This window comes from Labedella endophytica, from assembly GCF_003990045.1.
Lineage (GTDB): Bacteria > Actinomycetota > Actinomycetes > Actinomycetales > Microbacteriaceae > Labedella > Labedella endophytica.
Genome location: NZ_RZGZ01000001.1, coordinates 56,684 through 282,218, shown reverse-complemented (window position 1 = coordinate 282,218; position 225,535 = coordinate 56,684). Strand labels below are relative to the sequence as shown.

Genomic DNA, 225,535 nt, shown 5'->3' with positions numbered 1-225,535 from the left:
CGTCGTCCACTCCCCCATCCAACACCCTCGGAGAGGCGCGACGTGCAGCGAGGGGGTCCCTCGTCACGCGAGCGCGTCGGAGATCGCCGTCAGGTTCGCGGTCATCCACTCGATGTAGGAGTCGCCGTCCGGCAGGGTCTCGGTGAAATTCACGACGGGCACGTCCGCCGCCTCCGCGGCCTCGCGGACCCGCTCGGTCTCGGGGCTCGAGGTCTGGTCGTTGTAGGCCAGGAGCGCGACGTCGCCGCTTTCAAACAGACCGAGCGTCTCGGCGAGCACGGCCGGGGAGACGTCGGTGCCCTCCTCGATGGCCTCGCTGAAGTCACCGGGGGTGACGTTCTCGAGACCGGCGGACTCGAGCAGGTAGAGCGGCACCGGTTCCGTGATGGTGACGCTCTCGCCACCGTGTGCGGCGGCGATCTCCTCGGCCGAGGCCGTGATCGTGCCGAGTTCCGCGGCGAAGGCGTCGTAGTTGTCCTCGAACGTCGAAGCATTCTCGGGGTCGAGCTCGCCGAGCTCGTGCGCGATCTCGTGGGCGAGGGCATCCATCGCGTCCATGCTGTACCAGACGTGCTCGTTGAAGCCCTCGACGTGGTCGTGGCCCTCGTGGTCGCCACCCTCGTCGGCGTGGTCCTCTTCGGCGTGGTCCTCTTCGGCGTGGTCCTCGTCGGCGTGCTCGTCGTCGGGCATGAGGCCGGAGAGCTCGGAGGCGTTGAGGACGACGAGGTCGTCCGCCCCTGCTGCGTCGACGAGCGTGTCGATGAAGGGGTCGTAACCGCCGCCGTTCTCGATCACGAGGGAGGCGTTGGAGATCGTGAGCTGGTCCTGCGCCGTGGCCTCGTAGGAGTGCGGGTCCTGCGCGGCCGAGTCGATGATGCTCGTCACGTCGACCGCGTCGCCGCCGATGGTCTGGGCGATGTCGCCGTAGACGTTGGTCGAGGCGACGACGGTGAGGCCGCCACCGCCGGTGTCTGCGTCGTCCGTGGAACCGGCCGTCCCGCCGGAGGCGCACCCCGCGAGCACGAGGGCGGTCACGGGAACGGCGAGGAGGAAGGCGGGAAGTCGACGGGTCATGGCGATGACTCTACTCGCTATTGACACTCATTATCAAAACCGCAGATCGTCGGAAAGCCCGGCGACATGCGGACATCCGTCGTCGAGTTCGGGTTCTCGAGGACGGATGTCCGCACATCGCGGGTGTCTGGAGGGAGGCGGTGAGGGCGGAGCCTCAGGCCTCGGTGCGCGTGGCGGCGGCGAGCTTGCCGGGGATCTCCTCCGCCGTCATCGCGACGCCGTACGCCGGCTGGTCGCGTTCGAAGCGCCAGCTCTCGGCGAGGGTCCCGGCGTCCACGGCGTCGAAGCCGAACTCGTCGATGAGCGTGGACACGAGCCGCTTCGCATCCGTGTCGTCACCGGCGATCGGGAGCGCCCGACGTCCCTCCGTACCGCTCGGAGAGCCGGCCGCGGTGAGATCCGCCGCCGTGATGTTGTTGAACGCCTTGACCACGGTGGACGACGGCAGGTGGTCCTGCAGCATCTGGGACACCGTCGTGCGCGCCTCGTCGAGCTCGGGGATCCGACCGTCGCGCTCGAAATAGTAGTTGTTCGTGTCGACGACGACCTTGCCGACGAGAGGAACCGTGGGAACGGACCGGTACGCATTGAGGGGAACGGTCACCACTACGATGTCGCCGGCCGAAGCCGCTTCGTCGGGCGTCGCCGCGCGGGCGCCCGGACCGAGCTCGTCGACGAGCTTCGCGAGTGTCTCGGGACCGCGCGAGTTGCTCATGACGACCGAGTACCCGTGACCCACCGCGAGCCGCGCGAGCTGCCCGCCGATGTTGCCGGAACCGATGAAACCGATGGTCGAGAGTCCTGTATTGGTCATACTCGGGGGAACGAGGCGCGGGTCCCTCCCATTCCGCGATCGGTCGACTCGCAGGGACCACCCAGGTGCGGGATTCCATCGGCCCGAACCGCGCCTCCCCCTATCGCGTGTCGGTGGCGTGCAGAAGACTGAAGACCTCCCCGCACCACGACGAGCACGAGGCACCGATGACCCACTTCCTCACGACACCCCGCGGCGACCGCGTCGCCTACGACCGCACCGGAGAGGGTCCAGCCCTCATCTTCATCGCCGGCGCCGGTCCGTCCCGTGCGGGAGACGCCGTCACGACGGAGACCGCCGAGCGGGCGGCGGAACGCGGCATCACCACGATCGTGTTCGATCGGCTGGGTCGCGGAGAGACCCAGGCCGACGGCGTGCTCGACCTGGACCGCGAGCTCGAGACGCTCGCCGCCCTCATCGAGGAGGCCGGCGGGTTCGCCGTGCTCTGCGGTCACTCCTCCGGCTGCTCGATCGCCCTCGCGGCGGCGGTCAGCGGGCTGCCCGTCGTGGGTCTCGCCCTCTGGGAGGCGCCGATCGCCGGGGATCCTGCGGAGGCCCGGGCGTGGGCGACGGAGTTCCTCCGACTCCTCGACGCCGGTGAACTCGAGCCGGCGCTCGAGTGGTACATGAAGGACATGCCCCCGGAATGGCTAGCCGGAGCGAAGCAGTCGCCCGACTACCCGGCGATGGTCGCCGCCGTGGTCAGTCAGCGCGCGGATGCGGAATCGCTGCTCTGGGCCGCGTCGGCCCCCCACTCCGAGCTCTTCGCCGAGATCGGCGTGCCCGTGCTCACGATGCACGGTGAGCAGACCTTCGACGAGATGATCGCCTCGTCCGCCGACATCGCGGCGTCGATCGAGGGCGCCGTCACGAAGGTCATGCCCGGCGCCCACCACTCCTGGGAGCCCGGGCCCATGGCCGAGGAGCTCGCGCGCTTCACCATCGCCTCCTTCGCCGCCAGCCGCTGACGCCACGGGGGCGGCGCTTCGCCCGTGCTCTCCCACCCCGCACCATCCGAGTGGACGCAAAACGCGCCTCCGGAGCGCCCGCCACCGCGATTCGTGACAACTCCGGAAGAGAGAACCACCCGGGTGGACGCGAAACGCGGGTGTCGACGTGCGACACCCGCGTTTTGCGTCCACCCGGGAGAGGGTGACGTTCAGGAAGATCGATCAGCTCGTGAGGCCGTCGACGTAGTCCTGGTTGTCTTCGATCCACTGCTCGACGACGGGAGCGTAGTCGTCGCCGTCGTAGTCGACGAACATGGCCTGCTCGAGCGAGTACAGCGTGTCGAGGTCCATCTGGAAGTCACCCATCCAGCCGGCGACCTCGGGGAACTCGTCCGCGAAGTCGATCTTGCCGTAGGTGTGGAGCGACTCGGTGCCGCCGAGAGCGCCCTCGGGGTCCTCGAGCTCCTTCACCGGGTATGCGGTGTTGGCCCAGTGCGGGTCCCACAGGGTCGCGACGATGTTCTCGCCGGAATCCGTCGCGGTCTGCAGCTCGGTGAGCATGGCGGCGGTCGACGAGGTGACGAAGTCCATGTCCTCGAGGCCGTAGCCCGGGATGACCTCGTTCTCCATGGCGAGCGTCAGGCCGGCGCCCGGCTCAATGCCCACGATGGTGTTGTTGAACAGGTCAGCGTTGTCCGCGAGCTCCGTGAGGGAGTCGATCGGCGCGTCCTCGTTCACGACGACCGTGAGCTTCGACTCGTCGTTCCACGCGCCGAGGTCGGAGATGTCCTCACCGAACTCCTCGAGGTACGAGGCGTGGGTGCCGGGGAGCCAGACGTCCGTGGTCATGTCGTAGTCGCCGGAGGCGAGTCCCGCGAAGACGGGTGCGACGTCGGCGTACTCGAGCTCGACGTTGTAGCCCTGCTCCTCGAGCACGGCCTTCCAGAGCTCGCTCGTTGCGACGGCCTCGTCCCAGCCGTTGAACACGGCGATGGTGATGTCCTTCGACTCCTCCGAGCCTCCGGCGGAGTCGCCGTCGGCCGCGCAACCCGCGAGGCCGAGAAGTCCTGCTGTGGCGATCGCCGCGATGGCGACCTTGCTGTTCTTCTTCATTGTTTCCTTTCGTCCCGCTGGTGCGCGGGGGTGGGGGTTCTGGGGGCCGGCGTCAGCCGGTGGGGTCGGCGTGAGCCGGGGGCGGTCTCAACCGCCGGTGGGGGCCCTCCTCGGACCACCGACGACCATCCGCTCGGCGTGGTCCTGCGCGTCGCGCGACTCGTCCGTGCCGCTCGCCGCCGGCTTCTCGTCCACCGACTTCTTCGCCGAGCGCTTCGCGCCCTTGGTTCCGAACGACGCCGTCACGCGGTCGAGGAAGATCGCCAGGATCACCACGGAGAGCCCCGCCTCGAAGCCGAGACCGATGTCGATCCGGTTGAGGCTCGCGACGATCTCGCCACCGAGTCCACCGGCACCGACCATTCCGGCGATGACGACCATCGACAGCGCGAGCATGATGACCTGGTTGATGCCGGCCATGATCGTGGGGAGCGCGAGCGGCAGCTGGATCTGGCGGAGGATACGTCCGGGCGAGGCGCCGAACGCCTGACCGGCCTCGACGACCTCGCGGTCGACGCCACGGATGCCGAGCTCCGTGAGGCGCACACCCGGGGCCATCGCGAAGATGATCGTCGCGACGATCCCGGGAACCACGCCGACGCGGAACAGGATGAGTGCCGGGATCAGATAGACGAACGCCGGCATCGTCTGCATGAAGTCGAGGATCGGCTTCACGATCGTCGACGCGGTCTGCGAGCGGGCGGCGAGGATACCGACGGGCACGCTCACGACCACGGCGACGAGGCCCGCGACGAGGACGAGCGCGAGCGAGTCCATCGCGTTCTCCCACTGTCCGACGAGCTGGATGAGGACGAATCCGAGCACGGACCCGACGGCGAGCTTCCAACCCTTCACGAAGAACGCGATGGCCGCGGCGACGATGATGACCGCCCAGAAGGGCGGCGTCGAGAGCGCCCAGTCGACCCCGTCGTAGAGACCGAGGAAGATCGTGCGGATGACGTCGAAGAGCGGTTGGAAGACGTCGGTGATGACGTCGACGACGTCTTCGGCCCAATCGCCGATGGGGAGGCGGAGGTCGTTCATGCGCGGCTCCCCTCGATCGACGGTTCCGGTTCGCCGGCGAGGTCCGCCGTCTCGCGGAGCGTCTCGGTCATGACGTCGACGGGCACCGTCGGCGCCGGTCCGACGACGGCCATCTCCGAGGTGATGGCACTGCTCGTCACGTTGCCGAGGGCGGCGAGGAGGGTCACGCGCGGGATGGCTCCGAGGAGCCGGCCGGCATCGTCGACGACGGCCACCGGGAGCGGGCTCTCGGCGGACGGCTCGAAGAGGTCGACGAGGTGCTGCTCCCCGGTGACGGTCGCGGCGTCCGTGCGGACGATGGGCATGAGGTCCTTCTCGCCGCGCTTGACGAGCTTGAGCGCGTCCGTGTCGTGCACGACGCCGAGGAGCTTGCGGCCGTTGCCGACGACGAAGACCGCCGAGGTCTGGAGGTCGCGCATCGTCCGGAGGGCGGCGCGCGGGCCCGCCGTCGCGGAGACGACGGAGCGCGCGGGCTCCATGACGCCGGCCGCCGTGAGCACGCGAGCGCGGTCGACGTCCTGCACGAACTGCGCGACGTAGTCGTTCGCAGGGTCGGTCAGGATGTCGTCCGGCGTTCCGAGCTGCACGATGCGACCGTCGCGCATGACGGCGATCCGGTCGCCGAGGAACATCGCCTCGTTGAGGTCGTGGGTGATGAAGACGATCGTCTTGCCGAGCTCGCGCTGGAGTTCGACGAGCTGCTCCTGCATCTCGCGGCGGATGAGCGGGTCGAGGGCGGAGAACGCCTCGTCCATGAGGAGGATGTCCGTGTCGGAGGCGAGGGCGCGGGCGAGGCCGACGCGCTGCTGCATTCCTCCGGAGAGCTGGCCGGGGAACTTGTCCTCCCAGCCGGCCAAGCCGACGCGGTCGAGCACACGCTGGGCCCGCTCGCGGCGCTCGGCGACGGGCACGCCCTGGACCTCGAGGCCGTAGGCCGCGTTGTCCATGACGGTGCGGTGCGGCAGGAGGGCGAAGTGCTGGAAGACCATGGAGACACGCTTCCGGCGCACCTCGCGGAGGGCCGATTCGGAGACGCCCGCGACCTCGGTGCCGAAGACCTTCACGGAGCCCGACGTCGGCTCGAGAAGTCCGTTGAGCATCCGGATGAGGGTCGACTTGCCGGAACCGGACAGCCCCATGACGACGAAGATCTCGCCGACGTTGACCTCGAAGCTCGCATCGATGACCGCGGCCGTTCCGAGGCTCGCGACGGTGGATCGGTCGGCACCGTCGGCGAGGCGCTTGGCCGCTTCCTTCGGGCGTCGCCCGAAGACCTTGTACATTCTGTCCGCCCGAATGGCGACGTCGTTGGTCACAGATTCTCCGAAACACGCACGACGGATCACGCCCCGCGGTTCTTCTGGTCTCGCCCGGGCGGGAGGTCGTGTGCGATCGCCTCGCCCATCAAGCCGTGACGGCGCGCGTCTTCCTCGGGAGGAAGCTCCGGCGCTCGGGTCACGGCGAATCGGGACGATCGCTGGACCGATCATGGGACCGGTCCGACGCCTTCGCCATACGTTCGCTCGGGTGTTCCTCTGGGGACACCCCGAGCACTCGCGGACTCAGTTTTCGACCCATGCGGGCCTCGTCAACGCTAACAACCCACTGTCCGGATAGCGAACCGGAGGGTCCGGAAAACAGCCCTTGACAGCTTGTCTGCACCCCCGAAGACGGTGGTGAAACCAGTTCTCATCGGGTCATTCGCCGATCGTTACCGAGACGTGACAGAAACCGAGCGTCGGTCGGGTTCAACGGCGGCATATCGCGCGCCCGACGGAGTCACTCGAGCAGCAGCGCCGGCTCCTCGATGATCGATGCGACGTCCGCGAGGAAACGACTCGCGACGTCCCCGTCCACCACACGGTGGTCGAAGGATGCCCCGAGGGTCGTCACGAAGCGGGGGCGGACCTCGCCGTCGACGACCCACGGCTTCTGCTTGATCGTGCCGAGGGCGACGATGCCGACCTCACCGGGGTTGAGGATCGGGGTCCCCGTGTCCATGCCGAAGACGCCGATGTTCGTGATCGTGATCGTGCCGTTCTTCATGTCGGCCGGCGGCGTCTTTCCGTCGCGCGCCTCGAGCGTCTTCTGCTCGAGGGCCTTCGCGAGCTCCAGGAGGCTCATCGACTGCGCGTCCTTGACGTTGGGAACGAGGAGTCCGCGCGGGGTCGCGGCGGCAAACCCGAGGTTCACGAAGTGGTGGACGATGATCTCCTCGTCGGTCCAGGTCGCGTTGACCATCGGGTTGCGGCGCACAGCCCAGATCATGGCCTTCGCCATGACGAGCAGCGGCGACACCTTCACGCCGGCGAAGTCAGGGGAGGTCTTGAGGCGACGGGTGAACTCCATCGTGCGCGTCGCATCGACATCGACGAAGAGGCTCACGTGCGGGGCGCTGAACGCACTCGACACCATCGCGTTCGCGATCGCCTTGCGGACACCGCGCACCGGGATGCGTTCCTCGCGGCTGTCGCCCCACTCGGGCGTCTCGATGTTACGGAAGACGCTCGCCTGGCTGGCCTGGCGCACGACGTCGTCGCGCGTGATCTCACCCGCGAGACCGGTCCCCTCGATCTCGGCGAGGTCGACCCCGAGATCGCGCGCGAGCTTGCGGATCGGGGGCTTCGCGATCACGGGACCCGCAGACGCGGCGGGGACCGACGCGGGGGGCGTGGGCCGGCGAGCGGCGAGACCCTTGCGACGACGGGACGAGGCGTGACCACCCGTCCCGTAGCCGACGAGCACGGACCCCTCCCCCTCGTTCGACGGAGCGATCGTGGACGCGGTGTCGGCCGTGGCGCTCTCCGCCTCGGCCGATACCGAGGAGACGGCGGGGGCGGGGGTCGCCGGGTCGGGCGTCGCGGCGGCCTGGAGCCCCGTGGTCACCGTTGCGGGAGCGGGGGATTCCGGCCCGTCCGTCTGCACGGTGACGATCGCGGACCCGACCTCCACGGTCTGGCCCTCCTCCGCGAGCACGGATCCGATGACGCCCTCGAGGGGAGACGGGAGTTCGACGAGCGACTTGGCCGTCTCGATCTCGACGATCACCTGGTTGAGTTCCACGCGGTCGCCGGGGGCGACGTGCCACGACACGATCTCGGCCTCCGTGAGGCCCTCGCCGACGTCCGGAAGGGTGATGTTCTGCTCGCTCATGCGATGACTCCTGTGCTGTGGATCAGTAGGCGAGGGCGCGATCGACGGCCTCGAGGATGCGGTCGGCGTCGGGCAGGTAGACGCCCTCGAGCTTCGCCGGCGGGAAGGGGACGTCGAAACCGGAGACGCGCAGGACCGGCGCCTCGAGCGAGTAGAACGCCCGCTCGGCGACCGTCGCCGCGATCTCGGACCCGACCGACACGGACCCGGGGGCCTCCTGCGCCACGATGAGTCGGCCCGTCTTGCGGACGCTCTCGAGGATGGGCGCGTAGTCGATCGGGGAGATCGAGCGGAGGTCGACGACCTCGAGGCTGATGCCCTCCTCCGCGGCGAGCTCCGCCGCCTGGAGGAGAACGGCCACCATGGCGCCGTGGGCGAGGACCGTGACGTCGCTGCCGACCCGGACGACCCGGCTCGCGTGCAGCGGGACGGACGGGGCCGAGAGGTCGACGGCGCCCTTCTGCCAGTACCGGCTCTTCGGCTCGAAGAACATGACGGGATCGTTGGAGGCGATCGCCTCCTGGATCATCCAGTAGGCGTCGTGCGGCGTCGACGGACTCACCGAGCGGAGGCCGGCCGTGTGCGCGAAGTACGCTTCGGGGCTCTCCTGGTGGTGCTCGACAGCGCCGATGTGGCCGCCGTAGGGCACGCGGATGACCACGGGGAAGGCCTGATTGCCCTCGTGGCGGTTTGTGAGCTTCGCGAGCTGCGAGGTGATCTGGTCGAAGCCCGGGAAGATGAAGCCGTCGAACTGGATCTCGCACACCGGGCGGTAGCCGCGCATCGCGAGGCCGATCGCCGAGCCGACGATGCCGGACTCGGCGAGGGGCGTGTCGAGCACACGGTTCTCGCCGTAGGTCTTCTGGAGCCCTTCGGTGACCCGGAACACCCCGCCGAGGGTTCCGATGTCCTCACCCATGAGCAGGACCCGGTCGTCGGCGGCGAGCGCCGCGTCGAGGCCCGCGTTGAGGGCCTTCGCCATGGGCATCGTGGCGAGCTCGCTCGTCGTCGGTGTCTGCACCGTGCTGGTCTCCGTCATCGTGCGTCTCCCCCTTCGAGGCTCTCCTCATAGCGTTCGAGCCAGTCGAACTGCTCGGCAGTCAGCGGGTGCTCGTCCGTGTAGACGTTCTCGAAGATCAGCTCCGCCGGCGGCGACTCGAGCGCGAGAGTGCGGCGACGGGTGTCGGCCGCGTAGTCCTTCGCCTCTGCCGCGACGTCTGCGAAGAACGCGTCGTCGGCGCCGCGGGCACGCAGGTACGTCTGGAAGCGGGCGATGGGGTCGCGGGCGACCCACGAGGCCAGTTCGTCGTCGGTGCGGTACTTCGTGGGGTCGTCGCTCGTGGTGTGCGCGCCGATGCGGTACGTGAGGGCCTCGATGAGGCGCGGCCCCGCTCCGGAGCGGGCGTCGTCGAGGTTCTTCGCCGTCACCGCGTAGCTCGCGAGCACGTCGTTTCCGTCGATCTGGACGCTCGGGATGCCGAAGCCGGTGCCGCGGTGGAACAGCGGCGTGCGCGACTGGCGCGTGACCGGGACGGAGATGGCCCAGTGGTTGTTCTGCAGGAAGAAGACCTGCGGCGTCTGGTAGCTCGCGGCGAAGACGAAGGCCTCGCTGACGTCGCCCTGGCTCGTGGCACCGTCGCCGAAGTAGACGATGGCCGCCTGGTCCGCCTCGAGGTCGCCCGTCCCGCTCGCGCCGTCGAGGGCGATGCCCATGGCGTAGCCGGTCGCGTGCAACGCCTGCGAGCCGATGACGAGGGTGTAGAGGTGGAAATTGCCGTTGCGGGGGTCCTTCGGGTCCCAGCCACCGTGCGTCACGCCGCGGAGGAGGCGGATGACGTTCATGAGGTCGATGCCCCGGACGAAGCCGACGGCGTGCTCCCGGTAGGAGGGGAAGACGTGGTCCTGCGCGCGCGTGGCGAAGGCGGACCCCACCTGGGCGGCCTCCTGGCCGTGGCTCGGCACCCAGAGTGCGAGCTGCCCCTGCCGCTGGAGGTTGCCGGCCTCCACGTCGAAGGCGCGCACGAGGGTCATGTCGTGGAACATGCGCTGCAGCATCGCGTCGTCGATGCTCTCGGCGATGTCGCGGTACTCGTCGGCGCCGGCGTTCGGGGCGAAGGACCCGTCCGGTGCGATGAACTGCACGGGCGTGGGGGTCGTGTTCTCGGTCGGGTCGGTCATGCGCTGACCTCCATCCGTCTCGCGGGGTGGTCGGCGGGCAGCAGCTCGACGATGCGTCGACCGGCGGCGACGACGCCGTCGACGGCGGCCTCCTCGCCGATGGAGACGCGGACGCCGTCGCCGGGGAAGACGCGGGCGACGACGCCCTCGTCGAGGAGGATCTCTCCGACGGCCGTCGCCTCGTCGCCCGCGGCGATCCAGAGGAAGTTCCCCTGCGCCGTCGGCACGGCGAGGCCGAGACCGCGGAGGCGGCCGGCGAGGTCGTCCCGCCGGGCGGCGAGGGATCCGACGCGTTCGAGCAGCTCGGCCTCGAGGCCGAGCGAGACGATCGCGGCGCGCTGCGCCGGGTCGGTGACGGAGAGCGGGATCGCGGCGGCGCGTGCGGCGTCGAGCACGGGCGCAGGGCCCGCGGCCCAGCCGATGCGGAGTCCCGCGAGGCCGTACGCCTTCGAGAAGGTGCGGAGCACGACGAGGTTCGGGCGGGTTCCGAGCAGGGCGAGACCGTCGACGGCCGACTCGTCCGTGACGAACTCGGCGTACGCCTCGTCGAGGATGACGAGCACGTCGGAGGGGATCGCGTCGAGGAAGGCCGCGAAGGCGTCGGCCGAGACGACCGTTCCCGTCGGGTTGTTCGGAGAGCAGACGATCACGACGCGCGTGCGGTCGGTGACCGCGGCCGCCATCGCCTCGAGGTCGTGAGAGTGGTCGGCGCGGTTGGGGATCTGCACACTCGTGGCGCCGGCGACGGTCACGAGGCCGGGGTAGGCCTCGAAGGAGCGCCAGGCGTAGACGACCTCGTCGCCCGGGCCGGCGGCGGCGGTGATGAGCTGACTGAGGAGCGCGACGGAACCGGCGCCCACGTGCACCTCGTCGACGCTCACTCCCACTCGCTCGGCGAGCACCTCGCGGAGGCCGAGTGCCGAGGCGTCGGGGTAGCGGTTGACGGCGACCGCGGCGGCGATCGCCTCGATCACGCCGGGGAGCGGGGGGAAGGGATTCTCGTTGCTCGACAGTTTGAAGGCGTCGGGTCCGGCCGGACGGCCCTGTCGGTAGGGCGGGGTGGCCAGGATCTCCGGACGGAGCTTCACCGCGGGCTGCTCGGAGTTCGTCACCTTTCGAGTGTAGACGCGCGCTCCATAGCGGGACCGGAATACCGGGAACCCGGTCTCGCCACAGCCGCCGCGCGACTGGCGCCCCGCCGCGCGTTCATGGGATGATCACAGGATGGGCGGTCTCCTCCTTCGCATCGTGATCAACGCCGTCGCGATCTGGCTCACCACGCTGATCGTGGCGGGTGTCACCGTCACACCGTGGACGCAGGGCGACTGGGTCGCCACCGTCGTGACGTACCTGATCGTCGCGGTGGTCTTCGCCCTCGTGAACAGCGTCGTCGGCACCGTCATCCGGATCGTCGCGTTCCCCCTCTACATCCTCACGCTCGGGCTCATCTCGTTCATCGTGAACGGGCTGCTGCTCATGCTCGTCGCGTCCATCACGTCGCTCTTCGGCTTCGGCCTGCAGGTCGACGGGTTCTGGTGGGGTGTGCTCGGGGCGCTCGTCTTCGCCCTCATCAACGGGGTCTTCAACATCATCCTGCGCCCCCAGATGCGCAAGGCCCGCGACTGACGCTGCCGGCTCGCAGCGCCACGTTTCGCGGAGCCAGGACTCACGGCCTCCCGGTTCACGGCACCACCCGATCGGCCCGGTAGAGGCGCGCCTCCCCCGCAGACGCGTCAGGGGCGAGCCGACCGAGCGCTTCGCGGAGCTCGACGAGTCGCCGGTCGTCGGAGGCGTCCATGAGGCTCGCCGTGCGCTCGTACTCCTCGATGGAGTGGGCACCGAAGAGCGAACCGTCCTCGCTGTTGCGGGAGAACGTGTCGCGCGAGACGACGGTGCGCGCGTCGTCGACCGGTTCCGTTCCCGCGAGGGCCGGGACGAGATCATCCGTGTGTTCGACCGCGACGGTCGTCACGCCCTCGACCACCGGGATCTGGGCAGAGGGGGCCCCGAAGGTCACGACGGTGTCCACGGAGTACTCGCCGGACGCGGCCACGGCCGCCGCCACGAGACCGCCCTGGGAGTGCCCCGTGATCGCGACGGGTTCGCCGGATCCGACCCCCGCGTCCTCCATCGCCGCGAGCACCGCGCGGTAGGCGGCACCGTCCTCCCCGGCGACGGTGGTGACGGCCGACTCGATGTCGAAGGCCTCGTCCGACGACCCGGGAGCGAGTTCCACCGTGCCCCCGACGTACACGGCCCACCGCGCGCCGCCCTCCGGCGAGGTGTATTTCTCGATGCGCACTTGCGGGCCCCCTCCCGGGGTGGACGGGATGCGCGAGGCGACATCGGCCACTCCGGTCGGCGGCGGGGCCGTGACCGCGCGTCCGACAGGCGCGACCGTGACGGGCGTATCGACGAGGCGTGCTGCAGCACCCACGATCGGGGAGGACGCGAGCCCCGCGAGGCCCGCTCCCGCCGCGCCGCGCGGGACTCCCGTTGCACCCGCCACGAGGTCGTCGCTCACGGACACGAACGCCCGGACGAGACCCACGGCCCCCGGGTTGGAGACGTGCCGCGAATTGGCGACGACCCACCCGCCGAGGTCCGAGCCGAGACGCGCGACCGCGCGGCGGGTCACGGGGTTCGCCCACAGCACGCCCGCGATGGCGAGGGCCGGCGCCACGTAGGGCATACCCGCCACCACGACCGGCGCGATGAGCGCGGGGAGGCTGCGGGCGGCGACGAGGCCGAACGCCCGGGCCGCGAACCCTCCGAGACCGTCGAGGAGACCCTGCGCCACGTCCTCCGCTCCCCCGTAGACGGAAGCGGCGATCGCCGCAGCGCCTCCGACGCGCGTCGCCGAATCCGCGGCGCGCGCCAGCGCGGTATCGGCGGCCGCGAGATCGTCGCGCGCGAAGTCGTAGACGGACGCGCCCGGGATTCCCGCGAGCGCCGAGCCGGCCGAGAGCAGGTCGTATCGCCAGTCGGACATCTGCTCGGCGAGTGCCTCGAGCCGCGCGGCGGCCTCATGCAGCTCGTCGGTGTCCACGCTCGTGCGACCACCCGTCGAGACGTCGATGCCGCTCATCGCACGACCCGTCCCGCCATCGCCGGGACGGCCGGTTGCACCGTGGCGAGGAAGAGCAACGCCCGGTCGATCGCGTCCATCGACCGCGCCAGGAACCCGCGCGCGACGTTGAGCTCCTCGGCGACCTCGGCGACCCGCACCCGGTAGAGCGACGCGGCCCCGGAGTCCCAGTGCTCCGCCTCGGCCCGCGCCACGATGTCCCTGGCCGTCTCGCTCACCACGGCGTGGAGCCGCGCGACGACCCACCTCTGCGCCCTCAGCGCCTCGCGCAAGCGATCCAATCGCTCCGGCGTCATCTCGATCATGTCCGTCCTCCCCACCGAGCACGGCGCTCGGTCACCCCACTGTGGGCGACCCGGTCGCGGACGGATCGCGCTGATCGGGCGACTGTGGACGACAAGGACGGACCGGTGTCTCTGGACGACGGGTGGAGGACGGATGGACGGCAGGGGGAGGGCGGACAGCATCCGGAATCGGTCTGTGCAGGACGGGTCCCGTGGTCCACAATGGGCGAATGGACTTCGACGGCCCGACGACGAAGACGGTGCAACCCTTCCGCATCAGCTTCGTGTGCGCCGGCAACATCTGCCGGTCACCGATGGCCGAAGTGGTGTTCGCCCACCACGTCTCCCGCGCGGGCCTCGCGTCCCGGGTCGGCGTCGCGTCCGCCGGAACCGGCGACTGGCACGTCGGCGAACGCGCCGACGAGCGCACCATCGCCGCTCTCGCCCGGCGCGGCTACGACGGGCGTTCCCACCGCGCGCGGCAGTTCGATCCCGAGTGGTTCCCCGCCCTCGACCTCGTGGTCGCGCTCGATCGCAGCCACGAACGGATCCTACGATCGTGGGCGACCGGTGAGGAGGACCGTGCGAAGATCGGCCTTCTGCTCGGTTTCGACCCGGCTCAAGCCGCTCTCGCGGACGTGCCCGACCCCTACTACTCGGACGATCGGACCTTCGACGAGGTTCTTGGGATGATAGAGCGGGCGTGCACCGCACTGTTCCGCCAACTCGAACCCGCCGTCCGTCAGGGAGCCACACTATGACCGCACTTCCCCCTCAACCGCTCAGCCCGCTCGACGGTCGCTACCGCGCAGCCGTCACGGAACTGGGTGAGCACCTCAGCGAGGCGGGCCTCAACCGCGCGCGGGTGCACGTCGAGGTCGAGTGGCTGATCTTCCTCACCGACCGATCGATGTTCGGATCGAGCCCGCTCGACGAGACGCAGCGCGAGAGCCTGCGCGCCGTCGTGCGCGACTTCGGCCAGGCCGAGATCGACGAGCTCGCGACGCTCGAGGCGACGACCCGTCACGACGTGAAGGCCGTGGAGTACCTCGTACGCTCTCGTCTGACGAGCCTCGGACTCGACCACATCGCCGAGCTCACGCACTTCGCATGCACGAGCGAGGACATCAACAACCTCTCCTACGCGCTCACCGTGTCCGCCGCCGTGCGCGACGTGTGGCTCCCGAAGTACCGCGCCGTGATCGCGGTGCTGAGCGACCGGGCCCGCGAGTTCCGCGACGACGCCATGCTCGCGCGCACCCACGGTCAGCCCGCGACCCCCACGACGATGGGGCGCGAGATCGCCGTGACGGCCCACCGCCTCACGCGCATCGCGGAACAGATCGACGGCACCGAGTACCTCGGCAAGTTCTCCGGGGCCACCGGGACGTTCTCGGCCCACGTCGTCGCCGATCCCACGGCCGACTGGCCGGCCCTCTCGCGCGACTTCGTCGAGGGCCTCGGGCTCACGTGGAACCCGCTCACGACGCAGATCGAGTCGCACGACTGGCAGGCCGAGCTCTACAACCGCGTCTCACATGCCAACCGCGTGCTGCACAACCTCGCGACCGACGTCTGGACCTACATCTCGATGGGGTACTTCCGTCAGATCCCGCAGGCCGGTGCGACCGGTTCGTCGACGATGCCGCACAAGATCAACCCGATCCGCTTCGAGAACGCCGAGGCGAACCTCGAACTCTCCTCCGCGCTCCTCGACTCGCTCGCCGCGACGCTCGTGACCTCACGCCTGCAGCGCGACCTCACGGACTCGACCACCCAGCGCAACATCGGCGTGGGGCTCGGGCACTCGCTCCTCGCTCTCGACAACCTCACGCGCGGGCTCGGCGAGATCGACCTCGACCGCACGGCCCTCGCGGCCGATCTCGACTCCAACTGGGAGGTGCTCGGCGAGGCCATCCAGACGGTCATCCGCGCCGAGGTGGCCGCCGGTCGCTCGACGATCTCCGACCCGTACGCCCTCCTCAAGGAGCTGACGCGCGGCAAGCGCATCGGTCACGACGACCTCACGGCCTTCGTGAGCGGGCTCGACATCGGCGACGACGCGAAGCAGCGCCTGCTCGCGCTCACCCCCGCGAGCTACATCGGCGTCGCGTCCGAGCTCGTCGACTACCTCCCGTAGCGCGCCCCGAGACCATAAAACGGAGATCGTGCGCGTCGAGACGCGCACGATCTCCGTTTTATGTCCTGATCAGGGGGGGGTACCGGTCGCCTGTGCGGGCGTCAGTGAGACGAGGGGCGATCCTGGTCCGCGATGTCGCGCTTCTCATCGTCCGTCGGCGCGATCGACAGCGCGAACATCGCGAGCAGCACGAGGCCGACGATGAAGGCGACGCCGAACCCGATGAGGCCGATGACGATGTCCCGCGTGGACATGAAGGCGATGAGCCCCGTGAAGAGCCCCATCGCGGCGGCGAGCGCCAAGAGCTCGACGGGCTTCAGCACGTCGCGCATGCTCGGTCGGTTGGCCTTGCTCACGATGCGGACCTCTCGTCGAGGGCAGAGGCGTCCGAGGCGGGACCCCTGGAGCGCTCGCCCTTGTAGGTGAAGGCACCGATCGCGAGATACGCTGCGACGATCGCGGCGTACGCCCCGAAGAGGCCGACGGCCATGATGGACGTCGTCATGGTGCCGGAGACGCCCTCGGCGCCGGTGAAGTTCGTGGTGAAGTCCGGGGGGACCGCGAGGAAGACGATCCCGAGGAGGATCGTGATCACGCCGACGACCATCCAGTCGCGGGCGAGCGGCGAACGCTCACGCCCGAGGACCCCCGCGACGAGCTCGAGGAACCCCGCGACGACCGCCCAGGCGACGATGAGGTAGACGTAGGCCGGGGGCGTCGGCGACGTGAAGGAGAGGACGAGCGCCGTGATCGCGGCGACACCGGAGACGCCCGCTTGCGCCAGGAAGAGCCTCCGAGACGCGCGGTCCTCGCCGAGTCGGGACGCACCGAACACTCCCCCGACGACACCGGCACCGAGAGCGAAGACGCCGAACACGAGAAGACCGAGGGTGCTCGAGTGATCGAGCGAGAAGGTGGTGACGAGAGCGGCCACGGCCGCGACGGCGGCGCGGACGAGCGGGACGGGCCAGTACGTCCGGGCGATTCCGCTCGTCGAACCGAGCGTTGCGCGGGGGTCGACTCCGGCGGGGTGAGCCACGGTCAAGGCCTCTTTCGGTGGGTGCTGTCGTACCCCTCCAGTCTACGGGCTCGCTCCGCGTGGGCGGACCGGGACGAGGGGCCCCACGAGCGCGGCACCCCCGACTCTCCACCCCTGTCAGGCGTAGAGCTCGCCCACCGGGACGGGGACGCTCAGGACATTGCCGGGTTGGGCGAGCGGGCACGCCCAGGCGGGATCGTAGGCGCACGACGGGTTGTACGCGAAGTTGAGGTCGAGCACGATCGTGCGGCGCTCGGTGTCCGAGCCGAGGTCGGCCCCCTTGATCGTGTCGAGCAGGTAGCGGCCCCCTCCGTAGGTGCCGCCTGGCCTGCCCGCGAGCGCGTCGCGCACGGGAACGAACAGACCGCCGCCGTAGGTCGTCAGTCGCCACACGTCGAGCGAGCCGGCGTCGGGGATCTCGACCCGCCCGATCCGCTCGAAGGGCACGACCCCGTCCGTCCCGGTGGGGAACTCGAAGGACCCGGGTTCCGCCTCGAGGATGGGGAGCTCGAACCGCCAGTCCGCGTCGTACGGCGCGACCGGGAGCCCGTTGAAGCGCTCGCGCTCGTCGCCCGTGAGCGCACTGGCCGGGTGCGTGCCCATGAGGTCGTCGCGCCCCGTGCGCCAGAGCGCGTGCGCCTCGGCCGGGTCGGGCGTGCGCCGCACGGCGTCGTAGAGGGCGAAGACGCTGCGGCGCCAGTCGGCGACCTCCAGCGCGGTGCGGGCACTCGAATCCGTCATTCGGACAGGGTACGCCTGTGGGGGTGGATCGAACCGCCGCTACCGCCCGCGAGCTGCGATCTCCGCCATGTGGGCGTGAGCGTCCGCCATGGCGGGATCGGTCGCGCGGGGATCGTCGGAGGCTCCGGAGCGCATCATGTCGTCGAGGTACCGGCGGTCTCGGTCGAGCCGCGTCATCGCGTCGTGCCCGACCGTGCCGTGTCCCGGGTCGACGACACGGGCCTGCCGGACGAAGGGCTCCAGCCTGTCGAGGGCCTCGACGTACGCGGCCACGTCGTCCGGGTAGAACGGCAGCGGCAGCTCGACGTCACTGAGCATGTCTCCCGCGATGAGCACGCACTGTCGGGGAAGCCAGAGCGCCGTGTGGCCGGGAGCATGACCGTCGTGCGTGATGAGCTCGACGTCCGAACCATCCGGCACGGACTGCTCCGGTACGACGTCTCCGATCGCTGAGACGCGTCCCATGCGATCCGCGAGGTCGTCGGGGAAGTCCGGTCCGAGGAACTCGACGAGCACGTCCCTCTCGCTCACGGACAGGCTCGCCGTGCGCTCGGATGCCCACCGCGGCGCGTCACCCAATCCCGGGTGCCAGAGGAGGTGGTCCTGATGCGCGTGCGTCGCGAAGCCTCCGACGACGCGGAGTTGCCGGCGGTCCAGCTCGGCCGCGATCGCTTCGAGCTCGTCCGGCATCCAGGCCGGATCGACCAGCAGGGCGTCGGCGCCACCGACCACGATGGTCGAGTTCGTCGACATGCGGCGACTGGTCGTGGTTAGCACACCGTCCGCGACGGAGACGAACTCGGTCAATCGACATCCCCTCTCGCATCGGCGGATCCCCTGCGCACCGACGTCGTCCCCGGGTTCAGAGTCGCCCTGGATCGGGGCCGGGGCCGGGTCCGTGAAGCGGGAGAGGTGACCGCGGACCCGACGGCGCCCAACGGCACCCTCGAGCGCTGTCCGTCAATCCTTGCCGTCATGCGGACAGGCTACGCCGCCGTCGTCTGGGCAGACGTCCACAGTGGCCCCGTCACCGTGCGCGGGTACCGACGAGGCCCGCACCGATGAGACCGGCCACGTGGAGCAGGGGTCGGGCGACGACGGAGGCGGCCGGGTTTCCGAGGAGGTGGATCAGGCTGACGGGTCCGAGCGATTCCTTCAGGGCGGGCACGGCCCACTCGCGGAGGTTGTGATGGTATCGCCGCAGAGCCTCATCGAGCGGGACGTCGCCGTTGAGATGTCGGCCGATCTGGTCGGCGAGTTCGCCGGCGTCGAGGAGAGCGGTCGCGGCGGCGCGCCCGCCGGTCGGAGGCATGGCGTGGATCGCGTCACCCAGCGCGGTGACATGACGCGGGTCCCACGGCGTCAGATCGCTGTCGGGATGCGCCGCACGAAAGCCGTAGGCGGCTACCCGATCCCGGTTCGTCCTCGCGATCTGCGACTGCACCCAGGGGTGCCACCGATGAGTCAACCGCATCGCGGTCTCCACCAAGAGGTCGGCGGTCATCTCGCCGGCGCCGTCCACTCGGTGAGCCGGGGCGATGAGACCCCACACGAGCGACGGCGGTCCGACGGCGGCGGCGAGCGCCGGTGAGACCGGCCCGGACCCACGTGATGTGAGCGACAGGAACATGCCGGTGCCATCGGCTGAGAACACCAGTGCGGGTCCTCGCCGCAGAAACCTCGGCACCGGTGCTCCGACCGTCCGAGGCGTCGAGCCGGCAATGCCGGTCAGGCGCAGGTCATCGCTGAGACGCGCTGTCGTCACACATCGGACGGTCGGCGAGTTCGCACCCTCCGCACCGACGACCAGGTCGGCGACGATGCGCTCACCGGTGGACAGATGGACCACCGCACGACCCTCCAGCTGCTCGACCCGGTCGACGCGAGACGACCAACGCATGCGGCTCTCGAGCCCGCTCATCAGCAGCAGACGCAGAGCGCGGCGCTGGGCGAGCAGCCGATCCTCCCCAGCGTCCTGAGCATCGATGACGAGCGGTCGCAGCCGGTCGGTCGCGACGGTGAAATGAGCGAACTGATCGGCTCCGTCGCTGACCGCACGAACCTGCGCCATCAGGTCGGGATCGAGATGACGGACGAGCACCGCTGTGGCCGCCCCGTTGATGGCGAGCCGGTATCCCCCTGTGGACACCCATCACCGTCGCGCTCGACCACGAGCACATCGCAGCTCCGACGCAATGCCTGCGCGAGGGCCAACCCCCCCGATCCCCGCGCCACACACGACCACCCGCATGGCTCACATGATCGCATCCGCCCCGCCGATTCGGAAGGTCCGTCTCGACGCCGCGTGAGCAGGTCGCCTCTCGGAACAGGAGGGGGCTGGATGGCTAGATCGGGGCCATGTCCGTGAAGCGGGAGAAGTGGCCCTGGAAGGCGACCGTGACCGTGTCGGTGGGGCCGTTACGGTGCTTCGCGACGATGAGGTCGGCCTCGCCCGCGCGCGGGTTCTCCTTCTCGTACGCGCTCTCGCGGTGGAGGAGGATCACCATGTCGGCGTCCTGCTCGATCGAGCCCGACTCACGGAGGTCGGAGATCGCGGGCTTCTTGTCAGCGCGCTGCTCCGGTCCACGGTTCAGCTGCGACAGGGCGATCACCGGCACCTGGAGCTCCTTCGCGAGCAGCTTGAGGGCACGGGAGAACTCCGAGACCTCCTGCTGGCGGCTCTCGACGCGCTTTCCGGACGTCATGAGCTGGAGGTAGTCGATGACGACGAGCTTGAGGCCCACCTTCTGCTTGAGCCGGCGGCACTTCGCGCGGATCTCGACGAGGGTCATGTTGGGGCTGTCGTCGATGTAGAGGGGCGCGTCGTTGATGCGGCCGCGAACGGATGCGATCGTGGTCCAGTCGCGTTGGTCGAGCGTTCCCTTCCGCATGCTCTGCAGCGGCACGGATGCCTCGGCGGACATGAGGCGCATGGCGATCTCGGATCGCCCCATCTCGAGGGAGAAGAAGATGGCCGGCATGTTGTGCTTGATGGCGGCGGCGCGCGCGAGGTCGAGCGCGAGCGTGGACTTACCGAGGGCCGGTCGCGCGGCGATGATGATCATCTGGCCGGGGTGCAGTCCGTTGGTGAGCTGGTCGAGGCCAGAGAAGCCGGTGGGGACGCCCGTGAACTGGCCGTCCCGGCCCTTGGCGGCCTCGATGTCCTCGATCGCCGCGTCGACGGCGACGTTGAGCGGGACGTAGTCCTCGGTGTTGTCGTTCGCGGCGACGGAGTAGATCTCCGCCTGGGCGTTGTTGACGAGGTCGAGGACCTCGCCCTCTCCGGCGTAACCCATCTGGACGATGCGGGTACCGGCCTCCACGAGGCGGCGCAGGAGCGCGCGCTCCGCGACGATCGAGGCGTAGAAGCCCGCGTTCGCCGCCGTGGGCACGAGAGCGGTGAGCGTGTGGAGGTAGTCGGCGCCTCCCGCACGCTGCAGGTCGCCCGTCTTGATGAGCTCGTCCGTGACCGCGATGACGTCGGTGGGCTCGCCGTGCGAGTACAGCGAGAGCAGCGCATCGAAGATGATCTCGTGCTTCGGCACGTAGAAGTCGCCGCCGCGTACCGTCTCGACGACATCGGCGACCGCGTCCTTCGACAGCATCATGCCGCCGAGGGCCGACTGCTCCGCGAGCATGTCGTGCGGAGGGGTGCGCTCGCCCTGGCGCTTCTCGTCGGAGGAGAATTCGTCGGTGAGTCCGAGATGCGCGATCGACATACGACCCTTCCTGGAGTGATGTGGTGCCCGTGGACCCGCTCGTCGTGATCCGTGCCGTACCGCTCCGTACCGTGCTCCCGCATCCGTGATGGACGCGGACGCGGTCTTGCAGTGGATCCGGCCTGAACGGCGTCGTCCATACCAGTGAACCGCGTACCCCCGACAGCGCCTCGAGAGCCGCGCCGGTGGTCGCCTTCCGGCGTCGCCTCACACTAGGGATCGGCCCGACGACCCGCCAAATGTGCCCTGTGGATAACCCTGTGGGAAACATGGGTGAAACGCCGCGCAGCTTGTGTAGACAGCCTGTGGACAACTGAGGTCTCTTGAGCCATTTCGGTCGCTTAAGTGTGCCTTGACCAGGGCTTTAGAGTTTCCACTGCCTGTGGGTAAAACCAGCCTCAACCACTGCTTGAGACTTTGGATTTGACTTTCCACCTGTGTACAAGTGTGTGGATGTCCGGCCCGCTGTCGCACCGTTGTGGCCCCCTCGAACGGGGCATCCTCATTGCGCGCAGTTCCGCAGGAGTCCGTCTCGGGCACGGCGGACGCCGCCCTTTCGAGCGGCCTCGAGGCCCCTGGGCGCACGAAAAGGGCGACGACCGGACATTGCCCGATCATCGCCCTTCACGACGTCACGTGCGGTCGAAGACCGCTCGCGACCTACTTCGCTGCGACCACCTGGAGGGTGATCGTGGCCGAGAGGTCCTCGCGGAGGCGAAGAGTCGCCTCGTGCGTGCCCACGACCTTGATCGGGGTGGGGATCTCGATCTTGCGGCGGTCGACCTCGCCCAGCCCGGCGGCCTTGACGGCCTCCGCGATGTCGGTGGTCTTGACCGAGCCGAAGAGACGACCCTCGTTGCCGGCCTTCACGACGAGCTTCACGGTGTTCGACTCGAGGTTGGCCTTGAGGGACTGGGCCTCTTCGAGCGTCGCGAGCTCACGGGCGGCGCGGGCCGCCTTGATCTGCTCGATCTGCTTGGCACCGCCACGCGTCCAGGAGACGGCGAAGCCCTGCGGGATGAGGAAGTTACGGGCGTACCCGTTCTTCACCTCGACGATGTCGCCAGGTGCGCCGAGGCCGGTGACCTCGTGCGTCAGAATCAGTTTGGACATGGGTGCGCTCCTTAGCGGCCAGAACCGGCGTAGGGAAGCAGTGCCATCTCACGCGCGTTCTTGACGGCACGTGCGATGAGACGCTGCTCCTGGACGGAGACACCGGTGATGCGACGAGCACGGATCTTGCCGCGCTCGGAGATGAACTTGCGCAGCGTCGGGACGTCCTTGTAGTCGATGACGCCGACGCGGATCGCCTTCGCGGGGGCCGCGTTCTTCGCGCCCTTCCCGCGGGCGGGCTTGCGGCTCGGGCCGCCAGACTTTCCAGCCATGTGGGTTTCCTTTACGTATGAAGAGTGTTCTCACCGATCGGGGCGCTGGGCGCCTGGACCGGTTGTGAGGATCAGAAGGGGGTGTCGTCCGAGTACGAGCCGGGGGTGTTCCACCCGTCGGCCGAACCGGAGTTCGACGTGGCGGGGGCGCTTGCGGCCCACGGCTCGTCGGACACGGCAGGAGCTCCGCCACGACCGCCGCCGCCGCCAGCACCGGCGCCGCCGGAGGACTGTGCGCGCGTCACCTGAGCGGTGGCGTAGCGCAGCGACGGGCCGATCTCGTCGATCTCGAGTTCGATCGACGTGCGCTTCTCGCCTTCCTTCGTCTCGTAGGAACGCTGCTTGAGGCGCCCGGTCGCGATGACCCGGCTGCCCTTCGTCATCGATCCCGCGACGTGCTCGGCGAACTCCCGCCACACGCTCGCCCGGAGGAACAGCGCTTCGCCGTCCTTCCACTCGCCGGAAGCCCGGTCGAAGGAGCGAGGGGTGGAAGCGATCGTGAAGTTGGCTACCGCCAGCCCGTTCTGCGTGTAACGCAGCTCGGGGTCTGCCGTGAGGTTGCCCACGACGGTGATGATCGTTTCGCCGGCCATGGGACTAGGCGTCCTTCGCGACAGCCTTGGCGGGTGCCTTGGCGGCGCGTTCGGCCTTCGCGTCTGCGCGCTTCTTCTCGGCGGCGACGAGAGCGAAGCCCTCTTCGGCACGGAGAACCTTGGTGCGCATGACGGCCTCCGACAGCTTCAGCTGGCGGTCGAGCTCGTCGGTGGACTTGGACTCAGCCGTGAAGTTGACGACGGCGTAGATGCCCTCGGTCTTCTTGTTGATCTCGTAAGCGAGACGACGGCGGCCCCAGATGTCGACGTTGTCGATCGTTCCACCATCGTTGCGGATGACGTTGAGGAACTTGTCGAGACTCGGAGCGACGGTGCGCTCGTCGATCTCGGGGTCCAGGATGACCATGAGTTCGTACTGATGCGTCACTAACCCACCTCCTTCGGACTTGAACGGCTGCAGACGGTCTGCAACAGGAGGGTGCGTAGCATCGTTGCGACGGCGGAAACGGATCGAATCCGGACGGGCAACCTCCCCAGCGTACCGGACTTCCATCCGCACCGCCATGCGCGGGTGCGTCCCGGGCGCGGCCGCCGCCGCACGCGGCGCGCCCGCCACACCTCCCGAGGCAGGGACGCGTACATCCAGGTAGCCCTTTTGCGCGCTTTCATGTCGACCGGGCGGCATGAATCCGCGCAAAAGGGCTACTTCGCGCGTCTTGATGTGGGGTCCCGGAGCGAATGCGGTGTTCATCATTGTGTTCCTCTCGTGTGGATGGATAGGGGCTGGCGACGGCGCGCATGGAGCCCGTGGTGCTGCAGGGCTGCGATGAGTCCATGTCCGTCCACGACGTCGGTCCACGACCACCGGACCATGTCCCGGCCGGTGGATCGCAGGTCGTCCTCACGCTTCTTCTCGGCCCAGAGGACGTCCTCCATAGACAGAGACGACGAGGATGACGAGGACGGCGGACCCGAGTTCCTCGAGTACTTCACACGCCCGTCGAACTCGCCGAGGAGCAGGTCGCCGTTCCAGGCGAAGTCGGCGAGATACCGACGGCCGGACGTTCCCGCCACGGGTACCTGAAGCTCAGGAGCGGGCAGTCCCCACGCGTGCATCTGAACGCGGCTGAGCGATTCACCGACGCTCTCCGCGCGACCGTCACCGAAACCGACCGCCGTCGCCGCTCGGCGAGCTCCGGGGGACGATCCGATCTCGTCGACGCGTCGCAGAAGTTCCTCACGCTCGACGCGCTCGCCTGCTCGGTCCCAGCGTTCGGGATCGGGCCTCGAACCGGGGAGGGCCAGAGCGGCGTCGAGCTGGACGACGGCCGCGGCGAACGACTCCGTGCGAGCAATGTCGACGAGAGTGCGCGCGAGCGATGTCACTGAGAGCCCGTCGAGTCGCACGATGTCGGACGGATCGAGGCCGAGGTGATGCCAATCGATCCCCGTCCCGCGTCGACGCCGCGATGACGGGGACGTTATCGCGTCGACGATGGTCGGCAACGGGTCGAGCGTCGGCAGGCCGTGCAGGGCCGCGGCCGACCGGTGCGAGAAGACGGCATCGATACGTCGCGTCTCTGCGACCGCGCGGATACGGGCGATGTGCCGCGCGCGGTCGCCGGCTTCGACCCACGATGCCGCGTCGGTGTAGACGCCTTGGCGAACCCGGACATGGCCGGCAACATCAGACGGCCGTCTCCCCCGCCCGAGCTCCCGATAGTGCCTCGACAGCGTGAGGGGGAGTTCCTCGCGCGCGTCCCGTGTGGTCATGCACAGAGCATCCCTCCCCTGTGGGCATGATCCGCGGGGGACCGACGCGACTGTGGAAGGCGCCGCGCATCACCGACCTGTGGACGACACGCCGCGACGACGTCCGTCTACGTCGCCCAGGTCGCCCTTTTCTGCGGTCTCATGCCATCCGGGTGACATGAAACCGCGGAAAACGGCTACTACGTGAAAATCCGCGGGCGCGCCGCGCCCCGCCCGGTCAGCCGGCGAGGGCCGAGTTGGCGGCGTCCTGGGCGGCGCGGAGACCGTCCTCCACGGTCACGCCTCCCTCGAAGACGGAGCGGACGATCGGGTCGTACTCGGCGAAGGCCTTCGCGAAGTCCGGTCCCGTCGGTGAGGGGATCGTGTCGTCGCCCACCACGTCGAAGAACGGGTCGACGTCGACGCCCTCGCCCTCCCAGTAGTCGAAGAAGGTGCTCTGCGCGTCGGTCACCCCGGGAACGGCCGCCCCGGACTCGCCGAGAGGGGCAGCACCCTCCTCGGTTCCGAGCCATTCGAGCACCTCGGCGATCGCGTCCTGGTTCTCGGACGCCGCATTGCCGGCGGCCACGACGCCGTTCGTCACGGACACCTGGCCGGCCGGGCCACTCGGGATCATGGCGACCCCCCAGTCGAAGTCGGCCCCCGCCTGCACGTTCTTCAGGTTGTAGAGGCCCGACTGGAACATCGCCATCCGGCCGTCGATGAAGGCGTCACGGCTGAAGTCGCCATCAGCGCTCGTCTCCGCAGGGTCCGGCGCGACGTGATCCGATCGGATCTTCGAGACGAGGTAGGAGATCGCCTCCGTGGCCTTCTCGTCGTCGGCGAACACGAAGTCCTCGCCGTCCTGGAACTCTCCGCCGTTCGAGCCGATGAACGGCAGGAGGATGGCCTGGAGGTCGTATGCGAGGTTCGTCCCGTACTGGCTGACCGCGGCGGGATCGAAGCCCTCGGTGCCGGCGGCCCGCCCGGAGGAGTCGAGCGTGAGCGTGCGAGCCGCCTCCGTGTAGGTGTCCTCCTCGGGATCCGGGGACCAGGTGAGGTCCTCGAGGGCCTCCGGCGTCAGCCCGGCCGCCTCGACCATCGCGGTGTTGTAGTAGACGGCGATGCCGGCGTCGTAGATCTGCGGGACGCCCCACAGGCTGTCGTCACGCGTGAACTGGTCCACGACGGACGGCTCCCAGGCGTCCTTCGCCGTTTCGCCGAGCACATCGTCGACGTTGACGAGGCTGCCGGCATCCGCATAGGCGCCGAAGTACGAGTTGTTGACCCAGAACAGGTCGTCCATCGTCTGGTCGGCGATGTCGGTGCGCAGGTCCGTCCAGTAGTCCTCCCAGTCGACCACGTTGACCTGGACGTCGATGTCCGGGTGGGTCTCCTCGAAGGCGTCGAACGACTCCTCGTAGGACGCGGCCACCGTCTCGTCCCAGAGGCGGAAGGTGACGGTCGTGGGCTCGTCGGCAGCCGGGTCCGGTTCCGGCGCGCACCCCGCGAGGAGGATGGCGGTGGCAGCGGACAGGGCGAGTGTCCGGGCGATGCGAGGTGACATGTTCGTCCTTCGGTGCTTCGGTTCGATCCGTCCCGTCGTGGCGACGCGGATCGATCGACCGGAGGTCTCGGATCCCCGGTCGACGGGCGGAGTGTCACGCCGTTCGCGACCTCGGGTTCCGCCCCGCGTGGCCGCACGCGACGTCACGGTGGACGGGACGGCCAGAGGACAGAATACGCCCGTCGGCTGGGGAAGACCCAGTCGACCCCTCTCGCACATGACGGCCGGACGCCCGCCAGGGCCTCACTCGGAGCGGTCGGCCCACCAGGCGAGGAGGCGGCGTTCGGCCTCCTCCGGAGGGAGCGGACCCTCGTCGAGCCGCACCTCGAGCAGGAAGCGATACGCCTCGCCGACGACCCGTCCCGGGGGCACACCGAGCACCTCCTGGATGCGGTTCCCGTCGAGGTCGGGACGGACGGAGTCCATCTCCTCCTGCTCGCGGAGCGTGGCGATGCGCTCCTCGAGGTCGTCGTACGCGAAGCCGAGACGGTCGGCCTTCCGCTTGTTGCGCGTCGTCACGTCGGCGCGTGTGAGCATGTGAAGGCGCTCGAGGAGGGGACCTGCATCGCGCACGTAGCGGCGCACGGCCGAATCGCTCCACGCGGCCTCGGTGTACCCGAAGAAGCGCAAGTGCAGCTCCACGAGTCGCGCGACGTCCCGGATGGTGTCGCTGTCGTACCGCAGCGCACCGAGGCGCTTCTTCGCGAGCTTCGCGCCCACGATGTCGTGGTGATAGAACGTCACCCCGCCGGCCTCTGTCCGCTTCGTCGCCGGCTTGCCGATGTCGTGCAGCAGGGCGGCGAGCCGGAGCGTGACGTCCGGCGCCTCACCCGGGTGGCGCGACTTCTCGTACCCGATGGCCTGGTCGAGCACCGTGAGGGAGTGCTCGTAGACGTCCTTGTGGTGGTGGTGCTCGTCGATCTCGAGCCGCAGCGCGGGGATCTCCGGCAGGAAGCGATCGGCGAGCCCCGTATCCACGAGGAGGCGGATGCCGGCACGCGGCGCGTCGGTCGAGAGCAGCTTCGTGAGCTCCCCCTGGATCCGCTCGGCACTCACGATGTCGAGGGTCGCCGCGCGGTCGCGCATCGCGCCGCGGGCGTCATCATGCACGGAGAAGCCCAGCTGGCCGGCGAACCGGGCGGCGCGGAGCATCCGCAACGGGTCGTCGCCGAAGCTCACGTCGGGGTCGATCGGAGTGCGCAGCACGCCGCCGATGAGGTCCTCGACACCGCCGGACGGGTCGACGAGGGTCACCTCCGGCAGCCGGAGTGCCATCGCGTTGACCGTGAAATCGCGGCGCACGAGATCTCCCTCGAGAGAGTCACCGAACGCGACGACCGGCTTGCGCGTGGCGCCGTCGTACTCGTCCGCCCGGTAGGTCGTGATCTCGACGGTCTCGCCCGCGATGCGGGCACCGATCGTGCCGAACTCACGGCCGATGTCCCACTGCGCCGTGGACACGGGCGTGACGATGCGCAGGATCTCGTCGGGACGGGCGTCGGTGGTGAAGTCGAGATCGTTCGTGCCCCGATCGAGCATCGCGTCCCGCACCGGCCCGCCGACGAGGGCGAGTTCGTGACCGGCCTCGCGGAACGCCGCGGCGAGCGTCGACACCGTGGGAGATCCGGCGAGGGTCTGCAGGCGCACGAGTGCCTCGGCCATGTTCACCACCATGGGATCCATCGTATCGGCGGGGACGCGAGCACTACGCCCCCGGGCGTGCGCTGGGGAGGCCGGGCCGCGGACCCGTCATCCGTTCGCGGCGTCGGCGTACCGATCGGCGAAGCCGGCGACGTCGTCGCGGTACTCCGTGTTCGGGTTGTAGGCGTGCACCGCGGCGATCCAGGCGGACGGATCGGCGAGGTCCCTCTCGTACTGGCAGAGATACCGCGCCGCCGTGAGCACCGCATCGTCGATCTGCTGGGGGTCCGCCGAACCGTCGGCGTTCCCGTCCGACCCGATGATCGCCCACGTGGTCGGGATGAACTGCATCGGGCCGACGGCGCGGTCCCACTCGGTGTCGTCGTCGAGCGCTCCCCCGTCCGTGTCGGGGATGGCGAGGACGCCGTCTCCGTCGAGGGGGATGCCGACGATCGGAGGCGTCGCGACCCCGTCGCGGTCGAGCGCACTGTCGAAGATCGTCGCGTGCACGGTCTCGACGCGGCCGATCGCGGCGAGCGTCGTCCATTCGAGCCGGCACGCGGGCTGCTCCTCGGCGAGCCGGAGTGCCGCGCCCGCGTAAGCGGAGAGCGGGCGGATCGGGATACCGGTGCGCCCGGCGATCTCAGCGATCCAGTCGGGGTCGGCGAGCGCGGAGATCGAGCGATCCGCCGGGATGGGTGCCGCGTCGATCCGGCCGTCCGCGACGATCGGGTCCGTGCGGCCCGGTGCCGCGCCCGACGGCCCCTGCGTCGTACCGCGACCGGTGGCGAGGACGACGAGGGCGATGATCACGCCGAATGCGACGACGGCCGCCGTGACCGCGACCGTCGCGAGCGCTCCGGAGCCGTTCGACCGGCGGCGCCGCGAGCGCTTCCGGGACGGTGACTGTGATCGCGATTGCGAGGAGCGGCGCGCGTTCACCGGTTCGCCGCCTGCTCATCGGAGGCGGACGGAGACAGGAGCATGACGACCCCGAGTGTAGACGGAGCCGCTGACAGCGACCGGGTGATGCCCGCCCGGCCGCGTCGAGGGCTACACCTCCGCACCGAGGGCGCCATGTAGAGGTGGCGCCCTCGCTCGGGAGTAGCCCCCTCGGTGTTTCGGGGAGGTGAACGTTTCCTGAAAGTGAGGGTTTATACCAAACCGTCCCGTTCGGGGGGTACGGACACACCGACATGTCCGCGAATCCGAGCACCCCTCACACACGTGGGATCCCCGTGCCCCCCGCCCTCAGCCGGTCGGGGATCGCGTCGATGGCACGCCTGCTCGCACGCTGGAAGGCCACGATCGCCTCGCTCGCGACCTTCGGCGGAGTGGGCGCGATCGCCTTCGTCGTCGACCTCGGCGTGTACAACGTGCTCCGGGCGACGGTGCTCGAGGGTTCGCCGATCTGGTCGAAGGTCGCCTCGGTCGCCGTCGCGACGGTCGTCGCATGGATCGGCAACCGGCTCCTCACCTTCCGGGCGACCCGCGGCGGAAACGTGGCGCGGGAGGCGTTCCTCTTCGCTGTCATGAACGTGGGCGGACTCCTCATCGCCGCGGCCTGCCTGTTCGTCTCGCACTACGTGCTCGGGTTCACCTCGCAGCTCGCCGACAACATCGCGGGGAACGGCGTCGGACTCGTGCTCGGCACCGCGTTCCGCTACATCGGCTACCGCTACATCGTGTTCCGCCCCGCGCGGACCGTAGGTGACAACCCCTCAGATGTAAAGCCCCCGACGGATATCGAACCGGACCCGGGCCGGACCCGAACTACCCCCCGAACGGGTGACGCCCAATGGCGTGACGTCACCGAAGCGGGGGGCGGAACCCGAATCCGTCCCCCGCGCCCCTCCGCGTCGCACGTGAATGCACCGCTCTCCCCGAGAGCGACTCTCCACCCTGCACCACTCGACAGCGCACCTCTCGACAGCGCACCTCTCCGCCCTGCACCTCTCGACACCGCACCTCTCCACACCGACACCAGAGGAATCCGATGATCACGCCACTCAGCCTCACCGCACTCGCGCCGGGCTTCCTGACCGCGACGGACGACGAACCCGCGCCGCTCCTCACCCCGTCGGCGCCCGCCGAACCCGCCGTCCCGGCGCCAGCCCCCGCTCCCGACACCGCGGGATCCGCGACCTTCGGCCTGAGCCTGCCCGACTGGAGCGTCGGCGAGTGGATCGGCTACTCGACCCTCATCCTCGTGGCCGTCGGCCTCACGGTGATCGCCGTGACGACGCTCTGGTGGATGCTGCACGCGTGGCGCGACGCCTCGAGCCTCTCCGCCACACGCTTCCCCGCGAAGCCCTCGCGACCGGTGCACCGCTTCACCCTCCTCGTTCCCGCCCGGCACGAGGAGGAGGTGCTCGGGCAGACTCTCGACCGTCTCGCGACGCAGACGCACCCGAACTTCGAGATCATCGCGATCGTCGGACACGACGACCCGGGCACCGAGCTCGTCGCTCGCGAGGCAGCTGCCCGTCACCCGGAACTCATCCGTGTGATCGTCGACGACAGCGTGCCGAAGAACAAGCCGAAGGCGCTCAACCTCGCCCTGACCGTCTCCACGGGAGACGTCATCGGCGTGTTCGACGCCGAGGACGAGGTGCACCCGCGATTGTTGTCCCTCGTCGACACACGCTTCAAGGAGACCGGTGCCGACGTGGTGCAGGGCGGCGTGCAGCTCATGAACTTCCAGTCCAGCTGGTGGTCGCTGCGCAATGTGCTCGAGTACTACTTCTGGTTCCGCTCGCGCCTCCACTTCCACGCGAAGTCGCGCTTCATCCCGCTCGGCGGCAACACGGTGTTCGTGAAGCGCGAGTGGCTCGACTGGTCGGACGGCTGGGACGCGAACTGCCTCGCCGAGGACTGCGAGCTCGGTGTGCGGCTCTCGAGCGCCGGCGCGAACATCGTGGTCGCCTACTCCCCCGACGTCGTGACGCGCGAGGAGACCCCCGGAACCTTCACGAGCCTCTACAAGCAGCGCACGCGCTGGAACCAGGGCTTCCTCCAGGTGCTCGGCAAGGGCGAATGGAAGAAGCTCCCCACGCGCCGCCAGCGCGGATTCGCGCGCTACCTGCTCTCGATGCCGTTCCTGCAGGCGATCACCGGCCTGCTCGTGCCTGTCTCGATCGTGCTCGTCCTGGTCGCGAAGGTGCCGACCCCGATTGCGCTCTTCACGTTCCTCCCCCTCGTCCCGACCGTCATCACCGTGGCGGCCGAGATCGCCGGGCTCACCGAGTTCGGCCGCCTCTACGGCCGCAAGCCGCGCTTCATCGACTACGTGAAGCTCGTGCTCGGCACCTTCCCGTACCAGGTGTTCCTCGCCGGGGCCGCCGTGCGCGCCGTGTTCCGTCAGCTCAAGGGCGACAACTCGTGGGAGAAGACCGAACACTCGGGCGCCCACCGCGACGCCGCCGACGCCCCCACCCGCGGCGAGCGCGACGTGCTCGTCGGTGCCACCGCCATCCGTTCCACCACGTCCGCCGCAGCCGGCGCCGATTCCACGGAGAACGACCGATGACCAGCACACTCGACCGTCCCGGCACCGACCGGACCCCGCGTCCGGCTGCCGGTTCCCCCTCGTCGCGACCGTCCGGTCCCGTCGACGACTCCACCGGAGACGGCGGATCGGGACGCGGACGAAACCCGTTCGCGCGCCTCGGAGGCTTCCTCCGGCACCACGCCGCGTCCCTCTACTGGCTCGTCCCCACCGTGATCGCGTCCGGCGTGATCCAGCTCGTCAACCTGGGCGGATCGCCACAGCGCATCGACGACGAGGGCACCTACACGGCCCAGGCGTGGGCGATCGGCGCCTTCGGCGAGCTCACCCACTACACCTACTGGTACGACCACCCGCCCGTCGGCTGGATCCAGATCGCCGCGTACACAGGACTCACCGGCGCTTTCGACCGCTACGACGTCGCCGTGCTCGCCGCTCGCGAGGCCATGGTGTTCTTCACCCTCGTGGCCGTCGTGCTCGTGTGGTTCCTGGCCCGACGGTTGTCGTTCTCGCGGCCCGCCGCCGCGATCGCCGGGCTCCTCTTCGCGGTCTCCCCTCTCGCCGTGCAGTTCCACCGCTCGGTGTACCTCGACAACATCGCGACCGTCTGGCTCCTCGGGGCGATCCTGCTCGCGCTCTCGCGTCGTAATCAACTCGCGGCCTTCGCCGGCAGCGCACTCGCTTTCGGAATCGCGGTGCTCAGCAAGGAGACCTATCTCCTCGCCCTGCCGCTTCTCGCCTTCCTGATGTGGCGGACCGCCTCGAAGGCGACGCGACGCTACACGCTCACCGTCGCGTCGAGCGTGCTCGTCCTCGTCGGCGGCGGCTACCTGGCGCTCGCGCTCGTCAAGGGCGAGGTCGCTCCCGGCGCCAACCGCGTGAGCCTGTTCGACGGCGTCGCTTTCCAGCTCGCGAGCCGCGAGTCGAGCGGTTCGGTCTTCGATCCCGAGAGCCTCATCAACCGCACGCTCGGCATGTGGTGGCAGCTCGACCCCGTGTTCATCGTGGCGGGACTCGCCGCCGCCGTGGCCGCCCTCTTCGTGCGGAAGCTGCGACCCTTCGCGATCTTCGTTCTCACGCTCACCGCGTTCATGTTCCGGCCGGGCGGCTACCTGCCCGTGCCCTACGTCATCATGCTCATCCCGTTCGCGGCCCTGCTGATCGCGGGCGTCACGGATCGCGCGTTCCGCACTTGGAAGCGATCGGGCCGTCGGGGTCGCACGGCCCGCGCCGCCTGGATCGCCGTGACCGCGATCGCCGCGGTCGCCATCGTGCCCCTGTGGACGACGCAGCTGCGCGGTTTCCTCCTCGCCGACCTCGACGCCCCCATGCGCCAGGCCGAGCAGTGGGTGGAGTCGAACGTGCAGCGCGATTCGACGCTCGTCGTCGACGACGCCATGTGGGTCGACCTCGTCCAAGCCGGCTTCGATCGCGAGGACGTCATCTGGTACTACAAGGTCGACACCGACCCGGCCGTCGCGGCGACCCTGCCGAACGGGTGGCAGGACGTCGACTACGTCATCACCACGGACTCGATGCGCACATTCCCCACCGCGTTCCCCCAGGTGAGTGAGACGATCGCGAACTCGACGGTCGTCGCGAGCTTCGGCGAGGGATCCACCCAGGTGGACGTCCGACGGGTCGATCCGAACGGTCTCGAGCAGACGGAGGCCGACGCGCAGGCGTCGACGGACGCCCGTTCGGCTGCGGGATCGGCGCTCGCGCAGAACCCGAACATCACGCTCACGGGCGAGAGCCGGTCGCTGCTCGAAGCGGGTCTCGTGGACTCGCGCATCATGCTCGCCCTCGCGGAGCGCGCGGTGACCTCCGAGATCTCCGTCGCCGACTTCCCGATCTCGGAGGGAGAGGGCGACGCCGTCCGGCGCCAGGTCCTCGTCTCCTCCATCGACGGTGTGCCGACCTCGACCACGGAGGGCGCCGACGACGCGACCGCTTGGCTCGACGGGCTCTCCGGCGTGACCGCGGCGAGCGCCGTCGAGGACGCCGGCGACAACGTGCTCGCCACCTTCTCCATCAGTGAACCGGCCGGATTGATCTCCGGAGTCACCGGGACCACCCGATGACCACCATCCTCCCCCTCCAACCGCACACGACATCCACCCGGATGAAAGGAAAAGCCATCATGGCCGATCGCACCACGCACCGCTCGAACCGCCTCCGCCGGCTCGCCGCAGCAACCGCTCTCGGCGGGCTCCTCACCGGCGCCCTCGCCCTCGGAGGGGCCACCGCCGCGAACGCGGCAGCGCCCACCGACGGCTGGGCCCGCATCACCCACCTCTCCCCCGACACGAAGTCCGTCGACGTCCGGCTCACGTCGCTCGCCGGCGGGGACGTGCTCTACGAGCTCGACGACATCACCTACGGGCAGATCTCCGACTACCTGCCGCTCGACCCCGGGACCTACGTCGTGTCGATGGTGCCGTCCGGCGCCGCGGCGGACAGCGAGCCCGTGATCTCCCAGTCCGTCACGGTCGCGGAGGGCGAGCCCATCACGGTCGCCGCCTACGGAACGAACGACGACCTCAAGACCGCCGTGTACGAGGACGACCTCGAGAACCCGGCGGACGGCGACTCCCGCATCCGCGTGATCCAGGCCTCGACGACGGCGGAGAGCATCGACATCGCGACGTCCACGGGCATCGCGATCGCCGACGGCGCCGAGCCCGGCACGGCCACCGGTTACGCCACCGTGCCGGCCGGCGACTGGACCCTCGAGCTGAGCGGCGACGCTACGGGCACCGCCGACATCGACCTCGGCGGTGGCACCGTCAACACCCTCCTCGTGCTCGACACGGCCAATGGCGACGTGACCGTCAAGGCCGTCCTCGACGCCGCCGCCCCGGGCGCGACGCCCGAGGACGGCGTGGACACGGGCGGCGGCTGGGCCGCGACCCACACGGACGACGTGAACACGGCCGGGATCGCCGGCGGCCTCGCCGCAGCCCTCGCGCTCGGCGTCGCCGTCACCGTCGTGATCCGCCGTCGCACCGCCGTGCCGGCGACGGAGCGGACCGAATCCCGATGAGCTCGCGCAGCCGGATCATCATCGCCATCGGGGCCGTGTTCGCGACCGCTCTCGTGGCGGTCGCCGCGGTCGCGCTGCTCGTCCCCCGATCGCCTGTCGGTCCGGCTGCCGAGTCGACCCCGCTCCCGTCCGAGACGGCGACCGCCGACCCGGAGGAGACGCTCGCCGAGTCCGCCGACGGCTTCCTCGCCGACTGGGTCGAGGACGGCCGCGTCGTGCGCCACGACCAGGGCGGCGACACGGTCTCGGAGGGACAGGCGTACGGCCTCCTCATCGCCCTCGCAGCGGACGACGAGGAGTCGTTCTCCGAGATCTGGTCCTGGACCACGGAGAATCTCCAGCGGCCAGACGGCCTCCTCGCGTGGCGCTGGGACGACGGGGCGATCGTCGACGACGAGCCCGCCTCGGACGCCGACGTGGACGCCGCCCGCGCGCTCGTCGTGGCCGGCGAGACGTGGGGCGACCCGGACTTCACCGCCGCGGGCGTCGCGCTCGCGACCACCGTCGCTGACACCATGACCGTGGAGACGGAGGCCGGGCGCATCCTCCTGCCCGGCCTCTGGGCCGCGGCCTCCGATCCTTATGCGTACAACCCCTCCTATGCGTCCCCCGCGGCCTTCGCGGTACTCGCGGATGCGACGGGTGACGCCCGCTGGACCGAGGTGATGGAGGGGACCACCGCCGCCACGACGGCCCTCCTCGCGGAGAGCCCCCTGCCGCCCGACTGGGCGCAGGTGCACGGCGACGGCCGCGTCGAACCGATGCCCGGTGCCGCCGGGACGGGTCTCTCCGTGCGCTACGGCTACGACGCGGCGCGATTGCCGCTGCGCTACGCCGAGGCGTGCGACCCCGCCGACCGCTCGCTCGCGGCGCAACTCGCCCCGCCCCTCGGCCTCACCGACCCCCTCGCCGCGGAACTCGACCTCGGCGGCGCCGCGATCGGTCAGGAGCAGCACCCGCTCGGGTACATCGCACGGGCCGCCGCTCGCGCATCGGCAGCTGACTACGCGGGTGCCGGAGCCGACCTCTCCGCCGCAGCGCAACTGGCCGATCGCGCCCCCACCTACTACGGAGCCGCGTGGACCGTGATCGGCCGCGCGATGCTCGAGACCGACCTCTACGGCGGCTGCGCGCCCATGGGTGACGACGCGGAACCCACGACGACCGGAAACACGACGACCGGGAACACGACCGAGAACGGAGACGGATCATGACCGGGACCCGATCCCACCGCACCCTCGGCGGACTGCGCACCGCCGTTGCATCGGCGGCCGTCTGCCTCGCGCTCGCCCTGACGGCCTGCGGCTCCGCCTCGTCGTCCTCCTCCGTGGACGACTCTGCCGCAGCACCCCCGGCGACGACCTCACCGGGGATCGGCGCGGCCGACGGGTTCCAGGACCCCGACCTCGGGACGACGGCGTCGAACGCGTCGCAGGGCATCACGCCGACGCGCGTGACGATCCCCTCGATCGGGGTCGACTCCGACCTCGAGACCCTCGGTCTCGAGAGCGACGGACGCATCCAGCCCCCCGTGGCCTGGGAGAAGGCCGGCTGGTATTCGAAGGGCGTCGTGCCGGGCGACGTGGGACCGGCCGTCATCGCCGGGCACGTCGACTCGCCCTACGGGCCCGCCGTGTTCCTCGATCTCGTCTCCCTCGCGGAGGGCGACGAGATCGACGTCACCCTCTCCGACGGCACCGTCGACACCTACCGGGTGGACGGGTCGTTGAGCGCCTCGAAGGCGGACTTCCCCACGTCGGAGGTCTACAAGTCGACCCCCACCCCGCAGCTGCGCGTCATCACGTGCGGCGGCGACTACGACGCCTCCACCGGCCACTACGTCGACAACCTCGTCGTCTTCGCGACCCTCGTCGCGGACCGCGACTGATCGCTCCGAATCGACCCGACACGACACGACACGAAAGCAGGAGGACGACATGCCTCGAACGCTCGTCATCATCCCCACCTACGACGAGGCGGAGAACCTCGACTGGATCGTCGGGCGCGTGCGCGCCGCCACCCCCGACTCCCATGTGCTCGTCGTCGACGACGCCTCCCCCGACGGCACCGGCGACCTCGCCGACGCCATCGCGGCGCGCGACGGCAACGTGCATGTGCTGCACCGGACCGGTAAGGAGGGCCTCGGCCGCGCCTACCTCGCAGGCTTCGCGTGGGGCATCGAACGCGGCTACGAGCTGCTCGTCGAGATGGATGCGGACGGCTCGCACCACCCCGAGGCACTGCCCGAGATGCTCGAGCTCGCCGCGACCAACGACCTCGTCCTCGGCTCGCGCTGGGTAGCCGGCGGTCGGGTGGAGAACTGGCCGCTCCGCCGGAAGATCCTGAGCCGCGGCGGCAATCTGTACGCGCGCCTCGCCCTCGGCATCGATGTGAAGGACGCCACCGGCGGCTTCCGCGTGTACCGCGCGCCGGCCCTCGCGGGGCTCGACCTCGACGGCGTCGAGTCGCACGGCTATTGCTTCCAGCTCGACCTCGTGTGGCGCGCCCTCCAGGCAGGGCTCGACGTGGTCGAGGCCCCGATCACGTTCACCGAACGCGTCAACGGCGTCTCGAAGATGGGCAGCGACATCGTCACGGAGTCCCTCATCAAGGTGACCGAGTGGGGCGTCAAGCGGCGAGCGCTCGCCGTACGGGAGTTCGTCCTCCACCGCCGCAGGCTTCCGTCCGTTCGCGCACACTCGTACGTTGTGCGCCGAGCGACCCCCCTCGGCACCTGACCAGACGCAGAAGTGCGGACTTTCGCCCTGTCTCGGGCATCCGAGGGGGCGGAAGTCCGCACCTCGGCGGGGGTGAGGGCGGAAGTCCGCACTTCCGCGGTGGTTCGCAGCGGCAGTACGGTGTGGGCATGGCAGACGCGGCGGGGGTGGGGAACGCGGCGGGGGTAGGGAACACGGCGGGGGTGGGGAACGCGGCGGGGGCGGGGAACGCGGCCTCGACCGGGGCCCGGCGGGCGAGGACTCGGGAGTGGCGGCGCTCGGTCGGGATCGCCGGCGTCGGGGTGATCCTCACGACCGTCTACGCCGCCGTGATGCTCCTGCAGATCCTCGTGTGGAACCCGCTCGCCGCAGCGCCCGCCGGACTCACCCTCGCCGAGATCTACGCGACGATGGAGGACGAGGGGCAGAGGTGGTCGGGAAGCCAGCTCTGGGAGTTCGGTATGGCGGGCGTCGGTATCGCCCTGTCGATCGCTCTCCTCGGCATCACATCTGCCACGCGCCGGCCGCGCCCGATGCTCGTCGCCACCCTGGTCGCCACGATCATCGCGTTCGGCGCGCCCGCCTACTTTTGGACGTCGTTCTCGATGGGCATGGCCCTCGCGGACACGTTCTACATCTCCGGCGCGGACGCCTCACCCGGGGCCCTGCCGCTCTACGCGACGAGCGGCCTCGCGGCCGTCGCCGCCTTCGTCCTCGCCCTCCCGCCCGGCACCCGCGCGCCCCTCACCCCCACCTCACAGCCCTCGTGAGGTGTCGCTATCTGTTGCCTCCGGGCCTCCCTGAGCAACAGATTGCGACACCTCAGGGGAGGTTGAGGGTGGAGAGCGGGGCGGTGGGGAGCGCGACCCAGCCCTCGCGGGAGGCGACCTCCGCGTGTTCGGGCGGCGGGGTCTCCGCGCGGCCGGTCGCGGCGGCGCGCGCTGCGAGGGCCGCGACGAGGGCGTCGAACGCGTCCGTGGAACGTAACAACACCGGACGCCACTCCCCCAGGTCGAGCCAGGGCGCGACCTCCGCGAGGGCATTGATCGCGTCAGCCCGGCGATCCGCGTCCGTCCGGTAGCCGTCCACGCGGATCCCCCAGAGCCGCAACGAACCCCCCGGATAGACCTCCGCCATGCCCCCGCCTCCTGCACGGTCCGTGTCGAGCCCCGCCTCACGCAGCCGGGCCACGAGGCCGGCGCACCGCATCGCCGTCAGGCCGAGCCGATCGGTCGACACGCTGAGCGGCCAGCGGCCCGTCACCTCGCGGACACGCCGATCCGTCTCGCGGTAGGCGAGCGTGCGGCGCCAGTCCATGCCGCCGTCCACCGGCGTGGTCGAGGGCCCGGGGGCGTCACCGGCGTGATCCGACACGAAACGCACGAACGCGTCGGGCCAGCCGAGCGCACAGTCGATGCCGGTCTTCTCGGCGCGCACGGCTGCAGCGACGATGGGGGCGTCGGCGACACCGACGGCGAGCTCGCGCAGGACGGCGCGCCCGCCCGCCCAGTCGACGAGGGCGATGGCCGTACCCTTCGCCTCGGCGGCGAGGTCGACGCCGAGCGTCAGCATGGGTCCGTCACCAACGGCCGATCAGCATCCGCACGTCGACATCCGTCCGTTCCCGGCACCCGAACAGTCGTCAGCGAGTCGAGAGGGGGAGGGCGACGGCGGTCGGCGCGCTGCTCGCCGCGTTCACGCCGCGGTCACCGCCGTCGGTGGGGGCCTGCGCGGGACGGAAGAGCCCGAGGATTCCGCTCGACAGAAAGAGCGCCACGAGCAGGAGGAGGGCGACGAGGATCATGACCGCGCGGCGGAGGTGGTGACCGGGCAGGCGCGTGGGCCCGTCGTCATCGTCGTCGAACGGATCGGGGACCTGCTGCCGGGGCGCCGGTCGCGCGGCGCCGACCTGGCGTTCCAGCTCGGCGGGCGTCTCGAAATCGAGGTGATCGATGTCGTCTGAGCGATCGGAGGCCATGCGGCACATGCTACGTGACGAGGATGGCAGGCGGTACGGCGACGTCCGGTCAGCGCAATCCGGCGAGCGCGGCGATGTCGACGACGAGCACGGGGAGGCGGACGACGAGGACGACGATCGAGGCGAGGAAACCGAACGCGGAGAGCCCGGCGCCTCCCAGAGTGGGGTCGGCCTGCAGGCGCTTCCGGGAACGGAGTCCGAGGACGAGACCGATGATCGCGAGGCCGAGGGCCACGTAGATCACCCAGAGCCACGGGACGAAGAAGCACAGGACGGCGAGGGCGCCGACGACGGCCGACAGGATCGCGACGACGTCCGTCCGGGTGTGCTCGACGTCGGGAGCGCGCGTGAACCGCTTCTCGGAGGCCATACCGCCAGCCTACGACGCGGCGCGGTTCGTCACGATCGCGGACGGTCGGCCGGTCGACCCGGCCCGTATCCTTCGACCATGCTCATCTGGATCAACGGCACATTCGGCGTGGGGAAGACCCACGTCGCGCACGAACTGCGGCGGAAGCTCCCCGGGAGCACCGTGTCGGACCCGGAACTGCCCGGCTTCGGCATCCAGCGGATGTATCCGCCGTCGCTCCGCACCGACTTCCAGGACACACCCTGGTGGACGCCGACGGTCCTCGGCGTCCTCTCCGACCTCACGGCCCGCCATCCCGGCCCCGTCATCGTGCCGATGACGCTCGCCGACCCCGCTCGCTTCGCGGAGATCGTCGGCGGACTGCGATCGGCCGGTGTCGACACGCGCCACGTCGCGCTCCTCGCATCGCGACGAACGATCCGGCGCCGGGTGCGCTCGCGCTTCGAAGATCCCGACGGCTGGCCCATGCAACGGTTCGACGCCGTCGATTCCGCGCTCCGCGACGACCTCTTCGCGACCCATATCGAGACGGATCACGTTCCGCTGATCGACGTCGTCGAGACGGTGGCGCAGGCCGTCGGCGTCGACGTGGCCTATTCACGCGTGGATCGCGCGTCCCTGCCCATCAGGCGCCTCCGCGTGACGCTCGGCCACATCCGGTAGCGCGCAGCCGCACGCCGGCGAGGGGCGGCGGTCAGTCGTCGACGGTGTGGACGACCGACGAACCGCTCGTGCCGTCGTCGATCAACGAGGTTCCGATGCTCGTCGAGGCGAACGTGAGCAGCAGCGTCGTGCAGACGGCCGAGAGCGCCAGAGCGGCGATGCCGATGAGGGCGGTCACGCCGGGCGAGAGGGGCTCGCGCGAGCGATCGATCTCGGACGGCCACTCGGTCTCCGTCTGCTGATCGGCGGCGACGGACGCATCGTGAGGCCGGACAGCGATGGAGCCCATGGTGTCGCCCTTCTCGTCGGAGGCGTCGCGCCCATCCATCGGCGCTGTTCACCCATGGTCGCATCAATCTCGCTAGACAAGCTAGCTATATACACGCAATCATCAGCGTGGTACAAGAGGGGCGGTTCCTCAGCGCAGCAGGGCGAACGCGAGCGTCGCCGCCCCCACCGTGAGAGGCGCCACGATCAGCCCGAGGCCGGCGAAGCGCCACCACGAGATCTCCACGCCGAGCCCCCGCAACCTCTCGTGCCAGAGCAGGGTGGCGAGCGATGCCCACGGCGTCACGAGCGGCCCCGCGTTCACTCCGATGAGGAGCGCGACGAGACGATCGGGGCTCGTTCCCACCGGTTCGAAGGCGAGATAGGCCGGGAGGTTGTTGATGAGATTGGCGCCGACGGCCCCGACGCCGGCGACGCGCATCAGATCGACGGGCGAGGACCCCGATCCGGCGAGCGCCTCCACGATCTCGGTGAGGCCGAGGCTGCGGGCCGCGTCCACCGCGAGGAACAGGCCGGCCGCGAAGACGACGAGCTGCCACGGCAGGAGCCCCGGACGGAGCACCTCGCGGCGCCGCACCGCGAAGACCGCCGCGAGGACCACGGCCGCCGCGAGGGCCGGGATCCACACGTCGAGACCGGAGACGAGAGCGGGCACGAGCAGGACGAGCACGGTCGCTGACCACCGGAACAGCACCGGATCGCCCGCCGGCCCGCCCGCGGAGAGCGTGTAGGTGCGCGCGAGCTCCCGGCGGTACACGATCGCGAGCACGACGACGGGAACGAGGACGGCGACGAGCGCCGGCACCAGGGTGAGCGCCGCGAAGCCGAGCGCGCCGATCCCGTCGAGCCGATGCTCGGCCAGCAGGTTCGTGAGGTTCGACACCGGGAGGAAGAGGGACCCGGTGTTCGCGAGCCACACCGTCGTGAGGGCGAACGGGATCGGGTTGACGCCGATGTGGCGCGCGAGCAGCACGACCACGGGCGTGAGCAGCACCGCCGTGGTGTCGAGCGACAGGAACGCCGTGCTCGCCGTGGCGAAGACCACGATGAAAGCCCACAGCACGACGGTGCGGCCCCGACCGAGGCGGGCGAGACGCTCGGCGACGACGCGGAACACCTCGGCCTCCGCCGCGAGCTCGGTGACCACCGTGATGGCGACGACGAACAGCAGCACCGGCCAGATCCGCTCGGCGAGCGCGGCGAGGTCGTCCGCCGGGGTGCCCGTGACGGCCGCGAGGATCGCGCCGACGATCAGCAGCCCGACTCCGACGAGCCCCGTGCGCATGCGACCTCCGACGACGTCCCCGACCGCACGCCCCGCGCGGCCTCGATCACCGTACCCCCAACCGTGCGGGGGGAGGGCTGGAGCCACTCGAGAGTGTCCCGACTATGCCTCTTCGGCGTCGGCGTCAACGGCAGACCGGCCCGCCGCCCGTCCCCTAGCGTTCAGGTGATGGAATCGATGAGACGCGAGACACGCGCGCACGAACGGACGCGCCGATGACGGGCGCCGTCACGGCCTCGACGTCCTGGCCGGGCGGGGGCCTCGACGGCGCCGAGGTCGGGGCGCTGCGGGCGGCTGCGGCCGACGCGGCCGGATCTGTCGAGCGCGCACTCGAGGTGGCGGGGCTCGCCCGCCACACGATCGGACCGCTCGAACAGGGCAACGCCGGTCGCTTCTTCGTGGGGCTCGGCGCCCTGGCCGACGGCGACGTGACGGTGGCCCGCGTCGTCGAACCCCACCTCGACGCGCTCGGGATCCTCGCGCAGGCCGGGATGCCGGTGCCGGACGACGCGGCGCGGTTCGGGGTCTTCGCGGCGGAAGCGCCCGGCCTGCGCCTCGATGCCCGTCGCGCCGGGCCCGCCGAGTCGCCCGAACTCCCCGCCTGGCGCGTAACGGGCCGGAAGCCGTGGTGCTCGCTCGCGTCCCGGCTGTCCGACGCGCTCCTCACCGCTCACACGCCTTCCGGCGAGCGTCGCCTGTTCCGCGTGTCCCTCCGCGATCCGGGGGTCACGACGAACGACGAGCTGTGGGTGTCGCGCGGGATGCCGCTCGTCCCGTCCGGTCCGATCGATCTCGCGGACGTACCCGCCGAGCCCGTCGGCGAGGCCGGTTGGTATCTCGACCGGCCGGGCTTCGCCTGGGGCGGGATCGGCGTGGCCGCCTGCTGGTGGGGAGGGGCGATCGGCCTCGTCGACGCGCTGCACGCCCACGCGGAGAGGAAGCCCGATTCGGAGCTCGCCCTCGCAGCTCTCGGCGCCTCCGCCGTCGACCTCGCCGCGGCCGAGAACGCCGTCGCCGAAGCGGCGCGCGCGATCGAGTCGGGCGACGCCGCCGGGCGTCGCGGCGCCGCGATCGCCCAACGCGTGCGTTCCACCGTGCGCGGGCGCGTGGACGCCATCCGTACGCGCGCCGTCGCGACGCTCGGCCCGGCTCCTCTGACCGTGGACGAGCCGTACCTCACGCGCGTCTCCGACCTCGAGCTCTACGTCCAGCAGGACCACGGCGAGCGCGATCTGGCCAGGCTGGGCCGCCTCATCCTCGACGGCGCGCTCTGATGGTGGCGTTCGACCACCGCGACCCGGGCACGGATCCCGGGCGCTGGGACGCCCTGGTCGCCGGGCCGGCACTGCCCGCCTGGGACGACTGGACCGACGCGACCCGCATCGTCGTGCTCAGCCCGCACCCGGACGACGAGAGCCTCGCCGTCGGCGGTCTCATCGCGCGGGCTGCCGCCCTCGGCATCCCCGTGGAGGTGATCCTCGTGACGGTCGGGGAGGCCTCCCATCCCGCGTCGCCCACGCACTCCATGGCGACGCTCGCGCGCATCCGCGCCGAGGAGTTCCGCGCCGCGCTGACCGGCCTCCACTCCGGCGCCGGGCACCGCTTCCTCGGCGTTCCCGACGGCGCGTCCGGCCAGCACGAGCAGAGGATCGAGGACGCGATCACCCACGCCGTGGCGACCGCCGGTGCACGTCCCCTGCTCGTGGCGCCGTGGCGGGGCGACGGCCACCACGACCACCGCATCGCCGGCGAGGCCGCGGCCCGGGTCGCGACGCGCACGGGGGCGCGGCTCGTCGAGTACCCGATCTGGATGTGGCACTGGGGCGACCCCGCCGATGAGACCCTCCCCTGGCGTTCCGCCGTGCGCGTGGAGCTCGGCGAGGACGCGCGCGCCGCCAAGGCCCGCGCGCTCGGCGCCTACCGCTCCCAGATCGAGCCGCTCTCCCCCTCGCCGGGCGACGAGGCGATCGTCGATGCGCGGCACCGTCGGCACTTCGACCGCCCCGACGAGGTGCTCTTCCTCGCCTCGTCGCCCCGGGTCGAAGAGACCCCGGCAAGCACGGACTCCGGGACCGGCACCGAGTCGTCGCGCTCGCGCGACTCCTTCGAGGAGTTCTACGAGCGCCGGCCGGGCGGCTGGGACTTCACCTCCTGGTACGAGTCACGCAAGCGCGACGTCCTGCTCTCGGCCCTGCCGCGGGAGCGGTTCCGCCGCACGCTCGAGCTCGGGTGCGCCACGGGCGTGCTCACCGCCCGACTCGCGGAGCGGAGCGACGCGACCGTCGGCGTCGACATCGCCGAGGCACCGCTGCGCGAGGCCCGCCGCAACGCCCCGGGGGCGACCTTCGAGCGCCTCACCGTGCCGGACGAGTGGCCGGAGGGCGCCTTCGATCTCGTCGTGATGAGCGAAGTGGGTTACTACCTCTCCGAGGCCGACCTCGACCGCACCGTCGATCGCGCGATCGAGAGCCTCGACACCGACGGCGTGTTCGCCGCTTGTCACTGGCGGCACCCCGACGAGGACGCGGTGACCGACGCCACGCGCGTACACGACCGCATCGCCGCCCGTTGGCCGGGCCGACGCTCGGTTCACCACGTGGAGGACGACATCCTCGTCGACGTGTTCGTGCGGGAGGAACAACCGTCCATCGCCGCCGAAGCGGGGCTCGTGTGACGACGGAGGGCGTCCCCGCTCGGATCGACGTGGTCCTCCCCGCCCACGACGAGGAGGAGCTGATCGGCGCGAGCCTCGCCGCGCTCTCGGTGGCGCGCGAGCGGCTCGCGGCGACGCACCCCGACGTGGAGGTGGGGATCGCGGTCGTCCTCGATGCGTGCACCGACGGGACCGCCGACATCGTGTCGCGCTGGTCGGTGCGGACGGCGACGGCTCGTGGCGCGGCCCGAACCGACGTCTCGGTCGTCGAGATCGCGGAGCGGAACGTGGGCGCCGCTCGACGCGCGGGCGTCGAGCGTGTCGTCGGATTCGCGACGCGGATCGGGCTGGCGCACCGCTGGATCGCCACGACCGACGCCGACTCGCGCGTCGACCCGGCGTGGCTCCTCGCCCACCTCGACGCGCTCTCCGCCGGCATCGACGTGCTCCTCGGGACCGTGCGCCCCGAGGCCACCGACCTCGACGAGGACGGCCTCCGCCGCTGGGCGGAGGCCCACCCGCCCGGACATCTGCCCGGCAACGTGCACGGGGCGCACCTCGGCATCCGACTCGACGCCTACCGGCGCATCGGCGGGTTCGCGGCGCTCGCGGAGCACGAGGACGTCGACCTCGTGGCGCGAGCCCGCCGCGCGGGCCTCGACGTGCGGGCGACGCTCGACGCTCCCGTCATCACGTCCGGGCGACGCGAGGGCCGAACGCCGGGAGGGTACGCGGCGTTCCTCGCGGACGCCTACGGCCCCCACCCGACACGCGCCTGACCCTCCGCTCCTCCGGCGGATCAGAGCGGTGGGGCGACCATCACGAGCACGGCGAGCTGTGCGAGGGTGACGGCCCCGACGGTCAGGGCGGTGAGCCAGACGATCGGACGACGGGCCTCGCGTTCGGCACGTGCGGCCTCGTCTCGGCGACCGAGCTCGTCGACGAGGGCGGCCAGCCGGCGGTCGACCGCGCCGGCCGCCCCCTGCGTCGCGGCGACGTACGCGGAAGGGGTGGCTGAACCGATCCGCATCGATTCGGCGGGTCGCTCGAGCGCTGGACGGATGGCGGTCGTCATGGTCTCTCCTCGGGTTCGGGCCGACGGTCGCGTCCGTCGATCGGGTGCGGATGATGCGCCCACCAGGGAGAGTCGGGGACGAGCGGATCATGACGCGGAATCTCCGATCACGGCGTCATCCCACGCAACACTCGGCCGGAGGGAAGGGTCGCGCGCCTAACGTGGCGGCATCGCATCGCCGCGGCTCGCGCCGCCCGACTCCGGAGGTTCCCATGTCCGACACCGCAGCCCCCACCTCGCTCGACGTCGCACCCGGCCACGAGCCCCTGAAGTTCGCCTACTGGGTTCCGAACGTGAGCGGCGGCCTCGTCGTCAGCTCCATCGAGCAGCGCACCGACTGGGACTACGACTACAACGTCCGCCTCGCGCAGACGGCCGAGCGGGTGGGCTTCGAGTACGCCCTCAGCCAGGTCCGGTACCTCTCGAGCTACGGCGCCGCCCAGCAGCACGAGTCCACGAGCATCAGCCTCGCGCTCCTGCTCGCGACGGAGAAGCTCAAGGTCATCGCGGCCGTGCACCCGGGGCTCTGGGAGCCGGCCGTGCTCGCGAAGTTCATCCTCACCGCCGATCAGTTCTCGAAGGGCCGCGCCGCCGTCAACGTCGTGAGCGGCTGGTTCAAGGACGAGTACACGAAGCTCGGGCTTCCGTGGCTCGAGCACGATGAGCGCTACCGCCGTTCCGCCGAGTTCATCCAGGTGCTCCGCGCACTGTGGACGGAGGAGAACGTGCAGTTCGCCGGCGACTTCTACCGCGTGAACGACTTCACGCTCCGCCCCGGGCCGTTCCCCGTGGAGGGGCGGCCTCACCCGGAGATCTTCCAGGGCGGCAACTCCACCGCTGCCCGCTTCAATGGCGGCGCGTTCTCCGACTGGTACTTCTCCAACGGGAAGGACTTCGACGGTTTCACCGAGCAGTACGACGACGTGACCCGCGTGGCCGCGGAGCACGGCCGCACCGTGCGGTTCGGGCTCAACGGCTTCGCGATCGTGCGCGACAGCGAGAAGGAGGCGCGTGAGCAGCTGCGGGAGATCATCGCGAAGGCCGACACCGCATCGGTCGAGGGATTCCGGAAGTCGGTGCAGCAGGCCGGCGCCTCGACGGGTGACAAGAAGGGGATGTGGGCCGACTCGTCGTTCGAGGACCTCGTGCAGTACAACGACGGCTTCCGCACACAGCTGATCGGCGACCCCGAGTTCGTGGCCCGGCGCATCATCGAGTACAAGAAGAAGGGCGTCGACCTCTTCCTCCTCGGCTTCCTGCACTTCATCGAGGAGATCGAGGCGTTCGGCGAGCGCGTGCTCCCGATCGTGCGCGAACTCGAGGCCGACCTCGCCCGCACCGGCGACCCGCTCGTCCCCGCGCGGTAGGCGCTGCGCTCCCCCGCGACGAATGCCTGACTGAGCGGCAGGACGACCACCGAGTTGTCACATCCTGCGGGTGTTATCGCCCCACACTCGCAGAATGCGACAACTCGAAGATGGAGGCGGTGGGGAGTTGACGCAGAATGCGGGTGTTGGCCTCCCAAGCCCGCAGGTTGTGACAACTCGAGATTGGCGGGAGGGGCGAGGGTCAGCGGCGGGCGTTGAGGAGGGCGATGAACTCGTCGGCCATCTCCAGTTGCGAGCGGAGCTTCTCGCGACGCTCCGTCGCGGACTGCACGAATCCGTCGAGCCGGGCGTCGGCGTCGGACTCGGCCGCCGTGACGCCGGCGATGACGTCGAGGAGTTCGATCATCTCCTCGAGCGAATAACCGAGGGGCTTCATGCGGCGGATCAGCATGAGCCGCTCGTAGTCGTCGTGCGTGTAGAGGCGGAAGCCGCCCTCGGTGCGGCCGGACGCGGCCACGAGACCGATCTCGTCGTAGTGACGGAGGGTGCGCAGGGACAGCCCCGTGCGCTCGGCGAGTTCGCCGATGTGCATGGTCTCGCGATCGTTCGACATGGCTACCCTTCATCTCTACCCTGACGTTCAGGTAGAGTCTCTCCGTCGGCTCATCGAGCCGGACTCCCCCACCATCATCTCGCGAGATCGACGCTGCGCTTGTCACCGCGTCGGACGGGCCAGCCCGTCGATCGTGGTGAGCGCAGAGTCGCGCCGGGACGCACTCATCCCCACCCGGCGCTCGACGCGCCCCGACTCCCTTGGAGAGCCATGTCGATCCCCACCGCCTCGCCCGCCACGCGGCGGGTAGCGAACGACGCGACCGTGCTCGGCGCCCTGCGCTCCCCCCGCATCCTCACGCGCGAGGTGCTCGCCGGCCTCGTCGTGGCGCTCGCGCTCATCCCCGAGGCCATCTCGTTCTCGATCATCGCGGGCGTCGACCCACGCGTCGGCCTGTTCTCGTCCTTCGTGATGGCGGTGTCGATCGCCTTCCTCGGCGGGCGCCCCGCCATGATCACCGCGGCGACGGGCGCCGTCGCGCTCGTGATCGCCCCCGTGGCACGGGATTACGGCATGGAGTACTTCATCGCCACCGTCATTCTGGCCGGCATCTTCCAGCTGGTCCTCGGCGCGATCGGTGTCGCGAAGCTCATGCGTTTCATCCCCCGCAGCGTCATGGTGGGCTTCGTCAACTCGCTCGCGATCCTCATCTTCGCAGCACAGCTGCCGCAGCTCATCGGCGTGCCGTGGCTCGTCTACCCGCTCGTCGCCGTGGGCATCGGGATCATGGTGCTCATGCCGCGGATCACGAGGGTGGTCCCCGCGCCGCTCGTCGCGATCCTCCTCATCACCGTCGCGACCGTGACGACGGCGATCGCCGTACCCACCGTGGGCGACCAGGGTGAGCTGCCCCGCAGCCTGCCCGAGCTCTTCATCCCGAACGTGCCGTTCACCGTGGAGACGTTCACGACCATCGCCCCCTACGCCCTCGCGATGGCGCTCGTGGGACTCATGGAGTCGCTCATGACCGCGAAGCTCGTGGACGACGTCACCGACAGCGGGTCGAACAAGACGCGCGAGTCGCTCGGCCAGGGCGCGGCCAACGTGCTCTCTGGACTCTTCGGCGGCATGGGTGGCTGCGCCATGATCGGCCAGACGATGATCAATGTGAAGGCATCGGGTGCGCGGACGCGGATCTCGACGTTCCTCGCGGGCGTCTTCCTGCTCATCCTCGTGGTCGTGCTCGGCGACATCGTCGCGATCATCCCGATGGCTGCGCTCGTCGCCGTCATGGTCATGGTCTCCGTCGGCACGTTCGACTGGCACAGCATCCGCCCGTCGACGCTCCGCCGCATGCCCCTCGGCGAGACGCTCGTGATGGTCGCGACCGTCGCGGTCGTCGTCATCACCCACAACCTCGCGATCGGCGTCATCATCGGCGTGATCGCCGCGATGGTCATCTTCGCCCGGCGCGTGGCCCACTTCGCGACCGTCGAGCGGACCGTGGACCTCGAGGCCGCCGTGCCGACCGCGCACTACACCGTGACCGGCGAGCTGTTCTTCGCGTCGAGCAACGACCTCACGACGCAATTCGACTACGCCGGAGACCCGTACCGCATCGTCATCGACCTGTCCGGATCCCACGTGTGGGACGCCTCGACCGTCGCCGCTCTCGACGCCATCACGACGAAGTACGGCAACCACGGCAAGCGCGTCGTCATCGAGGGTATGAACGATGCGAGCGCCCGCATGCACGGTCGCCTCGCCGGCAACCTCGGCGCCGGCCACTAGCCGGCACCGGCCCCCTCGCGAGAACCGCGAAGTAGTGCGTTTGCGCGAATGTGAGGCGTTCTACCGCCTCAAATCCGCGCAAAAGCTCTACGCGGGTAGTTGCAGGGGCGGGAGGCAGGGCGTCACACGCGGACGCCAGCGTGCGAAACGGCGTCGGTGAGGATGGCGCGCACCGCGTCGACCCGCGCGACGAGCACAGCCGGATCCGCCAGGAGGCCGGTGAGCAACGCATCGACTGCTTCGATCCCGGCAAGACGGAGTAGACGCTTCTCGTTCGTCACCCACTGGCCGCGCGCGGCGAGGATGGCGTGGCCCGCGCGACACGCGGCCTCGCTCAGCAGGCCGGCCGTCTGCGCTACGTTGCCGCGAACGGCATGCCCTTCGCGGGCGTAGTGGAGCGTGAGGTCCGCCTCGGACCACCATCGCGCAGAGGCCGCCCGCCGCAGAGCCTCCGGGTACGGCCACCTGGGCACGTCACCGAGCAGCACACGATTCAGTCCGAGCTCAGCGAGGAGGATGTAGCTCGGCAATCCGGCCTGGTGAAACAGCAACGGCTCGACGCGATACTCGCCCCGCTCGGCCTCGGCGCGGATCTCTTCGATCAAGACCAGGTCTCGGTAGTGGAGATCGATCTCTCGCCCATCCACGACGAGCTTCCCCCCGCCATTGAAGATGGGTCCCCAGCCCCCGATGTCGGAGATGGTGCCTGGCCAGCCGAGATCTCGGACACTGTCCGGATGGAACCCGTCCCTGTAATAGACCGCGACGTCCCAGTCGCTGTCTGCGCCGGCCCCGCCGTACGCACGCGAACCGCCGAGGGCCACGCCGCGAACCCCGGGCAGGTCCCCCAAGGTCCTCGCAACGTACTCGAGGAGAGCGTCGTCGGTCATGCCTCGACTCTAGTGACGAACGGGTGAACCACCTTCCTCCCTCTTTCTCGCTACGAGGTAGTCGCGAGAGGAAGGTGGAGCGAGGAGAGGGGGAGGACGGGCCGTGCGCGCCACCCCCCGCGCGGCGGTGGGCGCGCGGGCGAGACTGGGGGCATGGCTCACAAAGCGCGATCGTCCGCCCCGGTGCACGAGGACAAGACGTGCGCGTCGTGCGGGCGGCGCATCGAGTGGCGCGCGAAGTGGGCCGACGACTGGGACGACGTGACGTACTGCTCGGCCGCGTGCCGCGGCCACGGCGTCTCGGCTACGGACCGGAAGCTCGAGGAGACCATCCTCGAGCTCCTCGACAAGCGTGCCGCGACGTCCACGATCTGCCCGTCGGACGCGGCGCGGGCCGTCGGTACCGAGGACGGCTGGCGCGATCTCATGGAGCCGGCCCGTCGCGCCGCACGTCGACTCGTCGCCGATGGTGTCGTCGACATCACCCAAGGTGGACAGGTCGTCGACCCGTCCACCGCGAAGGGCCCGATCCGCATCCGCCGCCACCGAGGCTGACGCCACCGCTTCTCCTCGCACAGCCGTCCAGACCTCGGAGCGGACGCGAATCGTCGCGCGCTCGCGTCGGAGGCGACGAATCGCGTCCACTCGTGAGCAGAGGGCCTGCGGTGGATGCTCCCGCGCAACGCGAAATGCGGGTGTCGACAAGCGACACCCGCATTTTCGCGTTCGACCCGGGCCGCGAGAGGCTCGGGTCAGGACGACTCGCCCTACTCGTCGACGACGATCGTCGTGACCACCGGGTTGCGGCGGTGACGACGCGACAGCCACCGGCCGATCGTGCGCGTGATGAGGGCCTCGAGGTCCTCGCTCGACGTCTTGGTGCGGGGGCCGGCGCCGGCGAGCGCCTCGGTGATCGCCTTGCTGGCGTTGCCCTCCCAACCCTTCTCCTCCACGAAGCCGCGCGCGAAGAACTCGAGCGGCTCGAGCAGACGGTTGGTCGTGGAGTCGACGATCGCGAGGATCGTGATCGTGCCCTCCTCGCTCAGCACGCGACGGTCGTTCATCGCCGTCTCCGTGGCGACGCCCATCGTGGCGCCGTCGACGAAGATGTTGCCGGCGGGGATGCGACCGCTGATCTTCGAGCGACCGTCGACGAGGTCGATGGAGACGCCGTCCTCGATGACGAACACGTTCTCGTCCGGCACACCGGTCTTGCGGGCCAGCGCGGCGTTGGCCGTGAGGTGGCGCCACTCGCCGTGGTACGGCAGCACAGCCGTGGGCTTCACGATGTTGTAGCAGTAGGTGAGCTCGCCGGCGCTCGCGTGACCGGAGACGTGCACCTTGGCGTTGCCCTTGTGCACCACCTGCGCACCCCAGCGGGTGAACGAGTTGATGATGCGGTAGATGGCGTTCTCGTTGCCGGGGATGAGCGAGCTCGCGAGAAGGATGGTGTCGCCCTCGCCGATCTCGATGATGTGCTCGCGGTTCGCCATGCGCGACAGCGCAGCCATCGGCTCGCCCTGCGAACCGGTGCAGATGAGCACGGTGCTCGCGTCGGGCATCTTCTCGATCGCCTTCATGTCGACGAGCATGCCCTTGGGGATCGTCAGGAAGCCGAGCTCCTGCGCGATGCCCATGTTGCGCACCATCGAGCGACCGACGAACGCGATCTTGCGACCGTGGCGCTCGGCGGCGTCGATGACCTGCTGGATGCGGTGCACGTGGCTCGCGAAGCTCGACACGACGATGCGACGCGGAGCGGTGCGGAACACCTGGTCGATCGCGGGGGCGAGGTCCTCCTCCGAGGTGGTGAACCCGGGGACGTCGGCGTTCGTCGAGTCGGTGAGGAAGAGGTCGACGCCCTCGTCGGCGAGCCGCGCGAAGCCACCGAGGTCGGTGATGCGACGGTCGAGGGGGAACTGGTCCATCTTGAAGTCACCCGTGGCGAGCACGGTGCCCGCGTCGGTGCGGATCGCGACGGCGAGGCCGTCCGGGATGGAGTGATTGACCGCGAAGAACTCCGTGCCGAACGGGCCGAAGTCGACCTCGTCACCCTCGGCGACCTGGACGGTCTTCGGCTTGATGCGGTGCTCCTCGAGCTTCGCGGTGATGAGCGCGAGGGTCAGGCGCGAGCCGACCACGGGGATGTCCTGACGCTCCTTGAGGAGATACGGCACACCGCCGATGTGGTCCTCGTGGCCGTGGGTCAGCACGATCGCGACGACGTCCTTGAGGCGCGAGCGGATGGCGCTGAAGTCGGGGAGGATGACGTCGATGCCGGGCTGGTTCTCCTCGGGGAAGAGCACGCCGCAGTCGAGGATGAGCAGCTTGCCCTTGTGCTCGAAGACGGTCATGTTGCGGCCGATCTCGCCGAGTCCGCCGAGGGGCGTGACGCGCAGGCCGCCGTCGACGAGCTTGCGCGGAGCGGGGAGATCGAGTTCGTGCCGGGGTGTTTTGTTGTTCAACGTGTGTTCTTTCATCAGATGGGGCATCGCTTGTGCGCGACGCGCAGGGGTGGCACCACATGGGGTGCCGAAGTCGTGGGGTCCCCCCGCCCGAGCCGATCGATCGAGGCCGATCCGCGGGTGGCGGTGCCGGGCGGGCGCCAGATGCGCCGACCGGAGGGGAGATGTCGAATGCGGATTTCCCGTGGAGAAACCCTCCGACCCCTCTAGCTTCCCACACCTCGCTGTGCGCCGCTCGACCGTGGGACCGCCGCTGACTCGCCAACCGCATCGGGTGCCCCGTCGCGCGCCGTGGCGCTGCAGGTCTTGGTGGGCGCTGCAGCAATTGCTGCCGCTCCCACCAAGAAATGCAGCGCGTCGCGCAGAAGCTGCAGCGTGAGGACCGAGCGGGCAGGACGAGAGCCGTGTGGGCGGGGCGGGTCGTCGGGACAGATCGGGTCGCGAGGGCAGCGCGCGTCAGGCGTCGGGCGAGGCCGCGCGGGCGGCGTCGGCGCGCAGACCGGCGCGCACGGCGACGACGATCACGTAGAGCAGGAACGAGCACAGCGCGACGATGCCGACGAGGAGCGACCACCGGGCCCAGACGAGGGCGCCGTCGTCCACGACGTACTCGCCGCGGACGACGTACCCCACCGACGCGAGCGCGTTGAGGCGCCGGCCAGGGGTCTCCGGACCGTCGACGGCCAGTGTCGTGGAGACGCTCGCGACGATCCCCGTCGCGAGCGTGAGCACGATCCACGAGTACACCACCACGGTGAAGGAGCGGCCGAGGCCGGGCTTGCGCTCGACGGCGCGTGGGGTGAACTCGCTCATCCCTCCAGTCTGGCAAACGATGAGCTGCCGGTTCGGCAAACGACGAGCTGCCGGTCCGGCACATGAGCGGAGGACACGACGACGGGCCGAGCGGGATCCGCCCGGCCCGTTCCGTCATGGTGCGGGTCTCTTACGCGTCGAGGTCCGTCTCGAGCACGGCAACGAGCTTCTCGAGGGCGGCCTCGGCCCCGTCGCCCTCGGCGCGGAGCGTCACGGTGTCACCGTGCGAGGCGCCGAGCGAGAGGAGCGACAGGATGCTCGAGGCGGGCATCGGCTCCCCGCCCTCGGCGGCGATCGTCACAGGGAGGCCCTGCTCCTTGACGGCGGAGATGAAGATCGAGGCGGGGCGGGCGTGCAACCCGACGCGGCTCGCGATGACGGCGGTACGTTCGGCCATGGTGGTGTGTCCTTTCGAAGAGACGGTACGAGGATCGGTTCGAGGTGAGTGTCAGACGCTGACGGGCGTGCGGACGTCATCCGCGGCGGTCGTCGCCTCGGCGTCGACCGGACGGCGGCGCACCCAGCGCTTGAGGGCGATGACGGCGAGCGCCGAGATCACGGTGCCGACGATGACCGACAGGGCGAAGAGCGGGAAGTTCCCGATCGCGAAGAACACGAAGATGCCGCCGTGCGGAGCCTGCGACGTGACGCCGAGACCCATGATCATGGCGCCCGTCACGGCGCTGCCGAGGATCGAGGCCGGGATGACGCGGAAGAGGTCGGCCGCGGCGAACGGGATCGCTCCCTCGGAGATGAACGCGGCACCGAGCAGCCACGCGGCCTTGCCGTTCTCGCGTTCGACGGGGCTGAAGAGCTTGCGGTCGAGCGTCGTCGCGAGGGCCATGGCGAGCGGCGGCACCATGCCGGCGCCCATGACCGCGGCCATGATGACCCACGGTGCCTGGTTGTCGATCGAACCGGCACTGAGGCCGGCGACGGCGAACGCGTAGGCCACCTTGTTGACGGGGCCACCGAGGTCGAAGGCCATCATCGTGCCGAGGATGAGCCCGAGGCCCACGGCGGCGACACCCGAGAGCGAGGTGAGCCAGGCGTTGAGTCCGTCGGTGAGGGCGGCGATCGGGCCGCCGAGCAGGATCACCATGAGCCCGCTCGCGACGATCGAGGCGACGAGCGGGATGATGACGACGGGCATGAGTCCGCGCAGCCACCGCGGCACGCTGATGCGGCCGATCCGCATGGCCACGGCGCCGGCGAGGAGACCACCGACGATGCCGCCGAGGAAGCCGGCGCCCATGATCACGGCGATCGCCCCGGCGGTGAAGCCGGGCGCGATACCGGGCCGGTCGGCCATCGCGTAGGCGATGTAACCGGCGAGGGCGGCAACGAGGAAGCCCATCGACGCGTTGCCGATCGAGAAGGCGACGGCGCCGAGGTACTCGCCGAGGCCGCCGGCCGGGAGGTTCCAGAGCGTGTTCCCGAGGATGATCTCGACGGGACGCTCGGTGATGTCGAAGCCGCCGAGCAGGAAGCCGAGGGCGATCAGGAGACCGCCACCGGCGACGAACGGGATCATGTAGCTGACACCCGTGAGGAGCCACCGCTTCACGGCCGCTCCCCCGCTCTCCTTCGGTCCCGCGTTCGCGGAGGACGAGGCCGCGGCACCGCCGGCCGACCCCGCGACGCGCGCGGCGGAGGGGTCGTCGGCCGCGACGAGGGCGCGCTGGATGAGCGCGTCCGCATCGTCGATGCCGCGCTTGACGGGGACCTGCACGACGGGCTTGCCCGCGAAGCGGCCCTTGTCGCGCACGTCCACGTCGACGGCGAAGATGACGGCCTCGGCGCGCTCGATGAGGGCGGGGTCGAGGGGCGTCGCTCCCGAGGAGCCCTGCGTCTCCATGTGGAGCTCCACTCCGGCGCGCTTCGCCGCGGCGACGAGGGAGTCGGCGGCCATGTACGTGTGGGCGATGCCGGTGGGGCACGCGCTCACGCCGACGAGGACGCGAGCGGCTGCGGGCTCAGCCGCGACGGGCGCCTCGGCCGGCGCAGACGGAGTGGGCGCAGCGGCTGCCGTCGCTTTCTCAGCCTCCGGGGTGAGCGCGTCGTCGACGAGGGCGACGAGCGCCTCGGCGGTGGGGGCCGAGCGGAGGGACTCGACGAACTCGGGCCGGATGAGGGAGCGCGCGAGGGTCGAGAGCAGCGCGAGGTGTGCCTGGTCGGCCCCGTCCGGCGCCGCGATGAGGAACACGAGGTCCGCCGGAGCGTCCGCCTCGCCGAAGTCGACGGGCCGAGAGAGGCGCGCGAGGGCGAGCGTGGGCTGCGTCACAGACGTCGAGCGGCAGTGCGGGATGGCCAGGCCGCCGGGGATGCCCGTGTCGGTCTGGCTCTCGCGGGCCCACGCGTCGGCGTACAGCGCCTCGACGTCTGTGGCACGTCCTGCGTCCACGACCCGCGTCGCGAGGGCGCGGATCACGTCGGATTTGCCGGCTCCCAGGTCGGCGTCGAGGGCGACGAGGGCCGGGGTGATGAGATCGGTCATGGTGGTGTCCTTACTGGTGTCCGGCGGCGATGCGCGGAAGGGCGGTGACCTCGACGAGGTCGGGACGGGTCTGGTCGGGGCGCGGCACGGAGCTGCCGGCGAGAGAGGCCGCCGCCGCCCCGTAGGCCACGGCGAGCGCGAGCACTCGATCGGGCGGGTGCCCGGCGTGCACGGCGGAGAGGTAGCCGGCGAGGGAGGAGTCGCCCGCGCCGACCGTGGACCGCAGCGTGATGCGCGGCGGTCGGGCGGACCAGGAGCCGTCGCGCGTGACGAGCAGGGCGCCGGCGGCCCCGAGCGTCAGGAGGATCGCGCCGACCCCGAGGACGGGGAGGAGCGACTCGGCGGTCCGCAGCGCGAGATCCGGATCGGCCTCGAGGGTGTCGCCATCGGCGACCTCCGTGTGTCCGAGGGTCGCGGCGAGCTCGGCGAGCTCGTGAGCATTGGGCTTGATGAGGTCGACGGAGGAGCGACCCGACTCGGATCGGATGACGGAGGCGAGCGCCGGTCCCGACGTGTCGACGGCGACCGCGGGCCCTGCGACTCCGAGCTCCGCCGAGCGCGCGCGCACGGCCGCGATGAGCCGCGGGTACAGGTCGATCGTGTCACCGGGCGGCACGGAACCGGCGAGGACGAGCCACTGCGCCGTCGCCGCGCGCTCGGCGGTCTCCGCGATCAACCGCGTGACGACCTCGGCGTCGAGGGGCGCGCCCTCGGCGTTGAGCTTCGTCGTCGTGCCGTCGGGTTCGCTCACGGTGACGTTGGAGCGCACGGGAGCGCCGGTGGGCACGGCGACCGTGGCCACCCCGAGTGCGGCGATCTCGGCGAGCAACGGATCGGTCCCGTCGCACGGGACGACCGCGAGCACGTCGACGTCGGCGGCGTGGAGAGCCCGGGCAACGTTCACGCCCTTGCCTCCGGCCTGCTCGCGCATCGACGCGACGACCTGCACCTCTCCGAGCCTCAACGGGGCGGCGAGGTCGATCGTGCGATCGATCGAGGGGTTGGCGGTGACGGTGACGATCATGCGACGACCACCTCCACGCCGACGGACTCGAGCGTTCCGGACAGACGGGCATCGGGCGCGGCGTCGGTGATGAGCACGTCGAGGTCGCCGAGAGCCGCGAAGCGGTGGAGCGCCTCCTCGCCGAGCTTTCCGGAGTCAGCGAGCAGGATGCGGCGGCGGGCGGAGCGCACCATCGCCGACTTCACGGCGGACTCGAGCTCGTCCGGGGTGCTGAGGCCGAAGTCGGCGCTCACACCGTTGGCTCCGATGAAGGCGATGTCGGGGCGGAGCCGGTCGAGCTGCTCGACGGTGGGGGCGCCGACCGCGGCGCTCGTCTCCCCGCGCACGCGTCCACCGAGGAGGTGCAGGTCGAGCGCCGGGGCGCGGTAGAGGGCAGCCGCGATGGGGACCGAGTTGGTGATGACGTCGAGCCTCCGATCGGGGCGCGAGGGAGTCCAGGCGCCGAGACGCGCGGCGAGGGCACCCGTCGTCGTGCCCGAGTCCACGAGCACGGAGCCGCGGAAGTCGGAAGGCACGAGCCGCATCGCGGCCTCGGCGATGCGCCTCTTGCCGTCGCGGTTGACGTTCTCACGATCGGCGAGGGTGGGCTCCTCGACGCTCGCCCGCGACGCGGAGACGGCGCCGCCGTGGACGCGGCGGACGTGTCCGAGGGATTCGAGCTGATCGAGGTCGCGGCGGATGGTCTCGCTCGTCACATCGAAGCGGCGCGAGAGCTCGGTGACCGAGACGCGGCCGTCGGCCTCGATGGAGGAGAGGATCTGCTGGTGCCGCTCCGTTGCGTACATGGTGTCTTCCTCGACGTGTGGCGATGTGGTGTCCTCAAGAAAACCACATAAAACCACATTCAGCAAGGTAAACGCAGATCACGCCCGGCGTGCGCACAGGTACGCGCCCCATACACGACGACGTCCGCGCCGGAGGGGCGCGGACGTCGGGTCGGACGATGGAGAAGGGACAGGGAGCAGGTCAGCCCCGCGGGGTCCCGTCGTCGAAGCGGATGTCGATGTCGAAGAAGCGATCGACGGGGTCCGACCCCGGGTCCGTGTCCCGCGGGCCCCCGACCACGACCTCGTCGGGTCGCTTCGGCCGCACGGCATCGAGGTGACGACGCAGCTCGGCGGACTGCTCCGTGAAGTCGACCTCGTCGCCTTCCCACTCGTGGGGGATCGACAGGACATCGTTGCCGACACCGACGACGAGCTCGGCCCAGTCGTAGGCGCCGGTCTTCTGGTAGACGATCGGAATGCGAACCGCCTCCGCCTGACCGCGCTTGGCGAGCGCCGCGGTCAGCTCGACGAGCGCTGCCGCGACGTCGTTGGAGGTGATCACGTTCTCGCCAGCGTATGTGATGCATCTCATTGCTTCACTCTCCCGCACGTTCCGATCCGGAATGGACGGTTGCGCGAAACGGACACGGCGTCTAAGAACGCACGGCGTGGGCGCCGGACGGGCGAACGGACGGGGTCAGCCGTTCGCGGGAGACCCCGCCTGCGGTTCCTTCTGCATGTCGAGATCGAGCCCTCTCGTCGAGTTCGTCGCCGACATCATCTGTTCGAGCCACGAACCGTTGACCGCCGCGGCCTTCGACCCGGAATACCGGAAGCTCACCTCGGCCGACGGGCTGATCCAGAGCGAGACGCGACCCCAGGCCTCCTCGTAGCTCGGAGCGGTCCACGACAGCAGGAAGCTCTCCCGACGACGCATCTTCTGGGACAGGACCACCTGCACGTGCGCGAGGAATCGATCCTCGAAGTCGTAGATGTGTCCGTCGTAGTTCAGGGAGCCCATGCCACCCATGATGCACCCCACGACCCACCGGTGCGAGGGACGTCCACCGCGGTTCGCTCAGCGGATACCGCACACGAGCGGGACGGGCGACCGCGGTCAGCCCTCGAGGACGTCCCTCAGCGCGTCGACGATCCGCGTCGCGCGCCGGTCGTCGCCGGCCTCCATGCGATTGGTGAGGAACGCGAATCCGATCTCGTGCCGAGGATCCGCGAAGGCCACCTGTCCCCCGGCGCCGTCATGGCCGAAGGAGGCGGGCGTGAGCAGTCGACGTGCGTCGGAGTCGAGCTGGAAGCCCATCCCCCACCGCGGCCACGGTCCGGGGAGGTCGAACACCGGCCGGCCGGAGGTCTGCTCGCGCGTCGCCGCCTCCACGACCGCGTCGTCGAGGGAACGCACACCGTCCGTCGTGACGACCGCCGACGACCACATCGCGGCGAGCGCGCGGGCCGTCCCGACACCGCCGGCGCCCGGTACCTCGGCCGCGAGCACCTCCACGTCGTTGAAGCCCACCCCGTCGGCGATGAGCTCCGGGGGGAAGGCCGCGCCGAGGGTCATCGCCCGCGCGGGCCAATCGATCACGCCGGGGCGACGCGCCTCCTCCTGCTCCCGCGTGAGGGCGGCGAGCGAAGGACCGACGGTCATCGGAGCGAGCCGGATCCGTTCCGACTCCGGGAGCCCGAGCCAGAAATCGGCCCCGAGCGGCCCGGTGAGGACGGAGCGCAGGTAGTCCCCTGGCATCAGACCCGTCACGCGGCGGACGAGCTCGCCCACCAACCAGCCGTGGGTGAGGGCGTGGTACGAGTAGCCCGAACCCGGCTCCCAGAGCGGTTCCTGCTCGGCGAGCGCCGCCGTCATGCGATTCCAGTCGAGCAGGTCGTCGCGCGTCAGATCGAGGCGCGGCGCGGAGAGCCCGGCGCGGTGCGCGAGCGCGTGCCGCACGAGCACGTGCGACTTCCCGGAGGCGGCGAACTCGGGCCAGTACCGGGCGACGGGGGCGTCGTATTCGAGGAGTCCGTCCTGAACGAGCCGCGCCGCGAGGAGCGACATGATGCCCTTCGTGGCGGAGAACACGACGCTCGCCGTGTCCTCGACCCACGATCGCCCGTCGCGCGCATCGGCGACACCGCCCCACAGATCCACGACGGGCTCGCCGCGGTACCGCACCGCGAGGGCCGCCCCCATCTCCTGCTCCACCCCGCTCGAGCCGTCGAACGCGCGCTCGAAGGCCGGACGCAGCGCCTCGAAGCGGGGATCGACCGCGCCGTGCACCTCGACGGGAGAGGAATCGGAGAGGGAGCTCATGAGGGGCTCGTTTCTGTCAGGCGACGGCGGGACACGAGAGGCGAGGGACACGAGTCGCCGGGGCTCGAAGCGGGGGGTTCCATCGGAGAGGCGGGCCGCTCAGCCCTTGACGGCACCCTGCAGCAGCGCCCGGATGAACTGCCGCTGGAAGATGAGGAACACGATGATCGCCGGGGTGATGATCAGCAGTGCTCCCGCGTTGAGGAGGGGGATGCTCAGCGAGTACTGCCCCTGGAAGAAGGTCAGCGCCCCCGCGACGGTCCGGTTCAGCGGGTTCGCGATGAGGACCACCGGCAGCAGGAACTGATTCCACGTCCACAGGAACAGCAGGATCGCGAGAGCCGACAGGGCCGGTCGCGCGAGGGGCAGCTGCACGCTCCGGAACTCCTGCCAGACGTTCGCCCCGTCGACGCGCGCGGCCTCCGAGAGCTCGGGCGGCACGTTCACGAAGTGCGCACGCATCCAGAACACCCCGAACGGCATGTACAACCCGATGAGCGGGAAGATGACCGCCCACTGGGTGTTGAGCGTGCCGAGGGACTGAGCCTGGTAGTAGAGCGGGATGATGAGGGCCTCGAACGGGATCGTGAGCCCGAGCACGAAGAACAGCAGGATCGCCCGGGAGCCCGGGATCTTGAGCGCTCCGAGCGCATACCCCGCGAGGGTCGCGACGACGAGGCTGATGGGCACGACGCCGAGCACGATGAACGCGCTCGACTGCATGAGCACCCACACGTTGCCGACCTCGAAGGCCGTGACGAAGTTGCCCCACTGCGGGTCGCTCGGCCAGACGAGTCCCGTCGGGTTCCGGTCGGCGGGCTGGAGGGCGGCCGACAGCATGCTGACGAGGGGCAGGACGGTGAGGACGAGGATGACGACGAGCAGGATGCGACCCGTCCAGGCCTCGGTGCGTGTTGCCCGCATCAGTCGTTCGCCTTCGAGAGTCTTTGGATAGGAAGAACCACCGCGAGCACGAGCACCATGAGCACGATGCCGAAGGCGGAGGCGAGCCCCACGTCGCTCTGGGTGAAACCGATCCGGAAGATCGAGATACCCGGGACGAGCGTGGACCGGCCGGGTCCTCCCTGGGTGGAGGTGTAGATGATGTCGAAGCTCGACAGCGCCGCGATCACGGTGAGGGTCACGAGCACGACGATCTCCTGGCGGAGCCCGGGCACGGTGATCGTGAAGAACTCGCGCCACCATCCGGCGCCGTCGAGGCGGATGGCCTCGTAGAGGGCCGTGTCGATCTTGCCGATGCCGGTCAGCAGCAGCACCGTGCAGAGTCCGGTGAGCACCCAGGACCCGATGAGGCCGACGGCGGGCAGCGCCGTCGCGTAGTCGGCGAGCCAGGAGCGGGTGATCCCCTCGAGCCCGATCCAGCCGAGGATCTGGTTGATCGTGCCGGTCTGCGAGTACATCCACGACCACGCGATACCGGCGGCCGCGAGCGGGATGATCTGCGGGAGGAACAGGATGGTCTGTGCGGCGCTCGAGAAGACCCCGGCGCGGATCGACCGGATGAGGGTCGCGAGCACGAGCCCCACCGTGACGGGGATCACGGTGAAGAAGACGATGAGGATGAACGCGTTGAGGATCGACCCGAGGAGCACGGGGTCGGTGAAGACCGTCACGTAGTTCTGGACGCCCACCCACTCGGCGAGGCCGATACCGTTCCAGTCGTAGAACGAGTACTGGACGCCCTGGATGAGGGGCCAGATCACGAAGCCGATGTAGGCGGCGAGCGCCGGCAGGAGCAGGATCCAGCCGGTGAGCGCGGCCCGTCGGGCCGTCGCACGAGCGGCGACCCGACGGGTGGGGCGGACGGACAGGATGGGCCCGTCCGCCCCGGCATCGCGCGCCGCGGAGGGGCGAGCGTCGAGAGAGGGTGACGACATCAGCCGCCGATCTCGCTCTCGTAGAAGGCCTGGACCCGCTCGACGAACTCCTGGCCGGTGATCTCACCGGTCACGAGCAGCTGCGACTCGGGGATGATCGATCCCGAGTAGATGCCGGCCGTCGTGTTGGCCATGAAGTCGACCTGACCGTTCTCCTCGCCGATCTGCGCCGCCATGGCGAGCGCCTGCTCGATCAGGGAGCCGGCCTCGACGGTGGGCTGCTCGAGGCTCGGGTCGCCTCCGGGGGAGGCTCCCGTCACGTCGACGACGATCTGGCGAGCCGTCTCGTCCGTGTGGATCCAGTTGAGGAAGTACACGATCTCGTCCATGTTGTCCGAGCCAGCGGCCACGGAGAACGAGTTCGCGGCACCCATCGCCACGTGGTCGCCACCCTGCTCGGCCGGCGGCACGAGGAAGAAGGACACGTCGTCGCCGAGGGCCGACTGGTAGTTCGCCGCCTCCCAGTTGCCGTTGAAGGCGAACAGTCCGCCGCCCTCCGAGAAGCGCGTGACGAACGTGAAGTAGTCGACGGCGTTGATGTCGGCCTCGAAGTAGCCGGCCTTGGCCCACTTCTCGATGAGCTCGGCACCCTCGACGTTGCCGGGGGTGTCGTAGGTCGCGTCCGGCTCGTTGAACATCCACGAGAGGAACTCGTCCTTGTCGGCGTACTGGTTCATCGCGGCCTGGACCACGAAGTTGACCACGCCGTCCTTATCGCCCGCGACGATCGGCACGACACCGGCGTCCTTGGCGGTGGCGAGGTCCTCCTCGAGCTCGGCGATCGTCTGCGGGGCCTCGTCGATGCCGAGCTCGGCCGCGATCGCCTCGTTCATGAAGATGCCCGTGATGCTGTAGCCGAGACCGAGCTGGTAGAGCGAACCGGAACCGCGCACGCCGTCCTCCGACATGCGGAGGGGGGCGAGCTGCGAGTCGGGCCAGGCGTCCCAGCCGTAGGCGTCGTAGTACGGGTCCAGGTTCGCGAGGAGGCCGTCCCGCACGGTGTCGCCGATGGTCGGCAGGCGGATGAGGTCGGGCGGGTCGTTGCTCGCGAGGAGCTTCGGGGCGTTCGCCGTGAGGTTCGCGAACGTGTCGCGCGTGACGTCGAACGTCACGTTGGGGTGCTGCCGCGTGAACTCGGCCGTGAGCTCGTCCGTGACCGGGAATCCGGTCTCGTCGGCGATGGTGAGGGTGACGTCCTCCGAGGTGAGCTCCGTGCTCACGTCGGTGTTCTGCGTCGCGGTGGGGGCTGCCGCCCCCGGCGCGCAACCGGACATCGCGAAGACGCCGGCTGCCGCCGTCGCCGCGACGGCGAATCGGACCGCCCGGCGGTGCGGGCGGCGGGGGGATGTGGCCATGGGTGGACTCCTTCGTCTACGGGCGTGATGCGAGGGGTGCTGAGATATCCGGCGGTGCTAAATGGATTCAGCACTCATAGAATGAGGGGGCGGACGAGAAAAAGCAAGGCCCCGTGACAGGACCGATATCATCGGCCGCACCGACCACCACCCGGCGACGACGACGAGCAGGAGACGACATGCCCGCGAAACGCGTGACGCTCGCGGACGTCGCCAAGCGGGCCGGCCTCTCGAGCGCCGCCGCCTCGATGATCCTGAACGGCCGCCCCGACACGCGGTTGTCGAAAGAGGCCCACGAGCGCGTGCACGCCGCCGCCGCCGAGCTCGGCTACCGGCCGAACCTCGCCGCCCGCGGGCTCCGCACCGACAAGACCCAGACCATCGGGTTCGTCTCCGACCTCGTCGCCACCACGCGCTTCGCGAGCGGCCTCATCACGGGAGCGCTCGGGGCCGCCGAGAAGGCGAGCCACGTGCTGCTCGTGACGGAGACCGGGGGCGACGCCCGCCGCGAGACGGACGCGATCGCCGCCCTCGTCGACCGTCAGGTGGACGGGATCGTGTTCGCCACGATGCGCGCCCGCGACCTCTTCATCCCCGACCTCCCCGAGACCACACGGGTCGTCCTACTGAACGCCACGAACACGCGCTACCCGCTGAGCGTCCTCCCGGACGAGGAGGCCGGGGGGCGGGCCGCCGTCGATCTCCTCGTCGCCGCCGGCCACCGCGACGGCATCGTGCTGCTCGGCCAGAACGACGACGTGGAGCGCGAGCTCTTCCGCTCCTCGACGATCTCGCGCCGAGCGGCGGGGATCCGGGCGGCGATGCGCGCGCACGGCCTCGAGTTCGCGTCGGAGGAGTCGATCTGGCTGTGGGAGCCGCGGAACGGCTACGACGCGACGCGCGCTCTCTTCGAGCGGGACCCCGGCGTGCGGGCACTCGTCTGCATGAACGACCGCCTCGCGTTCGGCGCCTACCAGGCGCTCGGCGACCTCGGTCTGCGTGTCCCCGACGACGTCTCGATCGTCTCGTTCGACAACGACGAACTCGCCTCGTACCTCCGTCCTGGCCTCACGACGATCGGGCTCCCGCACGAGGAGATGGGCGCGCGCGCGATCGAACTGCTGCTCGCCGACGGCGCGACTCCCGAGGGTGAGACCCTCGTCGACATGCCCATCGTGGAACGCGCATCGGTGGCGCCGCCGCGCGCGTGACCCGCGGTGCACCGACGGCTGTCCGCCTATCCGCTGAGCGAACGCCGTCCGCTTTCGACATGCGGTCGGTGCGACCATGGGAGGCCATCGACCGCCGGAAGCGAGCATGAACGTGGACGACTCCGCCGTCATCCCCCTGTGGATGGCCGCCCGGGCCGAACCGGCCCTCGTGATCGACGCCCTCCGCCGGATACCGGCGGAGGAGCAGTCAGGGGATGTCGAGGCCGTGCGGACCTTCGCGTCCTTCCGCGCCGGCGAGGTCACGGCTTCGGCCGCTCTGCTGACGCTCGACGTCGTCATGGAGACACGCCCGCCGCGGGGAGCCGCCGAGGACCTCGTGCTGCACCTCGCCAGGAGTCAGCTCTGCCGCTCACTCGGTCGCACCGAGGAGGCCGTCACGGAGGTCTCGGCCGCGCGTGCGCACCTCGCCTCGGTCCGTCACCCTCACCACCGCCTCGCTCTCACCGCCGACGTCTTGGTCGAGGAGGGGCTCATCCGTCTCGTGCGGGGCGAGCTCGCCGAGGCCCATGACGCTCTTTTCTCCGCCACCTCGCTGGGGGTCCTGCCCCACGCCACCGCTCAGACCGCCTGGGCGGGAATCGCCGTGACCACCTACATCTTCGGCGACCCGATCGACGCCGACGCGAGCCTGCGGAGGGTCGACGCCGGTCCATCAGCAGGGGGCACCGACGCGGCGGCGCTCCGAGACGTCGCGGCTCTCCTCCTGGCTCCCGAACACGGCCCGAGCGCCGAGTTCCACGGCATCGCCGACGCCGTGGAACCGGCCAACGCACCGGCACCGTGGGGCCCTCTCACCATCGCCACCCACGGCTATTTCCGGGCTCGCGAGTCGCAATTCCCCGAGGCCCTCGAGCAGATCCAGCGCGTCGCCTCCGACCTCCACGGTTACTGGGCGGAGTGGGTGGACATGATCCGGGCGTTCGTGCACATGCGACTCGGGGGCATCGAATCGGGTTGGAAGCACCTCGCTCGCGTGCATGCCGATGACCGGCACGCGCTGTGTCCCTACCGGGAGATCGCCGCTCTGCGCTTGCGCCTCAACGACCTCCCCGGAGCCGAGGCCGCGATCAGCGAGTGCGAGAGCATCGGCGACCGCCACGTCCCCCGATCGCGGATGGCGACCCAGTGGTTGCGGGCCGCCGTCGAGCTGCGCCGCGGGCGGTCCGCGGAATCCGACCTCCATGCCGACGTCGCGCTCCTGACGATGGCGCGCAACGACACGACCGGCCCGATGTACTTCCCACCCATCGACGACATCCGCGCCCTCGTCGCCCGCGCCCGCGCTCGGGGGACGGCCCTCCCGCTGCTCGATCGCATCGCCGCGCTCGACGACCACAGCCGACTCGTGCAGAATTTCGTCGCACTCACACCGCGCGAGCGCGACGTGCTCTCGCTTCTGAGCGCCGGGGCCTCGGGCGATCGGATCGCCGACGAACTCGTCCTCTCGCGCAACACGATCAAGACCCACCTCCGGCGCGTCTACAGCAAACTCGGTGCGACGAGCGCGCAAGAAGCCGTGCGCATCGCCCGGTGGATGGGGCTCGACGTCTGACGAAGATCGTTCCGACATCACCCCGACGTCACCCTCTGATCCCCTCATTCGGAGAACGGCCAGGGTGTGAGATGAACTCGGAAGGCGAGATGGGGACGTCGGCCTCGGTTCTAGCCCGGGGCCCCGGATGCAGGATCCGGTTCCGTCCGGCCGCGGGGCACCCCCTCAGCTCCGCGGCCGGCTCTCCTCCACTGGCTCGCGATGTGCGGACCTCCGGCCCCTGGACCCGAACCGTCGGCCGAAGTCCGCACACCGCGGCACCCCCTTCCTCTCGAAGCGGCCTGCGTCCACACACCCCTCACGCGATCCGTTCGCCGGCCGTTCACCGCCGGTTCTCCTGATGTCGACACACTCGTCGAGGCCCATACCCGTCCAGCCTCGAAGGGCACCCCCCATGCGCACCCGACCCCGCTCCCACCCTCGATCCCGGGCACTCGTCGCCCTGGCGCTCGCGGCCCCACTGCTGACGACCCTCGCGGTCGCGCCGGCGGCCCCCGCCTCCGCCGCAGAACCCACCGACATCCGCATCAACGAGGTCGTCCAGAACGGCGGCAGCGTCGGCGACTGGATCGAGTTCACGAACACCGGCACCGACGCCGTCGACGTCTCCGGCTGGATCGTCAAGGACGACAAGGACGACCGCACGGACGCCCTGCCCGCCGGGAGCGTCATCGCACCGGGCGGCTACCTCGTCTTCGGCGAGCCCGACCTCACCTTCGGGCTCGGCCGCGCCGACACCGCCCGCGTCTTCCTGCCCGACGGCACCACCGAGATCGACGCCTTCGCGTGGACCGATCCCTCCCCCACGAGCTACGGCCGCTGCGCCGACGGCGTGGGCGAGTTCACCGTGACCGCCGCGTCCACGCCGGGCGCCGCGAACGCGTGCGAGGCCGACCCCGCCGATGCCGTCGTCCTCAACGAGATCGAGTCGAGCGGCGGAACGCCGGGCGACTGGGTCGAGCTCACGAACACCGGTCTCGTCGCGGTCGACGCCGCAGGGCTCGTGATCCGCGACGACGACGACACCCACTCCTACGTGCTCCCCACCGGTTCGACGATCGAGCCCGGTGGATACCTCGCCGTGGGCGACCCCGAGATGACATTCGGCCTCGGCGGCGCCGACAGTGTGCGCCTCTTCGACACCGACGGCACGACGCTCATCGACTCGTACGACTGGACGGCCCACGCCGCGACCACCTACGGCCGCTTCCCGAACGGGACCGGCGCGTTCACCGAGACCCTCGAGCCCACGCGCGGTGCGGCGAACGTCGTCCCGACGCCCGAGGGCCTCGATGTGCGCATCAACGAGATCGAGTCGAACGGTGGAACGCCGGGCGACTGGGTCGAGCTCATCAACCCCACCACCGCGGCGATCGACGTGTCCGGCTGGATCGTGAAGGACAGCGACGACACCCACGTGAGCGTCCTCCCCACCGGCTCCACCGTCCCCGCCGGCGGATTCTTCGTCGTCGAGGAGGCCCAGCTCGGCTACGGCCTCGGCGCGAACGACTCCGTGCGGCTCTTCGCCCCCGACGGCGTCACGATCGTCGACCAGCACGCCTGGAGCGGACACGCCGCGACCTCCTACGGCCGCTGCCCCGACGGCACGGGCGACTTCGCCCTCATGACGAGCACCACGAAGGCCGCCGCGAACGACTGCGGCGCACCCATCCGCATCAACGAGGTCGAGTCGAGCGGCGGCGACCCCGTCGACTGGATCGAACTCGTCAACAACGGCGCCGAGCCCGTGGACGCCTCCGGCATGATCGTGAAGGATGACGACGACGCACGCACCCTCGCGATCGCGGCGGGCACGACGATCCCGGCGGGCGGCTACCTCGCCGTGGACGTGGACGTCGACGGTGGCTTCGGCCTCGGCGGCGGCGACTCGGCCCGCCTCTTCGACACCGACGGCACGACGCTCATCGATTCGTACTCGTGGACCGAGCACGCCGCGACGAGCTACGGCCGCTGCCCCGACGGCACGGGCGAGTTCGCGGTCACGACGGAGCCCACGAAGGGCGCGGCCAACGCGTGCGAGGGCGACCTCGTGACCACGCCGTGGCCCGGCGGTGAGACCGTCTCCACCGTGGACGAGGCCGGATCCTTCGGCACCAACATGAGCGGCCTCGCGTTCGAGGACACCGACACGGGGACCGGAGCCGACACGCTCTGGGCCGTGAAGAACGGTCCGGGCACGCTCTACCGCCTCGAGAACACCGACGGAACGTGGGCGCCCGCGACGGACGCCGGCTGGACCGACGGCAAGACACTGCGCTACGCGGACGGCACGGGCGACGTCGACGCCGAGGGAGTCGCGCTCACCGACGCGGGCGCGGCCGGCGGCGTGTTCGTCTCCACGGAGCGGAACAACGACGTCTCGGGCACGAGCCGCCCGTCCGTCATCCGCTACGACGTGACCACGACGGAGACCGAGATCTCGGCGTCGCGCGAGTGGAACCTCGCGGCCGACCTCGCGACGGACGTACCGACCTTCGGCGCGAACGCCGGCCTCGAGGGCATCGCCTGGATCCCTGACGCCGATCTCCTCGAGAAGGGCTTCGTCGACGAGAGCACCGGTTCGCTCTACGACCCGGCCGACTACCCCGGCCACGGCGGCGGGCTCTTCTTCGTGGGCCTCGAGGCCAACGGCTCGATCTACGCCTACGCCCTCGGTCAGGACGACGGCCAGATCCAGCGGATCGCCACCATCGAGAGCGGCTTCCCCGGCGTCATGGACCTCGAGTACGACCCGGCGACGGATCTGCTCTGGGCCGTGTGCGACGACACGTGCGACGGCCGCTCGGCCGTCCTCGACGTCACCCCCACCGATGAGACGCCGAGCGACGTCGTGTCCGCCGCTGCGGTCGCCGGCGCCTTCGGGGTCGAGTCCGTCGTGGAGCGTCCGGCCGGTATGCCGAACGTCAACAACGAGGGCTTCGCGATCGCGCCGAACGACCAGTGCGTCGACGGACTGAAGCCCGCCGTGTGGTCGGACGACAACGGCACGGACGGCTTCGCGCTGCGCCAGGGCACGATCGTGTGCGCTCTTGCGGAGCCGGGCGAGCCCACCGAACCGGGCGAGCCCACCGAACCCGGTGAGCCGAGCGAGCCCGGGACGCCCGGCGACCCCGGCACGGACCCGAGCGATCCCGACACGGGAGCCGGTCCCGACGCCCCGGGATCCGGTGCCGACGACGGCGACGACCTCGCCGTGACGGGTGCGACCGAGCCGTTCGGCGCCCTCGCCGCCGCTCTCGTGCTGCTCCTCGCCGGAGCCGCCGCGATCGTCGCCCGCCGCCGCACGCATAACGCAGCGGAGTAACCCCACCCGAACACCCGTGAGGTGTCGCAATCTGTTGTCATTCCGGCTGAACCGGCAACGGAATGCGACACCTCACGGGCGTTGAGGGCGGGTCACTCGTAGCGGAGGGACTCCACGGGATCGGCCTTCGCGGCGCGGGCCGCCGGGAGCGTCCCGGCGAGGAACGCGATCACCATCACCACGAGGATCACGATCGCGATCGACACGGGGTCGAACGCGATGAGCGTGAGGCCGGGGAGATCGGCGAGGAGCGTCGTCGACAGCGCCGAACTGATCGCGCCGCCCGCCAGGATGGCGAGTCCCGCACCGATCGCGCTCCCGAGGAATCCGATGAACGCCGCCTCGAGACTGAAGAGTCCGAACACCTTCCCGCTCCCCATTCCCATCGCCTTCATGAGGCCGATCTCCCTCGTGCGCTCCTGCACGCTCATGAAGAGGGTGTTGACGATGCCGAAGCTCGCGGCGAGGAGGGCGATGATCGCGAACGCGTTGAGCACGAGCACGATGCCGTCGATCACGGTCTTGAGCGTGCCGAGCTGGTCGGCCACCGTGACGCCGGAGTACCCGTCGTCCTCGAGGCGGTCCTTCAGAGCCGTGATGTCGGCGTCCGTCGCGTCGTCGGCGAACCACACGCTCGCCTGGGCGTAGCGGTCGGCCTGATCGTCGGGCAGCCCGGCGTTCTGCAGGTCGTAGAGCTCGTCCGTGAGCGCGGAGTTCGGCGTGATGCTCGCGCCGGTCGGCGACGCGACGCTCTCCTCGGCGACCCCGACGATCTCCGCCTCCACGGCGTGCTGCGTGCGGACGGCGTCGGTGACGGCGAGCGTCACGGTTCCCCCGACGGCGTCGGTATCCCCGTCGTAGCCGAGAGCCTCGACGTACGACACGGGGATGACGACCTGGAGGTCGTCCGAACCGTCGTCGGGTTGCTCGCCCGCCGTGAGCTGGACGGTCTGACCGGCTACGAGGCCGCCGATCGCCGCGACGTACTTCGTGTCGTCCGCTCCCTCGATGTAGTCGGCGGCGATCGACTTGGTCGCCTGCACGCGGAGGACGCCGTCGATGCCCTCGAGCGTGTCGAGGTCGTCGGGAGAGAGCGAGACCACCGTCGCACCGGGAGGGCCGGGCTGCCCGCTCGCGATCGTGTCGGGATCGTATTCGGCCGGGCCGTCGTCGGACGTGCCGATCGTCGTCGCCGAGTCGGACGGCTTCGTGACCGTCATGACGTCCGAGGCCCCGACGGCCGTGACCGTGTCGTCGATGTACGCGTTGATGCCGGTGCCGAGCCCCTGGGTGAGGGTGAGGGTGAACGCGCCCACGAAGATCGCGAGGATCGTGAGGAGCGTGCGCGTCTTGGCCCGGAAGGTATTCGAGACGGCCGAGCCGACGAGGTCGACGGCGTTCATGCGGCCACCCCCTCGGCGCCGTGGCGGCCGTGCGTGGTGTCTGCGGAACCGGGCCCGTTCGGTCGCGAGTCCTCCACGAGGAGCCCGTCGCGGATGACGATCCGACGGTCGCAGCGAGCGGCGAGGTCCTCGTCGTGCGTCACGATGATGAGGGTGATCCCGTTCTCGCGGTTGAGGTCGAAGAGGATGTCCTCGACGACGGCCCCGGTGCTCGAATCGAGATTGCCTGTGGGTTCGTCGGCGAAGATGATGCGCGGATCGTTCACGAGCGCCCGGGCGATCACCGCGCGTTGCTTCTGACCGCCGGACAGGTTGACGGCCTTGTTCTTGGCCTTGTCGGCGAGGTCGAGCTGTTCGAGGGCGGCCATGCCGCGGCGCTTGCGCTCGGCGTGGGGGACGCCCGCGATCTTCATCGGCAACACGACGTTGTCGAGCACGCTCGCGTTGGCGGTGAGGAAGAACTGCTGGAAGACGAAACCGAAGGTGCGGTTGCGCGTGCGATTGAGGCGGCGCCCGGCGAGCGTGCTCGTGTCGACACCCTCGAGGGCGATCGAGCCCGAGGTGGGCGCATCGAGGAGCGCGAGCGTGTGCATCAGGGTGGACTTGCCGGACCCGGACTTGCCGATGATCGCGACGCTCTCGCCCTCGGCGATGTCGAAGCTCACCCCCTTCAGCGCATCGAAGCGGTTCTGACCGCGACCGTACGATTTGCGTACGTCCGTGACCTGAATGATCGGGGTGGGCATGGCGACTCCTCGGGTGGCGACCCGGTGTCTCCGGGCCTGTATCGAGCATCGCCGTCCTGATCGACGGGCGCGTCGCCCTCTCGCAGACACCGCCGTACCGCGATCGCCGTACGGCCGCGTGCCGCGGACGGAGGATGCGCGAGGAACCCCGAGCCATCACACTGAAGGAATGCGCGCCGCCTTCCCCGACCTCGAGCGATCCCGGCTCCCGGCCGAGACGCACAGGTGGCGCCGTGCGCACGCCGTCGTCGGCGATGTGGCGGCGGCCCTCATCATCGTGGCGTTCGCATTCGCGCCTTTCGCCTCGACGACGCCGCGCGGCGTCGTGGATCTCGCGATCCTGCTGGCTCCCGCGGTGCTCCTGCCCTTCCGGCGGCGGTGGCCGATCCCCGTCCTCGCCGCGTGCATCCTCCTCTACGCCGCCGCGGTCGTGAACGGTCTCGTTCCTCCCGGCATCGTCGTCGGGGCGGCGATCGCGATGTTCGGAGTGGCGAATCGGATGGGGCGCCGCCGGAGCATCATCGTCACCGCCTCGGCGATCGGCGCGGTCGTCGGGTTGACGCTGCTCGCGGCGCTCGGCGACGTCGGAGACCCCCGCGTCGTGCAGTTCGCCATCACGATCGCGTTCTTCGCCGCCGCGGGAGACGCCACCCGATCCCGTCGCGAATACATCGCTGCGATGGTCGAACGGGCCGAACGCGCGGAACGGACGCGGGAGGCGGAGGCCCAGCGACGGGTGTCCGAGGAGCGGCTGCGGATCGCCCGGGACCTGCACGACGTGGTCGCCCACCAGATCTCCGTCATCAGCCTCAACGCCGGGGTCGCGTCGTCGTCCCTCACCTCGCGGCCGGAACGCGCGGAGGAGGCACTCGGGACGATCCGTGTCGCCGCGCGCACGGTGCTCGGGGAGATCGGCGACCTGCTCGCGATGCTGCGCGCGGATGGCGACGAGACCAACGCGGCCCCGCAACAGGGGCTCGACGCGCTCGACGCCCTCGTCGCCGAGTTCGCAGCGGCGGGGCTCGACGTGCGCGTACGGATCGAGGGCGACGTGGACGGGCTCCCCGCGACGGCGGACGTCGTGGCCTACCGGGTGATCCAGGAGGGGCTGACGAACGCCCTCAAGCACGGTGCCGAGCATCGGGCGCACGTCCTCGTGGCGGTGTCGGCCCGCGCCGTCGAGGTCGTCGTCGCCAACCCCGTCCGTGTCCTGGCGCCGGATCGCTCCGACCCCGACGAGACCGGTGGCTACGGTCTCCTCGGGCTGCGGGAACGCGTGACCGCGGTGCGAGGGACACTCGAGGCCGGGCCGAGCGCCGGAGGCTTCCGGCTGTCCGCCTCGATCCCGCTCTCGACGGAGACCGAGCCGCGGCCGGCGGAGGTGCACTCGTGACGCGCGTCCTCGTGGTCGACGACCAGTCCCTCATCCGCCAGGCCGTCACAGCGATCTTGGAGGGCTCCGAGGGCGTCGACGTCGTGGGCGAGGCGCCCGACGGGAACGAGGCCGTCGCGCTCGCCCGACGCCTCCGGCCCGACGTCGTCCTCATGGACATCCGCATGCCCGGTCTCGACGGCATCGCCGCGACCGCGAGGATCTGCACCGACCCGGAGCTCGAGGCCGTGCGCGTCCTCATCCTCACGACGTTCGAGGAGGACGAGTACCTCGTGGCCGCCCTGCGAGCGGGGGCGAGCGGGTTCATCGGCAAGGGCGCGGAACCCGATGCCATCGTGCGCGCGGTGCGTTCCGTGCACGCGGGGGACGCCCTGCTCTCCCCCGCCGCGACGCGCAGCCTCATCACGAAGTACGTGCTGCCCCGCGACCCGTCGGAGCCGCGTCCTCTCCCTCCCGAACTCCGGGACCTCACGGATCGTGAGCGCGAGGTCCTGCTGCTCGTCGCGCGCGGCCTCTCGAACCAGGAGATCGCCGACGGCCTCGTGATCTCGCCCCACACCGCCAAGACCCACGTCAATCGCATCATGACGAAGGTGGCGGCGCACGACCGGGCGCAGCTCGTGATCCTCGCCTACGAGACCGGTCTGCTCGAACCCGGGGGCGCCGAGGGGCCCGCCGGCCGCTGACCGGGGCTCAGCTGAAGGATTGCGTGCCGACGACGCCGAGGAGCGCGAGCTTCTCCGCGGCCTCCGTGTTCGGGGCCGCCGTGAGCACGAGCAGCGCTTGCGACCGGTCCTCCGTGAAGAGCGACTGGCAGTCCACGTCGATGGGCCCGATCTCCGGGTGCACGAGCGTCTTGTGGTCCTCGAAGCGCCGCGCCACCTCGTGCCGCTCCCAGATCTCCGCGAACTCCGGCGAGCGCTCGAGCAGGGCCCCTACGAGCACGCCCGCTCGCGAGTCCGCACCGAGCGAGCCGATCGCGGCCCGGAGGGACGCGACCTGCGCGCGGCTGTGGCGGTCGCGGTCCGCCTCGGGATAGCGCAACCGCGCCGTCTCCGGGCTCACGAACCAGCGATAGACCTCGCTCCGCTCGAGCCCCGTGTAGTGCGAGACGTCGCCGAGGAGCGCCTCGGCCATCCGGTTCTGCACGAGGGTCTCGCCGAGGTTCGAGATGATCAGCGCCGGGGTGTCGCTGAGCCGGTCGAAGACCCGCAGGAGCGCGGCGGCGACGTGCGACCCCGTGTCCGTGCGGTCCGGAGGGGCGTGTCCGGCGAGGCGGAACAGGTAGTCCCGTTCGTCGTCCGTGAGTCGCAGGGCCCGCGCGATCGACGAGAGCATCGGGGTGCTCGGCTGCGGTCCGCGCTGCTGTTCGAGCCGCGTGTAGTAGTCGACCGACATCGAGGCGAGGAGCGCGACCTCCTCGCGGCGGAGCCCGGCCGTTCGTCGTCTCGGACCCGCGGGAAGGCCGGCGTCGGCGGGTTGGAGCGCCTCGCGGTGTCGGCGGAGGAAGTCGGAGAGAGCGGCGCGGTCCATGCGATCATTCTCCGCTCGATCGATCGCTCGAACCAGGGATCGCCGATCCCCCGATCGACGCGTCCTGCCGGTTGGCTCCATGACGGTGGAGAGTCGGGGCATGAACATCACCGGAAACACCATCTTCATCCCCGGCGCCACGAGCGGCATCGGACTCGCCCTCGCCCGCGCCCTCCACGCCGCGGGCAACGTCGTCATCGTCGGAGGCCGTCGCACGGACCTCCTCGCCTCGCTCACCGCGGAGAGCCCCGGCATCCACGCCGTCGCGATCGACACGACCGACCCCGCGAGCATCGTCGCGGCGGCCGAGAGAGTCATCGTGGAGCACCCCGAGCTCGACACCCTCATCACGATGGCTGGCATCATGCGGGTCGAGGACTGGCACGCGGCCGACGGCTTCCTCGAGACGGCGGAGCAGATCGTCACGACGAACCTCCTCGGCCCCATCCGCCTCATTGCCGCGTTCGTGGAGCACCTGCAGAGCCGCCCGTCCGCGACCATCATGACGGTCTCGTCCGGCCTCGCCTTCGCTCCGCTCGCCGTCACTCCGACGTACAACGCGACGAAGGCCGCCATCCACATGCTGAGCGAGTCGATCCGACTCCAGCTCGCCGACACCTCGGTGCGGATCGTCGAGCTCGAACCGCCGTCGGTGCGCACGGCGCTCATGCCGGGCCAGGAGGAGAGCGACTTCGCGATGCCGCTCGACGACTTCGTCTCCGAGGTCATGGGCCTCATCGAGTCGTCCCCCGACGCGACGGAGATCCAGGTGGAGAACGTGAAATTCCTCCGCTACGGCGAGGCCCGCGGCGACTACCCGCAGGTCGTCGAGACCATCAACCGGCTGGACCCGCACGGGCACTGAACGGGGCGGGCGGCCTGACGCACCGCCGCCTGCGTTCGACATACCCGGCTGTGAGCGGAAGACTGGGACCCCATCACCGTCGACGCATCTGGAGCCCCGTCCGTATGAGGATCGTCTCGCTCGTCCTGTCCACCGCCATCGGTCTCGCCGTCATCACCGCGACGGCGATCGCCCTGCCCGCTCTGGGCGTGGCGGGGAGCGCGATCACCCCGTTCACCGTGGCGATGGTGGCGCTGTGGGCGGCGGGGTTCTGCGCCGGAGTCGTTCCCGTGATCTCCCTGCGCGACCCCTCCGCCCTCGACGGACGACGCGCCTCGCGCGTGTTCGTCGTGGTCGTAGGAGCGGTCACCGTCTCGGTACTCCTCCTGCTGATCGGCCTCGCCGTGACGGGCGGTGCACCGTTCGGCGTCGCAACTCTCACGATCGGGGCAGCGGTCGCGTACATCGCCGCGAACGCGTTCGCTGGCAGGGTTCTCCGCCGACGAGCGGACCGGCGGCGACGCGCGCCGCTTCCGATCCCGCCGATGGACCCCGATCTCCCCCGCCGACGGACGAGGACGATCGTGATCGTGTCGTCCGCCGTGCTCGTGTTCGGGGCACTCTTCGCCCTCGCCGCCGGCCGATCGGCGGCCGAACCCGACTCGACGACCATCGGCGCCGTGGGGATCGCCGTGTCGTTCGCCGCCATCACGGCGACGGTCTTCTGCGCGATCACCGTCGTCGGCTTCTCAGGACGTTCACGGGAGCTGTCGGGACCCGACGCACGACTGCTCAAGCGCATCGCACGCGTCGTCGTCGGCGGGAAATCGATCTCGCTCACCCGTGAGGAGACGGAGCTCGCTGCTCGCTACGCGCCCTACGCAGCCGAGACGGAGCGGTGGTCGCTCGCGCAACTCCTCACCCTCTTCGTCGCGTTCCTCGCACTCAACGAGCCGACTCCCGAGCAACCGCTGCAACTCGCGATGTGGATCGTGTTCCCCGTCCTGTCCGTGATCCTCATTCCGACGTCTCTCCGCCGGGCCCGCCGCGCCGAGCACTTCGCCCGCGCCCACGGGGTCGAACCGGCAGGCGCCTCACTGCCGACGGAGACGATGACTCGGTCGGATCACCCATGACGGTCGCTCCTCACTCGCCGAGGTAGCGCCGCAACTGGATCTCGAGGGTGTGGAAACGCCAGCGGACGCGCACGGACGTGAAGCCGCGGCGTTGGAGTTGTCGTGCCGATTCCTCCGACAGGCGGAGGCCGGATTCGGGGTTCACCCGCCAGCCGGACGTGGAGTCGTAGACCTCGCGGATCCGCGGCGTGGCGCGCTCGGAGCCGAACTTGCGGACGCCGTAGGGCGTGACGGTGAGTGACACGGGGGCTCCTGAATCGGTCGATCGCGGAACAGTGTGCGAGTCTCGGCGCCGATGCAGAGGTCGTGCAGGCCGCTCCCCCAAAGGCCTACGTTCGCCAGGGTACTCCAGGACTCCCGGAGGGTGCTCCCCCATATCCGGGGCCCGCGCATGGCAGGGGATGAGGGACGACGGCGTCGCCCCTCACCCCCTGCCATCGCGCGATGATCAGTCCTCCGCCGGGGCCTCCGTCCGGAAGTTCATGAGCTTGTGGGTGCCGTCGCAGAACGGCTTGATGGCCGAGATCCCGCATCGACAGAGCGCGACGGTGCGACGCGTCGGCACGATGTCCTCGCCGTCGGGCCCGGTGATGACGACGTCGCCCCGCACGATGAGGGGACCGTCGGGATACGGCGAGATACGCACGGCCGCGCCGCTGCGATCGTCGCCGCTCATCGGGTGCGGAGCGAGGAGCGCCCCGCCTCCCAGGACTCACGGATGTGATCGGCCATGAGCTCGTCCACCATCAGGCAGGCGCTCGCCCCGAAGAGGATGTCGGCGAGCAGGGCGGGTTCGTCCTCCGCGAGGGCTCCCGCGAGGTCGTGAGCGGCGATCTGTTCGTGGACCGCGTCCGCTTCGACGTGCTCGTCGAAGTACTCGGTGACGTCGTCGCCGAAGCCGAGCCGTCGGAATCCGTCCGCGTACGATCGGTTGGGGATCGACGAGGTCATCTCGAACGCGGCGAGGTGCCCGGCGATCGCGCCGCGGAGGCGACGATTGAGCCCGAACATCGACATGAGGTTGAGCGACGCGAAGGTGACGGCGGGGATGTCGTCGAGGTAGGCGCCGTACGTCGCGTCGAGACCCGCGCCCTCCACGGTGCGGGCGAAGATCGCCGCGTGCTGCCGGTCGGCCCGACCGGCGCCGTACTCGTCCGACTGGATCTCGACGAGCGCGACCTTGCTTCGCCCGTGCAGCCGCGGGATCGCCCAGGAATGCGGGTCCGCTTCGCGCAGGGTGTACACGGAGCGCTGGATGAGGAACTCCCTCGCCTGATCGAGTGTCGCCTTCTTCGCGAGGAAGCGGGCGAGACTCGGCCCGGGCGACGGCTGGGTGAGCTCGAAGAGCGTCGCGGCGACGGCGGCCCGCTCGCCGCGGGGGAGGTCCGGGACCGGGACCGTGGCACGCAACTGCCGCTCGAAGGCGGCCTCGAGCCGGGCACGACCCGCGAGCAGGTCGCCGTTCCACTCCCAGATCCCGTCGGGATCCGTGAGTCCTCCGGTGTGCAGCGTGTAGAGGACGAAGAGGGTGAACTGGATGTCCTCGTCGGTGATCAGATCGGTCGCGCGGGCGAGGGCGTCGTCCACGGCGTCGTGCCACGTGGTGAGCGGCTCGACGGCGTCCGGGTGGCCTTCGAGGATGTGGAGCAGGGAGTCGCTGAGCGACCCGCGCGCGTGGAGACGCGCCGATGGCGTGTGCGTTCCGGTGTCGGTCATTCCTCCAGTGTCGGAGGAGCGCGAACTGGTCGCATCCCCTTGCCATCCGGGGCCGCGTACGGCAAACAGGCCATCGGTGACCGCTCCGAACGGCGCCGCCGGGCGCGCAGGGAGAGAAGAGATCGTACGCGCGCGGGCCAGACCTGGGAGACTGGGAGGATGACCTATCCCACCGTGTTCCGCAGCACCCGGAAGAGCGAGCGTGCATTCCTCGCAGATTACCGACCGGAACAGGCTGGGTGGTTGGACAGCACGGGTACGACCCTGCTCATGTACGCACTGCGCAATCCGGACCTCGCGGCGCGCATCGCGATCGCGGATCGACTCATCGACGACGGCGCCGACACCTCCGTCGAGACGAGCGATCACGTCAACGCTCTGCACGTGCTGCTCGGGTCCATGACACACGACTTCGACCGCGAGCCGGCCCTCCTGCAGCGCATCCTCGACGGCGGCGCCGACGTCAATCTCTGCGCCGGCCAGCGGATGGGCACCCCCATCCAGGCCCTCGCCCGCAACTTCACCTTCTCGGACGCGATGCTCGCGCCCATGTACGACGTCCTCTTCTCCCGCCCGGAGCTCGACGTGGAGAGCCGCAGCCGCACCGGCAGCAGTGTCATCGAGGGCGCCCGCGCCGTCGGCGCCCGCCGCGCGGACCTCGCCGCGCGCTGCGAGCAGCACCTGGCGCGCGTCGCCGCCTGACAATCCTCGTCAGCACCGACGCCGCTCGCCGGCACCTTCGCCGAGGCCCCCGCTCCATACCGGATCGGGGGCCTCGGTCGTTGTCTCCCTGGCGTGCGACGTTCGAGCACGATGATGTTCGAACGCGCTGACGTTCGAGAGCAGCGACGTTCGAGAGCAGCGACGTCGAGAGCATTGATGTTCACGAGCGCTGACGTTCGAGCACGTTGGTGTTCACGAGCGCCGTCGTCTGGGCCTCTGCTGTATGAGCACGCCGCCGTTCGGGCATGCCGCCGTTCGGGCATGCTCGGCGTCAGCCGGTTCGCGAGAGAAGTGTTCGGACGCGGGACTGTCCGGTAGGCGTCCATTCGACCTGCCCTGGTCCGCGGACGTGCGGGACCCCGTCCGGCATGGAGAGGCGCCAGGGCCCGGAATCGATGCGTTGATGGTGTCCCCAGCAGAGGAGCACCCCATTGTCGGTGTGCGTCTGGCCGCCCGCCCGCCACGGGATGACGTGGTGGACCTCGCACCACCCGGCGGGGGTGGTGCATCCGGGGATAACGCAGCCTCCGTCTCGTACGGTGATGGCGCGGCGCTGGGCGGAGGTGAAGCACCGCTGTGTCGACCCGAGGGCCAGGACGCGGCCCGTCGGGCCGAGGGCGACGGCCTGCAGGCCGCGCGAGTCGATGAGGCGCTCGACGGTGTCGATCGAGATCGGGGTCACGTGGCCGTCGATGAACCCGACACCTCGCCCGTCGTCGAGCGTCGACTGTGTGACGGCGACGAGGACCGCCGGCGCCGAGCCAGCCAATTCCGGCGCGTCCTTCACACGGCTGGCCGCGCTCAGAATGTCAGCGAGGGTGTCGTGACGGCGCTGCGGGGGCGTGCGGTCATCCGACGCGGCCGGGGCGGTCTCCGCGCCGTCCAGGAAGGCGACCTTCCGACCGTGAGCATCGACGAGCCGCTTGAACGTGGCCCCGACCTCCGCCATGAGGAGCCCCGAGACGGGAATGAGCCCGTCGACGGTCTCGACACCGAACGTGAGCCTCCGGCTCTTCTGCGCTCGCTTCTCCCTCGGCCGGGCGCCATCGGGCTCGATGCGGAGCAGGAACGTCGCGAGCTGGATGCGGACAAGGTCGACACCCAACGGCGGCTGCGTGTCCGAGCCGACCGCGAGGCCGACGAGGCTCTCCTCCGTCTCGGCGAGCGTCACGGGGTCGACACGGGACGCGACCGAGTCGAGCCCCTTCATGAGGATGTCGGCGGCCTCGATTCCCAGGGCACCGGTGGCGACGGCCGCGGCGACGACGGGGTGCCGCGGGGCCGTCGGTGACCCGGTGAGCGAGGCGCCCGGGACGACCCCGAGGCCCACCCGGATCCTCCGGGCCGCGTCGGTCTCGGAGGCGCCGGTGAGCTTCGCGATACCGTCCTCCGCGGAGGCGTACCCGGCTGCACCGAGGGTGTCGACAGGACCGTCGACCCTGCGTGTGGCCTCCGCCGCGACCCGGACACGCAGCGCATCCGCCCGGCGGCCGAACGCCTCGATCTGGGAGACAATCGCCATGAACTCGGGCCCCGAGAACCGGGCCGGGTCGAGGGCGGACACGGTCGCGTCGAAGCGGGCGATCAGGTCGCTGATCGCCGTCCGCTGCGTGGTTCCGTGTGCCGTCATATGTCTAGTGAACACGACACCACCGACATTCGGACGGTATCCGGAAAAGGAGTCAGTTACTCGCTGGATACCCACCTGTGGACGACGGGTTGCGGGCGAGATGGCACTATTCGACAGGTTCAGGGAACGCGGCCTGACCGGCTCCGGAGATCGGACACGACCCACGGTGGCACCCCTGGACCGACTCCGGCTGAACCTGCGGGCACGGATCGCGCCCCGGCAGTCAGAGGCGCGGTGTCGAGCGACGGAGCTGACCGAGGGCGCCACTTCGGTATCGAGGGCGCCACTCCCAGCTGGCGCCCTCGCTCGGGAGTAGCCCTTTCGGGCGGGGAAGGGGAGGGCGCGGCGCAGTACGCTGAGCGGGATGAGCGACGACGGAGCGAAGCGGCGGGTGGGCGTGCGCGACGTCGCCCTGCACGCGGGCGTCTCCACACAGACCGTCTCGCGCGTGCTCAACGACTATCCCGGCATCCGCGACGACACACGTCAGCGCGTGCTCGCGGCGGTCGCCGACCTCGACTACCGCATGAACAACGCCGCCCGCGCGCTCGGCACGAGCCGCACGCGCACCGTCGGCGTCGTCGCGTCCGACACCGCCCTCTACGGTCCGTCCGCGGGCATCGCCGCCCTCGAGGCGGCCTCCCGCGAGCGCGGCCGCTGGATCGCCACCGCCTACGCGAACGCGGACGACGAGCCGTCCTTCGAGGCCGCCGTGCGCCACCTCCTCGCCCAGGGGGTGGACGGGATCGTACTCGTCGCGCCCCATGCCGGGACCCGCGCCGCCCTCGACGACGCGGGAGTCGGGGTGCCCGTGGTCTCTCTGCACGAGGAGACCGGCGGTCGGCAGGCGGAGGGAGCGGGACTCGCGGTGACCCATCTCGTGGAGCAGGGCCACCGGCGTCTCGCCGAGGTCGCCGGCCCGTCGGACTGGTTCGAGGCCACGGCGCGCACCGCCGGCATCGAGGACGCCGTCGCCCGAGCCGGTGTCGACCGAGCCGATGTCACGGTGGCTGACGTCGACCGAGTCGGTGTCGCCCGAGTCGGTGTCGCCCGAGCCGGTGTCGCCCGAGCCGATGTCACGGTGGCTGACATCACCGGGGACGCCACTGGGGCCGACCTCGCTGGGGCCGACGCAGCCCGCGCCGACGTCACTCCGGCCGACGTCACTCTCACCGATCGCTGGCGCGGCGACTGGACGGCCGCCTCGGGCCACGCCCTCGCCGCCGAGGTCGCGGCCCGGCTCGCGGAGGGATCGGCGCCGACGGCGATCGTCGTCGCGAACGATCAGATGGCGCTCGGTCTCATCGCGGGGCTCACCGCCCGGGGTGTCGACGTTCCGGGGAGCGTCTCGATCACCGGCTTCGACGACAACCCCGACGCCCCGTTCTATACGCCGGCCCTCACCACGGTGCGCGTCGACGTGGCCGGCGAGGCCCGGCGCGCGGTGGCCGACGTGCTCGGCGAGTCCGCCCCGTCCCCGTCGCCGCCGCGCCTCGTCGTGCGCGCCTCCACCGCCCCGCCCGCACCGTGACTTCTCGCCCATGTCGTCGCCGCCCATGACCTCGCCGCCCGCGACCCCCGCGAGAGTGCTACTCCCGAGGGAGGGCGCCACCTACGCGTGGAGCCCTCGAGCCGAAGTGGCGCCCTCGTTGCCGGGCGGGATACACGGGCGTCGCAGGACGGGGCGACGGGGCGTCCCGTGTCCGCGTCAGACACTGGCGAGCACAGGATGTTACCGGTAACATGACAACGGGCCGGCCGAGCCGGCCCCCGACCTCGATGGAGAAGCGATGAGCAGCCCCCTCCCGGCAGCGCCGCCGGAGACGACATCCCCGCACGACGCGGATGCCTCGGACACCACCCAGCCGTTCGCCCCCGAGATCGCCGAGGCGGTGGACCGCGTCCGCGCCGACGTCGCCCGACTCCACGGCGAACTCGTGCGCTACGGCCTCGTCGTCTGGACCGGCGGCAACGTCTCAGGTCGCGTGCCCGGGGCCGACCTCTTCGTGATCAAGCCCTCGGGCGTCGCGTACGACGACCTCTCCCCGGTGAACATGATCGTCTGCACCCTCGACGGAACTGTCGTACCGGGCACCCCCGGCAGCGACCGCAGCCCCTCGAGCGACACCGCGGCGCACGCCTACGTGTACCGGAACATGCCGGACGTCGGCGGCGTCGTGCACACGCATTCCACCTACGCCGTCGCGTGGGCGGCGCGCGCGGAGGAGATCCCGTGCGTCATCACCGGGATGGCCGACGAATTCGGCGGCCCGATCCCGATCGGACCGTTCGCCATCATCGGTGACGACTCGATCGGTCGCGGCATCGTCGAGACCCTCACGGGGCACCGCTCCCGCGCCGTGCTGATGCAGAACCACGGCCCCTTCACGATCGGCGTCGACGCCGCCGACGCCGTGAAGGCCGCCGTGATGTGCGAGGACGCCGCCCGCACGGTGCACATCGCCCGCGAAGCCGGCCCCCTCGTGCCGATCCCGCAGGAGAAGATCGACAGCCTCTTCAACCGGTACCAGAACGTGTACGGCCAGGCATCGGACGAGCGACGATGACCGCCGCGACGCCCGTGTCGTCCCTCCGCGACGCCATCCTCGAGGGACGCACCTCCCTCGGCATCGAGCTCGGATCCACCCGGATCAAGGCGTGCCTCATCGCCGACGACGACCCCGCCGCCGCGATCGCGACGGGCAGCCACGACTGGGAGAACGCGTTCGTCGACCGCGTATGGACCTACTCCCTCGACGACGCGTGGACCGGCCTCCAGGCCGCCTACGCCGATCTCGTCGCCGACGTCGACCACCGCTACGGCGTGCGGCTCGAGACCGTCGGGGCCATCGGCATCTCCGCGATGATGCACGGCTACCTCGCATTCGACGCGAAGGACGATCTCCTCGTCCCGTTCCGCACCTGGCGCAACACGACCACCGGCCGCGCGGCCGACGAGCTCTCCGTGCTCTTCGGCGTCAACATCCCGCTGCGCTGGTCGATCGCGCACCTGCACCAGGCCGTGCTCGACCACGAGCCGCACGTGCCCGAGATCCGTTTCGTCACGACCCTCGCGGGTTACGTGCACTGGCGCCTCACCGGCGAGAAGGTGCTCGGCGTCGGCGACGCGTCCGGTATGTTCCCGATCGATCCGGCCACGAGCGACTACGACGAGAGCATGGTCGCGCGCTACGACCGGATCGAGTCGAGCGAGGCCCCCGACCTGCACCTGCGCGACGTCCTGCCGCGGGTGCTCGTGGCCGGTCGGCCCGCCGGTTCGCTGACCCCCGAGGGCGCGGCGCTGCTCGACCCGACGGGCGGGCTCCTTCCCGGAATCCCGCTCTGCCCGCCGGAGGGCGACGCCGGAACGGGCATGGTCGCGACGAACGCCGTCACGCCGCGCACCGGCAACGTGAGCGCCGGCACGAGCATCTTCGCGATGGTCGTGCTCGAGCGCCCGCTCGCCCGCGCACACGACGAGCTCGACGTGGTCACGACCCCCGCGGGCGACCCCGTCGCGATGGTGCACTGCAACAACGGCGCGAGCGAGCTCGCCGCGTGGGTCGGGCTCTTCCGACGCTTCTCCGATGCCGCGGGCACGCCGGTCGACGCCGACACCGCGTTCGAGGCCCTCTTCCGGGAGGCCCTCGACGGCGACGCCGACGGCGGCGGCCTGCTCGCCTACAACCAGCTCTCGGGCGAGCCGATCGCCGGTCTCGACGAGGGCCGACCGGCCGTCGTCCGCACCCCGGACAGCCGCTTCACGCTCGCGAACTTCATGCGGGCGCAGGTGTACGGGGTCTTCGGGACCCTCGCGCTCGGCATGCGCGTGCTCGACGAGGAGGGTGTCGCGCTCGACACGATGTTCGCGCACGGAGGCCTGTTCCGCACCGCGGGCGTCGCTCAGCGCTTCCTCGCCGCCGCCCTCGACGCGCCGGTGGCCGTGACGCGCACCGCGTCGGAAGGCGGACCGTGGGGCATCGCGGTGCTCGCCGCGTACCTTCGGGTCGCGCCGACCGGCGTCTCGCTCGGCGACTACCTCCGCGATGCGGTGTTCGCGGGCGGCGTCGTCGACACGGCCGAACCGGACGCGTCCGACGTGGCCGGTTTCGCCTCCTACCTCACCCGGTACGAGGCGGGACTCGCGATGATGCGCGCTGCCGCCACCGCACTCTGACCCCTTTCCCCTCTTCCGTCGGGCGCCGCCGCCCGACGCACCTCGACAGACAGGACTCACGCCATGCCGTCCCTCACCACCTCGTTCGACGCCCTCGAGATCTGGTTCCTCACCGGGAGCCAGGGACTCTACGGCGAGGAGACCCTCCGCCAGGTCGCGGATCAGTCCCAGCAGATCGCCGCGACGCTCGGCGACAGCGACATCCCCGTGCGCATCGTGTGGAAGCCCGTGCTCACGGATTCCGCGTCGATCCGCCGCGCGATGCTCGACGCGAACAGCGACGACAACGTCATCGGCCTCATCACGTGGATGCACACGTTCAGCCCCGCCAAGATGTGGATCGCGGGGCTCGACGCGCTGCGGAAGCCGCTGCTCCACTTCCACACGCAGGCGAACGTCGAGCTGCCATACGCCGACATCGACTTCGACTTCATGAACCTCAACCAGGCCGCGCACGGCGACCGCGAGTTCGGCTACATCCAGACGCGCCTCGGCGTGGCCCGCAAGACCGTCGTCGGACACGCGACGAACCCGCGCGTGACCGCGGACATCGCGACGTGGGCGCGCGCGGCCGCCGGCTGGCACGCCTCGCAGAACATGAAGCTCGCGCGCTTCGGCGACAACATGCGCTACGTCGCCGTGACCGAGGGTGACAAGACCGAGGCGGAGCACCGCTTCGGCGTGCAGGTCAACACGTGGTCGGTCAACGAGCTCGCGGCGGCCGTGGAGGCGGCGACCGACGAGGCGATCGACGCCCTCGTGGCCGAGTACGAGGAGCTCTACGACGTGACCCCCGAGCTGCGGCGCGGCGGCGAGCGCCACCAGTCCCTCCGTGACGGAGCGGCCATCGAGATCGGCCTGCGCAGCTTCCTCGAGGAGGGCGGTTTCGCCGCGTTCACGACGAGCTTCGAGGACCTCGGCACCCTCAAGCAGCTGCCGGGCCTCGCGGTGCAGCGCCTCATGGCCGAGGGCTACGGCTTCGGCGCGGAGGGCGACTGGAAGACCGCCGTCCTCGTGCGCGTCGCGAACGTCATGGGCGCGGGGCTCCCGGGCGGCGCGAGCCTCATGGAGGACTACACCTACGACCTCGTCGACGGTGCGGAGACGATCCTCGGCGCCCACATGCTCGAGGTGAGCCCGTCGCTCACGACCGCGAAGCCGACGCTCGAGGTGCACCCGCTCGGCATCGGAGGCAAGGACGACCCGGTACGCCTCGTCTTCACGGCCGACCCTGGGACCGCCGTGGTCGTGGCCCTCTCCGACGTGCGCGACCGCTTCCGCCTCACGGCGAACGTCGTCGACGTGGTCGAGCCGCGCGCGCCCCTCCCGAACCTGCCCGTCGGCCGCGCCGTGTGGACGCCGCGCCCCGACTTCGCGACCTCGGCCGCTGCGTGGCTCACCGCGGGAGCGGCGCACCACACGGTGATGTCCACGGCCGTGGGCATCGAGGCGTTCGAGGACTTCGCACGCATCGCGGGCGTCGAGCTCCTGATCATCGACGAGGACACGACGCTCCGCGCCTTCGAGCAGGAGGTCCGCTGGAACGCGGTCTACCACCGCCTCGCCGACGGCATCTGAGCCGTCGCGCTGACGGCCTTCTGCCCCCTCCCGTCGCGGCCCGCTCTCCCTGGCTCTCCCACCCCGGGGTTTTGCGTACGCAAATGCCTTCCGCGGGTGAGATTTCACCCGCGGAAGGCATTTGCGTACGCATCTTCCGCGTTGGAGGGGGATGCGGAAGCGGACAGCGTCAGTGGACGGCGTTGACGACGCTCGAGATGAGGATCGTGAAGGCCGTCGTCCAGGCGACGATGGCGATGCCCTGCCAGAGGAGGATGCGCGCCTTGGTGACGCCGGCCGCGGCGAGCATCGTCGCCGTGAACTGGGTGGGCAGCAGGAGCGGACCGAGCAGGCTCACGCCGGGGACGCCGTAGCGCTCGAACGCGCGCTGGAACTTCGCCTTCCGCGGGGTCGTCTCCTCGACGGGCACCGATGCGTCGATCGGGTCGACGGCGCTCTCGGATCCTCCGCCGACGACGACGGACTCCCGGGCCTTGAGCTGGGCGCGTCGACGCGACACGACAGCGTCGCGGGCACCGGATCCGAGGAGCACGAGGAGGGCGACGCACGCGAAGTTGCCGATGATCGCCGCGATCGCGGCGACGATCGGGTGGATGCCGCCGATGATGCCGATCGTGGTGGCCCCCTCCCCCTCGATGAAGGGAACGGCTCCGGCGAGGACGACGATGAGAGGCTGGAGGAACTCGGGGACCTGGGCGACGAGGTCCTGGAAGGTGTCGATGAGGTTCATGAGGGGCTCCTGTCGAGGCGGTGGTCCGGACGGGACCTGTTCGGTCCGTCGGTGATGACACCAGTCCATCGCGGACGACCTTCGCGCAGAAGTGCCGTCCCGTCACCGGTTCTCGGGCACATCGCACGACCGATCCGTGACTTTTGTCACGTCCATAGGATGGGCGGGTGATCCCTTCCTCCGCGCCCGCGCATGACGCCGTGGCCGACGCTGACGCGAACGCCCGCGCCGCCGTCCGGCTCTCGCGCGGCGTCACGGCGACCTGGTGGTACACCTTCGGCGGCATCGTCTTCTTCGAGGTCATGATCGTCTTCGTGTGGGCGACGGCGCTCCTCGAGCGCGGCGACGGGCTCGAGGCGGCCCTCACCGTCTTCATCGGGGGGCTCGTGTGGGTGGGGGCCACCGTCCCGCTCCTCCTCGACTACCGCAACACGGCCGAACTGACGGCGGCCTCGCGAAGGCGGCGCGCCATCGCGCCCATCGCCGCCTCCGCGGCGTACGGGGTCGTCGCCCTGCTCGTGAGCGGGGTCTGGACCTTCGCCGCCGTTCCGCTCATCGCCGCGATCGTGCTCCTCACCTGGCCGCCCGGCGTACGTCGCCGCATCACGGTCGGCAGCATCGTCGTCATCGCCGCACTCTGGTTCATCGACACGCGCTCGACCCTGCGGGCTGAGGACGTCTCGAGCCTCTACATCATCGGCTTCTTCTCGATCATGCTGCCGCTCATGTCCGTGATCTCGGTCTGGTGGTGGGACGTGCTCGACATGATGAACCGGGCCCGGGCCTCGGAGGGTCGGCTCGCCGCCACCCAGGAGCGGCTGCGCGTCGCCACCGACGTGCACGATCTGCAGGGCCACCACCTCCAGGTGATCGCCCTGCAACTGGAACTGGCCGAACGACTGCTCGCCGCCGATCCGGCCGCCGCGCTCGAGCAGGTGCAGGCGGCGCGCGTGAGCGTGGCCGAGGCACGTCAGGGCACGCGCGACCTCGCGACCCGGTTCCGCTCGGCGCCGTTGAGCGTGGAGCTCGCGAACGCGGTCGATCTGCTGCGCGCCGCCGGCACCGTCGCCGAGCGGACCGCCGACCCGGACGTCGACAGCGCCCCCGGCGACGTCTTCGGTCCCGTGATCCGCGAGACCACGACGAACGTGCTGCGGCACGGAGGGGGTGCGTGGGCGCGTCTGTCCCTCACACGCACGGGCGGGGCCTGGCGTTTCGAGATCGCGAACGACGCGGGCGCCGAGCGTCCGGCGGACGCGGGGACGGGCGGTGGCTCGGGCCTCGAGGGCATCGCACGGCGAGCGGCGGACGCGGGCGGCACTCTCGAGGTGCGACCGGAGAAGCAGTCGTTCACCGTGATCGTCACGGTCCCCATCACGACGGAGGACGCGCGATGATCCGTGTCCTGATCGCCGATGACGAGGGCATGATCCGCTCGGCCCTCGCCGCACTCCTCCGGCTCGAGCCCGACATCGACGTCGTCGCGGAATGCGCCGACGGCGAGCAGGCCGTGGCCGCGGCCCTCCGGCTCGAGCCCGATGTGTGCCTCCTCGACCTCGAGATGCCCGGCCTCGACGGAGTAGAGGTGGCCGAGCGGGTGACACGCGCCGTCGCCACGCGCTGCATCGTCATCACCCGGCACGCGCGGCCCGGGGTGCTGCGTCGGGCGCTCGCGTCGGGTGTCTCGGGCTTCCTGCCGAAGTCCCGCGGCGCCGACGAGGTGGCAGCCGTCATTCGGCGCATCGCGGCCGGCGAGCGGTACATCGACTCGGAGGTGGCCGCCGACGCCCTCCGCGACGAACGCTGCCCGCTCACCGACCGCGAGCTCGACATCCTCCGCGCCGGCCGCCGCGGAGAGACGACCGGCCAGATCGCGCGCACCCTCTCCCTCGCTCCCGGGACCGTGCGCAACCATGTGTCCGCGATCCTCGCGAAGCTCGCCGTGAGCACTCGACAGCAGGCGGTGCTCACCGCAGAGGAGGCCGGCTGGATCTGACGGGGAGCACCACCCCGTCAGCCCGACTGAGCCAGGCTCGTCACGAGATTGATGGCGACCGCGATCGCGAAGGTCCCGAAGAAGTAGGCGAGGAGAGCGTGCCCGAACGCGATCCGACGGGAGGGCGTGGAGGACTGCGTCACGTTGCCGGCGTTGTACGACATGCCGATCGCGAATGCCGTGTAGGCGAAGTCGCTGTACGAGGGGTCCTCGTCCTGGTCGACGTCGAAGCGGTGACGGTCGTCGTGGTAGTACATGCGGGCGTACTTGAACGCGTAGACGGTGTTGACGAGCGCCCAGGCCGCGACCACGCCGACCACCGCGAGGATCGCGGCGGCGACACCGACGGGGTCCCGCGGCTGGCTCCGCACGAGTGCGAAGACGACGGCGACGACGCTGAGGAACGTCGCGCAGATGATGAGCGAGTCGACGAGCCGCCTCGCCCGATCCTCGTGGAGTGCGAGCTCGCGTGTCCGCTCCGGACCCGCCGGCCACGCCGTCGTCCACGACCACGCCAGGAATGCGCAGGCGGCGACCGCCCACCCGATCAGCGGTGCGAGCTCCGGGGCGCCGACGAGCGTCGCGAGGAGCGCGACGAGCAGTCCGGCGATGGCCGAGACGCCGGCCTTCACAGCGATTTGAGACATGGGGATCTTTCCAGTGTGTGGTGCTGCGGCGAGGCGCTCGTCATCCGCGAGGCGATGGTGAGGCGGGCACGTAGAGGCCCGAACGCTGTGCGCGCACTGCGGCGAGGGCCCGCGACCCTGCCCGCAGCTTGCTGAGGATGTGTTCGAGGTGCGCCGCCACGGTGCGCGGCGAGATGACGAGCACGTGGGCGATGTCGTGATTGGAGCGTCCGTCGATCACGAGGCCGAGTACTTCCAGCTCCCTGGGTGTCAGACCGCCCAGATGACCGGCGGGGGACAGGACGACCATTCCCGTGAGCGCGGATCGCAGGCCGTCCTCGCAGCCGAGCACCGTCACGCGCACGTGGCCTTCGGGCGCGTGACGACCCCCTCTCGGCCAGAGGAACGACGAATACGTCTGCTCGCGGACGAGTGCCGCTCTGGCCACGACGAGCATCTCGGAGTCACGGGCCAGCAGGGTGTCGCCCGGGAGGCCCGGCAGAGCATCGGTGCCGTGGCGTCCCGGGAGGATCGCGATTCCCGCGAAGGCACCGCGCACGAGCAGGGCTCCTGCTGCGGCGGCTCGCAACGGATCCACGCCCGAGGCCAGCCACGGGAGAAGTCGCGCGAGCGCATTCTGGATGGCGGCGGGACAGGGCTGGGGCCGCACGAAGAAGAGTGTGAGGAAGCCGATGCGACGGTGCCCCTGCGCGAACATCGCAACCGAGAGGCCCCCGCGGTAACCGGTGGGGAGAGCGCCCACCGTCGACGTACGACCGGCACCCGGATGGGAGGGAGGGGGAGGCCGTCTTCTTGTCAGGATCGTACGGTTCGACCCCGGTCGTCGCGACCCCCGAAACCACGTGGATACCACCCAGGGACCGCACGGTCGACTCGTCGAGCGCTGTGCTCGCGAGCGACGTCCAGGCACCGCCGTCCGGGTGAGCGAGAGCCATCCAGGCCGCGTCGAAGGCGATGTGCCTGCCGAGTTCGACGAGGAGGGCGTGCGCGCGATCCTCGACACGGCCTGGCCTCGCGGCGATGTCTGCGAGCGCGAGAGCGGCGTTGGTCATGCCAGCCCTCCCCTGCGAAGACATCGGATCGACCTGTGCAGACGTCGGAGAGCACTGCGTCGGTCGCGACCGACGCAGCCTGCGATGTCCCTTCCATCTGTCTATCACCGTGCGGTATCGGTGTCACTGTCTGCCTGCCGAGATGGGCAGGACTGCCGATGGCGGGTTACCGGTCCGAGGAGTCATATGGAGGCACCCGCACACCTGGCGCGGCAGGTGTGCGGGTATGTCCGAAGATCACGAACGAGAGGCGAGGAGGAGACCATGAAGGCGGTCGTCTATGAGGGTCCGAACAAGGTCAGCGTGAAAGACGTCCCGGACGCCCGGATCGAGCGGCCCACCGATGTCCTCGTGCGGATCACCGCCACGAACATCTGCGGCTCCGATCTGCACATGTACGAGGGTCGGACGGACTTCGAGCAGGGCCGGTGGTTCGGCCACGAGAACATGGGCGAGGTCATCGAGGTCGGAGGCGCCGTCCAGAAGGTCGTCGTCGGAGATCGGGTGGTGCTTCCGTTCAACGTCGCGTGCGGATACTGCAAGAACTGCGAACGCGGACTGACCAACTACTGCATGACCGCTCAGCCGGTGAAGGAGTGGGCAGGCGCTGCGTACGGTTTCGCGGACATGGGTCCGTGGGCCGGCGGGCAGGCCGAGCTGCTGCGGGTGCCGTGGGGGGACTTCAACTGTCTGCGACTCGGCGAGGACGCCGACGAGAGGTCGAGCGACTACGTGATGCTGGCCGACATCTTCCCCACCGGCTATCACGCCACGGAGATGGCCGGGGTCTCCCCCGGCGATCAGACCGTCATCTACGGCGCCGGCCCCGTCGGCCTGATGGCCGCGCTCTCCGCCACCATCCGCGGAGCGAGCAAGGTCATGGTCGTCGATCGTCATCCCGACCGGCTCCGACTCGCGGAGTCGATCGGCGCGATCGCCATCGACGACTCGAAGGTCGACCCCGTCGACGCCGTGCTCGAGGAGACGATGGGTCTCGGCGCGGACAACGGGTGCGAATGCGTCGGCTATCAGGCACACGACCCGCAGGGCGTCGAACACCCGAATGAGACCCTGAACCGGCTCGTGCGGTCCGTGCGCTTCACCGGAACAATCGGAACGGTCGGCGTCTTCATCCCGCAGGATCCCGGGGCTCACGACGAGCTGGCCAAGGAGGGGCAGATCGCGTTCGACTTCGGCCTGCACTGGTTCAAGGGCCAGCGCATGGGAACCGGTCAGGCCCCGGTCAAGCGGTACAACCGGCAACTGCGCGATCTGATCGCGGCCGGCAAGGCGACGCCATCGTTCATCGTCAGCCACGAGCTGCCGCTGGACGATGCCCCCGACGCCTACGAGCACTTCGACAACCGGGACGACGGATGGACCAAGGTCGTCCTCCGTCCGGGCGACTCGAGCTGATCCACCACGACGCGGGATCGATGTCCCGCGTCCCCGCGAAAGATGACGATCGGCTCCGTCCAGGGGAGCTCGACACGGAGGAGTTCGACATGGGTCTCAAGAGGACGATCGCCGTCGGTGCGACCGGGGTAGCCGCAGGGCTCGTGGCCAGAGCACTGGTCCGGGAGATGCGTAATGGGGAGGGCGAGGGTTCGCACCCCGAGGGGTGGAAGTCGGTGACCATCCTGGGAGACTCGGCGGACTTCGCCGTCGATGGCTACCCTGAGCCTCTGCGGGATCTCGCGCCGATGCTGGAAGTACGCGTCGACAGGGCGCCCGGCGACAAAGGATTCGAGGTACACGCCCGCGTGCTCCACGGATCCGAGCTTCCCCCCTCCGTCGATGACGACGACCCGGAACGGGCGCTGAGACGGGCGTTGCGGGATGCGAAGCAGGTGTTCGAGACGGGAGAGGTCCTCCGAGCCACTCCCCGCCCGCACGGGCACCGGCCGAGCACCGTGTTCGGGGCGATCGTGGACCGGGCCGAGGACGACGCGAAGGGCGAGGGTGTGCTGTGAAAGCCCTCTGTTGGACCGGCGTCAACAAGGTCGCGGTCGAGACGGTCGACGACCCGGTCATCCTCAACGATCAGGACGCGATCGTCCGTGTCACACTCAGCACCACGTGCGGCTCCGACCTCCATCTGCTGGGCGGATACGTACCGACGATGCGCGCCGGCGATGTGCTCGGGCACGAGTTCATCGGCGAGGTGGTCGAGGTCGGATCGGCCGTGACCAAGCACCGCGTCGGAGACCGGGTCGTCGTCTGCTCGTTCATCAGCTGCGGCCGGTGCTGGTACTGCCGGAACGAGCTGTACTCCCTGTGCGACAACGGCAACCCCAACGCCGGCATCCCCGAGATGCTGTGGGGCCAGGCACCCGGCGGCTGCTACGGCTACTCGCATGCCCTCGGCGGCTGGGCCGGCAGTCACGCCGAGTACATCCGAGTGCCGTACGCCGACCAGGGCGCCTTCACCGTCCCGGAGGGGGTCAGCGACCAGCGCGCCCTCTTCGCCTCCGACGCCGCCCCGACCGGGTGGATGGGGGCAGACCTCGGCGGTGTCAAACCCGGAGACACCGTCGCGGTCTGGGGCGCGGGCGGGGTGGGTCAGATGGCGGCGCGCGCCTCCATCCTGCTCGGCGCGGAACGTGTCATCGTCATCGACCGGTATCGGGAACGCCTCGCCCAGGTGGAGCGGGTGATCGGCGCGGAGACGATGAACTACGAGACGACCGACGTCCTTCCGGAACTCCGTGAGCTCACCGGCGGTCGCGGACCCGACGTGTGCATCGAGGCCGTCGGGATGGAGGCGCACCACGACGGCGCCGACTTCGCGTTCGACCAGCTCAAGCAGCAGCTGCGACTCCAGACGGACAGACCCACGGCCGTGCGCGAGGCCATCTTCGCCGCGCGCAAGGGGGGAAGCGTCTTCGTCCTCGGTGTGTTCGGCCTCTTCGTCGACAAGTTCCCGCTGGGACCCCTCATGAACAAGGGCCTCACCCTCCGCTCCGCGCAGCAGCACGGACACCGCTACATCCCGATGCTGCTCGAGAGGATGGCCCGCGACGAACTCGTCACCGAGCACCTGGCGACGCACGTGATGCCGCTTGCGGAGGGACCGGAGGGTTACACGATGTTCAAGGAGAAGACCGACGGGTGCGTGCGGGCCGTCTTCCAGCCCTGAGGACTCCTCGGTCGACCCGCCGTACGACGGGCGACTACTGCGAAAGGATGAGGCCGGTTCCTCCCGTGGGGCGATGCCGCGGCCGGGCGTCCGCGCGAGGCTGGATGCATGAGAGAAACATCGCGGAACACCCCGTCCACCGTCCGGTCTCGCACCACGGATCCCGCCTACAGCGTCCTGACGGTCGCCGCCGGAACGCTCCTCCTGGCCGGCACCACGTCGACCGTCGCCGTCAGCACCCTGGAGCTCGCGCAGACCCTGTAGTCGGGGGCGCGGCTTTGCCCATTCCGCCCGCTCGGTGCGCGAATTAGGTTTCCTGTATGAGACTGACACCGCCACCGGCCGGCGCGAGCTGGACCCACGTCGGAGCTCGAGCGGGTTTCGAGATCGCCTTCTTCGACGACGTCAGAGACGGCCATCGGCTGACCGGTCAGACGACGGCGCACGAGTCGCTCGCGCTGTGGTCGGTCGGGTACGACGTGACCGTCGACAATTCGTGGACGACGGTCTCGGCGCACGTCACGAACCTGACCACGACGGGCCGGAACGAGCTGGTGCTGACGCGGGCCCGCGATGGAGAGTGGGCAGCGAATGGCGAGCGACGACCGGAGCTCGACGGGTGTCTCGATGTCGACTTCGAATCGTCTGCCGTCACGAACACTCTCCCGGTCCACCGTCTCGAGTTCGTCGAAGGGGAGGGCGTCGATGTGCCCGCGGCCTTCGTCCGAGCCGACGATCTCCGCGTGGAACGTCTCGAGCAGCGCTACACATTGGTCGAGGCCGCGCCCGAGTGGCTGCTCTTCCAATACGAGTCGTCGACGTTCGATTTCTTCTGTGAACTGCGATACGACCGTGCAGGACTCGTCGTCGAGTATCCGGGGATCGCAACCCGGCAGGGGTAGCAGATCGGCAACGGGGACGATCGTCACCACCGCCTTGCGGCGCGGGAAGCGAGTTCGATACCGTGCGCCCCGGGGGACGTGAGGCTGTTACACGGGATACGCGAGCGCGTCCTCCGCGGAGAAGACGAAATGGACGGCAGTTGCCGGCTGCAGGTCCAGGTCGGCGGCCTCCGCCGGGGTCACGTCGGCGGCGATCCGGCCGGCCCGGATGCGGACGACGTCTCCTCGTGGTTCGACGTCCGACACGGTTGCCGTGATCGTGTTGTCGTGGTGCCCAGGGTCAGCCAGCGCGAGCACGCGCACCGCGGAAGGACGCACCGCGAGAGCAGCCGCCGCGCCCGGTTCGAGCGCACCGGCCGATCGAGCGGAGAGCCGCTGCCCGTCATCCAGCACGACCGCGCCGTCGGCGTCAGCCGTGCCGACGAGCAGGTTGAGGCCCGCGAGACCGGCCGCGAACGGCGTGGTGGGCCGGTCGAGTACGGCGCGCGCGGGCCCGGCGTCGACGACCCGGCCCGCCTCGAGAACCACGATCCGGTCCGCGAGCGTGTACGCGTCGAGCACGTCGTGCGTCACGACGATCGCGGTGCGGTGCTGCAGGACCTCGCGCAGCAGACGACGGATCGCCGGCGCCACGGACACGTCGAGTGCGGCCAGCGGCTCGTCGAGGAGCAGGAGCTCCGGTTCGGTCGCGAGCGCCCGGGCGACCGCGACGCGTTGCGCCTGCCCTCCGGAGAGTTCCGCCGGTCGGCGGCGGGCGAGGTCGGTCGCGTCGACCCGCTCGAGCCACGCGTCCGCCGAACGCCGCGCCTCGGCGCGCGACGCTCCCGTGCTGCGCGGCCCGAACGCCACGTTCTCGCGCACGGTCAGGTGGGGGAAGAGCAGTGCCTCCTGGGCGAGCAACGAGACGCCGCGTCGCCATGCCGGCAGCACGACCTGGCGGCCGCTCGACCCCACGTCGAGGAGCACGCGGCCTCCGAGCGTCGCGCGACCGCGATCGGGTGCGATGAGCCCGGCCGCGAGGCCGAGGAGCGTCGACTTCCCCGCCCCGTTCGGCCCGAGGAGCGCGACCGTCTCCCCCTCGGCCACGGTGATCCGTGCGTCGAATCCGCGAGAGAGCACCTCGGCGTCGACCTCGAAGGTCACGATCCGCTCCCCCGGAGCCTGCGCCCGCTCGACTCCCCCACACGGTGCGCGACAGCGACCACGATCACCGCGACCACGACGAGGACGAGCGAGAGCGCGACGGCGGCGTCCGGGTCGCTCTCGCGCTGCAGGTAGATCTCGAGCGGGAGCGTGCGGGTGACTCCCTGGAGCGAGCCGGCGAACGTGAGTGTGGCCCCGAATTCGCCGAGTGCGCGCGCGAACGACAGCACGGCGCCCGACAGCACCGCGGGCAGCACGAGCGGCAGCGTGATGCGCCGCAGCACCGTGGTGGGTCGTGCTCCGAGCGTCGCCCCGACCGCCTCGAACCGGGTGCCGACGGAGCGCAACGCCCCTTCGAGGCTCAGGACGAGGAAGGGCAGCGCCACGAACGTCTGTGCGAGCACGACCGCCGTGGTGGAGAACGCGATGGACACGCCGAGCGCCTCGAACGACTGCCCGAGCAGCCCCCGTCGCCCGAACGTGTAGAGCAGCGCGATGCCGCCGACGACGGGCGGGAGCACGAGCGGGAGCAGCACGAGGGAGCGGAGCACGCGCTGCCCCCAGAAGTCGGTGCGTGCGAGCATGACGGCCATCGGCACCCCGACGATCACGCAGAGGACCGTCGCCGTGAGGGATGTGCGCAGGCTCAATCCGAGCGCGTCGAGCGACGAGCGCGACGTCACGAGCGGCACGAACTCCGCCCAATTGACCCGGAGGACCACCGCGAGCAGCGGGAGGAGGACGAACGCCGCACCGACGGCTCCGAGCGCGACGACCCAGCCGGGGACCCCGAGGGGAGCGGCGCCTTGGCGGCCCCGCGGCGGGCCGGGCGGGCGGCGTCTGATCGGCGCGGCCGTCACGGCGAACCGAAGCCGGCGGACGCGAGCACGTCGCGGCCGTACTCCCCCGTCACGAGATCGACGAAGGCCCGGGCCGCGGCCGGGTTCGCGGCGTCCGCGAGCGGGGCGATCGGGTAGACGTTCACGGCCTCCCCCGCCTCGGGGACCTCGATAGTCCGCACGGCGTCGCCCGCAGCGAGCGCATCGGTCGCGTAGACGAGCCCCGCGTCGGCCTCGCCGCTCGTGACCTTGCCGAGCACGTCGGTGACGGAGGACTCCTCACTCACCGGGGCGATATCGACCCCCGCGGCGCTCTGGAGCACGGTCGTCGCAGCGCCGCACGGCACCTGCGGAGCACAGACGACGGTCCTCACGTCGTCGCTCGCGAGGTCCGTCAGTCCGCCGACGCCGCCCGGATCGTCCGGCGGGGTGACGATCACGAGCGTGTTGGAGGCGAAGTCGAGGGTGGCGCCCGCGCCGATGAGACCCTCGTCGGTCAGGGTCGCCATGGTCCGCTCGTCGGCCGACGCGAAGACGTCCGCCGGAGCACCCTCGACGAGCTGGGTCACGAGATCGGAAGAGCCCGCGAAGGTGAGCTGAACGCACACGCCCGGGTTCTCCTCCTCGAAACGACGGGCGAGCTCGGTGAAGGAGTCCTCGAGCGAGGCCGCGGCGAACACCGCGACGCTTCCCGTGAGCGCGCCGTCCTCCGTCGTTCCGGCGGCGTCTCCTCCCGTATCCGTGGCCGTGCAGCCCGCGAGCGCGAGGGACGCGAGCGCCAGGACGGCGACCGCGGCGCGTCGGATCCCCACGGCTCAGGCCCTCCCGCCCGGCGTCTCGATCATGACCGTCGTCGCCTTCACGACCGCGATCGCGATGGAGCCGGGTTCGAGCCCGAGCTCGCGCACGGCCTCGCTGCTCATGAGCGACACGATGCGGTGGGGGCCGCACTGCAGCTCGACCTGGGCCATGACCGTGTCGGTCGTGATCTCGGTGACGACACCGACGAGGCGATTGCGCGCCGACCGGCCGATCTCCGACGGGTCCGCCGGCAGCACCGCGTTGTCGCGGGCCAGCCGGGCGATCGCGAGGGCGTCCACGACGCCCCGACCCGCCGCGTCCTTCTCGCCGGCGACGACACCCGTGTCGATCCAGCGCCTCACCGTGTCGTCGCTCACCCCGAGGAAGCGCGCGGCGTCCTTCACCCGTATCTGCGTCACGAGACAGACTCTACATCCGCATCTGCGCCCCTAACACCCCACCCTCCCTCTTGTGAGGTGTCACAATCTGTTGCTTCACCGCCTCGTCGGGCAACAGAATGCGACACCTCACGGGAGACGGACGGGGGTGATGTCGGTGCGGTCGAGGGCCGAGCGGATGTCGGCGACGAGATCGTCGGCGTCCTCGAGCCCGACCGACAAACGTAAGTGACCGTAGGTCCGGAACCCCTCCGGGTAGCCCGCGCTACCACCCCGCGCGTCCGGGCCCACGTGCACGACGAGCGACTCGTCGTGGCCGAGCGACACCGCCGAGGTGATGATCCGGAGGTTCGACACGAACCGGTTCTGCGTCGCGGAATCGCCGTCCACAGCGAATGCGAGCATGCCGCCGTAGCCGCGTCCACCGAACTGACGGGTCGCGAGCTCGTGCTGCGCATGGCTCGCGAGCCCGGGAAAGGCGACGAAGGCGATCCGAGGGTCGTCCTCGAGTACGTGCGCGACCCGCTGCGCGGACGCGAGGTGCTGAGCGAGGCGGAGCGGGAGCGTGACGGAGCCGCGCATGATGAGCCACGCGTTGAACGGCGAGATGACGCCTCCCACGTCGACGAGCGCGTCGTGGCGGATCCGGTCGACGAGCGCAGACGACCCGACAACCACTCCGCCCATCGCGTCACCGTGGCCGTTGATGTACTTCGTGAGGGAGTGGACCACGAGATCCGCGCCATCCGGGAGAGCACGATAGAACGGCGGCGGGGTGAAGGTCGCATCGACCGTGAGGAGAGCTCCTGCCTCGTGCGCGACGGCGGCGAGCGCCGCGATGTCCGCGACCTTCGTCGTGGGGTTCGCGATCGTCTCGGCGTGGATGATCCGCGTGTTCGGGCGGATCGCGGCTCGCACCGCGTCGAGGTCGGAGACGTCGACGAAGGTCGCATCGATGCCGTAGCGCTCGGGGAGGAGTTCGGAGAACAGCCGCCAGACCGCCTCGTACGTCACGTCCGAGACGACCACGTGATCGCCCGATCGCAGGAGTGTGAAGAAGACGGCGTGCAGCGCCGCGACACCGGTCGCGAATGTCACCGCCTCCTCACCACCCTCGAGGGCCGCGAGCTTCGCCTCGAGGGCGAGCTGGTTCACCCCGCCGTTGCGCGTGTACATGAGGGCGTCGGTCGCCGACCAGTTCATCGACGCCGGGTCCTCCGGCAGCAGGTAGGAGTTCGCCATGACGATCGGCGTCCGCACCGCGCCGGTTCCGGCGTCGATCGTGTTACCGCCGTGCACCGCCCAGGTCTGGTCACCGACCGAGGAGGCGTCGTGCTTGTCCGGTTCCGTGGTCATCTCCCGACCGTACCGAACCTCTACCGCCCGTGAGGTGTCACAATCTGTTGCCTCTCCACCTCGCCAGGCAACAGAACGCGACACCTCACGGGAGGTCAGGAGGTGGGGATGCGGGTGAGGATCTCGGCGCCGGTCTCCGTGATGGCGATCGTGTGCTCACTGTGCGCGGTGCGGCAGCCGGTGGCGCTCCGCAGCGTCCAGCCGTCGGCGTCGGTCACGAGCTCGTCGGTGTCGGCCATGACCCACGGCTCGATCGCAAGGAGGAGCCCGGGCCGCAGGCGGTAGCCGCGGCCAGGTCGTCCGGCGTTGGCGATGTGCGGGTCCTGGTGCATCGTCGATCCGACGCCGTGTCCGCCGAATTCCATATTGATCGGGTAACCCGCCTCGGTGAGCACGGAGCCGATCGCGTGCGAGAGGTCGCCGATGCGCGCGCCGGGGCCGGCGACGTCGATCGCCGCGGCGAGGGCGCGTTCCGTGGCCGCGATCATGGCGACGCTCGACGCCGGTCGCGCGTCACCCACGAGGAACGAGATCGCCGAGTCGGCGACGACCCCGTCGAGCGAGACGGCGAGGTCGAGAGTGACGAGGTCGCCGTCGCGGAGCACCTGGTCACGCGGCCGGCCGTGCAGCACGGCGTCGTTCACCGAGGTGCAGATGTAGTGACCGAAGGGTCCGTCACCGAAGGACGGCGCGTAGTCGACGTAGCAGGAGACGGCTCCCGCCTCGAGGATCATCTCGCGCGCCCAGCGGTCGATCTCGAGCAGATTCGTGCCCACGACCGCGCGGCTCTTCATGGTCTGGAGGATGCGGGCGACGAGGGCGCCCGTCGCGCGGGCCCTGTCCATCTCGACGGGGGTGAGGATCTCGATCATGCGGCGCCTTTCTCGCGGAACCAATAACTATACCGGCCATATCATCCCGGTATTACAATCGGAGCATGGTCCGACTCCCCCTCTCCCCCGCCGAGGTCGAACGCGGTCAGCGCCTCGGCGCCCTCCTCCGGCGAGCGCGCGGCGAGCGGTCCATGCTCACCGTCGCCCTCGACGCCGGCGTGTCCCCGGAGACGCTGCGGAAGATCGAGTCCGGCCGCATCGCGACGCCCTCGTTCCCCACGATCGCAGCGATCGCCCACTGCCTCGGGCTCTCCCTCGACGCCGTCTGGACCGAGATCGAGCAGCCCGAACGCCCGTCCGCACCCGCCCGCAAGCGCCTCGCCTCCTGATCCCCCTCCTTCACCTCTCCTGAGGTGTCGCAATCTGTTGTCTCACGGGACGATGAGGCAACAGATTGCGACACCTCACGGGAGGTGGGGGGCAGGAGGCGCGACGCTGCCGCGGACGACGAGCTCCGTGGGGCGCAACGGCGGATCCGGGGTGGCCTCGTCACCGAGGGCCGAGAGCACGAGCGCCATGGCGTCGCCGCCGAGACCGTGGAAGTCCTGCCGCACCGTCGCGAGCGGCGGGGAGAGGAACTCGGACTCGGGCAGGTCGTCGAAGCCGATGACACTCACATCCCCCGGCACGTCGAGCCCTGCGACCGCGAACGCTCTCATCACGCCGATGGCCATCTGATCGTTCGCGACGAAGACGGCCGTGAAGTCGCGCTGCTCGGCGAGGGCGCGGCCGCGCTCGAACCCGCTCTCCGGTGTCCAATCCCCCTGCATCGGCTCGCGCGCGACGAGCCCACGGTCCGACAAGACCTGGAACCACGCCCGCGCGCGCTCCGACGCGTCCATCGATCCCTCCGGACCCGCGACGTGACGGATCTCGCGATGGCCGAGCTCTACGAGATACTCGACGGCCGCGCGAGCGCCGGCGAACTGATCGAGGGTCACGCGGTGACGGACACCTCGCTGCTCCGAGGCCACCGTGACGAGTGGCACCCCGAGCTCGACTCCCTCGAGCGCGTCGACGCCCGAGCGGTCGGTGGCGATGAGTACGATCGCCTCGACGTTCTGCCGCACGAGCAGCTCGGCCGCCGCACGCAGCTCCGCGACGTCCGTTCGCATCATGCTGGCCGTGATCACCGCGTAGCGGGCGTCGCGCGCGGCCGCGTTGAAGTGCAGAGCAGTGGAGGACGGGCCGCGCTCGTGCGCCCCCGTGACGACGAGCCCGATCGTGCGCGAGCGCCGCGTGACGAGCGCCCGTGCCGCGGGCGACGGCACGTACCGCAATTGCGCGATGGCCTTCTCGACCCGTTCGCGCGTGGCCGGCCGCACATTGGGCAGGTCGTTGAGCACTCGCGAGACCGTCTGGTGCGAGACCCCCGCGAGCCGCGCGACGTCGAAGATCGTCGCGGCCCGCGCTCTCTCGGGTTCACTCACGGTCGGCTCCTCGTCGGCGCGGGCGTGCGCTTCTCGACAGGGTAGCGCGTGGTTCCTGGGTCGCAGCTCGTCAGCGCCGCCGCGATGTCAGGACCTTCTGCAGGATGATGAAGACGAGGAGCAGGCCGCCGATGAAGATGCGCGTCCACCAGCTCGAGAGCGTGCCCTCGAACGTGATGATCGTCTGGATGATGCCGAGGACGAGCACCCCGAGCACCGAACCGAGCACGAACCCGAAACCGCCCGTGAGGAGCGTGCCGCCGATGACGACGGCCGCGATCGCGTCGAGCTCCGTGCCGATCGCGCTCAGCGGATAGCCGGAGAGCGTGTAGAAGGTGAAGAGCACCCCCGCGAGGCCGGAGCAGAAGCCGCTGATCACGTAGACGATCACCTTGGTGCGGGCGACGGGCAGCCCCATGAGCATGCCCGAGTGCTCGCCGCCGCCGATCGCGTACACCGTGCGACCGAAGCGCGTGAAGTGCAGCACCCACACGGCGACCGCGATCACGACGAGCACGATCACGACGCTCGGTGTGATGCTGAGACCGCCTCCCAGCGGGATGCGCGTCACCGCGAGCGCCACGAACGTGGGCTCCGTGATGGAGATGGAGTTCTGCGAGATCACGTAGCAGAGCCCGCGGGCGAGGAACATGGCCGCGAGCGTCGCGATGAACGGCTGCACCTCGAACACGTGGATCATGAGCCCGACGAGCAACCCCAGCACGCTCGTGATCACGAGGATGAGCGGGATGACGACACCCGGGGACCAGCCGCTCTGCAGCAGGCTCGCGGCGATCATGCCGGAGAGCGCCACGACGGCACCCACCGAGAGGTCGATGCCGCCCGTGAGGATCACGAAGGTCATGCCGACGGCGAGCACGATGAGGTAGGCGTTGTCGACGAACAGGTTGAGGAAGACCTGACCGGAGAGGAACGCGGGGTAGCGCACCCCGCCCACCGCGAACACGGCGACGAAGAGGATCGCGGTGACGAGCACGGGACCGGACTTCGGGCTCGTGAAGACGTCGCGGACGCGCTCGACGAGCGCGGGGCGGGAGGCCGAGCGGCGCGGGGCCGGCTGTTCGGAGCGCGGGGCGCGCTCGGGGGCGAGGGTGCTCACGATGCCACCTCCACGGCGACTCGCGGCGCGAGCCGTCTCCGCCATCGCCCGATCGCCGCCGTCGTGGCCGGCGATTGGAGGAGGCAGACCGCGGTGACGACGGCGGCCTTGAACACCATGGTCACGATCGGGGAGATCCCCACCGTGTAGACGGTCGTGACGAGGGTCTGGATGACGAGCGCCCCGACGAGGGTGCCGACGAGGGAGTAGCGACCGCCCGCGAGCGACGTGCCCCCGATGACGACCGCGAGGATCGCGTCGAGCTCGATGAAGAGCCCCGTGTTGTTCGCGTCGGCCGCCGTCTGGTTGGCGGTGAGGATGAGCCCGGCGATCGCGGCACACAGGGCGCAGAACGTGTAGACGGCGAACAGGAGACCGCGGGCGCGGACACCCGCCTGCCGGCTCGCCTCCGGGTTGATGCCCACGGCTTCGATGAGCATGCCGAGGGCCGTGCGGCGCGTGAGCAGGGCGGCGACCGCGAAGATCACGGCCGCGATGAGCACCGCGATCGGCACCCCGAGGGCGAAGCCGGAACCGATCGCCTTGAACGGCGGCGAGTTCACGGTGAGGATCTGCCCCTCCGTGATGAGCATCGCGATACCGCGGCCCGCCGTCATGAGCACGAGCGTCGCGATGATCGGCTGGATCCCGATCACCGAGACGAGGAAGCCGTTCCAGAGGCCGAGGACGAGCGCGATGACGACGGCGACGGCGACGGCCGTGGCGACGGTCGTGATACTGCCGGGGTCCGACGACCCGAGGATGATCGAGCACGCCACCGCCCCGGAGATCGCGCAGACTGCGCCGACGGAGAGGTCGATGCCCCGCGTCGCGATCACGAGGGTCATCCCGATCGCGATGATGAGCATCGGGGCGCCGTTGCGCAGGATGTCGATGATCGAGCCGAAGAGGTGGCCATCCTTCACCGTGATGGAGAGGAAGCCGGGGAAGGCGATGACGTTGATGACGACGAGCACGACGAGCATGGCGACGGGCCAGAACAGTCGGCTCGAGAAGGCGCGGGCGACGAGAGTCTTCACGACCCGTCTCCTCTCTGTGGGGTGGTGGTGGCGGGGAGTTCGGGTTCGTCCACGGCCGATCCGTCGGCGATGAGGGCGAGGAGCTCGTCCACGGTGAGGCCGTCGTTCTCGATGTCCGCGACGAGACGACGGTCGCGCATCACCGCGATGCGGTGCGACAGGCGCAGCACCTCCTCGATCTCGGCGGAGATGAAGACGACGCTCATGCCGTTCTCGGCGAGCGAATAGACGAGCTTCTGGATCTCGGCCTTCGCGCCGATGTCGATGCCACGCGTCGGCTCGTCGAGGATGAGCAGCCGGGGTGCGATCGCGAGCCAGCGTGCGAGCAGGACCTTCTGCTGGTTTCCGCCCGAGAGGTTGCGGACGAGAGCGTCGGGGTTCGCCGGCCGCACGTTGAGCGTCTCGATGTAGCTGCGGGTGAGCTCCTCCTGCCGCTTCTTCGGGATGCGCCGGAACCAGCCGCGGTCGGCCTGCAGCGCGAGGATGATGTTGTCGCGCACGGTCAGGTCGCCGATGATGCCCTCCTCTCGCCGGTTCTCCGACGAGTAGGCGATGCGCTTCGAGATGGCCTGGCGCGGGGTGCGCAGCTTGGTCGGCGCACCTCCGATGGTGACGCTCGCGCCGGCGTCGGCGCGGTCGATGCCGCCGAGGAGCCGGGCGAGCTCGGTGCGGCCCGAGCCGAGCAGGCCCGCGAGGCCGACGACCTCCCCCTCCCCGATCGTCAGGTCGATGGGCTCGATCGTGCCGCGCTTGCCGAGGCCGCGGGCGACGACGAAGGACGGCACCGCGGCGTCGTCCTCCTCGTTCGCGGTCTGTTTGACGCGCGTGGAGAGGTCGTCGAGGGTCGCGAGCTCCTTGCCGATCATCTTCTGCACGAGATCGATACGCAGGAGCTCCTCGGTGAGATACTCACCCACGAGCTGGCCGTTGCGGAGCACCGTCAGCCGGTCGGTGATCTCGTAGATCTGGTCGAGGAAGTGCGAGACGAAGAGGATCGCGACGCCGTCCTCCTTGAGGTTCTTGATGACCCGGAAGAGCTCGGCGACCTCGTCGGCGTCGAGGCTCGACGTGGGTTCGTCGAGGATGAGCACGCGCGCGTCGACGTCGATCGCCCGCGCGATGGCGATGAGCTGCTGCACGGCGAGCGAGTGGGAGCCGAGGAGCGAGGCCGGGTCGATGTCGAGACGCAGCTGGGCGAGCAGCTCGGCCGCGCGCGCCCGCATGGCCTTCCAGTGGATGGAGCCGAAGCGCCGCGGTTCTCGGCCGAGCATGATGTTCTCGGCCACCGACAGGTTGGGGAGGAGGTTCACCTCCTGGTACACCGTCGCGATGCCAGCCTCCTGCGCGCCGGCGGGGCCGGCGAACGAGACGGCCGTGCCGTTCACGGTGATGGTGCCCTCGTCGATGCCGTAGACCCCGGTGAGGGCCTTGATGATCGTCGACTTCCCTGCACCGTTCTCTCCCATGAGCGAGTGGACCTCGCCGGGGAACATGCGGAAGTCGACGCGATCGAGCGCCTTCACCCCGGGGAACGAGATCGACACGTCCGTCATCTCGATGATCGGTTCCGGGTGGGCGGCGGGGGCCGGAGGTCTCGCCTGGGCCGTATCGAGCATGATCTCTCCATCGAGGTGCTGTGCGTTCGGGTGGTGCGGGGTCGTGGTGCGGTGTGGCGGGTGGCCGGCTCTCGCCGACCACCCGCCGGTGGTGCGTGTGGTTCTAGACGAGCCTCAGTACTGGCGGTCAGGGAGGGCCTCGACGGCCTGCTCCTGCGTGAACGTCGTCTCCTCGGTGACGATGCGCTTCTCGGGCGTCTCGCCGTCGTTGATCTGCGTCACGATCTCGACGAGCTGCTCCCCCAGGAGCGGCGAGCACTCGACGATGAAGTTGATCTTGCCATCGGCGAGGGCCTGCATGCCGTCCTTCACGGCGTCGACGGTGACGATCTTGATGTCCTCTCCCGGGGTGAGGCCGGCGGCCTCGATGGCCTCGATCGCGCCGAGACCCATGTCATCGTTGTGCGCGTAGATGAGGTCGATGTCCGGGTTGGACTTGAGGAGCGCCTCCGTGACCTGCTTGCCGCCGGCACGCGTGAAGTCACCGGTCTGGCTCGCGACGATCTCGAACTTGTCGTCGGCGCCGATCACGTCGGCGAAGCCCTCGGCACGGTCGATCGCCGGTGCGGCGCCCGTCGTACCCTCGAGCTGCACGATCTTCACGTCGTCCGCGTCCGCGTACTCCTCGACGACCCACTCGCCGGCCTTCTTGCCCTCTTCCACGAAGTCGGATCCGAGGAAGGAGACGTAGAGAGAGTCGTCGGCGGAGTCGACGGCGCGGTCCGTGAGGACCACGGGGATGCCGGCGGCCTTCGCCTCGTTGAGGACGGCGTCCCAGCCGGACTCCACGACCGGCGAGAACGCGATCACGTCGACCTGCTGCTGGATGTAGGAGCGGATCGCCTTGATCTGGTTCTCCTGCTTCTGCTGCGCGTCGGAGAACTTCAGCTCGATGCCGGCGTCCTCGAACGCGCCTTGGATGTCGGTGGTGTTGGCGGTGCGCCAGCCGCTCTCGGCGCCGACCTGCGAGAACCCGACGACGAGTTCGTCGAGGGGCTTCGGGCCCTCGCCCGTGCCGCCGGCGTCTCCGCCCGCTGCGCACCCGGTGAGGGCGAGGAGCAGGACTCCCGCCGCGGCCAATCCGATGGAACGCTTCTTCATGTCAGTGAACCTCCTTGTTCAATCCGGCCGTGCTGTGTGCGCTCCATTGGAGGTGTGGACACGTCTGCCGGGACATCGTCGATGATGCCGTTGTCAGGATGTTAGCGATCACAATTGGTGACCACAAGAGACCGTTACCGTCTCGTGATGCGCGGAATGACGGGTGTCGGTCACGATCAGGGCGATTGTGAGCGCTCTACGCGCCGGTCACCTGCTCGGCCCGCACAGACCACCGGTCGGTTTTGCGCACGCAACTGCGTCGTGCTGGTGAGATATCACCCGCAGAAGGAAAATGCGCACGCAAATGCCGGGGACGGAGGCGTCAGCGGCAGGATGTGACGGCTCCGCGGCAGGAGAACCCCTTTCCCACCGCGCCCCGTGGCATTTGACTTGTCCCGACGAAGGAGGCGCCATGAGGGTCACGGTCATCGGGGTTCCGGACAGTGCCGGTGCGTACGGCGTGGGTGTCGAGCGCGCACCGGCAGCACTGCGCGAGGCCGGTCTCATCGACGCTCTCGAGGCCACCGGACGCGACATCGTCGACGCCGGCGACCTGACGGAGCGGTCGTGGACACCGGACCGCGAGAGCCCGCTCCTCCAGAACGTCGATCAGGAGATCCTCGCGATGCGAGAGCTGGCCGATGCGGTCGCCGCCGGGCTCGACGATGGCCGGGTCCTCGTCCTGGGCGGCGCGTGCACCGTCGCCCTCGGGGTGTGCGCGGCGCTCGTCGAGCGTGAGGGCCGCGCACGGCTCGTCTACGTCGACCGTCACCTCGACCTCAACACCCCGCACTCCACGCGGGAGGGGTCGCTCAGCTGGATGGGGATGGCGCACGCGCTCGCCGTGGACGGTGCGGCGGAGGGACTCGCGAACGCGACGGGCCACGCACCGCTCCTCTCCCCCGCCGACCTCGTCTACCTCGGGCACGAGCCGATGGCCTCGACGGAGGGTGAGCGCGAGGCCGTCGAGGAGCTCGGTCTCATCGTCGTTTCGCAGGAGGCGCTCGTCGAACAACCCGCCGATGCGGCGCGTGCAGCACGCACCGCGTTGTCCGAGGGCCCGTTCGCGGTGCACCTCGACGTCGACGTCCTCGACTTCCTCGACGCACCGATCGCCGAGAACGTGAACGGCCGCAACAGCGGACCGACGATCGAGCAGCTGGGGCGCGCGCTCGCCGAGCTGTGGCGCGACCCGGACTGCCGCGGGCTCTCGATCGGCCAGCTCGATCCGGCTCACGCTCGCGCCGATCCGTCGGCGATCCCTCGCCTCGTCGCGATGCTCGGGGAGGTCGTCGCAGCAGGGTGAGGTGCCGTGGTCGGACGCATTCCACCCTGTGAAGGAGATCCTCCGAATGTCGGTGGCGGCGGGGACCCTCGATGCATGAGCGCACTGATTCCCGACGACTACGCGTCCACCCTCGACGAGCTGAAGCGGCAAGTCCATACCGCTCGTTTCGCCGCCCAGCGGGAGGTGAACACCGAGCTGCTCCTGCTCTGGTGGCATATCGGGCATACGATCCTCGAGCGGCAGAAGCAGGAGGCGTGGGGCAGCGGGGTGCAACAGCCTGTTGCACAATTGCCGTGGGGTCATGTCACCGAGCTTCTCGACAAGCTCGACGACCAGGATCTCCGCGACTGGTACGCGGCGAAGGACGTCGCACACGGCTGGTCGCGAGCCGTCCTCGCCCATCAGATCACCACCCGACTCCACACCCGCGAGGCCGCGGCACGGACGAACTTCGCGGGCGCTCTGTCTGAGCCCGACTCGGAGCTCGCGCATCAGATAACACGAGACCCGTATGCGCTCGACTTCCGCGCCGTCGACGGCGACGCTCCGGAGCGCCAGCTCGAGGAGCGGCTCGTCGATCGCATCGTCGACACGCTCCGCGAGCTCGGGCCCGGGCCGAGCCCGAGCCCGAGCCGAGGATCACGACTGGGCCGGACGCGACTCTCGGTCTGCGTCGAGCCGCGTGTGGGACAGTCGCTGTGTGACCACTCCTCCTGCAGACGTACCCACCACGACCCTCCTCGCGGGATGCGGAAAGCTCGGGACGGCGCTCGGCGAGCTCCTCATCGCGGCGGGCGGTCGCGTCGTGGCACTCCGGCGCGATGTGAGCTCCCTGCCGGAGGCGTTCACGTCGATCCCTGTGGATCTCACCGCGCCGATCGACGAGACTCTCCCGGCCGCGGACGCGCTCGTCATCACCCTGACCCCGAGCGCCGTGGGCGGCGACTACCGCTCGGCCCTCGCGGGACTGGCCGCCGCACTGCCGACACCGCCCGCCCGCACGGTCTTCGTCTCGACGACGGGTGTCTTCGACGGCTGGAGCGGGCCTCAGCCGATCACGGAGAGCGATGAGCCGACGGGCGAGACCGAGCGGGCGCAGATGCTGCTCGATGCCGAGAAGGCCGCCGTCGCCCAGTTCGATGCGATCATCCTCCGACCGGTCGGCATCTACGGACCGGGGCGCGACTTCCTGATCCGCCAGACCCTGACGGCCCCGTCCATCGACGCCGGGCGGATCACCAACCGCATCCACGAGAGCGACCTCGCGCGCGCACTCGAGACCCTGCTGACGATGGCCGATCCGCCCCGGGTGCTCCACGCCGTGGACGAGGAGCCGGTGGAACTCCGCACGGTCGTCGACCACATCGCGTCCCTCCTCGACGTCACGGCGCCGCCCGCCACCGACGAGAGCGGGCTCCACGGCAACGTCTTCGACGGCGCGGCCCTGCACGCCCTCCTCGGCCGTCTCGACTACCCGGACTTCCGCGCCGGCTACGCCGAGCTCGTCGCGGACCACCGGCGCGCATCCAGAACGGCATAAAAAGACACCGAGCGCTACAGCTCCAGCCCACCGCGCCACGAGGTCGTGTAGCGCTCGGCGAAATCTGTAGCGCTCGCCAACAGGGCGCGGTCGTAGCCCCCGGCGACAGGCTCGGACTGGCGCGCTCGACGAGATGCTCGAGTCGCAGCGATCAGCGACGGGCCCGAGCCGGCGCGGTGAGCGACGGGATCAGGGAATGAGGTAGTCGCTGTCGCGCGCGTCGGTGATGAGCATGTGACCCGGCGCATGACCGATGGCGAACGACGGCCTGGACCGCATGACCGCCGCCTGCGGAGTGACGCCGCACGCCCAGAAAACGGGGATGTGACCGTCGGGAATCGTCACGGCGTCGCCGAAGTCGGGTCGTGCGAGATCGGCGATACCGAGCTCCTCCGGATTGCCGACGTGCACGGGCGCGCCGTGCACGGCCGGGTAACGCGACGTGATGCGCACGGCGTCCGCGACCTGCGCGGCGGGGATCGGCCGCATCGACACCACGAGGGGTCCGGACAGGGACCCGGCGGGAGCGCACTCGGTGCTCGTGCGGTACATCGGCACGTTGACGCCCTGGTCGATGTGCGCGATCCGCACCCCGCCGTCCTGCAGCGCGGTCTCGAACGTGAACGAGCAGCCGATGATGAACGTGACGAGATCGTCGCGCCAGTGCTCCATGACGTCGGTCGGTTCGTCGACCTTCTCGCCGTCGCGGTAGATCGTGTACCTCGGGATGTCCGTGCGAATGTCGCCGCCGGCCAGCAGCGGTCCGGTCGTCTTCCCCGCCTCGAGCACACCGAGGATCGGGCACGGCTTCGGGTTGCGCTGCGCGAACAGGAGGAAGTCGAAGGCATCCTCCCGTGGGAGGGCCAGGATGTTGGCCTGCGCGTACCCGCGGGACCAGCCGGCGGTCGGTTCCACACGCCCCGAACGGAACGCCGCCCGGGCGTCGGCTGGCGAGGTCGTGGCGCGGTCGAGGATGTCGAGAGAGGCCATGCCCTCAACGCTACCCCTGTGCCCGCGCCGCACCTCCGCGTTTTGCGCACGCAACGGCGAACCGCGGGTGACATTTCACCCGCGGTCGGCAGTTGCGTACGCAAAACCTCGGACGGCCGCGAGGACTTCCACGCGCGTCCCTGTCAGCGAGCCACGAAAGCCGTCCGCCGTCCCGCGATGACCAGAAGGAGCGCGACGGCACTCAGCACGATCATCACAACCGGGAGGACGAGCCCGTCGAGCGCCCCGATCAGGACGGCACCGAGCACCCCTCCTGCAAAGATCGCGAGTTGGGTCCCGACCGCCATGGGCGGCCCCGGGGCGTCCGACGACCTCACGGCCGGCCACGAGACCCAGGCCTGGCTCGCCGCGGGAGACGATCCGCAGACCGACGGATCGGCGTACTGGTACCACCGCGCGCAGCGCACTCCTCACGCATCGACACACGACGAGACGTTCCAGGACGAGCTCCTCGAGGCGCTCGACGCGCACACGGGTGTGGCGCTCGGTAGGTGACCCGCACCCGACGCGTCGGGCCGCTCCGCGTGGCCTGCGCTGATCCGCTGCGCCTCCGACCCAGCCTCTGCGTACGCAACTGCCGACCGCGGGTGAAACTTCACCCGCGGTCGGCAGTTGCGTACGCAAGACCCACGGGGTGGTGGGCGGATGGCACGCCGGGTCAGGCGGCGGGGGCGGTTTCCGTCTCGAGCGTCTTCGTGTCGATGACGAAGCGATAGCGCACGTCGCTCTTCAGCACACGCTCGTAGGCCTCGTTGATCTCGTCGGCGGCGATCATCTCGATCTCCGGGGCGATGCCGTGCTCGGCGCAGAAGTCGAGCATCTCCTGCGTCTCACCGATCGAGCCGATGCCCGAGCCGGCGAACGAGAGCCGGTTGCGGAACAACGAGAACACCTGGATCGGCAGCGGCTCGGCCGGCGCACCGACGTTCACGAGTGCACCGTCGAGACGGAGCAGACCGAGGTACTTCGACAGGTCGAGCTTCGCGCTCACCGTGTTGAGGATGAGGTCGAAGTGATTCGCGAGCGTTTCGAAGGTCTCCTCGTCGCTCGTCGCGTAGTAGTTGTCGGCTCCGAATCGCTTGCCGTCCTCCTCCTTCGAGAGGGACTGCGAGAGCACGGTGACCTCGGCGCCCATGGCGTGGGCGATCTTCACACCGAGGTGGCCGAGGCCACCCATGCCGACGACGGCGACGCGCTTGCCGGGGCCCGCGTTCCAGTGGGCGAGCGGGGAGTAGGTCGTGATGCCGGCGCAGAGGAGCGGGGCGGCGGCCTCGTAGGGGATCGCCTCGGGAACGCGGAGCACGAAGTCCTCGTCCACGACCACATGGGTGGAGTAGCCGCCCTGCGTGATGGTGCCGTCGCGGTCGGTGCTCGCGTAGGTGCCGGTGTTGCCCTTCAGGCAGTAGTTCTCCATGCCGGCGAGGCAGTTCTCGCACTCGCGGCACGAGTTGACCATGCAGCCGACGCCGACGCGGTCGCCCACGGCGTACTTCGCGGCGTCGGAGCCGACCTCGACGACCTCTCCGACGATCTCGTGGCCGACGACCTGCGGGTAGGCGATAGGACCCCAGTCGCCGCGCACGGTGTGGATGTCGGAGTGGCAGACGCCGGCGTAGCGGATGGCGATGAGCACGTCCTTCGGGCCGACGTCGCGGCGCTCGATGGTCGTGGGGACGAGGGGCTCGGTGGCGGAGGGGGCGGCGTAGGCGTTGACGGTGAGCATGTGTCTCCTTGTGGGATCGGGTGGGGTGAGAAGGATGGGTCTGCGGTCAGTCGACGGGCGCGACGTAGGTGCGGAACTCGCCGCGCTCGGAGTGGATGCTCCAGAGCGTCTCGGCGATCGACTCGGGCTCGTGGTCGGGGTCTCCCCCGCCGATGCCGAGCGGGATGATGAGCTGCCCGACGTGGATGTTATCGTCGGCGACGGCGTCGTGCAGGAGCTGCGCGTAGGCGCTCTCGCCGGCGAAGGCGACGGAGGTGCCCGTGACCTTCCCGCCGGGACGAACGGCGCTCGCGCCGTTCACGAACAGGATCGTTCCCTGGCCGAGTACGCGCATGCCGGGGATGACGTGGCGCGCAGCGGTGACGGGACCATAGATGGAGAACTCGACCGGGCCGATGAGATCGGCGACGGACGTCTCGAGCACGTTCCGCATGAACTCCTTGGCGGGCAGCGGGCTGTACTGCAGCACCTCGATGGGCCCGAGCGCCGCGGTGGCGGCCTCGAGCGCGGCCGTGAGCGACGCGGCGTCGCGCACGTTCGCGGTGAAGCCGGCGGCGCTCACGCCCTCCGATTCGAGGGTCGCAGCGAGGTCGTCGAGACGCTGCTGGTTGCGGGCGATGAGGGCGACGGAGAAGCCCTCGCGGCCGAAGCGGCGGGCGACCGAGAGGCCGAGGCCCTTGCCCGCTCCGATGATGGCGATGGTGGTCATGTTTCTGTCCTTCGATCGGTGTGCATACGTGTGGCGCCCGTCGGTGACGAGCGGACGGAATGGTGGTGCGTTCAGCGCGCAGAGTCCGTGCGGACGGAGACCGCCGGCGTTCCGTGCGTGGCCGCCCAGCTCGCGAGCAGCCGGAGCCGCTCCGCCGACGGTGATCCCGGCTCGGCCGTGTACACGAGCATGACGAGCCCGGGTTCCGCTGTGATCGCGAGCTCCTCGTAGGCGAAGGTCACGTCGCCGACGACGGGGTGTATGAAGTGCTTCGTTCCCGCACCGTGGCGCCGCACATCGTGCGCACCCCACAATCGGCGGAAGGTCTCGCTCTGCGTGGACAGCTCGCCGACGAGGTCCTGTAGCGCCTTGTCATGGGGGTCCCGGCCCGCTTCGGCGCGCATGACCCCGACGCACATCTCCGCGAAGACATCCCAGTCGGGGTAGAAGTCGCGCGACGCCGGGTCGAGGAACTGGAAGCGCGCGAGGTTCGGGGTGCGCCCTCCGTCACCGATGAGCGGGGAGTAGAAGGCGCGGGCGAGGGCGTTCGTCGCGACGAGGTCCTGGCGGGAGTTGCGGACGAACGCCACGCCGTCGGTGACGGCCTCGAGCGCCCACTGGAGGCTCGGACGCGCGGCCGGCTGACTGCTCGCCCGCCGGCGGGGACGACCCGACATCGGCGTCCCATCGGCGGTGCGGGCGAGGTCGTAGAGGTGGGCGGTCTCGGGCTCGTCCAGCTGCAGGGCCCGGGCGATCGCATCGAGGACCGACGACGACGCTCCCGCGATGGAACCGCGCTCGAGCCGCGAGTAGTACTCGACGCTGACCCCCGCAAGCATCGCGACTTCGGAGCGGCGGAGACCCGACACGCGACGATTCGGCCCGGAGGGGAGCCCGGCGTCCTCCGGCGTCATCTTCGCGCGGCGCGACATGAGGAACTCCCGCACCTCGTCTCGATTGTCCATAACGGAAGGCTACGTCCGGCGCGCGGACGGAGGGAGACCCTCGCGGGACACCCCTCGGCGGGGTACGGGTCGTGCCGCAGCCACCCGCCCGCAGCGCCGATGCCGTTTCACGCGGAGCCGTGAGCGTTGCAGTTCGTGCGCGTCACGCTGCAGTTCTTGGTGAACGCTGCAGCAATTCCTGCAGCGCTCACCAATTTCTGCACCTCACGACGTCGACGGACGACGTGCGCACTCGGGGCCGGCGCGCTTCCGTCTCAGTTGAGCAGAGCGTTTCGCGCGGCGACCTCGTTTCCTCGGCGCCGTCCTCCGGATCAGGGTCGGGACGCGGAGCGTGCGCGCTCGGCGAGGGTCGCGAAGGCGGCCCGAAGAGCCGCGGGTTCCGCCTCGGCGACGTCGGCCTCGAAGCGGAGGAACGCAGCCGCGAGGCTGCCCCACGACCAGGACCCGAGCCGCACGCGGCAGCGATTCGCGGCGAGCGCCTCGGCGGATCCGTCGGCGAGGTACGGAGCCACCGCGGCGAGCGGCACGTCGAGCGTGGCCTCGCCCCAGCACGCCCACGTGTCCGCACCGGTGGATCCCTTGAAGCGCGCGGCGAGGAAACGTGCTGGGTCCCCACCGGGGACGGTGCGCGGCTCGAACCGGCGCCCACTGTGGCTCCGCGGCGTGATGCGGTCGACGCGATAGATGCGCCACTCCGCCTTCTCCGGTGAATAGCCGATGAGGTACCAGCGTCCGGCATGCAGGAGGAGGTGGTGCGGCTCGTTCCGGCGAGGCGCCGGCGCATCCTCGCCCACCGGGTCCGATCCCGGGGAGGCGTAGTCGAACCGCAGCTCCTCGCCGACACGGATCGCTTCCCCGATGCGCAGCAGGACGCCGGGATCGACGACCACCCTCCCGCGGTCGCCCGACGACGCGGCCTCGAGGTTCTCGATGCGGTTCGCGAGCCGCGACGGCATGAGCCGCGTCACCGTTCCGAGCGCACGTGCGGCGGCTTCCTCCATATCGACGCCGAGGGAGGAGGCGGTGCGGAGCGCCAGCGCGATCGCCACGGCTTGTTCATCGTCGAACACGAGCGGAGGGAGCTGCGAACCGGCCTGCAGCCGATATCCACCATCCGGTCCGCGCGTGGAGTCGATCGTGTAGTCGAGGTCGCGGAGGCGCTCGATGTCGCGTCGCACGGTCCGCTCGCTCACGTCGAGCCGCCGGGCGAGCGCGGGCGCCGGCCAGTCGCGCCGCGCCTGCAGGAGGGACAGCAGCGCGAGCAGGCGACGCGAGGTCGACGGCGAATCGGAGACGGGCATGTTCCGATCATCGCGCAGATACCGGACGTTCCCTGTCCGGAACCACTGTGACTCTGGTCTCAGCCCCGGACCGACGGGGGCCACGCCGACCGGCGCATCACGCAAGGAGACACCATGTCCGTCACCGTCACCACCCACCTGAACTTCACCGGCACGGCGCGCGCAGCGCTCGAGTTCTACGCACAGGCCTTCGGCGGCCACACCACGATCTCCACCTACGGTGATTTCGGCATGCCGGCCGGGCTGCCCGACACCGACAAGGTCGTGTTCGGTCTCGTCGTGGCGCCGAACGGCTTCTCCGTCATGGCGTACGACATCCCGGGGAGCGACGAGCCCCGTCCCGCCGGGACGACACGACGCGAGAATGGGACCACCATCACGGACGAGCCGTTCTTCGTCTCGTTGGGTGGCGAGACGCTCGAAGAGGTCAGCACCTACTGGGACGCGCTCGTCGACGGCGCCATCATCGTAGAGCCCCTCGCCGCCTCGGCCTGGTCCGCCGGTTTCGGGATGCTCACGGACCGCTTCGGCGTCACGTGGAGCGTGAGCGTGGTCGCCCCGCGCGACTGACGCCACTCGACCGGACGCTTCCCTGAGCGAGGCGCGTCGGTCCCCACGCCCCCGGACCCGGCGCGCCTAGAGTGACGGCATGACCCCCGACCCTCGTCCGACCGCCGGAGCCACCGCCGCTCGGGTGATGGCCGCGATGATCGGCGGACTGGCGGCCGCCCTCTTCCTGGCGACGGCCTGGGTCGCCCTCCGCAGCCGGTTCGGGCCACCCGAGGTCGACATGCACGGCTACGGCCTGATCTTCGGCGCCGTCGTCGCGGTGATGGCCGGCCTCGTCGCCGCCCTCGTCCTGCCCCTCGCGCTGCCGAGGGGCAGGCGCACGACCGCCTCTCTCGCGAGCCTGTCCCTCTTCGTCCTGTCCGCCATCGGGCTGGCCGCGGCGGTCCTCACGGCCTGACCGGCCGGGCACTCCCCAGCCCCTCTCCACGACCCCGCAGTTTTGCGTGCGCAACAACGTTCCGCGGGTCGAATTCCACCCGCGGAACGGCGTTGCGTACGCAGCGACGCCCGGGGTGACGTGGAGCTCGCCGGCGTCAGCCCGCCGGTGTCAGCGTTCCCTCGCCCGTCATCCGGACGTAGTCCACCGCCATCTCCGCGGGGAACGCCGTCGTCTCGTCCGGGCTCCCCGGCCAGTCGCCCCCGACGGCGACGTTGAGGAGCAGGTGCATGTCCTGCTCGAAGACCCAGTCGTCGGGCGCGGGGAGGTCCTCCGGCGTGAGGGTGAGGTAGTCCACTCCGTCGACGGACCACGTGATGGCGTCCCGCTGCTTGTCGACGGCGTACACGTGGAAGTCGTCGCCGGAGGCCTCATCGAGTTCGAGAGCCGCACCGATGCCGTTCTCGTTGAAGTACGTGGGGCCGTGCGCCGTGCCGTAGACGGTGTCGGGCTCGCCGCCGACGACTTCTGCGATATCGATCTCGCCCTGCGCCGGCCAGATCTCGCCGTTGTCGCCGAGCATCCAGATGGCGGGGAGGAGGCCGGTGCCGTTCGGGATGCGCGCCCGCACCTCGACGCGACCGGTCCGGAGCGCGACCGTCCCCGCCGTCGTGAGCCGGGCGGACGTGTACGGGCACGACGGCACGGTGAAGCACGGGAGATCTTCGCCGTCCGCCGCCGGGAGGGCCGCGATCACGAGGTGACCGTCCCCGTCGAGGGAGGCGTTCTCGGGGGCGTCGGTGTAGTACTGCAGCTCGTCGTTGCCCCAGCCCTCGTCGTCGCGGTTGCCGATCTCGGCCACCCATACCGCGTCGTCCGGTCGCTGCCCCGCCGGGCCGTCGAACTCGTCCGCCCAGAGGATCGTGTCGGGAGCGGCCGTGTCGGAGGAAGTCGCGTTCGAGTCGGGCTCCGAGTTCGGCGAGGCGGATGCGCACCCCGCGAGCGTCGCCGCCAGCAGCAGAGCCGTCGCTCCCCCGGCCCACCGTCGTTTCGTCACCGTCACTCCCTCACGCTACTGCGACCCGGGGCGACGGCTGCGATCACGACGGGTTGCTGCGATGTTCGAACGGACGGGATCGCGCTCGTGTCGGCCATCACCGCCTGAATCCGCGCCTCACGGAAGCGCATCCCCGACGGCGAGGCCGACGTCACGGAGCCCCGCGCAGGACCGCTCTCTCTCCAGGAGAAGCGGAACGGGATCAGTCCTCCGCCAGGAACTCCAGCGCGAGCCGGCGGAAGTCGCGAGAGCCGGGCGCGTTGAAATGGTGCCGGTCGGGGATCTCGATGAACCGGCCGCGAGGGGAGGCGGCGGCGAGCGCACGCGAGCCCTCGATGATCCCGTCGAGTGAACCGGTGGCGAACAGGATCTCCTGCTCCGGAGCGTGTGCCGGGTCGGGGTCGGCCGCACCGGACGCGCGCATTCCACCCGCGATCGCGAGGAGCGCGCGAACGTCGTTGCCCGCGACCCGTTCCATGAGCTGGAGGTAGTTCATGGTGGCCTTGTCGGTGACCGGTGTTCCGTGGTCGACGAGCGCTCGGACCTGACCCAGGTCGAGCCGCCCGAGGGGTACACCGTCGGGCACTCCGCCCAGGACGATCTTCGTGAGCCGATCCTGGAGGTCCTTCGCGACCTCCCACCCCACGCGCGCACCGAGCGAGTAGCCCACGTAGGACGCCGAGTCGACCAGGTAGGTGTCCATGACGTTCTCGACGTCGCGAGCGAGGACGGGGAGCTCGTAGTCGTGGGGGTCGAGAGGCTTGTCGGATTGACCGTGTCCGCGCTGGTCGAGTGCCAGGACGCGGAAGCCGGCGCGCTGAAGATCGCGCACCCAGCCGGTGTTGACCCAGTTGTCACGAGTACTCGACGCGAAGCCGTGAACCAGCACGACCGTCGGATCCGTGTCGTGACCCCACGAGTAGGTCGCGATCCGGAAGCCGTCGGCCGACATCACGACCTGCGGGTCGGGCATCTGTGTCAGATCGGAGAGAGGTGTCGTCATGGATTGGTTCGTCCGTCGCTCGATGGATGATTGGGGAGATCAGCGCATGACCATCGTGCCCGGTTCCGTCATGCCCCCGCGACACCCCTCGCCGAGCATCACGGCGCATGCGCGCACGCAACTCCCATCTGCGGCTGAAATTTCACCCGCGGAACGCAGTTGCGTGCGCAAATGCGGGGATGGAAGGGGCGGGGAATTCGGGAGGGCGGGGTGCGTTGGGGGGAAAGTGAGCCTTTTCAGCGAATCCCCCCAGTCCTCCGCCCCCAGCGACGCCACGCGCGTCGACACCACGCGCGGTGACACGAGCCGCGGGGACGCCGCACGCAGCGCCCTCGTCGTGGGCGCGACCGGGATCGGCGGCTCCGCGCTCGTCGACCTCCTCTCCGCGCAGGGCTGGCCCGTCGCCGCGTTGTCCCGCCGGCCGATCGCGGAGCGACCCGGTGTTCGCGCGCTCTCGGCCGACCTCCGCTCCGCCGACAGCCTCGCGAGCGCCCTCGCCGACGAACGCCCCACGCACGTCTTCTTCACCGCCTGGTCCCGCCAGGAGACGGAGGAGGAGAACATCGCCGTCAACGGTGGCATGGTGCGCGACCTCCTCGCCGCCCTGTCACACGCGCCGCTCGAGCACGTCGCGCTCGTCACCGGACTCAAGCACTACCTCGGTCCATTCGAGGCCTACGGCCAGGGGAACATGCCCGACACCCCGTTCCACGAGGAGGAGGCCCGGCTCGACGCCCCCAACTTCTACTACGCACAGGAGGACGAGCTCTTCGCGGCCGCCGAGCGCGACGGCTTCGCGTGGTCCGTGCACCGCTCGCACACCGTGATCGGCCACGCCGTCGGCAACGCGATGAACATGGGGCTGACGCTCGCCGTCGCCGCCTCGATCAGCCGCGCGCAGGGCACGCCCTTCGTCTTCCCCGGTTCGCTCACACAGTGGAACGGCCTCACCGACATGACCGACGCGACCGTGCTCGCCGATCAGATGGTGTGGGCGGGTACGACGGAGGCCGGCCGCAACGAGGCCTTCAACGTCGTCAACGGCGACGTGTTCCGCTGGCGCTGGATGTGGTCGCGCATCGCGGAGCACTTCGGCGTCGAGCCGGTCGGCCCGAGCGAGGTGCCGCAGCCGCTCGAGCAGCAGATGGCCGGAGCGGACGACGTCTGGCAGCGGCTCGTGAGCGAACACGGACTCGTGGAGCCCGACCTCGGCCGGCTCGCCTCGTGGTGGCACACCGACGCGGACCTCGGCCGCGAGATCGAGGTCGTGACCGACATCAGCAAGTCCCGCCTCGCCGGCTTCACGACGCACCACCGCACGGTGGACTCGTTCACCGCGCTCTTCGACCGCTACCGCGCCGAGCGCCTCATCCCGTAGAACGGCAGGGCCGAAGACCCGGCCACCCGGCCACTGAGCGCTACACCGTCAGCCGAGCGCTCCACGAACTCGTGGAGCGCTCGGCTGACTGTAGCGCTCGGGGCGGGAGGGCTACCGCGCCTCGGGCGCATCGGCGCCGGACGCCAACGGCACGTCGATCACCATCGTGAGACCGCCACCCGGCGTGTCCTCGGTGTCGAGGCGTCCGCCCATCCCCTCCATGAATCCCTTGGAGAGGGCGAGGCCCAGGCCGAGTCCCGTGAGGTTGTCGGTGTCGCCGAGCCGCTGGAACGGGACGAACACCTCGGCGAGCCGTTCCGGGGCGATGCCCGGCCCGTGATCCGCGATCCGGATCTCCGCCCGGCCGCCGAAGCTGCTCGTGGAGATGCGCACACGCGTGCCGGGAGGAGCGAAGCGCCGGGCGTTGTCGAGCACGTTGACGACGACGCGGCCGAGCAGCACGGGATCGGCGACGAGCGGCGAGAGATCGGCGTCGAGGTCGAGTTCGACGTCGGCCGGACCGAGGCCAAGCTCGTCGAGCACGGGCAGGATCACGTCCTCCGCGTCCACGGCGCGGAGCGAGACGGCGAGGACCCCGGCCTCGAGCCGGCTCACGTCGAGGAGGTCTGTGACGAGCGCGGCGAGCGCCGTGAGGCTCTCCTCCGCCGTCGCGAGCAGTTCCTCCCGATCGCCGTCGCTCCACTGCACGTCGGGCGCGCGCAGTCCGCTGATCGCGGCGGTCGCGGCCGTGAGCGGGCGGCGGAGGTCGTGCCCGACGGCCGAGAGGAGGGCCGTGCGCACGCGGTCGCTCTCCGTGAGGGGGCCGATCCGGCCAGCGGTCGCCGAGAGATCGGAGTGCTCGAGCGCCGCCTCCACCTGCGCGGCGATGACGGAGAGCAGCCGTCGCTCGGACGCCTCGAGATCGGCGCCGTGGAGCTCGAGCACGGCGCGCGATCCGATGGGCACGGCCGTGAAGGCGTCGTCGGGACGCGGTTCGCCGTCGCGCGCGAGCACCTGCTCCCCCGCCACGAGGCGCACTCCCGTGAGGCCGAACGATTCCCGCGTACGGCTGACGAGCGCCTGCACCGCACCCTCGCCGCGGAGCACGCTGCCCGAAACGGTCGCGAGCAGCTCCGACTCGGCCGCAGCCCGCTGCGCGACGCGGCTGCGCCGGGCGGCCTGATCGACGACGACGCTCACGAGAGCCGCGTTGAGCACGTAGAGGACGAGGGCGAACAGGTGCAGCGGCTCGTCGACCGTCACGGTGTAGAACGGTTCGACGAAGAAGAAGTCGAGGGTGAGGCCCGAGAGGAGCGCCGCGAAGAGCGCGGGCCAGATGCCGCCGACGAGGGCGACGACGATCACGAGGAGCTGGTAGCTCAGCACGTCGCTCGTGATCGAGTCCTCGCTGCGGAACCCCACGAGGATCCAGGTCAGCAGAGGCCCGGCCACGAGGGCGAGTGCGAGACCGGCGATCCGGCGGCGGATCGTGAGGGCGCCGCCCAGCCGCGGCAGGGCGAAGCGGCCGCCGGCGGCCTCGTGGTTGACGATGTGCACGTCGATCGCGCCGGCCTCGCGCGTCACGGTCGCGCCGATACCGGGGCCCGTGAGGGCGGCGGCCAGACGGCTGCGTCGGCTCACGCCGATGACGAGCTGTGTGGCGTTGACGCTGCGGGCGAAGTCGACGAGGGCGCGCGGCACGTCGTCGCCGACGACCTGGTGGTAGGTACCGCCGAGCTTCTCGACGAGAGCGCGCTGCTGGGCGAGGGCGTCGGGATCGGCACTCCGGAGCCCGTCCTGGCTCGTGATGTGCACGGCGAGGAGCTCGCCTCCCGCCGATCGCGCGGCGATCCGTGCCCCGCGGCGCAGCAGCGTCTCCCCCTCGACACCACCCGTGAGCGTGACGACGACGCGCTCCCGCGCCTCCCACTTGCGGTCTATTCCGTGCTCCGCGCGGTAGTCCTTGAGGGCGTTGTCGACCTCGTCGGCGAGCCAGAGGAGCGCGAGTTCGCGCAGCGCCGTGAGGTTGCCGAGCCGGAAGTAGTTCGACAGGGCGGCGTCGATGCGCTCGGCCGGGTAGACCCGTCCCCCGGCGAGCCGATCCCGGAGGGCCTCGGGCGCGAGGTCGACGACCTCGATCTGGTCGGCCGCCCGCAGGACGTGGTCGGGGATGGTCTCCCGCTGCGGCACACCGGTGATCTGCTGCACCACGTCGTTGAGGGACTCGATGTGCTGGATGTTGACGGTGGAGATCACGTCGATCCCGGCCTCGAGCAGGCTCGTGACGTCCTGCCACCGCTTCTCCTGCGCCGAACCGGGCGCGTTCGTGTGCGCGAGCTCGTCCACGAGCGCGAGGTCCGGCCGGCGCGCGACGACCGCCGCGAGGTCCATCTCCGTGAGCTCGACGCCCCGGTGCACGACGACGGCACGCGGCACGATCTCGAGCCCATCGGTCATCGCCGTCGTGGCCGCGCGGCCGTGGGTCTCCACGACGGCGACGACCACGTCGACCCCCTCACCGGCGAGCCGCTTGCCCTCCTCGAGCATCGTGTACGTCTTGCCGACGCCGGGAGCGGCGCCGAGCAGCACCCGCAGCCGCCCTCGTCGCATCGGTCAGCCGTCCAGTTCCTGGAGCGCGACGTTGAGTCGCAGCACGTTGACCCGGCTGTCGCCGAGGTACCCGGCGTCGGGCGCCTCGATCGCCGACTCCACGAGCGCGCGGACATCGTCCGGGGCGAGGCCCCGCTCCTGCGCGACCCGGTCCACCTGCAGCAGCGCGTACACGGGGCTGATGTGGGGGTCGAGGCCGGAGCCCGACGCCGTGACGGCGTCCACGGGGACCTCGTCGGGGTCGACCCCGTCGAACTCCGCGACCTGCGCACGGCGCTCCTCGATCGCGGCGATGAGGTCCGCGTTCTCCGGCCCCAGGTTGGAGCCGCTCGACGCGCCGCCGTCGTAGCCGTCACCCGCGGCGGACGGGCGGGGCTGGAACCACTTGGGGAGCGGGTTCCCGTCGGCGTCCGCGAAGGACTGGCCGATGAGGGCCGATCCCACCGGCTCCCCGTCGACGGAGACGACGGATCCGTTCGCCTGCGCCGGCAGGGCGAGCTGGCCGGCTCCGAGGAGGGCGAGCGGGTAGCCGATGCCCAGCACGACGGTGAGGACGAGCATCGCTCGGACGGCGACCCCGGCGGTCCGGAGACTGCTGCGTGGTGCACTCATGATCTTTCTCTTCTCTCTGGTTCTGTCGCTGCCGGATCAGAATCCGGGGATGAGGCTGACGACGAGGTCGATCAGCTTGATGCCGATGAAGGGGGCGATGACGCCGCCGAGGCCGTAGACGAGCAGGTTCCGCCCGAGCACGCGCGACGCGCTCAGCGGGCGGTATCTCACGCCCCGGAGGGCGAGCGGGATGAGCACGACGATCACGATCGCGTTGAAGACGATCGCCGAGAGCACAGCGGAGGCCGGGGAGTGCAGGCCCATGATGTTGAGCACGCCGAGGCCGGGGAACACGCCGATGAACATCGCCGGGATGATCGCGAAGTACTTCGCGATGTCGTTGGCGATCGAGAACGTCGTGAGGGCGCCGCGTGTGATGAGCAGCTGCTTGCCGATCGCGACGATGTCGATGAGCTTCGTCGGGTCGGAGTCGAGGTCGACCATGTTGCCGGCCTCCTTCGCCGCCGACGTGCCCGTGTTCATCGCCACCCCCACGTCGGCCTGCGCGAGGGCCGGGGCGTCGTTCGTGCCGTCGCCCGTCATGGCGACGAGGTTGCCGCCCGCTTGCTCCTTCTTGATCAGTTCCATCTTGTCCTCGGGCGTCGCCTCGGCGAGGAAGTCGTCGACTCCGGCCTCCGCGGCGATCGCCTTCGCCGTGAGCGGGTTGTCGCCCGTGATCATGACGGTGCGGATGCCCATCGACCGCAGTTCGGCGAAGCGTTCCTTCAGTCCATCCTTGACGACGTCCTTCAGGTGCACCACGCCGAGGATCCGGCCGGCGCCGTCCGGCGCGGTCGTCGCGACGACGAGCGGGGTGCCGCCGCTCTGGGAGATGCGCTCCACGCACTCGTCGAGATCGGCGAGCACGCTGCTCGGCGCACGGCCGCTCTCCGCGATCCACGCGATCATCGCGGCCGACGCACCCTTCCGGATGCGGGTGCCGTCCGGCTCGTCGAGTCCCGACATGCGCGTCTGCGCCGTGAACGGGACGATCTCGCCGGGGGCCGACGTTCCCACGTCCACACCGCGAGAGATCGCGAGGTCGACGATCGACTTCCCCTCCGGGGTGGGATCGGCGAGCGACGAGAGTGCCGCGGCGCGGATCAGTTCCGTCTCGTCCGCCCCGCCCACGGCGACGAAGTCCGCCGCCTGACGGTTGCCGTAGGTGATGGTGCCCGTCTTGTCGAGCAGCAGGGTCGTGACGTCTCCTGCGGCCTCGACGGCCCGGCCCGACATCGCGAGCACGTTGCGCTGCACCAGTCGGTCCATGCCGGCGATGCCGATCGCGGAGAGCAGGGCGCCGATCGTCGTGGGGATGAGGCAGACGAGGAGCGCGATGAGCACGGGCACGCTCGCTGCGGCACCCACGTACGAGGCGATCGGGTTGATCGTGAGGGTGACCACGACGAAGACGATCGACAGGCTCGAGAGCAGCACGTTGAGGGCGATCTCGTTGGGCGTCTTCTGACGCGACGCACCCTCGACGAGGCCGATCATGCGGTCGACGAACGTCTCGCCGGGCTGCGACGTGATCCGCACGACGATCCGGTCGGACAGCACGCGCGTGCCTCCCGTCACGGCGCTGCGGTCGCCGCCGGACTCGCGGACGACGGGGGCGGACTCGCCCGTGATGGCGGATTCGTCGATCGAGGCGATGCCCCACACGATGTCGCCGTCACCCGGTACGAGCTCACCGGCGGCGACCACGACGACGTCTCCCATCGCGAGGTCGGCGGAGGACAGCTCGACGATCTGCGCGGCCTCGGCTGACGGGTCCGCGGCGGCCTGATAATCCGCCACCCGGCTGGCCGTCGTGCTCGTGCGGGTCTTGCGCAGGCTGTCGGCCTGCGCCTTGCCCCGCCCCTCCGCGACGGACTCCGCGAGGTTCGCGAAGAGCACCGTGAGCCAGAGCCACACGGCGATGCCCCACGTGAACGTGGCGGGGATCTCGGAACCACCGGACGACTCGGGGCCGCCCAGGAAGGGTTCCGCGATCGCTATCGCGGTCGTGAGCACGGCCCCGACCTCGACGATGAACATGACGGGGTTCCGCCACATCGATCGAGGATCGAGCTTCTTCGCGGCGCCCGGGACGGCCTGGATGAGGGTCGCGACGCTGAACGCGCCCGTGGGACGCTGCGCCTTCTCCTGTTGGCCCGTCTCCTGTTCGTCCGGCTCCCGGGGAGACGTGGGTGCGGTCGTTGTGGTCATGGTCTAGAGCAGTCCTTCTGCGAGGGGGCCGAGCGCGAGCACGGGGAAGAAGGTGAGCGCGGTCACGATGACCGTCACACCGATGAGGAGGCCGACGAAGAGCGGCCGGTGGGTCGGCAGGGTGCCGCTCGTGGCCGGGACCGTGTCCTGCGCGGCGAGCGACCCCGCGAGGGCGAGGACGAAGGCCATCGGGAGGAAGCGACCGAGGAGGATCACGACACCGAGCGCGGTGTTGAACCACGGGGTGTTCGCCGTGAGCCCGGCGAAGGCCGAACCGTTGTTGTTCGCCGCCGAGGTGAACGCGTAGAGCACCTCCGAGAGCCCGTGGTTGCCGGGATTCCAGATGGAGGTCGATTCGACGTCGTCTCGGATGCCGGGGATCGCGAAGCTCAGGGCCGTGCCCACGAGCACGAGTGTCGGCATCACGAGGATGTACAGGCTCGCGAGCTTGATCTGGGTCGGGCCGATCTTCTTCCCGAGGTACTCGGGGGTGCGCCCCACGAGGAGCCCTGCGACGAAGACGGCGATGATGGCGAGGATCAGGATGCCGTAGAGGCCGGCCCCGACACCGCCGGGGGCGATCTCGCCGAGCATCATGTTGAGCATCGGCATCATGCCGCCCACCGCCGTGTACGAGTCGTGCATCGAGTTCACCGCGCCCGTCGACGTGAGGGTGCTCGAGGTGCCGAAGAGCGTCGAGCCGAAGACGCCGAAACGCACCTCCTTGCCCTCCATCGCCCCGCCGGCGAGCTGCGGGGCCGTGCCCGCGCCGGCGCGTTCGAGCAGCGTGAGGATCGTGAGCGACGCGACGTAGAAGAACGACATGACGGAGAGGATCGCGTAGCCCTGGCGCTTGTCGCCGACCATGCGGCCGAAGGTGCGCGGGAGCGAGAACGGGATCATGAGCATGAGCACGACCTGGAAGAGGCTCGTCCACGCCGTCGGGTTCTCGAACGGGTGGGCGGCGTTGACGTTGAAGAAGCCACCGCCGTTCGTTCCGAGGTTCTTGATCGCCTCTTGCGACGCGACCGGTCCGCCCGGGATGGTCTGCGTCGCACCCGAGAGGGTCGTGACCTCGGTGAAGCCGTTCAGGTTCTGGATGACCCCGCCCACCATGAGGACGACGCCTGCGACGACGGCCATGGGGAGGAGCAGGCGCAGCGTTCCGCGCGTGAGGTCCACCCAGAAGTTGCCGAGCGTGCCCGTCCGGCTCCGGGCGAAGCCGCGCACGAGGGCGACGGCGACGGCGAGACCGACGGCGGCCGAGACGAAGTTCTGCACCGCGAGGCCGGCGGCCTGCACCGTGTAGCCCATCGTGAGCTCGGGCGAGTACGACTGCCAGTTGGTGTTCGCGACGAACGAGGCCGCCGTGTTGAACGACAGGCCCTCCGGCACGGCGGGGAGCCCGAGCGCGAACGGGAGGATCGCCTGCGCGCGCTGGAGGAGGTACAGCAGCAGGAGTCCGACGGCGGAGAACCAGAGCACGCTGCGCAGGTACGACTGCCAGGTCTGCTCGGTTCGCGCGTCCACCCCGATGAGGCGGTAGAAGCCGCGTTCGACGCGCAGGTCCTTCGTCGAGGTGTAGATGTGCGCCATGTAGTCGCCGAGCGGGCGGTGGAGGAGCGCGAGGATGAGGGCCAGGGTGCCGAACTGCAGCACGGAGGAGAGCACATCCATCGTCAGAATCGCTCCGGCTTCACGAGGGCGTACACGAGGTACACGATGGCGGCGATTCCGAGGCCGGCGGCGACGAGGGAGAAGACGATCACAGCTTCTCGACCCCCCGTCCGACGAGGCCGACGAGGACGAACACGGCGATGATGCCGAGCACGTACGCGATGTCGAGCACGGTTGCTCCTTCTGGAGGCGGTAGGCGCATCCTGCTAGGGATGCGGGCGCCCCGACGGGGGCACAGCAACCGAGTAGACACCCGTGCCCGACCCCGGATCGCGGTCCTAACGGAATCCTCACGCCGCCGCCCGGAACCCTAACGGCATCGATACGCGCGGGACTCCCCGCCCTTCTCCGCCTCGATCCGCGTAGCCCCGGTCCCGCTCGGCACCACAGGTCTTGCGCGTCGCGCTACAGGTTTTGGTGAGCGCTGCAGCGCGCGACGACCGCTCGGAGCGGGAGGTGGAGTGGGGGGGTGAGGGCGGGGAATGGATGAGGGGTGTGTGAGGGGTGGATCGGCGGGTCCTGGTTTCCGGGGGAGAACGGGGGTAGGAACAGGGGAGGAACAGATGGGGACCGCAGCGCGCGGTCGGACGAGGGGGACGCATGATCGACCGCGACGGACTGGCGACGTTCCTGCGACACCGTCGGGAATCCCTGCAGCCGGAGGACGTGGGCCTCTCGCGAGGACCGCGTCGGCGCACGAGCGGGCTCCGCCGCGAGGAGGTCGCGGCACTCTGCCACATGTCCACCGACTACTACGCACGCCTCGAACGCGGCACCGGGCCGCACCCATCGGAGCAGATGATCGCGTCCATCACGCAGGGACTGCACCTCTCCCTCGGCGAGCGCGACCACGTGTTCCGCCTGGCCGGTCACAATCCGCCGCCGCGCGGGGCCGCGAGCGATCACGTGAGCCCCGGACTCCTCCGCATCCTCGACCGGCTCGAGGACACCCCGGCCGAGATCGTCACGGAGCTCGGCGAGACTCTCCGGCAGACGCGACTCGGTACCGCCCTCCTCGGGGATGCGTCGGAGCGCACCGGGCCCTCTCGCAGCCTCGGCTACCGGTGGTTCACCGAGCCCGCACTGCGCGAGGCCTATCCCGCCGACGAGCGCGACCTCCTCTCCCGCGTGTATGCCGGCGGGCTCCGGGAGATCGTCACGATGCGGGGACCGGATTCGCGCGCGGCGCGACTCGCATCGCTCCTCGTGGAGGAGGACGAGGGCTTCCGCTCGCTCTGGAACGAGCACCAGGCGGGCGTCCGTCCGCCGGAGATCAAGCGGTTCCGACACCCGGAGGTCGGGTCGCTGGAGCTGGAATGTCAGACGCTGCTCGACCCGGAGCAGTCGCACCGCCTGCTCGTCTACACCGCGGTGCCCGGCAGCGAGAGCGCGGAGAAGCTGCAGTTGCTCGCCGTCATCGGGACGCAGTCCCTGGCCCTCTGACCGTTCCCCGCGAGGGGTGGCCTGCCCAACGGTGGATCGTCAGGCCCTGAATACGGATCGCGGACACGCGGAACATGGGTCTCACACCCACCGAGCGGCCGACGGTCGCACAGCGACAGGAGACCTCATGCCTCGCACCATCGACATCACCATCCCCGATCTCACCGGGAAGCTCGCCGTCGTGACGGGGGCGAGCGACGGGATCGGACATGTCATCGCGACCCGACTCGTCGAGGCGGGTGCGGAACTCGTGATGCCGGTCCGCTCGTCGGCGAAGGGCGAGGCCGCGGCGCAGCGCATCCGTGACCGCGTCGCCGGCTCCCGGATCTCGTCCCCGGCCCTCGACCTCTCGTCCCTCGACTCGATCGCCGCCCTCACGGACGGACTGCGCTCCGAGGGCCGACCGATCCATCTCCTCGTCAACAACGCCGGAGTGATGACCCCGCCGACGCGCCAGACCACCTCCGACGGCTTCGAGCTGCAGTTCGGCACGAACCACCTCGGGCACGTCGCCCTCACCCTCGGCCTGCTCCCGCTGCTCCGCGAGGGAGCGGCACGCGTGACCCACCAGTCGAGTGTCGCCGCCCGCAGCGGCGAGATGAACTGGGGCGACCTCGATTGGGAGCGCTCGTACGACGTCATGAAGGCGTACTCCCAGTCGAAGATCGCCGTCGGACTCTTCGCCCGCGAACTCGACGCACGCAGCCGCGCCGAGGGCTGGGGCATCTCGAGCAACCTGTCGCACCCGGGCGTCTCCCCCACCAACCTGCTCGCCGCCCAACCGGGCTTGGGGCGGCAGCGTGACACGACCGGGGTTCGGGTCATCCGCGTCCTCTCCCGCCTCGGCGTCGCGGGAACGCCGCAGACGGCCGCCCTCCCCGCGCTCCTCGCCGCGACCGGTCCGGCCTCCCGCGGCGACCAGTTCTTCGGACCGAAGCGCGTGATCGGCGGCGCCCCGGTCGAACGGGAATTCTGGGCGCCGCTGCGCGACATGGATGCCGCCCGCCGCCTCTGGGACGAGTCCGAGCGCCTCGTCGGCGCCCGCTTCGCCGTCTGAGAACTCCGTGAGGTGTCGCATTCTGCTGGCAAGACTGCCGTGCAGGCAACAGATTGCGATACCTCACGGAGGGTGCGGAGCGGAAGTTCGTGGTTGCGCGACGGGGGGAGTTCGACGTAGCATCGAACCGGTTCGAATCGAACCGGTTCGACACTTCGGTCGACGACCGGTTCGACACCAGAACGACACACACAACCTTCGAGCAACGAGGCTTCCATGGTCACCATCGGCGACGTCGCCAGCGCAGCGGGCGTATCGCGCAGCACCGCGTCCTACGCGCTCTCCGGGAAGCGGACCATCTCCCCGGAGGTTCGCCTGAAGGTACTGCAGGCCGTCGAGAGCCTCGGCTACACGCCCAATGCCGGCGCTCGCGCCCTCGCCACCTCGCAGACCCGGGTACTCGCCCTGCTCGGTCGCTTCCTCTCCGACGAGTTCGCTCCCGCCATGCTCCAGTACATCCTCGGGGTCTCGAACCGTGCCCGCGAGCTCGGCTACGACACCCTGCTCGTCTCCGAGGACGACGGGGCGGCAGCCCTCAAGCGCATCTCCGACTCCCGGATGGTCGATGGCTTCGTGCTCCTCAACGTCGCCGAACGCGACACCCGCCTCCCCGTCCTCCGCGCGGCGCCCCAGCCAGGGGCCCTCGTGGGACTGCCAGGAGAGCCCGACGGCCTCGACGTCTTCGACCTCGACTTCGACGCGACGGGCTCGTTCATGATCGACACCCTCCACGGCCTCGGACACCGCGAGATCGTGCTCGTCTCGCAGCCGGAGCACGTCGTCGAGCGCGGCGGCGCGTACGTCTGGCGCCTCGCCGACGGCGCCCGCCGTCGCGCGGACGAGCTCGGCGTCTCGCTCCACACCTACTTCGGATCGTCGAGCCAGCCGGCGATCGGCGCCGACCTGCACCGCATCCTCGACACGCACCCCACCGCCACCGGCCTGCTCCTCAACAACGAGGCCGCGGCCGCCGCCCTCCCGAGCGTCCTCGCCGCACGCGGCATGACCGCCCCGGACGACCTCTCCGTCATCGGCCGCTACTCGGACGACTTCGCCCGTACCTTCTCGCTGCCGTTCTCGGCTGTGGACAGCGCGGCGGACGAACTCGGCCGGCGCGCCGTGGAGCAGCTCGTCCAGCGCATCGAGAACCGCGCGGACGACGCTCCGGCACACCTCGAGCTCATCGCACCCGTGCTCCACGACCGGGGCAGCATCGCCGCCCCGCGCCCCTGACCCCGCCCCGACCCCACGGAGCCCTCGACCTCACCGACCACCACCCGCACCACACCACCGCACAGACCCCCGGAGGAATCGGTCACCCGCCGACCCTCGCACCACGAAGGAGAAACACATGATTGCAAAGAAGCTGCATGTGCCACTGGCACTCGCCACGACGGCCCTCGCCGTCGGAGCTCTCGCCGGTTGCTCGAGCGGAAGCGACGGAGGCGACGGAGACGCCGCGTCCGGCACCTACACCTGGTGGGACCCGTACCCCCAGCACGAGGAGGGCTCCGACTGGGCCAACCGCGTGCAGGCGTGCGGCGACGACGCGGGCGTGACGATCGAGCGCACCGCCTACGACACCACGGCGCTCACCAACCAGGCGCTCCTCGCCGCGCAGGAGAACAACTCCCCCGACGTGATCCTGCTCGACAACCCGGCCGTCTCGACCCTCGCTGAGACCGGCATGGTCTCGACGGTCGACGAACTCGGCCTCGACGTGTCCGCCGTGGACGAGAACCTCCTCGCCGCCGGCGAGCTCGACGGCGAGACCTACGGCATCCCCGTGGGCGCGAACACCCTCGCGCTCTACTACAACGAGGACATCCTCACCGAGGCCGGCGTCGATCCCGCGTCGATCACCGACTGGGAGAGCATGGACGCCGCCCTCGCCGCCATCAGCGGTACGGGCAAGAACGGCATCACGTTCTCGGCCCTCAACACCGAGGAGGGCTCCTTCCAGTTCCTCCCGTGGTTCTGGGGCGCGGGTGCCGAGCTCAGCGAGTTGAACTCCCCCGAGGCCGTCGAGGCGCTCGAGCTGTGGAAGGGCTGGCTCGATGCCGGCTACGCCCCCAACTCGGTGATCACGAACTCGCAGAACACCGTCTGGGAGGAATTCCTCACCGGCGAGTTCGCTTTCGCGGAGAACGGCACGTGGCAGGTCAACAGCGCCGCGGAGGCCGACTTCCCCACCGGCGTGATCACGCTGCCGGCCAAGGACGGCGGAGCGGCTCCGGCCCCTACCGGCGGTGAGTTCATCATCGCGCCCGTGCAGTCGGACACCGAGCGCTACGACGTCACGGTCCAGATCATCGAGTGCATGACGACGCCGGAGGGCTTCGTGGAGACCGCGAACACGTTCGCGTACTACATCCCGCCGACCGCCGACGGCCAGGAGGCGCTCCTCGAGGAGAACCCCGACCTCGACACGTGGGTCGAGGCCGTCCAGGCGGCCAAGGGCCGCACGAGCGACAACCTCGGCACCGACTACCCGGTGATCTCCGAGCAGCTGTGGACCGCGGTCCAGAGCGCGCTGTCGGGAGTCGAAGACCCCCAGGCCGCGCTCGACGCCGCCCAGGAGGCCGCGGCCGCCGAGACCGGCGGCGAGTAGCCCGCCACCAGGCCCCCGGGGCGGGAGCCGCCGCTCCCGCCCCGGGCCCACCCGGGCCGGCGCCGCTCGAGCGCGCCAGCCCCCATCGACTGACCCGACAGGACCGAAGGCATCATGACCTCCTCACTCACACGGCGTCCGGCGCCGGGCACCGACACCGTCTCGGTGACCGTGCCCGATCCGCGGAAGCGCAGGCCCTCGCGCCTCCTCGGCTCGAAGTGGGTCGCCTTCGCCTTCGCCGCGCCGCTCATCGCCTACCTGCTCGTGTTCTACGCGTTCCCGCTCATCCGCAGCATCGACCTCAGCGTGCACGACTACACGATCCGCGCGTTCGTCCAGGGGAACGCCGAATTCGTCGGCTTCGAGAACTACGCCGCGGTCCTCAGCAGCCCCCTCTTCGGGCAGGCGCTGCTCAACACGACCCTGTTCGTCGCATTCTCCCTCGTCTTCCAGTACGCGCTGGGGCTCGCCCTCGCCGTGTTCTTCCGCAACAATTTCCCGCTCTCCGGGCTCCTGCGCGGGCTCTTCCTCGTGCCGTGGTTGCTGCCCCTCATCGTCTCGGCCTCCGTCTGGTCGTGGATGCTCAACAGCGACAGCGGAATCGTCAACTCCGTGATCGTGGCCTTCGGCGGCGAGCAGATCAACTGGCTGACCTCGCCCGAGACGGCGCTCACCTCCGTGATCATCGCGAACATCTGGCTCGGCATCCCCTTCAACCTCGTGATCCTCTATTCGGGACTGCAGAACATCCCCATCGACGTCTACGAGGCCGCCTCGCTCGACGGAGCCGGAGCGTGGAAGCAGTTCTGGAGCATCACGTTCCCGCTGCTCAAGCCCGTGTCGGCCATCACGCTGCTGCTCGGCCTCGTGTACACCCTCAAGGTCGTCGACATCATCTGGATCATGACGGCGGGAGGCCCGGCGAACTCGTCGACGACGCTCGCCATCTGGTCGTACCGCGAGGCCTTCGGCACGGGGCAGCCGGACCTCTCCCCCGCTGCGGCCGTCGGCAACCTGCTCATCGTGATCGCCCTGATCTTCGGCTTCTTCTACCTCCGCATCCAGCGCCGGGAGGCGACCTCATGACCGCACGTCGCTCGTGGTGGAAGCTCGCCCTCGGCGTGATCTTCACCGCGCTCATGCTCTTCCCCGTCTACTGGATGGTGAACGTGTCGCTCACGCGCACACAGGACCTCCGCTTGAGCCCGCCGAACATCTTCCCCGTGAACCCCACGTTCGAGGGCTTCGAGGCGGTCATGCGCCAGCAGCTGCCGAACCTCGGGACGAGCCTGCTCATCGGGCTCGGCTGCGTCGTGCTCACGGTGGTCATCGCGGCGCCGGCCGCGTACGCGATCGCGCTCCTCAACCTGCGGGGCGGCCGCACGCTCAATTTCATCCTGCTCGTGGCCCAGATGATCCCCGCCGTCGTCATGGCGATGGGCTTCTACGCCATCTACGTGCGCCTCGGCCTGCTCAACAGCGTGTGGGGGCTCATCCTCGCGGACTCGACGATCGCGATCCCGTTCGGCGTGCTCCTCTTCACCGCCTTCATGAGCGGGCTGCCGCGCGAGCTGCTGCAGGCCGCGAAGGTCGACGGCGCGAACGCCTGGCGCACGTTCATCTCGATCGTGCTGCCGATGAGCCGCAACTCGGTGCTCACCGTCTCGCTCTTCGCCTTCCTGTGGGCGTGGTCCGACTTCATCTTCGCCTCGACGCTCGCCCGCAACAGCGAGCTGCGGCCCGTGACCCTCGGCATCTACGCCTACATCGGCAACAACACCACCCAGTGGAACGCGATCATGGCGACCGCCGTGGTGGCCTCCATCCCCGCGGCCATCCTCCTCGTGGTGGCCCAGCGATACGTCGCCGCCGGTGTCACCGCCGGCGCTGTGAAGGACTGATCCGTGACCTCGACCTCCCCCCTCACACGCACGCCTCCCTCGACGCCCGCGTCCGCGGCCGTCCCGGTCGATCCGGCGCGCTCCGATCGCCGCGGCGCCGGGGTCGACGATGTGCGGCTCTCCCCCACCGGATTCTGGGGCCGACGCCAGCTCGTCAACGGCGAGGCCACGATCGCGCACTGCCTCGACTGGATCGAGCGGCTCGACTGGCTCGAGAACATCGACCGGGTGGCGCGCCGCGAGACCACCGTCGAGCGGGCGGGTTGGCAGTTCTCCGACTCCGAGATCTACAAGCTCCTCGAGGCGATGGCCTGGGAGCTCGGACGCCGCGACGACCCGGCGCTCGAGGCGACCTTCGCCTCCGTCGTGGGGCGCGTCGCCGCCGCCCAGGACGACGACGGCTACCTCGGCACGGCGTTCGGACACCCCGGGCTGCCCGAGCGGTACAGCGATCTCGGGATGGGGCACGAGCTCTACAACCTGGGCCACCTGCTTCAGGCCGCCGTCGCTCGCGTGCGTACCCGCGGCGAGGACGCCCTCGTGGAGGTCGCCCGCCGGGCCGCCGACCACGTGTGCCGCGAGTTCGGCGCGGACGGTCGCGACGGCATCTGCGGGCACCCCGAGATCGAGGTGGGGCTCGCCGAGTTCGGACGTGCCCTCGGCGAACCGCGCTACGTCGAGCAGGCCCGCCTGTTCGTCGACCGGCGCGGCCACGGCTCCCTCCCGGTGCCGCCGCTGCAGTCGGCCGAGTACTTCCAGGACGACACGCCCGTGTTGGACGCCGAGGCGCTCCGCGGCCACGCCGTGCGCGCCCTCTACCTGTCCGCCGGCGCGGTCGACGTCGCGGTCGACGGCGGCGACGACGCTCTCCTCGAGGCGCTCCGCCGGCAGTGGGACCACACCGTGGAGCGCCGCACCTACCTCACGGGCGGCATGGGCTCACGCCACCAGGACGAGGGCTTCGGCGAGGACTTCGAGCTGCCCGCCGACCGCGGCTACTGCGAGACGTGCGCGGGTGTGGGCTCCGTCATGTTCTCCTGGCGGCTGTACCTCGCGACGGGGGAGGTCCGCTACGTCGACCTCATCGAGCGCACCCTCTTCAACGTCGTGGCGACGTCGCCGGCGTCCGACGGTCGCTCCTTCTTCTACGCCAACCCGCTGCACCAGCGGGAGGCGGGAGCCGAGTCGACCGATGGCGTGAACACGCGCGCCGAGGGAGGCACGCGCGCGCCCTGGTTCGAGGTGTCGTGCTGCCCGACGAACGTCGCGCGCACCCTCGCCTCGCTCCCCGCGTACGTCGCCGCGCTCGACGGCGACACCGCGGTCCTCCTCCAGTACGCGGACGGTCGGGTCCACATCGGCGACGTGCTGCTCGACGTGCAGACCCGCTACCCGGACGACGGTGTCATCCGCATCGAGATCCTCGACGCTCCGGCCCACGAGTCCACGGTGCGCCTACGCGTTCCCGCCTGGGCGAACGACGCGCACCTCGTCGAACCCGACTCGGACGCCCGACCCGTCGAGCCCGGCTGGGTCGACGTGCGACGCCGCTTCACCGCGGGCGACGTCATCACGCTCGACCTGCGCATCACGCCCCGGTTCACGTTCCCCGACCCGCGTGTCGACGCCGTGCGCGGCACCGTCGCCGTCGAGCGGGGTCCCCTCGTCCTGTGCCTCGAATCGGTGGACCTCCCCGACGGCGTGACGATCGACGACGTCGCCGTCGACACCACCGCGGCTCCGGTCGCGACCATCGACGGCGCGACCGTGTCGGGCGTCGTCGTCACCTCCGGCGAGCGGGCACCGGGTGCACTGCCCTACGGCGCGAACGCTGAGACCCCCACCCCCACGAGCGATCTCGACATCGCGCTCGTCCCCTACCACCGCTGGGCCGAACGTGGCCCGGCGACCATGCGTGTGTTCATCCCGACGGCGGACGGGCGGAACACCACGGCGGCCACCGACGGGCGGTAGCCGCAGCACCACACCGGCCCTGGGCCGTAACGATGAAACAGAGAGGTTTCACACCATGCGCGATGCACCATCGCACACCGGCGTCCGCCGACGCGTCGCCGCCTTCTCCACCGCTGTCGCGGTCGGAGCGGGCATCGTCGCCGGCGGAGCAGCCAGTCCGGCAGCGGCGGCGGTCCCCGCCCCCGATCTGCGCTACTCCATGGACGACGTCACCGGTACGACCGTGCCGGACTCCTCGGGCAACGGCCTCGACGGCACGATCAGCGGCAGCACCGCCCTGGTCGACTCCGACGAGAGCACGGCCCTCGACCTCACGGGCGGACACGTCGTGCTCCCCCGCGACATCCTCGACGGGGCGACCGACCTCACGGTCGCGACGCGCGTCCGCTGGGACGGCGGAGCCTCGTGGCAGTGGCTCTTCGGCCTCGGCTCGGACAACTCGCGCTACCTCTTCACCTCGCCATCGAGCGGTGACGGGAAGCTGCGCACCGCCATCACGCGCGCCGGCGGAGGCTCGAACGAGCAGACCGTCACCGGCAGCGGGCCGCTCAAGACGGGCGAGTGGATCGACCTCACGGTGACCCTCGACACGGCCGGCGACCGCCTCGTCACGTACATCGACGGCGCCGCCGTCTCGAGCGTCGCGACCGACGTCACGGCCGGCGAGCTCCTGACGGACGCGGCGACCGGCGGCGGCTTCATCGGCAAGTCCTTCTACCCCGACCCCGCCTTCGACGGCGCGATCGACGACTTCCAGGTGTTCCGCTCGGCGCTCACAGCCGAACAGGTCCTCGAGCTCTCGGGTGCCGAGGCCCCGACGCTCGAGTCGATCACGGAGACGAGCTTCGAGGTGCGCACGCGCGTGAACGAGGCCCCCGTGCTGCCCGAGGTCGTGCGGGGCGCATACTCCGACGGCGTCGAGCGCGACGTCCCGATCACGTGGGACGAGGTCCCGGCCGACTCCTACGCGCAGTCGGGCGTCTTCACCGTCGCCGGCCGCGCCGCCGACGTGGACGTGACCGCCGAGGTCACCGTCAACCGCGGAGAGGTCCGCATCGACATGGCCGAGAACACCGGCGACGTCTACGGCGGAGCCTCCGGCGTGCTCTACGGCCTGTACGGCGACGGCATGCCCACGTCGAACCTCGTCGAGGGCATGGACGTGCGGACCGTCGCGACGAAGGCGCAGGACGGCGGCCAGCACCCCGGCTCCGACGCGCTCGAGATCCTCCCGACGCTCACCGCGACCGGCGGCGACGTGTACCTCCGCATCACCGACTACTACCGCGGTTTCCCCTACCAGTGGCCGGGCGACACCCCCGAGGAGAAGCTCGCCGACTACCGCGCGGTGCTCGACGAGCAGCTCGCGATGATCGAGACGATCCCCGCGGAGCAGCGCGAGCACCTCGTGATCGAGCCGTTCAACGAGCCCGAGGGCAACATGTTCGGCACCGGCGAGTGGAGCCTCGACGGCACGTCCTGGCTCGAGGACCCGACGGACTACTTCGCCGCCTGGGACAGCACGTACGAGCGCATCAAGGAGGTCTTCCCCGACATGCGCATCGCCGGCCCCGGCACGAGCATCCTGTACTCGCAGCTGCAGGGCTACCTCGACCACGTCATCGAGGCCGACACGGTCCCCGACATCATCACGTGGCACGAGCTGAGCGATCCCGCGTCCATCCGGACCTCGGTCGACCGCTATCGCGGCTGGGAGGCGACGGCGTTCGAGGGCACGTCCTTCGAAGGCACCGAGCTGCCCATCAACATCAACGAGTACGCCTTCAACTACCACACCTCCGTGCCCGGCCAGATGATCCAATGGATCTCGGCGATCGAGGAGACGAAGATCGACGCGATGATCGCGTTCTGGAACATCAACGGCAACCTCGCCGACTCGGCGGTGCAGCAGAACCGCGCCAACGGTCAGTGGTGGCTCTACAACTCCTACGCGCAGATGTCGGGCCACACGGTGGAGCTCACCGCTCCGTCGCCCGGCGAGAGCTACACACTCCAGGGCGTGTCGTCCCTCGACGAGGAGAAGGAGATCTCGCGCACGATCATCGGCGGGGCCGACGGCGCCGCTCCCGTGGACCTCGTGAACATTCCGTCCGACGTCTTCGGCGACACTGCTCGCGTGCAGGTGCGGGAGATCCCGTGGACGGGCCAGCTCGGCGACTCCGAGCAGCCCATCGTGCTCTCCGACCGCGTCGTGGACGTCGCCTCCGGCGCCCTCACGGTCGACTTCGGATCGGACGGACTGCCCGCCCTCACCGAGTCGAGCGCCTACGAGATCCTCATCAGCCCGGGCGACGGAGCCGAGGCGACGGCAGCGACCCCCGCATGGAACGCCTCGTTCGAGGCGGAGGACGCCGCGTACACCGGTTCCGGTTACACGCGGAACGGCCCCGAGGGTTCGCCGAACGACGTGAGCAAGTTCTACACGTCCGGCGGCTACAACGTGGGCGGTCTGCGCACGGGCTCGAACGGCGAGCTCGCCTTCACGGTGGACGTGCCGGAGACCGGTGCGTACGATCTGAGCGTCTTCGCGAACAGCCTCAACACGTACGAGGCGATCGAGGAGAACGGTCCGACGAACGTCTTCATGACCGTGGACGGCGGGGCCGAGCAGGAGCTGTTCCTGCCGCTCGCCTACAAGTGGGTGGTCTGGGACCACGCGGACACGACCGTGCAGCTGGAGGCAGGTCGCCACACGATCACGCTCGCGGCCACGAGCCTCGACGGATCGCGGACCACGCAGGGTGACGCGCTCATCGACCGCATCACCCTCGAGCGCTCCGCGCCCGACGACGCCGTGACGGACTACGAGGCGGAGTACGCCGACCACACGGGCACCCCCACCGCCACGGGCGTCGACCTCGCCGCCGACCAGTCCGCGACCTTCTGGGTCTACGGCGCGGCAGACGCGGAGGCCACCCTCGAGGTTCTCGGCTCCGGCACCGGCACCGTCGCGGTCAACGACGAGGCCGTGCTCGACCTCGACGCAGCCACCGAGGTGGCCGTGCATCTGGAGGGCGGCGTCAACAAGATCGTCGTCTCGGGAGAGGCCGAGATCGACCTCCTGCGGGTGGCCGCATCGCAGGAGAAGCTCGCCGTCACCGAGTACCAGGCGGAGGATGCGGAGCTCTCGGGCACCGCGGCGCCCGTCGACCTCGGCCTGGCCGAGGGCGGCCTCGCCGTCGACGGCATCGGCGGCGACCCGGGCAATGACAACGCCGCGACCTTCACGGTCGAGGCCGCGTCGGCGGGGAAGCACGCGGTCGTCGTGCGCTTCTCCAACCCGGAGCAGGTGCCCGCGACGCACTACAACCCGAACCCGATGGCCCGTCACGCCGACATCAGCGTGAACGGCGGTGCCGCGGAGCGGGTGCTGTTCGTGCCCACGTTCCACGAGAACAACTTCTGGGAGCGCACCCTGGTGTTCGACCTGGAGGAGGGAGAGAACACGATCCGGTTCTCGGCCGAGGAGCAGCCGAACTTCGACGGCGTGACGTACGCCCAGGAGAACTTCCCCGGCATCCCGCTCCGCGCCGACACGGCACCGATCCTCGACCGCATCAGCGTCTCCGCGCTCGCGGCGGCGATCGACGACTCCGTGGTCGTGCCGCCGACCGAGCCCGAGCCGGAGACGCCCGGCACGCCGGGCGGCGGGGGCGACCCCGAAGCGCCGTCCGACGGCGACAACGGTTCCGGTGACGGCAACGGCTCCGGCGGCGCGGACGCCGATGGGACGGACGACGATCTGGCCGCGACCGGTTCGTCCCCGCTCGGCGCGATCCTCACGGCACTCGCACTCCTGCTCGTGGGAGCACTCGCCGTCCTGCGGCGCCGACACCGCACGGCCAACCGGTGACAACCCGGTCCGGCGGTACCCGGCCCTCACAGCCGGGTACCGTCGGACCGTTCCTTCCCCTTTTCGAAAGGTCCCCGTGTCCTCGTCCTCCCTCCCCGCGTTCGACATCGACGACATCCCCTTCAGCCGCCGCGGTTCGTGGCTGAACCTGTCCCGAGTGGTCGCGCTGCACACGCGCGCGGAGGACATCCACCTCGTGTCCCACACCACGGGCATGCACGCGATCCTGCGGCTCATCCCCACGCGCGGCGGCGATCCGGTCGCCGCCACGGTGACGGCGGATCCGTCCGTGCTCACCTGGCTCGAGGACGGGCACCCCGTGATGCGCGCGGCCTTCGCGCCCGATCACGTCGTGCGCCTCTCGGGCCGCGACGTGGAGCTGCGGCTCGAGGACGCCGCCGGCGGGCTCACCCCGTTCAGCGGCGCCTATCTCTTCACCGATCCGATGGACGGGTCGCTCGTCTTCACCTCGTACGAGACCGGGCGGCGGTACCGCATCACGACGCTGCGCGGCTCCGCCGTCGCGACGGGAGCCGGGGCGCTCGGCGCGCACGACCGTTCGGTCACCGTCTCGGCTGGTGCCGATGCAGCGGACGACGGCTGGGAGGTGGCGATCGAGGAGCTGGATACCGCGCGCCCTCCGTATGCCTCGTCCGCTTCCTCCGCACTGTCCTTCGACGAGATCGTCGCGGGGAGCGCCGCAGATCTGTCCGCCTTCGTCGATGCGATCGCCCCGTGGCGCGACGACTCGGTGCCCGCGACGACGCTCGCCGCCTACGTGCTCTGGTCGGCGACGGTGTCGCCCTCCGGATTCCTCGGCCGCGAATCCGTGCTCATGTCGAAGCACTGGATGGACAAGGTGTGGAGCTGGGACCACGCCTTCAACGCGCTCGCCCTCGCCCCGGGGTTGCCCGAGCTCGCCCTCGATCAGTTCCTCGCTCCGTTCGACCACCAGGAGTCGAGCGGCGCCCTGCCCGATTCGATCACCCAGTCCGAGGTGCTGTACAACTTCGTGAAGCCGCCGATCCACGGGTGGGCGTTCCGCGAACTGCGGTCACGCCTCGCCCGCCCCCTCGTCCGTGCCGAACTCGTCGAGGCCTACGGACGGCTCGCCGCGTGGACCGGCTTCTGGCTCGAGCGCCGCACAGCCCCCGGCAGCGACCTCCCGCACTACCAGCACGGCAACGACAGCGGCTGGGACAACGCCACCACGTTCGATCGGGACCGCGTGATCGAGTCCCCCGACCTCGCGATCTTCCTCGCCGTGCAGCTCGACGTGCTCGCGGACCTCGCCGACGAGCTCGGCCTCGACGGCGCAGACGCATGGCTGGAGCACCGCACCCGCATCGTCTCAGCCGCCCTCGAGCGACTGAGCGACGGCGGCAGATTCTTCGCCGTCGGTGCGCTCACGGGTGAACGCAGCTCGGCCCGCAGCCTCCTCACGCTTCTGCCGGTCCTCGGCGGAACGCTGCTGCCGCTCTCGCAGCTCTGGGCGCTCACCGATGGCATCCGCGAGCACCTCACCGAGTGGGGCCTCGCGACGGAACCCGTCGACAGCCCGGAGTACGAGAGCGACGGCTATTGGCGCGGTCCGATCTGGGCGCCGTCGACCCTCCTGATCGAGCAGGGCCTACGGAGCGTGAACGAGACGGCGCTCGCGGACCAGGTGGCCGACCGCTTCCTCGCGCTCTGCGAGCGCTCGGGCTTCGCCGAGAACTTCGACGCCGTCACCGGCGAAGGCCTCCGCGACCGCGCCTACACGTGGACGGCGAGCGTGTACCTGATCCTCGCCCGCGACCGCACGGCCCGCCGCTCCGCCTGACCCCACCTCCACCTCTCGTGAGGTGTCGGAATCTGTTGCATCAGCCACCTTCCAAACAACAGATTGCGACACCTCACGGAGGATGATGGCGTGCTGTCATCCCCCTTGCGGGCGTCCTCGCAGCGAGGGACGATCGTCGTACCGGCAGATCGGCGTGCGGCCGGGAGGAGGGGTGACATGTCGAAGTTCCGGCCCCGAGACGAGTACGAGGCGCTCGTCTACGTGATCGAGTTCCTGGCCCGACGCCACCCGGCGATCGATGAGGACGTCATCGTCGGGATCGTGGCCGAGGAGCTGGAGCGGACGAGCAGCGTCACCGTGCGCAGCTACATCCCGGAGCTCGTCGAGCGCAACACACGCCGCCGCCTCCGCGATTCCGTGACGCCGACCGCTCACTGAGCCACGCGTTCGCTGAGCCGCACAATCGCTGAGCCAGTCGAAGCGCCCCGAGTCCTTCGAGACACGACCCCTTTTGACACGTCGACAGCCTCGGTGCGGGCGAATTCCCGGATCGTCGACGAAATGGTCCCGATCATGGACGAACGGGGTGAGTGAGTGTACAGTCACTCATATGTCTCCACGCAGCTCGATCCTCTCCACGGCGGACGCACGCCGGCCTCTCGTGGCCGCGAGCGCCGTGACAGCGTTCGCCCGCGGCGGGTACCACGGCACGACCATCGCCGTTGTCGCCCGCGATTCCGGCATCTCACCCGCGTACGTCTCGAAGCTCTTCCCCACGAAGGAGCGACTCTTCGTCGCCGCTCTCGAGGAGTGCATGACGCGCGTCGTCGAGGCGCTGGAGCGCGGGGCGGACGCAGCGTCGAGCCAGGACCCGGATGTCGTCCTCGACGCGATGGGTGACGCATACGCCCACCTCATCGCCGACCGCGCCCTCCTGATGCTGCAGGTCCACGCACAGTCCGTCGCCGACGTGCCCGAGATCGGAGCAGCCCTGCGCGCCGGCCTGGAGAGCGTCACCACGTTCGCCAAGAGCCGCTCCGGCGCGAGCGACGCCGCCGTGCAGCGCTTCATGGCATACGGCCAGCTGTGTCACCTCATCGTCACCGCGGGGATCGAGCAGATCCCCGCGCACTGGGCCACCCTCCTCTCGGACGGCATCACCCACCCCGGCTGATGCACGTCGCGCGCGCACCTGGATTTTCACGTCATCAAGAGTGAGTGACCATTCACTCTCTCAGCCTGATCGAAAGGACATCATCATGAGCACGACCACCACCACCACCACTCGCACCGAGGAGGCTTCGCCCACGCGGAGCGCCCGGCGCTGGCTCGCCCTCGGCATCCTCGCCCTCGCGCAGTTCCTCGTCGTGCTCGACGCCTCCATCGTCAACATCACCCTGCCCTCCCTGGGATCACAGCTCGCGATGGACACCGCGACCCTCGCGTGGGTCATCACCGCCTACGTCCTGCCGTTCGGTGGCTTTCTCCTCCTCGGGGGCAGGCTCGCCGACCGCTACGGTCATCGTCGGCTGTTCCTCCTCGGCACCGTCGGCTTCGTCGCTGCGTCCGCCGTTGCCGGACTCTCGTCGAGCAGCGGAATGCTCCTGGGCGCCCGGGCTTTCCAGGGCGCGTCGGCGGCACTCCTCGCACCCGCCGCCCTGGCCCTCGTCACCCAGCTCTTCCCCTCCACCTCCGATCGCACGAAGGCCCTCGGCATCTGGGGCGCCGTTGCAGGTATCGGATCAGCGGCCGGCGTCCTCCTCGGGGGCGTGCTCACCGCCGCCATCGGGTGGCAGGCCGTGTTCTTCGTGAACCTGCCCATCGGAGTCATCGTCATCGCGGCCGTCCCCGCGCTCATCACCCGCGACCCGGCGACCACGCATTCCCGCCTGGACTATGCGGGAGCGGCCACCGTCACCGGTGCCCTCGTGGCCGCGGTAGGCGCGCTCAGCGCCGTGGGACAGGTGGGCGCCGCACACCCGCTCACGCTCGGTCTCGTCGCCGCGGCCCTCGTCCTCGGCCTCGCGTTCGTCCTCATCGAGCGCCGGACCGCTGAGCCCCTCGTGCCGCTCGGCGTGTTCCGCAACCGCAACCTGAGCGTCGGCAACATCGTCGTCCTCCTCGTCGGAGCCGCGATGGTCGCCCTCTTCTACGCCTTGTCGGTCTTCATGCAGGCGGTCCTCGGCTACGACGCCCTCACCGCCGGCCTCTCCCAGCTCCCCCTCGCCGGAGCGCTCGTGGTGATCGCTGGACTCGCGCCGAACGTCGTCGGGCTTCTCGGGGCCAGACGGACCCTCGTCGGCTCGCTGCTGATCCTCGCGGGTGGACTCGTGTGGCTCGCCGCCGCACCGAGCGACGCCGTGTTCGCACTCCACCTCCTCGGCCCGAGCCTCCTCATCGGCGTCGGCCTCGGCGGCGCGTTCGTGACCGCGACGCAACTCTCCGTCGACGGCGTCGAGGGCGGTGAGGCCGGACTCGCGGGCGGACTCATGAACACGAGCCAGCAGATCGGCGGCGCGCTCGGACTCGCGGTCCTCGCATCGGTCGCGGCCTCGCGGACCAGCGCGCTCGAGGCCGGCGGTACGTCGACGGCCGCGTCCCTCACCGGCGGGTTCTCGTGGCTCTTCCTCGGGGCGGCCCTCATCGCGCTCGCTGCTGCCGGTGTCGGCAGCCTGAGCCGGCGGCACTCCGCGACCGTGTGACCGTCCCACCCTCTTCCCGATCCACCCCACCACACCCCATCAGAAGGAGAACAACATGACCACCGCACCCACCACTCAGCCCACCCGTCCCCGCACCACTCACCCTCGCCGAACCCCGCTCTTCATCCACATCGCCGCTTGGAGCGTGCCGACGCTCGTCCTGACCCAGTTCTCGATGGTCGCGATCGTGCCCGTCGCGGTCCTCCTGATCGGCTCCGTCGTGAGCCCCCGGGCTCGCGCGCTCCGGTGGTGGGCCGGAGCGCTCGCGGCCGCGTACGCGACACCTCTCGCGATCTGGGCTCTGCGCGAGGACGGAGCGCAGAGCTTGTCGAAGGACATGCACCCCGCGCTCGGTGGGCTCATCGTGGCCGTCTCGGTCGCGTTCCTCATCAGGATCTACACACGACGGAACCGCTGAGCACGGCGATCGCCGTCGAGGAGACCGCTCAGAGACTGCGAGCGAGTCGCCCGGCACACTCCGAACCGCGGTAGTCGTCAGACGCCGCGGTTCGGCGCGTCCATGTCGCCCGTGCGCACCGGGCCGCCCGGTCCGTAGCGGAGGAGTACCGTGCCCTTCTCCGACGCCACGGGCGGCTCGAGGAGCGTGAGGCCGACGGGCACGCCGTCGTCGGGGAAGAGCCGCTTCCCCGACCCGACGACCACGGGATGCACCCAGAGGTTGAGGACGTCGAAGAGACCTTCGCGGACGAGAGTGCGGGAGAAGTCGACGCTCCCGATCACGTGGATGTCCGCGTGACGCTCGCGCAACTCGGCGATGGCCGCCGGGAGGTCGGACCCGAGGAGGTGCGACCCGCGCCAGGGCAGATCGAGGCCGGCCCGCGACGCGACGTACTTGGGGATCGCGTCGAACTTCCGGGCGATCGGCGAATCGACACCGTCGAGCTGGCGGGGCCAGTACGCCGCGAAGATGTCGTAGGTCTTCCGTCCGAGCAGCAGAGCGTCCATCCGCTCGATCCCCTGTCCCACCTGCTCCCCGGCGAGATCGTCGAGCAACGGCGCCTGCCACCCGCCGTACTCGAAGCCACCCTCGCGGTCTTCGTCCGGGCTGCCGGGGGCCTGCGCCACCCCGTCGAGCGTGGTGAAGAGGTCGATGCTGAGGCGGCCGGTCACGACGCCCGCTCCCACCAGTCGAGCACGCGCGTGCCGATGAGCGTCAGCCACTTCGACGGTTCGCCCTCCGGCGCATCGACGTCGAACCAGGTGCGGCCGGCGAGCGGACGTCCCTGCAGCCACGTGCCGTCGGGCTGCCGCGCCGCACGCACGGCGTCGATCGCGTCCGTGAGCCGGTGATCGGGTGGCGATCCGTCCCAGAGGGCCACAGCGCGGAAATGATCGAGCGCCGTGAGCGCGCTGTAGCGGAAACGGTCGGGGTAGGTGAACTCCGTCACGAAGTCACCGACGAGCTCGCCCGTGGACGCGCGATACATCAGTCGCCTCTCGAGAAGGTACTCCTCTCCGCCCTGGCGGGCCTCGCTCACGCTGTCATCGCCCGAGAACCGCTCGTAGGCGAGCAGCCCGCGCACCGCGTTGAGCGTGGAGTGGAAGGAGGATCGCGTGGACAGCGTCTTCCCGTCCGCGCTCTGGCCCTCGTCCTCCGCCGCGCAGTTCCAGCCGCCGTCCTCGAGCCGGTGCTCGCGGAACCACGAGGCGAGCGACGAGACGTCGACCCCGAGCCAGGCGCCGGTCGCGAGCGTGAAGGAGTTGATGCACACGTCCACCTCGCCACCCCAATACGGCAGGTCCTCGTAGTCCCAGCGACTGTTCGCTGCAAGGCGTTCGGCGGTGTCGCCGAGCGCGGACGCCTCGACACCCCAGTCGCGGAGGTCCTTGAGCACCCACGTCGTGGCCGTCCAGGGTTGGCCCGGACCCTTCGCCTCGTCGCTGTCCCAGAAGCCGGCCGGAACGTAGGAGCCCCCGGCCCACTGCCCGTCCGGGTCCTGCGTGGAGAGGAGCTCCGCGCCGAACCCCTCGGTCGTCACGCGCTCCCGCGTGGCCTCCCATGCGCGGGGCGGAGCGCCCACGAGGTCGCGCTCCACCTGCCAGCGGAGGGCGGGGTCGGAGTCGAGCAGCCAGTCGAGCACACGTGGATCGATCGTCATGCCCGCACGCTACTCGTGACCACCGACAGGCGGAAGGCGGTCCGTCGAACCAATCACGTCCCGCGTATCCCTACCCTCACGTTAGGGTAGGTTTGAAGTCGACGCCGGGATCGCATCGGATCCTCGAGCCTCACCTCCTCTTCTTCCTCAGCGACTGCGCAACGGGGCGCCGTCCGTCTCGACCCAACCGCCCCGAAGGAGCTTCCTGATGGCAACCATCGAAAAACGCGCGCGCGTGCGCGACCGCTACATCGCCGAACCGTCCGTCATGACGGCTCTCAGAACCCCCCGCATCCTCACCCGCGAGGTCCTCGCCGGACTCGTCGTCGCGATGGCCCCCATCCCCGAGGCCATCGCGTTCTCGATCATCGCGGGCGTCGACCCACGCGTCGGCCTGTTCTCGTCCTTCGTGATGGCCGTGTCCATCGCCTTCCTCGGCGGACGGCCCGCCATGATCACGGCGGCCACGGGAGCCATCGCCCTGGTCATCGCACCCGTCGCCCGCGAGTACGGCCTCGGCTACTTCATCGCCACCGTCATCCTCGGCGGCGTCTTCCAGCTCGTGCTCGGCGCGATCGGCGTCGCGAAGCTCATGCGTTTCATCTCCCGCAGCGTCATGGTGGGCTTCGTCAACGCCCTCGCGATCCTCATCTTCACCTCGCAGTTCCCGCACCTCATCGGCGTGCCGTGGCTCGTCTATCCGCTCGTGGCCGTGGGCATCGCGATCATGGTCGTGATGCCGCGGATCACGAAGATCGTCCCGGCGCCGCTCGTCGCGATCGTGCTCCTCACCGTCGCCGTCGTCGTGATGGCGATCGACGTGCCGAATCTGGGCGACGAGGGCGAGCTGCCGCGCAGCCTCCCGGAGCTGTTCTTCCCCGACGTGCCGCTCACGTGGGAGACGTTCACGATCATCGCCCCGTACGCCGTCGCGATGGCCCTCGTCGGACTCATGGAATCCCTCATGACGGCGAAGCTCGTCGACGACATCACCGACACCCGGTCGCGCAAGACGCGCGAGGCGCTGGGGCAGGGTGCCGCGAATGTTCTCTCCGGGTTCTTCGGAGGCATGGGCGGGTGCGCCATGATCGGCCAGACGATGATCAACGTGAAAGCGTCCGGGGCCCGCACCCGCATCTCCACCTTCCTCGCCGGCGTCTTCGTCCTCGTCCTCGTCGTGGGACTCGGCGATGTCGTCGCGATCATCCCGATGGCCGCTCTCGTGGCTGTGATGGTCATGGTCGCGATCGCCACCTTCGACTGGCACAGCATCCGCCTCAACACCCTCAAGCGAATGCCGCTGAGCGAGACGATCGTCATGGTCGTCACGGTGATCGTCGTGGTCGCCACCCACAACCTCGCGATCGGCGTGATCGTCGGCGTCCTCGCCGCCATGGTCGGCTTCGCGCGCCGCGTCGCGCACTTCGCGACCGTCAAGCGCACCGTCGAGTGGGAGGCCCCGGTCCCCACCGCCTCGTACCGCGTGGTCGGCGAGCTGTTCTTCGCCTCCAGCAACGACCTCACCACGCAGTTCGAATACGCCGACGACCCCGACCGCGTCCTCATCGACATGTCGGGCTCCCACATCTGGGACGCCTCCACGGTCGCGGCGCTCGACGCGATCGTCACGAAGTACGAGCACCACGGCAAGCGCGTGGTCATCGAGGGCATGAACGACGCGAGCACGCTCATGCACTCGCGCCTCGCCGGCCACCTCGGCGGCGGACACTGACCCGGGTCGAGCCTCCCCGCCCCCCATCGACTCATCGACCTCCACCGACCTCCACCGACCGGAACGGTCGGCTCCCTCGCCGACCGTTCCGTGCCCGGGCACTTCCCCGGCATTCTCCCGGGGTTCTACCGGGTACCTGCCGGGTATCTGTCGACGGACTCCGACAGGATCGCATCATGCCTGACTTCAAGCGACTCCTCGGTGCCGCCGCGAAAGCGCTCGGCGATTCCTCGTCCTCCTCCGGTTCGCCGCAGAACCGGCAGGGTGGCTCATCGACCGACTGGAAGAACATCGTCCGCACGGCCGCCGACAAGCTGACGGGCGATGCACAGCCCGGCCAGACCGCGCGCGGTGCCTCGTCGTCCGAGCAGTCGTGGTCCGGCTCGGGCACCGGTGCTCCCGGCTCTGGGACGGCGCCGGGTTACACGGACCGTCGCCCCGGCGGTGGCTCCTCAGCACAGGCGACCGAGGCCGACCGGATCGCGCTCGGGAAGTACGACTACCTCCTCCGCACCGCGCCTCCCGGGCAGCTCGAGCAGGTGCACCACGACGCCTTCGAACGCCTCACCCCCGCGCAGCGGGAGCAGCTCCAGGCCCGACTGACCGAGGAGCTGCCGGCCCACGAGCACCCGCGCACGGCCACTCCCCACGATCTGGCGCTCGCGGCGACCCGCGGCGAGACCGCCCAGCCCGGCCTCATGAAGCGCGTCTTCGACGCCGGTCGGTCGCGCGGCGGTCGTCGGCGCGGCGCCGGGATCGGCGGTGTCGCGGCCGGCGCGGCGGCGGGAGCCGGCGTCGCGGCCCTCGGCGGCGTGGCGCTCGCGGTGGCGGGCGGCGCGGTCGCGAGCAGCGTGGCCGGCCCACTCCTCTCCGACGCGCTCGCGTCCGGCGTGGACTTCAGCGGACTCGCCGACGGCTTCGGCTTCGAGGGACTGAGCGGCGTCACGGACGGCATCGACGGTCTCGCCCAGAGCGGCGAGGATTTCGTCGGCGGCATCGGCGAGCAGTTCGGCGACGCCGCCCAGGGCTTCGAGATCCCCGGCCTCGGCGACCTCTTCGGCCGCTGACCGCCCCCTCCGCGAATCTTCCTCACCCACTCCCTCCCCTCCCCCGCCCGGTCCTCTCTTACCCGCCCCCACGGAGTGGTCGCGAATCGTCGCCTCACACACCCCGAGGAGACACTTCGCGACCACTCCGGAGAGACTCCACCACCAGATGGACGCGAATCGTCGCCTCAGGCACGCCGCAACAACACATCGCGCCCACCCGGTGGACCACCCGCCAGACCCGGCAAACCCGGCCGGCCGCGTCTCGCCATTCCGATCAGCGCGACTCGCGATTCCCGTCAGGTGGACGCGAAACGTCGCCTCACGCACTCCGGAACGACACTTCGCGACCACCCGACAAATCCGTCTCTACGGGGTGGACGCGAAAACGTCGCTTCGCTGAGCCCAAGGCGACGATTCGCGTCCACTCCGTGGGAGGGAGGAAAGGGGCGGCGGGAGGCGCGACGCGCGGGTCAGGCCGGGACGCGTGTGGCCCGCAGGTCCCGGGTCCAGGCCTGGGTCGCGACCTGCACTGCGTCCCACGGCGAGCCGAGGGGCGGCGTGTACGACAGGTCGAGGTCGCTCATCGCCTCCACGGTCATGCCGTGGTGGAGAGCCGTGGCATACGTGTCGACGCGCTTCGAGATCTCCGCGCCCCGCGTCCCCACGAGCTGGGCGCCGAGGAGACGACCGTCGCCGGTGTCGCCCGTGATGCGGATGCTGATGGGCGTCGCGCCCGGGTAGTAGCGCTTGTGGTCGTCCGCGATCGCGGTGCCGCTGTGCGGCTGCAGACCGGCTGCGAGCGCCTCGTGATCGCGGAGTCCGGTGCGGGCCGCGACCACGTCGAACACCTTCACGACCTGCGTGCCGAGGCTCCCCGCGAAGCGCGCATCGCCACCGATCGCGTTCTCCCCGGCGACCCGGCCCTGCTTGTGCGAGGTCGTGCCGAGGGGCAGATAGGTGACGCCGAGCAACCGGTGGTGCGTGACGACGCCGTCGCCCGCCGCCCAGACATTGGGCAGTCCGGTCCGCATGGTTTCGTCGACGACGACCGCCCCTCCCGCGCCGACGCTGGCGCCGGCCTCCGTGAGCAGGCTCGTGTTGGGCCGAACGCCTACCACGACGAGCACGAGTTCGGCGGAGCGCGAGAACGGCTCCCCGTTCTGCGAACCCGACACCGTGAGCGCGCCGTCGACGCGGCCGACGCTCTCGACGCGCGTGTCGGTGACGACGTCGACGCCGTGGCGGTCGAGCTCGTCGTGCACGAGGGCTCCGAGCTCCGGGTCGAGCGTCGAGAGCACCTCGGGGCCGCGCTGCAGCTGCGCCACCCGCAGCCCGCGCACGGTGAGCGCCTCCGCCATCTCGAGTCCGACGTAGCCCGCGCCCACGATGATCGCGGACTCCGGCTGATGCTGGTCGAGGTAGCGCTCGAGCGCGAAGGTGTCGCCCATCGAGTGCAGCAGGTGCACACCGTCGGCCGGACCGAGTTCGTCGAGACCCGCGATGCCCGCGGTCGACGGCGAGGCACCGGTTCCCACCATGAGCTCGTCGTAGGCGATGGCCGACTCGTCACCGGCGGCGTCACGCACGGTCAGTCGCCGACCGCCCACGTCGATGCCGGTCGCGAGCGTGTCGAGCCGCAGCCGCATACCCGTCGCCTCGAGGTCGGCGTGCGTGCGATGCGCGAGCGACTGCCACGGTTGCACCTCACGAGAGAAGAAGTAGGGGATCCCGCAGATGGAGAAGTTCGGGTACGCGTCCGCGACCACGACGGTGACGTCGACGGACGGGTCGAGTTCGCGGGCGCGCAGTGCCGTGGAGATTCCGGCGTCGCTTCCGCCGATCACGAGGAGGTGCATGGGGTGCCTTTCACAGGGTGGCGTTGACGGAGGTCGGGACGACGATGTCTCTCGCACGGCGGGAGGCATCGGGGTAGAGGAGGACCACGACGGCGAGCCCGATCGCGCCGCCGATCATCTGCATGAGGATGAACAGCGGCGCGGATCCGGGCGTGATGCCGGCGAAGGTGTCGCTGAACATGCGACCGATCGTCACCGCGGGGTTCGCGAACGAAGTGGAACTCGTGAACCAGTAGGCGGCGCCGATGTAGGCGCCGACGGCGGCCGCCGTGACCGCGCCGCGGCCCGATCGTGCGAGGGCGACGATGAGGAACACGAGTCCGGCGGTCGCGACGATCTCACCGATCAGTCGCCCTCCGGTGGCGCGCTCGGTCGTCGCGATCTGCGTGGGCACCTCGAACATGACGTTCGCGAGGACCGTGCCCGCGATCGCGCCGGCCACCTGCGCCGCGAGGTACGGGAGCACGTCGCGGAGCGGCAGTCCGGTACCTCGTCGCGCCCCGAGGGCGGCGTCCGCGAGCGTGACGACGGGATTGAAGTGCGCCCCGGACACCGGTCCGAACATGAGGATGAGCACCGCGAGACCGAGGGCCGTCGCCGTGCTGTTCTCGAGGAGCTGCAGGCCGACGTCGTCGGGCGAGAGGGTCGACGCCGCGATCCCCGACCCCACGACGACCGTGAGCAGGAGCGCCGTCCCGAGGAGTTCGGCCCCGAGACGGCGGGCGAGGTGCGGACGGACGGGGGCTGCGGCGTGGGGTGCGTTCATGTCGGATTCATCTTGACCGATCGAGTCAGTTCAGTCAATATTGAGACAATGAACACTGAGCGAACTGATGAGACGGAACGGCGCGCGGCGACGCACGCCGCTCTCGGCGACGCCGCACGACTCCACATCGTCGACCTCCTGACGCTCGGGGACCTCTCCCCCACCGAGATCCGCATCGCGCTCGGGATGCCGGCCAACCTCGTGACCCATCACCTCAACGTGCTCGAGTCGGTGGGGCTCGTCTCCCGCTCCCGCTCCGAGGCGGACAAGCGGCGCAGCTACGTGCACCTCGCGAGCGAGGGCCTCCGAGGCCTCACACCCGGTGCCTCCGCTCGAGCGGATCGCGTGGTCTTCGTCTGCACCGCGAACTCCGCCCGATCGCAGCTGGCCGCCGCCCTCTGGCAGCAGCACTCGAGCATCCCGAGCGCCTCCGGCGGCACGCGCCCGGCCGACCGCATCGACCCAGGGGCCGTCGCCGCTGCCGGCCGCCACGACCTCGCACTCACGGACGAGGCGCCGCACGCCCTCGCCGAGGTGCGCTCCCCCACCGACTTCGTCATCACCGTCTGCGACAACGCCCACGAGGAGTTGGGCGCCACCGGGAACCTCCACTGGTCGATCCCGGACCCGGTTCGACTCGGCACCGCCGCCGCGTTCGACACCACCTACGCCGAGCTGCAGCGACGCATCTCGGATCTGGCACCGCGGCTCGCCGCGTCCTGAAAGTCGCGATCCTCCCACCGAACGAAAGCGAACCATGAGCGACAAGCCCACCGTCCTGTTCATCTGCCAGCACAACGCCGGGCGCTCCCAGCTGGGAGCGGCGCTACTCGAATACCTCGCGGACGACCGCTACACGGCGACCTCCGCGGGGCTGTCGCCCTCCGACGTCGTGAACCCGGCCGTTGCGGCCACCGTTGCCGAACTCGGGAAGGACATCTCGGGTCGGACTCCGCGTGCGGTCACGACGGAGGACCTCGAGGAGGCGGACATCGTCGTGCTCATGAAGCCGGGACTCGCGCTCCCCTCGACTCCCAGGGGCGAGGTGCTCGAGTGGTCGTTCCCGAACCCGGCGGCGTGGGATGCGGACGCCGTGCGCCCTCTCCGCGAGGCCGTCGCCACGAAGATCGAGGAGACACTGCTCGCGCGCTGACCCGTCGAGATGCTAGACGACGGCGGGCGCCCGCCCGATCTCCACGCTCTGCACGGAGGGGACGGCGCAGCACGAGGCGCCGATCCCGGCCCCCGTCGAATCGAAGAGCCCGGCCCCGCCGCACACCCCGGTGTCGGGAAGCTGCAGATCGATCCGCTGGGCCGCCCCGTGGTCCCCGGCGAGTTCTGCGACCACGGAACGCACCTGCTCGTACCCCGTCATGGCGAGGAACGTCGGGGCCCGGCCGTACGACTTCGCCCCCACGAGATAGAAGTCCGACTCGGGGTGCGCGAGGTCCGCGGCCCCCGTGGCCCGCACGGATCCGCACGAGTGCAGGTTCGGGTCCACCTCCGTCGCGAGGCGCACGGGCGCCTGCAGGGTGGCGTCGAGCTCGAGCCGCAGCTCGGAGAGGAACGACAGGTCGGGCCGGAACCCGGTGAGGACGAGGACGCGATCCGCGGGCGGCAGCTCCCGGCCGTCCTCCGCGACGAGCACCGTGGCGTCGCCGGATCGGGCGATCCGCTCGACCCGGAAGCCGGTGACGAGGGTGACGAGCCCCGCGTCCACCATCTCCTTGGCCGTGATGCCGAGCTGGCCGCGCTCGGGCAGCTCGTCCGCGGTCCCGCCCCCGAACGTGGTGGCGGCCGATCCGCGACGCAGCACCCACGTGACGGTCGTGCGCGGGGTACGCCGGGCGATGCGCGCGAGAGCGATGACAGCCGTGAGCGCCGAGTGCCCCGAGCCGACGACGACCGTGTGGGAGCCGGCGAAACCGTCGCGACGGCGGAGGTCGGGGATGCGGTACTCGAGCCGATCGGCCGCGGCGCGCTCGCCGAGCGCCGGGAGCCCGTCGGCCCCCGCGGGGTTGGGGGTGTCCCACGTGCCGGACGCGTCGATCACGGCACGCGCGTCGAGGCGCTCCTCGGCGCCGTCCGGTCCGTCGACGTGCACCGTGAAAGACTGCGCGCCGCGATCGGCGTCGACGAGGCGGTCGCGGCCGCGGCGCGAGACCCCGGCGACGCGCGCGCCGTAGCGGACCCGTTCGCCGAGCGCGTCGGCGAGCGGGGCGAGGTAGGACGAGATCCATTGCGCGCCCGTGGGGTAGCCGGCCGTCGGGCGCTCCCATCCGGTGGGTTCGAGGAGCCGCGCCGCCGCCGCGTCGACGAGCTCGGGCCACCCGGAGAACAGCCGGACGTGTCCCCACTCGGCAACGGCCCCGGCCGGCCCGTCGCCGGCCTCGAGCACGAGCACGGGAACGCCTCGCTCCACGAGGTGCGCGGCGGCGGCGAGCCCCTGCGGGCCCGCGCCGATGACGACGACGGGGAGGGTCGGGGCAGCGGAGTCCGCGCGGGAGATGTCCATTCTTCGACTGTGGTCGTCATATCGACACCTGTCAATACGACGTGCCACACTGGGGCGATGACCTCCGAGCTCGTCCTCGCTCCGACCGCCGCCTGCTGCGCCCCGCCGGTCGACGGCGTGATCGACCGCGACGACGCCGAGCGCGTGGCCCGCGTCTTCAAGGCGCTCGGCGACCCGACGCGAGTACGACTCCTCTCCCTCATCTCTGCGGCCGGCGGGGGCGAGGCGTGCATCTGCGACCTCACCGACCCGGTCGCCCTCTCGCAGCCCACCGTCTCCCACCACATGAAGCAGCTCGTCGAGGCCGGGCTCGTCACGCGCGAGCAGCGCGGCCGCTGGGCCTACTTCCGCGCGGTGCCCCGGGCGCTCGAGCACGCCGTGAGTGCTCTCCGCGCCTGAGCGCAGCGCAGGATCACCTCCCTGCGCTCGATGGCGTCCCTCACCGACCCATCAGCACGACCGGGCGACGCACGCTGTCAAGCGGGCGAAGCGCGGCCCTCCGTGGTGTGCAGTGGAGGTCTGGCGAATGAAAACGAGGAAGGGGACCCATGTCGGCATCTGCTGGATCGACGACGCCCGGGACCACGGACACCGATCCCGCAGCGAGGGCGCGATACGCGTCCCGCACTCTCTGGTCGGGTGTGCTGTTCGGGATCGGTCTGATCGCCTTCATCGACGAGACCGTGTTCCATCAGCTCCTCCACTGGCATCACTTCTACGACCGCTCGACCTCCGACATCGGGCTCGTGTCCGATGGGTTCTTCCACGCGCTCAGCTGGATCGCGACGGTCGGGAGCCTGTTCATGCTCGCGGACCTCCGGCGTCGAGGTGCGTTCTGGCCGGTCCGCTGGTGGGGCGGCGTTCTCGTGGGGGCTGGAGGCTTCCAGCTGTATGACGGTCTCGTCCAACACAAGCTGCTCGGCATCCACCAGATCCGCTACGTGCCCGAACTGCTCGTCTACGACGTGACCTGGAACGTCGTCGCAGGAGTCCTCCTCGTGACGGGTATCGCGCTCACCGTCCGAACGCGGCGCCGCACGATCACGGCGGCGTGAGACGGTGCACGATCACGGCTCCGGAGTCTCCCCTGGCGGCGTCGATGCCGTCCTGATCCTTCCGTTCGCGCTCGCCCTGATCCTCTACCTCCGCGGAATCGCCCTGCTGCGCTGTCGAGGCGTCGAATGGCCCCGGTATCGCGGCGTTCTCTGGTGCGGGGGTGTGCTCGCCGCCGCCGCGGGCTTCGTCGGACCACTCGCCGCCGCCTCCCACACCGGTTTCGTACCGCACATGTGGACCCACCTCCTCGTGGGAATGCTCTCCCCGCTCCTCCTCGTGAGCGCGGCGCCGATCACCCTGGCGCTGCGCTGCCTGCACGTGGATGTGGCGCGCCGACTCTCGCGCCTGCTGTCGAGTCGACCGGCGCGCATCGCGTCGGCGCCTGTCACCGCGTTGACCCTGAACCTCGGAGGGCTGTGGGCACTCCACGTCACCCCGCTGTTCGGTGCGATGCAGCAGAGCCCGCTCGTCCATCTGCTCGTGATGCTCCACTTCCTCGTGGCCGGATACGTCTTCACCGCGTCGATCATCCCGGTGGATCCGTCACCGCACCGCGCCGGCTTCCCGCTCCGCACCGCTGTTCTCCTCGTCGCTCTGGCGGGGCACGGGATCCTCGCGAAGGTCCTCTACGCGAACCCGCCGGTCGGCGTCTCGGGCCCGGAAGCACGGGAGGGTGCGCTCCTCATGTACTACGGAGGCGACGCGATCGACGCGGCGATCATCGTCATCCTCTGCGCGCAGTGGTACCGGCGCGCGGGGCGCAGGCTCGGAGGGCCGGTCACGACTCGGTATCCATCGGCTCCGGACTCTTCCCCGCAGAGGGAGCGAGTGCTGTCATGGTGCCATGACGCGCAGACCACGACCGGCGGCTCGAGCCGTGCTGTCCGGCGTGCTCGCCGCGGTCGTCGTCACCGTGCTGCTCTTCCCGTTCGTCTCGGGTGGCTGGTGCGCCGACGCCGCAGACCCCGGCACGTCCTCGTGCGGCACGTTCCAGCGGTCGGTCGTGGGCATCGACACGTCGATCTGGTTCTGGCTCGGCGGGCTGGCCATCGTCGCGTTCTTCACGGTGCTCGCCGTGAACAGAACGGCGGCGGGCGAACGGGCAACTTCCTCAACGTAGTGACGTGGCACGTCCCATGTCCACTGTTTGACCGACACGAGGGTGCCGCCATACGGTTTCCTCGAGGAGGTCTCGCATCATTCGTGATGTGAGGGCAGGGGGTCGGCGCTCGGGTCGCCGGCTCCCTGCGCTAGGTGTTGTCCCCCGACCCTCGGCCCCGGGCTGTCAGGCGCCGAGCACGAGGGACTGGATCGCGGAGGCGGCCGCGGCTCGCGCCCACTCGTCGAAGCCCGCCCGATCGACGGTGAGCTGAACGGGAGACGCGAGCGGATCGCGGTCGCGGTCGAGCGCCGTGCGCACAGCCGGCCCGGCCGCGTCGAGCAGCGCGACGCCCTCGCCCGAGACGACGATCTCGGTCACCGACGTGAGGTTGGCGACGAGCGCGAGGAGCCGACCGAGTGCGGCACCCGAGGCCACGACGACGTGCGCCGCATCCGCGTCACCGTCGCGCGCGAGAGCGAGCGCCTCCGTATAGCCGACGGCCCGTCCGAGGCGTCGCCCCACCTCGCCGGTGATGCCCCCGATCGTGAGCATCGCGGAGGAGCAGCCCCGGTGCCCGAGTTCGCACGCCGGACCGGCGGGATCGAGCGGGATGTGTCCGGCGAGGCCGACTCCCGAGTCGGGCCGGGACACGACCCGGTCGTCGAGAACGAGCCCGTACCCGACGCCCGCCCCCACCGTGACGAGGGCGAAGTCGCGCAGCCCGCGGCCCGCGCCGAACCAGTGCACGGCCCGCGTGAGAGCGAGCAGGTCGTTCTCGATCACGACGAGCGTGCCGTCGTCCACGTCGAGCAGGTCGCGCAACGCCACACCGCTCCACCCGAGGTACGGAGCGCGGACGACGACACCGTCGGCATCGACGACGCCGCCGAGCCCGACCCCGATCGCGAGGAGCCGCTCGCCTTCGGCGACCTCCCCCACGACCCGCCGCACGAGCGCCACGACGACACTCGGCTCCCGGTCCGTGATCGGCTGTACCGCTTGGCGCAGCACCTTCGCGCGCAGATCGGTCGCGACCACCGTGACGGCGTCTCCCGTGAGCTTGACCCCGACGACGACACCGAGGTCGAGACGGACGTCGAGGGGGCGGACGGGCCGACCGAGCGCGCGGTCGCCGATCTCCGCGCCCTCCACGACGAAGCCCGCGTCGGTGAGCATGCGGGCGAGCCGCGTGAGGCTCGAGGGGGACAACTGCAGCCGACGCCCGAGCGCGCTGCGCGTCACCGGCCCGTTCACGAGGATCTCGCGAGCCAGCTCGCGCGCCGAAGGGATGAGCCCCGTCGTCGGCGATTGCGCCATGCGATCGACCCCCTTCCGCGGCAGCGGCCGCTCCGCCCATGATGCCGCACCGGGGCCGGTCGACCGACGTGTCGACGCAACTTGACGCGACTTTTTTTCTGCCATAGAAATAAGTCATGCATCGACGCGAACCGCTCCACCTCCGGCGCGGCGGGACGAGCCTGGTCATCGACCTCGCCCCCGCCCTCCCGACCATCCTCTGGTGGGGCGAGGACCTCGGTCCCGTCTCCGACGCGGAGCTCTCCGATCTCGTCACGGCGTCCGTGCCACAGCGTGCGTCCGGCGGGCTCGACGACCCCGCGCCCCTCGCCCTCATCCCGCAGAACGCCGACGGGTGGTTCGGCGGGCCGGGCCTGCGCGGCCACCGCGCCGGCGGCCTCGACTTCGCCCCAGCGCTCCGGACCACGGGCCTCGAGGTGGACACGCAGGCGGCGAGCGCCGTCGTCCACGCCGAGGACGAGGGAGCGCACCTCGCGGCCGTCATCCGCATCGCGATCGGCGCGAGTGGGGTCGTCACGAGCACGATCGAGCTCCGGAATGCGGGAGCCGACGAGTACACCCTCGACGAACTCGTCGTGACCCTTCCGGTCCCCCCGTCCGCGCGCGAGATCCTCGACACCACGGGGCGCCACCTCCACGAGCGGTCCCCGCAGCGGCACGCGTTCACGATCGGCACGCACGAGCGCTCGAGCCACCGCGGCCGACCGGGCGCCGACGCGACCCTCCTCCTCGTCGCGGGCGAGCCCGGTTTCGGGTTCGAGCGCGGGCTCGCCCACGCGATGCACGTCGGCTGGAGCGGCAACCACGTCGTGCGCGCCGAGAAGCGCCCGACGGGCGAGACGCTCCTCTCGGGCGGAGAACTGCTGCAGTCCGGCGAGGTCGTCCTCGCCCCGGGCGAGTCGTACGCCACGCCCACCGTCTACGGCTCGTGGGGTGACGGGCTCAACGAACTGTCCGCCCGACTGCACGAGCACGTGCGCGCGCGGCCGAGTCATCCGGCCCGCCCTCGACCCGTCACGCTCAACACGTGGGAGGCCGTGTACTTCGACCAGAGCTACGCGAGCCTCGCGGAGCTCGCCGACGTGGCCGCGGAGATCGGCGCGGAACGCTTCGTCCTCGACGACGGCTGGTTCCACGGCCGCCGCGACGACACGACCTCCCTCGGCGACTGGTTCGTCGACGAGACGATCTGGCCGGACGGGCTCCGGCCGCTCGCGGATCACGTCCGCTCGCTCGGGCTCGAATTCGGGCTGTGGTTCGAGCCGGAGATGACGAACCTCGACAGCGACCTCGCCCGCGAGCACCCCGATTGGCTGCTCGCCGTCGCCGGTCGCACCCCTCTGCCCGGCCGCCAGCAGTACGTGCTCGACATCGCGAACCCCGCGGTCTCCGCCTACCTGCTCGAGCGAATGAGCTCCCTCGTCGAGGAGCTCGACATCGCCTACATCAAGTGGGATCACAACCGCGACGTCGTGGACGGGGCGTCATCCACCACGCGGGGGCCGGGCGTCCACACGGCGACGACCGCGCTCTACGCGCTGCTCGCGGAGCTGCGCCGTCGTCACCCCGGGCTCGAGATCGAGTCGTGCGCCTCGGGCGGCGCGCGCATCGACCTCGGCATCCTCGAGCACACCGACCGCGTGTGGACGAGCGACTGCATCGACCCCATCGAGCGCCTCGACATCCAGCGCTACACCGGCCTGCTCCTCCCACCGGAACTCATGGGCGAGCACGTGAGCGGCCCCACGTCCCACTCCACCGGCCGCACCCTCGGCCTCGACACCCGCGCCATCGGCGCGATCTTCGGGCACTTCGGCGTCGAGTGGGACATCCGCGAGGCGAGCGAAGCCGAGCGCGCCCACCTGGGCGACTGGATCACGGCGCATAAGCAGTGGCGCGACCGGTTCCACACCGCCCGCACGGTCCACGTCGACACGACCGACGCGGCGCTCGACGTGCGCGGCGCGGTCTCGCCCGACGGCTCGTGGGCCCTCTTCGCGCTCACCCAGGTGACGACGGGCGTCGCCCACCCCCCCGGCCGCTTCACGTTCGCCGGCCTCGACCCGGAGCGCCGATACACGGTGCGTGCGCCGTACCCGCTGCCGCGCATCCTCGGCCCGGGCCAGTCGCCGCTCGCGTGGGCAGAAGACGGAGTGACCCTCTCGGGCCGCACCCTGATGACGGTGGGCCTGCAGCGCCCCATCCTCTTCCCCCAGCACGCCGTCCTCATCGAACTCACCACCGCCCCCTAACCTCCGTGAGGTGTCACAATCTGCTGCCTCACCGACCGATCAGGCGACAGAATGCGACACCTCACGGGAGGTGGGGTCGGGTAGCGTCGGGACCATGTCCGATCCGACGCCATCACTGATCCAGCAGCGGATGGCGATCACGCGCGATCGGACCTACGGGATCGTGATGACCGTTCTCGCGCTCCTGATCGCGGCCTCCGGCATCGCCCGGGCCGTCGGCGAGGCGAACGATCCTCTCCTGGCCTGGCTCCTCGCGGGTGTCTCGCTGGCGCTCGCGGCGATCAGCGCCGTCCGCGCCCTCAGAGCGACGCGCCGCCTCCGCGCCTTCGAGGCCGAGCACGGGGCCGAGGCAGGGAAGCAGCGCCCCATCGGCCGCTGACGGTCACGCACTGCAGCCCACTCGGTCGCTGAGCGTGTCGAAGCATCCCCCTTCCGGAGCCGGCGCCGATCGGTGCGCTCGGGGAACGGCGCACGCTCGCTGGAGCGTCTCCGCGGCGGAGACGGTCAGCCGCCGACGACTGCCGTGACCACATCCTCCAGCGTGCGGGACGGGCGGCCGATGAGCGACTCGAGCCTCGGATCTACGATCCCGAAGCGCCGCTGTCGCGCGGCCTGGAAGATCGCGAGCGACATGTGGGCGCCCACCTCGGGCACGCCGTCCGCGAGCAGCGCCGCGCGGTAGTCCTCGTCACCGACACGGCGGAGCGGGATCGGACGGCCTGCGATCGTCGAAGCGATCGCGGCGAGTCCGTCAGCGTCCACGGCAGCTCTCGCCGTGAGGTTCACGACGGTGTCGTCGATCGCGGGATCGAGCAGGAGCGCGGCGATCGCGGGTGCGAGGTCGTCATGCGTCGTCCACGACACCGGACCGTCCGCCGGCAGTCGCAACTCACCCTGCGCGACGGCGTCCTGGACGAGGCGGACCGGGGTATCCGCATAGAAGCCGTTGCGCACCGCGGTGAACGGAACACCGCTCTCGCGGAGCATCACCTCGGTCGCGGCGTGCGTCACGGCCGGAGGAAAGGGGGAGAGGGCGTCGGCGCCGACGTGGCTCGTGTAGAACAGCCGGTCGACCCCGGCGTCACGGGCCGCGTCGATCGCGATCCGGTGCGCCGTGGTGGCCGCCTCGCCGATCCGCGGGGCCGACACGAGCAGAACGCGGTCGGCGCCGTCGAAGGCGTGGGCGAGCGAGGCCGGATCGTCGTAGTCGCCGCGGCGGACGCGGATACCGCGATCGGCGGCCTCCTGCAGCGCTCCGGGCGAGGTGGTGCTGATTCCGAGTTCGTCCGCGGGGATGCGGGCGAGCAGCTCCCGAAGGACCGCCCCGCCCAATCGTCCGGTGGCTCCTGTGATGACGATCATGTCCCGACCCTCTCTTGTTATCGGCGCTAACGCGCATCTGTTAGCGGCGTAATAGCGACGCTACCACCGATTGGGTAGCATGTGAACATGGTTTCCGACGAGCGAGAATCGACCCGCGAACGTATCCTGTCCGCGGTGCTCGAGCTTCTCGACGAGGGTGGCACGGACGCCGTCACGACACGCGCCGTCGTGGCCCGGGCCGGCGCACAGGCCCCGGCCATCTATCGGCTCTTCGGCGACATGCGCGGGCTCCTCGCGGCGGCTGCTGAACGCGGCTTCGCCGACTGGGTGGAGCGGAAGGGCACTCGCGCGCCGGTCGCCGATCCGGTCGACGACCTCCGGGAGGGCTGGAACGACGCGGTCCAGTTCGGACTGCACCACCCGGCCCTGTATCGGATCGTGAACGCGGATCCGACACCGTCGCCGTCGCTCACCGAAGGACAGGACCTGTTGCGCGCGAAGATCGACCGCGCCGCACGCGCCGGCCGCCTGCGCGTGAGTCAGGAGCATGCCGTCGGAGTGCTCCGCGCGACCGCGCTCGGAGTCACCCTCACGCTGCTCGATACGCCGGATGAGGAACGCGACCCGGACATCGCGCCCATCGCCCGCGAAGCCGCGATCGCGGCGATCACGGCGTCGGACGTCCCCGCCGCGCCCATGACGGCCGCAACAGCCGCGGTCACACTCTCCGCACACCTCGACGACTCAGGCACTCTCTCCCCGGCGGAACGCCTCCTCCTGGGCGAGTGGCTCGACCGCCTGGCACAATCTCGCACTCATTGAGCCCACCCGAACCCCCTCCCGCATTCGATCGCGGCCGGCCTGTTGACAGTTTGATATCTAACAGTTAGGTTTCTAACCATGAAGGAACCGGAATTCACCAGCAGTCTCGAGCTCGTCCGCTGGATCGGATGGGCCCAGAAAAAGTCCGGTGAGGACTGGATCCGCGCCCGAGAGCTCAGCCATGAACAGGCCTTCGTCCTCGGATATCTCGTCGACAATCCCGGTTCCATCCAACGAGACATCGCCGCGGTCAGTCGCACGAGCGCCGCGAGCGTCTCGAGCCTCCTCCAGGGTCTCGAACGCCGCGACCTCGTCGAGCGCCGCACCGAGGACGGAGACGAACGCCGCAAACGCGTGTACGCGACCCCCGCGGGGGCCGAACTCATCTCCGGCTTCGAGGACGCCATGGCCGCGACCGACGACGCCATACTCGCCCCCCTCGACGGCGACGAGCGCGCAACGCTCCTCGCCCTCTTGAAGAAGATCACGGCCGAACTCCCCCAGCCCCGCCGCTGAGCCCGGCACGTCATAACCCGGCTCCCCGCTGATCGGGCCACGGCGAGCACTCGCCGTGCCACTCACGGTCTCGCCGCGCCCGAGCACCGGGACACCCGCGGCGATCCTCGGCGCGCCCTCGCGCGCCTCCGCGCGCCGACAGTCGCCGGCGCGCGCCAGCCTGCCCGGAAAGGAGCAGCCATGAGCACCGAACCCCGCAACACCACGCCCACGATCCCCGCCGTCCGTCCCGACCGGGACAACCGCTGGTACCTGTCGTCGGCGCCGATCCTCAGCGCCCTCGTCCACCTGTGCATCCCGATGGTCGCCGCGATGATCGTGGGCGCCGTCTACAACGTCATCAACGCCGGCTTCATCGGGTCCCTCCACGACACAGCCCTCCTCGCCGCGGTGACGCTCGGTGCCCCCGTGCTCGGGCTCGTCATGGGCGTCGGCGGGGTGTTCGGTACGGGAGGTGGCGCACTCGTCTCGCGACTGCTCGGGGCATCCGAGAACGATCCGCGCGCCGCCGACGACATCAAGCACGTCGGGGCCTTCTCGGTGTGGGGTGCCGCCATCGTGGGGCTCGTCCTGGGTGTGATCGGGCTCGCGCTGCTCGATCCGCTCGTCGCACTGCTCGGCGCCGATGCGGACGCCGCCGACGCGACACGCGCCTTCGTCGGCGTCCTGCTCGCGTTCGTCCCCGTGCTCGCCGCCGCATTCTGCCTCGAGCAGCTCGTACGGGCCGAAGGCGCTGCACGGCAAGTGCTCGTCGCGATCATCGCATCGACGGTCGCCAACGTCGTGTTCGACGTCCTCTTCGTCCTGGTACTCGGCTGGGGCGTCGCCGGAGCCGCCCTCGCTGTCGGCCTCGCCAACGTCGTGGTCGTAACGTACTTCGCCGTGTGGCTCGCACGCCACAGCGAGAATCTGAGAGTCTCCCCGCGATGGTTCACCCTCGCGCCGCGCATCCTGCGCCCCGTGCTCGGCGTGGGCGCGAGCGAGCTGATGCAGTCCGGCTTCCTCATCGTGACGGCGCTCGTGCTGAACAACCTCGCCGTCGTATACGGGGACGGCGCTATCGCTGCCATGGGTGTCGCCGTGCGCATCGCGCAGGTGCCGGAGTTCCTACTCATGGGCATCACGCTCGGCGTACTACCCCTGCTCGCCTACGCGTACGGCAAGGGAGATCGGTCGCGGCTCAGCGGCGCCTTCCGCACCTCGGCGATCGTCGTGGGAGGCATCGGCGTACTCGCGTCGGTCCTCCTCATCAGCTTCGGTGAACACGTGGTCTCGGTCTTCTCGAGTGATACCGGGGTGCGTGCGACCGGGGTGACGGTCCTCACGGCCCAGCTCGTCGCGATGGTCGCGCACGGCTTCGTCGGTCTCCTCATCTCGTTCTTCCAGGCAACGGGGCGGGCCGTTCCCGCCGCCGTCATGTCGGTGACGCAGGGTGTTCTCTTCATACCCGTGGTGATCCTCGGCAACCTGTGGTTCGGGCTCGCCGGCATCATCTGGGCCCTCACCCTCACGGAGGTCGTCATGCTCCTCGTCGGCGTCGGCCTGTGGCTCGCCCTCCGCCGCGTGATCGACCGCGGTCTCGATGCTGGAAGCCAGGACAGCACGGAGGAGGCACTCACCGCCGCGTGAGCGCTCGACCGGCCGATCGCCCCATGCACCTCCGCCGATGACCCGACGAACGTCCGTGAGGTGTCACAATCTGTTGCCTCACCGACCGATCAGGCGACAGAATGCGACACCTCACGGGAGGTGGGGGTGCGGTCAGGCGGAAGCGGGCGAGTCCGGCTCGTTCACGTCGGACGGGGCGTCCGGATCGGCGGCCGGGGTCTTCGTGACGAGGAGCTCCGAGATGCGGCGGCGATCCATCGCCGTGACCTGGATCGTCGCGCCCTCGAGCTCGACGGTGTCGCCCACGGTCGCGAGGCGGCCGAGGCGTTCGAGGACGAAGCCCGCGACCGTGTCCCACGTGCCGCGAGGGACGTCGAGGCCCGTGGCCTCCTCGAAGTCCTGGAGGTTGAGTCGGCCGTCCACGAGACCGCCGTCCTCGGCGAGCGCGCTCGGAGCGAGGTCCGTGTCGTACTCGTCGAAGATCTCACCGACGACCTCCTCCACGAGGTCCTCGAGCGTGACGATGCCGTCGGTTCCGCCGTACTCGTCCACGACGACCGCGATCTGCTGGTTCTTGGCGCGCATCCCCGTGAGCGTCGGGAGCACGCGCGCACTCGCCGGCAGGTACGGGATGTCGCGGGACACCGTGTTGAGCGGACGGGAGGCGTCCACCGACGCGGCGTCGAAGAGGTCGCGGACGTGCACGAAACCGGTGATGTCGTCGATCGACTGGTCGACCACGGGGTAGCGGGAGAACGGCTGGTCCTGGACGCGCTCCACGGCCTCGGCGATCGTGCCGGCGCCGTCGAGGGCCACGACCTCGGGACGCGGCCGCATGACTTCGCTGATCTGGCGGTCACGCAGGGAGAGCACGTCGTCGAGGATGCGGCGCTCGTCCTCGGGCAGCCCCTCGTGGCTCGTGACGATGTCGCGCAGCTCCTCGTCGGAGAGCTCGTCGCTCGACTTGTTCGGGTCTCCGCCGAGCAGCCGGACGACCGCGTTCGTGGAGATCGAGAGCAGCCAGATCACGGGCCGCATGAGCGTGGCGAAGCGGCTGAGCACGGGCGCGACGGCGTAGGCGAACTGTGCATTGCGCTGGATCGCGAGGCGCTTCGGGGCGAGCTCCCCGAGCACGAGCGAGAGGTAAGCGATCGCCAGGGTGAGCACGAGCGTCGCGACGGTCGACGCGGCCTGCTCGCTGAGACCCAACGCGATGAACAACGGTGAGACGAACGGCGCGATCGACGAGGCACCGAACGCGGCGGACGCGAATCCGGCCACGGTGACGCCGATCTGCACCGCTGAGAGGAACGTATTGGGGTTCCGGGCGAGGCCTGCGACCTTCTCGCCGCGCTTCCCGCGCTGAGCCAGGCCGTTCACCTGACTCTCGCGGAGCGTGACGAGCGCCATCTCGGTGGCGGCGAAGACCCCGCCGATCAGGACGAAGAGGACCACCAGGCCGATGTTCAGAAGGAGGTCGCCGTTCATCGGCCGACCTCCTGCGGGCAGTGGAGCGCGCCCGGGGTCACCCGGGCGCGGGAATTATGGCAGTCGGACGAGGGGTCGACGGTGCGTGTCATCCCCTCAGGATAGGGACTCCCGCTCGGAAAACGCCTGGCTTGCCCTCAGCGACTCCACGCAGATCGCCCCGCCGTCGGGGCGCTGGGAGATCGACCCGCTCGACATCGCGCATCGGGGGCCGCTAGCGTTACTCGCGACGAAATGGGGACATCGTGAAGCGCTATACAGCGACCGTCGGGACGAAGTCCTACACCATGGCACAGGGACACCCGGTCGAGGAGTTGCGAGAGGCGATGGTCGCGGCCATCCACGCAGGGGGTGCGTTCGTCGACTTCATCGTGTTCGGCAACCGCCGGATCTGGGTCCTCGTCTCTCCGGGACTGCCCGTGATCTTAGAGGAATCCGAGGTCGAAGAGGACGAGCGCGACACCGGCGACGTCTCCGAGCCCTTCGGCCTCGACGGCTACGACCTGTAGGTCGCTCCCTGTGCATCCGTCCGGGTCTGTGGACTTCATGACAGGACGCTGACAGTCTGAGCCCGGCCGGGCGGCCGGCTTCCTGCCACGTGCATTCGTCCGGTCACGAATCGGAGACGAGTCCGCATGGGAAAACTGGTCTACGCCGACGCGGAGCTCGACATCACGATCGAGGACCGCACTCTCGCCCACCTGCAGATCGTGATCGGGAACAAGCTCCGGCGTCACGAGAGCTTCTTTTTCTCCTGGACCGACGATCCCACCGTGGGGAACGGGCGGTCGAGCGTGTGGATGGACGCGTCCATTCCCCTCTACTTCGCTTACGACCACCGCCGCCTGCCGGCCATCAACCGCGAGTGGCTCATCATCCTCACGACCTCCGCCAACAGCGGTTCCGGCCTCGTCTTCACCGCGGAACCGAACTCGACGACCGGGAAGACCGCGCCGCCGCGCAGCCACATCTGACATCGAGTCCGAGTGCTCCTCTGGCGGGCAGTCGGTCATCCTGCCCACCGAGACCGGTGATCTTCCCGGTCGTCGCGTCGGTCGGGTCGACGGCATCCGTGCGCACTCGCGTGCTGTGACGCGTTCTGGGGTGAATCCGCGCGAAACGCGGTGACGAATATGTGCGTGATCCGTGACGAATCCTGCTCACGGTTCGTCTCTGTAGTGACACGGAAAGCGGCGGGGCCCTGGGGGCCCGCCTCGTGCCACGACAGGCCCCCTTTCCCACCAAGGACGACCATGCAGCACTATTTCCTCGCACCCGAACCCGAAACGGACCGAGAACCCGACACCGACCCGACGACCGGCGCCACCGCCTCGTCGATCACGAGCGAGGCACCGCTCGCACGGTCCACCGTCGTCGGTGAGGACGTGGACGAAGCCCGTCAGACCTACCAGGACGCGTACGACGGCCAGCGCTTCGCCGTGCACCGCGGGACCGAACCGTTCTCGTTCCGCTACGCCTCCGTCGGCGACGACCGTGTCTCCCTCCGGACCTCCACTCTCACGGGACACCTCAGCGGAGAGGTCCCCCACCTGCGCGACTACGTCGTCTCGTGGTTCCGATCCGGAGGCGGTGAGCTCACCCGCCGCAACCACCCGACGTCCCTGAAGGCCACGACGCCGTTCCTCCTTCCCTCCGAGCAGAGGTTCGCCTTCTCCTTCGGGCCGCACCACCAGAACCTCGTCCACTTCGCCCCGGCGTTCCTCGAGGACATCGCGACGGAGTTCCACGCCGGGCCCGCACAGGCCGTGTCGTTCGACCATGACGCGATGCCGAGCGACGACGGGATCGCGCAATGGCGGGTCGCCGTATCGGCGGCCACCGAGGATCTCGTGAGCCCCGTCGCGTCGCCGATCCTGCGGCTCGCCGCGCAGCGGTCCCTCGCCCGCTCGTTCCTGCAGCTGTTCCCGTGGTTCGGGATCGACGTGCCTCCCGTTCTCCGGGAACCGTCCCTCGCCCGGACACGTCTCGCGCTCGAATACCTCCACCACCACGCTCACGAACCCGTCACCCCGGCCGACGCAGCGCGAGCCGCCGGGCTGCACACGCGGACCCTGCAACATCACCTCAACCGGCACCTCGACACGTCGCCGACGGCGTACCTGCGAGACATCCGACTCGACCGGACGCACACGGCCCTCGCCGGCCTCTCGACCGACGAGACGACCGTCGCGGCGGTCGCCCAGCAGTGGGGCTTCGGCCACCTCGGCCGGTTCTCGGCCGCCTACCGCTCCCGCTTCGGCGAGCACCCGCGAGACACTCTGCGTCGTTGACGCAACCACCTCGAATATCCGAAATCTGCGCATCGGGAACAGCAACATGTGAGTTCGCTGAGTGAACGTGAGGTTCATGCCTATGAATGCGTCTTACTGATGTCGCCCGGCACACAGCAGGGCTACCGCAGCCGGGCACCCGACCTGCGCCACCCGAGAAACACCCAGAAGGAGAAACACCATGTCGAACGTCACCGACACCACGACCTACGCCGCGACGACCGCCACCGGCAAGAACACGATCGCCGACGGCGTCGTTCAGAAGGTCGCCGGCATCGCCGCCCGTGAGGTCCCCGGCGTGCACGACCTCGGCGGCGGAGCGGCCCGTGCCATCGGCGCCATCCGCAACGCCATCAACGCGCAGGACCGCGGCCAGGGCGTCTCGGTCGAGGTGGGTGAGAAGCAGGTCGCCGCCGACATCACGATCGTCGCCGAGTACCCCGTCGACCTCCAGCGCGTCGCCGACGACGTGCGTCGCAGCGTCACGGACGCGATCGCGAACGTCGTCGGCATGGACGTCACCGAGGTGAACGTCACCGTCTCCGACGTCTTCATCCCGTCCGACGACAACGACGACGCCGACGAGAGCCGCGTCCAGTGAGCGCCACCGACCGGGGCATGCTGATCGGGGCCGTGCTGGCGCTCGCGGCCGTCGCGTTCGGGTTCTGGAGCATGGTCCTCGTCGCCCTGTTCGTCCTCGTCGGCTACGGCGTCGGACGCGTGCTCGAAGGCAAGCTCGACCTGCGCAGCGTCGCCGACGCCCTCCGCGGGCGGCGGTCGTCGTGACCGCGGCGGTGACGGCCCAGCAGGCCGTGCGTGGTCGCAACACGATCAGCTCCCGGGCCGTGCGTCGCGTCGTGTCGGCCGTCACCGCGGAGGAGCTCGGCGTGCGGGCGTCGGAGGTGTCCGTCGACCTCTCCGACGCCCGCGGCGACCTCACGGTCATCGCGAGCGCACCGATCCACGTCTCCCCCCTCGGGGTCGACGCCCGGCGCCACGGCACGGTCCTCGAACGCCTCTCACGCGCACAGTCCACCATTCGCGAACGGTGCCTGCACCTCACCGGATCCACCATCACCCGCGTCGACCTGCACATCACCGGCGCACAGCTCGATGAACGAAGGAGAGTGTCATGAGCAACCCGGCGCTCTACCGCCGCGTGGTTCGTCGCGAGACGCACTCGCCGCGCTCCGGCCTCGCGATCACCATCGCCATCGTGCTCGTTGTGGTTCTGGCCTGGCTCGGAACCGAGTCGGTCCTCGCCGCGATCGGTCAGCCGGCGCTCCTCGTCGCCCCGCAGGACGCGGTCACCGCCGTCCTCAGCGCGGCGGCAGCACCGGCCCCGCTCCTCGTCGCCCTCGGCGCCGTGGTCGCGGTCGTCGGCCTGGTCCTGATCGTGATGTCCCTCGCCCCGGCCCGCCGGGGGCGCCGGGGCGCGACGATCGATCGCACCGCCGCCATTGTGGACGACCGCGTGATCGCACAGTCGCTCGCGAACACCGCGTCGTACGCCGGCGACGTCGACCCGTCGCAGGTCACCGTCAGCGTGGGCGCCCGTCGTGCCCGCGTGGAGATCACGCGGACGAGCGGTCGCACGCTGAACACCCGGGAGATCCAGGAGGCGGTCGACGCGGAACTCGCCACCTACGACTACCGACCGGCGCTGCGCGCAACGGTGCGGCTGTCCGAGAAGGGAACCGTGGGCTGATGAACTCCACCAACCGATTCCTCAACCGTCTGTTCGTCTTCGTCGCAGGACTCGTCGTCCTGGCGGCCGGAGCCGCCGTGTCCGTCGGGGCGTTGCTGCCCGACGCGCAGTCGACGATCAGCGACGGAGCAGAGAGCGCCGTCGGTCCCGCGACCGACGCGCTCGACGCGCAGCCATGGATCCTCTGGGTGGCGGCCGTCGCGGCCGTGCTGCTCATCGTGAGCCTGCTGTGGTTCGTCTTCCGCCAGGGGCGCGGCCACACCGGCACGCTGCTGCGGATCGACGAGGCCTCCTCGCGGAAGGCTCCGAGCGGCGGCGGCGTCACGCTCGACGTGAAGGTCGCGGCGCAGGTCCTCGAAGAGGCCATCACCCGTAACCCGGACGTCGTGTCCGTGGACGTCGCGGGCTTCCGCGTCAAGAACGAGAACACGCTGCGTCTCACCGCGCACGCTCGCCGCGGGGCCTCCCCCGTGGAACTGCGTCGCTCGATCGATGCGGCCGTGGCCGAGTGGGACGCCGTGCTGGGCACGTCGACCCCGATCGTCATCCAGATCGTCAGCGGACTCCGCACGAAGTTCGCCGGCACCAACAGGGTCGCCTGACCCACCCCACCCATCCCATCCCGTGGCTCCTACGCCACGGTCACAACGAAAGGACACCCATCATGAGTGCTGCAGACAAGATCAAGGCCGCCGCCGAGAACGTCACCGGCAAGGCCAAGGAGGCCATCGGCAACGCGACGGACAACGACAAGCTCGTCGCCGAAGGCAAGGCCGACCAGACCAAGGGACAGGCCCGCGGCACGGTCGAGGACGTCAAGGACGTCTTCAAGAAGTAACCACGCACGACCCGGTATGCGGCCCCGCTCCTCTCGGAGCGCGGGCCGCATCCATCCCATCGACTGAACGACCGATGCATCGCCGCGGCGGTGCGAGGAGGACGACATGACCGACGACGCGACGCACGGTGGGGGACCTCACATCCCCACCCCCGCAGAGGTCCATCACGATCACCCCACGGTGCTCGTGCCCGTTCCGCCCGACGAGGACGCGGTGCGCAGGATCGAGACCCACGACGGCGGGACCCGAGTCGCGGGATCCGATGCCACCGGGAACGCGGCGACCGGTGCCGACGCATCCGCTGTGGGCGCGGTGGCGACAGAGCGGTTCATCGGCGAGGACACTGCCGCGCGTCCGAGCCGGGACACCGCCGAGGTCACTCCTCGACCCACCGTGGACGGCCCCGCCACTACGGACAGCCCCGTCGTTGACCTCGAGTTCTCCTCCGAATTTGAACCCGAATCCGAGGTGCTCGCCCAGGCGATCGCCGACGCCGCATCGACGGTTCCCGGCGTGCACGCCCTCGGTTCACCCGCCGCCCGCGCCGTCGACAGCGCACGAGCGAGCCTGCTCGGCCGCACCTCCATCCCCGGCGTCAACGTCCTCGAGGACGACGACGTCCTGAACGTGGCCGTCTCGCTCGTCGCCGAGTACCCGGCCATCGTGACCGAGGTCGCGGACTCGGTCCGTGCCGACGTCGCCTCCGTCCTCGAGGGTCGTCACGACGGCCCCGTCGACATCGACGTCACCGTCACCGATGTGCACGGCCCGTTCGACCCGGTCGAGCCCTCGGACCGCCACCCCGGTTCCGAGTAGCCCGATCCCGCGCACCGAAGGAGCATCGACATGTCGTTCTTCCGCCGTTCCGTCTCGTCCGGTGGCCGCCCGCGGCCCCGCGCGGTCTGGGCCGCCGCCGTGACAGGCCTCGTCGTGGTCGTCCTCATCGCGCTCGGGGTGCTGCTCCCGGTCCTCGGCCTCATCGGGGCGGCGGACGGAGCCACGGTCGGCGCCCTCGATGTGCCGGTCGGCAGCATCGTGGTCGCGCTCCTCATCGGCTACGTGCTCGCGCTGCTCTTCCTGCTGCTGGCCGCGCGATCCCGCAACGGCGCCCTCGCCTGGGTGCTGTCCGTCGCGGCGGCCATCTCGGCACTACTCGTGTCGCTCTGGCCGCTCCTCGCGGTCGCGCTCGCCGGCGTCGACCAGGCGGGGGACGTGGTCCCGTTCATCCTGGACCTCGTCGCCCGCGTCACGGGCGGCTGACGCCCCCCTCGTCCCCTCCCTCGCCTGTCCCCTCCGGAGGGTTTTGCGTACGCGACGGCCGACCGCGTGTGAAATTTCACCCGCGGTCGGCTTTTGCGTACGCAGTTTCACGGAGGATCGGGTAACAGACAGGGCGAGCCGTGTGCGACACCTCGACCACTGCACGGGACGGCAGACTAGGGGAATGGTCGACGAGCTGCCCCGGGGGATCGGCCGAGCCGCGACGAACGCGCTCGTGGCGGCCGGCATCACGGCGCTGTCGGCCGCCGTGCGGTTGAGCGACGCCGAGCTCCTCGACCTTCAAGGTGTCGGCCCGAAGGCCGTCCGCATTCTCCGCGACTCGGCCCCTCCTCCCACATAGCGCCGACGTGCAGACTTTCGTCGTCACCGGGCCCGATGCGCGGACATTCGTCGTCCGACCGGCCGATTCGGGCGCGAATGTCCGCACGTCGCGGAGCGCGCGGGACGGGCGGGCTCAGCCGGCGACGGAGGGGAGCGCGGCGGTCGCGACCTTGGTCCCGTCGGCCGCCCGCACCTGCACCTGCACGGCATCGGGACGCAGAACGGACGCGTTCATCGTGCAGTCGATCGTCACCTCGGAGCCGAGAAAGGTCCCGGCACTCCACTCCCGGCCCGACCCGTCGAGCACGATCACGTCGTAGACGTCGCCGACCGGGAGCCCGTCGATCGTGAGCACCGTCTCCGTTCCCCACGTGTGGGCGATGACATCACCGTCGACCTCGACACCCGCGGGCTCCCCGTCGAAGGAGACGCTCTCGACAGCACCGAGAGCGCCGGCCGGTCCGCTCGGCGGCGCGGCGGGGGTGGCGAGCATCACGCCACCGCCGACCCCGATCGCGACGCAGGCCGCGGCCGCCGCCGCGGCGAACGCGAATCGACCCACGCGAGTCGGTCGGCGCCGGGATCCGTCCCCCGCACGGTCGACGGGCGCGACCACGGAGGCATCTGCCCCCTGCTCGGACGCACTCGTGTCGTCGGCGATCCCCGCCACCCGCGCAGCGAGCTCGGACGTCGGTGCGTCCTCGTCCCACATCTCGACGGATCGTACGGAACCGAGGATCACCCCGAAGTCGGCGAGGTCCGCGTCGATGGTCGGGTCCTCGGCGCGGAGGGCATCGAGCTCGGCGACCTCGTCCGGGGTCAGCTCGGACGCGAGCGCGGCGGCGATGAGTTCCGCGCGTCGATCGGTGACGTCGTCAGTCATTGTCCACTCCCTCGAGATGCCCGCGCATGGCGCGGAGTGCGTAGAAGACACGTGTGCGGAGCGTCGCGACGGGAACCCCCGACGCGTCGGAGAACTCCTGATAGGTCAGTCCCGTGAGATGAACGGCCACGACGGCCTCCCGCTGCTCCGGGCTCACCCGCGCGAGCGCCTCAACGATCCGGAGCCGCTCGAGGGGATCGCTCTCCTCCGCGGCGAGCTCGCCCGCATGCTCGGCGGGAACGAGCGTGGGCGTGCGCCGCCGGGCGCGGTACACGTCGAGGATGACGTTCCGCTCGATCGTGAAGAGCCACGTGCGCGCACTGCCGCGATCGGCGTCGAAGCCGGACCGCGAGCGCCACGCGCGCAGGAACGTCTCCTGCACGCAGTCCTCCGCGAGCGGGCGATCACGCAGCGCATTGACCGCGAAGCCCAGGAGCGACGGACCGTGCTCGGCGAACGCGACCGAGAGGTCGAACTCCGACTCCACCGCGCCCATCGCACTCCACTCCGGTGTCGGACGCGTCGTCATGACCGTCATCTGCGTGCCCCTCCACCCTAAGCGAGCGCGGGTCGCGCTCCACCGGGGGATACGCCGCCGGAGGCGCCCCCGTTCAACGCGGCCGGAAGTTTTCTCGAAAGGCGATGAACGCATGCCGCCTCGCGGACGTATCACCTGGAGAAGCCGCGTCCGACCGGATGCCGCGAGCCCAGAGAACGAGGAATCATGACGACGAAGCGAATTTCCCGCAACCTGACCGTGGCCGGAGGCGCCGCCGTGGCGCTCGCCCTCGTGGCGGCGTCCCCCGCGCACGCCGAGACCGAGGTGTCCGAGCCCGACTCCTTCACGAGCGCGTTCACCGTGATGGCGACGCCCGACCAGGTCATCAACGCCGACGGCGACGTCGCCGCCGGCGAGGAGGGTGCGAGCGGCACCTTCACGTTCCGCATCAACTCCGACGAGGAGATCATCTGCTACGACATCGTCCTCACGGGCGTGACGGGCGAGTACGAGAGCCCCGCCAAGACCGCGACGCACATCCACCAGGCCGCCCTCGGCGAGCCCGGCCCGCCGCGTATCGCGTTCCCGAACCCCGTCGACGACGGCAGCGGCGAGCGCACGAGCAGCGGCTGCCTGCAGGGACCGTTCACGACAGGCATCGAGAGCGACGCCGGAACCGACACGGGCGAGGGCTTCACCCTCGCCCAGATCGAGGCCGACCCCGCCGCGTTCACGGGCGACTCGCACACTGCGAGCTTCCCGGCCGGCGTCGTGCGCGGGCAGCTCTCGCAGATCCCCGTCGACGGCATCGACACGGGAGCCGGTGGAACGGCCGCTGAGGCCGCCACGGGTGACACCACCGCCCTCGCCGCCGCGGGTGGCGTGACGGCGCTCGGCGCCCTCGCCGCCGCCGCCTTCGTGATCCGTCGGCGCCGCGCGCAGGCGTGATCCACTCCCCCATGACTCGGACGGGTGCGCCGCTTCACCGGCGTGCCCGTCCGGGACTCGCCGCCGCCGCGCTGTCCGTGATGATCGTCACGGGCTGCGCGGCGGCTCCGCGGTCCGTGCCGGCCGCCGACCCGACCCCCGCGGCTTCGACGGAGATGACACCGAGCACCACCGCGACACCGTCGCCGACCACGACATCCGATCCGACCGCGCTCGCGGAGGGACGCCCGCCCGCGTCCGTCTCCGCCCCGGCGATCGGCCTCGACGAATCCCTCATCGACCTCGGCATCGACGCCGAGGGGAAGATGGAGGTGCCGAGCGACTTCGACGACGTGGGCTGGTTCACCGGCGGCGGCATGCCCGGCGGACGCGGCCCGACGGTGATCGCCGGTCACGTCGATTCCGTCACGGCCCCGGCGGTCTTCTTCCGTCTGCACGAACTCGTTCCAGGCGACGAGGTCGACGTGACCGATGTCGACGGCGCCGTCGTGACGTACGTCGTCACCGAGGTCGCGGACTTCCCGAAGGACGACTTCCCCACGACCCGCGTCTTCGGCGCGACGCTCGCCGACGAGCTCCGCCTCATCACGTGCGGCGGCTTCTTCGACGCGGACTCCGGCCACTACGACGACAACCGCGTCGTCTTCGCCACCGCCCGACTCCCCTGAGGTGTCGCAATCCGTTGCCTCCGGACCCGGAACGGCAACAGATTCCGACACCTCACGGGAGATGAGCGCAAGGCTCGGCCGATCCGGTCGCCGTCTGCGATGCTCGGCGCATGGACGACAGTTCCGCGACCGAGCATGCCCACACCGCCGGCGCGACCGAGCAGATCAGCACCGTCGCGCCGCCGCTGCCCGGGCAACGGATCCTGTCGCAGCGCTGGAGCGACGCGACCTTCGTGCACTGGCGCGTCGACCCGGACGAGGTCACCCCGCACCTCCCTGCGGGCACCCGACCGGACGTGTTCGACGGCAGTGCCTGGGTCGGCGTGATCGCGTTCCAGATGTCGCGCACCTCGTTCTTCGGCGGACCGAGCATCCCGTGGCTCGGCACCTTCCCCGAGATCAACGTGCGCCACTACTCCGTGGATGATGCCGGGCGCCGCGGCGTGGTCTTCTCCTCCCTCGAGGCCTCCCACCTGCTCCCCGTGCTCGCCGCACAGGCGGCCTTCGGGCTCAACTATCAGTGGGCGCGAATGTCGCTCGGACGACGCGGCGACCTCGTCGCGTACCGCTCCCGCCGCTTCGGCCCCGGCTTCCCGGCGACGCACCTCGTCGCGCGCGTCCGCGAGGAACCCGTGCACGACGACCCGCTCGCCGACTTCCTCACCGCGCGTTGGGCGTTCCACGAGCGCCACCTGGGCCGCACCACGTACAGCCGCAATTCCCACGAGCCGTGGCCACTCCAGCGCGCGGAGCTCGTCCACTTCCGCGACGACCTCCTCGCCGTCGCCGGTTTCCCACATCTCGCGGCCCGCGCCCCGGACTCCGTCCTCTACTCCCCCGGCGTCGACACCCTCTTCTCCGCCCCGCGCCGCGCCTGACCTCGGGATACCCCAGCCTCCTCGTTGTTCCGGCAGACCCCTCCGCTCCTTCCCGTCGGCCCTCCTCCACTCCTTCACCCCGAGGTGCGCTGCAGGTTCTGGTGAGCGCTACAGAATCTGCTGCAGAGCTCACCAATAGCTGCAGCGCAACGGGCAGAAGCTGCAGCGCATCGGTGAGCGGGCGGAGAACGTCCGACCGGACTTGGGAAGCGCACACCGCCAGGGAACGTGGCCTCGGCCGGAGCGACTAGCGTCGTACCGTGACCTCCCTCCTCGAACGCATGCCGACGGACGACGATCCGGACGCCGCGTACACCGCGTTCGCGGAATGGGCGGAGGAGCGCGGCACCGCGCTCTACCCCGCGCAGGAGGAGGCGGTGCTCGAGATCGTCACCGGCTCGAACCTCGTCCTCTCGACCACCACGGGCAGCGGCAAGTCGCTCGTCGCGATCGCGGCGCACGCCGTCGCCACGGCCCACGGCGAGCGCAGCTACTACACGGCGCCGATCAAGGCCCTGGTGAGCGAGAAGTTCTTCCAGCTCGTCGACGTCTTCGGTGCCGAGAACGTCGGCATGGTCACGGGCGACACCTCCGTGAACGCCGATGCCCCCATCATCTGCTGCACGGCGGAGATCCTCGCGAACCTCGCCCTGCGCCACGGCGAGGAGGCGCTCGTCGACCTCGTCATCATGGACGAGTTCCACTACTACGCGGACGCCGACCGCGGCTGGGCCTGGCAGGTGCCGCTGCTCACGTTGCCCCGCGCCCGCTTCGTGCTCATGTCCGCGACACTCGGCGATGTGACCGACATCGCCGACGACCTCGAGCGCCGCACCGGCAGGCCGGTCGCGAAGGTCACGGGCGTCGACCGGCCCGTCCCCCTGCACCACGAATACGAGCGGATGCCCGTACACGAGACGGTCGAGGAGCTGCTCCACACCGACAAGGCCCCCGTGTACATCGTGCACTTCTCGCAGGCCGCGGCGATGGAGCGGGCGCAGGCCCTCACGAGCATCAAGATGATCTCGCGTGAGGCGCGCGACGAGATCGCCGACGCGATCGGCGGCTTCCGCTTCACGACGACGTTCGGCACCTCGCTCAGCCGCCTCGTGCGCTCGGGCATCGGCGTGCACCACGCGGGCATGCTGCCGAAGTACCGCCGCCTCGTCGAGCAGCTCGCCGGGCGGGGCCTCCTGCGCGTGATCTGCGGGACGGACACGCTCGGCGTGGGGATCAACGTGCCCATCCGCACCGTGCTCCTCACGGGGCTGACGAAGTACGACGGCACGCGCATGCGGCAGCTCACGGCGCGCGAGTTCCACCAGCTCGCGGGTCGCGCAGGCCGTGCCGGCTACGACACCGCGGGTTACGTCGTGGTGCAGGCCCCCGAGCACGAGATCGAGAACGCGAAGCAGATCGAGAAGGCCGGGGACGACCCGAAGAAGAAGCGGAAGATCATCCGCAAGAAGGCGCCGGAGGGCTTCGTGTCCTGGGGGGAGCCGAGCTTCGAGAAGCTGCTCGTCGCCGAGCCCGAGGCGCTCACGAGCCGTATGCAGATCACCGCGTCGATGCTCATGAGTGTCATCTCCCGCGGGTCCGACGCCCTCACCGACGTGCGGGAGCTGATCTTCGGGAGCCACGAGACGATGGCGCGGAAGTACGCGCTCGCTCGACGCGCGATCGAGATCTTCCGCACGCTCGTGACGGCCGAGGTCGTCGAGGTGGTGCACGGCGAGACCGCCGAGGACGGCACACCGCTCCGCCCGATCATCCGCCTCACCGCGCCGCTGCAGCACGACTTCGCCCTCAACCAGCCGCTCTCGCCCTTCGCCCTCGCGGCCCTCGACCTGCTCGACACATCCTCGCCGGAGTACGCCCTCGACGTCGTGAGCGTCATCGAGGCCACGCTCGACAACCCGCGCCCGGTGCTGTCGCAGCAGGAGTTCAAGGCCCGCGGCGAGGCGATCGGCGCGATGAAGGCCGACGGCATCGAGTACGAGGAGCGCATGGAGCTGCTCGAGGAGGTGTCGTACCCGAAACCGCTCGAGGAGCTGCTGACCGGTGCCTTCGAGACCTTCGCGCAGAGCCAGCCGTGGGTGCGCGACTACGAGCTGAAGCCGAAGTCCGTGGTGAGGGACATGGCCGAGCGCGCCATGACGTTCGGCGAGTTCACCTCTCTCTACCAGCTCGGACGGAGCGAGGGCCTGGTGCTTCGCTACCTCGGCGACGCGTATCGGGCGCTCCGGCACTCGGTGCCCGAGGAGCTCAAGAGCGAGGAGCTGCTCGACATCGTCGAGTGGCTCGGCGAGCTCGTGCGCCAGGTGGACTCGAGCCTGCTCGACGAGTGGGAGCAGCTCATCAATCCGTCGATCGACCCGACGGCTCCCGTCGCGCCGCCGCCCCCGCCGAGCGTGCTGCGCAACCGCCGCGCATTCACCGTGCTCGTGCGCAACGAACTGTGGCGGCGGGTGCAGCTCGCGGCCCTCGAGGACGACACCGGACTCATGGAGCTCGACGGGCCATCCGGGTTCGGGCTCGCGGAATGGGGCGACGCCCTCGACGCGTACTACGCGCAGCACGAGTCGATCGGCACCGGTCCCGACGCCCGCAGCGCCCGCATGGTCGACATCGAGGAGCTGCCGGCCGAGGGCGTCTGGCGCGTGCAGCAGATCCTCGACGACCCGGACGGCGACCACGACTGGCGCATCTTCGCCGACGTCGACCTCGCGGAATCCGAGGAGCAGGGCATCGCCGTGGTCCGCATCACGCGCGTCGCCGCCCTCTAGCCCGTCCCTACCTCCCGTGAGGTGTCAGCGGAGTCGGGCTCAGCGGAGTTGGGCGGCGCGCTTCCAGAGCCACTCGACGGGGCCGAGCTCGAAGCGGCGCAACCAGAGGTGCGCGAGGGCGGTGATGACGGCCGTGAGCACCACGAAGGCCGCCACGGTGACCGGCACGCGCACGTCCGCGGCGCTCTCAGCGAGACCGAGACCCCACCCGTAGAAGAGCGCTCCGGCCAGCAGGTTCTGGAGCATGTACGCGCTCAGGGCGACGCGGCCCACCTCGCGCGCTCGGCGGGAGATCCAGCCGTCGGTGCCGAGCCGCAGGCTGAGCTCCGCGACGAGGGCGAGGATCCCCAGGGCGACGACGGGCGCCACGAGGTACCGCTCCGCGAGCAATCCGGCAGTGCCACCGGCGACCCCGAGAACGACGTCCACGGGAACGGCGATCGCGCCCGCGACGAGCAGCCGACGGCGGAGTCGCGCACCCTCCGGCGCGAACACGCCGGCGCCGAGGAGGCGAGCTCCGAGGAGGAAGAGCGCGAGCGCGAGGAACCCGATGAGCACCGCCTCCGCGCGGAAGAGGACGAGTTTGTCGAGGCGGAAGAGCACGAGGTCGAGGAACGACCCGTCGGTGTACGGGTTCCGGCCGTTGGGAAGCGTCGCGTCGGCGTTCGCTCCGGTGAGGACGATCGCCGCGACGATGCCGGTGATGACGATCACGTGGAGAGACCCGAAGATGATGATCATCCCCCGCTGGGCACGAGGACTCGTGAGCAGCAGGTAGGCGACGACGGCCCCCGTCACCGCGTACCCCATGAGCACGTCGAACTCTGCGATGAGCACGTAGTTGATCGCTCCGTCGAGGAACAGGAGCGTCGCTCGCCAGAGGTAGCGGCCGGGCCAGCGCATCCCACGGCGCACCGCAGCGCCGTGCTGGATGGCGACCCCCATCCCGAAGACGAGGGAGAGAAGCGCGAGGAACTTGCCCTGTGCCAGCGTCATGAGCACGAGCTGCACCACCGCCGCCGCGTCCGGCGTCTCGGGCGTCACCGGCGCACTCAGCATGCCGAGCAGTCCCCACGGGTGAGAGAACACCCAGATGTTCGTTCCGAGGGTGCCGATGATGGCGATGCCCCGGAGGACGTCGATGGCTGCGATGCGCGCCGTGCGGGTCGAGCCCGTCGACAATACGTTCGTATTGGTCACGAACTCACCGTAGCCTACGAGTGAGGATGTCAGCGAGAGGAACGTCAGTGGCCGGTCGACGCGGGAGCAGGGAGATCATCCTCGACGCCGTCGTCACCGTGCTGGCGTCGCGTGGCAGCGATGCCCTGAGCATCCGCAACGTCGCGGCGCAGGCCGGAGTCTCTGTGGGCTCCGTGCAGCACAACTTCCCCACGAGGGACGCCCTCGTCGTCGGAGCGATGACGGCCGTGAACGACCGGTTCCGTGCACGCGTCCGCGCCCTGCTGGAGCACGAGGAGTCGGCCGAGGCGCGGCTCCGGGTGTTCTGCTCCGAGATCTCGTGCGTCACGGATGCCGGCCTGGCCGACGCGGTCGTCTGGACGTCGTTCGCCGCGCGCGCGAGCACCGATGAGGACATCCGGGCCATCCACGCGAGCGACTGGGCGCGTACCGAGGACGTCCTTCTGCGCCTGCTCACCGACGCGTTCCCGGACTCGTCGGTCACGGCCGACGACGCCGCCCTCGTGCTCGCGGTCACCGACGGCATCGCCGTGGCGCGGGCGGCCGAGCAGTCGGACCGCATGACCACGGAGCGGGCCCTGCGCCTCATCGACGCCACCCTCGCCCCGATCGCCGCGCGCGCCCGCCCCTGACCCCCGCCCACCGCTCCGGAGGTGTCGCAATGTGTTGCCATTCCACGTCTCCAGGCAACACTTCGCGACACCCCACGGGAGGTAGGGTCGGAATTCCGTGAAGGTGAGAGGACCTAGCAATGGCGCGATTCGATCTGCCCGAGTCCGAGCTGCGGACGTTCAGCCCCGAGGTCCGCGTCGAGCGGGACTTCGACGAGTTCTGGACGCGCACCCTCGCGGAGTCGCGTGCGGCGAGCGTCGAAGGGCCCACGATCACGCCGGTCGAGACCGCACTCCGCGGAGTCGAGGTGTTCGACCTCACCTTCCCGGGATTCGCGGGCGACCCGATTCGCGGCTGGTACCTGCGTCCCGCCGGTGAGACGGCGGACCTCCCCGTCGTCGTCGAATACGTCGGCTACGGCGGGGGTCGCGGCCTCCCCCACGAGCGCCTCGCCTGGCCGACCGCCGGCTACGCGCACGTCGTGATGGACACCCGCGGCCAGGGCTCCACGTGGGGCGGAGGCGGCGTGACGCCCGACCCGCACGGCGCCGGACCGAGCTATCCGGGCGTCATGACGCGCGGCATCGAGGATCCCTCCACCTATTACTACACGCGCCTCATCACCGATGCGGTCCTCTGCGTGGACGCGGTCCGTGAGTTGCCGGGCATCGACACCTCGCGTATCGCGATCGCGGGCATCAGCCAGGGCGGTGGCATCACTCTCGCGGTCTCGGGGCTCCGCGACGATCTCGCCGCGGCGATGATCGACGTGCCGTTCCTCTGCCACTTCGAGCGCGCCGTCGGCATGTCCGACCGCGACCCGTACGGCGAGGTCAACGCGTACCTCCGCACCCAGCGCGGCAACCGCGAGCAGACGTTCCGCACGCTCAGCTACGTCGACGGCGTCAACTTCGCGAGCCGCGCCACCGCGCCGGCGCTCTTCTCGACCGGACTCCAGGACGCGACGTGCCCGCCGTCCACGGTCTTCGCGGCCTTCAACCGCTACGGCGGCACGAAGGAGATCGACGTGTACGAGTTCAACGACCACGAGGGCGGTGCCGAGTCGCGCTGGCCCGACCTCGCCGCCTACGCCGCCCGCATTCTCGCCTGACCCGCCCCTCGCCCGTCTCACGGGACCGCATCTCTCTCTGCGTCGCCATATGCGCCTGACCCCGCCGGCCTCTCACTGACGCGCGCACATCGGAGGTTCCATCCGCGAAGTGCGGACTTCGGTCCCCTTCGAGCACGTTCAGGGGGCGAAAGTCCGCACTTCCGCGAGGAGAATGCGGAGCATGCCGGCGCGAGGGGCCGGTGAAAGCAAAGGGAAGGCGGCGATCTACCCGAGGCGGGGCGCGGGTGCAAGTCCTCGGATTCCTCAGCCGTCGATCGGACTTCCCGCCTACGCTTATGGCATGCCGCGCCGCCCCTCCGAGCCCATCTACTCCGCCGCCGTCGCCGCCGGGCGCGGCCTCTTCGGAGCCTGGCGTCTGAAGCGCCGCGCGACCGGTCTGGAACACATCCCGCGCGAGGGTGGCGCCGTCTTCGCGATGACCCACTTCGGGTACCTCGAGTTCGCGCTCGTCGAGTGGCAGACGTGGCTGCACACGCGGCGCCGTGTGCGCTTCATGGCCACGAAGCGCGCGTTCGACAAGCCCGTCGTCGGCTGGCTACTGCGCGGGATGAAGCACATCGAGGTGGACATGTCCGCCGGGGCGTCCGCCTACGCGGCGGCGGTCGCGGCGCTCCGCCGCGGTGAGATCATCGGCGTGTTCCCGGAGGCCGGTGTGAGCGCGTCGTTCACGGTGCGCGACCTCAAGTCCGGCGCCGTGCGCCTCGCCGCCGAGGCCGGAGTCCCCGTCATCCCGGTCGCCGTGTGGGGCGGCCAACGGCTGCTCACGAAGAACCGGAAGATCCGCCTGCGCGATCGGACCGGCGTGGAGATCGACTACGCCTTCGACACCCCGATCCCGGTGTCTCCCGACGACTCGGTCGCCGAGAAGACGGCCGAGCTGAAGACGCGGCTCCAGGCCCTCACCGACGAACTCCAGGCGGATTACCGCCAGGACGGCACGGGCCAGTGGTGGCAGCCGCGTCACCTCGGTGGCACGGCCCCCACTCCCGAGGAGGCCGCCGCGGCCGACACCGAGCGCGACCGCCGCCGCGCCGAGAAGTCCGCCGCGGCGGACTGACTCACGGTCGCTGAGCCAGTCGAAGCGCCTCACGGCAGCCTCTGGTCGGCACCCTTCGACACGCTCAGGGACCGTGGATGGCGACATCCACGGACATCGCGCGGCTCGAGTTCAGGCGAGGACGGCCCAGGCGTGGGGCGGAACGGTGCGACCGTCGACCGAACCGGCGACGCGGGATGTGGCATCAGCCCCGTCGATCGACGCGAGGTCGAGAGACTCGTCCCCGATGGTGAGCGCCACCAGCAGACGGTCGTCGCCCGAGGACACCTCGAGCACGAGCGTCGTGTTCGAGAGCGCGAGCGTGCGGCTGCGCGCGCGGTGCAGCCACGGGTGCCGCCGACGCACCCCGATGAGCTCCTGGTGCAGCGCGAGCACGTCCTCGCCGCCCGAGAACGCCGCGGGATCGGCCGGGAACTCGGGACGGATCGCGTCGTCGCCCCCGAACCGCTCCTCCTTCAAGGCCTCGAGTCCGCGCTCGTCACCCGCGTAGACGGACGGCGTGCCGCCGAGGAGGAACAGCAGCACGAGCGCATGTGCGCGATGCCGCTCGTCGGGGATGCGGGTCGCGAGGCGCGACACGTCGTGGTTCCCGGCGAACGTGTACGGGACGAACGCGTCGAGGAACTCGTTGTGGCGGGTGAGCGTCCAGTCGAGCTCGAAGAAGTTGAGGTCGGCGATGGAGTGCCAGCTCGCCTGCCACAGCTCGTACTGCGTGACCGAGTCCATGCCGGATTCCGCCACGATCGCGGCGTAGTCGCCGTGCAGCACCTCGCCCACGATGTATGCGTCCGGGTGCGCCTCGCGGACCCTCGGCAGCACGCGCGCCCAGAACGCCGGCGGCACCGCGTACGCCGCGTCCAGCCGCCATCCGTCCGCGCCTCGGTCGAGCCAGTGGATCATGACGCGGGCCACGAGATCGGCGACCGCCGGGTCGTCGTGATCGAGCTCGACGAGCGCATCGTGCCCCTCGAACACGCCGTCCGAGCGCACGAGGGACGCGTCCTCGAACTCCCGCCCCACGTGGTTGAAGACACCGTCGAGCAGCACACGGATACCGCGGGAGTGCGCGGCGTCGAACAGCGAGACGAGGTCCGCCTCGTCTCCGAGCCGCTCGTCCACGCGGAAGTAGTCGATCGTGTCGTATCCGTGCGTCGACGACGCGAACACGGGCCCGAGCGCGAGCCCGTTCGCCCCCAGCTCCACCACGTAGTCGAGCCAGGACTCGATGCGACGCACCTCATGCGTGGGGGTGCGATCGACTCCCGTCGTGTCGGCCCCGACGAATCCCAGCGGATAGACGTGCCACCAGATGACGTGTTCTGTCCAAGCGCTCATGCTCCCGACCCTAACCCGGTGACGGCTCGTCTCCGACGGCCTTGCGCGGCGCCTCGATGCCCCACGCCTTCGGACCGCGATAGGCGGTGGTCGGCGCGACGGGAATCCGATCCAGTCGTGCGAGCTGAGCCGTCGTGGAGCCCAGCGTCTTGAGCCAGATGAGCGGCTGTCCCATGTTGAGCAGGAACAGGGCGATGAGGAAGAGGGAACTCGTGCTCCACCAACCGGCCACAAGCAGGAGGACGATGACGGCCGGGAGCACGATCGGTGCTGATATCGACACCAGCATCAGAGCGGGCACCGCACGGCGGGTGCGTTCAACGTGGGTGTGCGCCTCATCGAGGAGCTCGCTCGAGGAGGTCTCCGGCAGTGGCTGTCGGATGTCGAGAAGCGGTTCGATGCCGAGCGAGACGCGACCGGAGCGATACTCCGGCTGCCGGTCCCGACGCTCCCAGACGGCAGCGCAGATGGTCATTGCGAGTTGAGCCGCGAAGAGCCCGAGGGCGAGACCGCCCGGCCACCCGGGAACTTCCTGGGGTTCGTCCACGAGCGAGAAGAGCAGCAGCCCTCCGATTGTCCCGATGACGATGCTCAGGGCCACAACGGCGGCGAGCACGAGCCGCCGCCGCGGGGTCACGACCCCCGGCAGCCGTTCGCGCACGAGGCGCCAGCCCTCGCGCCACCAGTGGTTCTCGATGCGCGCGATCATGCTCGAACGCTACCGGCGCCGCGGGACCTCGGACAACGGGTTCTGAGGATTCCTCGCACCCCACGACCCCCGCCCCACCGTCCGTGAGGTGGCGGAAGGTGTTGCGTGGAGGGCGCTCCAGGCAACACCTTCCGACACCTCAGGAGGGGTGAGGCGCGGGGAGTCGGCGCATGCGGCGGTGAGGGATGGCGTCCTCGGAGAACGGTTCGCCCTCCACGACGAAACCGAAGCGGCCGTACCAGTCGACCAGGTGCGATTGCGCGTCGAGGAGGATGGGCGCGGACGGACGGAGCTCGTCGCAGCGCTCGACCGCGCGGCGCATGAGGTCGGCGGCGATGCCTCGACCGCGCGCGGGCGTCGCCGTGGCGACCCGTCCGATCCGCATCGCGTCCGGTTCGTGGAGGATACGCAGCGTCGCGAGCACCGCTCCGTCGTCCTCCGCCCACATGAGTTCCGCCCCCGGCTCGACGTCGCGACCGTCGATGTCGGCGTAGGCCGCCTCCTGCTCCACGATGAAGACGTCCACCCTCACCTGCAGGATCCGGTAGAGCGTGATGGCGTCGATGTCAGTGGCGGACGCGATCCGCACGGAGTAACTCACCCCACGACGTTACCCTCCGTGAGGTGTCACGATCTGTTGCCCGTGCGGCCCGAATAGCCACCGATTGTGACACCTCGGGAGGGGGAGGACTACGTCAGACTGGAGGGGCGGGGTCCGGACGGGCTCCGCACTCCCGTCGAGGAAGGCCCGTCGTGACAGACCGCTTGAGCATCGTGTTCGGCATCACCGGCGGGATCGCGGCGTACAAGGCGGTCGGCGCCGTCAGACTCCTCGTCTCCGCCGGGCACGACGTCCACGTCGTGCCCACGGAGAGCGCGCTTCGCTTCGTCGGTCTCCCCACGCTCGAAGCCATCAGCGGCAACCCCGTGACGACGTCGCTCTACGAGGGCGTGGACACCGTACGCCACGTGGCGCTCGGCCAGTCCGCCGACCTCATCGTGATCGCCCCGGCCACGGCCAACACGCTCGCGAAGCTCGCGACAGGGCAGTCCGACGACCTGCTCGGCACGACCGTGCTGGCGAGCAGCGCGCCTCTCGTGGTCGCTCCCGCGATGCACACGGGGATGTGGCGGCACCCGGCGACGGTCGCGAACATGGCCGTGCTCCGGTCACGCGGCGTCATCGTCGTGGGACCGGAGGACGGGCGGCTGACCGGTCCGGACAGCGGGCCCGGCCGCATGAGCGAACCCGCCGACATCGTGACGGCGGCGCTCGACGCCGTCGGATCCGCGCAACGGGAGCGGGACCTCGAGGGCGCACACATCGTCGTGACCGCAGGCGGCACGCGTGAGCCGCTCGACCCCGTGCGCTTCCTCGGCAACCGCTCGAGCGGGAAGCAGGGCGTGGCCGTCGCCCGCACTGCCGCCCAGCGTGGCGCCCAGGTGACGCTCATCGCGGCCCATCTCGACACCGATGTCGCGGCTGCGGCGTCGGCACTCGCGGACGTCGTGATCGTCCCGGTCGGGACGGCGGCGGAACTCGCGGAGACCGTCGAGCGGCACGGCGTCCACGCCGACGTGGTCGTCATGGCCGCAGCGGTCGCCGACTACCGTCCGGCGTCGGTGTCGGAGTCGAAGATCAAGAAGGACGACACCGGTGACGGACTGACGCTCCGGCTCGAGCGCACGCCCGACGTGCTCGCGGCGCTGGCGGCCGCGGCGGTGCCCGGGCGCACGATCGTGGGGTTCGCGGCGGAGACGGCGGCCGATCGGGACGCGCTCCTCGCCCTCGGCCGCACGAAGATGGCGCGTAAGGGCGCCGACATCCTCGTTCTCAACGCCGTCGGCTGGACGCTCGGCTTCGGCGCGGACGACAATGCGGCCATCGTCATCGATCGAGAGGGCGGCGTGGTCGCGGAGCCCGTCGGCTCGAAGGACGACGTCGCCCACGCCCTTCTCGACGCGGTCGTCGCCCTCCGCGCCCGTTGACGCTCACCGCCCGCTGACCCTCCGCGCCCGCTGACCCTCCACACCCGCTGGCCCTCCACACCCGCTGGCCCTCCCGACGTCCTCCTGCCGCACCTTCCCCTCATCCCCCGCGAAGTGCGGACTTCGGTCCTCTCCGGACCGATTCAGGCGACGAAAGTCCGCACTTCGGCGGATTGAAGGGCGAGAGTCCGCACTTCGGCGAAGAATCTGCTCGGTCTGGCGGAACAGATCGGAAGGGCGACGGTCACCGACGGAGACAAGGTCACCGCGTGGTCGCTGAGCTTGTCGAAGCGTGTCTCGGGAGGCCGCGGTCACCACCCTTCGACAGGCTCAGGGAACGGAGGGCGATGGAGACGAGTACGTCACCACACGTTCGCTGGGCCGGGCAGCGTGTCGAAACGCGCAGCGCGGAGGGCGGTCAGGCGTGGAGCGCGGCGTCGATCAGCGTCTCGGCGGCGGCGCGGGCATGGGCTGCGGAGTCGGCGTTGCCCGAGATCGCGGCGGTCGTCTGCGCGCCCTCCGCGAGCAGCGCGAGCTGCGGGGCGAGCTGCGCCGGGGCGCCGGCCGCGGACACGAGGTCGGCGACGTACCGCTGGAACGAGTCCTTGTGCTCGCGCGCCAGCTCGGCGACGGAGGGGAAGACCGTGCCGAGCTCGCCGAACGCGTTGATGAATCCGCAGCCGCGGAACGACTCGTCGCCGAACCACGACGACAGGTAGTCGTAGATGGCGAGGAGCTTGTCGCGCGGCGACGAGGCCGCCTGCACCGCACGGGCGATCCCCGAGTCCCACATCGCGTGCCGCGAGCGCAGCACGGCGAGCACGAGGGCCTCCTTGGAGGGGAACTCCTGGTAGAGCCGCTTGAGCGAGACCCCGGCGACCGAACGGACCTCGTCCATCCCGACGGCCTGGAACCCGCGCGCGTAGTAGAGCGCGTCGGCCGCCTCGATGATGCGGGCGCCGGTGTCGGACACGGGAGTTATCGAAGCGGTCATCGTCATGTCACCGAGTCTACTTGACATCGAGAACGAACGTTCTCTACAGTGGGGCACATCGGAGAACGATCGTTCTCCGATGTGGGCCGGTTCAGTCGAAACGATCCACGAGACCACGCGAAGGGAAACCACATCATGGGTTACATCACCGTCGGAACCGAGAACAGCACCGACATCGAGCTGTACTACGAGGACCACGGCACCGGCCAGGCCGTCGTGCTCATCCACGGCTACCCCCTCGACGGCGCCTCGTGGGAGAAGCAGACCGCGGCACTCCTCAGCGCCGGCTACCGCGTGATCACGTACGACCGCCGCGGATTCGGCCAGTCGAGCAAGGTCACGACCGGCTACGACTACGACACCTTCGCCGCCGATCTCGACACCGTCCTCACGACCCTCGACCTCAACGACGTCGTCCTCGTGGGCTTCTCGATGGGCACGGGCGAGCTCGGCCGTTACCTCGGCACCTACGGATCGGCCCGCATCGCGAAGGCCGCGTTCCTCGGATCGCTCGAGCCCTTCCTGCTCCAGACGGACGACAACCCCACAGGCGTCCCGCAGGAGGTCTTCGACGGCCTGCTCGAGGGCGCGACGAAGGACCGCTACGCGTTCTTCACGGAGTTCTTCAAGAACTTCTACAACGAGGACGAGAACATCCCGTCGCGCCTCAGCACCGAGGCCTCGCACGCGAGCTGGATCACCGCGATCGGCTCGGCTCCCACCGCCGCGACCGCCGCGCAGCCCACGTGGCTCACGGACTTCCGCGAGGACGTGAAGAAGATCGACGTGCCCGCGCTCATCGTGCACGGCACGGCGGACAACATCCTGCCGATCGACTCGACCGGTCGCGTGTTCTCGAAGCTCGTGCCGAGCGCCGACTACATCGAGATCGAGGGCGCCCCCCACGGAATGCTCTGGACCCACGCCGACGAGATCAACGAGGCGCTCCTCACCTTCCTCGCGAAGTAGCGCAAGCGTCCCCTCTTTAGCCGACTGGTCACCCTCCGGAACCGACCGTAGGGTCGAGGTATCCGAATGAATACCTCGACGAGTCGACGGGAGAGCGATGGCGTTGAACGCTACACACGGCAACATCGTGTTCAGCGTGATCGTCGTCACCCTCGCGGTCCTCATACTGGCTCGGCGGTTGTGGACGTTCGCGAATCGAAGACTGCCGGTCCCCCGACCGGCACGTGCCCGCCGCGCTCCCCACGCGGCGGGCACATCCCGCCACGCGGGACCACACCATGCGGGACCACACCACGCGGAACCACACCACGGCCCGTCGGGGCAGAATGACAGAGTGAAGCGCAGCGCCGGAATCCTCCCCTACCGCCACACCGACGAGAGTGTGGAGGTGTGGCTCGCCCACCCCGGCGGACCGTTCTGGGCGAAGAAGGACGAGCGCGCCTGGGGCGTCGTGAAGGGCGAGTACGCCGAGGACGAGGATCCTCTCGCCGCGGCCAGGCGGGAGTTCGCCGAAGAGACCGGCATCCCTGCCCCTGACGGGGAGTATGCGCACCTCGGCGAGTTCCGCCAATCGTCGGCGAAGACCACCGTCGTGTTCGCGATCGAGCACGACCTCGGAGACCTGGCGGTGCGCAGCAACACGGTCGAGATCGAGGTCCCGCGTGGATCGGGGCGCTTCGTCGCCTTCCCCGAGATCGACGAGGCGCGCTGGTTCGATCTGCTCACCGCGGCCGACAAGATCCACGCGGGCCAGCTCCCCGTCCTCGCCGCTCTGGTCGAGCACCTGAAGACCCAGCCGTAGCCGAGTCGGCGGGTCAGGCCTCGGACTGCAGCCAGACGAATTCGTACGGAGCGAGGGCGATGCCGTCCGCGAGGTCGAACGATCGATCCGAGACGAGATCCACGGCCGCCGAGCCACGCGCCGCGAAGCGCTCAGCGCCGAGGACACGTGCCTGCTCCGAGAAGTTCGCGAGCACGAGGACATCGCCGCGCTGGTAGCCGAGGACGTGCGGATCGTGGGTGTGGAAGATCGTGAGCCTTCCGCCGGCCAGGGCGCGCGTGCGCTTCCGTACGGCGATGAGTCGTGTGAAGCGGGAGAACAGACGCCCCGGATCGGTGGACACGTCGTCGCGATCCGCGTAGCGCTCCGCCGGATAGGACGGCCGCCCCACCCAGCGGCTGTCGCCGACGTGCCCGGGTTCGTCGAGCGAGGCGTAGTCGTTGAGCTGCCCCACCTCGTCGCCGAGGTAGAGGAGCGGGATGCCGCCCGTGCTGAGCACGATCGAGTGCGCGAGCACGATTCGATCGATCGCCGACGGGTCACCGGCCTCGAGCCCCGCGAGGGACGCGGTCGTGCCCGAGATGCGGCAGTCACCCGTGCGCGGATTGTCCTGGAACGGCACCCCGCGCGCGAAGCTGCCGTCGAAGCGGTTCACGTAGAACGCGTTGAGGAAGCGGCGGTGCTCGAACCCGTCGATGCCGAACACGCGGGCGTCGTCGTCGGAGAACGTCCAGCCGATGTCATCGTGGCTGCGCACGTAGTTGACCCACGCCGTGTGCTCCGGCAGGTTGTGCCGCTCCTCGAGCGCTTGCGACAGCAGGTCCACCTCGCGCGTGGCGAGCGAGTTCCAGATGAGCGCCATCTGCAGGGGGTTGTAGCTCAGCTGGCACTCGTCGGGGCGGATGTACACGGCGACGTCGTCGGGATGCACGATCGCCTCCGACTTGAAGAGCAGCGACGGCGCAGCGATCCGGCACACCGCATTGAACGCCTGCAGCAGCAGGTGGGCCTCCGGCAGGTTCTCGCTCGTGGTGCCGAGCCCCTTCCAGATGAAGGCGACCGCGTCCATACGCAGGATGTTGACGCCGCGGTTGGCGAGCTGGAGCAGCTCGTTCGCCATGGCGCGGAACACCGCCGGGTTGGCGTAGTTGAGGTCCCACTGGAACGAGTAGAACGTCGCCCACACCCAGCGCCCGTCGGGCAGCGGCACGAACGATCCGGGGTGGTCGTCGGGGAAGATCTCGCGCGTCGTGAGCTCGTACCGATCGGGCATCGTGCGGTCGGGGAAGATCAGGTAGAAGTCCTCGTAGAGCGGGTCCCGGGCGAGCGCCTTGCGCGCCCACTCGTGCTCGTCGGACGTGTGGTTGAACACGAAGTCGACGACGAGGGAGATGCCGTTCTCGCGCAACTCCGCGGCGAGCGCCTCGAAGTCGGCCATGGTGCCGAGCTCCGGGTTCACGTCACGGTAGCTCGAGACCGCATAGCCGCCGTCGGAGTTCTCCTCGGGGGCGAGGAAGAGCGGCATGAGGTGCAGGTAGGTGAGGCCGAGCTCGCGGAAGTACGGGATGCGCTCGCGCACGCCGTCGAGCGTGCCGGCGTAGAGGTCGACGTAGCAGACCCCTCCCAGCATCTGATGGGAGGAGAACCAGTCCGGGTCGGCCTCGTGGCGCTCGTCCAGCGCCCGCATGGCGGCGGATCGGTCGTTCCACGAGCGTTCGAGGTCCTGGAGGAGGACGTCGAATTCGGAGGCAGCACTCGGGGCGTCGCCGTAGATGCGGCCGAACAGGGATTGGAGACGCGGCAGCTCGGCACTGAGGCGCTCGTCGTAGGTGGTCATACGGGGATCCTGCCAGGTCGCGCCGGACGTCGACCCGGCCGCACGGTCCCTGAGCCCGTCGAAGGGGGCCGCGTTCTCGAGCACGAGGCACCGACTCAGGGAACGCCGGTCAGTCGGCCGAGAGGCGGAGCATCACCTTGCTGCTGCCGGTGCCGCGGTCACCCGCGACACGCATGGCCTCGTCGGCGTCCGCGAGGTCGAAGCGGTGCGTGATGATCGGCGAGACGTCGAGCCCGGCGGCGAGCGCGGCGATCGCGTCGTCGATCTCGTCGGCGAAACGGTACGACCCCACCCAGGTGATCTCGCGCGTCACGAGGTCGCCGAGCACGGCGGGCGTCGGCGTACCGGGCAGGTTCCCCACCTGCACGACCGTGCCGCCGCGGGCCGCCGCGTGCAGCACCGACCCGAGCGCCCCGGCGGCACCGGACGTCTCGAAGATCAGCTCCGAGTCCGCGGGCAGCGCCTCCCCCGCACCGACGTTCACCGTCGCCGTCGCACCCATGCGCGTCGCGATGTCGAGGGACGCCTGCTGCAGGTCGGCCGCCGTGACGGAGCGCGCGCCGAGGTACCGGGCCGCGGCCACGACGAGGCACCCGATCGGGCCGGCGCCGTTCACGACGATGTCGCGCCCCGAGACATCGCCCGCGCGCCCCACCGCGTGGAGGGCGACCGCGAGGGGTTCGGCGAGCGCGCCGTGGAGGGTGTCGACGGCGTCGGGGAGCGCCCGCACCATCCACGCCTTCACGGCCCGGCGTTCACTGAAACCGCCGTCGGTGTGCGGATCGAATGCCGCCGATCCGAAGTATCGGGTCTGCGGGTAGAGGTTCGTGCGCCCCGCGAGCCGCTCCGGGAGAGTCGTGTCTCCGACGGGCTCCGAGGGGTGCACCGTCACCGCTTGGCCGAGAGCGAACCCGTCGACCCCGTCGCCGATCTCGACGATGCGGCCGGCCACCTCGTGGCCGAGGACGAGCGGGTGCTTCAGCACGGCCGTGCCCGACGCGCCGTGGCGCCAGTAGGAGAGGTCGGATCCGCAGATCCCGCCCCACTCCATCGCGATGACGACCTCACCGGGCGCCGCGACCGGGTCCGCCACCGTGTCGATGCGCAGGTCCTCGGCCCCGTGGACGGTGACGGCCCTCATACGGCGTCCTCGATCCGGACCAGGTCGCGCCCCTTGACCTCGGGTGCGACGATCGCGGTCACGAGCGTGATCGCGGAGTAGCCGATGAGCATCGCGGCGAGCGGCCACCACTCGCCGGTGACGGCCGTGAGCGTCGCGGCGAGCACGGGGCCGATGGCCGTGGCGAGAATGCCCCCGATCTCCTTCGCGAGCGCCAGCTGCGTGAAGCGGGTGCGGGCACCGAACAGCTCGGCCATCGTGACGCTCTCCATCGAGAAGAGGCCGAGGACGGAGAGGTTGAGGCCCACGATCATCGCGATGCTCATGAGGAGGGGATCGCCGCTCACGACCATCATCATCATCGGAATCGCGTAGACGATGGAGATCGAGGTGAGCACGATGTAGATCGGGCGGCGGCCGAACCGGTCGCCGAGGAGGCCCATGAGCGGCACGGTGATGAAGCCGAAGAGCGATCCGATGAGGAGCGCGTCCACGCCGATGCTGCGGTCCAGCAGGAGCGTCGTGGCGATGTAGCCCACGAGGAAGGTCTGGATGAGGCCCGAGTTGCCGGCCTGGCCGAACCGCAGTCCGAGGGCGATGAGGAATGCGCGGCCCTTGCGCTGCTTGAGCCCGGCCTCGATCGTCGACATGCCGCCGGTCGCGAGCTCGGCGAGCTCCTTCTTGGTGAGGGCCTTGCCGTCGACGACGTCGACGCGCTCCTCGAAGACGGGGCTCTCCTTGAGCGAGCGGCGGATCCACACGGCGAGCAGGAGCAGGATGAAGCTCGCGATGAACGGGATGCGCCAGCCCCACGATTGCAGGTCCTCCTCGGACAGCGTCGCCACGAGGATCGCCCAGATACCGGTCGCCGCGAGGGTACCGGAGTTGGTGCCGAGGGAGACGAGCGACGCCACGAGTCCCCGGCGGCGCACCGGCGCATACTCGGCGAGCATGACGCTCGCGCCGGCGATCTCTGCCCCCGCGCCGAAGCCCTGGATGAGTCGCAGCAGCACGAGGAGGATCGGCGCCCAGATGCCGATCATCGCGTAGGTCGGCAGGAAGCCGATGAGAGTGGTGGACGCCCCCATGAGGGCGATCGTGATGAAGAGGACCTTCTTGCGGCCGAGCCGGTCCCCCATGCGGCCGAAGTAGACGGCGCCGACGAGGCGGGCGACGTAGCCGACGCCGTAGGTGGCCATGGCGGCGATGAAGCCGATCGCGGGGCTCACGTCGGGGAAGAAGATGGTGTTGAAGACGATCGCGGCCGCGAGCGAGTAAAGCTGGAAGTCCATGAACTCCATCGCGGTGCCGAGCCAGCCCGAGACGGCGACCTTGGTGAGTTCCCTGGTCTTCTCCTTCGACGCCGCGGCGTCGGCCGGTGCGCGGTCGGGGGCCTGCGTGTTGTCCGTCATGGGTACGCTCCTTTGCGACATCGCCGGCGTCCACCAGCTCATGCACACTACCATACAAGTAGACCGCAGAGCATAATGGGTTCATGAGAGCCGCGAGCGCCCCCCGGAACGCTCGAGCGCACGCGCTCGATCTCATCCGGCAGAAGATCGTGACGATGGAGCTCTCCCCGGGCTCGCAGATCTCCGAGAACGAACTCGCCGGGCAGATCGGACTCTCCCGCACCCCGGTGCGCGAGAGTCTCATCCTCCTCGCCGAGGAACGTCTCGTCGTGGTCGTGCCGCAAGTCGGCACGCTCGTCTCCCCCATCGTCGAGTCGGAGATCGCGACGTCGCAGTTCGTGCGCGAGTCGCTCGAACTCGCGGCGCTGGCGGAGTCGGTCGGACGCGCGACGCCGGCCCAGATCATGGCACTCAACGCCCTGACGGACGCACAGCGGGCGGCGGACAAACGCGGCGACACCGAGGACTTCTTCGCGCTCGACGAGGAGTTCCACGCTGCGCTGATGGACATCAGCGGTCACGGCAGCGCCTGGCGCACCGTGGGACAGGCGAAGGCGCACCTCGATCGCGCCCGGCGGCTCTCCCTCACGACGACGAGCCAGATGGGCACGCTCATCGAGCAGCACCAGGCCGTGGTCGACGCGCTCGAGGCCGGCCGCGGCGAGGAGGCGACCTCGTCCCTGCGGTCGCACCTGCGGAAGGTCTTCGACGACATCACCGTGATTCGCGAGCAGAACCCCGAGTACTTCGCCGCTCCCGTCACCACCGGCCGGCGACGCTGATGGAGATCGACGTCGAGGGTGTGGAGCAGCGCGTCTTCACCGGCGTGCTCCCGGCCTGGGACCGCGTGGAGGAGGCGGTGCAGGATGCGCACCGCCGGTCATCGTCCGCCGCAGACGGCTCCGTCGCCGACTACATCCCGGCTCTCGCGAATGCGGATCCCGACCTCTTCGGTGTGTGCGTCGTCGAGACGGACGGTGCCGTGCACGGCGCAGGCGACACCGATGCCGCGTTCTCCATCCAATCCGTGTCGAAGGTACTGACGTACGCCCTCGCGAGCGACACGGTGGGCCACGACGTCATCGCGGAACGTATCGGCGTGAACAGCACGGGCCAGTCGTTCGACTCGGTGATGGCGATCGAGCTCAACGGCGGCCACACGATGAACCCGATGGTGAACGCCGGGGCCATCGCCACGACGGCGCTCCTCCCCGGGGCGGACGCGGGCGAGCGGTGGGAGATCCTGCACGACGCCTTCTCCCGCTTCGCCGGCCGCTCCCTCGAACTCGACGAGGACGTCTATCGTTCGGAAGCCGAGCACAATCAACGGAACATGGCGATCGCCCGCCTCCTCGAGAGCTACGGCCGACTCGACGTGGAACCGCTCGAGATCGTGGACGTCTACACGAAGCAGTGTTCGCTCCGCGTCACAGCCCGCGACCTCGCCGTGATGGGCGCGACGCTCGCCGACGGCGGCGTGAACCCCGTGACCGACGACCACGTCGTCTCGCCAGAGGCCTGCACGGCGACCCTCGCCGTGATGGCGACGAGCGGCCTGTACGAGCGGTCCGGCGAGTGGCTCTTCGAGATCGGCATCCCCGGTAAGTCAGGCGTCTCGGGAGGCATCCTCGCCGTCGTGCCCGGCAAGGCCGGGATCGGTGTCTACTCTCCCCCGCTCGACGATGCCGGCAACAGCGTGCGCGGGCAGCGCTCGCTCGCCTACCTCTCGCGCGTGCTCGGGCTCAACCTCTTCGCGTCGGCTCCGCGGGCCGGCGGCGGTTCGCGCGAGGGGGACCCGGACGCGGCCGTCGACTCGCGCACCACGGACGACTCGTGACCATCCCGTCCCTGTTCACCGGACTGAGCGCTTTCCCACTCACCCCGTTCCGCGACTCCACGGTCGACGAGCAAACCTATGCGCACCTCATCGGGCGCCTCGTCGTTGCAGGGGTCGACTCGATCACCGCCCTCGGCTCCACCGGCTCGTACATGTACCTCGACCGCGAGGAGCGCCGCCGGATCGCGGCGGCCGCCGTGCGCAGCGCAGGGGACGTCCCGGTGATGGTCGGCATCGGCGCCCTGCGGACCTCCCAGGTGCAGCGTCTGGCGGAGGATGCCCAGCAGGCCGGGGCGAGCGCCGTCATCCTCGCACCCGTCACCTACCAGGCACTCACCCCCGACGAGGTCTTCGGCCTCTTCGAGGACGTCACAGCCGCCCTGTCCGTTCCCCTCGTCGTCTACGACAACCCGGGGACGACCCACGTCACCTTCACCGACGACCTCTACGAGCGCATCGCCGCACTGCCCCACGTCGCGTCCATCAAGATCCCCGGCGTTCCTCCCGTCGCGGACGCGGCAGCCGACCGGGTGCGGACCATCCGCGACCGGCTGCCCGCGTCGGTGTCGATCGGCGTCTCGGGAGACGCCGTGGCCGCGACGGGCCTGGGCGCCGGGTGCGACCTCTGGTACTCGGTGATCGGTGGCACGCTTCCGACGCTCGCCCTCGGCATCACGCGGGCGGCGCTCGCGGGCGATCACACCGCGGCGACCGCCGAGTCGGAACGACTCACCCCGCTCTGGCGCCTCTTCCGCGAATTCGGCAGCATCCGCGTCACCGCGGCGATCGCCGAGCACCTCGGCCTCGTGCCTCCCGACAGCCTGCCGCGTCCGGTGCGCGGGCTCGACAGCGACGGTCGCGCCCGGGTGGCGCAGATCGTGGAAGCGCTGCGGTTCTCGGACTGAGTCCGCCGGCTCGCCCCGCGGGAGGGACGGTCACTGAGCGCGCCCCTGACGGAGAACGAGGAGGCCTATGCCCCCTCAGACGGGGAAGTCGTCCGGCCAGCCGTGCTCCGCGAGGGAGCGGCGCACGCGGTCCACGTCCTCGTCCGACGGGAGCTCGGACGTGACCTTCGAGATCGCCGCCGCGACGTCGATGCGACTCACGGACGCGTCGCCCTCGGCGGCGAGCCGCGCGCCCACCTCGGCCACTTCCGCGTCGCTCAGCCGCCGACGGAGGAGCGCGACGAGCGGGACGAAGTCCTGCTCGGGGAGCCCCGAGGGGTAGCCGGCGCGCAGCCACCGGACGACGCGCGTGACGAGTCCGCCACGCTCCTCGCGGAGATCGTCACGATCGACCACGTCGGCCGACTCGTCGGACGACGGTTCGCTCCGCACGTCGTCCGGGTCGGCGAGCGGCCACCCCGCACTCGCGAGTCGCGCGGAGACCCGTACGAGGTCCCCGGGGAGAGCGGGACCCAGGAGCAGGTCCTCCACCCGGTCGCGCAATTCGGCGCTCCCGAGGGTCCCGCCGACGGCGTCCGCCTCCTCGGCATCGACGAGGAGATCCGCCACGACCTCCTCGAGCTCTTCCGGCGTCAAACTCCGGCGGAGGATGCCGAGGAGCGGCACGTAGTCCTGCTCGGGCACGCCGGCGGGGTAGCCGGCGCGCAACCACCCGACGACCCGGCCGACGACACCGGTCGGGGTCCCGCTGCGCTCCACCTCCGTCACCGTCAGTCCTTCGGCACGAAGGTGGGGAAGACGTTGACGAAGCTGACCTCCTGGCCGAAGCCGGTCGCGATGATGAGCGTGAGGCCCACGATCAGCGCGAGCGCAACGACGGCGAAGCAGACCGCGCCGATGAGACGGAGGAGCGGTGCGGGCATCGACGGCGTCGTGCCGGGACCGCCCTGCTCGACGGAGGCGGCTCCGCCCGCGAGAGCGAAGGAACGCACCCCCAGAGCGAAGAGCGCGGGCAGGCCAGCACCGAGGAGGAGGGCGATGACGGCCACCTGCGCGGCGGCCTCGAGGAAGAGGGCGAACATTGCTCAGGCGCTCCTTAGGCTGCGGTCGTCTGCTTCGAACGGCTGGGGGCGTCCTGCCACTCGTCGTTCACGTTGTGGGACCCGACGCTGTCGCGGCGCGACCGGAGGTAGATCGCGAGAGCCGCGGCCGCGAGGATCGCAACCATGAGGATGCCACCGGCCGCGCCGCCGAGAAGGTGTCCGATCCACCACATCAGAGCCCCTCCGAGCGCCGCGGCGGGGAGGGTGATGACCCAGGCGATGACCATGCGGAGCGCCACCCGCCACCGCACCTGGGCACCCGGTCGGCCGACGCCCGAGCCGAGGATGGAGCCGGTGGCGACGTGGGTTGTGGAGAGCGCGAAGCCGAGGTGGCTCGACGCGAGGATGACGGCGGCGGACGAGCTCTCCGCCGCCATGCCCTGTGGGGTGTTGAGCTCGACGATGCCCTTGCCGACCGTGCGGATGATCCGCCAGCCGCCGATGTAGGTGCCGAGCGAGATGGCGAGCGCGCACGCGAGCTTCACCCAGAACGGCACCGACCCGGTGTCGTCCCAGGCGCCCGCGGCGATGAGCGCGAGCGTGATGACGCCCATCGTCTTCTGCGCGTCGTTCGTGCCGTGTGCGAGGGAGACGAGCGACGCACTGCCGATCTGGCCGATCCGGAAGCCGTGGTGCAGCCGCTTCTCGGCGAGGTCGCCGATCACCCGAAAGACGAGCCAGGTGCCGATCGCGGCCACGACTCCCGCGAGGACGGGCGACATCAGGGCGGGGAGGATCACCTTGCCGACCACGCCGTCGAGTTCCGATCCGTCGCCGGCCCAGTTCACTCCGTCGAGGCCGAGCCCCGCGAGCGCCGAGCCGATGAGGCCACCGAAGAGCGCGTGGGAGGAGCTCGACGGGAGGCCGAGCAGCCACGTGAGGAGGTTCCAGATGATGCCGCCGATGAGGCCGGCGAGCACGATGAGCAGGAGCGCCGAGCCTCCCCCCTCGAGCAGCGCCGGGTCGGGTGCGCCCGTGGAGTCCTGGATCCTCACCACCGCGTTCGTGACGGTCAGCGCCACCTCGATGCTGAGGAAGGCACCCACGAGGTTGAGGACGGCGGAGAGGGTGACGGCGACTTTCGGCGACAGCGCGCCCGTCGCGATGGACGTCGCCATCGCGTTGGCGGTGTCGTGAAAACCGTTGGTGAAGTCGAAGGCGAGCGCCGTGACGACGACGAGCGCGAGCAGGATGATGGGGTCCACGGCGTCGAGCATGCGCCTGTCCGCCCGGTTCTACAATCGGCGAACGGACGGATTCATCCGTTATTCACCCGTGAGACGAACGGCGGCAAGGACCGCGCCCTCCTCGGTGGCCGGCTCGGCTCAGGCGAGCTCGGCGACGGCCTCCCGGGCGAGCGATGTCACCCGGTCCCAGTCGCCCGCCGCGATCGCGTCCTTCGGCGTCAGCCAGCTGCCGCCGACGCACGCCACGTTCGGCAGGGCCAGGTAATCGGGCGCCGTGTCGATCCCGATTCCGCCGGTGGGGCAGAACCGCAGATCCGGGAGCGGAGAGGAGAGCGCCGCGAGGAACGGCGCCCCGCCCGCCTGCTGCGCCGGGAAGAACTTGAGGTCCAGGAATCCGGCCTCCGCGAGCACCATCGCCTCGGTGACCGACGCGACGCCGGGGAGGAAGGGGACGCCCGCGTCGGCCACGGCCGAGAGAACGCCCGGCGTACTGCCGGGGCTCACGAGGAACCGCGCACCCGCGGCGACCGACGCCTCGACGTCGGCGGACGAGCGGACCGTGCCGATCCCGAGCACGATCTCCGGCACCTCTTCCGCGATGACGCGCGCGCAGTCGAGCGCGCGCGGCGTGCGAAGGGTGAGCTCGATGACGCGGATCCCACCGTCGACGAGGGCGCGGGCGAGCGGCGCGGCCGCATCGGGATCGTCGAGGACGACGACCGGGATCACGGGAGAGAGGGTGAGGAAATCGGTGGTCATGACGGCTCCGGATCGAGGTAGGCGGCGAGTACGACGGTGTCGGCGAGCGCGAGTGCGTCGTACGCCTCGGCGACGAGCGACGGGAATTCGCCGACGGCCAGTGCCGGCGGGAAGACATCGCGCTGCCCGAGGAGGGCGCCTGCGACGTCCCGGGCGGTCGAGAGCCCGGTGGTCACGCCGGAGAGGCGGTCGGCGAGCGGGTCGGAGAGGTCGGGCGCCCCGGTGGCGACGAGCAGCATCCAACCGGCGACGGCGAGCGCGGAGGCCCGCGGGGAGCGCCCGGCAGCGAGACACCCGGTGATGGTGTCCGCCAGGCGCGGGGCGAGCTTCTGGGAACCGTCGCTCCCCACCTGGCGCGTGGTGTGCCCGAGGGCGGGATTGCGGAATCGCTCGAGGATCGTGTCGCCGTACACGCGCGCGTCGAGCCCCTCCGGTGCGATCAACGTGGGAACCACCTCGTCCCGCTGCAACCGCTCGGCGGCTCGACGCAGAGCGGGAACGGACACGGCCTCCGCGATCGTGCCGATGCCGAGGGCGAGTCCCGTGTAGGCGAGGAGGGAGTGGGTGGCGTTGAGCAGCCGGAGTTTGGCCGACTCCCACGGAAGCACGTCGGACACCATCTGCACACCGGCCCGCTCCCAGTCGGGACGCGCACCGGCGAAATCGTCCTCCACGACCCACTGGCGGAACGGCTCGGCGAGGACGGCGCCGCGATCCTCGAGTCCGAGACCATCGGCGACGTCCGCGAGGTCGTCCGCCGTGGTCGCGGGCGTGATGCGGTCGACCATCGTGCTCGGGAAGGTCGCGTTCGACGCGATCCACTCTCCGAGGTCCGCAGCCCCGAGGGCGTCGACGAAGTCCGCGACGAGACGGCGCACGACGACCCCGTTCTCGGGGAGGTTGTCGCAGCAGACGACGCTGATCGGACCGGCACCCGTGGTGCGCCGTCGATCGAGGCCGCGGACCAGCAGACCGATCGTCGTGGTGGGCGCCGCACCGCCGAGGTCGGCGACCGTACCGGGGTCGGACAGATCGAGGCCTCCCGTGCGGCCGTCGCGCCGATACCCCTTCTCCGTGACGGTGAGGGTCACGACGGCGACGGCCGGATCGGCGAGGCGCGCGACGACGGCCTCCGGCTCGCGCGGAGCGGAGAGCACCTCTCGGATCGCACCGATCACGCGGATCGGCCCGGCGCCGGCACCGCGTTCCGTGACGCTGTAGAGCCCGTCCTGCGGCGCGAGCTGCTCCACGACCTGCTCCGAGCGCATCGTGACCGCGGAGATCCCCCAGCGCTCGTCGCCCGTCATCTCGATGGTCTCGTCGACGATCGCCGCCTGGTGGGCGCGGTGGAAGGCGCCCACCCCGAGGTGCACGATGCCGATGGCGAGGCGGTTCGGATCGACGCGCAGGGCACCGGCAGGCAGGCTCCCGATCGTCGCGAGCGAGAGGCGCTCAGCCACGGGCCGACCCGGCCAGGTGAGCGAGGGTCTGCTCCCGGCTGGGCACGAGGCCCGTCCCCCCGCGGCCGCCGACCACGAGGGACGCCGCGGCGACTCCGAAGGCGACGGCGTCGGCGAGCGTGTCACCCGCGACGAGCCGAGCCGCCGTCGAGCCGACGAAGGAATCGCCCGCTCCGGTCTGGTCCACGACGACGGGGGCGGGGACCGCGTCCACCCACCGCTGCTCGTCACCCACGATCTGTACGCCGGCGCTGCCGCACGTGACCGCGACGGCGTCGACGCCGAGCGCCCGGAGGTACTCACCGGCGGCGAGGGCGGACTCCGCCCCGAGCATCGCGGTCTCCGTCGGGAACGACGGGGTCATGAGCGACGTGTGCGGGGCGAGTTCCGCGATGAGGGCGCGGGCCGCATCCGGGGTCTGGAGCCGGGGGCGATGGTTGGGATCGAACACGAAACGGTGCGCGATGGACGCCGCCCGGACCACGGCCGCGCGGGCGGTGTCCGAGATCGCCGTGGTGATCCCTGACGCGACCACGACACCCGCGCGCGCGAAGATCGATTCGTCGACGTGCTCGGGGCCGAGCGTCGAGCCGACACTCCCACCGCGGAGGTAGGTGAACTCGCGCTCGCCGTCGGGGTCGCTGTGCACGAGGTAGGCGCCCTGACGGCCCTCCGCCCGGACGAGGAGGTCGGTGGAGATGCCGAGCTCGGCGACACGTCGGGCGATCGCGTCTCCCAGATCGTCGGTGCCGATGACGGACAGGAGCGCCGTGCGGGCGCCCGCGGCAGCCGCAGCGGCCGCGACGTTGAGCGCGTCCCCCGAGATGCCGAGGCGGGCGGGCACACCGTCGGACACGGGTACCTCGGTGCTCACCTCGAGGAGGACCTCCCCGAGCACGACGACGTCGAATGCGTCGGTACCGCTCTCCGGAGCGCTCACCAGTCGTGGACCGTTCCGTCGAGTCGGCGGTTCACCGGCAGGTATTTGCGGTCGTAGGGGTACTCGGCCGCCGCCTCCTCGTCGAATTCGACACCGATACCCGGGGCGTCTCCTGGGTGCATGAGGCCGTCCGTGAACGTGTAGTTCGTGCGGAAGACCTCGCCGGCCGGGTCCTTGTGGCCCATGTACTCCTGGATGCCGAAGTTCGGCACCGTGAGGTCGACGTGGAGCGCTGCCGCCATCGTGATCGGCGAGAGGTCGCCCGCACCATGCGAACCCGTCCGCACCCCGTACAGCTCCGCGAGCGAGAAGATGCGTCGCAGGTGGGTGATGCCCCCGGCGTGCACCACGGTGGCCCGGATGTAGTCGATGAGGCGCTCGGTGATGAGCGTCTGACAGTCCCAGATGGAGTTGAACACCTCGCCGACGGCGATCGGCGTGGTCGTGTGCTGGCGGATGAGCCGGAACGACGTCTGGTCCTCGGCTGGCGTCGGATCCTCGAGCCAGAAGGGCCGGTAGGGCTCGAGCGCGGCGCCGAGGCGGCCGGCCTCGATGGGGGTGAGCCTGTGGTGCGCGTCGTGGAGCATGTGCACGCCGAACCCGAATTCCTCGCGCATCGCCTCGAACATGCGGGGCGCGAAGTCGAGGTAGCTCGTCGTCTCCCAGCTGTCCTCCTGCGGGAGGGATCCGCTCGCGGGCTCGTAGACGGCGTCCCCGGCGGCGGGAATGCCGTACGTCTTCCGCAGACCCGGCACAGCGCACTGGATGCGGATGGCCTTGTAGCCGAGGTCGAGGTGGGCGCGGAAGTCGGCCTTCAGCTCGTCGAGCGACTCTCCGCTCGCGTGCCCGTAGACCATGACGCCGCTGCGGGCCGCTCCGCCGAGCAATTCGTAGACCGGCATGCCGGCCTTCTTGCCCTTGATGTCCCAGAGGGCCACGTCGACCGCGGCGATCGCCGTCATCGTCACAGGTCCGCGACGCCAGTAGGCACCCTTGTAGAGGTAGTGCCAGATGTCCTCGATCCGGTTGGCCTCGCGGCCGATGAGGAGCGGGACGACATGGTCCTCGAGGTAGGAGGCGACCGACAGTTCGCGTCCGTTGAGTGTGGCGTCGCCGATGCCGCGGATGCCATCGTCCGTCTCGATGATGAGCGTGACGTAGTTGCGGCCGGGCGACGTGACGACGACCCGAGCGTCGGTGATCAACATTGATTCCATCCCATCTGCGTGCGCGTCGCACTGATATACAAGTATGGCACATGCCGGGCGAACCCCTCCGCAACGACAGCGGGCGTTCGGGCTCCACTCCGATGCCAGGATGGGAGGATGCCCTCCCCGTTCAATCGCTCGCTCCTCGCCGCCGTTCTCGCCGTGTCCACGTTCGCGCTCGCGGGCTGCGCCTCGTCGACGACGGCACCGGAGACGTCCGCGACGAGTGCCGAGTCGCCCACGCCCACGACGTCCGAGCCGCCGAGCGAGCCGGTCGTCGAGACGACGCTCCGCGACGACGAGGACGGCACCGCCGTCACGCCGCTCGCGATCGTCACGGACTTCACGGTGGCGGACGGCCCCACCTCGGGAGTCGTCCCGGTCCTTGTCAAGGTGCGGGTCGAGGCGGGTGACGTCTTCGACAGCCAGGTCTTCCCGTCATCGGTGTCGATCACGCGCCGAGACGCCGATCTCGACTACGTCAGTCTCGGGATGAGCAACCCGGACGACCTCGCCGCCGCCATGTCCGCCGCAGGCTACTCCCCACTCAGCGCCGTGCCGAGCGGCGAGACCGTGACGGCCTGGATCGGCGCCTGGGTCGATCCCGACGTGACGGAGTTCGACCTCGTCTACAACCGCGCAGAGGGCACCATCATCGGGGGCACCTCCGCAGGGGAGAAGGTCCCGGCCAGCAGGTCGATCACCCCGCTCACGCTGCAGTAGAACCGACACTCGGCCACGGCGAGATCGGGAACGCTACGGTGACGACGTGAACTCGTTCGTCGACGTCCTCCTCCTGGGCCCGCGCGGGCGTCGGATGTGTCTGGAACTGGCACTCGGTTCCGAGGAGTTCCGGACCGAGGCGCAGGACGAGCTCTGGTCGACCCTCTTCTACGCGACCGCTGCAGTTCGATCGGCGAACGGCACGGCGAAGAGCTTCGGGTGGTACACGACGGAGGCGTCGGACTCCGACGGGCCGGCCGAGTGGCCCACCCCCACGGCCGACGAACTCGCGGAGGCCCTCCGAGCGGTCGAACCGGTTCCCGTCGATGACCTCTCGCTCATGCGTGCGCTCGTGGCGTCCGTCGACAGCGCTCGACCGTGGCAGGACCCCGATACCGAGGACGTGTTCCTCGCCATGCCCGAGCTCGCCGATCCGCTCCACCGGATCGCTCACTGGATCGCTTCGTCGAACGCTGCGGGATGGATGACCGGCCCCCTCACCGGCGAGCAATGGATCGTCGAGTTCGACGACCTCCAGGCCCTCCCGCCCCAGCCGCCGCGACCCCCGGTCGCCCGGGCTCTGGCCGAATGGCGGAAGGACGGCGTGCCCGCAGGCGGCACCTGGTGGTCCTTCCCGCCCTGGCCGCTCCGCGCGACGACGCGGGCGCGACCGGGACTCGGACCGATCGGACTGTGGGCCGTCGAGGACACCCTCGGCTGGCTCGGGGCGGCGGTGACGCGAGCGGCCACACCGCCCGCCGCGCGCGTCTACGAGGTGACGGACGCCGAGTCGTGGGCCGACCTGTGCCGCGCCTATCCGCTCGAGCTGGAGGATCCGATGGACGGCTGGCGGCTCTCGACGGGCCGGGAAGGACGCTGGGTCATGCCCGACTGGTCGATCGTCGCGCGCGACGTCGACGCCGTACACCTCACGACGGCCGCGTATCTCTCGGCGGCGGAGACCGCCATCCCCGTCTCCCCGGGACGCGCGAGCATGATCGCCGGCTGGGGCCCCGACCACACGTATTGGTTCGTCGACGATCTGGAGAACGGCGGCGAACCCGTTCGCTGGACCCGACCCACGTACGACGACGCCTGGTCGCCCGCGTAACCACGTCGGCGCGCCGCGCCGTCGGTACCTCCGCTCATCGAGCGCCACAGCCGAGCGCACCACGAATTCGTGTGGCGTTGGGCGGAAAGTGGCGCGCTCGGCGAGAGTCCGTGCAGTGCGCGTCGCCGGTAGCGTGACTCCCGTGACCCGCGACCTCGACCTCAGCCCGCTCACCGAGCCGATCGACGAGCGCGAGGTGGACGAGTTCCGTGAACGCGTGCGCCGCGACAAGCGCTACAGGTACTGGCGGCTCAGCTTCCCGATCTTCTCCATGATCGGCCTCACCGTCGCGCTGTTCGTGCTCTCCGGGTTCTTCGCGCTCATGGCCGCGCTCTTCCTCGACGGCGAGGCCGACGGGATCGAGGGGCCCGGCGATGTCGTGGGGATCATCGTGGCGCTCGTGTTCGTCCTCGGGATCTATGTCGCCATCGCCGCGGGACTCGTCGAACTCGTCCGGAATCCCGTGCAGACCGAGGAGGTGCTCCGGCTCCACCGCTTCGCCGAGCGCAACGGCCTGCGCTACACGCCGTTGGACGAGGAACGACCGGCGTACCCCGTCTCGCCGTTCGGATACACGAACACCGTCGTCCGCGACCGGTTCCGCCCTGCGGACGGTGACGCGTTCGACATGGGACTGGCGTACAAGCCCAAACAGAACAAGAACGATCCATCGATCGAGCGCTGGTACCTCGCGATCTCGCTCACGCGGGAGCTGCCGCACATCGTGCTCGACGCTCGGTCGAACGACCCGAAGCTCGGCGGCAGCAACATGCCCACCCTCGATCGCGGACAGGTCCTGAGCCTCGAGGGCGACTTCGACGAGCACTTCACTCTCTATTGCCCGACGGGATACGAGCAGGACGCCCTCTACATCTTCACGCCGGACCTCATGGCCCTGTGCATCGACGAGGCGAGTGCCTTCGACATCGAGATCATCGATCGGTGGTTGTTCGTCTACGCCGCACGTCCGCTGCGAATGAGCGACCCGGAGGTGCAGCGCCGCGTGTTCCGCCTCATCGATGTCGTCGGCGCGAAGGCCCTCGGGCGCATGGAACGGTACGCGGAGGGGCGCATCGCGGCAGGCAGGACCCGGGTCGCCGACCCGGGCAGACGACTCCGCACCGCCGTCTCCGTCTCCGCCGTGGTCATCGGGCTCGTCATCTGCAGCTCGCCGTTCTGGGGCGTCATCGTGGACGCGCTCACCGGGGTCTGACCCGACGTCATCGGGCCGGACGGGCCTCGTCTCCGCCCAGCCTCCCGTAGCAGGCCGCGCCATCTCCCGTGCGAGGTGGCGCCCGGGGCGTTCCTCCTGTTTGCTTGACCCACAACGATCGAGGAGTACGCGCATGGGGTGGTTCAGCAGCAAGGTGGAACCGAGGCTGAAGGAGGTCGTGCCGCCGACGGCGAAGCAGGAGACGGCTGGGCTCTGGAGCGACGGGTTCGGGAAGCTCGCGACCCGGTGCGTGCAGATCATCGCGATCCTCATCGTCGTGATCGGCATCGTCTTCGCGATCACGCAGCTGACGCTCGTCTTCATCCCCGTCGCGATCGCCCTCATCCTCGCGGCCGCCTTCCACCCCGTGATGCACGCAATGCGGAAGAAGATCCCGTCGATCATCGCCACGTGGATCGCCCTGCTGGGGATCGTCGTGGTGCTCGGAGGCGTCGTCTTCCTCATCGTGACGGCTGTGCGGGACCAGATCGACGAACTCGTCGACTCGGCGTCACAGGGCATCGATCAGCTCTACGACTGGGTCCTCACGCTGCCCTTCTCCATCAGCGAGGAGCAGATCTCGAGCTTCCGCGACACGGCCATCGACTTCGTGACGAGCAGCCAGTTCGGCAGCGGCGCGCTCGCCGGCGTCGGTGTGGCGAGCAACTTCGTCGTCGGGCTCGCGCTGCTCATCGTGCTGCTGTTCTTCTTCCTTAAGGACGGGCCGAAGATCTGGGCCTTCATGCTGCGCCCGTTCGAGGGATCCCAGTACGACCGTGCCCGCCGCATCGGCGACAAGGCCGTCACGACGCTCGGTGGGTACGTGCGCGGAACGGCGGCCGTTGCCGCCGTCGACGCGATCGGCATCGGCCTCGTGCTGTTCTTCCTCGGCGTGCCGCTCTACCTGCCGCTCGCGGTGATCGTCTTCGTGCTCGCGTTCATCCCACTCGTGGGTGCGACGCTCGCCGGGGCTCTCGCGGTGCTCGTCGCCCTCGTGGCGAACGACCCGATCACGGCCGTCTGGGTGCTCGTCGCGGTGGTCGCGGTGAACCAGCTCGAGGGCAACTTCCTGCAGCCGATCCTCATGGGCCGCTCGCTCAAGCTGCACCCGCTCGTCATCCTGGTGGCGTTGACCGCCGGAACGATCCTCGGCGGCATCGTCGGAGCGGTACTGTCGGTGCCGATCGCCGCGGTCGCGTGGGGCGTCATCTCCGTCTGGAACGGGGAGAACGAGCCGGCCTGGCCCGCGAAGCAGAAGCGCCCCGAGCCCTCCTGACCCCCTCCTGACCCCCCTGAAAACCTCGTATGTGCTCGAATTTTCAAGCACGTACGAGGTTTTTAGTGGGGGGAGGTGGGGAGGATGAGGGCGAGGTAGTCGCGGAGCGCGCGCGACATGTCGACGGCGTCGGCGTCGTAGAGCCACTGGAGCTGGATGCCGTCCCACAGGGCGACGATCGTGGCGGCGGCGACGGCCGGGTCGACGCCCTTGCGGAGGAGGCCGAGATCGCGCAAGCGCTCGAGGTCGGCCGCATAGTCGGCCCGCAGGCCCGCGAAGCGCTCGGTGAAGTACGCGCGGCCGGGATGATCGTCCGTCACCCCCTCGCCCGAGAGCACCGCGTAGAGCTGGATCACCCCCGGCACCTCCTGGTTGGCGCGGGCCTGGGTCGTGATGAGGTCGGCGAAACGCACGGCCGGGATCCGCTCGTCGTCCGGCGCGAGGCCCGACAGGACATCGGGGTCCAGCACGGGCTCCACCCCGTCGCGGCTCGCGAGCACGGCGATGAGCAGCTCCTCCTTCGACGGGAAGTAGTGGAGCAGGCTCGTCTGACTCATACCGACGCGCTCGGCGACCTCCCGGAACGAACCCGAGCGGAACCCGCGCGTCGCGAAGACCTCGAAGGCCGCGTTCACGATCGCCTGCCGCCGCTCGGCCGACTTCGCGTAGGGCCCGCGTCGTCGACGCGCGGGCGCTCCGTCCGCTCGCGCCGGGGGCACCGCCATGCGGCCGACGGCTTCGTCGTCGATCACGCCGTCGGCGGCTCGTCCGCTCTCGTCCAGCACTGTACCCACCGGCCTCTCGGTTCGGGTTCCGTGGCGGTTCTCCTGGAGCTGCGACGGCACCTCACGCCGTCCACCAGGCGGCCAGCGTAACGCAGATCTTGAATTTCGAGTGAGTGCTCGACTTCTGTGTTAGCGTGAGCGCACTCCGGCGCACCCCGTGCGCCACGCCACCACGATGAAGTGAAGAGGCACATGAGACAGTTCACTCGACGCCAAGCGCTGAGCCTCGGGCTCGGCGCCGGGGCGGCCGCGGTCCTCGCCGGATGCGCCACCCCGGGCACCACCTCCGTCAATTCCGCCCCCACCATCGGTGCGGCCTCCGCCGGCGAGAAGATCCGCATCACCTACTGGGCCTGGCTCAAGGACCTGCAGAAGGTCGCGGACGTCTGGAACGCCCAGAACCCGAACGTCCAGGTCGACGTGGTCTGGATCCCCGGCGGCAACTCGGGCGGCTACCAGAAGCTGTACTCGGCCCTCGCGGCCGGTGGCGGGCCCGACATCGCGCAAGTGGAGATGCGCACCGTGCCGGAGTTCCTCCTCGTCAACGGCCTCGTGGACCTGTCCCGCTACGGCGCCGACCAGTACGCGGACCTCTACGACGAGACGCTCTGGAACCAGGTGAGCTTCACGGGTGGTGTCCACGCGATCCCGCAGGACTCCGGGCCGATGGGCTTCTACTACCAGCCGGAGATCCTCGACTCCGTGGGCGCGCAGCCCCCCGCGACGTGGGACGAATGGGCGGACATCGCACGCGAACTGAGGGCGGCCGGCGGGGTCTACCTCGAGAGCTTCCCCGTCTCGGACGCGTCCGTGTTCACCGCCTACGCGACGCAGGCCGGCGCACGCTGGCTCACGGCGGAGGACGACGGTTGGGTGATCGACATGACCGACGAGGCGACCCTCGAGGTCGCGCGGTTCTTCGACGCGGCGATCGACGAGGACCTCGTCGACACCGCCTCCACCCCCTACTCCCCCGGTTGGTTCGCCGCGGCGGCGGACGGCGGGATCGGCGCGTGCACGAGCGCGAGTTGGGGCGATGCCCTCATCGCGGGCATCAGCGGCGGCGAGGGCAAGTGGCGTGTGGCGCCCATGCAGCGCTGGAGCAACCTCCCCGACAGCTTCGGCTCGAGCTTTCTCGGCGGCTCGACCGCCGCCGTCCTCGCGAACTCGAACCACCCGAAGGAGGCTCTCGACTTCGCGGTGTGGATGACGACCTCGCCGGAGGCGATCGACGCCCTCATCGAGTACAGCGGAATCGGCTGGTCGCCGGCCAAGGATGAGATCGGTTCGGTCCGCGAGGGCGCCGGGAGCGACTTCTTCGGGGGCCAGGCCTACAACACCGAGGTGTTCGAGCCGGCGACGCTCGAGCAGAACACCGAGTGGACCTGGTGGCCGATCACCCAGCAGTCGTTCAACATCCTCTCGGACGGATTCCGCCGGAAGGCCTCGGGCGTGAGCCTCGTCGACGCGGTCGCGACAGCCGAGAACCAGATCGTCCAGGCCTTCCGCGACAAGGGCCTCACCATCCGGAAGGCCGACTCGTGACCGCCACCGAGAACATCACGACCGAACAGGGGCCTTCCTCCCGCCGCCGTCGACGCACCGGCGCCGGCTCTCGCGCGGGCGGGTCGGCGCCGTGGGTACTCATCGCCCCGTTCCTCGCCCTCTTCATCCTCACCTTCATCCTGCCGATCATCGTGGCGATCGGGTCGAGCTTCACGCGTGTGACCCGATCGGGCCTCTTCGGGGAGGAGGGCGTGACGACCCAGTTCGCGTGGTTCCAGAACTACGCGCAAGCGCTCGCCGACGGCAACTTCATCGCGTCGATCGGTCGCATGCTGCTCTTCGGCGTCGTGCAGGTGCCCGTGATGATCGTGCTCTGCACGATCCTGGCCCTCCTGCTCGAGTCGGCGTCGGCGCGTTGGCCGGGCTTCTTCCGGGCCGCGTACTTCCTGCCGTACGGGATCCCCGGCGTGATCGCGACGATCCTGTGGTCGTTCCTCTACGTGCCGGGCCTCAGCCCCGTGATCGACGTGGCCGCCGCCGTCGGCCTGCAGCTCGACTTCCTCGGGCCGTCCACCGTGCTGTGGTCGATCGCCAACATCGTGACGTGGACGTACACGGGCTATAACATGATGATCATCATCGCCCAGCTGAAGTCGATTCCGACCGAGCTGTACGAGGCGGCGAAAGTCGACGGCGCGAGTTCGTGGCGGGTCGCGCGGAGCATCCAGCTGCCGCTCATCCGGCCGGCTCTGGTCCTCACGACGGTGTTCTCCATCATCGGCACCCTGCAGTTGTTCGCCGAGCCGCAAGTGCTCCAGACCGTGGCACCCGCGATCGACTCGCAATACACGCCGAACCTCAGCGCGTACACGACGGCCTTCGCGTACAACGATTACAACGTGGCCGCCGCCCAGTCGGTGCTCATCGCGCTCGTCGCGTTCCTGCTCTCCTTCCTCTTCCTGCGCTTCACGAACCGGAGGTCGTCATGACCGCGACCGCGCGCACACCGTCCGGAACGGACACGCGTTCCGTCACCACCGCCGATCAGTCCGCCCGCGACGCGCGTCGGGCCGGGCGCCGCGGCGGCCCCGACCGCTCCGCCGGGCGGTCCCCCGCGAAGACGATCCTCGTCACCGCGATCCTCGCCGTGGTCGCCGTCTACTTCCTCGTGCCCGCGTACTGGGTGGTCATCGCGGCGACGAAGACCACGGAGGACCTCTTCGCCACCAACGGCTTCTGGTTCGGCTCCACCTTCGCGCTGTGGGACAACCTCTCGGCCGTGCTCTCGTACGACGGCGGCGTCTTCCTCCGCTGGTTCGCCAACTCGGTGCTCTACGCCGGGGTCGGGGCCCTGCTCGCGACGTACTTCGCAGCGGCCGGCGGCTACGCGCTCGCGAAGTACGTCTTCCGCGGGCGCGACACGATCTTCGGGCTCGTGCTCGGCGGCGTGCTCGTGCCCGGAACGGCGACGGCGCTGCCGCTCTTCCTCCTGTTCAGCCAGCTCGGCATCGCGAACACGTACTGGAGCGTGCTGCTGCCCTCGCTCGTGTCACCGTTCGGGCTGTTCCTCTGCCGGATCTACGCGAACGCCACCGTGGACACGTCCCTCATCGAGGCGGGACGGATCGACGGCGCGAGCGAGCTGCGCATCTTCCACACTCTGGGGCTGCGCATCATGACACCCGCGCTCGTGACGGTGTTCCTCTTCCAACTCGTGGGAATCTGGAACAACTACTTCCTCCCGCTCGTGATGCTCTCCGACTCGAACCTGTTCCCCATCACGCTGGGCCTCAACAACTGGCGCAGTCAGGTGGACCGGCTCCCCGAGTTCTACGAGCTCACGACGGGCGGCGTCCTGCTGTCCATCATCCCGCTCGCCATCGCCATGGTCGTCCTCCAACGGTTCTGGCGCGGCGGCCTCACAGAAGGATCCGTCAAGGCGTGACCTCCCCCCACCGCACTCCCGCGTCCGGCCCGACCGCGATCGACGAGGGGTACCTCACCTCGTTCGCGCCCGGATCCGGGCACCGCACCCCACCGCGCGCGCACCTGGCATCGGACGCGCCCGAGCTGTCGCTTGCGGGGCGGTGGCGGTTCCGGCTGCTGCCGGCGGCACCCGGCACTCTCGGCGGGCTCGACGTCCTGCCGGAAGGCGAGGCGCTCGACGGAGTGGCCGCGGTGGACCTCGACGACACCGACTGGGACGAGATCCCCGTGCCTGCGCACTGGGTGCTCGAGGGCGACGGGCGCTTCGGGGCGCCGATCTACACGAACGTGCAGTACCCCTTCCCGGTCGATCCCCCGCACGTGCCGGACGCGAATCCGACGGGCGACTACCGCCGCCGGTTCGCGCTGCCAGCCGACATCGGGAAGGCCGGGCGGGCGCTTCTCCGCTTCGACGGCGTCGAGTCGGCGTACCGGGTGTGGCTCAACGGCCGCGACATCGGCACGGCGACGGGCAGCCGTCTCGTGCAGGAGTTCGACGTGACCGACGCGCTCGTCCCCGGTGAGAACGTGCTCGCCGTGCGCGTGCACCAGTGGTCGGCGGCGAGCTACCTCGAGGACCAGGACCAGTGGTGGCTGCCCGGCATCTTCCGCGACGTCACGCTCGTGGCCCGACCGGACGGCGGCATCGACGACGTCGGCGCGCTCGCGGAGTTCGAGGAGCACGCGGGCACCGGTTCGCTCGTGCTCGACCTCGACGCGTCGGACGACGCGTTCCCCGTGACCGTCCGGATACCCGAGCTCGGCGTCGAGGAGGTCTGGCCGACGCGCGCCGACGTGCTCCCGATCGACGTGGGCACGGTCCAGCCGTGGTCACCGGACGCGCCGTACCTCTACGAGACCCAGGTGTCGTCCGCCGCCGAGACCCGGACCCTGCGCGTGGGGTTCCGGACGGTGCGCATCGTCGGCGATCGGCTGCTCGTGAACGGCCGACAGGTGCGCTTCTCTGGAGTCAACCGGCACGAGACGCACCCCGATCGCGGCCGCGTCTTCGACGAGGAGCACGCCCGCGCCGACATGGCGCTCATGAAGCGCCACAACGTGAACGCCATCCGCACGAGCCACTACCCGCCGCACCCGCGCGTGCTCGATCTGGCCGACGAGCTCGGTTTCTGGGTGATCGACGAATGCGACCTCGAGACGCACGGCTTCGAGCGGCGCGGACGTGTGGTTCCGGGGCTCGACGTGGGCGGTGTCGTGATGCAGGACCCGGCGGCCCCGGGCTTCGACGGCACCGGCTGGGAGGACAACCCGAGCGACGATCCGCGCTGGCGCGACGCATACCTCGACCGCATCCGCCGCACCGTCGAACGCGACAAGAACCACCCCAGTGTCATCATCTGGTCGCTCGGCAACGAGTCGGGTACGGGGGCGAATCTCGCGGCAATGTCCGACTGGGTGCACGACCGTGACCCGTCCCGCCCCGTGCACTACGAGGGCGACTACACGGGCCAGTACACCGACGTCTACTCGCGGATGTACCCGTCGCTCGCCGAGACCGAGGCGATCGGGCGCGATGACGCGCACGTGCTGCTCCTCGGCTGCACGACGTCGGAGTCCGAGCGGCAACGCTCGAAGCCCTTCCTTCTCTGCGAGTACGTGCACGCGATGGGCAACGGCCCCGGCCTCATCGACCGCTACCGCGCCCTCACCGAGCTGTACCCGCGCCTCCACGGCGGCTTCGTGTGGGAGTGGCGCGACCACGGCCTGCGCACCCGCACCCCCGACGGCACCGAGTTCTTCGCCTACGGCGGCGACTTCGGCGAGGAGGTGCACGACGGCAACTTCGTGATGGACGGACTGGTGATGAGCGACGACACCCCGTCGCCGGGTCTCGCCGAGTTCGCCGCGGTCGAGCAGCCCCTCCGATTCGCCCGCCTCGCGGACGGGTCGATCGAGGTGGAGAACCTCCGCTTCGCCGCCGACTCGCGCGACCTCGACTTCCTGTGGCGGCTCGAGCGCGACGGCGTCGAGCTCTCCTCCGGCGTGCTGCGGCCACTCGAACGCGGCGGGGACGTCGTGCCGGCCGGCGAGAGCGTCGTGCTCCCGGCGCCCGATCTCGTCGCGTCCATCGGCGAGGCCGAGGTGTGGCTCACGGTCGAGGCCGCACTCATCGACGATGCACCGTGGGCCGGCGCCGGCCACGTAATGGCGCGCGCGCAGTTCCTCGTGGAGGACATCGTTCCCGTCGATGCGCCACGGCCATTCGCCCCGCTCGACAGCGCCGCGACACCCGCCGAGTGGATGCGGGCACGAGCGGTGCGCCGGCGTCGCGGGTCCCGGGTGCGTCCGGCACCGGGTCGCGGCTGGGTGGACGGCCCCGTGCCGATCGCCTCCCCCACGGATGCTCCGGCGGATGCGCGGTTCTCGCCGTCCGGTTCCCTTCGCTCCTTGCTCGGGCATGACGTGACGGGCCCGAGACTTGAGCTCTTCCGCGCCCCCACCGACAACGACCGCGGCCCCGAGGGCGGGACACTCGACCTCGCCGATCCGCGATCGAACCTCGGTCTCGGCACGTGGGCGCCGTCGTCAGCGGAGCAGTGGCGGGCCGCGCGCCTCGACCTGCTGCGTCCGCGACTCGACCGCGTCGCGCACCGCGTGTCCGATGACGGCGTGCTGCAGGGCGTACGCGTGCTCGAGCGTTGGGCCGCTCCCGAGGGGGTCGCGAGCGTGTGGCAGGAGACGGAGTGGACCCTCGAGGACCGCGTCGCCCGGCTCCGCGTGCGCATCACGCCCTCCACCGGGTGGACGGGACTGTGGCCGCGGATCGGGGTGCGCTTCGCGTTGCCCCTCGACGCGACGGAGGCGTCGTGGTTCGGCACCGGTCCGTTCGAGAACTACCCGGACAGCCTCCGCGCCGCTCGTGTCGGTCGCTTCTCGTCGGCCGTCGACGACCTCGTGGCGCCGTACGCGCGACCGCAGGAGAGCGGGCACCGATCGGAGCTGCGCTCGCTCGACATCGGGGACGCGGACGGCGCCTGGTTGCGCGTCGATACCGAGCCTGATTCCGCTGGACGGCTGCCCGGCTTCACGCTGCGCCGCCACACACCGCAGCAGGTGGACGCCGCCGAGCACCCTCACGAGCTACCGGCACCCGATGCGACGTACCTCACGATCGACGCCGCGCAACACGGCCTCGGCTCGCGGGCGTGCGGCCCCGACGTGTGGCCGACGGAGTACCTCCGCCCCGAGTCCCGCAGCCTCACCCTGCGTTTCTCCTCGCCCCAGCTCCCCTGAGGTGTCGCGATCTGTTGCCACATCGGTCAGCCAGGCAAAAGATTGCGACACCTCGCGGGCGGGACGGCATCCACCCGACGAACATACCCCCAAACAAATGTTTGACGGTGGGCCGGATCATCCGTAGGGTGAACCGGTGACCGATTCCGACGACCTCGACGGACTGCGCGTCGTCGCCCACCCCCTTCGCCTCCGCCTCCTCTCCCTCCTCACCGGCGAGTCCCTGAGCGCGGCCGAAGCGGCGCGGGCGCTCGGCGAGACGCAAGCGAACGTGAGCTACCACCTGCGCCGGCTGGCTCAGGCCGGACTCGTCCAGCTCGTGGAAGAGACGCGCGTGCGCGGGGGCACCGCGAAGCGCTACCGGCACGACCCCGCGTCGGGCGAAGCCTTGTCCGCCGGGCCCACGGACGACGTCGCCGCGCTCCTCTCGGCCCTCGCTTCCCAGCTCGCGGCGCGGAGCTCCCGCTACCGCGACGGGACCCGCTTCACCTTCACCGACGTCGAGGTGGCGCTGCCGCCGGGCGCCTGGGAACGCGTTCGAGGCCTGGCCGACGAGGCCGGGCGGATCCTGCACGACGAGGCGGTCGCGGCCGATTCCCCGGACGCCGTGCGCGTCGCCTCCACGATCGCGCTCTTCGAGGTCGCGGCGGAGCGTGCGCCCGGCCGGAACACCGCCCCGTGAGCGGCTACCGGGACGCGCTCGGCGCTCCCGGAGCGCTCCGGGTGTTCCTCCCGGCCCTGCTCGGGCGACTCTCCCTCGCCATGGTCACGCTCGTCCTCCTCTACGCCGTACAGGAGGCCACCGACTCGTTCGCGATCGCCGGGGCGGCGACCGGCGCATTCGGACTCGCCAACGTGATCGCGTCGCCGTTCCGCGCTCGGCTCGTCGACCGCCACGGACAACGGCTCACGTTGAGCTCCCTGAGCGTGCTGTACGCCGCGGGTCTCATCGGAGTCGCCGTCGCGACGGCCGCCGACGGGACCCCCGCCGCCGTCGTGATCGGTCTCGCCGCGATCGCGGGCGTCTTCCCTCCGCCGCTCGGCGCCTCGATGCGCGTGATCTGGGGCTCGCTCACCCCGGCGGGGCCGGCTCGCACTGCGGCGTACAGCCTCGACGCGGTGTCGGAGGAGCTCCTCTTCACGGGAGGACCCCTCCTGGCGGCGGCGATCATCACACTCACGGACCCGCCGACGGCCCTCGTCGCGACCGCGGCCCTCTCCGTCGTCGGCACCCTCGGCATGACGAGCAGCGCCGCATCGCGGTCTCGCCTCCCGAGCGCGACGACCCCGCCCCGCGCGGCGCGACCCCTGTCCCAGCCGGGTTTCGCCCTCGTCCTCCTCGCCCTCCTCGGCGTGGGCGTCGTACTCGGGACCGTCGAGGTCGCGGCCCCCGCCGTCGCGGAGGCGCAGGGCTCGGTGGGGATCGCTGGGCTGCTCCTCGCGGCTTTTGCCGGGGGCAGCGCGATCGGCGGGCTGCTCTACGGACGTCGCCCCTGGCGCTCGAGCCTCGTCTGCCGCCTGCTCGTCTGCGGCGCGACGATGATCGCCCTCTCCGCCCTGATGGCGGCATTGCCCGGCGTCGCCGCCCTGGCCGCCGGCCTCGCGCTCGTGGGCTTCTTCCTGGCGCCGTCCCTCATCACGGGCTACCTGCTCGCGGACGACCTGACGGACGTCGAGGTGCGGACCGAGGCCTCGAGTTGGATCAACACCGCCGTCAACGCGGGCGCGGCGGTTGCGGCGATCGCCGTGGGAGCGGCCGCCGACGCGACCGATCCCCGGTGGGGATTCCTCGTCGGAGCGGCGGGAGCGGGACTCCTGCTCGCCGTCGCGGCCCCCGGGCTCCTCCGCCACCGACGCCGACCGCGGTCCGCGCCGGCACCGACACCGCCTGCGGCATCGCTTCCGGTGTCGGTACCGCCTCCGCCGCCGGCGCCGCCAAACCCTTAGTGAGCTCCGGACCCGAGCCCACCGCGCACCGTTCACGTACCGCGACCCCATCCCGCGGAAGTGCGGACTTTCGCCCTCTCATCCGCCCATCAGAGGGCGGAAGTCCGCACTTCGGCTATTGGAGGGGGCGGACCAGCAGCGACGGAGCAGCGATGCGTCAGCCCTGCGAGAGGCGGGCGTCGCCCACGGGGGTGAGCCACGTGAGCCGTGAGGCGTCCTCCTCGATGAGCGTCACGAGCTCCGCGTTGAAGACGGCCCCGTAGGCGGCGGTGATGTGGTCCTGGAACGCCTGCTCGTCGCGGTACACCTCGAAGACGAAGAAGCGCAGCGGGTCCGCCTCCTCGCGATACACCGAGAACACCTCGTTTCCGGGCTCCCGGCGCACGTCCTCCGCGAGTCCCCTGATCAATTCGTCCACCCGGTCGACCGTGTCGGGTCGCGCCGTGAACTCCGCGTACAGCACCTTCGTCATACGACCTCCTCGTCGCTCCGTGTCCCCACCCCACCACACCACACATCACTCCCCTCAGCCAGAGCGTCTTCGCGGACCCCACCCTCGCTCGGCATCCGCCGGGGGCGACCCTGACGGATGACAGCGTTCCCACTGTGTAAATGCTGTGAGAGCATTGGCTCACTCTCGTCGTCCCCCCTCCTGGAGATCCCCCATGCCCTCCTTCATCGGTCGAGTGCGTCGCGGCCTCGGCTCTGCCGGTCAGCGGGCGCTCGGCGACCGCTACCCTGCCGCTCGCGCCGAGATCGCGGCGCGAGTCACCGGCCGACTGAGCCCGCTCCAGCAAGCTGATGCGCTCCGCTCCTCCCGCCTGTTCGACGTGGCGTACTACGAAGCACAGACCGGGAAGACGTTCTCGAGCCCGACGCTCGCGGCACGTGATTTCGTCCGAGAGGGAATGGCCCGCAACTTCACGTTCCACCCGCTCGTCGAACCGACGTACCTCCCGGCTCCGATCCGCAAGGCGCACCGGGAGGGCGATATCGCCGCGGTCCTGGGGTATCTCGGTGAGGAGCCGACGAGCGAGGCGTGGGGGCCCCTGTTCGGGCGCGACGCGCTGTCCACCGGTCGCGGTTTCGCGACGCCGCGGGACTACCTCGTGGCCCTCGACTCCGACGGCGTCATCGTTCCCGCCCCGCTGTCGCGCGCCGGCGAGGTCGGCCGTTGGGCGGATACCCGGGAGGCGCTCCTCGCGATCGCCCGCGACATCCAACATCAGACGGCGCTGCGGCAACCGCACCGCTTCACCGAGTGGGACGAGAAGGCCGAGCGGGAGTGGCTCGACGCGCTCCCTGATGCACCGGCCCTCCCCGACACCGACGGCCCCCGCGTCTCCGTCCTCATCCCTGTGCGGAACCGTCCCGCACTGATCGCTCGAGCGCTCGCCTCCATCCAGGAACAGGACATGTCGGACTGGGAGGCGATCGTCATCGACGACGGCTCGGACGACGACACACCGGCCGTCGTCGAGGCGATGATCGCCTCCGACCCCCGCATCCGCCTCATCCGCTCGGACCACCGCGGTGTCAGCGCCGCGCGCAACCGGGGCATCGAGGCCGCGCAGAGCACCTACATCGCGTTCCTCGACTCCGACAACACGTGGCGCCCCGGCTTCCTCTCGACGATGCTGAACGGCCTCCGCACGACCGGGTGCCGCGCCGCCTTCGCGGCCGCGAGCGTGACGAACTCGAAGGACGAGGTCTCCTACCTCGGTTCGCCCGTGACGTACGAGCAGCTGCTGTACCAGAACTACCTCGACCTCAACACGTTCGTGGTGGAGCGCACGGCGATCGAGGAGGTCGGCGACTTCGACGAGAAGCTGCGTCGCTGGGTCGATCACGACCTCTTCATCCGCCTCGCCCGCCGTACCGAGTTGCGCTTCTTCCCGTTCATCGGGTGCGACTACACGCACGACACGAAGACCGTCCGCATCTCGAACGTCGAGTCACCGAACTGGCAGTGGGTCGTGGCGGACAAGAACCTCGTCGACTGGGCGGACGTCGAGGCGCGCGTCGACGAGCGAGTGCCGGGCCGCGTGTCCGTCCTGTGCGTCTCAACGGACAAGGCCCACGGCCTCCTGCAGTCGCTGGACTCCACGATCGACGACGATTCCCTCGACATCGAGGTGGTCATCGTGGACAACGGCAGCCAGCGCGGCACCTCCGCCGCACTCCGCGCGGCCTACCTCGCGAATCCACGCGTCACAATGCTCCGGCTGCCGCTCGTCGTCCCCCTCGCCGTCGCCACGAACATCGCCGTCGCGGCATCGACGGGTGAGACGATCGTCTTCCTCGACCAGGAGGCGCTACCGCGTCCGAACTGGCTCGTCCCGCTCATCGACGAGCTGTCGACCGCCGATACGCGAGCAGTGCAGTCCGTGATCGCGAACCTCGACGGAACGGTGTTCTCCGCCGGACTCGTGTATCCGATCGTCGGCGGCCAGCCGATGAACTTCCTCGGCGGCCACCCCCTCGACGACGCCAGGGCGCACGACGGTCGCGGTCTTCCCGGACTCTCGGGCATCGCACTCGCTGCTCGCGCGCGGGACGTCGTGGCGCTGCACGGGTACGACCCGATGTACGTCGACGGCTACGAGGATGCCGACTTCTGCTTCCGCCTCACCGGGGAGGAGGCCATTCTGACGGTGCGCTCCGATTCCCTCGTCGTGCTCCGCGATGCTCGACTGGCGCACCGTGCTCGCCGTGAGTACGAGAACCGGCGCGTCTTCCATGGCCGGTGGTACCCGCGGATGGCTGCCGCTGCCGCCGCTCAGTGGGAGAAGGTCGGCTTCGAGGTGCCCCACATCGCACCGCCGAGCGGCACCACGCACGACGCCCGTCCCATCGTCATCCGGCCGCCACGACTCACCGATGACGGTCGCCGAAGCCTCCGTTGGGCCATCAAGATCGGCGCCGAGTTCAACACCGGCGGCGACAAGTGGGGCGACGTTCCCTATGCGGCTGATCTCGCCGCCGCGCTGCGTCGCCACGGTCAGAACGTCGTCGTCGACCGTCATCTGGCCGCCGCGCGCGCGTCGAGCTATCTCGACGACGTCGTCCTCGCACTGCGCGGTCTCCATCCCGTCGAGCCTCAGCCGGGCAAGGTCAACGTGATGTGGGTCATCAGCCGCCCGGAGCTCGTCACGCCTCGCGAGGTGAGTTCCTTCGACCTCGTGTACGCCGCCTCGCCGAAGTGGGCCGCGTACATGTCGGAGATGTCCGGGCGCCCCGTCGAGGTCATGCTGCAGGCGACGAACCCCCGGCGCTTCAACTACCTGAGGAGCGAGGGCGAGAAGCCGGTCGACGAGGTCCTCTTCGTGGGTGGACCGCGCCCGCCCGTCGGTCGGCGGATCGTCAACGACGCCATCGAGGTGGGCCTACCCGTGCGGGTGTGGGGTCCGCGATGGGGGCAGTTCGTCGACGAGAAGCACGTGGCCGGCGACTTCATCTCCAACGACGACGTGTCGATGCTCTACTCGCGCGCCCGCTTCGTCCTCAACGACCACTTCGACGACATGGCGGAGTGGGGCTTCATCAACAACCGCCTCTTCGACGCCGTCGCGGCCGGGGCGCGCGTCATCAGCGACCACGTCGACGGGATCGACGAGCTGTTCCACGAGGCCGTGCGCACCTATCGGACGACCGACGAGCTCGCGGCCCTCACGGATTCACCGGAGACCGCGTTCCCGGACGAGGCTCGTCGGCGGGAGTTGGCCGACCTCGTCGCGCGCGACCACTCGTTCGAGGCGCGAGCCGACGTCTTCATCGACGCCGTGAGCGAGGTCATCGCTCGTCGCTGACGTCGGGCCGAGCGACGTCAGGCAGAGGAACGTCAGGCCGAGGAGAGGCGTGCCCGCAGTTCGGCGGCCGCCTTCTCCGCCGTCCGCGCGCGGGCCTGCTCATGGTCCCGGCTCACGCGGAGCGCTCGGACCTCGTCGCGCAATCGATCGCGGTCCTGCCTGATGAGTTCCCTGTCCTCGCGGAGTCGACCACCCTCCTCCCGGAGTCGATCACGCTCCTCCCGCAGCCGATCGCGATCCGTCATGGCCACGTCTCGCTCGCCGGCGAGACGCTCGCGGTCGGCGACCCTCGCCGCTTCCTGTCGCGCCGCCGCCGCCCGCGCCCCGGCGAGCGCCGGGATCATGGCCCGGTTGCGCTGGACGTAACGGGCGACGATCCGCTGAACCGCGAGGTACTCGTCGACGAGGCCGTCGTCGAGACGCGGCCCGCGTTCCTGCTGCAGGAGAGGCAGGACCGTCTCGGAGAGCTGGGAATCGAGATCGAAGCGATCCCAGGCAAGCGGGCGGAGCGCATCTGCGTCCCTCCGCGCCTGCTCCCACCCTTCGACGAGTTCGGCGGCGATCGTAGCGGCATCCCTCTTCTCCGATCCCGCTCCGCTGAAGTGGTTCGCCGCCGCCGCCTCGACGTTGTCCGGCGAGAGCCACCCCGGCCCGCCGAAGGTGTCGTAGCAGTACACGGGCACCTCGGCGACGAGAGCGTACTGCACCGTCTTCCCGATCGTGATGACAGCGTCGAGATCGTGGATGACCCTCTCGTCGACGCGGCGGGGGCGAGCCCCGAGCGCCGTCTGCGATCCGATCAGGTCGATGTCGAACCGGTCGCGGACGAGGTCGACCGCTTCCGCGATCTCGGGCTGGATGTGGTTGCTCACGACGGCGATGCGCGGCCGTACCGGAACGATGCGCGGCTCGGCACGGCGGAAGCGACGCGGAGCCGGGTTGCCGAAGATCCGGATCCTGGAGGGGTCGAGCCGTCCATCCAGACGCCGCTCCGCCTGCCGCGATCGGACCTCCCCCGAGGCGTAGTAGACGAGTGATGCCGCCTGCGCCTCGAGTCGGGAGGCGTAGGGGAACTCGATGGGGTGGCTGTAGGACAGGTGGCTGAACACCATGGGGACGGCGACATCGGACCGAATCACCGATTCCGGGACGATCGAGTGGTGAACCCAGACGAGGTCGAGATCCCCGAAGTCGGTGTCGTCGTCCTTCGGTTTCATGACGACGACCTCGACACCGGGGATCGCGCCCACCTGCTCGGCGACGGGACCGTCGGCCACGAACGTCGCGACCGTCACGGCCGCGCCGTGTCCGGCGAACCACTCCGCGACCTCGGCGGTGACGATCTCCGACCCGCCGTACGCATCGAGGTGGGCTTGCGTCATGAGGATCCGGCGGCCGTCGAGTTCACCCATGGATACACCGTATCGGCGCGGCGCGCACCCCGATCAATCGCGATCGCCACGAGCCGCTACAGTGTCGTCGTGTCCCTGCCCCTGCCGACGCGTCCGCACAACAACTTCGACGCCGTCCGCATCGCCGCAGCACTCGCCGTGATCGTCGGCCACTCGTTCGAACTCGTCGGCATCGAGCCCATTCCGCGCGTCCTCAACGTGCCCCTGCACTCGATCGGGGTCTTCGTCTTCTTCGCGATGAGCGGGTACCTCATCTCCTCGAGCTGGCTGCGCCGGCCGGTACTCGGCGACTACCTCCGCAACCGAACGCTCCGCATCATGCCGGGGCTCATCGTCGTGACGGTCGCCAGCTTCGCGGTCCTCGGCCCGGTGATGTCCTCCCTCTCCGTCGCCGATTACCTCGAGAACCCGCGTTCGTGGCGGTACCTGCTCAACATCGTGCTGCGTCCGGTCTTCGACCTGCCGGGTGTCTTCGAGGACAACCCCTATGCGGGCTCGGTGAACGGATCGCTCTGGACGCTGCCGATCGAATTCGTCTGCTACCTGGTGTTCCCTCTCCTCCTTGCGCTCGGGCGCGCACGGGTCTTCGCGCTCGTCGCGTTCATCGTGGGAGCGGTGCTCGTCGAGCGCCTCGTCGCCGACCCCCTCGTGTTCTGGGGCTCGTCGTTCCAGCGGGCGGCCAATCTCGCCGTGTTCTTCGCCCTTGGTTCCCTCGTCGCCGTCGCGGGGCGGCGACTTCGTCTGCGACTCGATGTCGCGGTCGTCCTGCTGGCCTTCCAGGCGGTCTTCTCCGCGATGGCGTCCCCCGCGACGACACAGTGGACGCTCTGGCCCGTCCTCACCTACTCCGTCCTCGCCTTCTGCACGCACTCGACACCCGTCATCCGACGTGCCGCGCGTTTCGGTGACCTCTCCTACGGGCTCTACATCTATGCGTTCCCCGTCCAGCAGGTCGTCGTCGCGGTGCTCCCTCCCCTCGGGTTCGTCGGCAACCTCGTCGTCGTCACGCTGACGACGACGGTCCTCGCCTGGTTGTCGTGGCACCTCGTGGAGAAGCACGCGCTCCGGCTGAAGGCGACCTCGAACCGGTCACGCGCAACGGCGGTCGCCGCCGCCCCGGCCGACGGCGTCGCCCCCACCCCCCGGTAGAGCGTTCGCGCCGATACCGTGCGATACACCGCCGCGATTCGGCGCAAACGCTCCACCTCGGGGCGTCGATTCGCGCGAGCGGGCGGCCGTGTCAAGGGGGCCCGTTCTCACAAACCGGTTCGGGAGCGTGGTCGAACCACCTCGGAACGCGCCACGGCGGCGCCGAAAGGAACGAACGATGACTGAGATCACCGCACACCACGGACTCTTGGGGGACACGAACCTCCACGTCGACGACACGGGCGGAACCGGACGCCCCGTCGTCCTCATCCACGGCTGGCCGCTGTCCGGCCAATCGTGGTCGGAGCAGGTCCCGGCGTTCACCGCAGCCGGCTACCGCGTGATCACGTACGATCGCCGCGGATTCGGGCGCAGCGACAAGCCGCTCACCGGTTACACCTACGACACCCTCACCGAGGACCTCCACACGCTTCTCGTCGAGCTCGACCTCAACGACGTGACCCTCGTCGGCTTCTCGATGGGCGGTGGCGAGGTCGCCCGCTACTTCTCGAAATACGGCGCCGAGCGGCTCCACAGCGTCGTCTTCGCATCGGCGGTGCCGCCCTATCTGATGAAGACGGGCGACAACCCGGACGGTCCGCTCGAGGCGAGCCAGGCCGCGCAGATGACCGCCGGACTGACGGCGAACCAGGAGACGTTCTACGACGGCTTCACCACCGATTTCTTCTCGGCGAACGGGAAGCTCGTCGTCACCGAGGAACAGCGGCAGGAGGCCCTCGCACTCGCGCTGCAGTCGTCGAAGGCCGCCGCTCTCGCGTGCATGGCCGCGTTCGCGACCACCGACTTCCGCGAGGACCTGCCGAAGGTCACCGTTCCCGCGCTCGTCATCCACGGCGACGCCGACGGCACGGTCCCGTTCGAGGGCTCGGGGGCGCGCACGCACGAGGCCGTGTCCGGCTCCGAGCTGCACGTGATCGCCGGCGGACCGCACGGCATCAACGTGAGCCACGCGGACGAGTTCAACCGCGTCGTCCTCGACTTCCTCGCGAGGTGACCCCACCCAGGTAGCCCCACCCAGGGAGCCCTCGCCCCGTAGAGCGTTTGCGCCGATACCGTGCGGTACGCCGCCGCGTATCGGCGCAAACGCTCCACCTCGTGGCTCTCGGTGCGACGGGGCGCGGACCGGGCGCGGGTAGGTAGGGGCGCGGAAGGGGCGTCGCATCTGGCAGGATCGGCGGGTGACTTCGAACCTCCCCTCCCTCGACGGCCGCACCTTCGCGATGGTGTCGTCCACCACCTCCGCCGTGGACCCGAACAGCCCGAGCACGTTCCGCTACGTCGAAGCGGACGGCATGATCTGGGGTGATTACACGGGCGACACCGTGACGATCGGCCGCTTCGTCGGCACCCGGACCGGCGACACGATCTGGGTCTCGTTCGTGCACGTGCTCGCCGCGGACGGCAGCGTCGTCACGGGCGACGGCGAGAGCGAGATCGAGACCACGGACGACGGCCTGCTCCGCCTCGTCGAGCACTACGAGATGCACGGGGCCCCGCAGCTGAGCGTGTGCGTCGAGGTACCCGCCGCCTGAGCGGACGGATGGCCGGCCGGTCAGCCGCGCGCGGCCATCGCATCGCGACCTGCGGCGGCCGGAGTCCAGCGCGTCATGCCGAGGCGGGCCGTCTCGGGACGCTCGGGGATGTCCGTCGGGAGCACGAACGGCTTCCGCACCACCTCGTCGAGCACCACGACGCTCACGACGGTGCGCACCTCGGGCAACATCGCGATGACCCCGGTCGCGAACGCGTGCACACCGCCCACGTCGGTCGCGCGGATGAGCACCATGGCGTCGTGCTCGCCCGTGGTGATCACGCAGTATTCCACGTCGGGCATCGCGACGACCTTCTCGCGGAACGCCACCCACGACTGCGGGTGCACCGTCACGAAGACGAGCGCGCAGATCGACAATCCGGTGCGTGCCGGATCCACCCGCGCGGAGAATCCCGTGATCACACCGTCCTTCACGAGGGCCTCGACGCGAGCGTAAGCGCTCGCCCGCGAGATGCCCACGACGTCGGCGAGCGCGGCGATCGAGATGCGCCCGTTGTCGCGCAGCACGGAGAGAATCTTGTAGCTCACGT

General features: G+C 70.2%; 218 protein-coding genes and 2 pseudogenes (1 of these 220 only partly in view). 111 read left to right on the top strand and 109 right to left on the bottom strand.

All coding sequences use genetic code 11. From position 1 onward, the window contains the following. The 3 genes from ELQ94_RS01330 to ELQ94_RS01320 all read right to left on the bottom strand — a co-directional run. A protein-coding gene (locus ELQ94_RS01330; RefSeq protein ID WP_208007495.1) for a metal ABC transporter ATP-binding protein crosses the window boundary here: on the bottom strand, positions 1-10 show its beginning. It extends 833 nt beyond the left edge of the window; the window shows 10 of its 843 coding nt (coding positions 1-10); the start codon lies at positions 8-10; the stop codon falls past the left edge of the window. Between the two features lie 53 nt (positions 11-63). Then, positions 64-1,074 carry a metal ABC transporter substrate-binding protein gene (locus ELQ94_RS01325; RefSeq protein WP_127046404.1) on the bottom strand — a complete coding sequence of 337 codons (1,011 nt, stop codon included), beginning with the start codon at positions 1,072-1,074 and terminating at the stop codon, positions 64-66. A gap of 154 nt (positions 1,075-1,228) precedes the next feature. Beyond that, entirely contained in the window at positions 1,229-1,888 is a 660-nt protein-coding gene (locus ELQ94_RS01320) for an NADPH-dependent F420 reductase (protein WP_127046402.1), read from the bottom strand. A gap of 167 nt (positions 1,889-2,055) precedes the next feature. Between ELQ94_RS01320 and ELQ94_RS01315 the strand changes: the two genes are divergently transcribed. Continuing rightward, the gene (locus ELQ94_RS01315) at positions 2,056-2,856 is read left to right on the top strand and encodes an alpha/beta fold hydrolase (RefSeq protein ID WP_127046400.1); all 801 of its coding nucleotides are present in this window, start codon (positions 2,056-2,058) and stop codon (positions 2,854-2,856) included. 204 nt (positions 2,857-3,060) lie between these two features. On the opposite strand, the gene ELQ94_RS01310 is transcribed toward ELQ94_RS01315, so the two are convergent. The 7 genes from ELQ94_RS01310 to ELQ94_RS01280 all read right to left on the bottom strand — a co-directional run bounded on the left by ELQ94_RS01310 (position 3,061) and on the right by ELQ94_RS01280 (position 11,438). After that, positions 3,061-3,951 (bottom strand): glycine betaine ABC transporter substrate-binding protein, encoded by an 891-nt coding sequence (locus ELQ94_RS01310; protein ID WP_127046398.1) that lies wholly within the window; start codon positions 3,949-3,951, stop codon positions 3,061-3,063. An 87-nt stretch (positions 3,952-4,038) separates the two neighbouring features. Beyond that, positions 4,039-4,995 carry an ABC transporter permease gene (locus ELQ94_RS01305; protein ID WP_127046396.1) on the bottom strand — a complete coding sequence of 319 codons (957 nt, stop codon included), beginning with the start codon at positions 4,993-4,995 and terminating at the stop codon, positions 4,039-4,041. After that, positions 4,992-6,278 (bottom strand): quaternary amine ABC transporter ATP-binding protein, encoded by a 1,287-nt coding sequence (locus ELQ94_RS01300; RefSeq protein WP_127047234.1) that lies wholly within the window; start codon positions 6,276-6,278, stop codon positions 4,992-4,994. The genes ELQ94_RS01305 and ELQ94_RS01300 overlap by 4 nt, the downstream gene beginning before the upstream one ends. A gap of 496 nt (positions 6,279-6,774) precedes the next feature. Continuing rightward, positions 6,775-8,148 carry a dihydrolipoamide acetyltransferase family protein gene (locus ELQ94_RS01295; protein ID WP_127046394.1) on the bottom strand — a complete coding sequence of 458 codons (1,374 nt, stop codon included), beginning with the start codon at positions 8,146-8,148 and terminating at the stop codon, positions 6,775-6,777. Between the two features lie 22 nt (positions 8,149-8,170). After that, complete coding sequence (locus tag ELQ94_RS01290; protein ID WP_127046392.1) at positions 8,171-9,187, bottom strand: alpha-ketoacid dehydrogenase subunit beta; 1,017 nt, start codon at positions 9,185-9,187, stop codon at positions 8,171-8,173. Beyond that, positions 9,184-10,326 carry a thiamine pyrophosphate-dependent dehydrogenase E1 component subunit alpha gene (locus tag ELQ94_RS01285; protein WP_127046390.1) on the bottom strand — a complete coding sequence of 381 codons (1,143 nt, stop codon included), beginning with the start codon at positions 10,324-10,326 and terminating at the stop codon, positions 9,184-9,186. Before ELQ94_RS01285 ends, ELQ94_RS01290 begins: the two co-directional genes overlap by 4 nt. Further along, entirely contained in the window at positions 10,323-11,438 is a 1,116-nt protein-coding gene (locus ELQ94_RS01280; RefSeq protein WP_243696810.1) for a histidinol-phosphate transaminase, read from the bottom strand. The genes ELQ94_RS01285 and ELQ94_RS01280 overlap by 4 nt, the downstream gene beginning before the upstream one ends. 112 nt (positions 11,439-11,550) lie before the next feature. On the opposite strand from ELQ94_RS01280, the gene ELQ94_RS01275 reads away from it, so the two are divergent. Beyond that, positions 11,551-11,952 carry a phage holin family protein gene (locus ELQ94_RS01275; RefSeq protein ID WP_127046388.1) on the top strand — a complete coding sequence of 134 codons (402 nt, stop codon included), beginning with the start codon at positions 11,551-11,553 and terminating at the stop codon, positions 11,950-11,952. 55 nt (positions 11,953-12,007) lie between these two features. Here ELQ94_RS01275 and ELQ94_RS01270 read toward each other — a convergent pair whose 3' ends face one another. Both ELQ94_RS01270 and ELQ94_RS01265 read right to left on the bottom strand, forming a co-directional pair. Continuing rightward, complete coding sequence (locus tag ELQ94_RS01270) at positions 12,008-13,414, bottom strand: hypothetical protein (protein WP_127046386.1); 1,407 nt, start codon at positions 13,412-13,414, stop codon at positions 12,008-12,010. Then, on the bottom strand, positions 13,411-13,719 hold the full coding sequence (locus ELQ94_RS01265) for a hypothetical protein (RefSeq protein WP_127046384.1): 309 nt from the start codon (positions 13,717-13,719) through the stop codon (positions 13,411-13,413). The genes ELQ94_RS01270 and ELQ94_RS01265 overlap by 4 nt, the downstream gene beginning before the upstream one ends. A gap of 209 nt (positions 13,720-13,928) precedes the next feature. Here ELQ94_RS01265 and ELQ94_RS01260 point away from each other — a divergent pair, with 209 nt between their 5' ends. Continuing rightward, positions 13,929-14,459 carry a low molecular weight protein-tyrosine-phosphatase gene (locus ELQ94_RS01260; RefSeq protein WP_127046382.1) on the top strand — a complete coding sequence of 177 codons (531 nt, stop codon included), beginning with the start codon at positions 13,929-13,931 and terminating at the stop codon, positions 14,457-14,459. After that, positions 14,456-15,838: an adenylosuccinate lyase gene (gene purB / locus ELQ94_RS01255; RefSeq protein WP_127046380.1), complete on the top strand. Its 1,383-nt coding sequence runs from the start codon at positions 14,456-14,458 to the stop codon at positions 15,836-15,838. The genes ELQ94_RS01260 and purB overlap by 4 nt, the downstream gene beginning before the upstream one ends. A 101-nt stretch (positions 15,839-15,939) precedes the next feature. On the opposite strand, the gene ELQ94_RS01250 is transcribed toward purB, so the two are convergent. The 14 genes from ELQ94_RS01250 to ELQ94_RS01185 all read right to left on the bottom strand — a co-directional run bounded on the left by ELQ94_RS01250 (position 15,940) and on the right by ELQ94_RS01185 (position 29,178). Then, the gene (locus ELQ94_RS01250) at positions 15,940-16,194 is read right to left on the bottom strand and encodes a hypothetical protein (protein WP_243696809.1); all 255 of its coding nucleotides are present in this window, start codon (positions 16,192-16,194) and stop codon (positions 15,940-15,942) included. Continuing rightward, positions 16,191-16,877, bottom strand: a complete 687-nt coding sequence (locus ELQ94_RS01245; protein WP_166404618.1) for a DUF308 domain-containing protein — start codon at positions 16,875-16,877, stop codon at positions 16,191-16,193. The genes ELQ94_RS01250 and ELQ94_RS01245 overlap by 4 nt, the downstream gene beginning before the upstream one ends. A gap of 117 nt (positions 16,878-16,994) precedes the next feature. Then, positions 16,995-17,618, bottom strand: a complete 624-nt coding sequence (locus ELQ94_RS01240) for a DUF1684 domain-containing protein (protein ID WP_127046376.1) — start codon at positions 17,616-17,618, stop codon at positions 16,995-16,997. A gap of 39 nt (positions 17,619-17,657) precedes the next feature. After that, the gene (locus ELQ94_RS01235) at positions 17,658-18,371 is read right to left on the bottom strand and encodes an MBL fold metallo-hydrolase (RefSeq protein WP_127047228.1); all 714 of its coding nucleotides are present in this window, start codon (positions 18,369-18,371) and stop codon (positions 17,658-17,660) included. A 274-nt stretch (positions 18,372-18,645) separates the two neighbouring features. Then, the gene (locus tag ELQ94_RS01230; protein WP_127046374.1) at positions 18,646-19,767 is read right to left on the bottom strand and encodes an FAD-dependent oxidoreductase; all 1,122 of its coding nucleotides are present in this window, start codon (positions 19,765-19,767) and stop codon (positions 18,646-18,648) included. A gap of 196 nt (positions 19,768-19,963) precedes the next feature. After that, positions 19,964-21,337 carry a replicative DNA helicase gene (dnaB, locus tag ELQ94_RS01225; protein ID WP_127046372.1) on the bottom strand — a complete coding sequence of 458 codons (1,374 nt, stop codon included), beginning with the start codon at positions 21,335-21,337 and terminating at the stop codon, positions 19,964-19,966. Positions 21,338-21,997: 660 nt separating this feature from the next. Further along, a complete protein-coding gene (rplI, locus tag ELQ94_RS01220; RefSeq protein WP_127046370.1) occupies positions 21,998-22,450 on the bottom strand; it encodes a 50S ribosomal protein L9 in 453 nt (150 codons plus the stop codon). Between the two features lie 11 nt (positions 22,451-22,461). Next, on the bottom strand, positions 22,462-22,722 hold the full coding sequence (gene rpsR, locus ELQ94_RS01215; RefSeq protein WP_106562406.1) for a 30S ribosomal protein S18: 261 nt from the start codon (positions 22,720-22,722) through the stop codon (positions 22,462-22,464). A gap of 71 nt (positions 22,723-22,793) precedes the next feature. Further along, positions 22,794-23,315 (bottom strand): single-stranded DNA-binding protein, encoded by a 522-nt coding sequence (locus tag ELQ94_RS01210; RefSeq protein ID WP_127046368.1) that lies wholly within the window; start codon positions 23,313-23,315, stop codon positions 22,794-22,796. A gap of 4 nt (positions 23,316-23,319) precedes the next feature. Beyond that, complete coding sequence (gene rpsF / locus ELQ94_RS01205) at positions 23,320-23,703, bottom strand: 30S ribosomal protein S6 (RefSeq protein ID WP_127046366.1); 384 nt, start codon at positions 23,701-23,703, stop codon at positions 23,320-23,322. 323 nt (positions 23,704-24,026) lie between these two features. Then, a complete protein-coding gene (locus ELQ94_RS01200; RefSeq protein ID WP_127046364.1) occupies positions 24,027-25,049 on the bottom strand; it encodes a type IV toxin-antitoxin system AbiEi family antitoxin domain-containing protein in 1,023 nt (340 codons plus the stop codon). 217 nt (positions 25,050-25,266) lie between these two features. Next, positions 25,267-26,595 (bottom strand): ABC transporter substrate-binding protein, encoded by a 1,329-nt coding sequence (locus tag ELQ94_RS01195; RefSeq protein WP_166404617.1) that lies wholly within the window; start codon positions 26,593-26,595, stop codon positions 25,267-25,269. A 243-nt stretch (positions 26,596-26,838) separates the two neighbouring features. Beyond that, positions 26,839-28,266, bottom strand: coding sequence for a CCA tRNA nucleotidyltransferase (locus ELQ94_RS01190; protein WP_127047226.1), 1,428 nt, complete (start codon positions 28,264-28,266; stop codon positions 26,839-26,841). 78 nt (positions 28,267-28,344) lie between these two features. Further along, a complete protein-coding gene (locus ELQ94_RS01185; protein WP_127046360.1) occupies positions 28,345-29,178 on the bottom strand; it encodes a lytic murein transglycosylase in 834 nt (277 codons plus the stop codon). Positions 29,179-29,510: 332 nt separating this feature from the next. On the opposite strand from ELQ94_RS01185, the gene ELQ94_RS17425 reads away from it, so the two are divergent. From ELQ94_RS17425 to ELQ94_RS01145, 8 genes are all read left to right on the top strand, one after another. After that, positions 29,511-30,236: a GtrA family protein gene (locus ELQ94_RS17425; RefSeq protein ID WP_127046358.1), complete on the top strand. Its 726-nt coding sequence runs from the start codon at positions 29,511-29,513 to the stop codon at positions 30,234-30,236. Beyond that, complete coding sequence (locus ELQ94_RS01175; protein WP_127046356.1) at positions 30,233-31,765, top strand: glycosyltransferase family 2 protein; 1,533 nt, start codon at positions 30,233-30,235, stop codon at positions 31,763-31,765. Before ELQ94_RS17425 ends, ELQ94_RS01175 begins: the two co-directional genes overlap by 4 nt. After that, complete coding sequence (locus ELQ94_RS01170) at positions 31,762-33,828, top strand: ArnT family glycosyltransferase (RefSeq protein WP_127046354.1); 2,067 nt, start codon at positions 31,762-31,764, stop codon at positions 33,826-33,828. The genes ELQ94_RS01175 and ELQ94_RS01170 overlap by 4 nt, the downstream gene beginning before the upstream one ends. Before the next feature lie 59 nt (positions 33,829-33,887). Beyond that, on the top strand, positions 33,888-34,790 hold the full coding sequence (locus ELQ94_RS01165; protein WP_166404616.1) for a DUF4397 domain-containing protein: 903 nt from the start codon (positions 33,888-33,890) through the stop codon (positions 34,788-34,790). Continuing rightward, positions 34,787-36,004, top strand: a complete 1,218-nt coding sequence (locus tag ELQ94_RS01160) for a family 8 glycosyl hydrolase (RefSeq protein ID WP_127046350.1) — start codon at positions 34,787-34,789, stop codon at positions 36,002-36,004. The genes ELQ94_RS01165 and ELQ94_RS01160 overlap by 4 nt, the downstream gene beginning before the upstream one ends. Then, positions 36,001-36,678: a class F sortase gene (locus ELQ94_RS01155; protein WP_127046348.1), complete on the top strand. Its 678-nt coding sequence runs from the start codon at positions 36,001-36,003 to the stop codon at positions 36,676-36,678. The genes ELQ94_RS01160 and ELQ94_RS01155 overlap by 4 nt, the downstream gene beginning before the upstream one ends. A gap of 49 nt (positions 36,679-36,727) precedes the next feature. Continuing rightward, the gene (locus ELQ94_RS01150) at positions 36,728-37,528 is read left to right on the top strand and encodes a polyprenol monophosphomannose synthase (protein WP_127046346.1); all 801 of its coding nucleotides are present in this window, start codon (positions 36,728-36,730) and stop codon (positions 37,526-37,528) included. Positions 37,529-37,656: 128 nt separating this feature from the next. After that, entirely contained in the window at positions 37,657-38,277 is a 621-nt protein-coding gene (locus tag ELQ94_RS01145; protein WP_127046344.1) for a hypothetical protein, read from the top strand. Positions 38,278-38,329: 52 nt separating this feature from the next. Here ELQ94_RS01145 and ELQ94_RS01140 read toward each other — a convergent pair whose 3' ends face one another. The 3 genes from ELQ94_RS01140 to ELQ94_RS17190 all read right to left on the bottom strand — a co-directional run bounded on the left by ELQ94_RS01140 (position 38,330) and on the right by ELQ94_RS17190 (position 39,855). After that, entirely contained in the window at positions 38,330-39,079 is a 750-nt protein-coding gene (locus tag ELQ94_RS01140) for a DUF429 domain-containing protein (RefSeq protein ID WP_127046342.1), read from the bottom strand. Positions 39,080-39,149: 70 nt separating this feature from the next. Continuing rightward, entirely contained in the window at positions 39,150-39,485 is a 336-nt protein-coding gene (locus tag ELQ94_RS01135) for a hypothetical protein (protein WP_127046340.1), read from the bottom strand. Positions 39,486-39,534: 49 nt separating this feature from the next. Then, complete coding sequence (locus ELQ94_RS17190; protein ID WP_166404615.1) at positions 39,535-39,855, bottom strand: hypothetical protein; 321 nt, start codon at positions 39,853-39,855, stop codon at positions 39,535-39,537. Positions 39,856-39,933: 78 nt separating this feature from the next. Here ELQ94_RS17190 and ELQ94_RS17185 point away from each other — a divergent pair, with 78 nt between their 5' ends. After that, positions 39,934-40,518, top strand: coding sequence for an AAA family ATPase (locus ELQ94_RS17185; RefSeq protein WP_166404614.1), 585 nt, complete (start codon positions 39,934-39,936; stop codon positions 40,516-40,518). A gap of 31 nt (positions 40,519-40,549) precedes the next feature. On the opposite strand, the gene ELQ94_RS01125 is transcribed toward ELQ94_RS17185, so the two are convergent. Both ELQ94_RS01125 and ELQ94_RS01120 read right to left on the bottom strand, forming a co-directional pair. Further along, the gene (locus ELQ94_RS01125; protein ID WP_127046336.1) at positions 40,550-40,846 is read right to left on the bottom strand and encodes a hypothetical protein; all 297 of its coding nucleotides are present in this window, start codon (positions 40,844-40,846) and stop codon (positions 40,550-40,552) included. Positions 40,847-40,936: 90 nt separating this feature from the next. Then, on the bottom strand, positions 40,937-42,091 hold the full coding sequence (locus tag ELQ94_RS01120) for an SLC13 family permease (RefSeq protein ID WP_127046334.1): 1,155 nt from the start codon (positions 42,089-42,091) through the stop codon (positions 40,937-40,939). A 215-nt stretch (positions 42,092-42,306) separates the two neighbouring features. On the opposite strand from ELQ94_RS01120, the gene ELQ94_RS01115 reads away from it, so the two are divergent. The 3 genes from ELQ94_RS01115 to ELQ94_RS01105 are packed head-to-tail and all read left to right on the top strand — an operon-like array spanning position 42,307 to position 45,523. Beyond that, positions 42,307-43,365, top strand: coding sequence for an acyl-CoA/acyl-ACP dehydrogenase (locus tag ELQ94_RS01115; RefSeq protein ID WP_127046332.1), 1,059 nt, complete (start codon positions 42,307-42,309; stop codon positions 43,363-43,365). Then, positions 43,365-44,765: a bifunctional PIG-L family deacetylase/class I SAM-dependent methyltransferase gene (locus ELQ94_RS01110; RefSeq protein ID WP_127046330.1), complete on the top strand. Its 1,401-nt coding sequence runs from the start codon at positions 43,365-43,367 to the stop codon at positions 44,763-44,765. Before ELQ94_RS01115 ends, ELQ94_RS01110 begins: the two co-directional genes overlap by 1 nt. Beyond that, entirely contained in the window at positions 44,762-45,523 is a 762-nt protein-coding gene (locus ELQ94_RS01105; RefSeq protein WP_243696808.1) for a glycosyltransferase family 2 protein, read from the top strand. Before ELQ94_RS01110 ends, ELQ94_RS01105 begins: the two co-directional genes overlap by 4 nt. 20 nt (positions 45,524-45,543) lie before the next feature. Here the strand turns inward: ELQ94_RS01105 and ELQ94_RS01100 are convergent, their stop codons facing one another. Then, entirely contained in the window at positions 45,544-45,819 is a 276-nt protein-coding gene (locus ELQ94_RS01100) for a hypothetical protein (protein WP_127046328.1), read from the bottom strand. Positions 45,820-46,031: 212 nt separating this feature from the next. Here ELQ94_RS01100 and sfnG point away from each other — a divergent pair, with 212 nt between their 5' ends. Then, positions 46,032-47,186 carry a dimethylsulfone monooxygenase SfnG gene (sfnG, locus tag ELQ94_RS01095; RefSeq protein ID WP_127046326.1) on the top strand — a complete coding sequence of 385 codons (1,155 nt, stop codon included), beginning with the start codon at positions 46,032-46,034 and terminating at the stop codon, positions 47,184-47,186. Positions 47,187-47,388: 202 nt separating this feature from the next. Here the strand turns inward: sfnG and ELQ94_RS01090 are convergent, their stop codons facing one another. Beyond that, entirely contained in the window at positions 47,389-47,760 is a 372-nt protein-coding gene (locus tag ELQ94_RS01090; RefSeq protein ID WP_127046324.1) for a MerR family transcriptional regulator, read from the bottom strand. Between the two features lie 210 nt (positions 47,761-47,970). On the opposite strand from ELQ94_RS01090, the gene ELQ94_RS01085 reads away from it, so the two are divergent. Next, a complete protein-coding gene (locus ELQ94_RS01085; RefSeq protein WP_127046322.1) occupies positions 47,971-49,491 on the top strand; it encodes a SulP family inorganic anion transporter in 1,521 nt (506 codons plus the stop codon). Between the two features lie 122 nt (positions 49,492-49,613). On the opposite strand, the gene ELQ94_RS01080 is transcribed toward ELQ94_RS01085, so the two are convergent. Continuing rightward, a complete protein-coding gene (locus tag ELQ94_RS01080) occupies positions 49,614-50,381 on the bottom strand; it encodes a nucleotidyltransferase domain-containing protein (RefSeq protein WP_127046320.1) in 768 nt (255 codons plus the stop codon). A 153-nt stretch (positions 50,382-50,534) separates the two neighbouring features. Between ELQ94_RS01080 and ELQ94_RS01075 the strand changes: the two genes are divergently transcribed. Next, a complete protein-coding gene (locus tag ELQ94_RS01075) occupies positions 50,535-50,936 on the top strand; it encodes a DUF2256 and DUF3253 domain-containing protein (RefSeq protein WP_127046318.1) in 402 nt (133 codons plus the stop codon). Positions 50,937-51,148: 212 nt separating this feature from the next. Here ELQ94_RS01075 and ELQ94_RS01070 read toward each other — a convergent pair whose 3' ends face one another. From ELQ94_RS01070 to ELQ94_RS01015, 12 genes are all read right to left on the bottom strand, one after another. After that, complete coding sequence (locus ELQ94_RS01070) at positions 51,149-52,861, bottom strand: ribonuclease J (protein ID WP_208007494.1); 1,713 nt, start codon at positions 52,859-52,861, stop codon at positions 51,149-51,151. A 441-nt stretch (positions 52,862-53,302) separates the two neighbouring features. Next, positions 53,303-53,659: a hypothetical protein gene (locus ELQ94_RS01065; protein WP_127046314.1), complete on the bottom strand. Its 357-nt coding sequence runs from the start codon at positions 53,657-53,659 to the stop codon at positions 53,303-53,305. Positions 53,660-53,789: 130 nt separating this feature from the next. After that, positions 53,790-54,056, bottom strand: a complete 267-nt coding sequence (locus tag ELQ94_RS01060) for an HPr family phosphocarrier protein (protein ID WP_127046312.1) — start codon at positions 54,054-54,056, stop codon at positions 53,790-53,792. Positions 54,057-54,107: 51 nt separating this feature from the next. Continuing rightward, positions 54,108-56,156: a PTS fructose transporter subunit IIABC gene (locus ELQ94_RS01055; protein ID WP_127046310.1), complete on the bottom strand. Its 2,049-nt coding sequence runs from the start codon at positions 56,154-56,156 to the stop codon at positions 54,108-54,110. Between the two features lie 10 nt (positions 56,157-56,166). Then, positions 56,167-57,180 carry a 1-phosphofructokinase family hexose kinase gene (locus ELQ94_RS01050; protein ID WP_127046308.1) on the bottom strand — a complete coding sequence of 338 codons (1,014 nt, stop codon included), beginning with the start codon at positions 57,178-57,180 and terminating at the stop codon, positions 56,167-56,169. Continuing rightward, a complete protein-coding gene (locus tag ELQ94_RS01045; RefSeq protein ID WP_127046306.1) occupies positions 57,177-57,965 on the bottom strand; it encodes a DeoR/GlpR family DNA-binding transcription regulator in 789 nt (262 codons plus the stop codon). The genes ELQ94_RS01050 and ELQ94_RS01045 overlap by 4 nt, the downstream gene beginning before the upstream one ends. 181 nt (positions 57,966-58,146) lie before the next feature. After that, positions 58,147-58,539: a hypothetical protein gene (locus ELQ94_RS01040; protein ID WP_127046304.1), complete on the bottom strand. Its 393-nt coding sequence runs from the start codon at positions 58,537-58,539 to the stop codon at positions 58,147-58,149. 105 nt (positions 58,540-58,644) lie between these two features. Then, complete coding sequence (locus ELQ94_RS01035; protein WP_127046302.1) at positions 58,645-58,968, bottom strand: DUF7882 family protein; 324 nt, start codon at positions 58,966-58,968, stop codon at positions 58,645-58,647. Positions 58,969-59,064: 96 nt separating this feature from the next. After that, positions 59,065-60,270, bottom strand: coding sequence for a serine hydrolase domain-containing protein (locus tag ELQ94_RS01030; RefSeq protein ID WP_127046300.1), 1,206 nt, complete (start codon positions 60,268-60,270; stop codon positions 59,065-59,067). A 99-nt stretch (positions 60,271-60,369) separates the two neighbouring features. Then, positions 60,370-61,194 (bottom strand): carbohydrate ABC transporter permease, encoded by an 825-nt coding sequence (locus ELQ94_RS01025; RefSeq protein WP_127046298.1) that lies wholly within the window; start codon positions 61,192-61,194, stop codon positions 60,370-60,372. Further along, entirely contained in the window at positions 61,194-62,168 is a 975-nt protein-coding gene (locus ELQ94_RS01020; RefSeq protein WP_127046296.1) for a carbohydrate ABC transporter permease, read from the bottom strand. Before ELQ94_RS01020 ends, ELQ94_RS01025 begins: the two co-directional genes overlap by 1 nt. Continuing rightward, on the bottom strand, positions 62,168-63,523 hold the full coding sequence (locus ELQ94_RS01015; protein ID WP_127046294.1) for an ABC transporter substrate-binding protein: 1,356 nt from the start codon (positions 63,521-63,523) through the stop codon (positions 62,168-62,170). The genes ELQ94_RS01020 and ELQ94_RS01015 overlap by 1 nt, the downstream gene beginning before the upstream one ends. A gap of 179 nt (positions 63,524-63,702) precedes the next feature. Here ELQ94_RS01015 and ELQ94_RS01010 point away from each other — a divergent pair, with 179 nt between their 5' ends. The 3 genes from ELQ94_RS01010 (at position 63,703) to ELQ94_RS17660 (ending at position 69,632) form a co-directional block, all read left to right on the top strand. Beyond that, positions 63,703-64,734, top strand: a complete 1,032-nt coding sequence (locus ELQ94_RS01010; RefSeq protein WP_127046292.1) for a LacI family DNA-binding transcriptional regulator — start codon at positions 63,703-63,705, stop codon at positions 64,732-64,734. Positions 64,735-64,840: 106 nt separating this feature from the next. Then, positions 64,841-66,307, top strand: coding sequence for a helix-turn-helix transcriptional regulator (locus tag ELQ94_RS17420; protein WP_243696807.1), 1,467 nt, complete (start codon positions 64,841-64,843; stop codon positions 66,305-66,307). A gap of 394 nt (positions 66,308-66,701) precedes the next feature. Continuing rightward, entirely contained in the window at positions 66,702-69,632 is a 2,931-nt protein-coding gene (locus ELQ94_RS17660; protein WP_208007487.1) for a lamin tail domain-containing protein, read from the top strand. A 92-nt stretch (positions 69,633-69,724) separates the two neighbouring features. On the opposite strand, the gene ELQ94_RS00985 is transcribed toward ELQ94_RS17660, so the two are convergent. Together ELQ94_RS00985 and ELQ94_RS00980 are read right to left on the bottom strand one after the other, a co-directional pair. Continuing rightward, the gene (locus tag ELQ94_RS00985) at positions 69,725-71,035 is read right to left on the bottom strand and encodes an ABC transporter permease (protein WP_127046290.1); all 1,311 of its coding nucleotides are present in this window, start codon (positions 71,033-71,035) and stop codon (positions 69,725-69,727) included. Further along, a complete protein-coding gene (locus tag ELQ94_RS00980; protein ID WP_127046288.1) occupies positions 71,032-71,781 on the bottom strand; it encodes an ABC transporter ATP-binding protein in 750 nt (249 codons plus the stop codon). Before ELQ94_RS00980 ends, ELQ94_RS00985 begins: the two co-directional genes overlap by 4 nt. A gap of 169 nt (positions 71,782-71,950) precedes the next feature. Between ELQ94_RS00980 and ELQ94_RS00975 the strand changes: the two genes are divergently transcribed. After that, positions 71,951-73,174, top strand: a complete 1,224-nt coding sequence (locus ELQ94_RS00975) for a sensor histidine kinase (protein WP_166404613.1) — start codon at positions 71,951-71,953, stop codon at positions 73,172-73,174. Then, positions 73,171-73,860: a response regulator gene (locus tag ELQ94_RS00970; RefSeq protein ID WP_127046284.1), complete on the top strand. Its 690-nt coding sequence runs from the start codon at positions 73,171-73,173 to the stop codon at positions 73,858-73,860. The genes ELQ94_RS00975 and ELQ94_RS00970 overlap by 4 nt, the downstream gene beginning before the upstream one ends. Positions 73,861-73,867: 7 nt before the next feature. Here ELQ94_RS00970 and ELQ94_RS00965 read toward each other — a convergent pair whose 3' ends face one another. Then, the gene (locus ELQ94_RS00965) at positions 73,868-74,707 is read right to left on the bottom strand and encodes a helix-turn-helix transcriptional regulator (protein ID WP_127046281.1); all 840 of its coding nucleotides are present in this window, start codon (positions 74,705-74,707) and stop codon (positions 73,868-73,870) included. A gap of 100 nt (positions 74,708-74,807) precedes the next feature. Here ELQ94_RS00965 and ELQ94_RS00960 point away from each other — a divergent pair, with 100 nt between their 5' ends. Further along, positions 74,808-75,572 carry an SDR family oxidoreductase gene (locus tag ELQ94_RS00960; RefSeq protein WP_127046279.1) on the top strand — a complete coding sequence of 255 codons (765 nt, stop codon included), beginning with the start codon at positions 74,808-74,810 and terminating at the stop codon, positions 75,570-75,572. 104 nt (positions 75,573-75,676) lie between these two features. Further along, complete coding sequence (locus ELQ94_RS00955; RefSeq protein ID WP_127046277.1) at positions 75,677-76,687, top strand: hypothetical protein; 1,011 nt, start codon at positions 75,677-75,679, stop codon at positions 76,685-76,687. Positions 76,688-76,697: 10 nt separating this feature from the next. On the opposite strand, the gene ELQ94_RS00950 is transcribed toward ELQ94_RS00955, so the two are convergent. The 3 genes from ELQ94_RS00950 to ELQ94_RS00940 form a co-directional block, all read right to left on the bottom strand. Continuing rightward, the gene (locus ELQ94_RS00950) at positions 76,698-76,931 is read right to left on the bottom strand and encodes a hypothetical protein (RefSeq protein WP_127046275.1); all 234 of its coding nucleotides are present in this window, start codon (positions 76,929-76,931) and stop codon (positions 76,698-76,700) included. Positions 76,932-77,135: 204 nt separating this feature from the next. Continuing rightward, complete coding sequence (locus tag ELQ94_RS00945) at positions 77,136-77,363, bottom strand: CDGSH iron-sulfur domain-containing protein (protein WP_127046274.1); 228 nt, start codon at positions 77,361-77,363, stop codon at positions 77,136-77,138. After that, complete coding sequence (locus ELQ94_RS00940) at positions 77,360-78,403, bottom strand: iron-containing redox enzyme family protein (RefSeq protein WP_127046272.1); 1,044 nt, start codon at positions 78,401-78,403, stop codon at positions 77,360-77,362. The genes ELQ94_RS00945 and ELQ94_RS00940 overlap by 4 nt, the downstream gene beginning before the upstream one ends. 159 nt (positions 78,404-78,562) lie before the next feature. Between ELQ94_RS00940 and ELQ94_RS00935 the strand changes: the two genes are divergently transcribed. Beyond that, positions 78,563-79,105: a hypothetical protein gene (locus tag ELQ94_RS00935; RefSeq protein WP_127046270.1), complete on the top strand. Its 543-nt coding sequence runs from the start codon at positions 78,563-78,565 to the stop codon at positions 79,103-79,105. A 292-nt stretch (positions 79,106-79,397) separates the two neighbouring features. On the opposite strand, the gene ELQ94_RS00930 is transcribed toward ELQ94_RS00935, so the two are convergent. After that, positions 79,398-80,756: an HNH endonuclease signature motif containing protein gene (locus ELQ94_RS00930; protein WP_127046268.1), complete on the bottom strand. Its 1,359-nt coding sequence runs from the start codon at positions 80,754-80,756 to the stop codon at positions 79,398-79,400. 364 nt (positions 80,757-81,120) lie between these two features. On the opposite strand from ELQ94_RS00930, the gene ELQ94_RS00925 reads away from it, so the two are divergent. The 4 genes from ELQ94_RS00925 to araA all read left to right on the top strand — a co-directional run bounded on the left by ELQ94_RS00925 (position 81,121) and on the right by araA (position 86,511). Then, positions 81,121-82,287 carry a LacI family DNA-binding transcriptional regulator gene (locus ELQ94_RS00925; RefSeq protein ID WP_127046266.1) on the top strand — a complete coding sequence of 389 codons (1,167 nt, stop codon included), beginning with the start codon at positions 81,121-81,123 and terminating at the stop codon, positions 82,285-82,287. 259 nt (positions 82,288-82,546) lie between these two features. Continuing rightward, positions 82,547-83,323 (top strand): L-ribulose-5-phosphate 4-epimerase, encoded by a 777-nt coding sequence (locus tag ELQ94_RS00920; protein ID WP_127046264.1) that lies wholly within the window; start codon positions 82,547-82,549, stop codon positions 83,321-83,323. Then, entirely contained in the window at positions 83,320-84,933 is a 1,614-nt protein-coding gene (locus ELQ94_RS00915) for a xylulokinase (protein WP_127046262.1), read from the top strand. Before ELQ94_RS00920 ends, ELQ94_RS00915 begins: the two co-directional genes overlap by 4 nt. 63 nt (positions 84,934-84,996) lie before the next feature. Then, complete coding sequence (araA, locus tag ELQ94_RS00910; protein ID WP_127046260.1) at positions 84,997-86,511, top strand: L-arabinose isomerase; 1,515 nt, start codon at positions 84,997-84,999, stop codon at positions 86,509-86,511. Between the two features lie 169 nt (positions 86,512-86,680). Here araA and ELQ94_RS00905 read toward each other — a convergent pair whose 3' ends face one another. Further along, positions 86,681-87,241, bottom strand: coding sequence for a small multidrug efflux protein (locus tag ELQ94_RS00905; RefSeq protein WP_127046258.1), 561 nt, complete (start codon positions 87,239-87,241; stop codon positions 86,681-86,683). Between the two features lie 167 nt (positions 87,242-87,408). Between ELQ94_RS00905 and ELQ94_RS00900 the strand changes: the two genes are divergently transcribed. Both ELQ94_RS00900 and ELQ94_RS00895 read left to right on the top strand, forming a co-directional pair. Then, positions 87,409-88,638: a sensor histidine kinase gene (locus ELQ94_RS00900; protein WP_243696806.1), complete on the top strand. Its 1,230-nt coding sequence runs from the start codon at positions 87,409-87,411 to the stop codon at positions 88,636-88,638. After that, positions 88,635-89,237 (top strand): response regulator transcription factor, encoded by a 603-nt coding sequence (locus ELQ94_RS00895; protein WP_127046256.1) that lies wholly within the window; start codon positions 88,635-88,637, stop codon positions 89,235-89,237. The genes ELQ94_RS00900 and ELQ94_RS00895 overlap by 4 nt, the downstream gene beginning before the upstream one ends. Positions 89,238-89,254: 17 nt before the next feature. Here ELQ94_RS00895 and ELQ94_RS00890 read toward each other — a convergent pair whose 3' ends face one another. Both ELQ94_RS00890 and ELQ94_RS17655 read right to left on the bottom strand, forming a co-directional pair. After that, positions 89,255-89,884, bottom strand: a complete 630-nt coding sequence (locus ELQ94_RS00890; protein WP_127046254.1) for a DUF1345 domain-containing protein — start codon at positions 89,882-89,884, stop codon at positions 89,255-89,257. Positions 89,885-89,924: 40 nt separating this feature from the next. Further along, the gene (locus ELQ94_RS17655) at positions 89,925-90,626 is read right to left on the bottom strand and encodes a response regulator transcription factor (RefSeq protein WP_127046252.1); all 702 of its coding nucleotides are present in this window, start codon (positions 90,624-90,626) and stop codon (positions 89,925-89,927) included. A 574-nt stretch (positions 90,627-91,200) separates the two neighbouring features. On the opposite strand from ELQ94_RS17655, the gene ELQ94_RS00880 reads away from it, so the two are divergent. The 5 genes from ELQ94_RS00880 (at position 91,201) to ELQ94_RS00865 (ending at position 94,977) form a co-directional block, all read left to right on the top strand. After that, positions 91,201-92,352, top strand: a complete 1,152-nt coding sequence (locus ELQ94_RS00880; protein ID WP_127046250.1) for a glutathione-independent formaldehyde dehydrogenase — start codon at positions 91,201-91,203, stop codon at positions 92,350-92,352. Between the two features lie 89 nt (positions 92,353-92,441). Further along, the gene (locus ELQ94_RS00875; protein WP_127046248.1) at positions 92,442-92,909 is read left to right on the top strand and encodes a hypothetical protein; all 468 of its coding nucleotides are present in this window, start codon (positions 92,442-92,444) and stop codon (positions 92,907-92,909) included. Continuing rightward, the gene (locus ELQ94_RS00870; protein WP_127046246.1) at positions 92,906-94,075 is read left to right on the top strand and encodes a zinc-dependent alcohol dehydrogenase; all 1,170 of its coding nucleotides are present in this window, start codon (positions 92,906-92,908) and stop codon (positions 94,073-94,075) included. The genes ELQ94_RS00875 and ELQ94_RS00870 overlap by 4 nt, the downstream gene beginning before the upstream one ends. Before the next feature lie 108 nt (positions 94,076-94,183). Then, positions 94,184-94,339 carry a hypothetical protein gene (locus ELQ94_RS17180; protein ID WP_166404612.1) on the top strand — a complete coding sequence of 52 codons (156 nt, stop codon included), beginning with the start codon at positions 94,184-94,186 and terminating at the stop codon, positions 94,337-94,339. Between the two features lie 56 nt (positions 94,340-94,395). Further along, positions 94,396-94,977, top strand: a complete 582-nt coding sequence (locus tag ELQ94_RS00865; RefSeq protein WP_127046244.1) for a putative glycolipid-binding domain-containing protein — start codon at positions 94,396-94,398, stop codon at positions 94,975-94,977. Positions 94,978-95,064: 87 nt separating this feature from the next. Here the strand turns inward: ELQ94_RS00865 and ELQ94_RS00860 are convergent, their stop codons facing one another. The 6 genes from ELQ94_RS00860 to map all read right to left on the bottom strand — a co-directional run bounded on the left by ELQ94_RS00860 (position 95,065) and on the right by map (position 100,386). Next, the gene (locus ELQ94_RS00860; protein WP_127046242.1) at positions 95,065-96,120 is read right to left on the bottom strand and encodes a sulfate/molybdate ABC transporter ATP-binding protein; all 1,056 of its coding nucleotides are present in this window, start codon (positions 96,118-96,120) and stop codon (positions 95,065-95,067) included. Continuing rightward, complete coding sequence (locus ELQ94_RS00855) at positions 96,117-96,965, bottom strand: ABC transporter permease (RefSeq protein WP_127047218.1); 849 nt, start codon at positions 96,963-96,965, stop codon at positions 96,117-96,119. The genes ELQ94_RS00860 and ELQ94_RS00855 overlap by 4 nt, the downstream gene beginning before the upstream one ends. Before the next feature lie 11 nt (positions 96,966-96,976). Next, positions 96,977-97,771: a molybdate ABC transporter substrate-binding protein gene (gene modA / locus ELQ94_RS00850; protein WP_208007483.1), complete on the bottom strand. Its 795-nt coding sequence runs from the start codon at positions 97,769-97,771 to the stop codon at positions 96,977-96,979. Between the two features lie 3 nt (positions 97,772-97,774). Beyond that, positions 97,775-98,179: a TOBE domain-containing protein gene (locus ELQ94_RS00845; protein WP_127046240.1), complete on the bottom strand. Its 405-nt coding sequence runs from the start codon at positions 98,177-98,179 to the stop codon at positions 97,775-97,777. 108 nt (positions 98,180-98,287) lie between these two features. Next, positions 98,288-99,514, bottom strand: a complete 1,227-nt coding sequence (locus ELQ94_RS00840) for a trans-sulfuration enzyme family protein (protein WP_127046238.1) — start codon at positions 99,512-99,514, stop codon at positions 98,288-98,290. 95 nt (positions 99,515-99,609) lie between these two features. Then, on the bottom strand, positions 99,610-100,386 hold the full coding sequence (map, locus tag ELQ94_RS00835) for a type I methionyl aminopeptidase (protein WP_127046236.1): 777 nt from the start codon (positions 100,384-100,386) through the stop codon (positions 99,610-99,612). A 65-nt stretch (positions 100,387-100,451) separates the two neighbouring features. Here map and ELQ94_RS00830 point away from each other — a divergent pair, with 65 nt between their 5' ends. Further along, positions 100,452-100,736, top strand: coding sequence for a helix-turn-helix domain-containing protein (locus tag ELQ94_RS00830; protein WP_127046234.1), 285 nt, complete (start codon positions 100,452-100,454; stop codon positions 100,734-100,736). 75 nt (positions 100,737-100,811) lie between these two features. On the opposite strand, the gene ELQ94_RS00825 is transcribed toward ELQ94_RS00830, so the two are convergent. From ELQ94_RS00825 to ELQ94_RS00805, 5 genes are all read right to left on the bottom strand, one after another. Then, on the bottom strand, positions 100,812-101,837 hold the full coding sequence (locus ELQ94_RS00825) for a LacI family DNA-binding transcriptional regulator (protein ID WP_127046232.1): 1,026 nt from the start codon (positions 101,835-101,837) through the stop codon (positions 100,812-100,814). A gap of 70 nt (positions 101,838-101,907) precedes the next feature. After that, positions 101,908-102,957 (bottom strand): galactofuranose ABC transporter, permease protein YjfF, encoded by a 1,050-nt coding sequence (gene yjfF, locus ELQ94_RS00820; RefSeq protein ID WP_243696805.1) that lies wholly within the window; start codon positions 102,955-102,957, stop codon positions 101,908-101,910. After that, positions 102,954-103,997 carry an ABC transporter permease gene (locus tag ELQ94_RS00815; protein WP_341807712.1) on the bottom strand — a complete coding sequence of 348 codons (1,044 nt, stop codon included), beginning with the start codon at positions 103,995-103,997 and terminating at the stop codon, positions 102,954-102,956. Before ELQ94_RS00815 ends, yjfF begins: the two co-directional genes overlap by 4 nt. Next, on the bottom strand, positions 103,994-105,613 hold the full coding sequence (locus ELQ94_RS00810; protein WP_127046228.1) for a sugar ABC transporter ATP-binding protein: 1,620 nt from the start codon (positions 105,611-105,613) through the stop codon (positions 103,994-103,996). Before ELQ94_RS00810 ends, ELQ94_RS00815 begins: the two co-directional genes overlap by 4 nt. A gap of 114 nt (positions 105,614-105,727) precedes the next feature. Then, positions 105,728-106,714 (bottom strand): ABC transporter substrate-binding protein, encoded by a 987-nt coding sequence (locus ELQ94_RS00805; RefSeq protein ID WP_127046226.1) that lies wholly within the window; start codon positions 106,712-106,714, stop codon positions 105,728-105,730. Positions 106,715-107,126: 412 nt separating this feature from the next. On the opposite strand from ELQ94_RS00805, the gene ELQ94_RS00800 reads away from it, so the two are divergent. The 3 genes and pseudogenes from ELQ94_RS00800 (at position 107,127) to ELQ94_RS00790 (ending at position 109,542) form a co-directional block, all read left to right on the top strand. Continuing rightward, the gene (locus tag ELQ94_RS00800; RefSeq protein ID WP_127046224.1) at positions 107,127-108,020 is read left to right on the top strand and encodes an arginase family protein; all 894 of its coding nucleotides are present in this window, start codon (positions 107,127-107,129) and stop codon (positions 108,018-108,020) included. Between the two features lie 75 nt (positions 108,021-108,095). Then, positions 108,096-108,419, top strand: a pseudogene (locus ELQ94_RS17480) (DUF1016 N-terminal domain-containing protein); the annotation flags it as partial. 283 nt (positions 108,420-108,702) lie between these two features. After that, the gene (locus ELQ94_RS00790) at positions 108,703-109,542 is read left to right on the top strand and encodes a Rossmann-fold NAD(P)-binding domain-containing protein (RefSeq protein ID WP_127046222.1); all 840 of its coding nucleotides are present in this window, start codon (positions 108,703-108,705) and stop codon (positions 109,540-109,542) included. 189 nt (positions 109,543-109,731) lie between these two features. On the opposite strand, the gene ELQ94_RS00785 is transcribed toward ELQ94_RS00790, so the two are convergent. Next, positions 109,732-110,532: a putative hydro-lyase gene (locus tag ELQ94_RS00785; RefSeq protein ID WP_127046220.1), complete on the bottom strand. Its 801-nt coding sequence runs from the start codon at positions 110,530-110,532 to the stop codon at positions 109,732-109,734. A 143-nt stretch (positions 110,533-110,675) separates the two neighbouring features. Then, positions 110,676-110,840 (bottom strand): hypothetical protein, encoded by a 165-nt coding sequence (locus ELQ94_RS17175; RefSeq protein ID WP_166404611.1) that lies wholly within the window; start codon positions 110,838-110,840, stop codon positions 110,676-110,678. Here ELQ94_RS17175 and ELQ94_RS00780 point away from each other — a divergent pair. Continuing rightward, positions 110,839-111,048 (top strand): Rossmann-fold NAD(P)-binding domain-containing protein, encoded by a 210-nt coding sequence (locus ELQ94_RS00780; protein ID WP_127046218.1) that lies wholly within the window; start codon positions 110,839-110,841, stop codon positions 111,046-111,048. The genes ELQ94_RS17175 and ELQ94_RS00780 overlap by 2 nt on opposite strands. A 163-nt stretch (positions 111,049-111,211) precedes the next feature. Here ELQ94_RS00780 and ELQ94_RS00775 read toward each other — a convergent pair whose 3' ends face one another. The 4 genes from ELQ94_RS00775 to ELQ94_RS00760 all read right to left on the bottom strand — a co-directional run bounded on the left by ELQ94_RS00775 (position 111,212) and on the right by ELQ94_RS00760 (position 115,251). Next, entirely contained in the window at positions 111,212-112,276 is a 1,065-nt protein-coding gene (locus tag ELQ94_RS00775) for an NAD(P)-dependent alcohol dehydrogenase (RefSeq protein WP_127046216.1), read from the bottom strand. A 46-nt stretch (positions 112,277-112,322) separates the two neighbouring features. Further along, on the bottom strand, positions 112,323-112,985 hold the full coding sequence (locus ELQ94_RS00770) for an SDR family NAD(P)-dependent oxidoreductase (protein WP_127046214.1): 663 nt from the start codon (positions 112,983-112,985) through the stop codon (positions 112,323-112,325). A 71-nt stretch (positions 112,986-113,056) separates the two neighbouring features. After that, positions 113,057-113,950, bottom strand: coding sequence for a helix-turn-helix domain-containing protein (locus ELQ94_RS00765; RefSeq protein ID WP_127046212.1), 894 nt, complete (start codon positions 113,948-113,950; stop codon positions 113,057-113,059). Positions 113,951-114,261: 311 nt separating this feature from the next. Continuing rightward, positions 114,262-115,251, bottom strand: a complete 990-nt coding sequence (locus ELQ94_RS00760; protein ID WP_127046210.1) for a helix-turn-helix transcriptional regulator — start codon at positions 115,249-115,251, stop codon at positions 114,262-114,264. Between the two features lie 114 nt (positions 115,252-115,365). On the opposite strand from ELQ94_RS00760, the gene ELQ94_RS00755 reads away from it, so the two are divergent. Both ELQ94_RS00755 and ELQ94_RS00750 read left to right on the top strand, forming a co-directional pair. Beyond that, entirely contained in the window at positions 115,366-115,821 is a 456-nt protein-coding gene (locus ELQ94_RS00755; protein ID WP_127046208.1) for a VOC family protein, read from the top strand. 79 nt (positions 115,822-115,900) lie between these two features. Then, positions 115,901-116,218 carry a hypothetical protein gene (locus ELQ94_RS00750; RefSeq protein WP_127046206.1) on the top strand — a complete coding sequence of 106 codons (318 nt, stop codon included), beginning with the start codon at positions 115,901-115,903 and terminating at the stop codon, positions 116,216-116,218. Positions 116,219-116,354: 136 nt separating this feature from the next. On the opposite strand, the gene ELQ94_RS00745 is transcribed toward ELQ94_RS00750, so the two are convergent. Together ELQ94_RS00745 and ELQ94_RS00740 are read right to left on the bottom strand one after the other, a co-directional pair. Further along, a complete protein-coding gene (locus tag ELQ94_RS00745; RefSeq protein WP_208007481.1) occupies positions 116,355-117,260 on the bottom strand; it encodes a glycoside hydrolase family 16 protein in 906 nt (301 codons plus the stop codon). 196 nt (positions 117,261-117,456) lie between these two features. Further along, positions 117,457-118,257: an alpha/beta fold hydrolase gene (locus ELQ94_RS00740; RefSeq protein WP_127046204.1), complete on the bottom strand. Its 801-nt coding sequence runs from the start codon at positions 118,255-118,257 to the stop codon at positions 117,457-117,459. Between the two features lie 337 nt (positions 118,258-118,594). On the opposite strand from ELQ94_RS00740, the gene ELQ94_RS00735 reads away from it, so the two are divergent. Continuing rightward, positions 118,595-119,635 carry an SDR family oxidoreductase gene (locus tag ELQ94_RS00735; protein WP_243696838.1) on the top strand — a complete coding sequence of 347 codons (1,041 nt, stop codon included), beginning with the start codon at positions 118,595-118,597 and terminating at the stop codon, positions 119,633-119,635. A gap of 111 nt (positions 119,636-119,746) precedes the next feature. On the opposite strand, the gene ELQ94_RS00730 is transcribed toward ELQ94_RS00735, so the two are convergent. The 5 genes from ELQ94_RS00730 to ELQ94_RS00710 are packed head-to-tail and all read right to left on the bottom strand — an operon-like array spanning position 119,747 to position 126,837. Next, entirely contained in the window at positions 119,747-122,245 is a 2,499-nt protein-coding gene (locus tag ELQ94_RS00730; protein ID WP_127046200.1) for a DUF4118 domain-containing protein, read from the bottom strand. A 3-nt stretch (positions 122,246-122,248) separates the two neighbouring features. Next, positions 122,249-122,857, bottom strand: a complete 609-nt coding sequence (kdpC, locus tag ELQ94_RS00725; protein ID WP_127046198.1) for a potassium-transporting ATPase subunit KdpC — start codon at positions 122,855-122,857, stop codon at positions 122,249-122,251. 36 nt (positions 122,858-122,893) lie between these two features. Then, entirely contained in the window at positions 122,894-125,068 is a 2,175-nt protein-coding gene (gene kdpB / locus ELQ94_RS00720) for a potassium-transporting ATPase subunit KdpB (RefSeq protein WP_127046196.1), read from the bottom strand. Positions 125,069-125,071: 3 nt separating this feature from the next. Further along, the gene (gene kdpA, locus ELQ94_RS00715; RefSeq protein WP_127046194.1) at positions 125,072-126,745 is read right to left on the bottom strand and encodes a potassium-transporting ATPase subunit KdpA; all 1,674 of its coding nucleotides are present in this window, start codon (positions 126,743-126,745) and stop codon (positions 125,072-125,074) included. 2 nt (positions 126,746-126,747) lie between these two features. Next, the gene (locus tag ELQ94_RS00710; protein ID WP_127046192.1) at positions 126,748-126,837 is read right to left on the bottom strand and encodes a potassium-transporting ATPase subunit F; all 90 of its coding nucleotides are present in this window, start codon (positions 126,835-126,837) and stop codon (positions 126,748-126,750) included. Positions 126,838-127,345: 508 nt separating this feature from the next. Here ELQ94_RS00710 and ELQ94_RS00705 point away from each other — a divergent pair. The 13 genes from ELQ94_RS00705 (at position 127,346) to ELQ94_RS00645 (ending at position 144,508) form a co-directional block, all read left to right on the top strand. Continuing rightward, positions 127,346-128,188 carry a helix-turn-helix transcriptional regulator gene (locus ELQ94_RS00705; protein ID WP_127046190.1) on the top strand — a complete coding sequence of 281 codons (843 nt, stop codon included), beginning with the start codon at positions 127,346-127,348 and terminating at the stop codon, positions 128,186-128,188. 127 nt (positions 128,189-128,315) lie between these two features. Continuing rightward, complete coding sequence (locus tag ELQ94_RS00700) at positions 128,316-129,245, top strand: SDR family oxidoreductase (RefSeq protein WP_127046188.1); 930 nt, start codon at positions 128,316-128,318, stop codon at positions 129,243-129,245. 216 nt (positions 129,246-129,461) lie between these two features. Continuing rightward, on the top strand, positions 129,462-130,478 hold the full coding sequence (locus ELQ94_RS00695) for a LacI family DNA-binding transcriptional regulator (RefSeq protein ID WP_127046186.1): 1,017 nt from the start codon (positions 129,462-129,464) through the stop codon (positions 130,476-130,478). A 118-nt stretch (positions 130,479-130,596) separates the two neighbouring features. Then, positions 130,597-131,856, top strand: a complete 1,260-nt coding sequence (locus ELQ94_RS00690; protein WP_127046184.1) for a sugar ABC transporter substrate-binding protein — start codon at positions 130,597-130,599, stop codon at positions 131,854-131,856. Between the two features lie 114 nt (positions 131,857-131,970). Then, positions 131,971-132,942 carry a carbohydrate ABC transporter permease gene (locus ELQ94_RS00685; RefSeq protein ID WP_127046182.1) on the top strand — a complete coding sequence of 324 codons (972 nt, stop codon included), beginning with the start codon at positions 131,971-131,973 and terminating at the stop codon, positions 132,940-132,942. Continuing rightward, positions 132,939-133,757: a carbohydrate ABC transporter permease gene (locus tag ELQ94_RS00680; RefSeq protein WP_127046180.1), complete on the top strand. Its 819-nt coding sequence runs from the start codon at positions 132,939-132,941 to the stop codon at positions 133,755-133,757. Before ELQ94_RS00685 ends, ELQ94_RS00680 begins: the two co-directional genes overlap by 4 nt. 3 nt (positions 133,758-133,760) lie before the next feature. Then, positions 133,761-135,731, top strand: coding sequence for a glycoside hydrolase family 127 protein (locus ELQ94_RS00675; RefSeq protein ID WP_127046178.1), 1,971 nt, complete (start codon positions 133,761-133,763; stop codon positions 135,729-135,731). Between the two features lie 55 nt (positions 135,732-135,786). Beyond that, positions 135,787-139,605 (top strand): LamG-like jellyroll fold domain-containing protein, encoded by a 3,819-nt coding sequence (locus ELQ94_RS00670; RefSeq protein WP_127046176.1) that lies wholly within the window; start codon positions 135,787-135,789, stop codon positions 139,603-139,605. Positions 139,606-139,681: 76 nt separating this feature from the next. After that, positions 139,682-141,427: an amylo-alpha-1,6-glucosidase gene (locus tag ELQ94_RS00665; RefSeq protein ID WP_127046174.1), complete on the top strand. Its 1,746-nt coding sequence runs from the start codon at positions 139,682-139,684 to the stop codon at positions 141,425-141,427. Positions 141,428-141,604: 177 nt separating this feature from the next. Continuing rightward, positions 141,605-141,826, top strand: coding sequence for a three-helix bundle dimerization domain-containing protein (locus ELQ94_RS00660; RefSeq protein WP_127046172.1), 222 nt, complete (start codon positions 141,605-141,607; stop codon positions 141,824-141,826). A 172-nt stretch (positions 141,827-141,998) separates the two neighbouring features. Beyond that, on the top strand, positions 141,999-142,562 hold the full coding sequence (locus ELQ94_RS00655) for a TetR/AcrR family transcriptional regulator (protein WP_127046170.1): 564 nt from the start codon (positions 141,999-142,001) through the stop codon (positions 142,560-142,562). 85 nt (positions 142,563-142,647) lie between these two features. After that, a complete protein-coding gene (locus ELQ94_RS00650; RefSeq protein ID WP_127046168.1) occupies positions 142,648-144,090 on the top strand; it encodes an MFS transporter in 1,443 nt (480 codons plus the stop codon). Positions 144,091-144,145: 55 nt separating this feature from the next. After that, a complete protein-coding gene (locus ELQ94_RS00645; RefSeq protein WP_127046166.1) occupies positions 144,146-144,508 on the top strand; it encodes a hypothetical protein in 363 nt (120 codons plus the stop codon). Between the two features lie 77 nt (positions 144,509-144,585). On the opposite strand, the gene ELQ94_RS00640 is transcribed toward ELQ94_RS00645, so the two are convergent. Further along, on the bottom strand, positions 144,586-145,221 hold the full coding sequence (locus ELQ94_RS00640; protein ID WP_127046164.1) for a dihydrofolate reductase family protein: 636 nt from the start codon (positions 145,219-145,221) through the stop codon (positions 144,586-144,588). Continuing rightward, positions 145,218-146,210, bottom strand: a complete 993-nt coding sequence (locus ELQ94_RS00635) for a squalene cyclase (RefSeq protein WP_127046162.1) — start codon at positions 146,208-146,210, stop codon at positions 145,218-145,220. Before ELQ94_RS00635 ends, ELQ94_RS00640 begins: the two co-directional genes overlap by 4 nt. Before the next feature lie 208 nt (positions 146,211-146,418). Between ELQ94_RS00635 and ELQ94_RS00630 the strand changes: the two genes are divergently transcribed. After that, on the top strand, positions 146,419-147,942 hold the full coding sequence (locus ELQ94_RS00630; RefSeq protein WP_127046160.1) for a SulP family inorganic anion transporter: 1,524 nt from the start codon (positions 146,419-146,421) through the stop codon (positions 147,940-147,942). A 176-nt stretch (positions 147,943-148,118) separates the two neighbouring features. Continuing rightward, the gene (locus tag ELQ94_RS00625) at positions 148,119-149,009 is read left to right on the top strand and encodes a hypothetical protein (RefSeq protein WP_127046158.1); all 891 of its coding nucleotides are present in this window, start codon (positions 148,119-148,121) and stop codon (positions 149,007-149,009) included. Between the two features lie 452 nt (positions 149,010-149,461). Here the strand turns inward: ELQ94_RS00625 and ELQ94_RS00620 are convergent, their stop codons facing one another. Both ELQ94_RS00620 and ELQ94_RS00615 read right to left on the bottom strand, forming a co-directional pair. Then, complete coding sequence (locus ELQ94_RS00620) at positions 149,462-150,847, bottom strand: FAD-dependent oxidoreductase (protein WP_127046156.1); 1,386 nt, start codon at positions 150,845-150,847, stop codon at positions 149,462-149,464. A gap of 10 nt (positions 150,848-150,857) precedes the next feature. After that, positions 150,858-151,613, bottom strand: coding sequence for an aquaporin (locus tag ELQ94_RS00615; protein WP_127046154.1), 756 nt, complete (start codon positions 151,611-151,613; stop codon positions 150,858-150,860). 48 nt (positions 151,614-151,661) lie between these two features. On the opposite strand from ELQ94_RS00615, the gene ELQ94_RS00610 reads away from it, so the two are divergent. Further along, on the top strand, positions 151,662-152,336 hold the full coding sequence (locus tag ELQ94_RS00610; RefSeq protein WP_127046152.1) for an arsenate reductase/protein-tyrosine-phosphatase family protein: 675 nt from the start codon (positions 151,662-151,664) through the stop codon (positions 152,334-152,336). A gap of 34 nt (positions 152,337-152,370) precedes the next feature. Beyond that, on the top strand, positions 152,371-152,766 hold the full coding sequence (locus ELQ94_RS00605) for an arsenate-mycothiol transferase ArsC (protein WP_127046150.1): 396 nt from the start codon (positions 152,371-152,373) through the stop codon (positions 152,764-152,766). A 12-nt stretch (positions 152,767-152,778) separates the two neighbouring features. On the opposite strand, the gene ELQ94_RS00600 is transcribed toward ELQ94_RS00605, so the two are convergent. Next, on the bottom strand, positions 152,779-154,128 hold the full coding sequence (locus tag ELQ94_RS00600) for an FAD-dependent oxidoreductase (RefSeq protein ID WP_127046148.1): 1,350 nt from the start codon (positions 154,126-154,128) through the stop codon (positions 152,779-152,781). A gap of 57 nt (positions 154,129-154,185) precedes the next feature. Here ELQ94_RS00600 and ELQ94_RS00595 point away from each other — a divergent pair, with 57 nt between their 5' ends. The 4 genes and pseudogenes from ELQ94_RS00595 to ELQ94_RS17470 all read left to right on the top strand — a co-directional run bounded on the left by ELQ94_RS00595 (position 154,186) and on the right by ELQ94_RS17470 (position 156,304). Then, positions 154,186-154,527 carry an ArsR/SmtB family transcription factor gene (locus ELQ94_RS00595; RefSeq protein ID WP_127046146.1) on the top strand — a complete coding sequence of 114 codons (342 nt, stop codon included), beginning with the start codon at positions 154,186-154,188 and terminating at the stop codon, positions 154,525-154,527. A gap of 149 nt (positions 154,528-154,676) precedes the next feature. Further along, a complete protein-coding gene (locus tag ELQ94_RS00590; RefSeq protein ID WP_127046144.1) occupies positions 154,677-155,183 on the top strand; it encodes a DUF2243 domain-containing protein in 507 nt (168 codons plus the stop codon). A 4-nt stretch (positions 155,184-155,187) separates the two neighbouring features. Beyond that, positions 155,188-155,874 (top strand): annotated as a pseudogene (locus ELQ94_RS17475) (cytochrome c oxidase assembly protein); the annotation flags it as partial. Between the two features lie 154 nt (positions 155,875-156,028). Further along, on the top strand, positions 156,029-156,304 hold the full coding sequence (locus ELQ94_RS17470) for a hypothetical protein (protein WP_243696848.1): 276 nt from the start codon (positions 156,029-156,031) through the stop codon (positions 156,302-156,304). Between the two features lie 165 nt (positions 156,305-156,469). On the opposite strand, the gene ELQ94_RS00580 is transcribed toward ELQ94_RS17470, so the two are convergent. Further along, positions 156,470-157,603, bottom strand: coding sequence for an ROK family transcriptional regulator (locus ELQ94_RS00580; RefSeq protein WP_127046140.1), 1,134 nt, complete (start codon positions 157,601-157,603; stop codon positions 156,470-156,472). Positions 157,604-157,719: 116 nt separating this feature from the next. Here ELQ94_RS00580 and ELQ94_RS00575 point away from each other — a divergent pair, with 116 nt between their 5' ends. Next, the gene (locus tag ELQ94_RS00575) at positions 157,720-159,855 is read left to right on the top strand and encodes an alpha-galactosidase (protein WP_127046138.1); all 2,136 of its coding nucleotides are present in this window, start codon (positions 157,720-157,722) and stop codon (positions 159,853-159,855) included. Positions 159,856-159,949: 94 nt separating this feature from the next. Continuing rightward, entirely contained in the window at positions 159,950-160,234 is a 285-nt protein-coding gene (locus ELQ94_RS00570; protein ID WP_127046136.1) for a hypothetical protein, read from the top strand. Between the two features lie 125 nt (positions 160,235-160,359). Here ELQ94_RS00570 and ELQ94_RS00565 read toward each other — a convergent pair whose 3' ends face one another. Continuing rightward, positions 160,360-161,217 carry an NAD(P)H-binding protein gene (locus ELQ94_RS00565; protein ID WP_127046134.1) on the bottom strand — a complete coding sequence of 286 codons (858 nt, stop codon included), beginning with the start codon at positions 161,215-161,217 and terminating at the stop codon, positions 160,360-160,362. 87 nt (positions 161,218-161,304) lie between these two features. Between ELQ94_RS00565 and ELQ94_RS00560 the strand changes: the two genes are divergently transcribed. From ELQ94_RS00560 to ELQ94_RS00550, 3 genes are all read left to right on the top strand, one after another. Next, a complete protein-coding gene (locus ELQ94_RS00560; protein WP_127046132.1) occupies positions 161,305-162,000 on the top strand; it encodes a TetR/AcrR family transcriptional regulator in 696 nt (231 codons plus the stop codon). 78 nt (positions 162,001-162,078) lie between these two features. After that, positions 162,079-162,516 (top strand): MarR family winged helix-turn-helix transcriptional regulator, encoded by a 438-nt coding sequence (locus ELQ94_RS00555; protein ID WP_127046130.1) that lies wholly within the window; start codon positions 162,079-162,081, stop codon positions 162,514-162,516. 180 nt (positions 162,517-162,696) lie between these two features. Further along, positions 162,697-164,145 carry an MATE family efflux transporter gene (locus ELQ94_RS00550; protein ID WP_127046128.1) on the top strand — a complete coding sequence of 483 codons (1,449 nt, stop codon included), beginning with the start codon at positions 162,697-162,699 and terminating at the stop codon, positions 164,143-164,145. Positions 164,146-164,277: 132 nt separating this feature from the next. Here the strand turns inward: ELQ94_RS00550 and ELQ94_RS00545 are convergent, their stop codons facing one another. Next, complete coding sequence (locus ELQ94_RS00545) at positions 164,278-165,612, bottom strand: hemolysin family protein (RefSeq protein ID WP_127046126.1); 1,335 nt, start codon at positions 165,610-165,612, stop codon at positions 164,278-164,280. 245 nt (positions 165,613-165,857) lie between these two features. On the opposite strand from ELQ94_RS00545, the gene ELQ94_RS00540 reads away from it, so the two are divergent. From ELQ94_RS00540 to ELQ94_RS17170, 12 genes are all read left to right on the top strand, one after another. Continuing rightward, positions 165,858-166,121 (top strand): hypothetical protein, encoded by a 264-nt coding sequence (locus ELQ94_RS00540; protein ID WP_127046124.1) that lies wholly within the window; start codon positions 165,858-165,860, stop codon positions 166,119-166,121. A 126-nt stretch (positions 166,122-166,247) separates the two neighbouring features. Next, positions 166,248-166,586, top strand: a complete 339-nt coding sequence (locus ELQ94_RS00535; RefSeq protein ID WP_127046122.1) for a DUF7882 family protein — start codon at positions 166,248-166,250, stop codon at positions 166,584-166,586. Positions 166,587-166,865: 279 nt separating this feature from the next. Continuing rightward, positions 166,866-167,903, top strand: a complete 1,038-nt coding sequence (locus tag ELQ94_RS00530; RefSeq protein ID WP_166404610.1) for an AraC family transcriptional regulator — start codon at positions 166,866-166,868, stop codon at positions 167,901-167,903. A 181-nt stretch (positions 167,904-168,084) separates the two neighbouring features. Next, on the top strand, positions 168,085-168,504 hold the full coding sequence (locus ELQ94_RS00525; protein ID WP_127046118.1) for an Asp23/Gls24 family envelope stress response protein: 420 nt from the start codon (positions 168,085-168,087) through the stop codon (positions 168,502-168,504). Next, positions 168,501-168,689: a DUF2273 domain-containing protein gene (locus tag ELQ94_RS00520; protein WP_127046116.1), complete on the top strand. Its 189-nt coding sequence runs from the start codon at positions 168,501-168,503 to the stop codon at positions 168,687-168,689. The genes ELQ94_RS00525 and ELQ94_RS00520 overlap by 4 nt, the downstream gene beginning before the upstream one ends. Further along, the gene (locus tag ELQ94_RS00515; protein ID WP_127046114.1) at positions 168,686-169,039 is read left to right on the top strand and encodes a hypothetical protein; all 354 of its coding nucleotides are present in this window, start codon (positions 168,686-168,688) and stop codon (positions 169,037-169,039) included. Before ELQ94_RS00520 ends, ELQ94_RS00515 begins: the two co-directional genes overlap by 4 nt. Continuing rightward, positions 169,036-169,611, top strand: coding sequence for a hypothetical protein (locus ELQ94_RS00510; RefSeq protein WP_127046112.1), 576 nt, complete (start codon positions 169,036-169,038; stop codon positions 169,609-169,611). The genes ELQ94_RS00515 and ELQ94_RS00510 overlap by 4 nt, the downstream gene beginning before the upstream one ends. Further along, entirely contained in the window at positions 169,611-170,213 is a 603-nt protein-coding gene (locus tag ELQ94_RS00505) for a hypothetical protein (protein ID WP_127046110.1), read from the top strand. The genes ELQ94_RS00510 and ELQ94_RS00505 overlap by 1 nt, the downstream gene beginning before the upstream one ends. A gap of 62 nt (positions 170,214-170,275) precedes the next feature. Further along, entirely contained in the window at positions 170,276-170,449 is a 174-nt protein-coding gene (locus tag ELQ94_RS00500) for a CsbD family protein (RefSeq protein WP_127046108.1), read from the top strand. Between the two features lie 106 nt (positions 170,450-170,555). Continuing rightward, positions 170,556-171,266, top strand: a complete 711-nt coding sequence (locus ELQ94_RS00495) for an Asp23/Gls24 family envelope stress response protein (RefSeq protein WP_127046106.1) — start codon at positions 170,556-170,558, stop codon at positions 171,264-171,266. A 30-nt stretch (positions 171,267-171,296) separates the two neighbouring features. Continuing rightward, positions 171,297-171,710: a hypothetical protein gene (locus ELQ94_RS00490; protein WP_127046104.1), complete on the top strand. Its 414-nt coding sequence runs from the start codon at positions 171,297-171,299 to the stop codon at positions 171,708-171,710. A 184-nt stretch (positions 171,711-171,894) separates the two neighbouring features. Then, positions 171,895-172,071, top strand: coding sequence for a helix-hairpin-helix domain-containing protein (locus ELQ94_RS17170; protein ID WP_166404609.1), 177 nt, complete (start codon positions 171,895-171,897; stop codon positions 172,069-172,071). 114 nt (positions 172,072-172,185) lie between these two features. On the opposite strand, the gene ELQ94_RS00485 is transcribed toward ELQ94_RS17170, so the two are convergent. Beyond that, the gene (locus tag ELQ94_RS00485; RefSeq protein ID WP_127046102.1) at positions 172,186-172,935 is read right to left on the bottom strand and encodes a hypothetical protein; all 750 of its coding nucleotides are present in this window, start codon (positions 172,933-172,935) and stop codon (positions 172,186-172,188) included. Continuing rightward, on the bottom strand, positions 172,928-173,473 hold the full coding sequence (locus ELQ94_RS00480; RefSeq protein ID WP_127046100.1) for an RNA polymerase sigma factor: 546 nt from the start codon (positions 173,471-173,473) through the stop codon (positions 172,928-172,930). Before ELQ94_RS00480 ends, ELQ94_RS00485 begins: the two co-directional genes overlap by 8 nt. A 186-nt stretch (positions 173,474-173,659) precedes the next feature. Here ELQ94_RS00480 and ELQ94_RS00475 point away from each other — a divergent pair, with 186 nt between their 5' ends. The 4 genes from ELQ94_RS00475 (at position 173,660) to ELQ94_RS00460 (ending at position 178,714) form a co-directional block, all read left to right on the top strand. Further along, positions 173,660-174,382 carry a CHRD domain-containing protein gene (locus ELQ94_RS00475; protein WP_127046098.1) on the top strand — a complete coding sequence of 241 codons (723 nt, stop codon included), beginning with the start codon at positions 173,660-173,662 and terminating at the stop codon, positions 174,380-174,382. Positions 174,383-174,393: 11 nt separating this feature from the next. Continuing rightward, positions 174,394-175,050, top strand: a complete 657-nt coding sequence (locus tag ELQ94_RS00470; RefSeq protein WP_208007479.1) for a class F sortase — start codon at positions 174,394-174,396, stop codon at positions 175,048-175,050. A gap of 110 nt (positions 175,051-175,160) precedes the next feature. Then, positions 175,161-175,928, top strand: coding sequence for a YqjF family protein (locus ELQ94_RS00465; RefSeq protein WP_208007477.1), 768 nt, complete (start codon positions 175,161-175,163; stop codon positions 175,926-175,928). A gap of 281 nt (positions 175,929-176,209) precedes the next feature. Next, positions 176,210-178,714: a DEAD/DEAH box helicase gene (locus tag ELQ94_RS00460; RefSeq protein ID WP_127047206.1), complete on the top strand. Its 2,505-nt coding sequence runs from the start codon at positions 176,210-176,212 to the stop codon at positions 178,712-178,714. 39 nt (positions 178,715-178,753) lie between these two features. Here the strand turns inward: ELQ94_RS00460 and ELQ94_RS00455 are convergent, their stop codons facing one another. Beyond that, positions 178,754-179,914 carry a DUF418 domain-containing protein gene (locus tag ELQ94_RS00455; protein ID WP_166404608.1) on the bottom strand — a complete coding sequence of 387 codons (1,161 nt, stop codon included), beginning with the start codon at positions 179,912-179,914 and terminating at the stop codon, positions 178,754-178,756. A gap of 47 nt (positions 179,915-179,961) precedes the next feature. Here ELQ94_RS00455 and ELQ94_RS00450 point away from each other — a divergent pair, with 47 nt between their 5' ends. From ELQ94_RS00450 to ELQ94_RS00440, 3 genes are all read left to right on the top strand, one after another. Then, entirely contained in the window at positions 179,962-180,546 is a 585-nt protein-coding gene (locus ELQ94_RS00450) for a TetR/AcrR family transcriptional regulator (RefSeq protein WP_166404607.1), read from the top strand. 119 nt (positions 180,547-180,665) lie between these two features. Further along, positions 180,666-181,637 (top strand): acetylxylan esterase, encoded by a 972-nt coding sequence (locus tag ELQ94_RS00445; protein WP_127046093.1) that lies wholly within the window; start codon positions 180,666-180,668, stop codon positions 181,635-181,637. A 301-nt stretch (positions 181,638-181,938) separates the two neighbouring features. Further along, positions 181,939-182,715, top strand: a complete 777-nt coding sequence (locus ELQ94_RS00440; protein WP_127046091.1) for a lysophospholipid acyltransferase family protein — start codon at positions 181,939-181,941, stop codon at positions 182,713-182,715. Between the two features lie 111 nt (positions 182,716-182,826). Here the strand turns inward: ELQ94_RS00440 and ELQ94_RS00435 are convergent, their stop codons facing one another. From ELQ94_RS00435 to ELQ94_RS00425, 3 genes are all read right to left on the bottom strand, one after another. Then, complete coding sequence (locus ELQ94_RS00435) at positions 182,827-184,050, bottom strand: alpha-amylase family protein (protein ID WP_127046089.1); 1,224 nt, start codon at positions 184,048-184,050, stop codon at positions 182,827-182,829. Positions 184,051-184,060: 10 nt separating this feature from the next. Next, positions 184,061-184,759, bottom strand: a complete 699-nt coding sequence (locus ELQ94_RS00430) for a hypothetical protein (RefSeq protein ID WP_127046087.1) — start codon at positions 184,757-184,759, stop codon at positions 184,061-184,063. A gap of 139 nt (positions 184,760-184,898) precedes the next feature. Then, positions 184,899-185,360, bottom strand: a complete 462-nt coding sequence (locus ELQ94_RS00425) for a GNAT family N-acetyltransferase (protein WP_127046085.1) — start codon at positions 185,358-185,360, stop codon at positions 184,899-184,901. Positions 185,361-185,524: 164 nt separating this feature from the next. Here ELQ94_RS00425 and coaBC point away from each other — a divergent pair, with 164 nt between their 5' ends. After that, positions 185,525-186,748 carry a bifunctional phosphopantothenoylcysteine decarboxylase/phosphopantothenate--cysteine ligase CoaBC gene (gene coaBC, locus ELQ94_RS00420; RefSeq protein WP_127047202.1) on the top strand — a complete coding sequence of 408 codons (1,224 nt, stop codon included), beginning with the start codon at positions 185,525-185,527 and terminating at the stop codon, positions 186,746-186,748. A gap of 418 nt (positions 186,749-187,166) precedes the next feature. Here coaBC and ELQ94_RS00415 read toward each other — a convergent pair whose 3' ends face one another. Beyond that, positions 187,167-187,748 (bottom strand): TetR/AcrR family transcriptional regulator, encoded by a 582-nt coding sequence (locus ELQ94_RS00415; protein WP_243696804.1) that lies wholly within the window; start codon positions 187,746-187,748, stop codon positions 187,167-187,169. Positions 187,749-187,877: 129 nt separating this feature from the next. Here ELQ94_RS00415 and ELQ94_RS00410 point away from each other — a divergent pair, with 129 nt between their 5' ends. Both ELQ94_RS00410 and ELQ94_RS00405 read left to right on the top strand, forming a co-directional pair. Next, entirely contained in the window at positions 187,878-188,711 is an 834-nt protein-coding gene (locus ELQ94_RS00410) for an alpha/beta fold hydrolase (RefSeq protein ID WP_127046083.1), read from the top strand. Between the two features lie 334 nt (positions 188,712-189,045). Next, positions 189,046-189,513 carry an NUDIX hydrolase gene (locus ELQ94_RS00405; protein ID WP_243696803.1) on the top strand — a complete coding sequence of 156 codons (468 nt, stop codon included), beginning with the start codon at positions 189,046-189,048 and terminating at the stop codon, positions 189,511-189,513. Between the two features lie 13 nt (positions 189,514-189,526). Here ELQ94_RS00405 and ELQ94_RS00400 read toward each other — a convergent pair whose 3' ends face one another. Genes ELQ94_RS00400 through ELQ94_RS00390 form a run of 3 tightly spaced genes read right to left on the bottom strand, consistent with a single transcriptional unit; the run spans position 189,527 to position 193,861 of the window. Then, on the bottom strand, positions 189,527-191,413 hold the full coding sequence (locus ELQ94_RS00400) for an alpha-amylase family glycosyl hydrolase (RefSeq protein WP_424976762.1): 1,887 nt from the start codon (positions 191,411-191,413) through the stop codon (positions 189,527-189,529). A gap of 25 nt (positions 191,414-191,438) precedes the next feature. Next, positions 191,439-192,470 carry an L-idonate 5-dehydrogenase gene (locus ELQ94_RS00395; protein WP_127046077.1) on the bottom strand — a complete coding sequence of 344 codons (1,032 nt, stop codon included), beginning with the start codon at positions 192,468-192,470 and terminating at the stop codon, positions 191,439-191,441. Further along, the gene (locus ELQ94_RS00390) at positions 192,467-193,861 is read right to left on the bottom strand and encodes an MFS transporter (protein ID WP_127046075.1); all 1,395 of its coding nucleotides are present in this window, start codon (positions 193,859-193,861) and stop codon (positions 192,467-192,469) included. The genes ELQ94_RS00395 and ELQ94_RS00390 overlap by 4 nt, the downstream gene beginning before the upstream one ends. A gap of 83 nt (positions 193,862-193,944) precedes the next feature. Between ELQ94_RS00390 and ELQ94_RS00385 the strand changes: the two genes are divergently transcribed. The 3 genes from ELQ94_RS00385 to ELQ94_RS00375 are packed head-to-tail and all read left to right on the top strand — an operon-like array spanning position 193,945 to position 196,603. Beyond that, positions 193,945-194,643: a GntR family transcriptional regulator gene (locus tag ELQ94_RS00385; protein ID WP_127046073.1), complete on the top strand. Its 699-nt coding sequence runs from the start codon at positions 193,945-193,947 to the stop codon at positions 194,641-194,643. Then, complete coding sequence (gene glsA, locus ELQ94_RS00380) at positions 194,643-195,698, top strand: glutaminase A (protein WP_208007476.1); 1,056 nt, start codon at positions 194,643-194,645, stop codon at positions 195,696-195,698. The genes ELQ94_RS00385 and glsA overlap by 1 nt, the downstream gene beginning before the upstream one ends. 11 nt (positions 195,699-195,709) lie before the next feature. After that, positions 195,710-196,603: a dihydrodipicolinate synthase family protein gene (locus ELQ94_RS00375; RefSeq protein WP_127047198.1), complete on the top strand. Its 894-nt coding sequence runs from the start codon at positions 195,710-195,712 to the stop codon at positions 196,601-196,603. A 75-nt stretch (positions 196,604-196,678) separates the two neighbouring features. On the opposite strand, the gene ELQ94_RS00370 is transcribed toward ELQ94_RS00375, so the two are convergent. The 7 genes from ELQ94_RS00370 to manD all read right to left on the bottom strand — a co-directional run bounded on the left by ELQ94_RS00370 (position 196,679) and on the right by manD (position 203,260). Next, positions 196,679-197,371 (bottom strand): DUF3349 domain-containing protein, encoded by a 693-nt coding sequence (locus ELQ94_RS00370; RefSeq protein WP_243696802.1) that lies wholly within the window; start codon positions 197,369-197,371, stop codon positions 196,679-196,681. Positions 197,372-197,373: 2 nt separating this feature from the next. Then, positions 197,374-197,685, bottom strand: a complete 312-nt coding sequence (locus tag ELQ94_RS00365) for a hypothetical protein (RefSeq protein WP_127046068.1) — start codon at positions 197,683-197,685, stop codon at positions 197,374-197,376. Positions 197,686-197,699: 14 nt separating this feature from the next. Then, complete coding sequence (locus ELQ94_RS00360) at positions 197,700-198,923, bottom strand: inorganic phosphate transporter (protein ID WP_243696801.1); 1,224 nt, start codon at positions 198,921-198,923, stop codon at positions 197,700-197,702. Positions 198,924-199,031: 108 nt separating this feature from the next. Then, positions 199,032-199,652 carry a bifunctional 4-hydroxy-2-oxoglutarate aldolase/2-dehydro-3-deoxy-phosphogluconate aldolase gene (eda, locus tag ELQ94_RS00355; protein WP_127046066.1) on the bottom strand — a complete coding sequence of 207 codons (621 nt, stop codon included), beginning with the start codon at positions 199,650-199,652 and terminating at the stop codon, positions 199,032-199,034. After that, entirely contained in the window at positions 199,649-201,112 is a 1,464-nt protein-coding gene (locus tag ELQ94_RS00350; RefSeq protein ID WP_127046064.1) for a mannitol dehydrogenase family protein, read from the bottom strand. Before ELQ94_RS00350 ends, eda begins: the two co-directional genes overlap by 4 nt. Then, positions 201,105-202,052, bottom strand: coding sequence for a PfkB family carbohydrate kinase (locus ELQ94_RS00345; RefSeq protein WP_208007475.1), 948 nt, complete (start codon positions 202,050-202,052; stop codon positions 201,105-201,107). The genes ELQ94_RS00350 and ELQ94_RS00345 overlap by 8 nt, the downstream gene beginning before the upstream one ends. Beyond that, complete coding sequence (gene manD, locus ELQ94_RS00340; protein WP_127046062.1) at positions 202,049-203,260, bottom strand: D-mannonate dehydratase ManD; 1,212 nt, start codon at positions 203,258-203,260, stop codon at positions 202,049-202,051. Before manD ends, ELQ94_RS00345 begins: the two co-directional genes overlap by 4 nt. Before the next feature lie 117 nt (positions 203,261-203,377). On the opposite strand from manD, the gene ELQ94_RS00335 reads away from it, so the two are divergent. The 4 genes from ELQ94_RS00335 to ELQ94_RS00320 all read left to right on the top strand — a co-directional run bounded on the left by ELQ94_RS00335 (position 203,378) and on the right by ELQ94_RS00320 (position 207,583). Further along, positions 203,378-203,983, top strand: a complete 606-nt coding sequence (locus ELQ94_RS00335; RefSeq protein ID WP_127046060.1) for a hypothetical protein — start codon at positions 203,378-203,380, stop codon at positions 203,981-203,983. A gap of 46 nt (positions 203,984-204,029) precedes the next feature. Beyond that, on the top strand, positions 204,030-205,094 hold the full coding sequence (locus tag ELQ94_RS00330; protein ID WP_127046058.1) for a hypothetical protein: 1,065 nt from the start codon (positions 204,030-204,032) through the stop codon (positions 205,092-205,094). Positions 205,095-205,236: 142 nt separating this feature from the next. Continuing rightward, complete coding sequence (locus ELQ94_RS00325; protein WP_127046056.1) at positions 205,237-206,307, top strand: hypothetical protein; 1,071 nt, start codon at positions 205,237-205,239, stop codon at positions 206,305-206,307. A gap of 133 nt (positions 206,308-206,440) precedes the next feature. Next, complete coding sequence (locus ELQ94_RS00320) at positions 206,441-207,583, top strand: AI-2E family transporter (RefSeq protein ID WP_127046054.1); 1,143 nt, start codon at positions 206,441-206,443, stop codon at positions 207,581-207,583. Positions 207,584-207,645: 62 nt separating this feature from the next. Here ELQ94_RS00320 and ELQ94_RS00315 read toward each other — a convergent pair whose 3' ends face one another. Next, positions 207,646-208,377: a TetR/AcrR family transcriptional regulator gene (locus tag ELQ94_RS00315; protein WP_243696800.1), complete on the bottom strand. Its 732-nt coding sequence runs from the start codon at positions 208,375-208,377 to the stop codon at positions 207,646-207,648. A gap of 183 nt (positions 208,378-208,560) precedes the next feature. Between ELQ94_RS00315 and ELQ94_RS00310 the strand changes: the two genes are divergently transcribed. From ELQ94_RS00310 to ELQ94_RS00285, 6 genes are all read left to right on the top strand, one after another. After that, positions 208,561-209,913, top strand: coding sequence for an ABC transporter substrate-binding protein (locus ELQ94_RS00310; RefSeq protein ID WP_127046053.1), 1,353 nt, complete (start codon positions 208,561-208,563; stop codon positions 209,911-209,913). After that, entirely contained in the window at positions 209,910-210,863 is a 954-nt protein-coding gene (locus tag ELQ94_RS00305) for a carbohydrate ABC transporter permease (protein ID WP_127046051.1), read from the top strand. Before ELQ94_RS00310 ends, ELQ94_RS00305 begins: the two co-directional genes overlap by 4 nt. Then, positions 210,860-211,819 carry a carbohydrate ABC transporter permease gene (locus ELQ94_RS00300; RefSeq protein WP_127046049.1) on the top strand — a complete coding sequence of 320 codons (960 nt, stop codon included), beginning with the start codon at positions 210,860-210,862 and terminating at the stop codon, positions 211,817-211,819. Before ELQ94_RS00305 ends, ELQ94_RS00300 begins: the two co-directional genes overlap by 4 nt. Then, a complete protein-coding gene (locus ELQ94_RS00295) occupies positions 211,816-215,115 on the top strand; it encodes a glycoside hydrolase family 2 TIM barrel-domain containing protein (RefSeq protein ID WP_424976761.1) in 3,300 nt (1,099 codons plus the stop codon). Before ELQ94_RS00300 ends, ELQ94_RS00295 begins: the two co-directional genes overlap by 4 nt. A 136-nt stretch (positions 215,116-215,251) precedes the next feature. Then, complete coding sequence (locus tag ELQ94_RS00290; protein WP_127046047.1) at positions 215,252-215,797, top strand: ArsR/SmtB family transcription factor; 546 nt, start codon at positions 215,252-215,254, stop codon at positions 215,795-215,797. Continuing rightward, entirely contained in the window at positions 215,794-217,062 is a 1,269-nt protein-coding gene (locus ELQ94_RS00285; protein ID WP_127046045.1) for an MFS transporter, read from the top strand. The genes ELQ94_RS00290 and ELQ94_RS00285 overlap by 4 nt, the downstream gene beginning before the upstream one ends. Positions 217,063-217,219: 157 nt before the next feature. Here the strand turns inward: ELQ94_RS00285 and ELQ94_RS00280 are convergent, their stop codons facing one another. After that, positions 217,220-217,534 carry a putative quinol monooxygenase gene (locus tag ELQ94_RS00280; RefSeq protein ID WP_127046043.1) on the bottom strand — a complete coding sequence of 105 codons (315 nt, stop codon included), beginning with the start codon at positions 217,532-217,534 and terminating at the stop codon, positions 217,220-217,222. A gap of 193 nt (positions 217,535-217,727) precedes the next feature. On the opposite strand from ELQ94_RS00280, the gene ELQ94_RS00275 reads away from it, so the two are divergent. After that, positions 217,728-220,871, top strand: a complete 3,144-nt coding sequence (locus tag ELQ94_RS00275) for a glycosyltransferase (protein ID WP_127046042.1) — start codon at positions 217,728-217,730, stop codon at positions 220,869-220,871. Positions 220,872-220,903: 32 nt separating this feature from the next. On the opposite strand, the gene ELQ94_RS00270 is transcribed toward ELQ94_RS00275, so the two are convergent. Then, on the bottom strand, positions 220,904-222,283 hold the full coding sequence (locus ELQ94_RS00270; protein WP_166404606.1) for a glycosyltransferase family protein: 1,380 nt from the start codon (positions 222,281-222,283) through the stop codon (positions 220,904-220,906). Between the two features lie 69 nt (positions 222,284-222,352). On the opposite strand from ELQ94_RS00270, the gene ELQ94_RS00265 reads away from it, so the two are divergent. From ELQ94_RS00265 to ELQ94_RS00255, 3 genes are all read left to right on the top strand, one after another. Beyond that, the gene (locus ELQ94_RS00265) at positions 222,353-223,432 is read left to right on the top strand and encodes an acyltransferase family protein (protein ID WP_166404605.1); all 1,080 of its coding nucleotides are present in this window, start codon (positions 222,353-222,355) and stop codon (positions 223,430-223,432) included. 178 nt (positions 223,433-223,610) lie between these two features. Next, entirely contained in the window at positions 223,611-224,447 is an 837-nt protein-coding gene (locus ELQ94_RS00260; RefSeq protein WP_127046037.1) for an alpha/beta fold hydrolase, read from the top strand. A gap of 184 nt (positions 224,448-224,631) precedes the next feature. Continuing rightward, entirely contained in the window at positions 224,632-224,985 is a 354-nt protein-coding gene (locus ELQ94_RS00255) for an avidin-fold protein (RefSeq protein ID WP_243696799.1), read from the top strand. Between the two features lie 20 nt (positions 224,986-225,005). On the opposite strand, the gene ELQ94_RS00250 is transcribed toward ELQ94_RS00255, so the two are convergent. Next, positions 225,006-225,533 carry an Lrp/AsnC family transcriptional regulator gene (locus ELQ94_RS00250; RefSeq protein ID WP_243696798.1) on the bottom strand — a complete coding sequence of 176 codons (528 nt, stop codon included), beginning with the start codon at positions 225,531-225,533 and terminating at the stop codon, positions 225,006-225,008. Positions 225,534-225,535 lie beyond the last annotated feature (2 nt).

Excerpts from the sequence above, each read along its gene's own strand:
- ELQ94_RS01325 (WP_127046404.1), bottom strand. The coding sequence starts at position 1,074 with ATGACCCGTCGACTTCCCGCCTTCCTCCTCGCCGTTCCCGTGACCGCC.
- ELQ94_RS01320 (WP_127046402.1), bottom strand. The coding sequence starts at position 1,888 with ATGACCAATACAGGACTCTCGACCATCGGTTTCATCGGTTCCGGCAAC.
- ELQ94_RS01315 (WP_127046400.1), top strand. The coding sequence starts at position 2,056 with ATGACCCACTTCCTCACGACACCCCGCGGCGACCGCGTCGCCTACGAC.
- ELQ94_RS01310 (WP_127046398.1), bottom strand. The coding sequence starts at position 3,951 with ATGAAGAAGAACAGCAAGGTCGCCATCGCGGCGATCGCCACAGCAGGA.
- ELQ94_RS01305 (WP_127046396.1), bottom strand. The coding sequence starts at position 4,995 with ATGAACGACCTCCGCCTCCCCATCGGCGATTGGGCCGAAGACGTCGTC.
- ELQ94_RS01300 (WP_127047234.1), bottom strand. The coding sequence starts at position 6,278 with ATGTACAAGGTCTTCGGGCGACGCCCGAAGGAAGCGGCCAAGCGCCTC.
- ELQ94_RS01295 (WP_127046394.1), bottom strand. The coding sequence starts at position 8,148 with ATGAGCGAGCAGAACATCACCCTTCCGGACGTCGGCGAGGGCCTCACG.
- ELQ94_RS01290 (WP_127046392.1), bottom strand. The coding sequence starts at position 9,187 with ATGACGGAGACCAGCACGGTGCAGACACCGACGACGAGCGAGCTCGCC.
- ELQ94_RS01285 (WP_127046390.1), bottom strand. The coding sequence starts at position 10,326 with ATGACCGACCCGACCGAGAACACGACCCCCACGCCCGTGCAGTTCATC.
- ELQ94_RS01275 (WP_127046388.1), top strand. The coding sequence starts at position 11,551 with ATGGGCGGTCTCCTCCTTCGCATCGTGATCAACGCCGTCGCGATCTGG.
- ELQ94_RS01270 (WP_127046386.1), bottom strand. The coding sequence starts at position 13,414 with ATGAGCGGCATCGACGTCTCGACGGGTGGTCGCACGAGCGTGGACACC.
- ELQ94_RS01265 (WP_127046384.1), bottom strand. The coding sequence starts at position 13,719 with ATGATCGAGATGACGCCGGAGCGATTGGATCGCTTGCGCGAGGCGCTG.
- ELQ94_RS01260 (WP_127046382.1), top strand. The coding sequence starts at position 13,929 with ATGGACTTCGACGGCCCGACGACGAAGACGGTGCAACCCTTCCGCATC.
- purB (WP_127046380.1), top strand. The coding sequence starts at position 14,456 with ATGACCGCACTTCCCCCTCAACCGCTCAGCCCGCTCGACGGTCGCTAC.
- ELQ94_RS01240 (WP_127046376.1), bottom strand. The coding sequence starts at position 17,618 with ATGACGGATTCGAGTGCCCGCACCGCGCTGGAGGTCGCCGACTGGCGC.
- ELQ94_RS01235 (WP_127047228.1), bottom strand. The coding sequence starts at position 18,371 with ATGTCGACGAACTCGACCATCGTGGTCGGTGGCGCCGACGCCCTGCTG.
- dnaB (WP_127046372.1), bottom strand. The coding sequence starts at position 21,337 with ATGTCGATCGCGCATCTCGGACTCACCGACGAATTCTCCTCCGACGAG.
- rplI (WP_127046370.1), bottom strand. The coding sequence starts at position 22,450 with ATGTCCAAACTGATTCTGACGCACGAGGTCACCGGCCTCGGCGCACCT.
- rpsR (WP_106562406.1), bottom strand. The coding sequence starts at position 22,722 with ATGGCTGGAAAGTCTGGCGGCCCGAGCCGCAAGCCCGCCCGCGGGAAG.
- ELQ94_RS01210 (WP_127046368.1), bottom strand. The coding sequence starts at position 23,315 with ATGGCCGGCGAAACGATCATCACCGTCGTGGGCAACCTCACGGCAGAC.
- ELQ94_RS01200 (WP_127046364.1), bottom strand. The coding sequence starts at position 25,049 with ATGACCACACGGGACGCGCGCGAGGAACTCCCCCTCACGCTGTCGAGG.
- ELQ94_RS01195 (WP_166404617.1), bottom strand. The coding sequence starts at position 26,595 with ATGTCACCTCGCATCGCCCGGACACTCGCCCTGTCCGCTGCCACCGCC.
- ELQ94_RS17425 (WP_127046358.1), top strand. The coding sequence starts at position 29,511 with ATGGCACGCCTGCTCGCACGCTGGAAGGCCACGATCGCCTCGCTCGCG.
- ELQ94_RS01175 (WP_127046356.1), top strand. The coding sequence starts at position 30,233 with ATGATCACGCCACTCAGCCTCACCGCACTCGCGCCGGGCTTCCTGACC.
- ELQ94_RS01170 (WP_127046354.1), top strand. The coding sequence starts at position 31,762 with ATGACCAGCACACTCGACCGTCCCGGCACCGACCGGACCCCGCGTCCG.
- ELQ94_RS01165 (WP_166404616.1), top strand. The coding sequence starts at position 33,888 with ATGGCCGATCGCACCACGCACCGCTCGAACCGCCTCCGCCGGCTCGCC.
- ELQ94_RS01160 (WP_127046350.1), top strand. The coding sequence starts at position 34,787 with ATGAGCTCGCGCAGCCGGATCATCATCGCCATCGGGGCCGTGTTCGCG.
- ELQ94_RS01155 (WP_127046348.1), top strand. The coding sequence starts at position 36,001 with ATGACCGGGACCCGATCCCACCGCACCCTCGGCGGACTGCGCACCGCC.
- ELQ94_RS01150 (WP_127046346.1), top strand. The coding sequence starts at position 36,728 with ATGCCTCGAACGCTCGTCATCATCCCCACCTACGACGAGGCGGAGAAC.
- ELQ94_RS01145 (WP_127046344.1), top strand. The coding sequence starts at position 37,657 with ATGGCAGACGCGGCGGGGGTGGGGAACGCGGCGGGGGTAGGGAACACG.
- ELQ94_RS01140 (WP_127046342.1), bottom strand. The coding sequence starts at position 39,079 with ATGCTGACGCTCGGCGTCGACCTCGCCGCCGAGGCGAAGGGTACGGCC.
- ELQ94_RS01135 (WP_127046340.1), bottom strand. The coding sequence starts at position 39,485 with ATGGCCTCCGATCGCTCAGACGACATCGATCACCTCGATTTCGAGACG.
- ELQ94_RS17190 (WP_166404615.1), bottom strand. The coding sequence starts at position 39,855 with ATGGCCTCCGAGAAGCGGTTCACGCGCGCTCCCGACGTCGAGCACACC.
- ELQ94_RS17185 (WP_166404614.1), top strand. The coding sequence starts at position 39,934 with ATGCTCATCTGGATCAACGGCACATTCGGCGTGGGGAAGACCCACGTC.
- ELQ94_RS01125 (WP_127046336.1), bottom strand. The coding sequence starts at position 40,846 with ATGGATGGGCGCGACGCCTCCGACGAGAAGGGCGACACCATGGGCTCC.
- ELQ94_RS01120 (WP_127046334.1), bottom strand. The coding sequence starts at position 42,091 with ATGCGCACGGGGCTCGTCGGAGTCGGGCTGCTGATCGTCGGCGCGATC.
- ELQ94_RS01115 (WP_127046332.1), top strand. The coding sequence starts at position 42,307 with ATGACGGGCGCCGTCACGGCCTCGACGTCCTGGCCGGGCGGGGGCCTC.
- ELQ94_RS01110 (WP_127046330.1), top strand. The coding sequence starts at position 43,365 with ATGGTGGCGTTCGACCACCGCGACCCGGGCACGGATCCCGGGCGCTGG.
- ELQ94_RS01100 (WP_127046328.1), bottom strand. The coding sequence starts at position 45,819 with ATGACGACCGCCATCCGTCCAGCGCTCGAGCGACCCGCCGAATCGATG.
- sfnG (WP_127046326.1), top strand. The coding sequence starts at position 46,032 with ATGTCCGACACCGCAGCCCCCACCTCGCTCGACGTCGCACCCGGCCAC.
- ELQ94_RS01090 (WP_127046324.1), bottom strand. The coding sequence starts at position 47,760 with ATGTCGAACGATCGCGAGACCATGCACATCGGCGAACTCGCCGAGCGC.
- ELQ94_RS01085 (WP_127046322.1), top strand. The coding sequence starts at position 47,971 with ATGTCGATCCCCACCGCCTCGCCCGCCACGCGGCGGGTAGCGAACGAC.
- ELQ94_RS01080 (WP_127046320.1), bottom strand. The coding sequence starts at position 50,381 with ATGACCGACGACGCTCTCCTCGAGTACGTTGCGAGGACCTTGGGGGAC.
- ELQ94_RS01075 (WP_127046318.1), top strand. The coding sequence starts at position 50,535 with ATGGCTCACAAAGCGCGATCGTCCGCCCCGGTGCACGAGGACAAGACG.
- ELQ94_RS01070 (WP_208007494.1), bottom strand. The coding sequence starts at position 52,861 with ATGAAAGAACACACGTTGAACAACAAAACACCCCGGCACGAACTCGAT.
- ELQ94_RS01065 (WP_127046314.1), bottom strand. The coding sequence starts at position 53,659 with ATGAGCGAGTTCACCCCACGCGCCGTCGAGCGCAAGCCCGGCCTCGGC.
- ELQ94_RS01060 (WP_127046312.1), bottom strand. The coding sequence starts at position 54,056 with ATGGCCGAACGTACCGCCGTCATCGCGAGCCGCGTCGGGTTGCACGCC.
- ELQ94_RS01055 (WP_127046310.1), bottom strand. The coding sequence starts at position 56,156 with ATGACCGATCTCATCACCCCGGCCCTCGTCGCCCTCGACGCCGACCTG.
- ELQ94_RS01050 (WP_127046308.1), bottom strand. The coding sequence starts at position 57,180 with ATGATCGTCACCGTCACCGCCAACCCCTCGATCGATCGCACGATCGAC.
- ELQ94_RS01045 (WP_127046306.1), bottom strand. The coding sequence starts at position 57,965 with ATGTACGCAACGGAGCGGCACCAGCAGATCCTCTCCTCCATCGAGGCC.
- ELQ94_RS01040 (WP_127046304.1), bottom strand. The coding sequence starts at position 58,539 with ATGAGATGCATCACATACGCTGGCGAGAACGTGATCACCTCCAACGAC.
- ELQ94_RS01035 (WP_127046302.1), bottom strand. The coding sequence starts at position 58,968 with ATGGGCTCCCTGAACTACGACGGACACATCTACGACTTCGAGGATCGA.
- ELQ94_RS01030 (WP_127046300.1), bottom strand. The coding sequence starts at position 60,270 with ATGAGCTCCCTCTCCGATTCCTCTCCCGTCGAGGTGCACGGCGCGGTC.
- ELQ94_RS01025 (WP_127046298.1), bottom strand. The coding sequence starts at position 61,194 with ATGCGGGCAACACGCACCGAGGCCTGGACGGGTCGCATCCTGCTCGTC.
- ELQ94_RS01020 (WP_127046296.1), bottom strand. The coding sequence starts at position 62,168 with ATGTCGTCACCCTCTCTCGACGCTCGCCCCTCCGCGGCGCGCGATGCC.
- ELQ94_RS01015 (WP_127046294.1), bottom strand. The coding sequence starts at position 63,523 with ATGGCCACATCCCCCCGCCGCCCGCACCGCCGGGCGGTCCGATTCGCC.
- ELQ94_RS01010 (WP_127046292.1), top strand. The coding sequence starts at position 63,703 with ATGCCCGCGAAACGCGTGACGCTCGCGGACGTCGCCAAGCGGGCCGGC.
- ELQ94_RS17420 (WP_243696807.1), top strand. The coding sequence starts at position 64,841 with ATGAACGTGGACGACTCCGCCGTCATCCCCCTGTGGATGGCCGCCCGG.
- ELQ94_RS17660 (WP_208007487.1), top strand. The coding sequence starts at position 66,702 with ATGCGCACCCGACCCCGCTCCCACCCTCGATCCCGGGCACTCGTCGCC.
- ELQ94_RS00985 (WP_127046290.1), bottom strand. The coding sequence starts at position 71,035 with ATGAACGCCGTCGACCTCGTCGGCTCGGCCGTCTCGAATACCTTCCGG.
- ELQ94_RS00980 (WP_127046288.1), bottom strand. The coding sequence starts at position 71,781 with ATGCCCACCCCGATCATTCAGGTCACGGACGTACGCAAATCGTACGGT.
- ELQ94_RS00975 (WP_166404613.1), top strand. The coding sequence starts at position 71,951 with ATGCGCGCCGCCTTCCCCGACCTCGAGCGATCCCGGCTCCCGGCCGAG.
- ELQ94_RS00965 (WP_127046281.1), bottom strand. The coding sequence starts at position 74,707 with ATGGACCGCGCCGCTCTCTCCGACTTCCTCCGCCGACACCGCGAGGCG.
- ELQ94_RS00960 (WP_127046279.1), top strand. The coding sequence starts at position 74,808 with ATGAACATCACCGGAAACACCATCTTCATCCCCGGCGCCACGAGCGGC.
- ELQ94_RS00955 (WP_127046277.1), top strand. The coding sequence starts at position 75,677 with ATGAGGATCGTCTCGCTCGTCCTGTCCACCGCCATCGGTCTCGCCGTC.
- ELQ94_RS00945 (WP_127046274.1), bottom strand. The coding sequence starts at position 77,363 with ATGAGCGGCGACGATCGCAGCGGCGCGGCCGTGCGTATCTCGCCGTAT.
- ELQ94_RS00940 (WP_127046272.1), bottom strand. The coding sequence starts at position 78,403 with ATGACCGACACCGGAACGCACACGCCATCGGCGCGTCTCCACGCGCGC.
- ELQ94_RS00935 (WP_127046270.1), top strand. The coding sequence starts at position 78,563 with ATGACCTATCCCACCGTGTTCCGCAGCACCCGGAAGAGCGAGCGTGCA.
- ELQ94_RS00930 (WP_127046268.1), bottom strand. The coding sequence starts at position 80,756 with ATGACGGCACACGGAACCACGCAGCGGACGGCGATCAGCGACCTGATC.
- ELQ94_RS00925 (WP_127046266.1), top strand. The coding sequence starts at position 81,121 with ATGAGCGACGACGGAGCGAAGCGGCGGGTGGGCGTGCGCGACGTCGCC.
- ELQ94_RS00920 (WP_127046264.1), top strand. The coding sequence starts at position 82,547 with ATGAGCAGCCCCCTCCCGGCAGCGCCGCCGGAGACGACATCCCCGCAC.
- ELQ94_RS00915 (WP_127046262.1), top strand. The coding sequence starts at position 83,320 with ATGACCGCCGCGACGCCCGTGTCGTCCCTCCGCGACGCCATCCTCGAG.
- araA (WP_127046260.1), top strand. The coding sequence starts at position 84,997 with ATGCCGTCCCTCACCACCTCGTTCGACGCCCTCGAGATCTGGTTCCTC.
- ELQ94_RS00905 (WP_127046258.1), bottom strand. The coding sequence starts at position 87,241 with ATGAACCTCATCGACACCTTCCAGGACCTCGTCGCCCAGGTCCCCGAG.
- ELQ94_RS00895 (WP_127046256.1), top strand. The coding sequence starts at position 88,635 with ATGATCCGTGTCCTGATCGCCGATGACGAGGGCATGATCCGCTCGGCC.
- ELQ94_RS00890 (WP_127046254.1), bottom strand. The coding sequence starts at position 89,884 with ATGTCTCAAATCGCTGTGAAGGCCGGCGTCTCGGCCATCGCCGGACTG.
- ELQ94_RS00880 (WP_127046250.1), top strand. The coding sequence starts at position 91,201 with ATGAAGGCGGTCGTCTATGAGGGTCCGAACAAGGTCAGCGTGAAAGAC.
- ELQ94_RS00875 (WP_127046248.1), top strand. The coding sequence starts at position 92,442 with ATGGGTCTCAAGAGGACGATCGCCGTCGGTGCGACCGGGGTAGCCGCA.
- ELQ94_RS17180 (WP_166404612.1), top strand. The coding sequence starts at position 94,184 with ATGAGAGAAACATCGCGGAACACCCCGTCCACCGTCCGGTCTCGCACC.
- ELQ94_RS00865 (WP_127046244.1), top strand. The coding sequence starts at position 94,396 with ATGAGACTGACACCGCCACCGGCCGGCGCGAGCTGGACCCACGTCGGA.
- ELQ94_RS00840 (WP_127046238.1), bottom strand. The coding sequence starts at position 99,514 with ATGACCACGGAACCGGACAAGCACGACGCCTCCTCGGTCGGTGACCAG.
- map (WP_127046236.1), bottom strand. The coding sequence starts at position 100,386 with ATGATCGAGATCCTCACCCCCGTCGAGATGGACAGGGCCCGCGCGACG.
- ELQ94_RS00830 (WP_127046234.1), top strand. The coding sequence starts at position 100,452 with ATGGTCCGACTCCCCCTCTCCCCCGCCGAGGTCGAACGCGGTCAGCGC.
- ELQ94_RS00810 (WP_127046228.1), bottom strand. The coding sequence starts at position 105,613 with ATGCTCGATACGGCCCAGGCGAGACCTCCGGCCCCCGCCGCCCACCCG.
- ELQ94_RS00805 (WP_127046226.1), bottom strand. The coding sequence starts at position 106,714 with ATGAAGAAGCGTTCCATCGGATTGGCCGCGGCGGGAGTCCTGCTCCTC.
- ELQ94_RS00800 (WP_127046224.1), top strand. The coding sequence starts at position 107,127 with ATGAGGGTCACGGTCATCGGGGTTCCGGACAGTGCCGGTGCGTACGGC.
- ELQ94_RS00785 (WP_127046220.1), bottom strand. The coding sequence starts at position 110,532 with ATGGCCTCTCTCGACATCCTCGACCGCGCCACGACCTCGCCAGCCGAC.
- ELQ94_RS00780 (WP_127046218.1), top strand. The coding sequence starts at position 110,839 with ATGGGCGGCCCCGGGGCGTCCGACGACCTCACGGCCGGCCACGAGACC.
- ELQ94_RS17175 (WP_166404611.1), bottom strand. The coding sequence starts at position 110,840 with ATGGCGGTCGGGACCCAACTCGCGATCTTTGCAGGAGGGGTGCTCGGT.
- ELQ94_RS00775 (WP_127046216.1), bottom strand. The coding sequence starts at position 112,276 with ATGCTCACCGTCAACGCCTACGCCGCCCCCTCCGCCACCGAGCCCCTC.
- ELQ94_RS00770 (WP_127046214.1), bottom strand. The coding sequence starts at position 112,985 with ATGACCACCATCGCCATCATCGGAGCGGGCAAGGGCCTCGGCCTCTCG.
- ELQ94_RS00765 (WP_127046212.1), bottom strand. The coding sequence starts at position 113,950 with ATGGACAATCGAGACGAGGTGCGGGAGTTCCTCATGTCGCGCCGCGCG.
- ELQ94_RS00760 (WP_127046210.1), bottom strand. The coding sequence starts at position 115,251 with ATGCCCGTCTCCGATTCGCCGTCGACCTCGCGTCGCCTGCTCGCGCTG.
- ELQ94_RS00755 (WP_127046208.1), top strand. The coding sequence starts at position 115,366 with ATGTCCGTCACCGTCACCACCCACCTGAACTTCACCGGCACGGCGCGC.
- ELQ94_RS00750 (WP_127046206.1), top strand. The coding sequence starts at position 115,901 with ATGACCCCCGACCCTCGTCCGACCGCCGGAGCCACCGCCGCTCGGGTG.
- ELQ94_RS00740 (WP_127046204.1), bottom strand. The coding sequence starts at position 118,257 with ATGACGACACCTCTCTCCGATCTGACACAGATGCCCGACCCGCAGGTC.
- ELQ94_RS00730 (WP_127046200.1), bottom strand. The coding sequence starts at position 122,245 with ATGCGACGAGGGCGGCTGCGGGTGCTGCTCGGCGCCGCTCCCGGCGTC.
- kdpC (WP_127046198.1), bottom strand. The coding sequence starts at position 122,857 with ATGAGTGCACCACGCAGCAGTCTCCGGACCGCCGGGGTCGCCGTCCGA.
- kdpB (WP_127046196.1), bottom strand. The coding sequence starts at position 125,068 with ATGACCACAACGACCGCACCCACGTCTCCCCGGGAGCCGGACGAACAG.
- kdpA (WP_127046194.1), bottom strand. The coding sequence starts at position 126,745 with ATGGATGTGCTCTCCTCCGTGCTGCAGTTCGGCACCCTGGCCCTCATC.
- ELQ94_RS00705 (WP_127046190.1), top strand. The coding sequence starts at position 127,346 with ATGATCGACCGCGACGGACTGGCGACGTTCCTGCGACACCGTCGGGAA.
- ELQ94_RS00700 (WP_127046188.1), top strand. The coding sequence starts at position 128,316 with ATGCCTCGCACCATCGACATCACCATCCCCGATCTCACCGGGAAGCTC.
- ELQ94_RS00695 (WP_127046186.1), top strand. The coding sequence starts at position 129,462 with ATGGTCACCATCGGCGACGTCGCCAGCGCAGCGGGCGTATCGCGCAGC.
- ELQ94_RS00690 (WP_127046184.1), top strand. The coding sequence starts at position 130,597 with ATGATTGCAAAGAAGCTGCATGTGCCACTGGCACTCGCCACGACGGCC.
- ELQ94_RS00685 (WP_127046182.1), top strand. The coding sequence starts at position 131,971 with ATGACCTCCTCACTCACACGGCGTCCGGCGCCGGGCACCGACACCGTC.
- ELQ94_RS00680 (WP_127046180.1), top strand. The coding sequence starts at position 132,939 with ATGACCGCACGTCGCTCGTGGTGGAAGCTCGCCCTCGGCGTGATCTTC.
- ELQ94_RS00670 (WP_127046176.1), top strand. The coding sequence starts at position 135,787 with ATGCGCGATGCACCATCGCACACCGGCGTCCGCCGACGCGTCGCCGCC.
- ELQ94_RS00660 (WP_127046172.1), top strand. The coding sequence starts at position 141,605 with ATGTCGAAGTTCCGGCCCCGAGACGAGTACGAGGCGCTCGTCTACGTG.
- ELQ94_RS00655 (WP_127046170.1), top strand. The coding sequence starts at position 141,999 with ATGTCTCCACGCAGCTCGATCCTCTCCACGGCGGACGCACGCCGGCCT.
- ELQ94_RS00650 (WP_127046168.1), top strand. The coding sequence starts at position 142,648 with ATGAGCACGACCACCACCACCACCACTCGCACCGAGGAGGCTTCGCCC.
- ELQ94_RS00645 (WP_127046166.1), top strand. The coding sequence starts at position 144,146 with ATGACCACCGCACCCACCACTCAGCCCACCCGTCCCCGCACCACTCAC.
- ELQ94_RS00635 (WP_127046162.1), bottom strand. The coding sequence starts at position 146,210 with ATGACGATCGATCCACGTGTGCTCGACTGGCTGCTCGACTCCGACCCC.
- ELQ94_RS00630 (WP_127046160.1), top strand. The coding sequence starts at position 146,419 with ATGGCAACCATCGAAAAACGCGCGCGCGTGCGCGACCGCTACATCGCC.
- ELQ94_RS00625 (WP_127046158.1), top strand. The coding sequence starts at position 148,119 with ATGCCTGACTTCAAGCGACTCCTCGGTGCCGCCGCGAAAGCGCTCGGC.
- ELQ94_RS00620 (WP_127046156.1), bottom strand. The coding sequence starts at position 150,847 with ATGCACCTCCTCGTGATCGGCGGAAGCGACGCCGGAATCTCCACGGCA.
- ELQ94_RS00615 (WP_127046154.1), bottom strand. The coding sequence starts at position 151,613 with ATGAACGCACCCCACGCCGCAGCCCCCGTCCGTCCGCACCTCGCCCGC.
- ELQ94_RS00610 (WP_127046152.1), top strand. The coding sequence starts at position 151,662 with ATGAACACTGAGCGAACTGATGAGACGGAACGGCGCGCGGCGACGCAC.
- ELQ94_RS00605 (WP_127046150.1), top strand. The coding sequence starts at position 152,371 with ATGAGCGACAAGCCCACCGTCCTGTTCATCTGCCAGCACAACGCCGGG.
- ELQ94_RS00600 (WP_127046148.1), bottom strand. The coding sequence starts at position 154,128 with ATGGACATCTCCCGCGCGGACTCCGCTGCCCCGACCCTCCCCGTCGTC.
- ELQ94_RS00595 (WP_127046146.1), top strand. The coding sequence starts at position 154,186 with ATGACCTCCGAGCTCGTCCTCGCTCCGACCGCCGCCTGCTGCGCCCCG.
- ELQ94_RS00590 (WP_127046144.1), top strand. The coding sequence starts at position 154,677 with ATGTCGGCATCTGCTGGATCGACGACGCCCGGGACCACGGACACCGAT.
- ELQ94_RS17470 (WP_243696848.1), top strand. The coding sequence starts at position 156,029 with ATGACGCGCAGACCACGACCGGCGGCTCGAGCCGTGCTGTCCGGCGTG.
- ELQ94_RS00580 (WP_127046140.1), bottom strand. The coding sequence starts at position 157,603 with ATGGCGCAATCGCCGACGACGGGGCTCATCCCTTCGGCGCGCGAGCTG.
- ELQ94_RS00575 (WP_127046138.1), top strand. The coding sequence starts at position 157,720 with ATGCATCGACGCGAACCGCTCCACCTCCGGCGCGGCGGGACGAGCCTG.
- ELQ94_RS00570 (WP_127046136.1), top strand. The coding sequence starts at position 159,950 with ATGTCCGATCCGACGCCATCACTGATCCAGCAGCGGATGGCGATCACG.
- ELQ94_RS00565 (WP_127046134.1), bottom strand. The coding sequence starts at position 161,217 with ATGATCGTCATCACAGGAGCCACCGGACGATTGGGCGGGGCGGTCCTT.
- ELQ94_RS00560 (WP_127046132.1), top strand. The coding sequence starts at position 161,305 with ATGGTTTCCGACGAGCGAGAATCGACCCGCGAACGTATCCTGTCCGCG.
- ELQ94_RS00555 (WP_127046130.1), top strand. The coding sequence starts at position 162,079 with ATGAAGGAACCGGAATTCACCAGCAGTCTCGAGCTCGTCCGCTGGATC.
- ELQ94_RS00550 (WP_127046128.1), top strand. The coding sequence starts at position 162,697 with ATGAGCACCGAACCCCGCAACACCACGCCCACGATCCCCGCCGTCCGT.
- ELQ94_RS00545 (WP_127046126.1), bottom strand. The coding sequence starts at position 165,612 with ATGAACGGCGACCTCCTTCTGAACATCGGCCTGGTGGTCCTCTTCGTC.
- ELQ94_RS00535 (WP_127046122.1), top strand. The coding sequence starts at position 166,248 with ATGGGAAAACTGGTCTACGCCGACGCGGAGCTCGACATCACGATCGAG.
- ELQ94_RS00530 (WP_166404610.1), top strand. The coding sequence starts at position 166,866 with ATGCAGCACTATTTCCTCGCACCCGAACCCGAAACGGACCGAGAACCC.
- ELQ94_RS00525 (WP_127046118.1), top strand. The coding sequence starts at position 168,085 with ATGTCGAACGTCACCGACACCACGACCTACGCCGCGACGACCGCCACC.
- ELQ94_RS00510 (WP_127046112.1), top strand. The coding sequence starts at position 169,036 with ATGAGCAACCCGGCGCTCTACCGCCGCGTGGTTCGTCGCGAGACGCAC.
- ELQ94_RS00505 (WP_127046110.1), top strand. The coding sequence starts at position 169,611 with ATGAACTCCACCAACCGATTCCTCAACCGTCTGTTCGTCTTCGTCGCA.
- ELQ94_RS00500 (WP_127046108.1), top strand. The coding sequence starts at position 170,276 with ATGAGTGCTGCAGACAAGATCAAGGCCGCCGCCGAGAACGTCACCGGC.
- ELQ94_RS00495 (WP_127046106.1), top strand. The coding sequence starts at position 170,556 with ATGACCGACGACGCGACGCACGGTGGGGGACCTCACATCCCCACCCCC.
- ELQ94_RS00490 (WP_127046104.1), top strand. The coding sequence starts at position 171,297 with ATGTCGTTCTTCCGCCGTTCCGTCTCGTCCGGTGGCCGCCCGCGGCCC.
- ELQ94_RS17170 (WP_166404609.1), top strand. The coding sequence starts at position 171,895 with ATGGTCGACGAGCTGCCCCGGGGGATCGGCCGAGCCGCGACGAACGCG.
- ELQ94_RS00485 (WP_127046102.1), bottom strand. The coding sequence starts at position 172,935 with ATGACTGACGACGTCACCGATCGACGCGCGGAACTCATCGCCGCCGCG.
- ELQ94_RS00480 (WP_127046100.1), bottom strand. The coding sequence starts at position 173,473 with ATGACGGTCATGACGACGCGTCCGACACCGGAGTGGAGTGCGATGGGC.
- ELQ94_RS00475 (WP_127046098.1), top strand. The coding sequence starts at position 173,660 with ATGACGACGAAGCGAATTTCCCGCAACCTGACCGTGGCCGGAGGCGCC.
- ELQ94_RS00470 (WP_208007479.1), top strand. The coding sequence starts at position 174,394 with ATGACTCGGACGGGTGCGCCGCTTCACCGGCGTGCCCGTCCGGGACTC.
- ELQ94_RS00465 (WP_208007477.1), top strand. The coding sequence starts at position 175,161 with ATGGACGACAGTTCCGCGACCGAGCATGCCCACACCGCCGGCGCGACC.
- ELQ94_RS00460 (WP_127047206.1), top strand. The coding sequence starts at position 176,210 with ATGCCGACGGACGACGATCCGGACGCCGCGTACACCGCGTTCGCGGAA.
- ELQ94_RS00445 (WP_127046093.1), top strand. The coding sequence starts at position 180,666 with ATGGCGCGATTCGATCTGCCCGAGTCCGAGCTGCGGACGTTCAGCCCC.
- ELQ94_RS00440 (WP_127046091.1), top strand. The coding sequence starts at position 181,939 with ATGCCGCGCCGCCCCTCCGAGCCCATCTACTCCGCCGCCGTCGCCGCC.
- ELQ94_RS00435 (WP_127046089.1), bottom strand. The coding sequence starts at position 184,050 with ATGAGCGCTTGGACAGAACACGTCATCTGGTGGCACGTCTATCCGCTG.
- ELQ94_RS00430 (WP_127046087.1), bottom strand. The coding sequence starts at position 184,759 with ATGATCGCGCGCATCGAGAACCACTGGTGGCGCGAGGGCTGGCGCCTC.
- ELQ94_RS00415 (WP_243696804.1), bottom strand. The coding sequence starts at position 187,748 with ATGACGATGACCGCTTCGATAACTCCCGTGTCCGACACCGGCGCCCGC.
- ELQ94_RS00410 (WP_127046083.1), top strand. The coding sequence starts at position 187,878 with ATGGGTTACATCACCGTCGGAACCGAGAACAGCACCGACATCGAGCTG.
- ELQ94_RS00395 (WP_127046077.1), bottom strand. The coding sequence starts at position 192,470 with ATGAGGGCCGTCACCGTCCACGGGGCCGAGGACCTGCGCATCGACACG.
- ELQ94_RS00390 (WP_127046075.1), bottom strand. The coding sequence starts at position 193,861 with ATGACGGACAACACGCAGGCCCCCGACCGCGCACCGGCCGACGCCGCG.
- ELQ94_RS00385 (WP_127046073.1), top strand. The coding sequence starts at position 193,945 with ATGAGAGCCGCGAGCGCCCCCCGGAACGCTCGAGCGCACGCGCTCGAT.
- glsA (WP_208007476.1), top strand. The coding sequence starts at position 194,643 with ATGGAGATCGACGTCGAGGGTGTGGAGCAGCGCGTCTTCACCGGCGTG.
- ELQ94_RS00365 (WP_127046068.1), bottom strand. The coding sequence starts at position 197,685 with ATGTTCGCCCTCTTCCTCGAGGCCGCCGCGCAGGTGGCCGTCATCGCC.
- ELQ94_RS00360 (WP_243696801.1), bottom strand. The coding sequence starts at position 198,923 with ATGCTCGACGCCGTGGACCCCATCATCCTGCTCGCGCTCGTCGTCGTC.
- eda (WP_127046066.1), bottom strand. The coding sequence starts at position 199,652 with ATGACCACCGATTTCCTCACCCTCTCTCCCGTGATCCCGGTCGTCGTC.
- manD (WP_127046062.1), bottom strand. The coding sequence starts at position 203,260 with ATGTTGATCACCGACGCTCGGGTCGTCGTCACGTCGCCCGGCCGCAAC.
- ELQ94_RS00335 (WP_127046060.1), top strand. The coding sequence starts at position 203,378 with ATGCCCTCCCCGTTCAATCGCTCGCTCCTCGCCGCCGTTCTCGCCGTG.
- ELQ94_RS00320 (WP_127046054.1), top strand. The coding sequence starts at position 206,441 with ATGGGGTGGTTCAGCAGCAAGGTGGAACCGAGGCTGAAGGAGGTCGTG.
- ELQ94_RS00310 (WP_127046053.1), top strand. The coding sequence starts at position 208,561 with ATGAGACAGTTCACTCGACGCCAAGCGCTGAGCCTCGGGCTCGGCGCC.
- ELQ94_RS00300 (WP_127046049.1), top strand. The coding sequence starts at position 210,860 with ATGACCGCGACCGCGCGCACACCGTCCGGAACGGACACGCGTTCCGTC.
- ELQ94_RS00280 (WP_127046043.1), bottom strand. The coding sequence starts at position 217,534 with ATGACGAAGGTGCTGTACGCGGAGTTCACGGCGCGACCCGACACGGTC.
- ELQ94_RS00275 (WP_127046042.1), top strand. The coding sequence starts at position 217,728 with ATGCCCTCCTTCATCGGTCGAGTGCGTCGCGGCCTCGGCTCTGCCGGT.
- ELQ94_RS00270 (WP_166404606.1), bottom strand. The coding sequence starts at position 222,283 with ATGGGTGAACTCGACGGCCGCCGGATCCTCATGACGCAAGCCCACCTC.
- ELQ94_RS00260 (WP_127046037.1), top strand. The coding sequence starts at position 223,611 with ATGACTGAGATCACCGCACACCACGGACTCTTGGGGGACACGAACCTC.